Genomic DNA, 222,749 nt, shown 5'->3' on the forward strand with positions numbered 1-222,749 from the left:
CTCAGCTATAAGCCTCGCTGCCGCCGTGGCATTCTGGCTCTGAACGAGTCTGGACCCTAAGCATATCCCGTTCGCCGCCGCCGCAGAAGCGCTCGATGTTTTCGATGATTCGGAAAATCACATACCAATCAATATCGGTGGAAAGCTCGATTAGGGCTGAAGCTAGCCAGTCTCGGTCCCGTGCTAAAGCCAGTGCTCTACAGAAATCTGCCGGAGATTGCGGGTGCGCGGGTTTAACAAACATTCTGAACTTCGTGTCCCGCGTTAATCGAAGCTCGCCACTCTCCGTCACCTCGTACATCGTGCCAATAGTTAAAGGGTTTCCTGCTGAGTGAAGGCGCATGGCGCCTACAAACAGCTTCAAGCTACTCTCCGCTAACTCACTTGCTTCGGTGGGCGTGTCTACATGATCCCACGCGTGAGTAGTGATTGCAGCAGTGCTGGCGTCAATTCTCCAAACAAAGGTGCTGTATGCATCGGTTGCAACCGAGTTCAAGAGGCGCTCCAACTCAGCGATCTCTCCCGCTTCGCCTTCCAGACCCGCACGCCAGCGAGGATTGAGGGAGAGTTCCACAGCGTCAGGCTCCTCGGTAGCTGGCAGTCTGCATGGTCTTGCGCTGCAAGCATACACTTCCGGCGGCAGTAAACCGACAACGGAGGCGGCCGGAGCCTTCACCGGTTGGGGCCAACGCATGGGGCCAACATGCGATCCGACTTCTCAGGTAAATTGTTGAAACGAAACAACTTTATGCGACTGGCTGGGGCGGCAGGATTCGAACCTGCGCATGCCGGTACCAAAAACCGGTGCCTTACCGCTTGGCTACGCCCCAGCATTACCCGAACATCGGGAAGGGCGCCCTATAGCGGAGCGCCCGTCCCGTGCAAGGCTGCTCAGGCGCCAATACGCTGACGTACCGGATCGAACAGGGCGCGGTCCAGCGTGTCGAAATCGCTGGCCGCATGGCGTTCGGCAAGGCCGTCGGCGGCGTTGACCAGCCGGCCGCGGATCGCCCCGGGGCGCGCGTCGATCGCCTTTACCCAGCGCGCGACATGCTCGTATTCGTGCAGCGCCAGGAACACGTCCGCCCCGCCATATCCGCCATGGAACAGCATGCTGAGCCACGGATAGGCGGCGACATCGGCGATGCTGTAATCGGCGCCGGCCAGATATTCGTTCCGGGCCAGCTGTGCGTCCGCGACGGAGAACAGCCGCTTGGTCTCCATGGCATAACGGTCAATCGGGTATTTGTACTTCTCCGGCGCATAGGCGTAGAAATGGCCGAACCCGCCGCCGATCAGCGGCGCGCTGCCCATCTGCCACATCAGCCAGCTCATCACCCGGGTGCGCGCGGGCTGCGTGCGGGGCAGCAGGAAGTCGAACCTCTCGGCCAGGTACAGCAGGATCGCGCCGGATTCGAACACCGGCACCGGCTCCGCCCCGCTGCGGTCGACCAGCGCCGGGATCTTGGAATTGGGGTTCACCTCCACGAAGCCGCTGCCGAACTGGTCGCCATCCATGATGCTGATGCGCCATGCATCATACTCGGCCTCGCTGTAACCGGCGGCCAGCAGTTCCTCCAGCATCACGGTCACCTTGATGCCGTTGGGCGTGCCAAGCGAATAAAGCTGGAACGGGTGCTCGCCCACGGGCAGCGCCTTGTCCTCCCGCGCGCCGGCGGTGGGGCGGTTCAGGCCGGCGAAGCGGCCCCCATTGGCGGGATCGTGGGTCCAGACTTCGGGCGGGGTATAGGCATCGGTCATGCGGCAGGGTGTTCCTTGCTGTTCAGAGCCGCGATCTGGCGAGGGCCTGCCGGAACCGCAAGAGCACGGCATCCGTTCACCGCCAGCAATGACAAACACCCCCGCGAACCTGATCTTTGTCGATGACGAGCTGCCGGGCATCACCCGGCGCAAGGCGGGGAAGGGGTGGGCCTACTTCGACGCCACGGGCGAACGGATCAAGGACCGGGCGGAGATCGACCGGCTGAACAGCATTGCCCTGCCGCCGGCCTATGTCGACACCTGGTTCTGCCCGGCGGACAACGGGCATATCCTGGCGACCGGCTATGATGACAAGGGGCGCAAGCAGTACCGTTACCACCCGGTCTTCCGCACCCAGCAGGAAGGGCTGAAGTTCGATGGCTGCCGCACCTTCGGCGAATTGCTGCCGCTGGTGCGCAAGCGGGTGGAAACGGATCTCAGCGGGCGCACCGTCACCCGCAGCCATGCGATCGCCAGCGTGGTGCGGTTGCTGGATCTCGGCATCGTGCGCATCGGGAACGAGGCCTACGCCAAGGAGAACAACTCCTTCGGCGCGACCACCCTGCGGCAGGAACATGCCACGGTCAGCGGACCTAGGCTGAGGCTGAGCTTCCGCGCCAAGAGCGGCAAGCAGCGCGAGGTGACCATCACCGACAAGCGGCTGGCCCATTTCGTGCGCAAGATGCAGGACCTGCCGGGCCAGCACCTGTTCCAGTATCTGGGCGAGGATGGCGAGGTCCACAATGTCGGCTCGGACGAGGTGAACGACTATCTGTGCGAGACGATGGGCCAGCACTTCACCGCCAAGAACTTCCGCACCTGGCACGGGAGCGTGCTCGCCTTCAACATGCTGGCGGGCGCCAAGGGCAAGCTGACGATCAAGGCGCTGATGGAGGAAGTGTCGGACAAGCTGGGCAACACGCCCGCCGTGGCCCGCCGGTCCTATGTCCACCCGGCCGTGACCGCGCTGATCGAAGATCAGGAAAGCTGGCGCGCGACGCTGAAGCTGCCGCGCAAGACCCAGTGGCTCAGCCGGGAGGAGCGCGGCCTGCTGGCGCTGCTGGAACAGAGCCCACCTGCGGGCGAATTGCTGGCCGAGGCTGCCTGAACCAGCCCGTTTTCGTCATCGCGAGCGAAGCGAAGCGATCCAGGGCCGCGGGCACCATATTTGCCGCCCTGGATTGCCGCGCCCGCCGACCCGGGCCCGCGATGACGATAAAAGACAGGCGTCAGTCCGTTTCGGGGTAGTCGTAGGCGAACGGGTCGGTCGCAGCCGGCTGCACCGGCAGCGGCTCTGCCGGCAAGGTCTTGTCCGAACTGGCCGCCTGCAGCAGCACGCCCGCCAGCACCGTCGCGGCCTGTCGCATGTCGTCCGGTCGCATATGGTCCAGCGTGTCGATATTGGTGTGATGCAGGCGCGATCCGTAATCCAGCGGATCCTGGATGAACTGGAACGCGGGCAGCCCGATCGCTTGCATGAACACATGGTCGGTACCGCCGGTATTGCCACCGACCACCGTGCCCGCCCCCATGCTGGCAAACGGGCTCAGCCATTCGCGCAGCAGCGGCTGGGCGGCGATGTTGCCTTCCGCATGGATGCCGCGCAACTTGCCCGATCCGTTATCGATGTTGAAATAGGCCTTCATGTCGGCATAGCCTGGCCGCTTCGTGATCGGCCACAGGTCACCCCAGTTGTTGTACGTCGACAGCGACGGCGCGTCCGCGCTGGTATCGCCCGCCCGGCTGGCGAGATGCTGGCGAACATAGGCGAGCGAGCCCAGCAGGCCCTGCTCCTCCCCGCTCCACAGCGCAAAGCGGATCGTGCGTCGCGGCCGTGCGCCGGTGGCGGTCAGGATGCGGGCGGCCTCCAGGATGTCGAGCGACCCTGCGCCATTGTCCACCGCCCCGTCGGCGGCGGCCCAGCTGTCGAAATGCGCGCCCGCCATGACATAGCCGGCGTTGCGGTCGGTGCCGGGGATCTCGCCGATGATGTTGTAGGCCTGCGTGTCGTCGTCGTGGAAGCGCACCTGGCTGTTGATGCGCAGCACCGGCGCCGGGCCGACCTTCGCATAACGGGCCAGCCGCCGGTAATCCTCCGCCGCGATCTCGATCCCGGGCAGGGTGGGGGTGCGCCCGCTTTCGAAGGTGTAGCCGCTGCCGTGCAGCAGCTTGCCGTCGCGAGCGGAGATGACGACCATCGCCACCGCGCCTTCCGCCTTCAGGAAGGCGTCGCGCTCCAGCGCGAAATCCTGCCGGTCCTTGCGGCGGTCGGCCGCATCGGGGTCGTAGCTGGGCAGGGCAAAGGTATCGCGTTCCGCGATGTCGCTGGCGCTCAGCCGGCGGAAGGGCGCGGTGGTCGGCTCGTCGCCGGTGCCCGGCAGGCTGACCAGGACGATCTTGCCCGCCAGCTGGCCGCGATAGGCGGCAAAATGTGCCTTCTCGCTCATCGGCGCGACCACCACCTCGGCTTCCAGCACGCCATCGGTGCCCGGTGTCCAGGCGATGGGCGTGGCGGTCAGCTCGATCGGCCGGGGCGCGATCTGGTCGACCTCGATGTCGAGCGCCTCCCACCCGCGGCCGAAGGTGAAGCCTTCGCGGTGCACATTGCGCAGGCCGATTTCCTGCATCCGCGCGATCGCCCACTCTTCCGCCCGGCGCATGCCCGGCGAGTTGGTCAGCCGAGGGCCGATCCCGTCCAGCAACTCGTGTGCCGCGGGCAGGATCTCGGACCGGTTCATCCCCTCGTCGATGATCGCGGCGATCGCCGCCTCGTCCTGCGCGCCGGCGGACAGAGGCAGGATGGAAAGCAGCGATGCGCCGCCCAGCAGGACAGCGCGGCAGAACCGGTCAGCGAACATCATATGTGCATTTCCCCTGTTGGTGAGTGGTCGGCCGGGCGGCCGTCAATCTTCGGTATCGCCGATCAGGCCGAGCACGTCGCCGATGATGCGCTGCATGGCCGCGCGGCTGACCGTCACGTCGCGCGCGGCGATGGCGTCGGCCACGGCGGCATGGTCGGCGATGCTGGCGGTGCGGCCCTTGATGCGGTTGGTGAAGCGGATGGAGGTGCGCAGGGCGGTCGCCACCATCTGCTGGAACTGGGCGTAGAACGGATTGCCCGATGCCCGCAGCACCGCCACGTGGAACGCGATGTCGGCGTCCAGCGCATCGCCATCGCCGGCATCGGCGCGCTCCATGCGGTGCAGCCCTTCGCGGATCGCCTCCAGTTCCATCGGCGTATGATGCAGCGCGGCCAGCGCCGCCGCCTCCGGCTCGATCGCGATGCGCAGCTGGTTGAACTGGCGCAGCAGCTGGACGGAAAACTTGCGGTCCAGCAGCCAGCGCAGCACGTCCGTATCGAACAGGTTCCACTGCGATGATGGCTGCACCACCGTGCCCTGCCGCGGGCGGGCGCTGACCAGCCCCTTGGCCGTCAGCATCTTGACCGCTTCGCGCGTGACGGAGCGGCTGACGCCGAAGGCCTTGGCGATCTCCGCCTCCGTGGGGAAGGGGCGCGTCTCGTACCGGCCGACCACGATCGCCTTGCCCAGGGTGTCGAGCATGCCATGCGTCAGGTTGCGCCCCAGCGTCTGGTTGAGCGGCAGGCCAAGACCGATTGTATCGCTGTCCATCACCCCGGCCTTGTGCAACATCCGCACGCGCCTGTCACGCAAGGGAACTGGACGGGACGCACTTATCCTATAAATGCACAGCCGAGATTGCAGAAGGGCCGGGGCCGAATGTTCATCGCTGTCGACTGGGGCACCACCAACCGCCGTATCTACGCCATCGACGATGGTGGCACCGTGCAGGAGACCCTGCGCGACGATCGCGGCGCGACGGCCGTCAGCGACTACCCGGCGGAGATCGCCGCCATGCGCGCCCGGTTCGGCGACCATCCGGTGCTGCTGGCGGGGATGGTCGGGTCCAATATCGGCTGGCGCGCCGTGCCCTATGCGCCGGCACCCGCCGGTGCGGAGGCACTGGCCGGTGCGCTGGCGGAGGTCGCGCCCGGCGTGTTCATCGTGCCCGGCGTCTCCTGCCAGGATGGCGCGCGCGCCGACGTGATGCGGGGCGAGGAGGTGCAGCTGCTGGGTGCGGTGGCCAGCGGCGCCGTCGCTGCCGATGCGCTGCTGTGCCAGCCGGGCACCCATTGCAAATGGGTCGAGATGGCAGGGGGCCGGATCGCCCGCTTCACCACCGCCATGACGGGGGAGCTGTTCGCGCTGCTGCGCAAGGATGGCCTGCTGGCCGCGCAGCTGGCCGGCACCGTGGAGGATGGCCCGGTGTTCCGCGCCGGCGTGGCCGAAGGCGGCCGGCGCGATCTCGCCGCCAGCCTGTTCGCCATCCGCGCGGCCGGCGTGCTGGGCCAGCGCGACGATGCCGATGCGGCGACCCATTGCAGCGGGTTGCTGATCGGCGCCGATGTCGCCGCGCGGCTGACCGAGGCCGATGGCCGGGCGGTCGACATCCTGTCCGACCCGGTGCTGGGCGGATTGTACCAGTCCGCGGTGGAGGTGCTGGGCGGGACGGCCCGCCTGCATGACAGCCAGACCGCCTTTCTCGCGGGGATCACCCGCATCCGGGAGCTTGCCCTATGACCCATTGTGAAACCTTCGACGCCGCCTTCGCCCGCTGTCCGCTGATCGCCATCCTGCGCGGCGTGCGGCCGGACGAGGTGGAGGCGATCGGCGAGCAGCTGGTGGAGGCGGGCTTTTCCATCATCGAGGTGCCGATGAACTCGCCCGACCCGCTGGACAGCATCGCCCGCCTGGCCACGCGGCTGGCTGGCCGCGCCGTGGTGGGTGCGGGTACGGTGCTGACGGTGGAGCAGGTCGCGGCGGTGCAGGATGCCGGCGGCACGGTGGTGATCGCGCCGAATGCCGACACGGCCGTGATTGCGGAGGCGGCCGGCCGCGGCCTCGTCTCCCTGCCCGGTATCGCCACCCCGACCGAAGCCTTCGCGGCCCTCGCCGCCGGCGCCGCCGCGCTGAAGCTGTTCCCGGCCGAAGCCGCCAGCCCGGCCGTGCTGAAGGCCATGCGCGCCGTGCTGCCCGCCGGCACCCGCGTGCTGCCCGTCGGCGGGATCGGGCCGGACAATATGGGGCCGTGGCAGGCGGCGGGCGCGGCGGGCTTCGGCCTCGGTTCCGCGCTCTATTCCGTCGGGCTGGATGCCGCCGCGGTGCGGGTCCGCGCCGATGCCTTCATCGCGGCGCTGGGTTCCGGGGCCTAGCGCCCCGCACCGGCGCTGCCCATATCCCCGGTCAAAGGAGACCCCCATGACCGAGAAGCTGACCCTGACCGATGCCGAATGGCGCGAGCGGCTGAGCCCGGAGCAGTACCAGGTGCTGCGCCAGGCCGGAACGGAGCGCGCCTTCACCGGCAAATACGACAAGAACAAGCAGGAAGGCGAATATCGTTGCGCCGGCTGCGGGCAGGCCCTGTTCGAATCCGACGCCAAGTACGATTCCGGGTCCGGCTGGCCATCCTTCGCGCAGCCTGCGGCGGATCAGGCGGTCGAAGTGCATCGGGACGTCAGCCACGGCATGGTCCGGACGGAAGTCGTGTGCAGCAATTGCGCCGGGCATCTCGGCCACGTCTTCCCCGATGGCCCGGGCCCGGAAGGTCTGCGCTATTGCATCAACAGCGCTGCGCTGGACTTCCAACCCAAGGACTGACGGGGCGGCGGCTTGCTTTGCCGCCGTTAAGCCGCCATTCCGGCAGCCGGTTCCATGGGCGCGGCTGATCGGGGCCGTTTCGGCGCCCCGCATGCAGGATGAAGGCTTTCATGGCGCAAGCACGGCGCAGGCGCTCCCCTTCGAAGACCGGCGGTGGCAGCAGCCCCCGCCCCCCTCGGGCGGAGCGTTCCGGCGCGGCCAGATGGCTGCGCCGCCTGCTGATCGGTGGCGGGCTGCTGCTGCTGCTGGCGGTGATCGGCCTTGGCACTTCCGTCTACTTCGCGGCCCGCTCCATGCCCGGCTATGCCGCGTTGATGAGCAGCCAGAACGGGCAGACCATCGTGGTCCGCGCGCGCGACGGTAGCGAGATCGTCAATCTCGGCCCGTCCTATGGCGAATGGCTGCGCGCGGACGAGATCCCGCAGGTGATGAAGGACGCGATGGTGGCGGTGGAGGACCGCCGCTATTATTCGCATCCCGGCATCGACCCGATCGGCCTGGCCCGTGCGGTCTATGTGGCCTGGCGCTATGATACGTCGGTGCGTGCGACCAGCACGATCACGCAGCAGCTGGCCCGCAACATCTTCCTCAATTCCAACCGCACCATGGACCGCAAGGCGCGCGAGGCGATCCTGGCGCTGGCGCTGGAGGCCAAGTTCACCAAGCAGCAGATCCTGGAGCTGTATCTCAACAAGGTCTATTTCGGCGGCGGCGCCTATGGCATCGATTCCGCCAGCCGCCGCTTCTTCAGCCATTCGGCGCGCGACCTGTCCGTGGGCGAGGCCGCGATCATCGCCGGGCTGGTGAAGGCGCCCAGCCGCTATGCCCCCACTGCAGACACCGATGCCGCGGTTGCCCGCGCGCAGGTCGTGCTGGACGCCATGCAGCGTTACGGCGCGATCAGCTCGTGGGAGGCCGAGGTGGACGTGTCCGCCATCCGGCTGAAGGAGGAGGAGGGCCAGAACTCCGTCCGCTACTTCACGGACTGGGTGCTCCCGCAGCTCGACCTGCTGCTGCCCTATGACAATACGGAACCGGTGGAGGTCTGGACCACGATCGACCCGGCAATGCAGCGCGCCGCACAGTCGGCGATCAGCAGCCATGCGCCGAAGGGCGCGCAGGGCGCGCTGGTCAGCCTGGACCGGGACGGCGCGGTGCTGGCCATGGTCGGCGGCACCGATTACGTCCGCTCCAACTACAACCGCGCAACGGAGGCACTGCGCCAGCCCGGCTCCGCGTGGAAGCTGTTCGTCTATCTTGCGGCGCTGGAGAATGGCTACACGCCCGATGACGCCGTGGTCGACGGGCCGGTCACCATCAATGGCTGGAGCCCGCGCAACTCCAACGGCCGCTTTGCTGGACAGATCGACCTGCGCTCCGCCTTTGCCTATTCCGTCAACACGGTGGCGGCGCAGCTGGGGAACGAGGTCGGCTTCTCCAACGTCGCCGCCATGGCGCGCCGGCTCGGCATCACCACGCCGGTCGCCACCAACCCGGCCATGGTGCTGGGCAGTTCGGAGGTCCGCCTGCTCGACATGACCCGCGCCTTTGCCGCCGTGTCGGCGCGGGGGGAAGCGGTCGAGCCCTATGGCATCACCCGCGTCACCACCGGCAGCGGCGAGCTGCTCTATGCGCGGGAGCCGGAGCGGCGCGACATGCTGATCCCGGACTATGTCGCCGCCGGCATCACCGACCTGCTGCAGACCGCCGTCAACACCGGCACGGGGCGCGCGGCGCAGATCGGCCGCCCGGTGGCGGGCAAGACCGGCACGACGAGCAGCAACAAGGATGGCTGGTTCGTCGGCTTCTCCAGCGGCATCACCACCGGCGTGTGGATGGGCCGCGACGATGCGCGAGCCGTCGGCGGGCTGCAGGGCGGCGCCGCGCCGGCCCGCGCTTTTGCCGATTACATGCGTGTCGCGGTCAGCGACCGGCCGGTGGAGCAGTTCGATACGGAGCTGAAGCTGCCCGGCTGGCAGCTGGAGCCGGACGACGAATATCTGTTCGGCGATGGCCAGGATGACGGCTATTTCTTCTATGACGAGCAGGGCAATCCGATCGGCCCCTATCCGGAAGGGCCGGACTACGATGACGGGCAGGATTACGCCCCGGGTTCGGACCCGCGGCCGTTTGACGAGGGCACGCGCCGCCCGGTGCAGGTGCGCCCGCCACCCGCGCCCCAGCCGTCCCCGCCGCCGCCAGCGGTGGGCGACGATTTCCTCGACCGCGCGCTGGGGCGGGAGGGCACCGCCGCGCCCGCGCCCCGCCGCATCGGCCCGTCCGCTCCGTCACGGAGTGAAGGGCGCATCTTTTCCGCACAATAGGACAGCACATGGCTGACACGCATCTGCAACCGCCATCGGCGGTGATCTTCGACATGGACGGAACGCTGCTCGATACGGAGGCGGTGGAGCATGCGGCCCATGCCGCCGCGGCGCGGACCATCGGGCGGGAACTGCCGGCGGAACTGCTGCTGCAATTCGTGGGCGTTCACCGCGAAGGCAATCTGGCCCGTCTCCATAATCTGTGGGGCGATGCGGAAACGCCGCTGGCCTTCTACCGCGAGTCCGATCGCCTGTTCGAGGAGATGTGGCGGCGTGGCGTGCCTTTTCGGCCGGGCGCGATGGAACTGCTGGACGCGTTGCGGGCGGACGGCCTGCCGCTGGGCCTGTGCACCTCCACCCGCGCGCCCAATGCGCAGGAACGGCTGCGGGCCGCCGGCATCCTGGACCGGTTCGCCACGGTGGTGACCGTCAGCGACGTCACCAATCCCAAGCCCCATGCGGAGCCTTACCTGCTGGCGGCGCAGCGGCTGGGCGTCGATCCGATGGCCTGCGTCGCGGTGGAGGATTCACCCAATGGTCTGAAGGCGGCGGCGGCGGCCGGGATGATGGCGCTGCTGGTGCCGGACCTGGCGCCCGTCACGCCCGAGACGCAGGCGCTGGCGACGGCGGTGCTGCCGGACCTGCACGCCGTCGGCCGCTGGATCACCGAACTGCACGGCTGACCGGCACAGAAAAGGGCGCGGCAGGCCAACCCCGCCGCGCCCTTCCATGTAACGTCGTCGATCTATTCGCCGCGCAGGCGCACGGGGACGGAGGTCGCCGGCCCGCCACGGGCACGCACCCGCAGCAGGATCGCCGCCCGGCCTTCGCTGCGTGCGGCGCGGATGGCACCTTCCAGATCGCCGGTCGTCGCCACGGCCGAGCCGTTGGCCGTCTCGATGATCACGCCCCGGCGCAGGCCCTTGCGCGCCGCGTCCGAAGACTGGTCGGCCGCCACGACCACCAGGCCGCGCGTGTCCGCGCCGACGCCCAGCTGACGCGCGATCAGCGGCGTGATGGGCGTGACCTGCAGGCCGAGTGCCTGCGGGATCAGCCCGTCGCCGGTGGGCGCCTGCTGCTGCTCCGGCGCTTCCTCGTCCATGCTGAACTGCTGCGAGCGCAGCTCTTCCTGGCTCGGGCGACGGCCCACGGTGACCTGCACGGTGCGGCGACTGCCTTCGCGGATCACCTCCAGCGGGATGCGCGTGCCGGGCGCGGTGTTCGCCACCAGATAGGACAGCGTCTGGTCCGGCGTGACCTCCTCGCCGTTCACGGACAGGACCACGTCGCCCGCCTGCACGCCGGCCTGCTCCGCCGCTCCGCCGGGCTGCACGCCCTGGATGAACTCGCCACGATTGGCGGCAATGCCCAGGGCGGCGGCCAGGTCCTCGTTCATCGGCTGGATCTGCACGCCCAGATAGCCGCGCACGATCTCCTCGCCCGCGATCAGCTTCTGCACGATGGGGGAGGCGATGTCGGCCGGAATTGCGAAGCCGATGCCCACGCTGCCGCCACTGGGGCTGAAGATGGCATTGTTGATGCCGATCACATTGCCCTGCATGTCGAACAGCGGTCCGCCCGAATTGCCGCGGTTGATGCTGGCATCGGTCTGGATGTAGCGGTCATAGGCGCCGCTATTGGTCATGCCGGTGGATCGCAGGACAGAGGAGATGATCCCGCTGGTCACCGTGCCGCCCAGGCCGAACGGATTGCCGATCGCGATCACCCAGTCGCCGACGCGCGAGGCAGCGGAATTGCCGAACTGCACGAAGGGAAACGGCTCGTCACGGTTGATCTTCAGCACCGCAAGGTCGCTGTCGGCATCGTTGCCGACGACTTCCGCCTGGTATTCCGTGCCGTCGGGCAGCGTAACCGTCACCTCTTCCAGTTCGGCATTGGTGTCCGGCGGGCTGATGACGTGGTTGTTGGTGACGACATAGCCATCCGCACTGATCAGGAAGCCGCTGCCCAGCGACTGCGCCTCGCGCGTGGATTCCTGCCCCTGATTGCCGAACATCCCCTCGAAGGGCGTGCCGGCGAAGGGATTGTTGGTCACAGTCACCCGCTGCCGGGTGGAGATGTTGACCACCGCCGGCTGCAGCTGCTGCGTCAGGTCGGCAAAGCTGGCAGGTGCGCCGGCGCGCGGGACCATGTTGGTCATGGCACCCGCGTCGTTCTGCGCGACCTGCGCGCCGGCGGGGAAGCCGGAGATGAGCGAAAGGCTTGCGGCGCCGGCGAGCAGCGCAGCGGTGATGCCATAGGAATAACGCACGGGCTTCACGTCCTTGTGGTTCCTTCACGATGGGCGGCGCGGGACACGCGCCTGCCGGATGCAAGATGCTGCGTCAGCTATGACGCCGGGGCACTGAACTGCGTTTGAACGCCCCTATCGGTTCCCGCCGCGGAACTGGCGGAGATAATCATTTTCCGGCGACAGGATGATGTTGCTCTCGCCTTCACCCATTTCGAAGGTGCGGCGATAGGACTGCATGGCGCGGTAGAAGTCATAGAACTCCGGATCCTTGCCATATGCGCTGGCATAGGTGTTGGCCGCCTGCGCCTCCGCCTCCGCACGAATGATCTGCGCATCGCGCTGGCCGCCGGCGCGGATGGAGGCCGCCTCCTGCTCGCGATCGGTTTCCATGCGGGTGAAGGCGGCTTCCAGCGGCGTGCCGTCGGGCAGGTCGGCCCGCTTGATCCGTACGTCGATCACCTGCGCGCCATATTGCCGCGCCTGTGCGTCCAGCGCCGCGCGGATGTTGCTCATGGCGTCACCTCGCTCGGGCGTCAGCAGGCTGGCGAAGCTGCGCCGGCCCAGTTCCTGCCGCAACACGGAGGTGAGGATGGGCGACAGCTGCGTGCGCAGGTTCTCCTCCGTGCCCGCATTCTCCACCATGGCGATGGGGTCGATAATGCGGAAGCGGGCATAGGCATCCACCTGCAAGCGCTGCTGGTCGCTGGACAGCACCTGCTGGCGCTCCATGTCCAGGTCCAGCACGCGCTTGTCGACATATTGGACGGTTTCCAGCACGGGGATGCGCATGGAGATGCCCGCGCCGGTGTCGCCGAAGGCCACATTGGGGCGGTAACGGTTGATCACGCGCACGGCCTCGCCGGTGCGGATCACCACCACCTGCTGCGTCTCGGGCACGATCACAATGCTCGCCAGGGCCGCCACCAGCAGGGCTGCGGCGGCGATGATGGCGAACTTGTAGCGGTTCCAGACCTGTTCCATCAGCGTGCTCCTGCCCGCGTCCGGGTCGGCGCCGCATCCGGCACCTGGGTCGACGGCGTCTGCGTCGGCTGCGGGGAAGAGCGCCGCTGCAGTTCTGGCAGAGCCAGGTACGGCGTCACGCCGCCTGACTCCACGACGGTCTTGTTGGTCTTGGCCAGCACGCTTTCCATCGTCTCGTAATACAACCGCCGGCGGGTCACCTCGGGCGCCTGGCGATATTCCTCGTAGATATTGTTGAACTCGGCCGCGTCACCCTGCGCACGGGCCAGCAATTGCTGCGAATAGGCCTCCGCACGGTTGATCTCCGCATCGGCATCCTGCTGCGCGGCGGACACGTCCTTGAACGCCTCGACCACCCGCTCCGGCGGTTCGGTGCGCCCGATATCGACGCCCTGGATGGCAATGCCGGAACGGTAGGCATCCAGGATCGCCTGCATGCGGGTGCGCACCCGTTCCTCCACAGTCGCGCGGCCGGCGCCGGACACGATGCTGTCGAAGGTCTGTTCCGAAACGGAGGCGCGCATGGCGGCTTCCGCCACTTCGCGCAGGGTCTCCTGCGGCTCCGCCAGCTGATAGCGGAACTGCTGCAGATCCTTGATATTCCAGCGGATCAGGTAGGACAGGTCGACCAGGTTCTGGTCGCCCGTCAGGATCAGCTGCTCCGCATTGCCGTCCGGCATCTGTTCAGACCGGATGGAGGTCACATCCGTCACATCCACATTCTGCAGCGGCCAGGGCAGCGTCATGTTCAGGCCCGGCGTCAGCGTGCCGCTATACTTGCCGAAGGTGGACACGATGCCCTGTTCCTTCGGCTCCACCTGGTGGACCGATGTGGCCAGCACCAGCACCGCGACCACCGCAGCGCCGATGATCGGCACCCAGCTGCCGCCATTGGCGCGGCGCGGCATGCGAAAGTTCGGGCCGCCCGGGCCGCCCGGGCCACCAGGGCGGCGGCGCGGTCCTTCGGGGCCGCGATTGCGGAAGATGTCCTCGATCCCGGCGGACCGGCGCGGCGGCTTCTCGCCATCGCCGGTGCCATCGGGCAGCCACGGATTGCGCGGGCCGCGCGCGGGCGGTTCCTCTCCGCTGGGGGGCGGCGTGGCCGGCCCGTCTTCGGGTGCGCCACCGCCCCACGGACTGCGCTTGCCTGCCATTGCGAGCGTCCAGCCCAGCCAACCACTTCTGTTCGTCATGAGACTTTTATAGCTAAGGAAGCGCCAAAAAACAGGGGCGCGGCGGTGCATTTTCGCTGCAGGGCCGCGCTGGACACGCTAGCAGGCCCTCCCATGACCCCCATCGACCCCCGATCCGACCACCCGATCGCACGCGCACTTCCCGACGACGCGCGCGACCGTATCCGCACCCTGCGCCTGGACAATGGCGTCGTCACGCTGATCGCCGATGCCGCCGGGCTGGAGCGCGGGGCGGCGGGCAAACTGCAGGCCGCGCTGGAGCAGGCGCTGGGCGCCGTTCCCATTGTCACGGAGGTGCGAGTGGCACTGATGGCCGACCGGGTGGAGCGGCAGATCATCGCGGTCGGTTCGGGCAAGGGCGGGGTGGGCAAATCCACCCTGACCGCCAACCTGGCCGTCGCGCTCGCCCGCCTGGGGCTGAAGGTCGGCGTGGTGGATGCCGATATCTACGGGCCGTCGCAGCCCACGCTGCTGCATGCCGAAGGGACCAAGCCGACCGCCACGGGCCAGCAGCTGAACCCCGTGGAATGCGCCTGGGGGCTGAAGCTGCTGAGCATGGGCCAGCTGATCGAACCGGGCAAGGCGATCGCCTGGCGCGGGCCGATGATCGGCAATGCGCTGGGGCAGATGATGGACGCCGCCTGGGGCGATACCGAAGTGCTGCTGGTCGACCTGCCCCCGGGCACGGGCGATGTGCAGCTGACCATGATGCAGAAGTTCAGGCCCTCCGCCGCGGTGATCGTGTCCACCCCGCAGGATCTGGCGCTGATCGACGCGACCCGCGCGCTGGACCTGTTCCGCACGGTGGGCGTACCGGTCGCCGGCATGGTGGAGAACATGGCCGGCTATGTCTGCCCCCATTGCGGCGAGATGTCCGACCCGTTCGGGCACGGCGGAGCGGAGGCGACCGCGGCGAAGCTGGACCTGCCCTTCCTGGGCCGCGTGCCGCTAGCGATGGAGATCCGCGTGGCCAGCGATGCCGGCCAGCCGCCCGCCGCCAGCGACGGACCGCAGGGGCAGGCGTTCCGCGCCATCGCGCTGCGCCTTGCGGAATGGATGCGGGGCTGAGGCCATGCGGCTGATCCCATGCGTCTGACCCGGCGCCGGCTGATCGGCGGGGCGGCGGCTGGCGGGGGCCTGCTGGTCGCCTGGCAGCTGCTGGAACGCGACCACCTGCCCCCGCTGCCGCCGACGGAGGGTGAGGCGCAGTTCGGCGCCTGGCTGAAGATCGACCGGCAGGGCGTAGTCACCGTCGCCGTGCCGCAGCTGGAAATGGGGCAGGGCATCACCACCCTGCTGGCGCAGATCGCCGCGCAGGAACTGGGGGCGGACTGGCGGCAGGTGGCGACGGAGCCTGCGCCGGTCAGCGCCGCCTTCGCCAACCTGCCGCTGGCGGCGCGGTGGACGCCCTTGCGCGATCCGCCGGTGCCGGCGCTGGCCGATGCGCCGGACGATGCGCTGCTGCGCCGCTGGGCGCGCACGCACACCTTCACCGCCACGGCCGAGGGCACCGCGCTCGCCGCATACGAACTGCCCTGCCGCGAAGCGGCCGCGGCGGCGCGGGCGCTGCTGTGCATGGCGGCTGCGGCCCGGTGGGATATCCGGTGGGAGGAATGCGAAGTCGCCGCCGGCTTCGTCACCCATGGCAACCGCCGCATCGGCTTCGGCGCGCTGGCGGAGGATGCGGCCGGCCTGACCCCGCCCGACCCGCCACCCTTGCGCACGGAACCACCGACCGATCCCACACTGGCGGGCGAGCCGCCGGCTTTCCCTCGGCTGGATGCGCCGGCCAAGGTCGATGGCAGCTGGCTGTTCGCGGGCGACGTGCGGCTGCCCGGCATGGTCCACGCCGCGATCCGCCACGGCCCGCTGGACCGGGCGGAACTGGGCACCTTCGATCGCGCGGCGGCCGCGGATGTGCCCGGCCTCCTCGGGGTCGTCGCCGGCAAGCGCTGGCTCGCCGCCGTGGCGACCGACTGGTGGAGCGCCGAGCGCGCGCTGACCGCGATGGCGCCGCATTTCCGATTCCACGATCCGGTGCAGTCGGCCCGCATGGCCGAAGCGCTCGACGCGGCGCTGGAGCGCGGCGAAGGCCAGCGGGTCGCCACTTCGGGTGCCGAGGACGGCCCGGCGGGTCGGGCGACCCTGGCGCAACGCTACACGGTCGCGCCCGCCGCGCATGGCACGGTGGAAACCGCCAGCTGCACCGCGCGGCTGGCCGATGGCCGGCTGGAACTGTGGCTGGCGACGCAGGCGCCCGAGCAGGCGCGCGCGGCGGCGGCCCGGGCCCTGGGCATCTCGCTGCGTGACACGGTGCTCTACCCCATGCCGGCCGGCGGCAGCTTCGACCGGCGGCTGGAGCATGAGCACGCGATCGAGGCGGCGCTGATCGCGCGGGAGGTCGGCCGACCGGTGCAACTGACCTGGAGCCGCTGGCAGGAACAGCTGCGCCTCCTCCCGCGTCCACCCGCCGCCATCCAGATCAGCGCGCATCTCGGCGCCGATGGCAGCTTGGCGGGCTTCGCCGCCCGCATCGCCACCCCGCCTGCCGCGCTGGAATTCGGCGCAAGGCTGCTGGATAATCGCACCAGCTGGGCCGCACGCGAAGCCGTCGCCAACCAGGCAGACCCGCTCGCCTGCGAAGGGCTGCTGCCGCCGTACCGCGCCGCTCATGCGCGGGTGGAGCATGTGCCCGTCACCCTGCCGCTGCCCGCCGGCCGGCTGCGCGGCAATGCCCATGGCATCACCTGCTTCGCGGTCGAAAGCTTCACCGACGAGCTGGCCCGTGCCGCCGGGCGTGAACCGCTGTCCTTCCGCATTGCATTGCTGGGGGACGATCCGCGCCTCGCGCTCTGCCTGCAACGGGCAGGGCGGCTGGCCAGCTGGGATGGCGGCGCTCCGGGCAGCCGGCAGGGTCTCGCCTGCCACCGGATGCAGCTGGGCCCGGCCAGCGGACGGATCGCGCTGGTCGCCACCGTTGCACCCGGCTCCGGGCCGGTGCGGGTGACCCGGCTTGCCGCATCCGTGGAGATCGGCCGCGTGATCAACCGCGACATCGCGCTGCAGCAGATCGAGGGCGGCCTCCTATACGGCCTCGGCCTCGCGCTCGGCTCCGGGCTGGAATACCGCGACGGCATCGTGCGGCAGGAACGGCTGCGCGACCTGAACCTGCCGCGCCTGGCCGACTGCCCGGAGATCGGCATCGACCTGATCGAGAGCACCGGCGCGCCGTTCGACCCCGGCGAGCTCCCCGTCGCCCCCGTAGCGCCCGCCATCGCCAATGCGCTGTTCGCCGCCACCGGCCGTCGCCTGCGCGCACTTCCCCTGCTATCAGCCGGCGCATGACCCACCAGACGCAAGCCCTCCCGGCCGATCACCCAACCGTCACCAGCGGGAAGGTCGGGGTGCTGCTGGTCAATCTGGGCACGCCCGACGCGCCCGATGCCAAGGCGGTGCGGACCTATCTCGCGGAGTTCCTGTCCGACCGGCGGGTGGTGGAGATCCCCGCGATCGCCTGGCAGCCGATCCTGCGCGGCATCATCCTGAACACCCGCCCGAAGAAGAGCGCCCATGCCTACAGCCAGGTGTGGACCGAAGCCGGGTCGCCGCTGGCCGCGATCACGGCGCAGCAGGCCGCCGGGCTGCAGACCGCGCTGGGCGACCGGGTGACCGTCGGCTGGGCAATGCGCTACGGGCGCCCCGAAATCGGGCTGGAGCTGCAGCGGCTGAAGGATGCCGGATGCGAACGCATCCTGCTCGCCCCGCTTTACCCGCAATATTGTGCGGCAACGACCGCCACGGTTGTGGATAAGGCTGCGGACAAGCTGCGGACAATGCGCTGGCAACCGACCCTCCGCACCCTGCCGCCCTATCACGATGATCCGCTCTATATCGATGCGCTGACCGATGATCTGGGCCGCCAGATCGATGCGCTGGACTTCGTACCGGAGGTCCTGCTGCTCAGCTTCCACGGCATGCCGAAGCGCACGCTGGAGCTGGGCGACCCCTATCACTGCCACTGTCGCAAGACCGCGCGCCTGCTGGAATCGGCGCTGGCGCGGCCCGGCCTGCGCTGCGTCACCGCCTTTCAGTCCCGCTTCGGCCCGGCCAAATGGCTGGGGCCGGCGACGGACGAAGTGCTGGTGGCGGAGGCGCAGGCGGGCACCAGGCGGCTGGCCATCGCGGCACCCGGCTTTGCCGCCGATTGCCTGGAAACGCTGGAGGAACTGGCCATCCGCGGGCGGGAGCAGTTCATCGGCGCCGGCGGGGAGATGTTCCACACACTCGATTGCCTGAACGCCAGTGCCGTCGGGATGGACATGCTGGCGGCACTGATGCGCCGCGAACTGGCCGGCTGGATCTAGGCCAGCCCGACAAGCCCTCAGGAAAAGTCGATCGCGATCCCGTCCTTCACCCAATCGCCATAGCGGGTGGGGCTGAGCTCGTCCTGCTCCACACCGGGCTGCGGCGCGGGCGCCGGGGCATCGCTCCAGTAAGCGGGCTTGGAGAAGCCTTCGGGGCGCTTGGTGGCTCGCTCGGTCATGCCTCACATCTGGGACGGCTGGCGCTGCGGCGCAAGGGCCGATAGGGGACAGCATGCCTCCACCACGCACCAACACCGCCCAGCCCCAGGCCGCTCCCGTCGCCGGCCTTCCTGCGCGCCGCGCCGCATTGAAGCTGCTAGATGCCGTGCTGCGCCGGGGCGAGACGCTGGACCAGGCGGAAGCGGGCGCCTTGCGCGGCGTGCAGGCGCCGGCCGATCGGGCGCTGGCTCGCGCCATCACGGGCGAGACCCTGCGCTGGCTGGTCGATCTCGACGCACTGATCGACAGCGCGACGAAGCAGCGGCTGGCAGACGATACCAAGGTGCGCGGCGTGCTGCGGCTGATGCTGGCGCAATGGCTGCGCCTCAGCACTCCGCCGCACGCGGTGATCGCCACCGGGCTGGACCTGCTGACGGGCGGGCCGCGCCGGCTGGCGCATGGTGTGTTCGGCGCGCTGGTGCGGCAGGGCGTGACGCTGCCGGATGTGCCGACCCTGCCGCCGCTGGTGGCGCAGCGCTGGGGCAGCCGCGCAGAAGCCATCGCTGCCGGCCTTGCAAATCCGCCGCCGCTCGATCTCACCCTGCGCGATCCCGCCGCCACCGCCGAGTGGGCGGAGCGGCTGGGCGGCATCAGCCTGGCGCCGGGCCATGTGCGCCTGCCGCGCGGCGGCGCGATCGAGGTACTGCCCGGCTTTGCCGAAGGCGCCTGGTGGGTGCAGGATCTCGCCGCGACGCTCCCCGCCCGCCTGCTGGGCGCAGGGGAGGGCCGCCGCGCGCTGGACCTGTGCGCCGCGCCCGGCGGCAAGACGCTGCAGCTGCTCGCCGCCGGATGGCAGGTGACCGCGCTCGACGTCAGCCGCCGCCGGCTCGGCCTGCTGGGCGACAATTGCAAGCGGCTGGACATGTGGGCGAAGATCGTGGTCGCCAATGCGCTGGAATGGCAGCCGGACGAACCGTTTGACGCCATCCTGCTCGACGCGCCGTGCACCGCCACCGGCACCGCCCGCCGCCATCCGGACGTGCTGCACCGGATCAGCCCGGCTCAGGTCGACAGCATGGTCGAACTGCAGGCCAGGCTGCTGGACCGCGCCGCCGGCTGGCTGAAGCCCGGCGGCACACTGGTCTATGCCGTCTGCTCGCTGGAGCGGGAGGAGGGCGAGGCGCAGGCCCCGCGCGTGACCCTGCCCCCCCTGCCGGTCACGGCGGAGGAGCTGCCCGAGGGCGTGATGCCGACGGCCGAAGGCTGGGTCCGCACACATCCCGCGCTGCTGGCGGGGCATGGCGGCATGGACGGCTTCTTCATCGCCCGCTGGCGCGCCGCATAGTTCCCTTCGGCGCCGCCGCTGGACGCGCGAGTTGTCACGCGGCCGGCCGGGGGCCATGAGGCGCAGATGCTTCGTTCGGTCCTCCCGGTGCAGAGCCTGCTGCTCGCGATCTTCATCCTGATGGCGGGTGGCGGGTTCATGACTTCCTTCGTCAGCGTGCGGCTGGAAGCGGCCGGCTATCGCGCGCCGGTCATCGGCCTGGTGACCACGGCCTACTTCGTTGGGCTGACGATCGGATCGCTGCGGGTGACCCGGGTGATCGAGCGGGTCGGCCATATCCGCACCTTCTCCGCGGTCGTGTCGCTGCTGTCCGCCAGCACCCTGGCCTATGCGCTGGGCGAAAGCGCCGCCTGGTGGATCCTGCTGCGCCTGGTCGACGGGCTGTGCGTCGCCGGCGTCTTCGTGTGCCTCGAAAGCTGGCTCAACGAACAGGCGGAGCCGGCGACGCGCGGCTCCGTGCTCGCGGCCTACATGATCGCGCTCTATGCCGGGCAGGCGGTGGGGCAGTACCTGCTGAACCTGGACGGGGCGGCCATGCTGCCCTTCGTCGTCGCCTCCATCCTGATGTCGCTGGCGGTGCTGCCGATCTCGCTCACGCGCATGGCGAGTCCGGTGGTGGGCGAGCAGGCCAAGCTGTCGATCGAACGGCTCTACACCGCGTCGCCACTCGGCTTTGTCGGGGTGGCCATCACCGGGCTGATGCTGGGCGCCTTCTACGCGCTGGGCGCGGTCTATGCCCAGCGGCAGGGCATGGCGCTGTCGCAGACGGCCCTGTTCATGAGCGGGGTGATCGCCGGCGGCGTGGCGCTGCAATGGCCGCTCGGCTGGCTTTCGGACCGCTATGACCGCCGCCGCGTGATCGTGGGGGCGTTGCTGGGGGCGATGATCGTGGCCGTGCTGCTGGCTGCGATCAGCCCAAGCGGCGCCGGCCTGATGGCGCTGGGCGCGCTGTTCGGCGGGCTGGGCTTTTCCCTCTATCCGCTCTGCGTGGGGCACACGAACGACCATCTGCACGCATCGGAGCGGGTCGGCGCCAGTGGGGGGCTGGTGCTGGTCTATTCGGTGGGCGCGGCGCTGGGCCCGCTGACCGGATCGGTGGCGATGCTGCTGCTGGGTCCGGCGGGGCTGTTCATCTGGATCGGCGGCTGTGCGGCGGCCGGCCTCGGCTTCGCCTTGTGGCGGCAACAGCGGCGGGCACCCGTGCCGGAAGCGCAGCAGCAGCCATACCAGCTGCTGCCCCGCACCACGCCGATGGCCGCGCAGCTGGCAGAGGCCGACGACGCGGTCGGGCCGCAGCCCCGCTGATCAGTCCAGCCGCATCACCCAGCCATGCAGGTCCGGCGCGGCGCCGCGCTGGATGGCGACCAGCCGCTCGCGCAGCCGCTGCGTCGTCTGGCCGGGGCCGCCGCTGCCGATGGTGAACTCGCCATCCAGCCCTGCCACGCGGCCCACCGGGGTCACCACGGCGGCGGTGCCGCAGGCGAAGGTCTCGATCAGCCGGCCGCTCTCCGCATCATCGCGCCACTGGTCCAGGCTGTAGCGTTCCTCGCGCACGGTCAGCCCTTCCTCCTCGGCCAGCAGCAGCAGGCTGTCGCGGGTGATGCCGGGCAGGATCGTGCCGGTCAGCGGCGGCGTGATCACCGTGCCGTCCGCGAACACGAAGAACAGGTTCATGCCGCCCAGTTCCTCGATCCAGCGGCGCTCGGCCGCGTCAAGGAACACCACCTGGTCGTGCCCGCGCGCGATCGCGTCGGCCTGCGGCACCAGGCTGGCGGCGTAATTGCCGCCGCACTTGGCCGCGCCGGTGCCGCCGGGGGCGGCGCGGGTGTGGTCGGCGGCGACCCAGATCGACACCGCCGGGGCGCCGCTCTTGAAGTAATTGCCCGCCGGGCTGGCGATCACCACGAATTTGTACTGCTTGGCCGGGCGCACGCCTAGGAACGCTTCGGTCGCGAACATGAAGGGCCGCAGATACAGCGATCCGCCATCCACTGGGGGGAACCAGTCCTTGTCCGCCAGCGCCAGCGCGCGGCAAGCCTCCACGAAGGCCGTCTCCGGCAGCTCGGGCATGGCCAGGCGACGGGCGGAATCGTTGAAGCGCGCTGCGTTCCGATCGGGGCGGAACAGCGCCATGCTGCCATCGGCCAGGCGATAGGCCTTCAGCCCTTCGAAAATTTCCTGCGCATAATGCAGCACCGATGCCGCAGGATCGAGCGGGATCGGCTGGCGCGGGCCCAGCTGCGCATCGTGCCAGCCGCGATCCTCGCTCCATTCGATCGTCAGCATGTGATCGGTGAACAGCTTGCCGAAGCCCGGATCCGCGATCGCCTGCTGGCGCGTGGCGCCGGGCACGGGGGCGGGGTGGGGCAGGCGGGCAATATCGATGGTGGGTGCGTCGGCCATTGTCAGGTTCTCCTGACGCAAGCGGGTAGGACGGCACCGGGATGGAGGCAAGAGGCGCGCGCCAGCTGACGATGGCGTCGCAGATATGAGAAGGGCGGCCCCGCATGTCGCGACACCGCCCTTCGCATGGTCAGCGGCCGGAAGTGCCGCCCACGAAGCCTCTATCGGTAGGAGATCAGGTTACCGATAATGCTCCGCACGGGACAAAGCCGACCTCTCTGCTGAACCATGAGACATCGGATCACCTCCTTTCGCGCTGGATAGCCATGCCGCCATTTCACCGGCGGCTGGGCCCTGCGTGCATCGCCGGACCTGCGGCAATATTTGAGTCAGACCGCGCGGCAAAGCAAGCGTGAAGATGCGTTTTTTCCACCGTCATGACGGTGACGCGCCGGGCGGCTAGCGACAGTCCTCCACCACCCGTGTCACCTCCGGCCAGGCCGGCAGGAACAGCGGCGGGGCGCTGCCCACCTCGATCGCGAACCGCCCTTTGGAAAAGGCCACCGCGTCCAGCAGCGAATCACCCGCCCCCAGCACGGCGGTCGCGGCCCCGTTGGCGGGGGTTGCGGGCAGGCTGCGCTCGGCCGCCTCGGCCCGCACGATCATGCTGCTGCCGCCGGCTCCAGCCCGCGCCAGGGTGATCTGCCGCGCGCCCGTGCAGATCATGTCGAACAGCACGGTGCCCGCGGGATCGACGAAGCTGGCCCGCCCGCCGCCGCCCAGCGGCGTGTAGCGCCAGTCGCCCGGCGTCTGGGCTGCGTCCATCCAGTTGCTCGGCACCGGCGGCGCCGGTTGCGGGGCCGGGCGGGGCGCAGGGGCCGGTGCAGGTGCGGGCTGGGGGGCGGGGGTCGGCTGCGGCACGGATGGGACGCAGGCGGACAGCGCCAGCGCCGTCAGCAGCGCGGCGCCGACCGTCAGCCGGAAGGGTGCGCGGGCCATCAGCTGCACGCCTGCACGACGCGGCTGGTGCCGGTATGGCTGGGCAGGTGCAGGGCAGGCACGCCCGGCGCAGTGACGCGGATGGTGGCGGCGGGATCGGCGAAGGCGGCAATGATCGGCTGGGTGGGATCGACCACCGCCTCGACCTCTCCGGCGCCTTCGGTGCCCGCCGCCGCCGGCACCATCGCCAGATCGGCGGCCAGCCCGCCGGCTTCCACCCGGTATGTCGCCGGCGCCGAAGGCACGCCCGACCGCGTCAGGATCACGGCCCGGTCATCCCGGCGGCAGACCATCCGGAACAATGCCTCGCCCGCTTCGGTGCCGAAGGCCGCGCTGGCGCCGTTCGCCGTTTCCTCGATCCGCCAGCTGCCGGCGGTCAGCGCCTCGCCCGCGGCATCGGCGGTGCGCGGGGCGGATGACGTCAGCACGGGGGCGGGGGCGGCATCGTCAGGCGCCTGATTGCAGCCGGCCAGCAGGGCCGCCGCGCCCAGCAGGGTGATGGCAGCGGGGCGTAGGGGATCGATCATGGCATTCCTCTCGAGGCGAAGGCGCGTTGGGGCTGGCGGCTTATGGGTCCGGCCTCTAAAGCGCCTGCCCCATGGCGGGCAAGATGCGTATCGACCAGATGCTGACCGAACGGGGCCTGGCGCCCAGCCGCGCACGGGCGCAGGCGCTGGTCATGGCGGGGCTGGTCTTTGCCGGCGACAAGCGGATCGACAAGCCGGGGCAGCAGGTCGCCGCCGATGCGGCGGTGGAGGTGCGCGGCCGCGATCATCCCTGGGTCGGGCGGGGCGGGGTGAAGCTGGCGCACGCACTGGCGCACTGGCAGCTGGACCCCACCGGCGCCGTGGCGATGGATATCGGCAGCAGCACCGGCGGCTTCACGCAGGTGCTGCTGGAGAATGGCGCGGCGCATGTCTTCGCGGTGGATGTCGGCACCAACCAGCTCGACTGGAAGCTGCGGCAGGATCCGCGCATCACCGTGCTGGAACAGACCAATGCGCGCGACCTGACGGCCGACATCATCACGCAAGGCTGCAACTGGGTCGTCTGCGATGCCAGCTTCATCGGCCTGGCCAAGGTGCTGGCCGCCCCGCTGGCCCTGGCGCTGCCCGGCGCGCAGCTGGTGGCGCTGATCAAGCCGCAATTCGAGGTGCGGCGAGAAGAGGTCGGAAAGGGCGGCATCGTGCGCGACACCGAACTGCATGGGCGCGTGTGCGACGAGGTGTCCGCCTGGCTGGCGGAAACCGGCTGGCAGGTGAAGGGTATCATCCCCAGTCCGATCACCGGCAGCGAGGGCAATGTGGAATTCCTCGTCAGCGCAACCAAGGGAATCGCCGCATGAGTGCCCGGTCCAATCTTACCCGTTGGCTGCTGATCTGCGTGCCGGCCGTGCTGCTGCTGGGCAGCCTGTCCGGCGTGGCTTCGGGCTCCTCCGGCGACCAGCCCTGGTTCGCCGCGTTGGCCAAGCCGGCGATCTACCCGCCGGGCGCGACCTTCGGCATTGTCTGGCCGATCCTGTATGTGATGATGGGCATCGCGCTGGCGCTGGTCGGGGCGGAGCGCACCTCGCCTCATCGCCGCGCGGCCTTGTGGGCCTTTGCCGTGCAGCTCCTGCTCAATCTGGCGTGGTCCCCCACCTTCTTCGCCGCGCACCAGATCGGGGTGGCGCTGGCGATCCTGCTGGCGTTGGACGTGGCGCTGATCGTCACGGTGGCGTTGTTCTGGCGGGTGCGGGGCGCCGCCGGGCTGCTGTTGCTGCCCTATCTGGCATGGGTGCTGTTCGCCACGGTGCTGAACTGGCAGGTGCTGCAGCTCAATCCTGCGGCATAGGACCACTTGCACGCATCGCCTGCGCGCGCCAGATAGCAGCTTATGCAGAGCCAGAACCCCCTCCTCGCCGACTTCGTCAAGCTCGCCAACAGCGCCGCGGGCACCTTTGCCGGCATGACGCGGGAGGCGCGCGAAGGCGCCCGTGAACGCTTCAAGGAAGCATTCGGCGGGATGGACTTCGTCAGCCGTGAGGAATTCGACGCGGTCAAGGACATGGCCGCCCGTGCCCGCGAGGAAGCCGACAAGCTGCAGGCCCGCATCGCCGCGCTGGAAGCGAAGCTGGCAGGGTCCGACACCGGTTCGGGCATGGGCGCCACCACCCCCCCGGCCGCTGGCACCACGGGCGACCCGCTCGCCTGATCCGCTTGCGCGCGGTGGCGCGCATGGGCAGGGCATCGCCCCATGCATCTGCGCCTCCCCGCCCTCCTGCTCGCTGCGCGCCCGCATGGCGAGACTGCGGTGATCGCCCGCGCTCTGACGGCGGAATACGGCCTGGTGGCCGCCTATGTCGCGGGCGGGCGCGGGCGGCGGCTGCGCCCGGTGCTGATCCCCGGCAATTTGCTCGACCTGCAGCTCGCCACTCGTTCCGAAACGCAGCTGCCTTTCGCCACCCCTGAACTGCTGCGCAGCCGGGGCGCGTTGCTGGGTGAACCGCTCGCCGCCGCCGCCATTGGCTGGACCACCGCCTTCACCGCCACTGTGCTGCCCGAACGCCAGCCCTATCCCCCGCTGTTCCAGGGCCTGAGCGGCCTGCTGGATGCGATCGGCAGCGGTGCGCCGGCGCGGGACTGGCTGGCGGGGCTGGTCGCTTACGAAACGCTGGTGCTGCGCGAACTTGGCTTCGGCGGAGAGGCGCCGGTCGCGGGCGATTTCACCCAGACGCTGGCCGCGCTGGACCGGTTGCAGCCCTTGCTGGCCCGCTACCTCCTTGCCGACCGGCGCGGCGATGTTATGGCCGCCCGCTCTCGCCTGCGCGAACAATTGTCCAGGATGGAATAGATGAAAATTGCCTGCCTCCCCGGTGACGGGATCGGTCCCGAGATCATGGCGGAGGCGCTGCGCGTGCTCGCCGCGCTGGAACTGCCGGTGGAGCTGGTCCACGGCGATGTCGGCGGCGCCGCCTATCACCGCCACGGCCATCCCCTGCCGCCCGAGACGCTGGAGCTGGCGCAGGACGCCGATGCGCTGCTGTTCGGCGCGGTGGGCGACCCGACCTGCGACAATCTGGAACGGCATCTGCGCCCCGAACAGGCGATCCTGGGCCTGCGCTCGGCACTCGGCCTGTTCGCCAATCTGCGCCCGGCCAAGATGTTCGCCGGGCTGGAGAACCTCTCCGCCCTGCGGCCCGAAGTCGCCGGCGCGATCGACCTGCTGATCGTGCGCGAACTGAATGGCGACGTCTATTTCGGTGAGAAGGCGATCCGCACGCTGGACGATGGACGCCGACAGGGCTCCGACCTGATGTCCTATGCGGAGGACGAGGTGCGCCGCATCGCCCATGTCGGCTTCCGCGCCGCGCAAGGGCGTAACGGCAAGCTGTGCAGCGTCGACAAGGCCAATGTGCTGGAAACCAGCCAGCTGTGGCGCGACGTGATGATCGAGGTTGCCGCCGAGTACCCGGATGTCGCCCTGACGCACATGTATGTCGATAATGCCGCCATGCAGCTGGTGCGCGATCCCGGCCAGTTCGATGTGATCGTCACCGGCAACCTGTTCGGCGACATCCTGTCCGACCAGGCCAGCATGTGCGTCGGCTCGATCGGCCTGCTCGCCAGCGCGGCGCTGGGTGAACTGCAGACCGCCCATGGCACGCTGGGCCTGTTCGAACCGATCCACGGCAGCGCCCCCGACATCGCCGGGACCGGCCGCGCCAACCCGATGGCCATGATCCTGTCGCTCGCCATGCTGCTGCGCCACGCATTGGGGCAGGAGGATGCGGCCACCCGGATCGAGGCGGCGGTGGCCACGGCCCTCGCCGACGGGATCAAGGGCGGCGACCTCGGCGGCAGCGCCGGCACGGTCGAGATCGGCGACGCGGTGCTGGCGCGGCTATAGGCCGGCGCCAGCCTCCCGCGCGATCATCGCCGCCCGCCGAAGATCACCCTGCCGCCATAGCGATAGGCGTCGCGCCGCGCCTGGCGGCAGCTTGTCACTGGCGGCTGGTGCCCGGGCGGCGTCCCATCGATCCACACGCGGCACGCACCCGGCGGCGGCAGGTGGCCCGGAGGCACCGACCGGCCATTGCCACGCCCGCGCCCGCGATCGCCGGAATGTCCGTTCCCGCGATGATCGTCCCGGTCCCAGCGTTGACCGTGCTCCCGGTCATTCCGGTGCTTCTTCGGGTCGGCACTGGCAGGCGTCGCGACCAGGGTGGCGAGCGCGGCGGCGGCGATAATGAGCGTCTTCATCAGGTTTTCTCCGATGTGACCGGTTGCTCACCGGTCCAGATCGTTCATTAATCTGCCCGTTTACCTGAACGCAGCATGGCTGCAGGGGAGAGAATCCCGAGCGTCAGGCGGCGAGCTTCGCCGCATAGAGCAGGCGGCTCGATCCCAGATGATCGAACAGATCGTCGATCAGCGTATCCCCCACCGCGAAGCAGCCCTGGCTGCGCCCCAGCTTGCCGGTCGCATCCACCACGCCCGGCTCCGCATACCAGGCCCCGTGGATCACGATGGCCCGCTCCAGCGCGTTGCTGTTGCTGGCATCCAGCCCGGCAAGCCGCTGCGACCGGCCATGCTTGCCGGAATAGTAGTTCTGGGTGGCATAGGCCCCCTCGCTCGACGCGTTGGAGCCCGGCATGTTGGAGAAACGCTTCGTCCAGCCGCTGTGATCGGGGTCGGATCCGCTGCCATGCGTCACCAGCAGGGATCGCACCTTGCCGGACAGCAGGTCGACCAGATGCAGCCGCGGCTCCGCTGAGGCGACCGCGAAATCGACCACGGCGATCCGGTCGCGCAGAATGGCCGGCCCCTGCCGGTCGAGCGCGCCCTTCGCAGCGGCCAGCAATGCGGCCGGCATGGCCGGCTGGATCGCAGGTGCCGCCGCAACCTTTGCCGGAACAGGCGCCGATCGGGGCGCGACACTGCCGGTGCCCGCCCGTTCCGTTCGCATTCCCCCTGCGAGCATGGAGGTGGCCGCGAACACGCCGCCTGCCAGTATCATCTGCCGTCGGTTGAGATCCATCCACGGCCTGCTGGCACAGAACCGCGCTTATGTCTGCGCCCGACCGGCCAGCGTGTGCATATGGTACGATAGTTAGAGTCAAGTCACAGAAAACCAAGGCATTTCCATCCTATGTCCCGGCCGGCTAGGGTGTCACAACCAGCCATCCACCCAGGCATACCACCGGTACCCGTTCACCCCGTCCAGCGCCGCTGCCGTCAACACCGGCCAGAACCACGCCAGCAGCGCCACCGCGCCCGCCGGCACTGCCAGCACGACGCGCCACCCGCGCTGCCACAGGGTATCCAGCGCAAGCGCCAGCGCCGCCGTGGCGAACAGGCCGGGCAGGGCATAGTGGTAAAAGAACTGCACGTTCTTCTCCGTGACCACCCACAATGCCATGCTGGCGCCATACAGCACCGCCACCGCCAGCGCGTCGGCCCGGCCGCGCACGCCTGCCCACAGGCACCACCCCAGCGCTGCCAATGCGGGCAGATGCACCAGCGGATTGCCCACCAGCAGCACGCCGCGCTGCGCGCCATCGACCGGCTCGTACAGGTACCAGATCCCGCGCCAGTCCCCCACCCATTCCCACCAGCGGCTCTGATAGGGATGCGGCGGCAAGGTCTGGTGCTGCAGCGCCAGCATGTGCCGGTGCTGTTCCACCAGCCCGCCCCAGCCCCGCAACGCGCCCACCTCCACGAACCAGTAAGGCAGGAAGCAGGCGGCATAGACCAGCAGCGGCACCAGCCCCAGCCACAGCGCCGCCTCCGCCAGCCGGATGCCCGGCACCGGTGGCCCGCGCCGCGTCGTGAAGCCGTGCCAGCCACAGGCGCGCAGCCGCACGGCCGCGAAGGCCAGCCCCGGCAGCACCGCCACCGGAATGGCGTTCCATTTCGCCGCCATCGCGCAGCCCAGCGCCACGCCCGCCAGCGCCATCCGCCGGCGTCCCGTCTCCGGCTGCCGAATTGCGCCCGCGCACATCCACAAGGCACAGATCACGCCGGCCAGCATGAACACGTCCAGCATGGCGATGCGCGTCTGCACCAGCAGCGGGAAGCCCGCCGCCGCCAACACGCCGCCTGTCAGGCTGGCGAAGCGCGAAAGGCTGGCGAACCACAGCGCCCGGGTAAAGGCCCACAGCGTCAGCACGCCCGCCGCCCACGGCATCACCCGCCAGCCCAGCGCATTGTCGCCGAACACGGCCATGCCGCCGGCGATCAGCAGCTTGCCCAGCGGCGGATGTTCCGGATTGGCGATGCGCGACAGGTCCAGCAGCGCGCGCGCGGCCGGCAGGTAATGCACCTCGTCGAAGAAGGGCTGCGACGGGGTGGTCAGCCGCCAGCCGGCCAGCAGGGCGAACAGCGCCACCAGCAACGCCGTCCAGCCGAGCGGGTCGCGGGGGCGGGCAGGCGGCTGGCTCCTCATCACGGGCATGCGCCTACAAAGGCGGGCGGGGGAGGGCAAGCTTGCGCCACGCTTGCCCCTCCGCGCGCAGGGCCGTAATGCGCGGCCCATGAAGAAGACCACCGGACAGGACCGCTCCGTTACCGCCGCCTGGCGCCCCGCAACGCAGGCCGTGCGCGCCGGCACCTGGCGATCCGAGCATGGGGAGACCAGCGAGGCGCTGTTCCTCACCAGCGGCTACACCTATGACAGCGCGCAGTCCGTCGCCGACCGCTTCGCGGGCGAAGCGCCCGGCATGGTCTATTCGCGCATGCAGAACCCCACCACGCAGATGCTGGAAGACCGCATCGCCGCGCTGGAAGGGGCGGAGGCCTGCCGCGTGCAGGCAACCGGCATGGCCGCCATGTCCGCCGCGATGCTGGCGCACCTGTCCGCCGGGGACCACATCGTGGCCGGCAAGGCGGCGTTCGGATCGTGCCGCTGGATCGTGGACAATCTGCTGCCCCGCTTCGGCATCGAAGGCACGATCGTGGATGCGCGCGACAATAATGCGTGGGAGGCGGCGATCCGCCCCAACACGAAGATGTTCTTCTTCGAAACGCCGGCCAACCCGACGATGGACGTGGTCGACCTGGCGCATGTCTGCGGCCTGGCGCGGTCGCGCGGCATCACCACGCTGGTGGACAACGCCTTCGCCACCCCTGCGCTGCAGCGGCCGATGGAGTTTGGCGCGGACATCGTCGCCTATTCCGCGACGAAGCTGATGGACGGGCAGGGCCGCGTGCTGGCCGGTGCCCTGTGCGCCAGCGAGCAATGGATCACGGAGGTGCTGATGCCGTTCCAGCGCAACACCGGGCCCATCCTAGCGCCGTTCAATGCCTGGGTGGTACTGAAGGGGCTGGAGACGCTGGACCTGCGCGCCCGGCGGCAGAGCGAGAACGCGCTGGAAGTCGCCCGCTTCCTGGAAGGGCGCGGGGTGGAGGTGCTCTATCCCGGCCTGCCCAGCCACCCGCAGCACGATCTGGCGATGCGCCAGATGTCCGCCGCCGGCCCGATCTTCGCACTCTACATGGACGGGCAGGAGCAGGCGATGGCCCTGCTGGACGCGCTGGAGCTGATCGACATCAGCAACAATATCGGCGATTCCAAGTCGCTGATGTGCCACCCGGCGACCACCACCCATTACAATATGGGGCCGGAAGGCCGTGCCGATGCCGGCGTGACAGACGGCATGCTGCGGCTGAATGTTGGGCTGGAAGACCCGCTGGACCTGATCGCCGATCTCGATCAGGCCCTGGATCGCATCGGCCGCTGAGGCCGGTTTCCCGGCCGGGGCTTCAGCTGCGAAGCGCGGCGCGGCGTGCCCGCCGGCGATAGACCGGTCGAACATGCTCCGCCCCCGCCGGGACCGTGGCCGGCGCTACGGCAACCGGGGTGCCCATGCCGGCAATGATCGTGCGGTTCCGCCCGCCGCGCTTGGCGGCGTAGAGTGCCTCGTCCGCCGATGCCAGCAGCGCCTTGGCGTCGAGGCCCGGCCGCGCCAGCGCCACGCCTACGCTGATGGTGCAGCGCCGGCTGTGGGTCTTGTCGCGGTGGCTGCGATCGGCGAACGCCTTGCGCAGCTTCTCCGCCTGCTGCAGCGCGGCCGGCATCGTGGCGGCCCGGTACAGCACGACGAATTCCTCGCCGCCGGTGCGGTAGACCTGGGCATTGCCGAACAGCTCCCCTGCCACATGCGCCGCACCGGCGATCACCAGGTCGCCGAACGGGTGGCCGAGCTCGTCATTCACCAGCTTGAAGCGGTCGATGTCGAACATCGCCACGGCCGTCATGCCGCCATTCTGCGCCGGCGGCTCGGCTTCCAGCCGGGTGATCGCCGCATCCAGCGCGCGGCGGTTGCCGACGCCTGTCAGCGGATCGACCATGGCCAGCCGCAAATGGCGCGCGGCGATCAGTTCACGCCGCAACGCCGTCAGGAACACGCCCAGCAGCAGTCCTTCCAGCACCACGGCAAAGTTGAACAACGCGATCGACCAGAGCTGCGTCTCGCTCGATCCAAACGGGGCGGGCAGAACCACGGCAAGGGGGGTGCGCGCCAGATCGATGACTGCAAAGGTGGTGAAGATCCAGCGCAGGGTCGTGGCGCTTTGGGGTTGATGGTCCGCCGGGCGCCAGAACTCGCGCGCGGCCAAAGCGTTGAACAGGCCGAACAGCAGGATGCGCGGAAGCATCCGCAGTTCGGGCCAGGCTGTCTCCATGCCGATGGTGGTATTGAACAGCAGGGCGGCGAGACATGGCAGCAGCACGACCAGCGGACGGGCCGGACGGCCAAGGGTGACGCGGGCGGCGGTCCATGCACCGCCATAGGTCAGCGTCAGCCCCAGCCAGCCCAGTTGCAGGCCCCACCCGCCGGGCAGCAGGTCGGGCCAGGTCAGCAGGATGCTGGACGGGACCGCCAGTCCAAAGGGCAGAAACAGCCACCATCGCTCGCCCGCCCGCCCGTTCTTGTAGAAGGACAGCAGGATTGCGATGCACATGATCACCGCCAGCGCGGTGCTGCACGCGGCGATGGTGGTTATATGTGTCTCATCCAGCATGGGACGTGAATCGATCGTATTGGCCCGACCAAAAGCCGCGCAGCGGCCAGATCATGGCCCAGTTCCAAGCCGGTAACCGCACGCACATACCCCCATTTACCACTTGGGCACCGTCCGGGCGCAGTTTCGCCTGCTTTCCCTGATCACCGCTTGCTATCGCCTGATACTTTAGGACTTGTTGTCGGCAAACCGCCTTTTTCATCTTCGGACGACAGATTCGGCCGCTTTATCGGAACGGCGCAGGCTGTTCCGGCCTGCTACAAAGCTCGATTGCTTTCCCTTCTTGCTATCGTATGAAGGCGTCCCGCCTGCAGCACGGAAACGGAACGCGCTTGATCGAGAAAGAGGATCTGTTCGCCGCCCTGTTCCAGGGATCGGACGATGCCATCGTCGCCAAGACCACGGACGGGATCGTGCAGGCCTGGAACCCCGCTGCGGAACGCCTGTTCGGCTATAGCGCGGCGGAGATGATCGGGCAGTCCATCCGCATCCTGCTGCCTGGCGACCGCCAGCAGGAGGAGGACCATATTCTCGACCGCATCCGCGCGGGCGAGCAGGTGGGGCAGTTCTTCACCCGCCGTATCCACAAGACCGGGCGGCTGGTGGATGTGTCCGTCACCGTGTCGCCAGTGCGCAACCGGGCGGGCCAGATCGTCGGCGCCAGCAAGATCGCGCGCGATGCCGGGCCGCATCTGGCGGATCAGCGGCGGCTGGCGCTCAGCGAGCAGCGGTTCCGCATGCTGGCGGACAATATCGACCAGCTGGCCTGGATCGCCGCTGCCGACGGGCAGATCGAATGGTACAATCGTCAGTGGTACGAATTCGGCGGGATCGATGCAGACGCGAACCGGCCGTTTCGGGGGCGCGACCTGCTCCATCCCGACCACTACGCTGACGTGTCGGAAGGCTTCGACCGGGCGATACAGCGCCAGGAGCCATGGGAAGGGACGTTCCAGCTGCGCGCCGCTGACGGCTCCTATCGCTGGTTCCTGGGGCGCAGCCATCCGATCCGCGACGCCGCGGGCCGGCTGGTCAACTGGGTCGGGACCAATACGGACATCACCGACCAGCGCGAACAGGCGGAACAGATCCGCCTGCTGCTGATGGAGGTGAACCACCGCTCCAAGAACATGCTGAGCACGGTGCAGGCGCTTGCCCGGCGAACGGCGGTGGGCCAGACGGACTTCATTGCCCGGTTTGAGGATCGCGTACGCAGCCTGGCCGTCAATCAGGACATTCTGGTCCGCCGGGCGTGGCGGGACGTGCCGGTGGCGGAACTGGTCGGCAGCCAGCTGGCCTTCCTGCAGGGCGCGCCGGGGGAGGTCACCATCGGGGGCGCCCCCTGCGCGGCGCTGATCCCGCGCGCGGCGGAGGTGGTCGGCATGGCCTTGCACGAACTGGCCACCAACTCGCTGAAATATGGCGCTCTGTCGATCGAGGGCGGGCAGGTGGCGATTGGCTGGCGCTGTCCACCCGATCATGACGGCTTTCACATCTGGTGGCACGAAAGCGGCGGCCCGCCCGTGGCGGAGCCAGGGCGCAAGGGCTTCGGCACCACGCTGATCCGCGATGTGCCGCAGCACAACCTGCATGCGGCCGTCACGCTGGACTATGCCCCCGCCGGCGTCCGCTGGTCGCTGGCGGCGGATAGCTCCGTCCTGGCGGTGCAGGCGGCGGAAACCGCGCCGTCGAAGTGACCTTCGCACACAGGGGCATTGCCGTCCGGGGGCAGGAGCCGTAGGTTGCCTGCCATGGCCGAACTGCTTGCCAACATGTTCCAGCATGCCGCGATCACCTCCGGGGTGACGGTGCGTGTGGCGGTGACATTCATGCCCGACCAGTCCCGCGTCACCAGCGAGCGGTGGTTCTGGGTCTATCACATCCGGCTGGAGAACGCGCGGGACGAACGCATCCAGCTGCGCACCCGCCACTGGCGCATCACGGATGGCCGCGGTGTCGTCAGCCTGGTGGATGGCGAAGGCGTGGTGGGCGAAACCCCCGTGCTGGAACCGGGCGGAACGCATGATTACGTGTCAGGTTGCGAACTGACTACGCGAACCGGGTCGATGGAAGGCCATTACGGCTTCACCCACGCCGATGGCTCCCTGTTCGAAGTGGCAATTCCCTTTTTCCCGCTGGCCGCGCCGGCCACCGCGCGCTGACCGGGCGGGATCCGCGATGAAGCGCACCCATCTGCCGCTGAACGCCCTGCGCGTGTTCGATGCCGCGGCGCGGCACCTCAGCTTCACCCGCGCGGCGGACGAGCTGGCCGTGACGCCGGCCGCCGTGGGGCAGCAGATCCGCGCGCTGGAGGATGTGCTGGGCGTGGTCCTGTTCCGCCGCACCTCGCGCGGGCTGGAACTGACGGACGAGGCGCAGGGCGGGCTCGATCCCCTGCGCGAAGGGTTCCTGCGGTTCGAGGAAAGCGTGCAGGCCATGCAGGCGGGCCAGTCCAGCCATTCCTTCGCCTTGGCCGCGCCGCGCGAATTCTACGCCCAGTGGCTCGCGCCCCGGCTGGCCACCTTCCGGCAGGCCAATCCGCAGGTCCGCTTCCAGCTGGTGGCGGAGGAGGATGCCGACTTCACCCAGGCCAACCTGGACGCCGCAGTGCGCCTGGTGGAAGGGCCGGGCGATCTGGAAGGGGTGGAACTGTCACCCGCCCGCCGGATCACCGTGGCGGCACCCGCTGCGCCCGCGGGCTGGATCAGCTGGCCTGGCTGCCCGGATCCGGCCGAAGGCGCCGAGCTGCTGCTGCAGGTCGGCAATGCGGGGCAGGCGCTGTCCTCCGCGATGGCAGGCCTGGGCCGCACCACCCTGCCGCTCCCGCTGGTCGAGGAGGCGCTCGCCTCCGGCCGGCTGGTCGCGCTCAGCGAGCCGGAGGAGGTCCGCCGCGCCTACTGGCTGGTCGCGCCGCGTCCCCAATGGCGGCAGAAGAAGGTGCGCGCGCTGGTCGCCCATCTGGTGCCCGCCACCGACGCCTGATCGGCGTCTCACGAATCCGGCTGCCGCAGCGGATGCACACTTCCCCTTGAACCCGTGTGCGTATAGGTGTGTCGGAAGGGGACATAATGGGTCGGGAATATATGTCAGAGTCTGACATACGGGAGCAATTGGCCTCCCTGACAGCCAAGCAGCGGAACGTGCTGGATCTGCTGATCGCGCACAAGACCTCTAAGGAGATCGCGCGCGAACTCGGTATTTCCCCGCATACGGTTGATCAGCGTATCCAGTTCGCCAAGGGCAAGCTGGGCGTGGACAGCCGGGGGGAGGTCGCGCAGGCCTATCGCCTGCTGCTGGATGCCGTGGCCCGGACCCATGGTGAACCATCCGAACCATTGGCATATGAAGAAACCCGTATCGCCGCCCCGTTGCCGCCGGTGGATATCGACGGGGCGAACGACGCGGCCCAACCGCCGGTTTCCGCCCCTCCTCCGGAAAGGGCTGTTGCCGAAGATTACCGCGTCGCTCCGGATCTGTTTGAAGGGCGCAACGGTACGGTGATGCGGCTGGGTGCGATCGCGGTTCTCGCGGTCCTGCTCGTCTTCGTCGCACTCGGCTCGGTCATGATGTTCGACCAATTGTCGCGCACTCTGGTCGCCGGCTGATGCCCCCCTTCGCTTCCGATCCGGCGATGAATGCCCGCGCAATCGCACGGCCGGGCTTTCGGGGGGTTTACCATGTCACGGGTCCTTGCAGGCATCACGGCAATGCGGGTGGAATATGCACCCGGTAACGCTGCTTGTTTCCAGCATGGCGCTGATGATCTATTTCCTTGCCGTCTGGCGGGGCGGCGCGCCGGAACGCATCGTTGGCGGGCTGCTGCTGCTGGTGTTCGTGACGGACGAGATCCATTCCAACCTGGCCGGGCGGGTCACGTTCAACAAGTTCGAGACATTCCTGTTCCTTACCGACTTCACGCAGCTGGTGGTGTTCACCTGGCTGTCGATCCGGGCCAACCGGCTCTGGCCGCTGGTCCCGGCCGCCCTGAAGCTGGTCGCGGTGATCGGGCACATGTCCGCGCTGCTGCTGCCCTTCGGCCGCGCAAAGGCGTACTGGACCATGGTGGAGGTGCCCGCATACTTCACGATCGTGGCTCTGGCCGTCGGGCTGGTGGCGCACTGGCGCCGGCAGCGTCGCATCGGCCCCTATCCCGACTGGCGGCCCGACCCGGCGCTTCGCTGATCCCCACCATCCTGGCGGGAGCGGCGGCATGAGCGTGCAGCTGCCCGTCACCCCGGCGCCGGACCAGGCCGCCACCGCCGCCGACATGGCCGCGCTCACCCGCCAGCTCAGGATGCTCGGCAATCAGGCCATGCGCCTCGCGGCCGATGTGGCGCTGCGCGACGCGGCGGAGGCAGACCGGCCCGCCTTTGACGCCTACAGCCAGGACAGCGACATGTGGCTGGTGGTGGCGCAGGACATCTACCGCGAACGCCAGCGCCGGCGTGAATTCTTCAACGGCGACCTGTTCGGCGAACCGGCCTGGGACATGCTGCTGGACCTGTATATCTGCGACCGGCAGGGCAAGCGCGTGTCCGTCACCGCGGCCTGCCTCGGCGCCGGCGTGCCCGAAACCACCGCCTTGCGCTGGCTGAAGCAGCTGGAAAAGAACGGCCTGCTGCTGCGCGAGGCGGATCGCCGCGACGCCCGCCGCAGCTTCGTGCGCCTGTCCGAACTCGGCTATGCCAAGATGACTGCCTACCTGCAGGCCAACCGGCCGGCCGCCACCAGGTCCCCCACGCCTGTGTTCCTCGCCGCCTGACGGCGCACAAAAGCCTCCATGCTGTTTACAAGCTCCGGCGGCGCGCAGATACAGGCGGCGAAGCTGGGCGGATCGCCACCGTTGCGATCGCCGGCAAAGGGGGATCTTGCCTGTATGCATCGCATCGCATTGACTGTCGCGACCATGTGCCTCGCCCATGCAGGGCTGGCTGCGACCGCGCACGGGCAGGAGGCAATTACCGACATCGCGGGGGAGCCTTCCGCCGGTCAGGTGATCCAGGGTGCGTTCGCGCCAGAGGATGGCGCGCGCGAATACTGGCTCACCCTGTCGCCCGGGCAGGGGGTGGAGGTGACGGCCTTGCCGCTGTCCGGCGCGGACCCGGTGCTGACCGTGTATGACGATGCCGGGCAGGAAATCGCGTCCAACGACGATTACGGCAACGGGCTCGCCGCCCGCGTGCCGCTCCATTCGGTGGAAGGGCAGCGGGTGCGCGTGGTCGTCAGCCAGCTGGGCGACAGCGTCGAAGAATTGGGCGATGCCCCGCATTTTACGCTGATCGTCACGCCCAGCGACTGGCAGCCGGCCGAGCCGCAGACCGTCACCGCCCTGCCATACGAGCATGAGGGCGAACTGCGCAGCAGCGGGGAACAGGCCTACATCTTCACGGCGCAGCAGGGCGACACATTCGACATTACCGCCACTGCCGGCGATTCGGGGCTGGACCCCTATCTGCGCATCATGCCCGTAACGTCCGGCCAGACACCCACGACTCATGATGGGGAGACGCTTGCCGAGGATGACGACAGCGCCGGCAATCTGGGCGCGCAGCTGGTGTTCACGGCCCCTGCCGGCGGCAGCTATGCCGCCATCGTCAGCGCGGTGGGTTCGGCCGGTGGTGCCTACACCTTCGCCGCGGACCGGATCGAGCAGCCGGAACCGATCGCGATCGGCCTGGACCAGCCTGTGCAGGGGTTCATCACCAGCATCGCCGCGCCGCCGGTCTACCGCCTGGATGAGCGGGCGATCGCCAGCTTGGTGCGGCAGCCCGGCACGCTGCGCATCACGATGAACGCGTTGGGGGAAGGGGAGGACGCGCTGGACCCCTACCTGAAGCTCGGGCTGGATTCGCCGTTCGGCCAGTCGGAGATCATGTGCGACGATGATGGCGGCGACGATCTGAATGCGCTGCTGACGCTGCCGGTCCAGCGGCACGATGATCTTGCCCGCTGGCTGCGCGACCTGCGGATCACCACCACCACCATCATGGGCCTGGATGCGCCGGGCGGCTTCGAGCTGACGATCAGCCGATAGGGTCGGTCCGGACCGGCTCCTATGCCCGGCTGCGTTTCAGGCCGGGCGCGTGATCCAGGAAGTTGGTTATCTCGGTCCGGCGGCGCCGCTCTTCCGCCACTTCGCGGTCGACCCCCAGCTTCCAGCGCAGCGGCCGGCTGTCGGGATCGTGGTGCAGGCCGTCCAGCGCGTGGGCGATCGTGGAGACGTCAGCCTCGCTGCCCGCCAGCCCTGCTTCGACCAGATCGGCCGCCTGGGACTGCAGCGCCGTGGCGACTTCCGCCAGCGCCAGTTCGGGGTGATATTGCACGCCCCAGAAGACCCCGCGATCGTGCCGGATCTCGGCCGCCTGTATGGTGGTCGCCGCATTCCCCGCCAGCAGGGTGGCGCCGGGGGGCAGTTCCTCCACCTCGTCGCCATGCAGGCCGATCGCATCCCAGCATGCCGGCCGCCCCGCCAGCAGGGGATGGCCGCGTCCCGCCTCCGTTGCGCTGATCCCGCGGACGATGCCCGCTTCCATCCGCCCCGGCATGCGCCGCACCCGTCCGCCCGCCGCCGCGGTGGCGACCTGCAGCCCGGCGCAGGATCCGAAGGATGGCGTGCCCGATGCGAACACCGCGCGCATGAAGTCCAGCTGCCGGCGCACCGCCGGCCCGTCCTCATAGACATGCATGGGGGATCCGGTCAGCAGCACGGCATCGAAGGTGGCCAGCTGGTCCGGTGACAGTTGCGGGGCATCTTCGTCGGCGGCGGCGATCAGGCTGCATTGTGCGTCGGGCCGCATCTGCTTCAGGGTGGCGACATAGGTTTCGCCCGAACTCTTGCCTGCCCGGGCGCGGCGCTGCTCGCGCTGGTCCGGCAGTTCGCTTTCGGCAATCAGGTAACGCGGCACGGTGGACCCTTTTCGGTTTTCCTCCCAACCGTCCGCCTGCGGATATGTGCCGTTCTTAGCATATGTGTCACAATGGCGGCCTAGGCGCTCGGTCCGTAATGGCTGGAACGATGCACGCATGACCTTCACGATCGATCGTCGCCGGCTGGTGCTGGGCGCAGGCGCGGGCCTGGCGGCGCTGACGCTGCCCGGCGGCGTGTCGCTGGCACAAGGGCTGCTGGCCGCGCGCGGCTTCACCCATGGCCTCGCCAGCGGGGAGCCGGCGGCCGACAGCATGCTGCTGTGGACCCGCTTCGTGCCGGGCGGGAACGCCGATGCCGTGCGGCTGACCGCCGAGATGGCCACCGACGCCGCCTTCGCGAAGGTCGTTGCCGGCGGCAGCGTGCAGACGGGCGGCTGGCGTGACTGGACGGCGAAGCTGACCGTCACCGGGCTGCGGCCGGGCACGACCTACTACTACCGCTTCATCGCGCCCGACGGCACGATCTCCGCCACCGGGCGCACCCGGACCCTGCCGGTCGGGCCGGTGTCCCGCTTCGGGCTGGGGGTGTTCTCCTGCTCCAACCTGCCGGTGGGGCACTTCAACGCCTATGGCCATGCCGCATTGCGGGGCGACATGGATCTGTGGCTGCACCTGGGCGACTACATCTACGAATCCGGCCGCCCGCAGCCCGATGCGGCGAACGTGCTGGCGGCGCGGGTGCTGGCGCTGGAACCGGCGCACGAGATCCTGGCGCTGGCCGATTACCGCATGCGCCTCGCCTGCTACCGCGCCGATCCGGACCTGCAGCGCCTGCACCAGCTCGCGCCCATGATCGCGCAATGGGACGATCACGAATCCGCCAATGACAGCTGGGAAGGCGGCGCCGGCCAGCACCAGCCGGATGAAGGCGAGTGGAGCGCGCGCAAGGCGGCCGCGATGCAGGCCTATCGCGAATGGATGCCGGTGTCGGACGAACCGTGGAAGACATACGCGATCGGCGATCTGGCCACGCTCTACCGCACGGAAAGCCGCCTGCTCGGCCGAACGCGGCAGATCGACATGGCGCCCGCGCTGGCCGCCGGCGATCCGGCCGCGCTCGCCGCCTTCCGCGATGGCCCGTGGCAGGACCCCGCCGCCACCATGCTGGGCTTCGCGCAGGAGGCGTGGCTGGCGGACGCGCTGGCCCGCAATGCGCGCAGCACCGCCTGGCAGCTCGTCGGCATGGGCACGATCACCGGCCGCACCAGCCCGCCGCCGCAGATCGTCGACTGGCTACGACCCGACACTGCCGGGCCGCGCGTCGCCTTCTGGCGCGACGCGATCCGCGCCGGGCGGGCCGGCATCCCGATGTGGATGGACCGGTGGGACGGCTACCCCGCCGCCCGGGCTCGCATGCTGGCGGCGGCGCAGGCGGCCGATGCCGACCTCGTCATGCTGGCGGGCGACAGCCACAATGCCTGGGCGTTTCAGCTGGCGCATGACGGGCGGCCGGCAGGCGTGGAGTTCGCCGGGCAGGCGGTCAGTTCCAACGGGGTGGAGACGGGTCTAGCGGTCGATCCGGCCATTGTGGCCCGCGGCTTCGTGGCGGCGAATGCGGAGCTGCGCTGGTGCGACACCAGCCGCCGCGGTTACATGATGATCGACCTGACGCCGCAGCGGGTGACGGGCGAGTGGCAGTTCCTGAACACGGTGGCGGAACGCGACCTCACGCTCGCCGGCACGCACCGGATGAGCGTGGAGCGCGGCCGCCGGATCTTCGCGACCTAGGCAGGCCGTGGCCGCGGGATGCGCTTGCCCTTGGTGCGGCTCGTCAGGTGGATCAGCCGGCATCGGTCGCAGCGATAGGTGCGCAGCGGCAGGCCAAAGCGCGCGATCGCCGCCAGCGCCTCCTCCTCGGCCCGGAAGGCCAGCTTCCGGCGGCAGATGCCCAGCCTAGTGCGCACCTGGCTGCTCCTCCAGGCCTTCGAACCAGTCACGATAGGGGGTGTTGCGCGCCATGCGGCGGTTGAGATCCGGTGCGCCGTCGTCCCACCACACGGGCCCGCGTTCGCCCAGGCCCACCTTGGCAGCATCGACCTCGCGCCGGGCAGCGGCCAGCGCACCCTCGTCGCCGGCCTTCAGCGCCCGGCCGACCGCCCGCCGCGCATCCATCAGCCGGTTGACGAGCGCCTGGCCCGCATCATCCGCCAGCCGCGGATCCGCCCGCCGCCACAACCGCCCGCGCACGACAATGTAGCGGCCGTCGGGTGTCACCGGGGGAGAGGCGGGCTGCGTGTCCATCCTCCGCCGACGATCGTGGGCAGGCGCCGTTCCCGTCCGCGGCAACCATGCCCATATGGGGCCACGATGGCGCTCCCCCGCACCCTGATCGAGCCGCGGCTCATCTACCTGGAACCCGCGATCCGCGACCATGCCCGCGGCCGAGAGGTGCTGGCCCGCTTCCCGCAGGCCGAGCTGGTGGAGGTCGCCAGCCATTGGCAGATCCCGCAGCTCGCCGACCCGGCCCTTGCGGAGGACTGGCTGCGGGTGAAGCGCGAGATCCTGGTGCTCGGCGTCAAGAAGGGGCTCGCCATGCGCCCCAACGGCCGCTCCGCCGATTTCATCGCCCCGTCCTCGTCCAACGGCTGCGCCATGGCCTGCGCCTATTGCTATGTCGGCCGGCGCAAGGGCTACGCCAATCCGATCAGCATCTTCGTCAATATTGACGCGATCACCCGCGCCATCGCCCGCCACGCCGCCAGACTCGGCCCCAAGCCGGAGCCAAACTCGATCGATCCGGTCGACTGGGTCTACGACCTTGGCGAGAATGGCGACCTGTCGATGGATGCCGCGCTGTCCGACAATGTCCGCGACCTGGTCGCCGCGTTCCGCACGATGCCGCACGCCAAAGGCTCCTTCGCCACCAAATACGTCAATCGCGACCTGCTCGGCTACGATCCGCAAGGGCGCACCCGCATCCGCTTCTCGCTGATGCCGGAGACCATCGCCAGGGTGGTCGACGTGCGGACCTCTCCGATGGCGGAGCGGATCGGCGCCATCAACGACTTCGTGGAGGCGGGGTACGAGGTCCACGTCAACTTCTCGCCCGTCATCGTGCACGAACAGTGGGAGGCGGAATGGCGCGCCCTGTTCGCCGAGCTGGACAGCCAGCTGTCCCCCCGCGCCAGGGCGCAGCTCAAATGCGAGGTGATCTTCCTGACCCACAATGCAGGGCTGCACGACCTCAACCTGCAATGGCACCCCCGCGCGGAGGAGTGGCTGTGGCGGCCCGACATCCAGGAACGCAAATGGAGCCAGTCCGGCATGCAGAACCTGCGCTACAAGGCGGCCTGGAAGCGCCAGTGGCTGGACCGGTTCCTCGGCTGGCTGGCGGAAACAATGCCGTACTGCGAGGTCCGCTACGCCTTCTGAGCATTCGGCTGTTCGAGGTCCGCCGGCACCGGCCCGGGCGCATCGGCCTCCTCCGCCATCATCTGCTCCAGCCGCTCCAGCTCGAACCCGGTGAACCGGCGCAGGTCCACGCTTCCGGGCTGCTCCAGCAGCAGGCGGTGCCAGGCACGCAGCTCTGCCTCTGCCGCCTCCGGGCGCGTGGCGGCAGGGGCAAGCGCGGGCACGGCCCCGTCGGGCAGGGCCGGCGCAGCCACCTTGCGTACCTCGCGCAGCGGCGGCAGCTTGGGCGACCGGCCAACGCCGCCATAGCGGTCCGGCCGGCGGTTGCGCAGCAGGAACATCACCAGCGCCTCGTTGTGGCGCTTCTCGTAACCGATCAGCCTGCCGGCGGACACGACCAGCCGGTTCTCGCCCTGGATCGCCCGCTGCACCGCGCTGTCCTCCACCCGCGCGAAACCGCGCTCGGCCGCCTCGTCCCACGCGGCGGCGAAGCCTTCCGCCCCCGGCTTGTGCCGCAGATTGTACAACGCTTCGGGGCTCGCCCCGATATGCGCCGCCGCCTGCAGCACCACGCCCGTGGCCGACAGCGCCGCGATGAACTCCCGCTGCCGTTCGGCCGTGATCGAGTTGCGCCGCGGATGGCTGTGCGGCGCGGGCACGAAATTCAGTAGCGGATCGTCCGCCTCCGGCATCGGGCCGGGATTGGCGACATAGGAGGTGCGCCGCCCCGACCGGTGCGCGCGGACGAGGTGGTCGCAGGGTTCGGCAGGCACCGCGATCATCCCGTCATCGCTGCATTGCATGATGAAGGGCTGCTCGGTCGGCGGCGGGCCCTGAGGCGCCTGTTCCTGCGGTGGCGCCTCGTCCTCCGGCAGCCAGTCCCAATGCTCCTCCTCGTTCGCCGATCCGGCGATCGCCGTACGGATCAGCACCTGCCGCTTGCGTTTCACCTGTTCCGCCACTGCTCTGCCTCCTGCCCTGGGTCGCGGGGCGGTGGCACAGGCGGGGGGCTGTAGGAAAATGGTTTGGACCGCTGGGCCTGTCGCCGCCACCAAGGTCTGGGATGCCGAAATAAATCCGTTATGCCGGATATATGGAAAGCGAATCTGCCATCATTGCGCTCGGTGCGCTGGCCCAGGGCACCCGCCTGGCCGTGTTCCGGCTGCTGGTGCGGCACGAGCCTGCGGGCATGGCCGCGGGCGAGCTCGCCCGCCAGCTGGAGGTGCCGCAGAACACGATGTCAGCGCATCTGGGCATTCTCGCTCGCGCGGGCCTTGTCCGTTCCGCGCGCCAGAGCCGCTCGGTCATCTATCGCGCCGATCTGGACGGGCTGCGCGCGGTGACGCTGTTTCTGGTCAAGGATTGCTGCGCCGCCGCGCCTGACCTGTGCGCGCCGCTCGTCGCCGAACTCACCGCCCGCTGCTGAAAGGACGCGCCATGGCCGTCGATATCGTGATCTACCACAATCCCGCCTGCGGCACGTCGCGCAACACGCTGGCGATGATCCGCAATGCGGGGATCGAGCCGCATGTGGTGGAATATCTCAAGACCCCGCCCACCCGCGCCCTGCTGGTCGATCTGATCGAACGCGCCGGCATCACGCCCCGCGCCCTCCTGCGGGAAAAGGGTACGCCCTATGCCGAGCTGGGTCTGGACGACGAGGCGATGTCGGATGATGCGCTGGTCGATGCCATGATGGCGCACCCGGTCCTCATCAATCGCCCGCTGGTTGTGTCGCCGCTGGGTGTGAAGCTGTGCCGCCCGTCGGAGGCGGTGCTCGATCTGTTGCCTGCGGGGCAGCGCGGCGCTTTCACCAAGGAAGACGGCGAACAGGTGGTGGACGCATCGGGCCAGCGCATCGCCTGATGCTGCCCGCGGTCCTGATCTTCGTCGCCACCATCACGCTCGTCATCTGGCAGCCCAGGGGTCTGGGCATCGGCTGGAGCGCGATGGCCGGCGCGATCGTGGCCCTGCTTGCCGGGGTGGTCTCGCTGTCGGACGTGCCGGTGGTGTGGGGCATCGTGTGGAACGCGACGGGGGCCTTCGTCGCCATCATCATCATCAGCCTGTTGCTGGATGCCGCCGGCTTCTTCGAATGGGCGGCGTTGCATGTCGCCCGGTGGGGCCGGGGCAGCGGGCGGGGCCTGTTCGCGCTGGTCGTCCTGCTCGGCGCCGCGGTATCCGCGCTGTTCGCCAATGATGGCGCGGCTCTGATCCTGACGCCGATCGTCATCGCCATGCTGCGGGCGCTGGGATATGGTGCCAGGGCCACGCTCGCCTTTGTCATGGCCGCCGGCTTCATCGCCGATACCGCCAGCCTGCCCTTGGTCGTCTCCAACCTCGTGAACATAGTGTCGGCCGACTTCTTCGGGCTGGGCTTCGGTGAATATGCGGGCGTGATGGTGCCGGTGAACCTGGTGTCGGTCGCTGCCACGCTGGGGGCGTTGCTGTTGTTCTTCGGCCGTGACATTCCGCGATCCTACGATGTGGGCGCGCTGCGCGCTCCGCATGCGGCGATCCGTGATGCCGCAACCTTTCGCGGCGGCTGGATCGTGCTGGCGCTGTTGCTCGCTGGCTTCTTCCTGCTTGAACCCCGGGGTGTACCGGTCAGCGCGGTGGCTGCCGCCGGGGCGGCCGTGTTGCTGGTGGTCGCGGGGCGGGGCGATGTGATCCAGACCGGCAAGGTGCTGCGCGGTGCGCCATGGCAGGTCGTGATCTTCTCCCTCGGCATGTATCTGGTCGTCTATGGGCTGCGGAACGCCGGTCTGACGGACAATCTGGCCATTCTGCTCGACCGGACGGCACAAGGCGGCGTCTGGGGGGCGGCACTGGGAACGGGCGTGATCGCCGCACTGCTGTCGTCGGTCATGAACAACATGCCGACGGTGCTGATCGGGGCGCTGTCGATCGATGCCACGCAGGCAACCGGCGCGGTTCGGGATGCCATGATCTACGCCAATGTGATCGGCTGCGACCTTGGCCCGAAACTGACGCCGATCGGCTCTCTCGCCACGCTGCTGTGGCTGCATGTTCTTGGCCAGAAAGGCGTCCGGATCGGCTGGGGCTACTACTTTCGCGTGGGCGTCACCCTGACGGTGCCGGTCCTGCTCATCACACTTGCGGCGCTCGCGCTGCGGATCGGACTTGCCTGAGATGCCCCTGCGCGACTTGCCCCAGCCGGATGCCTTTCCGGCGCTGGACCCCGCTTTCGTTCGCCAGCGCCCTGCCGCGGGCCTGGGTCCGGTGGAGCCGCCGCCGCGCATCCTGCTGCTGTATGGCAGCTTGCGGGAACGATCCTTCTCGCGCCTGTGTGTGGAGGAGGCCGCCCGCCTGCTCCGGCTGTTCGGGGCGGAGACGCGCATCTTCGATCCCGCGACCCTGCCGCTGCCTGACCAGGTGGCGGGCGACGATCATCCCGCCGTGCACGAATTGCGCGAACTGGCCTTGTGGTCCGAAGGGCAGGTGTGGTGCAGCCCGGAACGCCACGGCCAGATCACCGGCATCATGAAGCTGCAGATCGACCATCTCCCGCTGGAGATGCGGGGCATGCGGCCGACGCAGGGGCGCACGCTGGCGGTGATGCAGGTGTCGGGCGGATCGCAATCGTTCAATGCGGTCAACACGCTGCGCCTGCTCGGCCGGTGGATGCGGATGTTCACCATCCCCAACCAGTCCTCCGTCGCCATGGCCTACAAGGAATTCGACGAGGCCGGCCGGATGCGGCCGTCGAGCTATTATGACCGGATCGTGGACGTGATGGAGGAGCTGGTGCGCTTCACCGTGCTGCTGCGGCCACATGCCACGCAGCTGGTCGACCGCTATTCCGAACGCAGGCAGGCCGGGGTGCCGGTCGATCCGGCAGCGGACCTTTCGGCCATCGCCATCGCTCCGCAGGGCACGCGGCGATGATGGCGGCGCCGTGCGCCACGCCTCCGCTTGACCCGCCGCCCTGCTTCACCTAAAGGCGCCCGGTTCCCGGCCGCGGCATGCGTGTCGTCCGGTGGCAGAGCTGAACATTGGCGATGCCTGTCTTGCCGGGGTTTTCCACCTCTTCAATGGCAGCCGTCAAAGTAACCCGGTGCCCGGTGGGCGGGGGTGGAGTGTTTTCGGCTCGCGCATGTGACACCCGGTGTATCCCCTTTATCGGGCGATGCGCCGCCGGATCTCTGGTCCGGCAGGCAGCGCGATCCTTTCATGCCCGCACCCGACCGCTTCGTGGCGCCACGCACATGGTGAAGGATACCCATGCCCACTATCAACCAGCTGGTCCGCAAGGGCCGCACGCCGGTCAAGGCCAAGAGCAAGGTCCCGGCGATGGAGCAGAACCCGCAGAAGCGCGGCGTCTGCACTCGCGTTTATACGACTACCCCGAAGAAGCCGAACTCGGCGCTGCGCAAGGTTGCGAAGGTTCGCCTGACCAACGGCCGCGAAGTGATCTCCTACATCCCGGGCGAAGGCCACAACCTGCAGGAGCACTCCGTTGTGCTGATCCGCGGCGGTCGTGTCCGCGATCTTCCGGGCGTGCGCTATCACGTGCTGCGCGGCGTGCTCGACACGCAGGGCGTGAAGGACCGCAAGCAGAGCCGTTCGAAGTACGGCGCGAAGCGTCCTAAGTAAGCTGGTCCGGGAAGGAAGCAGAATATGTCACGTCGTCGTCGTCCCGAGAAGCGGGAAATCCTGCCCGATCCCCAGTATGGTGATCTGGTGCTGTCCAAGTTCATGAACAACCTGATGCTGGACGGGAAGAAGTCGGTTGCGGAGCGGATCGTCTATGGCGCGCTCGAAACCGTACAGGCCCGGTCCAAGAATGATCCGGTGCAGATGTTCCACGATGCGCTGAACAATGTGAAGCCGGCCGTGGAAGTGCGCAGCCGCCGCGTCGGTGGTGCCACCTACCAGGTGCCCGTCGAAGTGCGGACTGAACGCGCGCAGGCGCTGGCCATTCGCTGGCTGATCTCGGCCGCGCGCGGCCGTGCGGAAACCACCATGGCGGCGCGCCTCTCGGGCGAGCTGCTGGATGCCGCCAACAATCGCGGCAACGCGGTGAAGAAGCGGGAAGACACCCACCGCATGGCCGACGCCAACCGCGCGTTCAGCCACTACCGCTGGTAACGGCTTCCGGCCTTCAAGCGGTCACATAATTGACTATATGGGGGGGCGTCGGCCGCACCGGCGCCTCCCCGCACACCCCAAGGAAGTTCTCATGGCCCGCGAATATCCGCTGGAACGTTACCGCAATATCGGCATCATGGCGCACATCGACGCCGGCAAGACCACCACGACCGAGCGGATCCTCTACTACACCGGCAAGTCCTACAAGATCGGCGAAGTGCATGACGGCGCCGCGACGATGGACTGGATGGAGCAGGAGCAGGAGCGCGGGATCACCATCACCTCCGCCGCCACGACCACGTTCTGGCAGGCAGAGGATGGCAAGGGCCCGAAGCACCGCATCAACATCATCGACACCCCCGGCCACGTCGACTTCACCATCGAGGTGGAGCGTAGCCTCCGCGTCCTCGACGGCGCGGTCGCCGTCTTCGACGGCGTCGCCGGCGTGGAGCCGCAGTCCGAAACCGTGTGGCGCCAGGCGGACAAGTACAAAGTTCCGCGGATGTGCTTCATCAACAAGTTGGACCGCACCGGCGCCGACTTCTATTACTGCGTGCAGTCGATCATCGATCGCCTGGGTGCCAAGCCGCTGGTCCTGTATCTGCCGATCGGCGCGGAATCCGACCTGAAGGGCGTGGTCGACCTGGTGAACAACCGCGGCATCGTCTGGGAAGACGAGAGCCTGGGAGCCAGCTTCAACTATGTCGAGATCCCGGCCGACCTGGCCGACAAGGCCGCCGAGTATCGCGAGCGCCTGATCGAGACCGCCGTCGAGAGCGACGACGAGCTCATGGAAGCCTACCTGGAAGGCAACGTGCCCGACGCCGCAACGCTGAAGGCGCTGATCCGCAAGGGTACGCTGGAGCAGCTGTTCGTGCCGGTGCTGTGCGGTTCCGCGTTCAAGAACAAGGGCGTGCAGCCCCTGCTGGACGCCGTGGTCGACTACATGCCGAGCCCGATCGATGTGCCCGCGATCCGGGGCGTGAAGCCCGACAGCGACGAGGAGGACAGCCGTCCTTCCAGCGATGAGGCGCCGTTCGCCGGTCTGGCGTTCAAGATCATGAACGATCCCTTCGTGGGCTCGCTCACCTTCACCCGGATCTATTCGGGTCGGCTCGCCAAGGGCCAGGTCCTGAACTCCGTGAAGGACAAGAAGGAGAAGATCGGCCGCATGCTGCTGATGCATTCCAACAACCGGGAAGACATCGAAGAGGCATTCGCGGGCGACATCGTGGCACTGGCGGGCATGAAGGACACCACCACCGGTGACACGCTGTGCGATTCGGCTCACCCGATCATCCTGGAGCGCATGGAGTTCCCGGAGCCGGTGATCGAGCTGAGCGTGGAGCCCAAGACCAAGGCCGACCAGGAGAAGATGGGCGTTGCGCTCAACCGCCTGGCTGCCGAGGATCCGAGCTTCCGCGTTTCCACCGATCACGAATCGGGCCAGACGATCATCAAGGGCATGGGCGAGCTTCACCTCGACATCCTGGTCGATCGCATGCGTCGCGAGTTCAAGGTCGAGGCGAATGTCGGTGCGCCGCAGGTGGCTTACCGTGAGTCGCTGGCTCGTGCGGTGGAGCTGATCTACACGCACAAGAAGCAGTCGGGCGGCTCCGGCCAGTTCGGCGAGGTGAAGGTGGCGCTGAAGCCGGGCGAGCGTGGCCAGGGCATCAACTTCATCGACAACGTGAAGGGCGGCAACATCCCCAAGGAATATATTCCTGCGGTGGAGAAGGGCATGCGCGAGACGGCCGAGGGCGGATCGCTGATCGGGTTCCCGATCATCGATTTTGACATCGAGCTGCTGGACGGCAAGTACCACGACGTCGACTCGTCTGCCCTGGCGTTCGAGATCGCCGGCCGCGGTGCCATGCGTGAAGCCGCGCAGAAGTCCGGCATCAAGCTGCTGGAGCCGATCATGAAGGTCGAGGTGGTGACACCTGAGGAATTCATGGGCGACGTCATCGGCGACCTGAACAGCCGTCGTGGCCAGATCCAGGGCACCGACAGCCGCGGCAACGCACAGGTGGTGGATGCCCACGTGCCGCTGGCCAACATGTTCGGCTATGTGAACGAACTGCGTTCCTTCACGCAGGGCCGTGCGCAGTACTCCATGCAGTTCTCCCACTACGACGAAGTGCCGGCCAACGTGGCGGCCGAGGTCAAGGAGAAGCTTGCCTAAGGCAGGCGATGAGTCTAGGGGCGGGCGCTCGATTCAGCGGGCGCCCCGCCTGACCTTCCAGTCAGTACAGATCGACTTTCCAGAACAGAGGTTTTTGCAAAAATGGCTAAGGAAAAGTTCCAGCGGAACAAGCCGCACTGCAACATTGGCACCATCGGTCACGTCGACCATGGCAAGACCACGTTGACTGCGGCGATCACGAAGGTGCAGGGCGCGCCGATCGATTTCGCAAACATCGACAAGGCGCCGGAAGAGCGTGAGCGCGGCATCACCATCTCGACGGCCCACGTCGAGTACGAGACCGATGCCCGTCACTACGCGCACGTCGACTGCCCGGGTCACGCCGACTATGTGAAGAACATGATCACCGGCGCGGCGCAGATGGACGGCGCCATCCTGGTGGTGAACGCCGCCGACGGCCCGATGCCGCAGACCCGCGAGCACATCCTGCTCGCCCGTCAGGTCGGCGTGCCGGCCCTGGTCGTATACATGAACAAGGTCGATCAGGTCGACGACGAGGAAATCCTCGAGCTGGTCGAGCTGGAAGTGCGCGAGCTGCTGTCGTCTTACGATTTCGATGGCGACAACATCCCCATCATCAAGGGTTCGGCCCTGGCAGCACTGGAAGGCCGCAACCCCGAGATCGGCGAAAGCTCGATCAAGGCGCTGATGGAAGCCGTTGACCAGCACATCCCGCAGCCGGAGCGTCCGGTCGACCGTCCGTTCCTGATGCCGATCGAGGACGTGTTCTCGATCTCCGGCCGTGGCACCGTGGTGACCGGCCGCGTCGAGACCGGCATCGTCAAGGTGGGCGAGGAAGTCGAGATCGTCGGCATCAAGGACACCCAGAAGACTGTCGTCACCGGCGTCGAGATGTTCCGGAAGCTGCTGGACAGCGGTGAAGCCGGCGACAACATCGGTGCCCTGATCCGCGGCGTCGCCCGCGAGGCGGTGGAGCGTGGCCAGGTCCTGGCGAAGCCCGGCACCGTGAACCCGCACACCGAGTTCAGCGCCGAGGTCTACGTGCTGTCGAAGGAAGAGGGTGGCCGTCACACGCCGTTCTTCGCCAACTACCGCCCGCAGTTCTACTTCCGCACCACCGACGTCACCGGCGAGGTCATCCTCCCCGAGGGCACCGAGATGGTGATGCCGGGTGACAACGTGACGATCAGCGTGAAGCTGATCGCGCCGATCGCGATGGACGAAGGCCTGCGCTTCGCCATCCGTGAAGGCGGCCGCACCGTCGGTTCTGGGGTTGTCAGCTCCATCACGAAGTAATATAGGCGCCTTCGCTGACAGGGAATCGCTCCCTGTCAGCCAGGTTTCGAAGGGGCCGCCCCTTCCCGGGCAACCGGTGAGGCGGGCGGCTCCTCTTTGTTTTGGGAGGTGCCTCGCTGGCACTCCTTTGGCTCTTTCGCATCGGTAAGCAGGACATGGACGCTCAGAACATCCGCATTCGCCTCAAGGCCTTCGATCACCGCGTGCTTGATCAGGCGACTGGCGAAATCGCGGACACCGCACGCCGCACCGGCGCGCTGATCCGGGGTCCTATCCCGCTGCCGACGCGCATCGAGAAGTTCACCGTGAACCGCGGCCCGCACATCGACAAGAAGTCGCGCGAGCAGTTCGAGGTGCGCACCTACAAGCGACTGCTCGATATCGTGCAGCCCAACGCCCAGACCGTGGACGCGCTGATGAAGCTGGACCTGGCTGCCGGCGTGAACGTGGAGATCAAGCTGGCCTGAGTGCCGGTCTGATCCACCAGGTCTTTCCGGTCGGACGCTAAACGGGCCGGGCAAGTTTCTGCTGCCGCATCGCGGTGTGCATATCGGGATACCGCCGGCATTCAGCCGGGCTGCGTCCCCCGTCTCGCCCCGCTGTGGGGCACCTGGCCCGGACGGGGCGACGCATGACAATCAGGGCCGGCACGCCCACGGGATGGTCCCGTGGGCCTCTGTTAAGGAGCTGTGCAACATGCGCACAGGCGTGATCGCAAGGAAAGTCGGGATGACCCGCTTGTTTCAGGCGGACGGTCGGCACGTGCCGGTAACCGTCCTTGCCCTGGACGAGTGTCAGGTCGTGTCCCATCGCACCCTTGATCGTGATGGTTACTATTCCGTGCAGGTCGGCGCGGGTGAAGCGAAGCAGAAGAACGTTGCCAAGCCGCAGCGTGAAGCCTTCGCCCAGGCCGATGTCTCCCTGAAGAAGAAGGTCGCCGAGTTCCGGGTTGACGACGAGAACGGGCTGCTGCCCGTCGGCTCGCACATCTCGGCCGAGCACTTCATTGCCGGCCAGATGGTCGATGTTTCCGGTCATACGCAGGGCAAGGGCTTTGCCGGCGTGATGAAGCGCTGGAACTTCGGCGGTCTGCGTGCCAGCCATGGTGTGTCCCTCAGCCACCGTTCGCACGGTTCGACGGGCCAGCGGCAGGATCCGGGCAAGGTCTTCAAGAACAAGAAGATGGCCGGTCACATGGGTGATCGTCAGCGCACCCAGCAGAACCTGGAGATCGTGCGTACGGATGCCGATCGCGGCCTGCTGTTCGTCAAGGGCTCCGTCCCTGGCGCCAAGAACGCCTGGCTGCTGGTGCGTGACGCCGTGAAGCTGCCCATGCCCGAAGGTGCGCCGTTCCCCGGTGCAGTGCTGGAGCGCAAGAGCACCGTGATCGAGCATGAGGAAGCGCCGGCCGGTCTGGTCGAGAGCGCCGCCGAGCATGCAGTCGACACCGGGCCGACCACCGAAGAGGCCGCCGCCCTGCTCGCAGAGCAGCAGGCTGGCGCCGGTGACGATGTCACCCCGGCTGTTGGCGACAACAACGACGCGGCGGGCACCCCTGCTGCTGACCAGAACAAGGAGGGCTGAGCCGTGAAGGTTGCAGTTCAGAAGCTTGACGGCGGCAGTGCCGGCGACATCGAGCTGAGCGATGCCGTGTTCGGCCTGGAGCCGCGCGCTGACATCCTTCACCGGGTCGTCACCTGGCAGCTGGAGAACCGTCGCGGCACCGCCCGCGCGACCCGCGAGCGTTCCGACGTCGCGCGTACCGGCAAGAAGTTCGGTCGTCAGAAGGGTGGCGGTACTGCCCGTCACGGTGATCGCGCGGCCCCGATCTTCATCGGCGGCGGCAAGGCCCATGGTGCGCGCCGGCGTGACTTCGAGCAGTCGCTCAACAAGAAGCTGCGCGCGCTGGGCCTGAAGATGGCCCTGTCTGCCAAGGCTCGCGACGGCCTGGTGGTCGTGGACAGCCTGGAACTGGCCGATGCCAAGACCAAGGCGCTTGCCGCAACCTTCGGCAGCAATGGCTGGAACGGCAAGGTGCTGGTGATCGACGGCGAGGCGGTGGAAAACGGCTTCCGTCTGGCCGCCGGCAACCTGCCGGGTGTCAACGTCCTGCCGGCCGTGGGCGCCAACGTCTACGACATCCTGAAGCATGACACGCTGGTGCTGACCCGCTCCGCTGTCGAGAAGCTGGAGGCCCGGTTCAATGGCTAACAAGCAGGAAATCGACGCGCGTCACTATGACGTGATCCTGGCGCCGCACATCACGGAAAAGGCCACGCTGCTCTCCGAGCACAACGCCACCGTGTTCAAGGTGTCGGGCGACGCGACCAAGCCGCAGATCAAGGCGGCCGTGGAGGCTCTGTTCGGCCGCAAGGTCAAGAGCGTCAACACGCTGGTCACCAAGGGCAAGTCGAAGCGCTGGAAGGGCAAGGCCTACACCCGCTCCGACGTGAAGAAGGCGGTCGTGACCCTCGTCGAGGGTCAGGACCCGATCGACATCACCGAAGGCGTGAGCTGATCCGATGGCACTGAAGAACTACAATCCGACCAGCCCGGGCCGCCGTGGCCTGATCCTCGTCGACAAGTCGGCGCTGTACAAGGGCAAGCCCGTCAAGGCGCTGACCGAAGGCAAGCGCAAGACCGGCGGCCGCAACAACAAGGGCCATGTGACGAGCCGCGGCATGGCCGGCGGTCACAAGCAGAAGTACCGCTATATCGACTTCAAGCGTCGCAAGTGGGACATGCCGGCAACCGTGGAGCGGCTGGAATACGATCCCAACCGCACTGCGTTCATCGCGCTGATCACCTACCAGGATGGCGAACAGGCCTATATCCTGGCTCCGAGCCGCATGGCTCCGGGTGACACGGTGGTGGCTGGCGAGCGCGTCGACACCAAGCCGGGCAACGCGATGCTGCTGGGCCAGATGCCGGTCGGCACCATCTGCCACAATGTGGAGATGAAGCCGGGCAAGGGCGGGCAGATCGCCCGTTCGGCCGGCACCTATGTGCAGCTGGTCGGTCGTGACCGGAACATGGTGATCGTGCGCCTGAACAGCGGCGAGCAGCGTTACCTGCGGTCCGACTGCATGGGCACGGTCGGTTCGGTGTCGAACCCCGACAACTCGAACCAGAACTTCGCCAAGGCCGGCCGCAAGCGGTGGATGGGCGTGAAGCCGCTGACCCGCGGCGTCGCCAAGAACCCGGTCGATCACCCGCATGGTGGTGGCGAGGGTCGCACTTCGGGTGGTCGTCACCCGGTCACGCCGTGGGGCAAGCCGACCAAGGGCGCCCGCACCCGGCATAACAAGCAGACCGACAAGATGATCATCCGCTCGCGTCACGCCAAGAAGAAGAAGGGGTAAGCGACCATGGCTCGTTCCGTCTGGAAAGGTCCGTTCGTGGAACTGTCCCTGCTGAAGAAGGCAGAGGACGCACAGGACACGGGTGGCCGCGCGCCGATCAGGACCTGGTCGCGTCGCTCAACCATCCTTCCGCAATTCGTCGGCCTGACGTTCAGCGTCTATAATGGCCACAAGTTCATCCCGGTGTCCGTCAACGAGGACATGGTCGGCCACAAGCTTGGCGAGTTCGCGCCTACGCGCAGCTTCCCCGGCCATGCCGCCGACAAGAAGGGCAAGCGATAATGAGCAAGGCAAAGGCTCCCCGCCGGGTTGGCGAGAACGAGGCTCTGGCCGTCGGCACCACCATTCGTGGTTCCGCCCAGAAGCTGAACCTCGTCGCCGGCCTGATCCGCGGCAAGCGTGCGGAAGAGGCGCTGAACATCCTCTCCTTCTCCAAGAAGGCGATGGCCGTGGATGCCCGCAAGGTGTTGGCTTCCGCCATCGCCAATGCGGAGAACAACCACGATCTCGATGTGGACGCGCTGGTCGTGGCCGAGGCGAGCGTCGGCAAGTCGATCACCATGAAGCGTTTCCACACGCGCGGTCGTGGCAAGTCCACCCGGATCCTGAAGCCGTTCAGCCGGCTGCGGATCGTCGTGCGCGAAGTGGAGGAGGCGTAACATGGGTCACAAGAGCAATCCGATCGGTCTGCGCCTGCAGATCAACCGTACTTGGGACAGCCGCTGGTATGCCGAGGGCGCTGACTATGCTCAGCTGCTCAAGGAAGACATCATGCTGCGCAAGTACATCATGAGCAGTCTGCCGCAGGCCGCAATCAGCAAGGTCGTGATCGAGCGTCCTGCCAAGCTGTGCCGCATCTCCATCTTTGCTGCACGTCCTGGCGTGATCATCGGCAAGAAGGGCGCGGACATCGAGAAGCTGCGCGCCAAGCTGGCCACCATGACCAAGAGCGACGTGAAGCTGAACATCGTGGAGATCCGCAAGCCGGAGATCGACGCCAAGCTCGTGGCGCAGGGCATCGCCGACCAGCTGGTCCGCCGCGTGGCGTTCCGCCGGGCAATGAAGCGCGCCATGCAGTCCGCCATGCGTCTGGGTGCCGAAGGCATCAAGATCATGTGCGGCGGCCGTCTTGGCGGTGCGGAAATCGCGCGGGTCGAGCAGTATCGCGAGGGCCGGGTGCCGTTGCACACGCTGCGCGCCAATGTCGACTATGCCGACGCCGAGGCGCTGACCGCCTATGGCATCATCGGCATCAAGGTGTGGGTCTTCAAGGGCGAGATCCTGGGGCATGACCCGATGGCGCAGGACCGGCTGATGATGGAGGCTCAAACCTCCGGCGTCCGTCCGGCCCGCTGATCGGAAAAAGGCTGAGTAGAGACCATGCTGCAACCGAAAAAAACCAAGTTCCGCAAGATGTTCAAGGGCAAGATCCATGGTCTTGCCAAGGGCGGCGCGGAGCTGAACTTCGGGTCCTATGGCCTGAAGGCCATGGAGCCGGAGCGTATCACCGCCCGCCAGATCGAGGCCGCCCGCCGGGCGATCACGCGTCACATCAAGCGCCAGGGGCGTCTGTGGATCCGCGTGTTCCCCGACGTGCCGGTGTCCAAGAAGCCGGCCGAAGTCCGTCAGGGCAAGGGCAAGGGCTCCATTGAATATTGGGCGGCGCGCGTTAAGCCGGGCCGTATCCTGTTCGAGCTGGACGGCGTGCCCGGCCCGCTGGCAGCCGAAGCGTTCGAGCGTGCGGCCATGAAGCTGCCGATCAAGACCAAGGTCGTTGCCCGTCTGGGCGACACCTCGCACCTGGGAGGCGAATGATGGCCAAGGTGGAAGACCTGCGCACCAAGACCGACGACCAGCTGGCTGACCAGCTGGTGGAGCTCAAGCGCGAACAGTTCAACCTGCGCTTCCAGGCGGCGACGAGCCAGCTGGAACGCCCGGCCCGCATCCGCGAGGTCCGCCGTCAGATCGCGCAGATCAAGACCCTGCAGGGCGAGCGCATGCGCGCCGCCGTGCAGGCGTAAGGAGTTACACCATGCCCAAGCGTATCCTGATCGGGACGGTCGTCTCCGACAAGATGGACAAGACGGTGACGGTCAAGGTGGAGCGCAAGGTCAAGCACCCGCTCTACGGAAAGATCATCCGTCAGTCGAAGAAGTACCATGCGCACGACGAGGCGAACGAGTTTCACCCCGGCGATCGCGTGCGGATCGAGGAGACGCGCCCGCTCTCCAAGACCAAGACGTGGAACGTGCTTGACCGCGTCCAGGCCGGCAAGGGCGAGGCACTCGAGGCCGATCTCGAAGGATAAATCCGTGGCTGACAAGCGGGCTGGCTTGCTCTATGGGGCCGCCTCCCGCTGCTTGGCCGCAGGGGTTTTTGGAACTGCCGGACTGGTTCCGGCAAGCCGAGTGAAAAGGAACCGGATCAATGATCCAGATGCAATCAACGCTGGACGTCGCTGACAATAGCGGCGCCAAGCGCGTCCAGTGCATCAAGGTGCTGGGCGGATCTAAGCGCCGCACTGCGAGCGTGGGCGACGTGATCGTCGTCTCCGTGAAGGAAGCGCAGCCGCGTGCCCGCGTGAAGAAGGGTGACGTTCACCGCGCGGTGATCGTCCGCACCCGCAAGGATGTGCGCCGTGCCGATGGCACCGTGATCCGTTTCGACAGCAATGCTGCCGTGCTGGTGAACAAGAGCGAGGAGCCGATCGGCACCCGCATCTTCGGCCCCGTGGTGCGCGAACTGCGCAGCCGTGGCTTCATGAAGATCATCAGCCTCGCGCCGGAGGTGCTGTAATGGGCGCCGCGAAGATCCGGAAGGGCGACAAGGTCGTCGTCCTGAGCGGCAAGGACAAGGGGCGCACCGGCACGGTGAGCCAGGTCCTGCCCAAGGACGGCAAGGTTGTGGTGGACGGCGTTAATGTCGCCGCGCGCCACCGCAAGCCGACCCAGACCAATCCGCAGGGCGGCATCGAGCGTGCCCCCGCCCCGATGGCGGTGGCCAAGGTCGCCGTCGCCGATCCCAAGGATGGCAAGCCCACCCGCGTCCGCTTCGAGGAGCGTGATGGCAAGAAGGTGCGCGTGGCCGTCAAGTCCGGTGAGACGATCGATGGCTGAAACCTACACCCCGCGCCTCAAGACCGACTACAATGACCGCATCGCCCAGGCGATGATGGAAAAGTTCGGCTACGCCAACCGGATGGAGATCCCCCGGCTGGAGAAGATCACGCTCAACATGGGTGTGGGCGAAGCGAGCCAGGACAAGAAGAAGGTCCAGACCGCCGCCGAGGAAATGGAGCTGATCGCAGGCCAGAAGCCGGTGATCACCAAGGCCAAGAAGTCGATCGCCCAGTTCAAGCTGCGCGAAGGCATGCCGATCGGTTGCAAGGTGACCCTGCGCCGTGAACGCATGTACGAGTTCCTGGACCGTCTGGTGACCGTGGCCATGCCGCGCATCCGCGACTTTCGTGGCCTGAACCCGCGGTCCTTCGATGGTCATGGCAACTACGCCATGGGCCTGAAGGAGCAGATCATCTTCCCGGAGATCAGCTACGACCGCATCGAGAAGGTGCGTGGCATGGATATCATCGTGACCACCACCGCCAAGACCGACGATGAAGCGCGCGAGCTGCTGCGCCTGTTCGGTTTCCCCTTCCCGGCCGCCGAGGCCGAAGAAAAGCAGGCGGCCTAAGGCCGCCGCAGGAGAGCTTAAGTCCATGGCGAAACTGAGTTCCATCAACAAGAACGAGAAGCGCAAGCAGCTCGTGAAGAAGTATGCGGCGCGCTACGAGAAGCTGAAGGCGACCGCGAACGACCAGAACCTCGACGAAGGTGAACGGTTGATCGCGCGGCTGAAGCTGGCGGAAATCCCCCGCAACGGCAACCCGACCCGCGTGCGCAACCGCTGCGCCACCACCGGCCGCCCGCGCGGCTATTATCGCAAGTTCGGCCTGAACCGGATCGAGCTGCGGGATCTGGCCAACAAGGGCATGATCCCCGGTGTGACCAAGTCGAGCTGGTGAGGACACGTTAAGATGGCGATGACCGATCCCCTGGGTGACATGCTCACCCGCATCCGCAATGGACAGCAGGCCAAGAAGGACTCCGTCCTGAGCCCCGCGTCCAAGCTCCGCGCCAACGTGCTGGAAGTGCTCCAGCGTGAAGGCTACATCCGTGGCTGGTCGCAGGACGAGTCCGGCAAGCATCCCGCGCTGCGAATCGAACTGAAGTATTTCGAAGGCCAGCCCGCGATCAAGCATGTGGCCCGCGTGTCCAAGCCCGGCCGCCGCGTCTACTCCGGCAGCCGCGAGCTGCCGACCGTGCGCAACGGCCTGGGCATTTCCATCGTCTCGACGCCGCGTGGCGTGCTTTCCGACGCGGAAGCACGGGCGCAGAATGTCGGTGGCGAAGTGCTGGCGGAGGTTTTCTGATGAGCCGCATCGGCAAGAAGCCGGTGGTGATCCCGAACGGCGTCACCGCCAATATCGACGGCAAGGTGCTGAGCGTGAAGGGCCCCAAGGGTACCCTGACGCTGGGCCTGTCCGAATTGGTCAAGTACGAGCTGGAAGACGGCGCCATTGCCGTCACCCCGGCCAATGACAGCAAGGCGGCGCGCAGCCACTGGGGCATGCAGCGCACGCTGGTGTCCAACCTGGTGGAAGGCGTCACTGCCGGCTTCACCAAGGTGCTGAACATCACCGGCGTCGGCTACCGTGCCGCTGCGCAGGGCCGCAACCTGAAGCTGCAGCTCGGCTACAGCCACGATGTCGACATCGCCGTGCCGGAAGGCCTGGAGGTGAAGACTCCGGACCAGACCACGATCGAGATCAGCGGCAATGACAAGCAGGCCGTCGGCCAGCTCGCCGCCGAGATCCGTCGCTGGCGCAAGCCGGAGCCCTACAAGGGCAAGGGCATCCGCTATCGCGGCGAGTTCATCTTCCGCAAGGAAGGGAAGAAGAAGTAATGGCCAAGCTTTCCCTGTTCGAACGCCGCCGTCGCCGCGTGCGTACCGCGCTGCGCAAGCGTGGCGGTGCCCGCCCGCGTCTGTCCGTGCATCGGTCCGGCCGGCACATCTACGCCCAGGTGATCGACGATGCTGCGGGCCGCACTGTGGCCGCAGCCTCCACGCTGGGCGTCTCGGCCTCCGGCGCCAATATCGACGCGGCAGTCGAGGTCGGTCGCAAGATCGCCGAGGCTGCTGTGGCAGCTGGCGTGACGACCGTCGTGTTCGATCGCGGCGGATACCTGTTCCATGGCCGCGTCAAGGCGCTGGCTGATGCCGCTCGTGCCGGCGGGCTGGAGTTCTAAGAATGGCAGACGAAACCGAAAACCCGATCGCGACGACCCCGTCGGAAGCGTTCGAAAATCAGTCGGCTGCCGGCGCTGAGCCCAGCCAGCCTGCCCGTGAAGGTCAGGGTCGCGATGGCGGCCAGCGCGGTGCGCGCGGCGGCCGTGGCGGCGGTGGCCCCGGCGGCAACCGTGATGGCGGCCGTGGCGGCAATCGTGACGGCCGTGGCCGTGGCGGGCGGCGTGACGATCGTCGTGACGACGATGGTGGCGAGGAGCTGATCGAGAAGCTGGTCCACATCAACCGCGTGTCCAAGACGGTGAAGGGCGGCAAGCGCTTCGGCTTCGCGGCACTGGTCGTGGTCGGCGATGGCAAGGGCCGGGTCGGCTTTGGCCATGGCAAGGCGCGCGAAGTGCCGGAGGCGATCACCAAGGCGACTGCCGCTGCCAAGAAGAAGATGATCCGCGTTGCGTTGAAGGACGGCCGCACGCTGCACCATGACGGCATGGGTCACTTCGGCGCGGGCAAGGTCAATGTGCGGTCCGCTCCGGCGGGTACCGGGATCATTGCCGGCGGCCCGATGCGTGCGGTGTTCGAGAGCCTGGGCGTGGCGGATGTCGTGACCAAGTCGATCGGCACCTCCAATCCCTACAACATGATCCGCGCCACTTTCGACGCGCTGGGTGAGCAGACCTCGCCCAAGTCCGTCGCGCAGCGTCGCGGCAAGCGCGTTGCGGACCTGCTGGGCCGTGGCGGCGCTGGCGAGGCGGCGGCCGAGGCCGCTGCCGAAGCCATTGTGGAGTAACAGAACATGGCGACCATCAAGCTGAAGCAGATCGGTTCTCCGATCCGTCGCCCCGAGGCCCAGAAGAAGATCCTGGTCGGTCTGGGCCTGGGCAAGATGCACCGCGTCGTGGAGGTGCAGGACACCCCCGAAGTGCGCGGCGCCATCGCTCGACTGCCGCACATGGTGGCTGTGGTCGACTGACCCGGCTGCCTTTGCAGGCACAGGAATGACCCCGGCGCAGGCAACTGCGCTGGGGTTTTTCGTATCTGACGTCGCGGGTCAGGCTGGCGGCAGGCTGTCCAGCAGGGCGCCGATCCGTTGCCGGTATCTGGCAAAGGTGTAGTTCGTGCTTTCCTTCTGGGCGGCAAGACGCCACGCGTTCATCCGCTCGCGATCCTGGATCGGCACCAGCATCGCCTCGGCGACGGCCTCAACCGTTTGCTCGGGCAGGAGCAGCCCGCATTCAGGCGTGACGCCATTGCCTGCCATGGGCGACTGGATCAGTGCGAGCCCGCTCGCCAGCGCCTCCAGCAGAGAGATGGCCGAACCTTCGAAATAGCTCGGAAACACCAGCACATGATGGCTTGCCATGATGCCTGGCACCTCTCGGCGGGGGACGTGAGGGATGTGCGTGAAACGGTCAGCGTAACGGGCAAAGGTCGCCGGCGGGCTGGTGATCTCGCCCAGGAGGGTCAGGGTGAACCGGTCGCGCGGCAGGTGATCAAGCGCCTGCAGCAGCAGGTGCAGCCCCTTGCGCGGGCCGAGATGGCCGACGAGCAGGAAGCGGACCGGCTCGTCATCGCGGACCGGTGCAGGGGTTGGCTGGTGGCCGAACAAGGCTTCGTCGAAGCAGTAGGGCAGCACCCGCAGCTTGTCGGCCACGCCCGGGACGGCCGATTCGGCGGCCACGGTGTCGGCGCAGGTGCGGCTGCCGGCCACGATGATGTCGGCCAGGGCGTATTCTGCATCCTACTGCTGCAGCAGGTGGTCCGGCACCGGGGTGCTCTTCCTGGCGAACCAGTCCGGCCATTGGGTCTGCAGTTCGGCCATGGTCCGGTTCAGTGCGCGGTTATCACCGATCGTCCGATCGAGAATGCAGGTGCGCCCGTGCCGGCGACCATGCTCGAACGCCTCGCGCGCGCTGTTGTCGTAGCCCCACAGCGCGAACGGCTCGGGCCTGGCGATCTCGCGTGCAAGCGCCTTGCCGAACCGCCGGTTGCCGCGGATGTCGAACCAACGGCCCAGCTTGAAGAAGCCGGCCCGCTGGGCCATCCGCTCCAGCCATTCTTCGACTCCGAAGGTCTTGACCAGCGCAGGATCCAGGCCGGGGGCCTCGAACCGGCGGAACTCGCGCGCCAGCTTGGGGCCGACCGGGGCGGGAAGCCGGTCCAGGATATAGGGCCAGCGATCGGGTTGGTAGAAAATGGACGTGGCGTACCATTGCAACCGGTCCAGTTCCTGCAATGCCCGCGCGGTCTGCCAGCTGTGCTGGGTACCCGGGTGGAATACTGCAACGCTGCTGTTTACCATCTGAGACTTTCTCCGGCAGCCGCGACTTCGGGGCGTGCTCAGTGCCCGAACGCACCCCTTCGGCTCGGCAATGATGTGCAGGTCGGTACCAGGCCCGTGGGCGGGCCTGAGCTTAACCGTGACCGTGCATTCTTGCGATGCGGCGTGACCTTGGCGTTGCGGGCATGACCTGTCCGGCGAGGTGGGGCTCTGGTGCCGGCGGAACTGCGGACGCGCCGGACGCATGCAGCCGGCGGCGGTGTCGCGCCGATGTCGGACCGATCGGCCCGGTGCTGCCGCCGCTTCCTGAAGCAGACCTCGCGTTGTGGGCAAGGTAATAGGAAACGAGCGCCAGCGCGATGATCGGTATGTAGTAGAACTGGACGACCTTGAGGATGCTCATGATCGAGCCGTCACGATACATGATGGGCGAGATCGCAGCCATGGTCATGTATGCGACCGTCGCTGCTATTCCGCCGTTGCCACGAACATAGGCACGATAGGCCCAGCCGAAGATCGCGCCAAACAGGCCCGCCCAGATGATCACGCCGACATAGCCGGCGGCCGCCCATCCCGCTCCGGCAATGGAAGCGGTTGCACCAAGCGGTTGGGAGTAGCGGTAAAGCTCGTACATCTGGATTGGCGGGCCGACCGGCTTGCCCGGCCAGAGTGCACGCGGGATCGGCTCGGTGAATATCTGGAGATTGTGGACGAAGTAATTATAGGTCCCGGTGCGCTCCGGTATCGCCCAGATCAGCATCTCCAGGAATTCCATGTTCGCCAGGTCCATGGTCTCCAGCGGTTTCAACTCCCGCTTGGAACTGACGACAACGGATTGTTCTTCGACACCGATCGTGGTGCGGATTCCTGCGCCCCGATCGTCACCAATCGCGGCAAACACCAACCAGCCGGCTGCAAGGGCGGGCAGGATTGCAAGACTGGGCCAGCGCCGCCGCTGATCCAGCATGTACAGCATCCCGATGATCACAGCGGCGGTAACGACCTGCCCGCGTCCGCCGCTGGCAAGTTTCAGGACCGCGTAACAGGCAAATGGCAGCAGGCTCCACCATTTGAAACGCGCGAGATAGGGAATGATCGCCACGATCGGTGCAAGCAGCAAGGCGAGATTGATGAAGTAGCCATTCGCACCGACAAGGTAGCCTGCGCCGGTCCGCGCATCGATCTTGCGGAATTCGTTGATGTCCGTCGTCGCGGCTGTGCCCATGGCGGACAGGATCGACCAGAGACCCAGCACGGCAAGTATCGCCGCGATCAGCCAGTATGCCCGCAGCAGTGGCATGCGCCGGTCTGTGTGAGATGCGCTCTGGCTGAAGGATACCGGCTGATTGGCCAAGGCCATGCATACCGCACCGAAGGAGAGAAGGGCGAGGTTTGCGCATATCAGCGCGGCGGAGCGATCCCACTCCGTCGGCTGGAAGCCGATCGCATCGTACAATGTACGATACTCGTAGATCTGCGAGAAGATCGGCCGCACCGTGAAGACCACGCCGTGGAATGCCAGGTAATAGGTCATAGGGTGGTAGAAAGAAGACGCCGGGTGCCGCAGGTACCAGGCACATGCGGCCAGGAAGATGACCACCGTCACGGCCAGCATGAACTCGTACATACGCTGCTCTCGCCTTCCGACTGCCTCGTGACCGGGCCGCGACATCGCGCACCGGCGACCGCCTCGCGCTTGCCCGGTATGTGGGCGATCTAGCCCGGTGAGGGGGGCGATGACAGCACTTTGTGTACGAGCTGCAGTCGCCTGGCTCCCGAGGGTTGCTCCTGCACGGAGTTGTGTGTTGCAGGACTGCCGCTTCTTGCCCCGATGCCACGGCAGGCATGCCCGCAGAGTGCAGGGTGGACGAACCGCTCCTGTTCCGCTAACGGCCCCGCTTCCATCCAATCGGCGCGACCAGAGCGAAAGCGAGTGCACTTATGAAACTGACAGAAATCCGCGACAATCCCGGCGCCCGCCATCGCAAGATGCGCGTGGGCCGCGGTATCGGTTCCGGCAAGGGCAAGACGGCCGGCCGTGGCCAGAAGGGCCAGAAGGCGCGCTCCGGCGTGGCCATCAAGGGCTTCGAAGGCGGCCAGATGCCGCTGCACATGCGGCTGCCGAAGCGCGGCTTCAACAACATCTTCCGCAAGGATTATGCGGAAGTGAACCTGGGCCAGATCCAGAAGCTGATCGATTCGGGCAAGCTCGACACGGGCTCCGTGATCGATCACGCCGCGCTGAAGGCTGCGGGCGTTGCGCGCGGCGGCAAGCATGGCGTGCGCCTGCTGGCCAAGGGCGCGCTGACCTCCACGGCGCAGTTCAAGGTCGCTGGCGCTTCCGCCGGTGCCCTGAGCGCGGTGCAGCAGGTTGGCGGTTCGGTCGAAGTGACCGTTGCGCCCAAGGCTGCCGCGCAGGACGCCGCTGAATAAGCATGGGTAACGGGCGGGCGGGGTTCCTGTAACCCCGGCCGCCCCCTATATGGCGGACCTCCACAGGGGGGCGGGGGCACCAGTGCCGCCCGGCCAGCGAAGGCTTACACGCACAATGGCATCACGCGCCGACAATATCGCCAGCAATATGAGCCTTGCCAATTTCGGCAAGGCGACGGAGCTGAAGCAGCGTATCTGGTTCACGGTCGGGGCACTGATCGTCTTCCGGTTCCTCAGCTTCGTGCCGCTGCCCGGCGTCAACCCGCTGATCCTGTCGACGCTGTACGACCAGACGCGCGGCGGCATCCTGGATCTGTTCAATACCTTTTCGGGCGGTTCGCTCGAGCGCATGAGCCTGATCGCGCTTGGCGTGATGCCCTACATCACCGCGTCCATCGTGGTGCAGCTGGCGGCTGCGCTGCATCCTTCGCTGATGGCGCTGAAGAAGGAAGGCGAGGCCGGCCGCAAGAAGCTGAACCAGTACACCCGCTATGGCGCGGTGCTGCTGTGTGCGGTGCAGGGCTGGTTCCTCGCCTCCGGGCTCGAGGCCTATGGCGCGCAGAGCGGCCTGCAGGCGGTCGTGGATCCGGGCGTCATGTTCCGCGTGATCGCGGTCGTGAACCTGATCGGCGGCACCATGTTCCTGCTGTGGCTGGGCGAACAGATCACCAGTCGCGGGATCGGCAACGGCGTCTCGCTGATCATCATGGCCGGCATCGTCGCGCAGTTCCCGACCTTCATCGGCAACCTGTTCGAAGGCGGGCGTTCGGGATCGATCAGCCCGGTGCTGATCATCGGCCTGATCGCGATGATCGTGGCGCTGATCCTGGGCATCTGCTTCATGGAGCGGGCCCAGCGCCGGCTGCTGATCCAGTACCCCAAGCGAGCCAGCGCCCGTGGCATGATGCAGGCCGATCGCAGCCATCTGCCGCTGAAGCTCAACACTGCGGGCGTGATCCCGCCGATCTTCGCCAGTTCGCTGCTGCTGCTGCCGCTGACCATCACGCAGTTCGCCGGCAACGCGACCGATACGGAAAGCGTCGGCTATGGCGTGGTGCAGACGCTGAACCAGTATCTGCAGCACGGCGCGCCGCTGTACATGCTGCTCTATGCGGCCGGCATCATCTTCTTCTGTTTCTTCTACACCGCGGTGGTCTTCAATCCGGAGGAAACGGCGGAGAACCTGAAGAAGAATGGCGGCTTCATCCCCGGCATTCGCCCGGGCAAGCGCACCTCCGACTATCTGGATCATGTGCTGACGCGCATCACGGTGCTCGGCGCGATCTATCTGACGATCGTGTGCGTCGTGCCTGAATATGTGATTGCGCAGACCGGGCTGCCGCTGTTCCTTGGCGGTACCAGCCTGCTGATCGTGGTGAACGTGACGGTCGACACGATCACGCAGATCCAGTCGCATCTGCTGGCACATCAGTATGGCGACCTGATCCGCAAAGCGAAGCTGAAGGGCCGCATGCGCTGACGACTACCGCGCCGGCAAACGGCGTGGAGCTGAGCTGAGGGGGAGACGAGGGCCGATGAACATCATCCTGTTGGGGCCGCCGGGTGCGGGCAAGGGCACGCAATCCTCGCTGCTGGTGCAGCATCATGGCATGCGCCAGCTGTCCACGGGTGACATGCTGCGCGCCGCCGTTGCCGCGCAGACGCCGATCGGCGTCAAGGCCAAGGCGATCATGGATGCCGGGCAATTGGTGTCGGACGAGATCGTATCCGCCCTGATCGATGCCGAGCTGGCGGCAATGGAGCCGACCACCGGCGCCATCTTCGACGGCTATCCCCGGACGGCGGCGCAGGCCGACGCGCTGGACGCGATCCTGGCACGGCATGGTCGCCAGCTCGACATGGTGATCGAACTCGCGGTGGACGAGGACGAGCTCGTCCGTCGCATCACCGGCCGCTTCTCCTGCGCCAATTGCGGGGAAGGCTATCACGATACGTCGAAGCAGCCTGCGGTGGCAGAGACCTGCGACCGGTGCGGCGCGCACGAGTTCAAGCGTCGTCCGGACGATAATGAGGGCACCGTGCGCAAGCGCATGCAGATCTACCGCGAAGAGACCGCGCCCATCCTGCCGGGCTACGAACAGCGGGGCATCGTCAATCGTCTGGATGGCATGGCGCCGATCGAACAGGTGACTGCCGCTATAGAGGCGCTGCTGGCGACCGCCTGAACCCCGTGGCCCGGCCGGGCCTGGGCCTTGCACAAGTGAAAAGCCCCGACACGCCAGGGGGGAAGCGTGTCGGGGCTATAGGTCCTCCGGCCGGTCGGGGGGGGAGATAGGCCGGAGGAGGATCGACGGTCCGGTCAGCTCCCTTGCGGGGTCATGGTGCCTTCCTTGAGGTACACCCGGTTGTCATCGATCCGATCCACGGCATCCAGCGGAAGATAATGGTGCATGTTGTCGGCGCTGTCGGTCCGGGTCAGCTTGATCCGGTCGCCCTCGACATCATCCACCGTCCCGACATGCTGACCAGCGGCATCGGTCACTTCCATGTGCTCCTTGATGCGCAGCTTTTCGAACATCGGGGATCTCCTGTTGTCTCGTGTTCGGCGGCTCAACGGGCGACGCCGTGCCCCTGTTCCGCGGTTTGTCGCACGAGCCGCACGGCTGGTGAAATGCTTCTCCCGGGTGTCAGGCCGGGGCACATAACCTGCCTGCCGCGCATTGATGGGGCAACCGAGGCAACAGCCAACAGGAGCAGGCACGACCATGGACGACAACCGGATCTGGCAGTTCGAGCGCGAACTGTGGCTTGGCGGCGGAGACGTCTATCGCGAGCGGGTGGCAAAGGAATGCTTGATGGCCCTGCCGTCCGAACCCTTTATCTTCGATGGCGAGAGCGCGACCCGCGCGGTCGAGAATACCCCGCGCTGGGCGGAGGTCGATTTTGCCGACCAGAAGGTGGAGCGGCCCCATCGCGGACTGATCGTCATCGCCTATCGCGCCCAGGCGAAGCGCGATGGCGAGAGCTATCATGCGCTCGCCACGTCCACCCTGATGCAGCTGGAACATGAGGAATGGGTTGTCGTGCAGCATTCGCAGACGCCGCTGGGTGTGATGGTCGCCGACCCGGAAGCCTGAGGCACCCTGCGTCACGACCAGACAATGCGGTATGACCCTGGCCAGCGGCCTCCACGCTGGGGAACGCTGGCCCTGGTGATCGGCCTGCACGGCGCGGCATTAGCCGGGCTGGTGCAGGCCTTCGCTCCCGATCTTGCAGGCCAGGCGGCGGGGCAGGCCGCGCGCCTGGTTGCGGTGTTTGACCCGCTTCCGCCCCCACCGCCTCCTCCCGCACCGCCGCCGCCCGTTCCGCAGCCGGCCCCTGTCGCCGCTCCGGCACCGGAGCCCGAGGAGGGCGCCAGCGCTCCGCCCGCGCCACGCGCGACGCCGCGTCCGGTTGCGATCCCGACGCCGGAGATACCTGTCTCCCGCGTCACCCTGCCCGCCCCTCCGGTAAGCGCCGATGGCGCTGATGCCCGATCGGGCGCAGCGGCGGCAGGAGCCGGGACAGGTGGTGGCGGTGAGGGTTCGGGAACGGGCAGCGGCATGAGCGGGCAGGGGCAGGGCGGCGGCGGCGGCGCGATCACGGGCCCGGTGAAGATCGCCGGCACCATCAACGATGCCCGCGATTACCCCACGCCGCGCGGCGGACGTGAGATCCGGCGGGGACATGCCGTGGTCGTGCACATGGTCGTGGGGGTGGATGGGCGCGCGCGCGAATGCCGCGTGGTGGAGGCGAGCCCCGACCCGGAAGCGGACCGCCGCACCTGCCAGCTGGCGGAGGAGCGCTTCCGCTTCCGCCCCGCGCGCAACGCCGCGGGGGACCCGGTGGCGGCGGCTTATGGCTGGCGGCAGGAGTGGTTCTGACCCGATCGTTGCGCTGCAACAATGGCGATGACAGCCTGCGCTACAAAGGTTAGGCCGCAATCAACTTTTCTTCAGACGAGGTGCGGCAATGGCGGCGATTCATCCGGTGGTCCTGAGCGGCGGCAACGGCACCCGGCTGTGGCCGCGCAGCCGCAAGACCATGCCCAAGCCGTTTCTGCCGCTGGTGGGGGAACGCACCCTGTTCGAAGCGACGCTGGGCCGCTGCGCCGGGGATGACCGCTTCGCCAGCGCCACCATCGTGACAGGGGCGGCGCACCTGGCCCATGTGCAGGCGCAGGCGGCGGCCTTCCCCGGCACACAGGTGATCGTGGAGCCGGAAGGCAAGAACACCGCGCCGGCCATCGCGCTCGCCGCCGCGCGACTGCCGGAAGAGGCGATCATGCTGGTCTGCCCCAGCGATCACCACATCGCCGACACCACCGCCTTCACCCGTGCGGCCTGCGTCGCGGCGACGCTGGCCGGAGAAGACTGGCTGGTTGCGCTCGGCATCGCGCCCACTCACCCCGAAACCGGCTATGGCTACATCCTGCGCGGTGATCCGATCCCCGGCGGCTTCGCGGTGCAGCGCTTTGTGGAAAAGCCCGACAGCGCCACGGCGAGGGCGTTCCTGGCGAACGGCAATTACAGCTGGAACGGCGGCATCTTCGCCTTTCGCGCCGGCGCCTTCCTCGCCGCGCTGGAGCGTTACCGCCCCGAGATGGCCGCGCTGGTCCGCCGATCGGTGGACGGCGGCCGCAGCGAAGGCGCGTTGCTCTTCCCCGATGCTGACAGCTTTGCCGAAATCGCGGAGGAATCGGTGGATTATGCGGTCATGGAAGAAACCGACCGCGCGGCGGTGGTGCCGGCGGTGATGGGCTGGTCTGACATCGGCAACTGGCACGCGCTGCGTGATGCGCGCATCAGCGGCGCGGCGGGGCTGGGCCTGGAAGATGGCGCCAACGCCGTGATCGGCAATGTCGAACTGGTCGATTGCCGCGGCGTGCTGGCGGAGACGGACGGACCACGCGTCTCCGTGATCGGGCTGGAGGACATCGCCGTGGTGGTGGATGGCGGGGAGGTGCTGGTGACCAGCATGTCCGGCGCGCAGAAGGTCGGCAAGCTGACGGGCGCCACCAGCCAGTAGGCGGTGGTAGGCGGGGGCTGCTCAGCCCCCGCGCATCTGTTCCAGGATGCCGGCCAGATCGGCCGTGCTGTATGGCTTCTGCAGGATGCCCCGTGCGGCTGTTTCTCCCAGCTGGGCGATCGCGTCGCCATATCCGGTGACGAACCAGTAAGGCACGCCCATCTCGTCCAGCGCGCGGGCAATCGGCTCGCTCGATTCCGCACCCAGATTGAAGTCGAGCAGCGCCAGATCCGGCCGGTCATTGTCCAGCAAGGCCTTGGCGCCGGCGACGGAACTGACGACGCTGACCGTCGGAATCCCCAGCCCGAACAACGCTTCTTCCGCATCCATGGCGATGATCATGCTGTCTTCCACCACCAGCACGTGGTCGATTGGCGACGCTCCATCAGCGCCCTTGCGCTCCTGCAGCCTGGGCTCGTCTTTGGGCGGCATGTCCGGTCGGCTCGGCCCCGGCTGAACGAAGCGGCCGGGGATGGTGAAGTCCGCTTCCACCCCGCTCAGCCGATGGCGCAGTTCGGCCGCGCCGCGCAGTTCATAGGGGATGGACCGTTCGATGATCGTGCTGCCGAAGCCGCGCCGTTGCGGCGGGCGCACCGGCGGGCCTCCGCTCTCCCGCCAGCCGATCTGCAGGTCGCCCACATTGTCCAGCCGCGTATCGATCGCCAGCCGTCCGGCGCTGTCGCACAAGGATCCGTACTTCGCGGAGTTGGTCATCATCTCGTGCAGCACCAGCGCCAGCACGGTGTAGGCCTCCGGCGCCACCAGCACATCCGGGCCGGTCACGGTGATCCGGTCGGTCTTGCCGCCCAGATAGGCTTCGGCTTCGGTCTCGATCAGCTCGTGCAGCGATGCAGGGGACCAATGCTCGCGGGTGATGTTGTCGTGCGCCAGCGCCAGCGCGCGAATGCGCCCGCCCACCAGATCGGCGAACTGTTCGATGCTGGTGCCTTCGCTGCGCGACTGGCTGACCAGGCCGCGGATCAGGGTGAGGATGTTGCGGACGCGGTGGTTCAGCTCCGCGATCAGCAGCTCCTGCTGCTCGGCCGCGCGGGCGCGTTCCTGCATCTGCTCGTCGCTCATGCGCAGGATCACTTCCAGCAGCGTGACCCGGACATGTTCGGCGACGGTCAGCTCTTCCGGCGTCCAGGGCGCGCTGTGCCCCTCTACCGACTGCTTCCACGCCTCGAAGCTCCTGCGCGGGGACAGGCGCGGGCCGTTCGGGCCGTATTCCATCACCTTTTCCGGCCGGCCCGCCCAGGTCACCACCTGCGGCAGCTCCCGTCGCCAGAACACGACATAGTCGCGCGGGCGGCGGCTGACCGGGATCACCAGCGCCCCGCAGGCGCGGTCGGTGAAGGCGGCCGCCGGCGGGAGCATGGTGGCCAGCGCATCCGAATGGATGATCTGGCTGCTGGAGGCCGCGTTCAGCGCCGGCACCATCGCCAGGAACTCCGCCTCGGTCGGCGCTGCGCCGCGACAGCTATAGGCGCCGTCCACGAAGGCGCTCGACCCGTCATGCGGGATCACCTGCCCGATCACGCCGTCCAGCGTGCTGAGGTTTTCCACCAGCGCGGTGCCGCCCACCAGCCGTGTCATCAGCCGGTCATGCAGCTGGCGCCCCCGCTCCGCCATGCGGCTTCCGCCGCTGGCGATAGCCAGTTCCAGCTGCAGCGCGAACAGCTGCGCGAACAGTTCGGCGGTGGTGCGCAGCGAATAGGGCAGGGTGCGCGGGGCATAATGATGACAGGCGAACAGGCCCCACAGCTTGCCCCCCACCACGATGGAGATCGACAGGGAGGCAGTGACCCCCATGTTCTTGAGATATTCAATATGGATCGGCGACACTGCGCGCAGCGTGCTGAGCGACAGGTCGACCGCCCCGCCATCGATCGCATGCTCCGGCTCGATCGGTACGGGCGTGGCATTCACGTCGGCGATGATGCGCAGCAGGCTTCGCAGGTACAGTGCGCGGGCCTGCGCCGGAATGTCGGTGTGGGGGTAGCGCAGGTTCAGGAACGGCTCCAGCCGCTGCTCCCGCGCCTCGGCGATCACCTCGCCGCTGCCATCCTGGTGAAAGCGATAGACCATCACCCGGTCGAACCCCAGCAGCACCTTCATCTGCCGCGCGGCTTCCGCGCACAGGTCCGTGATGTCGCGATGCCGTCCCAGCCGCTGCATGAGCGGGCGCAGGCCGCCGGGATATTGCAGCTCGCCGCCACCTTCGGCCGGCTCCAGCTCGACGATCAGGAGCCGGCCCGACCGGTGCAGCGCGATGTCGAACAACACGCCGTTGCCCAGCAGGTCGACGCCGAACAGCCGGCTGACAAGATCCGTCACCGCTCCGCCGCCGGCCTCGGCAATGCCCTGATCCTCGTCCAGCTGACCCGCGGCCTGGCGCAACAGCTTCATCGCGGCGGGCGCGAAATGCTCACCCAGACGGCCGCCGACCGCAGGCACGGCGGGGCGCTGCAGGATCGCAGCCAGATTGGCGGAGCGATGCGCGACGATCCAGTCGGCATTGAGCGCGATCAGCGCGCCAAAGCCCTGGATGCTCCCCAGCTTGTGGATCGGTTCCCGATCGCAGTTCGACAGGTCGTAGCCGTGACTTGCCATGTTCACGCCGACCCGGTCAGGAAGGCGCCAAGGGTACGATGCAACAGTGTCAATTCATCCCGCCCGCGCCAGCCGCATGGGGTTCACCTATGGGGCTCAAGTTTGTGAAAGATTCGGTCTGGTTTCAAAGCAGCGGAGGCCGCTAGAGTTCCCGGGCAGCCCAATGGAGCGACAGCTTATGGAGATCAACATCGACGGCGTGATCGCGCAGACCATCCAGCTGGCGCTGACGCCGGTCTTTGTGCTGGTGGCGATCGGCAACATCCTGAATATCCTGTCCAATCGGCTTGCTCGCGTGGTTGACCGGTCGCGCATCCTGCAAAAGTCGCATGCCCGGACCAGCGGGCTGGAGCATGACGCGGTGGTGCGCGAGATCCGCATCGTCGACCGGCGCATCCGCCTGATCAACAGCGCCATGCTGCTGCTGGTGATGAGCGGCCTGTCGATCGGCATCACCGTGGCCATGCTGTTTGTGGAGGAGGTCTTCAGCGCATCCTTGCAGAACGCCGCAGCCGCCTTCTTCTTTGCCTCCATCGCCCTGCTGATGGCGGCGCTGCTGTCCTTCCTGCGGGAAACGCGCGTCGCCACCAACGCGCTGAAGATCCCGGAAACCTACCTGGAACTGGAACGCAAGCTGTAGCGGCGGTTCAGCCGACGATCGAGGATTCGGGCCCCAGGGCGGCATCCAGGTCGCGCGGGCGGGCGAAATGGAGCAGTCGGCCGCATCCGGGCGCCAGATCGGCCCAGTCCGCCACGTCCAGCGCCAGCACGGCAAAAGTTGCGGTGGGGAACTTCTCCGCCGCGGCCACGCATAACGGATCGTCGATGTCGCGCACCAGCAGCAGCAGCAGATCCTGCAGCCCCGGATTGTGCGCCGCCAGCAGCAGGCTGGCCGGGTCGCCCTGCGCGCCCTGCACCAGCGACAGCAGCGTGTCCGCATCCGCGAGGTAGGCTTGGTGCTGCCATTCGGGTGTCAGCGGCAGCTGTGCGGCCGCAAGTGTCTGGCGCACGCGCTGTGCCGGGCTGGCCAGCAGCCGATCCCAGCCGACCCCATGATCCACGATATGCCGGCCCATCAGCGCCGCCCCACGCTGCCCGCGCCCGTTCAGCCCGCGATCGAAATCGCGCTGCTCCCCGCCGCGCATTTCGCTGGCGGACCAGTCCGACTTGGCATGGCGTAGCAGGCCCAGCAACTTCACGGGGGTGTCACGGCTCCTCTTGCAGCGCGCGGTCTGGCGCGTCTGCATCCGCGCCGCATGTGACACCCGCGCCGACTGCTTGTAAAGCCTGCTCCAGCGTGACGCGGCGCACGGGTGTGCCGGCGGGGAACGCATCCAGCAACCGGCTGGGAAAGGCGGCGGACAGCACCACGAAGTGCCCGCGATCGCCCGCGCTGCGGATCAGCCGGCCGAACGCCTGTGCCAGCCGCGCGCGGATCAGCATGTCGTCATAGGCGCTGCCTCCGCCGCCATTGCTGGCGCCGTGCGCCGCCCGGCGGGCGCGGTGCAGGATGCCGGGCTTGGGCCAGGGCACCTGTTCCAGCACCACGCAGCGCAGCGAATGGCCGGGCACGTCGACCCCGTCGCGCAACGCGTCCGTGCCCAGCAGGCTGGCGCGCTCGTCATCGCGGAAGATGTCCACCAGCGTGCCTGTGTCGATCGGGTCGACATGCTGCGCGTATAGCGGCAGCCCGCTGCGGGCCAGCCGGTCGGCGATGCGCGCGTGCACGGCGCGCAGGCGGCGGATGGCGGTGAACAGGCCCAGCACCCCGCCGCCCGCCGCCTCGATGATCCGGCCATAGGCACCCGCCAGCGCCGGCAGGTCGCCGCGCGGAACGTCGGTGACGATCAGCACCTCGGCCATGCTGGCATAATCATACGGGCTGGCTGCCGCGCTCAGCAGCGGGGCGCCCTCCAGATGCGCCGCGCCCGATCGCGCCAGCGCCACGGTCCAGTCCTCCTCGCCACCCGTACCGCCCGGGCACAGGGTCGCGCTGGTCAGCATCGCACCGTGGGCCTGGTCCAGCACCACGCGGGCGAAGGGCTGGCTCGGGTCCAGCCAGTGGCGGTGCAGGCCGACATCGAACTCGCGCGTATCGGCGCGGTCCACCGCCATCCAGTCCACGAAGCTGGGATCGGCCGGTCCGCCCAGCCGCGCCAGCATCGCCTCCCACGCCAGCAGCAGGTCGATCCTCCAGGTCAGCGAGTGACGCGCGCCCTCGACACGGGCGCGGCCCTGCGCGTCCAGCCAGTCGGGCGCGTCCTCCAGCACCGCTTCCAGCCGCTGGCCCAGCTGCAGCAATGGCTGGCGGATCGCGGCCAGCGCGGCGCCGGCCTGCTGCGCCAGCTCCACCACCGGGCCGTCCAGCCCGGCGACCTCCGTCTCCAGGGCATAGCCCGCATCCTGCGCGCTCTCGTCGCGGGCGTAGGTCGTGGCGCGTAACGCGGAGAGCAACGCCTCCAGCGCGCCCAGCGGCAGCCCTTCGTGAATGCGCTGCAGCCAGCCGTCGGAGGGCAGGGCGGTGGCCGCCTCCACCGCGGCGGCAATGGCTTCGCTGCCCGCCTCGTCATAGCTGGCAATGTCCGCCAGCCGCGCCGCCAGCCCGCGTCGGCGGCCCTTGCCGCTGCGTTCGGGGCCCAGCAGCCAGCGGCGCAGCTCCACCGCCTCGCGGCCCGTCAGCGCGGCGGCAAAGGTGCTGTCCGCCGCCTCGAACACATGGTGCCCTTCGTCGAAGATGATGCGGGTGGGGCGCTGCGCATGGTCGCGCCCGCGCGCGGCATTGACCATCACCAGCGCGTGATTGGCGATCACCAGGTCGGCCTCGGCACTCGCCCGCGCGGCCCGCTCGATGAAGCATTTGCGGTAATGCGGGCAGCCGGCATAGATGCATTCGCCCCGCTGGTCGGTCAGGCTGCGAATGGCGCGGCTGCGGAACAGCGTACCCAGCCAGCCCGGCAGGTCGCCGCCGACCACGTCGCCATCCTGCGTGTAGGCGGCCCAGCGCGCCACCAGATGCGCCAGCACCGCCGCGCGGCCGCCAAAGCCGCCCTGCAGCGCATCCTCCAGGTTCAGCAGGCACAGATAGTTCTCCCGTCCCTTGCGCACCACCACCGGCTGGCTGCCATCGGGGCGCTGCTGCGGCCAGGCGCGGGTGCTTTCCCGGCGCAGCTGCCGCTGCAGGTTCTTGGTATAGGTGCTGACCCACACCGTCCCGCCGCTCTGTTCTGCCCACAGGCTGGCGGGGGCGAGATAGCCCAGCGTCTTGCCGATGCCGGTGCCCGCCTGCGCCAGCAGCATGTGCGGCCGACCGCGTGCCTGCCGCGGGGCAAAGACGCTGGCCACGTTCCGGGCATAGGCCTGCTGGCCGGCCCGCTGCTCCGCGCCGTCGCCGGTCAGCTGCGTCAGCCGGGTGGTGACGGCATTGTCGTCCAGAGTCACCTGCCGGGGCTGCGCGCGCGGCGGTGTCTCCTGCCATTCGGGCAGGCGGGCGAACAGCCAGCGTTCCGCCCGTTCCGGCCGGGCGACATGCGGGCCCAGCACCTGCGCCCACGGCCAGCGCAGCCGGGCCAGCGATTGCAGGGCGCTCCACGCGCCCTCCCGCTCCGCCCAGGCCGGATCTTCACAATTGCGGACCAGCGCGGCCGCCGCCGCCTGCAGCGTAGCGGGCACGTCGCCATCGGCTGCGGGCACCGGCAGGTCCAGTGCCTCGGCCAGTCCCTTGGGCGTGGGCACCACGAAGCGGGCGGGGTGGATGAAGGCGAACAGCTCCAGCAGATCCAGCCCCGACAAATCGGGATAGCCCAGCCGGCTGGCGACCAGCGGCGCATTCAGCAGCAGCACCGGCGTATCCGCCGCCGCGTTCAGCGCCGCACCCTTGCCGACCGCGCGTACCTCGCCCGCGGGATCGCTCAGCCAGCAGCCGGCATGGCTGGCATGCAATGCAGGTAAGGGGAGCGGAGGCATGGTCCCTAGATGGCGGCGGCGGAACGAAAAGTAAACGCGGGCAGGCCACCACCGCCACAGGACAAAATGCCTGTCCTACATCGGCCGCACCGTGGCATGTCGCCAGCGCCTGACCGGCGGCAGGGCATCTCCAGACCGACCCCTGCGCTGCGTCTCACAACAGCGCAAACGGATCTCCTTTGGAAGTTCACACTGCCGCCCGCCGGTTTCGGATGGATACCGCAGGGGGGCGGCGGACGCACATTCGGCCGCTTCGGTGTAAGCGTTACCTCACCGGCGTTCACACAAAGGCCGACATTTATGAACGTTGCTTGTCGAACAGGTTCAGTCCCGCATCAGCGCTGCACTTCTATCAGGGGGCTATCGGTGGCCGAACAGGGCACCACTTTCATTCGGGAGAGCACCCATGACCAACATTACCAAAGGTGTGATCGGAACCCTTGCCGCCGGTGCCATGGCGGTCGGCGCGGTCGTGCCCGCCCAGGCGCAGTGGCGCGGTGACCGCGACCGGCGCCACGACAGCGGCATCTCCGCCGGGGAGATCATCGCCGGCGCCCTGATCATCGGCGGCATCGCCGCCGTCGCCAGCAGCGCCGGCCGCAACAATCGCGACCGCTATTACGACAGCCCGCGCGATGCCGTGGAACGCTGCGTACGGGCGGCGGAAGGCACCGCCAACCGCTATTCCTATGGCGGCCGGTCCGAGGTGACGGACATCCGTGACGTCGATCGCAATCGCAACGGCTATCGCATCCGCGGCCGGATCGCCGTGAACCAGATGGATCGGGGCTGGCGCCGCGGCGATGCCCCTTATGGGCGCGGCTGGAACAATGATTATCGCGGCTGGAACGACAATTACCGCGGTTGGGACTCGGGTCGCTTCACCTGCCGCATCGAGCGGGGCCGGGTGGTCGACATCGACTACAGCGGCATTCGCGGGCTCTGACCGGCCTGCATGGCAGCCGGTGGTTCAGCGTCACGCAATCACCGGTCTGCCATGGCCTGCACACTCATTGATGGAATCGAACCCATGCGTCGTCCGTTTCGCCTGATCGCCACCACCGCCGCCAGCCTCGCGCTGCTCACCACGCCCGTTCTGGCGCGCGACCACCATCGCGGCGGCTGGAACGACCGGGGCTGGCACGATCGCGGCTGGGACCGGCGCCACCGGGACAACGGCATTGGCGCGGGTGAGGTGATCGCCGGCGTCGCGGTGCTGGGCGCGATCGCGGCCATCGCCGGCGTGTTCGACGGCGGCAATGACCGGCGGAACGAGCCGGTCCCCGTCCGCTATCCCGAGCAGGACCAGCGCGGCTATGCCGCCGGAACCGGCAGCGGACTGGACAGCGCCGTCGACATCTGCGTGGCCGAGATCGAGGCCACCGGCCCGCGTATCTCTGGCGTGGACAGCGCCAATCGCACGGCGGATGGCTGGTTCGTGTCGGGCGCGCTGGACAGCGGCGCTCCGTTCACCTGCCGCATCGGCAATGATGGCCGGGTGGCGGATGTGCAGGTCGGCGACAATGGCGGCCCGGTCGATGGCGGCTACTACAATCCGGCGGCCGATGATCGGCAGTATGACGACTCCACCTATTACCGGGCCCGCAGCGGCCTGGGTGACGGGCAGAGCTATTCCGCGCGGTAGGTCGGCAGTTCGATTTTCCACACCATCGCCGCACCGCGCAGCGCCAGCCCGGCGCCTGCGGCGATGCTCCAGCCCCATTCCGGCGGCACGTCGAGCGCGGTGAACATGGCGCACAGCCCGGCCGACAGCGCCGCGGCGGTGACGTAAAGCTCCGGCCGCATCAGGATGGACGGCACGCCGGCCAGCACGTCGCGGATGATGCCGCCGACGCAGCCGGTGACCACACCCAGCACCGCGGCCGGCAGCGGATCGACGCCATAGGCCAGCGCCTTGGCCGTTCCCAAAACGCAGAACACCGCCAGCCCGGCCGCATCCGCCCATTCCAGCAGCATCCCCTCCCACCAGCGTGACGGCGTCAGCCAGACCAGCAGAGCGGAGGCGAGCACCACGGCGGCCACCCACGGATCGCTGATCCAGAAAGCACGGACGCCGATCAGCACATCGCGCACCGATCCGCCACCCACGCCGGTGACCAGCGCGAAGAAGCAGGTGGTAACGAAGGTCTGCCGCATCCGCACCGCCGCCAGCGCGCCGGTCACCGCGAACACCGCGATGCCCAGCAGATCCAGGAATGGCGGGAGAGCAGGGGTGGCGAAGGGCTGCACGATCATGGCTGCGCCCTAGCGCCACGTCCGGCGGGCGCAAGAAAAAGGGGCCGCCCGCGTTGGGCAGCCCCCTGTTCGATTACCAGCTGGCAACGGGTCAGATGTGGATCGGCTTGCCCCGCACCGCCATCGCCGCTTCCTTGATCGCTTCCGAGTGGGTCGGATGCGCGTGGCAGGTATAGGCGATGTCTTCCGAAGTGGCGCCGAACTCCATCGCTTGCGCCGCCTGCGCGATCATCGTGCCGGCCAGCGAGGAGACCATCCACACGCCCAGCACCTTGTCGCTGTCGGCATCGGCGATCACCTTGACCCAGCCGGTCGTGTCGCGGTTGGTCTTGGCGCGGCTGTTGGCGGCCATCGGAAACTTGCCGACCTTGATCTCGTGGCCCGCTTCCTTGGCGCCTTCTTCCGACAGGCCCACGCCGGCGAATTCCGGCATGGTGTAGACCACGCTGGGGATCACGGCATGGTTCACGATGCCGACCTGCCCGGCGATGTTCTCCGCCACGGCGATGCCTTCATCCTCGGCCTTGTGCGCCAGCATCGGGCCGGGGATCACGTCGCCGATCGCCCACACGCCGTCCGCCTTGGTGCGGAAATCGTGATCGGTCTCGATCTGGCCCTTGCCGTTCAGCTCCAGTCCGATCTTGTCCAGGGCGAGGCCGTCCGTGTTCGGCCGGCGGCCGATGGCGACCAGCACGCAATCCGCGTCCAGCGTCTCGGCCGCGCCGCCTGCGGAGGGTTCCAGCGTCAGTGTCGCGGTGCTGCCGTTGACGGCCACGCCGGTGACCTTGGTCGACAGGCGCAGCTCCATGCCCTGCTTCTTGAACACCTTGGCGGCTTCCTTGCGGATCTCGCCATCCATGCCCGGCAGCAGCTGGTCCAGGAACTCGACCACGATGACCTCGGCACCCAGGCGGCGCCACACGCTGCCCAGTTCCAGCCCGATCACGCCGCCGCCGATCACGACCATGCGCTTCGGCACCTGCTTGAGCGCGATGGCGCCGGTGGAATCGACCACCACGCCGGCCGCATTGTCGATCTCCACGCCCGGCAGCGGGGTGACGGAAGAGCCGGTGGCGATCACGATGTTCTTGGCGGTGACGGTTTGGCCGGCCACTTCCACGCTGTTGCCGCCGGTGAAGCTGGCCCGGCCCTTCAGCCAGGTGACCTTGTTCTTCTTGAACAGGTACTCGATGCCGCCGGTCAGTTCGCTGACGGCGGTCGACTTCTCGCCCATCATGGCCGGCAGGTCGAGCGTGACGCTGCCGACCTGCACGCCGAACTTCGCCAGCGTGCCGTCATGCGCTTCCTCGAACAGCTCCGACCCGTGCAGCAGCGCCTTGGACGGGATGCACCCGACATTCAGGCAGGTGCCGCCCAGCGTCTCGCGGCTTTCGGCGCAGGCGGTCTTCAGCCCCAGCTGCGCCGCGCGGATCGCGGCGACGTAGCCACCGGGACCGGCACCGATGACAAGGACGTCGTAATCGTGTTCAGCCATTGCTCTTCCTTCCGTGCGTGCCGATGATGTGGGCACGAGCGGGTGAAATCAGAAGGCCGGCTGCTTCTGTGCGAAGCGGCCGGCCCGTTTGTTCTTACAGGTCGATCAGCAGACGCATCGGATCCTCGATCGCGTCCTTCATGATCTTCAGCGCGGTCACCGCCTCGCGCCCGTCGATGATGCGATGGTCGTAGCTCAGCGCCATGTACATCATGGGGCGGATTACTACCTGGCCGTTCACAGCCACGGGGCGCTCGTCGATCCGGTGCAGGCCCAGCACAGCGCTCTGCGGCGGGTTGATGATTGGGGTCGACATCAGCGAGCCGAACACGCCGCCATTGGAGATGGTGAAGGTGCCGCCGGCCATGTCGGCCATGGTCAGCGCGCCTTCCTTGGCCTTCTTGCCGAAGCCGGCGATCGCCTGCTCGATTTCGGCGAAGCTCATCGATTCCACATTGCGCACCACCGGCACGACCAGCCCGTTGGGGGCGCTGACCGCGACGGAAAGATCCACGTACTTGTGGTAGATGATCTCGTCGCCTTCCATCCGCGCGTTCACCGCGGGGACGTCCTTCAGCGCCAGGCAGGCCGCCTTGGCGAAGAAGCTCATGAAGCCGAGCTTGATGTTGTGCTTCTTGGCGAACACGTCCTTGTAGGCTTCGCGGGCGGCGATCACCGCGCTCATGTCCACATCGTTGAACGTGGTCAGCAGCGCGGCCGTGTCCTGCGCGCTCTTCAGCCGCTTGGCGATGGTCTGGCGCAGGCGGGTCATCTTGACCCGCTCTTCCGACCGGTCCGGGCCACCCGACGACGCGGGCGCCGCTGCGCTGGCCGGGGCCGAGGTGCTGGCGCCCGGAGTGTCCTTCTTCGCCTGAGCGGCGGCGAGGACGTCTTCCTTGGTCAGGCGGCCATCCTTGCCGGTGCCCTTGACCGAAGCCGGGTCAATGCCGTGTTCCAGCACCGCGCGGCGCACGGAGGGGGACAGGGACTGGTCACCGGACACCTCGCCATTGCCGGCGGCGGGAGCCGCAGCCGGGGCAGGGGTGGGTGCCGGAGCGGCCGAAGCGGCGGCGGGGGCTGCGCCGGAGGAGGCGCCGGCCTGGTCGTTGACGGTCGCGATCACTGCGCCGACCTCGACCGTGTCGCCGACCTGCACCAGATAGTCGCCCATGAACCCGGCCACGGGGGAGGGGACCTCCACCGCCACCTTGTCAGTTTCCAGGCTGCAGATCGGCTCGTCAGCGGCAACCGCCTCGCCGGGCTTCTTCAGCCATTCGCCAATGGTCGCCTCGGCCACCGATTCCCCCAGCACGGGGACCTTAACTTCAATCGCCATGTCGATTTCCTGCCATCAATTCTGCGAAAGGCCGAGGGCGGCCGAAACGAGTGCTTCCTGCTGTGCCTTGTGCCGGCTGGCGAGGCCCGTCGCCGGGGAGGCGGAGGCGTCGCGGCCGGCATAGGTCGGCCGCATGCCGGTCTTGCCCGCTGCGCCCAGCGCCTCCTCGATCCGGCTTTCGACGAAGAACCAGGCGCCGTTGTTCTTCGGCTCCTCCTGGCACCACACCACCTCCTGCAGATTGGTCATGCGCGCAATGCGATCGGCCAGCGGCTCGCCCGGGAAGGGATAAAGCTGCTCCACGCGAACCACGGAAACGTCCTGCAACCCTTCCTTGTCGCGCGCCTCGAACAGGTCGTAGGCGACCTTGCCGCTGCACAGCACCAGGCGGCGGACCTTCTCGTCCGCCACGGGGGTGGGATCGGACAGCAGCCGCTGGAAGTGGCTGGTGCCCTGGAAATCGGCCGCGGCGCTCTTGGCCTGCGGGTGACGCAACAGCGACTTCGGCGTCATGATCACCATCGGCTTGCGGAACGGCCGCAGCATCTGCCGGCGCAGCACGTGGAAGTAGTTCGCCGGGCTGGTGATGTTCAGCACCTGCAGATTGTCGTCCGCGCACAGCTGCAGGAAACGTTCCAGGCGGGCGCTGGAATGTTCCGGTCCCTGGCCTTCATAACCATGCGGCAGCAGCAGCACCAGGCCATTGGCACGCAGCCACTTGGACTCGCCCGATGCGATATACTGATCGATGATGATCTGCGCGCCATTGGCGAAGTCGCCGAACTGCGCCTCCCACAACACCAGCGTCTTGGGGTCGGCCAGCGCGAAGCCGTATTCGAAGCCCAGCACGCCATATTCGGACAGTGGGCTGTCATAGACCTCGAACTTGCCATGCGGCAGAGAGGCAAGCGGCACAAACTTGCGCTCGTCCTGCTGGTCCACCCAGATCGCATGCCGCTGGCTGAAGGTGCCGCGGCCTGAATCCTGCCCGGACAGACGCACGCCGAACCCTTCGGTCACCAGGCTGCCGAAGGCGAGCGATTCCGCCGTGGCCCAGTCGAAGCCTTCGCCGCTGTCGAACATGGCACGGCGGCCGTCGATCACGCGGCTGAGCGTCTTGTGCACGGTCAGGTCGTCGGGAATGGTGGTCAGCGTGCGCCCCAGGCTGTCGAACAGCTTGGGGCTGACGGCCGTTTCCACATTGCGCGGCGCGGTTTCCGGATCGGCCGGCTTGTGCAGCCCGCTCCAGCGGCCGGCGAACCAGTCCGCCTCGTTCGGCTTGTAGGACTTGGCGGCCTCGAACTCGTCAGCCAGCACGGCCTCGAACTCGGAACGCATCGCGTCCGCATCATTGCCCGTCACCACGCCTTCGGCGGAGAGGCGCTGCGCGTAAAGCTCGCTGACCCGTGCATGGCTGCGGATCTGGGAATACATCAGCGGCTGGGTGAAGCTGGGCTCGTCGCCTTCATTGTGACCGAACCGGCGGTAGCACCACATGTCGATCACGATATCGCGCCGGAACTGCTGGCGGTACTCGATCGCCAGCTTGCAGGCGAAGGTCACCGCTTCCGGATCGTCGCCGTTCACATGCAGGATCGGCGCCATCACGCCCTTCGCCACGTCGGACGGGTAGGGGCTGGAGCGCGCGAATTGCGGGCTGGTGGTGAAGCCGATCTGGTTGTTGATGATGAAGTGCAGGCAACCGCCGGTGTCGTAGCCGTTCAGGCCCGACAGACCCAGACACTCCCAAACGATGCCCTGGCCCGCAAAGGCGGCATCGCCGTGGATCAGCACGGGGAGAACCTGCTGGTGCTTGCTCAGATCGTCACGCTGCGCCTGCTGCGCGCGGACCTTGCCCAGCACAACGGGGTTGACCGTCTCAAGGTGCGAAGGGTTCGGCACCAGGCTCATATGGACGGAGGTGCCGTCGAACTCACGATCGGTGCTGGTGCCCAGGTGATACTTCACATCGCCCGAACCACCGACATCGTCGGGATTGGCGCTGCCGCCTGAGAATTCGTGAAAGATCACGCGATATGGCTTGGCCATCACGTTGGCGAGGACATTCAGCCGGCCGCGATGGGCCATGCCGTACACGATCTCGCGCACGCCCAGCGCGCCGCCATACTTGATCACCGCTTCCAGCGCGGGGATCATGCTTTCGCCGCCGTCGAGGCCGAAACGCTTGGTGCCGACATACTTCTTGGCCAGGAACTTCTCGTATTCCTCGCCCCGGATCACCGCCTGCAGGATGGCGCGCTTGCCTTCATGCGTGAAGGTGACGACCTTGTCCGGCCCTTCGATGCGGTCCTGCAGGAAGCGGCGCTCATCCACATCGGCGATGTGCATGTATTCCAAGCCGACCTTGCCGCAATAGTTGGCTTGCAGCACTTCCAGCAGCTTGGCGGGCTTGACCCAGTTCAGGCCCAGATTGCCGCCGACATAGACGTCGCGTTCCAGCGCCGCACCGGTGAAGTCGTGCCATTCCAGCGTCAGATCTTCGGGCAGGTCGCGCTTCGACAGGCCCAGCGGGTCCAGCTGCGCCGCCAGATGCCCGCGGACGCGGTAGGAGCGGATCAGCAGCATGGCGCGGATCGAATCGCCCGCGGCCTGCTCCACCTGGCTGGCGTCCAGCGCCTTGCCGGCCTTTGCCGCCGCTTCCTTCACCACCACGCTCATCCGCGTGGGGTCCATGGCCATGGCCATGTCGTCACCCGCCGCAGTTCCGGCATTGCCTTCCGTCAGCGGCCAGTTGGCATTGCGCCAGCTGGGGCCGGGCTGCGGCCCGTCCTGATCGGTCAGCTCGGGGAGAAAGGATTGCGCTTCGTTACCCATTGTCGGTTCCAGACCTGTATGTGCCCGCGTGCCGCGGCAGGTATTGCGGCGCCCCATGATGTGGTGGGGCGCCGGTATTCAAGCAATCACACCCGTTCCTTGAGCAGCGCGTCCAGCGTGCTGCCCAGCTCGGACGGGGAGTTGGCGACGCGGATGCCGGCCTCTTCCATCGCCGCGATCTTGTCTTCCGCGCCACCCTGGCCGCCGGAGACGATCGCACCTGCATGGCCCATGCGCCGTCCCGGAGGGGCGGTGCGGCCGGCGATGAAGCCGACCATCGGCTTCGAACGGCCGCGCTTCGCCTCGTCCTTCAGGAACTGCGCGGCTTCTTCTTCCGCCGAGCCGCCGATCTCGCCGATCATGATGATCGACTTGGTCTCGTCATCGGCCAGGAACAGTTCCAGCACGTCGATGAAGTTGGTGCCGTTCACCGGGTCGCCGCCGATGCCGACGGCCGTGGTCTGGCCCAGGCCGGCATTCGTGGTCTGGAACACCGCTTCGTAGGTCAGGGTGCCCGAGCGGCTGACGACGCCGACCGAACCCTTGGAGAAGATGGAGCCCGGCATGATGCCGATCTTGCACTCGTTCGGCGTCAGCACGCCGGGGCAGTTCGGGCCGATCAGGCGGCTCTTGCTGCCGCTGAGCGCACGCTTCACGCGCACCATGTCAAGCACGGGCACGCCTTCGGTGATGCACACGATCAGCTCCATCTCGGCGTCGATCGCCTCCAGGATGGAATCGGCGGCGAATGGCGGCGGCACGTAGATGCAGCTGGCGGTCGCGCCGGTCGCGGCCTTGGCCTCCGCCACCGTGTCATAGACCGGCAGGTTGATGTGGGTCGTGCCGCCCTTGCCGGGGGTCACGCCGCCGACCATCTGCGTGCCGTAGGCCAGCGCCTGTTCGGTGTGGAAGGTGCCGGTGGCACCGGTCATGCCTTGCGTGATGACCTTGGTGTTCTTGTCGACGAGAATGCTCATGTCCGTCCCTTTCAGCCCAGCTCGCCGTCGATGCCCTTGCAGGCAACCAGCAGTTCCTTGACCGCATCGACGCTGACCTGGAAATTGTTCTTCGTCTCGCCTTCCAGCGCGATCTCGATCACTTCCTCCACGCCGTTGGCGCCCAGCACGGCGGGCACGCCGACATACAGGCCGTCCAGCCCGTACTGGCCGTCCACATAGACGGCGCAGGGCAGGATGCGCTTCTGGTCGCCCAGATAGGCTTCTGCCATGGCGATGGCGCTGGTGGCGGGCGCGTAATAGGCGCTGCCGGTCTTCAGCAGGCCGACGATCTCGCCGCCGCCCGAACGCGTGCGCTGCACGATGGCGTCGATGGCTTCCTTGCTGGACTTGCCCATGGCGACCAAATCATCGACCGGCACGCCGGAAACGGTGGTGTAGGAGGTGACCGGCACCATGGTGTCGCCATGGCCGCCCAGCACGAAGGCGTTCACGTCCTTCACCGACACGCCGAACTCCCAGGCCAGGAAGGTGGCGAAGCGCGCGCTGTCCAGCACGCCGGCCATGCCGACGACCTTGTTGTGCGGCAGGCCCGAATATTCGCGCAGCGCCCACACCATCGCGTCCAGCGGGTTGGTGATGCAGATCACGAACGCATCCGGCGCATGCGCCTTGATGCCTTCGCCCACGGCCTTCATGACCTTCAGGTTGATGCCCAGCAGGTCGTCGCGGCTCATGCCCGGCTTGCGCGGTACGCCGGCGGTGACGATGATCACGTCCGCCCCGGCGATGTCGGCATAATCGTTGGTGCCGGTGATCTTCGCGTCGAAGCCTTCGACCGGGCCGCACTGCGACAGGTCGAGCGCCTTGCCCTGCGGCATGCCTTCGGCGATGTCGAACAGGACGATGTCGCCCATTTCCTTCTTGGCGGCGAGGTGTGCCAGTGTGCCACCGATCATGCCGGCGCCGATAAGGGCGATCTTCTTGCGGGCCATGGTCTTTGCCGTATCCTCTTCAGCGCGGGCGCATTCTCTCGGCTTCCAGGCGCGGCCCTGCATCCCGCAAACGGGCACGACACCGGTGTGGCGCCTGCCGTAGGCTTGCAGGCTCCGCTTGGCAACCGGCTAAAAGGGTGCTCAGAAAACTGTTTGTGATATCAGTTCGCAGGAGCGATAAAGGCTGATCAGAGCCCCTGAGGCTGAACGTCAGACCGGGCGACTGGAGCGACGAATTGACGCTTGAGACTATGGATCATATATGGATCGTGTATGGAATGGCAGCAGGGCGAACTGATGGGCATCGTGAAAATCGACGACGATCTGCACGAGGAGGTGCGCAAGGCCAGCACCGTGATGTGCCGGTCGATCAACGCCCAGGCAGAGTTCTGGCTGAAGATCGGCATGCTTGCCGAAGCGAATCCGACGGTGTCGTTCAACGAGATCGTGAAGGCCGAACTCGCCGCGGCTCGCGTTTCGCTGGTCCAGGCGGCGGCCTGACATGGTGAAGACGACGGACGAACTGGCGCTGATGCGCGTCTCCGGCAGGTTGCTGGCGTCGGTGTTCGAGATGCTGGACAGGCGAGACCTCGCCGGCATGTCCACCTTGCAGATCAATGATCTGGTGGAGCGTTTCATCACCGTTGACCTTTCCGCCCGTCCAGCGAGCAAGGGGCAGTATGGCTTCAGGTTCGTGCTGAACAGCTCGATCAACCAGGTCGTCTGCCACGGCGTGCCCGATGCGGACGAGATCGTCCGGGATGGCGACATCGTCAATCTGGACATCACGCTGGAGAAGAACGGCTTCATCGCGGATTCGAGCAAGACCTATGTGGTCGGAACCGTCCGGCCCGCCACCAGGCGGCTGGTGCAGGTGGCGCAGGAGGCGATGTGGCAGGGCATCCGGCAGGTGCGTCCGGGCGCGCATGTCGGCGATATCGGCCATGCGATCGACCGCTATGCGAAGAAGAACGGCTATTCCGTGGTGCGGGAGTTCTGCGGCCATGGCATCGGCCGGGAGATGCACGAGGCGCCGGAGGTGCTGAATTTCGGTCGTCCGGGCACGGGTGCGCGGCTGCGGGAAGGGATGGTCTTCACCGTGGAGCCGATGATCAACCAGGGCAGCCGCAAGGTCTTCACCCGGGACGATGGCTGGACGGTGGTGACCAGCGACGGGAAGCTGTCCGCGCAGTTCGAGCACACGGTTGCGGTCACGGCGAACGGGGTGGAGGTGCTGACCTTGCGGACCGGCGAGACACCCGGGCGGGCGCTGGCGGCCTGACGGTTGCCGGGACGGCTCAGACCGCCAGCTGCACCGGCGGCAGGCGCACGCCGAGTCCGCCCAGCCGGGTCACCAGCAGCTGGCGGATCGGCTGCCAGAAGGCCGACAGGCTCAGCAGGGCGGAACCGATCACCAGCGCCGTCACGGCCCAGCTCACCTCCACCGCGCCTGTCGTGCGGATCAGCGACGCCATGGCATAGAGCACATAGACCAGGCTGGACACCAGCAGGGCCCGGCGGTCGACCGCAAGCGCCACCATCGCGAACAGCAGGTACAGCAGCACCACCGCGATCGCCGTGCCGGTCCCGATCTCCGATCCGAACACGCCCAGCATCTGAAACGCGGGATGCGCGATCATGGGCGCTGCCGCCAGGTGCAGCCAGAAGGCGACATCGGCGCGACGGGTGGTGCGCTCCCGATCCGACAGGTCCCAGCGCATGGCAAGGGCGAACACGGCCAGTCCCGCCAGCAGCAGCAAGGGCCAGATCGCCCGCTCGGCATCGGGAATGGCCGCCATTACCAGCCCCAGCGCCAGGCCCGCCATTGCCGCAGCGCCCGCGGCCACGGTGATCGGCACTGCGAAACGGCGCCAGTGCAGCCAGGCCGCTGCCCCCGCGGCCGCCGCGATCCCGGCGGCAAACAGGGCCTCGACCCGCTCCGAAGCGGGCGGCGCCAGCGCGAACAGCGCCTGTGCGACCCCGCCGACAAAGGCGAGCAGCAGCAGGATGCTCGGCAGCGCCATGCGGCGCCGCGCAGTGAAGAACAGCGCGAGCGCCCATGCGGCCGCGGCGACGAACACGCCCGACAGCGGTGCCGCGATGGCCGAGCTAAGCTCCGACAATGCCACCAGCAGCAGCACCAGGGCGATGGAGACGAAGATGTCGTTGAACCCGGTGATCAGCCGGAAATGCTCCTCGTCCACGGCCGGCGTTGCGCGGGCGGCGGCGACATGGTTGCGGAAGTCGGTTGCCACCTGCGGCGGCATCACGCCGGCAGAGACGGCCGCGTCGATATCGCTTTCGCTGTACATGCGCGGGCTCCCTGTTGCCGGCCGAGGATAGCAGGGGGGCGCGCCGCTTCAATACGGCATTTGCGGCGTGGGCTAGAGGCACGCCTCCAGATAGGCCTGGTCGAAGCCGAACTGCCGTGCCTTCTCCAGAGTGTAGGGCCTGAGCCCGCTGGAGCGGAACTCGCCCAGGATCTTGCCGTCCTCGCCCTCGTCCAGATATTCGAAGTTGAACAGTTCCTGCGTAACGATCACGTCGCCTTCCATCCCGATCACTTCGGTGATGTTGGTGGTGCGGCGGCTGCCGTCGCGCAGGCGCTTGACCTGCACGATCAGGTCCACGCTCTCCGCGATCTGCCGGCTGATCGCCTCCTTGGGGATCTTGATGTCGCCCATCAGGATCATGTTCTCCATGCGGCCCAGCGCCTCGCGCGGGCTGTTGGCGTGGAGCGTGCACATCGAACCGTCATGACCGGTGTTCATCGCGGCGAGCAGGTCGAACGCCTCCGCACCGCGGATCTCGCCCAGGATGATGCGGTCTGGCCGCATACGCAGCGCGTTCTTGACCAGATCGCCGATGGTGATCGCGCCCTGGCCTTCCAGGTTGGGCGGGCGGGTTTCCAGCGGCAACCAGTGCGGCTGCTGCAGGCGCAGCTCCGCCGCGTCCTCGATCGTCAGCACGCGTTCGCCCGGGTCGATCATCTTGGACATGGCGTTCAGCATGGTGGTCTTGCCCGATCCCGTGCCGCCGGAGATGACGATGTTCATGCGGCTGGCCCCGGCTATCTTCAGCGCGGTGCACATCGCCTGATCCATCGATCCGAAATTGCGCAGCATATCCAGCGTGATCGGCTTTTCGGAGAACTTGCGGATGGAGATCGCCGTCCCGCGCAAGGACAGCGGCGGCACGATCACGTTGACGCGGCTGCCATCCTTCAGTCGGGCATCGGCCAGCGGCGTGGTCTGGTCCACCCGGCGGCCGACCTGGTTGACGATGCGCTGCGCGATCTGGAAAAGATGCGTCTCGTCCCGGAAGCGGATCGGCGCGATCTGCAGCTTGCCCTTCTTCTCGATATAGGTCTGGTCCGGGCCGTTGACCATGATGTCGGTCACGTCGGGGTCGCCCAGCAGCTCCTCCAGCGGACCGAAGCCGAGCAGCTCGTCGATCAGCACCTTTTCAAGCGCGAACTGCTCGCGCCGGTTCAGCGTGATCTTCAGCTCGGTCAGCACCTCCATGATGATCGGGCGGAACTCCTCCGCCAGTTCATCCTTGCTCAGCGTGGCGGCGGCTTCGGGGTCGACCCGTTCCAGCAGGCGGGGCAGGACCTGTTCCTTGATGCGGTGGATGCTGGCTTCAAACCCGCCGGCCTCGTCCGTGCCGGCGCTGGTCAGCGCCCGTGCGCGGTCCTCCAGCCGGCTCATCGCATCGCCCTTGCCGGCCGGACCGCTGGCGAGCGCCCCGGCTGCGCCGGGCTCCAGCCCGGATGGCGGCTGGGGCTCCGCGGGCGGGGCAGGGCTGAAGGATGCGCCGTTGCCGTGCATCGGCTGGGCGACGCCGAAACGGGGACGGGCAGCGGTGGTTCTTTGTCCGAAGGCGCTCATGACTGGCGAGGGTTAGGCGGGAAAGCTTGCGTTTCCCTAAACGGAGGATCGCCGCTAAGCGCGCGGGCAGGGTGGCCAGTCAGGGATCGCGACACAGCACGATGCAAGGTGGGGAACGCGCAGGCCTGCTCTATACACTGGCGGGCTTCGCGCTGCTGTCGGTCGGCGATGCGATCGTGAAGGGCATGGCAGGCGGCTGGGCCGCGCCGGCCATGGTGCTGACCCGCTATCTCTCGGGCGCGGTGCTGCTGGGCCTGCTGCTGGCGCGCAGCGAGGGCTGGGCGCGCTGGCCGTGCCCCGCCGTCCGCTGCAATGGGTGCGCGGCATCGCCATTGCCCTGTCGGCCATCGGCATGTTCATGGCGCTGTGGGTCATGCCGCTGGCGGAGGCGACGACCATCGCCTTCTCGCAACCGATCATGACCGCGATGCTGGGCATGGCGCTGCTGCGCGAACCGGCTCGCCGCGCCACCTGGATCGCCACCGCCATGGCCCTCGCCGGCGTCGCCATCGTGCTGCGCCCCAATCTGGCGGAGGTCGGCAGCGCCGCGCTGCTGCCCCTGCTGGCGGCGGCCGGCATGGCGGTGACGATCATCGCCAATCGCGCCAGCGTGGGGCAGGCCAGCGTGCTGCGCATGCAATACTGGCTGTGCCTGACCGCGCTGCTGTTCCTGATCCCGGTGGTGCCGCTGCTGCACGCCACCGGGTTGCCGCCGTTCCAGCTGGACTGGCCGCATTGGAGCGTGCTGGCGCGCTGCATCCTGATCGGCGGGACCGCCAGCATGGGGCACGGGCTGATCTATATGGGCACAGTCCGGGCCGGCGCGGGCACGGTGGCGCCGATGACCTATGGCCAGCTGCTGGTCGCCGTGGCGCTGGGCGCGCTGTTCTTCGGCGAGGTGCCGGACGCAGCCGCGCTGGCGGGCGCGGTGCTGATCGTGGGGGCAGGACTGTTTATGTGGCACGCGACGCGGCGGCCGATCATGGTGGAGGCAGATGCCGCACCCTGACATTCCCCCGGCGCCATGCTGGCTGTGCGGCCGCGTGCTGGGCGCGCGGGTGCAACAGCATCATGTGGTGCCAAAGGCAAAGGGCGGACGGCTGACCGTCCCGCTGCATCCGATCTGCCACAAGGCGATCCACGCCAACTTCACCAACGCACAATTGGCGCGACTGGGTGCGGACCGCGCCGCCCTGCTGGAGAATGCCGAGCTGGCCGGCTTCGTGGCGTGGGTTGCGAACAAGCCGCCCGACTTTCACGCACCGACCCGCACGAAGCGCCGGTGAGCCAAGTCGGAGGTCAGTCCTCGACGTGCTCGGCCAGCACTGTCAGGCCCTTGTCGCCGACCTCGGCGAAGCCGCCACGGACCTGGATCAGTTCGGGCGTCGCGCCTTCGGTGCGGAATACCTGCACGGCGCCATCGCGGATGGTGGACATGAAGGGCGCGTGACCCTCCAGCACGCCGAACTCGCCTTCGGTGCCGGGAACGACGACCATGTGGACCTCCTCGCTACGCACGAGCTTGGCAGGGGTCACGAGTTCGAAATGGAGCGGCATGGTCGGGTTCAATCCTTCGGCTGGGGCGCGTCTATAAGGGTGGCGGACCGGCTGTCCAGACGGAAGGCCAGGATGATGGCGATCGCGCCGGCAATGGCATAGCCGGCAAGCCGCAGCAGCTCCGGCCAGATCATCTGGTAGCCGACCGTCTGCAAACCGGCGAGCGGCACCAGCGCAATGCCCGCCGCGCTGCCAAGGAACAAACGCAGGATGCCGCGCCGGGCACCGCGCAGGATCTGCAGGTGGCAGTAGAAGTTCACGGCGATGAAGGGGAAGCCAACTGCATACAGCCACAACGGCTGGGGCGGCACGGCCAGCAGATGCCCCTTCGCCATGGCGAAGGCGGCATCGAACTGCTGCCAGTGCGTCACCCGCCAGCGATGGATATCGAAAGCGGAGATGAGCAGAAAACAGGCAATGCCGGCCAGTGTCAGCCTTTTCAGCAGCCGGTCGAACCGGGCCTGCTGCGTGACTTCAATGCGTCCGGCTTCCTGCGCCATGCTCTTGCTCCATTATCGGGCAGCCGGCGGGCAGGGCGCGGGGCGATGCACCCCGCGCCGCCGCCATGTCAGGCGCCTTCGGCCATCTTGCGGGCCTTCTCGACCGCCTCGTCGATGCCGCCGACCATGTAGAAGGCGCTCTCCGGCAGGTGGTCGTACTCGCCCTCGACCACCGCCTTGAAGCTGCGCACGGTGTCTTCCACCTGCACGAACTTGCCCGGGATGTTGGTGAACACCTCGGCCACGTGGAACGGCTGCGACAGGAAGCGCTGGATCTTGCGCGCGCGCTGCACGGTCAGCTTGTCCTCTTCGGACAGTTCGTCCATCCCCAGGATGGCGATGATGTCCTGCAGGCTCTTGTACTTCTGCAGCGTCTCCTGGACGCGGCGGGCCGTGTCGTAATGCTCCTGGCCGACGACGGCCGGGGTCAGCACGCGGCTGGTGGAGTCGAGCGGATCGACCGCCGGGTAGATGCCCAGCTCCGAAATCGCGCGATTCAGCGTGGTGGTCGCATCGAGGTGGGCGAAGGAGGCGGCAGGGGCCGGGTCGGTCAGATCGTCCGCCGGCACGTAGATCGCCTGCACCGAGGTGATCGAGCCCTTGGTGGTGGAGGTGATGCGTTCCTGCAGATTGCCCATGTCGGTCGACAGGGTCGGCTGGTAGCCCACGGCGGAAGGGATACGACCCAGCAGCGCGGACACTTCCGAACCGGCCTGAGTGAAGCGGAAGATGTTGTCCACGAAGAACAGCACGTCCTGGCCTTCCTCGTCGCGGAAGTACTCGGCCATGGTCAGGCCGGACAGGGCGACGCGGGCGCGGGCGCCCGGCGGCTCGTTCATCTGGCCGAAGACCAGCGCCACCTTGCTGCCCTCGGACGTGGCATTGCCTTCCGCATCCTTGGCGATGACGCCGGCATCCAGGAATTCATGATACAGATCGTTGCCTTCGCGGGTGCGCTCACCCACGCCGGCAAAGACGGACACGCCGCCATGGCCCTTGGCGATGTTGTTGATCAGTTCCTGGATCAGCACGGTCTTGCCCACACCGGCGCCGCCGAACAGGCCGATCTTGCCGCCGCGCGCATAGGGCGCGAGCAGGTCGATGACCTTGATGCCGGTGACCAGGATGGCCGCGTCGGTCGACTGGTCGACGAACAGCGGAGCCTCCGCATGGATCGGGGCGGTGCGCTCGGCACCGATGGGCCCGCGCTCGTCGATCGGCTCACCGATCACGTTCATGATGCGGCCCAGCGTCTTGGGGCCGACGGGCACGCGGATCTGCGCGCCGGTGTTCATCACGTCCTGCCCGCGGACCAGGCCGTCGGTGCCGTCCATGGCGATGCAGCGCACGGTGCTCTCGCCCAGATGCTGCGCGACTTCCAGCACCAGACGGGTACCGTTGTTATACGTTTCCAGCGCGGAGAGGATCGCGGGCAGCTCGCCGGCGAAGGTCACGTCGACGACGGCGCCGATGACCTGGGCGATCGTGCCCTTCTCGGTGATGTTCGGGTTATAGGCGGGGGCGGTGGCCATGGTGTTCGTCCTTGGTCCTAAATCAGAGCGCTTCCGCGCCGGCAATGATTTCGATGAGTTCGGTGGTGATCGCGGCCTGGCGGCTGCGGTTGTACTGGATGGTCAGCGAATTGATCAGGTCGCCGGCATTGCGCGTGGCGTTGTCCATCGCGGTCATGCTCGCACCCTGTTCGCTGGCCGCATTCTCCAGCAGCGCGCCGAAGATGCGCGTCTTGAGATAGCGGGGCAGCAGCTCGGCCAGGATTTCCTCCTCGCCCGGCTCGTACTCCACCACCGCATCGGCGCTGCCCGCGACGGGCGCGACCGTGGGTGCGGGGACGGGGATGATCTGCTGCACGGTCGGTTCCTGCACCAGGGCAGAACGGAACCGGCTGAAGAACAGATGCGCCACGTCGAACCGGCCGGCCTCGTACATGGCCACCAGCTCGTCCGCGATCCGCTCGGCCTCGGCGAAACCGGGGTTGCGGATCTCGCTCGTGTCGAACTGGGCGGTGATCTGTTCGGGGAAGGCGCGGCGGATCACCGGACGGCCCTTGCGGCCGATCAGGTAGAACTCGACGCTGTTGCCGGCCGCTTCCAGTTCATGCGCCTTCAGCAGGGCGGCACGCACGATGTTGGAGTTGAACGCGCCGGCCAGCCCCTTGTCGCTGTTCGCCACCACCAGCAGGTGGCGGTTGTCGGCACCAGTGCCGCGCATCAGCAGCGGCGCATTGGCCTGCCCCGCCACCTTGCCCGACAGGGAGGCCATGACGCCGGCCAGCCGCTCCGCATAGGCACGCGCGGACTCGGCGGCCGCCTGTGCCTTGCGCAGCTTGGCCGCGGCGACCATCTGCTTGGCCTTGGTGATCTTCCGGGTCGACTTGACCGAGTTGATCCGACCCTTGAGTTCCTTGAGCGATGCCACCGGCCGCTGTCCTTACGCGAACTGGCTGCCGAACGCGTCCAGCGCGCTGACGACCTTGTCCTTCACGTCACCTTCGAACTTCTGCGTGGTGCGGATCTCGGTCAGCACGCCGGCATGTTCGCCGCGCATGAAGGACAGCATCGCCGCCTCATACTCGGTCACGCGATCCACCGGCACCTTATCCAGGTAACCATTGGTGCCCGCGAAGATGGAGACGACCTGCTCCTCGAACGGCATGGGGCTGAACTGCTTCTGCTTCAGCAGCTCGGTCAGGCGCGCACCGCGGTTCAGCAGCTTCTGGGTGGAGGCGTCCAGGTCGGAGCCGAACTGCGCAAAGGCTGCCATTTCGCGATACTGCGCCAGCTCCAGCTTGATGGAGCCCGCCACCTTCTTCATCGCCTTGGTCTGCGCGGCGCCGCCGACGCGGCTGACCGACAGGCCCACATTGATGGCCGGACGGATGCCCTGGTAGAACAGGCCCGTTTCCAGGAAGATCTGGCCGTCGGTGATGGAGATCACGTTGGTCGGGATGTAGGCCGACACGTCACCCGCCTGCGTCTCGATGATCGGCAGCGCGGTCAGCGAACCGCCGCCATTCACGTCGCTCATCTTGGCGGCGCGTTCCAGCAGGCGGCTGTGCAGGTAGAACACGTCACCCGGATAGGCTTCGCGGCCCGGCGGGCGGCGCAGCAGCAGCGACATCTGGCGATAGGCAACGGCCTGCTTGGACAGATCGTCATACACGATCACGGCATGCATGCCGTTGTCGCGGAAGAACTCGCCCATGGCAGCGCCGGTATAGGGTGCCAGGTACTGCAGCGGGGCGGGCTCGCTGGCGGTCGCGGCGACCACGATGGAATATTCCATCGCGCCGTTCTCTTCCAGCTGGCGCACGATCTGCGCCACGGTGGAGCGCTTCTGGCCGACCGCGACATAGATGCAGTACAGCTTCTTGCTCTCGTCCGTGCCGGCGTGGGCGTCCTTCTGGTTGATGAAGGTGTCGATCGCCACGGCGCTCTTGCCGGTCTGACGGTCACCGATGATCAGCTCGCGCTGGCCACGGCCGACCGGCACCAGAGCGTCGATCGCCTTCAGGCCGGTCTGCACGGGCTCGTGCACGGACTGGCGCGGGATGATCCCGGGGGCCTTCGCCTCGACGCGGCGACGCTCGGTCGTCGCGATCGGGCCCTTGCCGTCGATCGGGTTGCCCAGCGCATCGACCACGCGGCCCAGCAGGCCCTTGCCCACGGGCACGTCCACGATGGTGGCGGTGCGGCGCACGCTGTCGCCTTCCTTGATGCCCGCGTCGGACCCGAAGATCACGACACCGACATTGTCGGCTTCCAGGTTCAGGGCCATGCCCTGCAGCCCGTTGTCGAACTCGACCATCTCGCCAGCCTGCACTTCGTCAAGGCCGTGGATACGGGCGATGCCGTCACCTACGGACAGAACGGTGCCGACTTCCGACACCTGCGCATCGGTGCCGAAGCTGGCGATCTGCTCCTTGATGACGCGGGAGATTTCTGCGGCGCGGATTTCCATGCTCTGCCTTTCGTGCGGCGTCTGTTCTTCAGGCCTTCAGCGCCTGGGAGAGGGTGTTGAGACGGGTGCGGATCGAGGAATCGATCCGGCGCGAACCGATGGTGACCACCAGTCCGCCAAGAATATCGGGGTCCACGCGCGAACGCAGCTTCACCGTGCGTCCTTCGCGGGCACGCAGCTTCTGTTCGATCGTGTGGAGCTGACCTTCGTCCAGCGCATGGGCGCTGACGACTTCCGCCGTCACTTCGCCCCGCTGCGCCGCGGCGATGCTGCCGAAGGCGCGGATGATCTCGGGCAGCTTGTCGATCCGGCGGTTCTGCGCCAGCGTGCCCAGGAAGCCGGCGGTCAGGCCGGAGATTTCCAGCGTCTCGCCGATCTCGTCGAACACGCGGCCGATCGCCTCCCGGCTGATCTGCGGGTTGCGGATCAGGGCGCGCAGCTCCGCGCTTTCGACAAGGGCGGCGGACAGCCGCTCCAGATCGCCTTCGACCTGGGTGACGGTGCCTGATTCAGACGCCAGGTCGAACAGGGCGGAAGCGTAGCGGCCTGCCAGACTGGCCTTGATACCGGCGGATAGCTCCACGGCGGAATGGTCCTCTCGAGACGGACAAAGGTGTTTGCACGGACCTGCCTGTTGAAGGATCGCTGAATCAGCCCCCCGGCAGAAGTTGCCGGGCGCCTAGCATTCACATGGCCAGCTTGCAACCGGACTGCCACATGGATGCTGGCCTATCGCGCGCTTTCGTTCCTGCTGCAGGAATAGGCCAGCCGCTCGTTCGGCTGCGGTGGCAGCATGGCCAGGATCGCCTGCTGCCCCTGCGCCAGGGCTGTACCGGCAGCCGGCCCGCCACCGCATTGGGGCGGGGAATAGGTGCCGCGTGCCTCGCGCACCTCGGCGCGGGCGTCGCGGCCCAGCAGATAGCGGTCGACGCGGTACTCGCCCTTTGCCGGATCGAAGCGGTTGATCGTGACGGCCGCCTCGTCCTCCGGCACCAGGATGCGCGTCCAATGGCCGCCGGTCAGCGCATATTGCGTGCGGCCGTTGACGCACCCATCCGCCGACCAGTCGATCGTGACGTCGGCGGCCGCGTCACCCACCACGCGGCTGCGGCTCTCGTCCAGCACGCAGACATAGTTGCCCGCCTGAGAGCCGCCATCATTCCCTGTGCCCGTCTCCGCCTGCCGTTCGGCCAGCAACCTGTCGGCCAGCCGGCCCTCGACCTGGCCGAAGCCGGGCCGCGACGCCCACGCCCCGCCGGCGCCCAGCAGCGCAAGGCCCGCCACCGCAAACGCGATGCGCGGCCCCCTGGCGGTGTCGCCCTCCTTGGGGAATTCGTACAGGAACATTCCGTACAGCGCCGCTGCGAAGCCCGCGATCAGCAGCAGGAAGGTGGCGGCCATGCCGTTCTCCCGCTCGGCGATGATCTCGAACTCGATCGCCTGCCGCGCATCGGCCTGCCGCCGCGCGGTGGAGGCTGCATCCGCCGCGGCCTGCCGGGCCGCGTCCTGCGCCGCGCGCTCGGCCCGGCTGGCTTCCGCCGCCTCCAGATCGGCCAGGCTGCGGCACGGGGAGGCGTTGACCCGCGGGACCACGCTATTGGCGGTCAGGAAAGGCAGCAGCTCGCGCGTGGAAACCGCGAAGAAGAACTCCGCATCCGCGCTGCCGCTTTCCGCACCGAAGCTGTTGACGCCCACCACCCGGCCGCATTCGTCCAGCAGTGGGCCGCCGCTGTTGCCGCGCGCGATGGGCGCGGTGTGCAGCAGCGTGTCGAAGTCGCGCGACGGACGCCGGCCGCTCAGGAAGCCGGAGCTCTTCACCGGCGGCACGGCGCGGAACAGGTCGCCGGCCGACAGGCCCTGCGCCCGGTCGACATTCATGGGGTAGCCGACCGCGATGACAGCGCCGGCCTCGACCGACGGATTGCCGCTGATCGTCAGCGGCGGCAGCGCCATGGGCGAGGTGGTCGCCAGCAAGGCAAGATCGTTGCGGTCCGACAGGGTGACCAGCCGGGCATAGATCGCATCGCCGCCATCCGACGGCACGATCCCGATCGCCAAGGACGGATCCGCCACCGCCTGCCGCACCACATGGGCGTTCGTCACCACCCGCTCCGGCGCGACGGCGAAGCCGCTGCCATGCGACAGGGGCGTGACCTGCCCGTCGCGTCGGTCGATGATCACCACGCGCACCACGCCGCGCGCCGCCGCGGCGATGTCCGCCGGCTCCGCGCGCGACGGTGCCGGCAAGGCGATCAGCAGCAGCAGCGCTGACAGGAGAAGGCGGAACAGGGTCGTGGCCATGACGGCCCGTCCCTTGCCGCCCCACCGGTTTGAACGCAAGGCGCGGGATGCGCTGCGGGTGCGCTCTTGCCAGGAAGGCCGGTGATAGGAGACAACGCGCCATGACCCACCCGCCGATCGACGAGGACGCTGCCTGGGCCGCGGTGCTGCGGCGCGACGCCGGCCAGGATGGCCAGTTCGTCACCGGGGTGTTGTCCACCGGCATCTATTGCCGCCCGTCCTGCGCGGCCCGCCATCCGCGACGGGGAAATGTGCGCTTCTTCGCCGATGGCGCGGCAGCGCGGGTCGCTGGCCTGCGTGCCTGCCGCCGCTGCCGGCCGGACGACCAGGCGCGCGACGTGGCGGCGGTGGAACAGGCCGCAGCGCTGATCCGCGCCGCCGATCGGGCACTGACTCTGACCGAACTCGCCGGGCAGACCGGCTACTCGCCGGCCCATCTCCAGCGCATCTTCACCCGCGCTACCGGCCTGTCGCCCGCCGCCTATGCCCGCGCACTGCGCCGCGAACGTGCGCAAAGTGCGCTGAGCGAAGCGGGAGCGGTGACGCCGGCCATCTACGATGCCGGGTTCGAAAGCCCCAGCCGGTTCTATGCCGCAATGGACGGGCGGCTGGGCATGACCCCGTCCGCATGGGCGCGGGGCGGGGCGGGGGTGCGGATCGAATGGGCCCTCGTTCCCACCAGCCTGGGCACCATGCTGGTTGCCGCCACCGACAAGGGCGTGTGCCGCCTGTCCTTCGCCGAAGGGGTGGAAGACCTTGCCCGCCGTTTCCCTCGTGCCGAACTGGCTGAGGGCGGCATGGCCTTTCGCGCCCTGCTGGATCAGGTGGTCGCCGCGGTGGAGCAGCCGGGCAGGGCCGGACCGGCGATCCCGCTCGATGTGCGCGGCACCGCCTTTCAGGAACGGATCTGGGCGGAACTGCAGCGCATTCCGGCGGGGGAAACACGCTCCTACGCGCAGCTTGCCGCCGCGGCCGGCCGCCCCGCTGCCGTGCGGGCGGCGGGCAGCGCCAACGGAGCCAACCCCGTGGCGGTGCTGATCCCCTGCCACCGGGTGGTGCGCAGTGGCGGGGCACTGGGCGGCTATGCCTACGGGCCGCAGATCAAGGGCGAACTGCTGCGGCGGGAACGGGCGGGCGAAGGGCAGGGCTGATGCAGGCGAGCAGATGCAACGATTTGTAACTTGATCCGGTCTCTCCGCCCACCAAGGTTGACCGGAAGCCAAAAGGCCCAACCGCTCACGGCCGCAAAGGCCGGGGCATCGCAGGAGAACGTAGATGACTGGTATGCTGGCTGCCGCTGGGCTGATGCTCGGCGCCATTGTCGTAACCCCGCACCTTCCGCTGGAGCACCGCACCCAGGTGCAGCACGCCAGCGGCACGGTGGATGCCGAATATCGCGGTACGGTCACCCTTGCCGCGCGCCAGGTCGGCACGCCCGCGCCGGGTGGCCGCGCCTCCACCCTGCGCTGTGAATGGACCGCTGGTCTCGCCGTGGAACGGGAGGCGCGCCATGCCAATGGCGGATTGCTGTCGCGCACGATCGACGATGCGGAAGGCCTGACACTGAGCCGGGCGGGCTGGTGCAATTCGCATCGCACCGACGTCGCGCAGCACTTTGCCGAACGCTCTGACGAGCTGCACCGGCAATTGCTGGCGGTGGCGGAAGCCGATCGTGACGTGCTGGTCTCGCAGGTGGAGCGGCAGCTTGCTATGACCGCTGGATGAGACAACCGCCTTTCTGCCGAACGATTGCCATCCTCGCCGCCGTGCTGTGCCCCGGCACGGCGGCGATAGCCCAGTCCATTGCCCCGGTATCCCTGCGCCCCGCGTTCGAGATCGCCACGGAGGAGAACCGCCGCGGCGTCAGCTGGAGCGAGGGCCGCGCCGCCATCTCCGCCGACTTCGCGCTGGAAGCCGGCGCACTGGGCGCAACCGCTCGCCTCGTGACCCTGCGCGATGCCGGCCTGCATGGCGAGGCCGACACGGTGATCGACCTGGGCCTGTCCGCGACGCAGGATGTGGGGCCGTTTGCCGTCACTGGGCAGGGCATCGTGCACCTGTTCACCGGCGCCTTCGGCAAGCAGGACTATGCCGAAGCGGGCGTCACCGCCGCATACACGCTCGGCCCCGTGCGTGTGAGCGGCGGCGGCTTCTATGCGCCCGAACAGAGCGCGATCGGCGGCAGCAATCTGTACCTGTTCGCCGGGGCCGATGCCGGCATCCCCGCCACGCCGCTGACGCTGTATGGCCATGTCGGGCGGTCTTCCGGCGATGTGGACGACACTCTGCGCGCCAACCGGCTGCGCCCCGGTGGCCGCTATAGCGACTGGCGCGTCGGGGTGGATCATGTGACCGGGCCGCTGGCCGTGTCGCTGGAATATGTCGGCACCGACATCCCCGACGAAGCGGCGCGCGGTGACCATGACGACCGGCTGGTCGCCCGCGCACGGTTCAGCTTCTAAGCGACCGGACTGTCCCCGGTCATCCGCCAAAGCGGAACGACCGGTGGACATCCGGCGCGCACGCATTACATACTGATTGTTATGGAAAAAACCGCAACCAGGGGGCGTCCGCGCGAATTCGACACTGACGAGGCGCTCGCCGCCGCGTTGCAGGTGTTCTGGAGCAAGGGCTACGACGCCGCTTCGCTGACCGATCTGACGGAGGCGATGGGGATTACCCGCCCCAGCCTGTATGCCGCCTTCGGCAACAAGGAAGCCCTCTTCAAGCAGGCGCTCGACCTCTACGAATCGGAAAAGCTGGCCTACGTCCAGAGCGCGCTGGATGCGCCTACCGCGCGCACCGTGGCCGAACGCCTGCTGTTCGGAAATATCGCCAACATCACCAGCGACTGTCCCGGTTGCCTGGGGGTGATCGCCAGCATGACCTGCAATGGCGACCAGTCCTCCATCCGAGAACATGTGCAGCAGCGCGCCGAAACGTCGCGTCAGGCGATCATGGCGCGCATGCAGCGGGCGATCGACGATGGCGACTTCAACGTGGCCGTGGAGGCGGAGGCGATCACCCGGTATCTGTCGGCCGTGTTCCAGGGCATCGCGGTGCAGGCCGGGCAGGGCGTCCCGCGCGAGGAGCTGCAGAAGATCGCAGAGGCCACCTTGGCCTTGTGGCCCGGGCGATGATCGGGCTGCCCATCTAATAATATCGGTCGGTACAAAAAGGCTCTTGCGTCTGTACGGCACATTACATACTTAGCGGTATAGAACGGCTCGGCGCCCGAAGCGTCCGGGTATTCGCCGCTGCTGTATGTTTTTCGAAAGTGCTGCCCCCGATCCATCCGTCAGCCTCCCGGCTTTCGGCGGCGCGGGCCTGCGCCCGCTATCCGCGAGAGAGCCATGACCGACATGACCCCCATCCCGATCAGCGACCTTCCGGCTGATATCGCCCCGCGCCCGGTGCCCCGCCGGCCCCGTGCCCGCATGCTGGGCTGGGCCGCCACGATCCTGACCGTTCTGGCGCTGGCCTGGTGGCTGCTGAGCGGGCGCGAGGCGCCGGCCGCCGTCCCGCTGGAGCCGGTGGTGACGGTCGCCACCCCGCTGAAGCGGCAGGTCACCTTGTGGGACGATTATATCGGCCGCTTCGAACCCAGTCGCAGCGTCGAGCTGCGCCCGCGCGTTTCCGGCCAGGTCACCGCCGTGCACTTCACGGATGGCCAGTTCGTCAATGCCGGCCAGCCGCTCTTCACCATCGATCCGCGCCCGTATCGCGCCGCCCTTGCCGAAGCGGAGGCGGGCGTCGCCACCACTCGCAGCGATCTTGCTCTGGCGGAGGCGGACTTCGCCCGCGCGCAGCGCCTGGTCGAGGATGATGCCGTGTCCCGCAGCGAGCTGGACGCCCTGCGCGCCCGCGTCACCGCCACCCGTGCCGCGGTGGAGGGCGCCCGCGCCCGCGTCCGCAGCCGGGCGCTGGATGTCGAGTTCACGGTGGTGCGCGCACCGATCGCCGGCCGCATCTCCGACCGGCGGATCGACCCGGGCAATATGGTCGCCGCGGGCGACGGCGCCGGTGCTACACTGCTGACCACGATCAACGCGACCGATCCGCTCTACTTCACCTTCGACGGCTCGGAAGGCTCCTTCCTGAAAGGCCGCCGTGATGGGCTCGCCAATGGCGCATCGGTCGAGATCCGGCTGCAGGACGAGGCGGAGTTCACTCGCCACGGCACGCTGGACTTCACCGACAATGGCCTGGATCCGCGATCCGGCACCATCCGCGCCCGTGCAGTGGTTCGCAATCCGGACAACTTCCTGGCGCCCGGCATGTTCGGCAACATGCGCATGGCCAGCGGCGGGGCGGTCGACGCCCTGCTGGTGCCCGACACCGCCGTGCAGACGGACCAGACGCGCAAGCTGCTGCTGGTGGTCGGCCAGGACGGTACCGTCGCATCGAAGCCGGTCGAACTCGGTCCGATCGTGGACGGCCTGCGCGTGGTGCGCAGCGGCCTGGCGCCCGGCGACCGGGTGGTGATCGACGGCACGCAGATGGCGATCCCCGGCGGCAAGGTCACGACCCGGCCCGGCCGGATCGCAGCCGGCGCCAGCCTCGCCGCCAACTGACCGCCCGCGCGCCCTTTCTCTATTCAGGAGCGCTCCATGCGCCTGTCACGCTTCTTCATCGACCGGCCGATCTTTGCCGTCGTCGTCGCAGTCATCATCACGCTGGTGGGTGCCATCAGCTACTTCTTCCTGCCGGTCAGCCAGTATCCGGAGGTCGTGCCCCCCACCGTGCAGGTGACCGCGACCTATCCCGGCGCCTCGGCCGAAACGGTGGCGGAAACCGTCGCCAATCCGATCGAGCAGGAGATCAACGGCGTCGACGGCATGCTGTACCTGTCCAGCGAATCGACCGGCGACGGGCGGGTGACGATCACCGTCACCTTCCAGCAGGGCACGGACCTGGACGAGGCGCAGGTGCTGGTGCAGAACCGCGTCGCCATCGCCACCCCGCGCCTGCCGGCCGAGGTGCAGCGGCTGGGCATCGTGACCCGCAAGACAACGCCCGACTTCCTGCTGCTGGTGAACCTGGTTTCGCCCGACGGTTCGCTCGACCGCGAATACATGTCCAATTACGCGCAGACGCGCATCCGTGACCGGCTCGCCCGGATCGAGGGCGTCGGCGACGTGCAGCTGTTCGGCCAGCGCGAACTGGCGATGCGGGTGTGGATCGATCCCGGCCGTGCCGCGGCGCTGGACCTGGCGGCGGGTGACATCGTCGATGCCCTGCGCGCGCAGAACGTGCAGGTCGCCGCCGGCCAGATCGGCCAGTCGCCCAGCCCAGATAGCGCGTTCCAGCTGAATGTGGAGACGCAGGGGCGCTTCACCGACCCCGCGCAGTTCGGCAATGTGGTGATCCGCACGGATGCCGAGGGGCGCCAGGTTCGCGTGCGCGATGTTGCGCGGGTGGAGATCGGCGCACAGGATTACAGCACCAGCGCCTATCTGGGCAGCGACGACTCCGTCATCATCCCCGTGCTGCAGCAGCCGGGCAGCAATGCCCTGGCCAGCGCGGACCAGGTGCTGTCCGAAATGGAGGCGCTCGCCGCCGACTTCCCGCCGGGACTGGAATACCGCGTCGTCTACAACCCCACGGAGTTCATCCAGGGATCGGTCGACGCCGTGGTCCACACGCTGATCGAGGCGGTGGTGCTGGTGGTGCTGGTGATCATCGTGTTCCTGCAGAAATGGCGCGCCAGCCTGATCCCGGTGCTGGCGATCCCGGTCAGCCTCGTGGGCACCTTCGCGGTGCTGGCGATGCTGGGCTATTCGCTGAACAACCTGTCGCTGTTCGGGCTGGTGCTGGCGATCGGCATCGTGGTCGATGACGCGATCGTGGTGGTGGAGAATGTGGAACGCAACCTGGCCGAAGGCATGTCCCCGCTGGAGGCGGCGCGCCGGTCCATGGACGAGGTCGGCGCCGCGCTGATCGCCATCGTGCTGGTGTTGTGCGCGGTGTTCGTGCCGACGCTGTTCATCGGCGGCCTGTCCGGCGCGTTCTACCAGCAGTTCGCCGTGACCATTTCGGCCGCGACCGTCATCTCGCTGGTCGTGTCGCTGACCCTGTCACCGGCATTGTCCGCCCTGCTGCTGCGCCCTCACAAGCATCTGCCGGCCAGTGCGCCGCGCTGGCGGCAGGTGATCGAGCGCGCCGGCGATGGCTTCAACAACAGCTTCGACCGTTTCAGCGCCGCCTATGGCCGCTGGACGGCGCGGCTGGTGGCGATGCCCCGGCGGGTGATGGCGACCTATGTCGTGCTGATCGGGCTGACCGGCTTCGCCCTGTCGGCCACCCCCACCGGCTTCGTGCCGCAGCAGGACCAGGGCTACTTCCTGACCGTCATCCAGTTGCCGCCCGGCTCCGCCACCAGCCGCACCGATGCGATGATGAAGGACATCGCCGGGCGCATGCTGAAGATCCCCGGCATCAGCAACACCGTCATGCTGTCCGGCTTCGACGGCACGTCCGAAACACAAAGCGCCAGCTCCGCCGCCGCCTACTGGGTGCTGGACGATTTCGCCGAACGCGCCGCCAAGGGGCAGACTGTGGATGCGCTGATGGGCGAGGCGATGAAGGCCACCGCCGACATCCGCGGCGCCCGGCTGATGGTGGTCAAGCCGCCGATCATCCGCGGCATCGGTTCCGCCGGCGGCTTCCGCATGATGGTGCAGGACCGCAACGGCACGGGCTATCGCGAGCTGGAGAAGATGGCCAATGCCGTGATCGCCCAGGCCAACCAGCAGGAGGGGATGGCCGGCGTCTACACCTTCTTCAACACCGCCACTCCGCGCGTGCGCGCCGATATCGACCGTGACAAGGCGCAGATCCTGGGCGTGTCGCCGGCGCGGGTGTTCGAGACGCTGTCAGTCTATCTCGGATCGTCCTTCGTGAACGACTTCAACCTGCTGGGCCGCACCTTCCGTGTCACCGCACAGGCCGATGCCCCGTTCCGCGACAATGCCAGCGATGTCGCCAATCTGCAGACCCGCAGCGACAATGGCGCCATGGTGCCGCTGGGCTCCGTCGCCACGCTGAGCGACACGACCGGGCCGTATCGCGTGACGCGCTACAATCTGGCGCCGGCCGTGGCGGTGGATGGCGACACCGCGCCCGGTTTCTCCTCCGGCCAGTCGCTCGGCACCATGGAAGGGGTGGCCAACACGGCGCTGACCAGTGGGTACGACTTCGAATGGACCGGCATCGCCTACCAGCAGCGCTTCGCCGGCAACACGGCGGTGGTGGTCTTCGTCCTCGCCGTGCTGCTCGTCTTCCTGGTGTTGGCCGCGCAGTATGAAAGCCTGGTCATGCCGCTGGCGATCATCCTGATCGTGCCGATGTGCCTGTTGGCGGCGATGATCGGCATCAACCTGCGCGGCATGGACAACAATGTGCTGACACAGATCGGGCTGGTCGTGCTGATCGCGCTGGCGGCGAAGAACGCGATCCTGATCGTGGAGTTCGCCCGCCAGGGGGAGGATCACGGCCTGACCCCCGTGCAGGCCGCGGTGGAGGCGGCGATCACCCGCCTGCGCCCGATCCTGATGACCAGCTTCGCCTTCATCCTGGGCTCCGTGCCGCTGGTGATCGCGACGGGCGCGGGCGCGGAGCTGCGGCAGGCGCTGGGGACGGCGGTGTGCTTCGGCATGCTGGGCGTCACCGGCTTCGGCCTGGTCTTCACCCCGACCTTCTATGTCGTGTGCCGCGCGCTGGGCGACCGCCTCGCCACCATGCGCCGCCCCCGTGGCAGCAGCCATGTGCTGCAGCCCGCAGAATAGGTGCCTGTCATGAACCCCCGCAACACCACTTTTTCCCTGATCACTGCGCTGGCCCTGTCGGGCTGCGCGGTGGGGCCGGACTTCGTCGCACCAACCCCCCGCCCTGCGGAGTCCGGCCCATTCCTTTCCGCCGCCAACCCGGCCTTCACGCCCACGCCGCTGCCGGCGGACTGGTGGCGGATGTATGACGATCCGGTGCTGGACGGGCTGGTGGCCGATGCGCAGGCGGCGAACACCGACCTGCGGCAGGCAGTCGCCCGCATCGCCCGTGCCCGTGCTGCCCTGCGCGGCGCGGGCGCCGACCGCCTGCCATCGACGCAGATCGGCGCCAGCGGCACCTACAACCGGGTGCCCGAGATCCAGACCATTCCCGGCCTGGATCGGGAGCGGTGGTCGGTCGATGCCGGGCTTGACGTCGCTTACGAGGTGGACCTGTTCGGCCGCGTCAGCCGCGGAGTGGAGGCGGCCCGTGCCGACCTTGCGGCCGCGGATGCCGATGCCGATGCTGTGCGGGTGATGGTCGTGGCCGAGACGACCCGCGCCTATGCCGATGCTGCCGGCACCGCCGCGCGGATCGCCGTGGCGCGCGACATCGTCGATCTGCTCGACCAGTCGCTTGGCCTCACGCAGCGCCGCTATGACGAGGGGTTCGAGACCGGCCTGGCCGTCGCCCGCATCGCCACCCTGCGCGAACAGCGCGCGGCGGAGATCCCGGCGCTGGAGGCGATCCGCGCCGGCGCGCTGTTTCGCCTCGCCACCCTGACCGGCCGCGCACCCGCCGAACTGCCGCCCATTGCCGGCGAACGGTCGATGGTGCTGGAGATCACGCAGGCCCTGCCGGTGGGCGACGGCGCGCAACTCCTCGCCCGCCGGCCCGACATCCGCGCGGCGGAACGCCGGCTGGCGGCCGACACCGCCCGCATCGGCGTCGCCACGGCGGACCTGTATCCGCGCATCGCGCTGGGCGCGCAGATTGGCTCGACCGGGCCGGATATCGGCGACATCTTCACCGGCGGTCCCTTGCGCTGGCTGCTCGGCCCGCTGCTCAGCTGGTCCTTCCCCAACAACGAGGCGATCCGCGCCGGGATCGACGCGGCGGAGGCGGGCACGCAGGAACGGCTTGCCGCGTTCGACGGCACGGTGCTGACTGCGCTGCAGGAGACGGAGACCGCGCTGGCCAATTATGCCGGCGCGATCGACCGCCGCCGCGCGCTGCAGCAGGCGACGGCGCAGGCAGAGCGTGCCGCCACCATCGTGCGGGCGCAGCAGCGGGAAGGGCGGATCAACTCGCTCGACCGGCTGGATGCCGAACGCACCCTGGCGGAAACCCGCGCCAGCCTCGCGGCGCAGGATGCGCTGGTCTCCACCGCGCAGATCGACCTGTTTCGCGCGCTCGGCGGCGGCTGGTCAGCCACATAGGGGCGGAGCGAAAGCTTGCATCCGGCTCCGTCCGGGTGCCAAGTGCAGGCCATGCAACCACATATCCGCGCAATGATCGCCGCCGCCACCTTCGCTTCGATCACCGGCAAGAAGGTGGCGGGCGTCCATGATCACACGGCGGCGCAGGACCTGCGCATCGCGGCCGAGTGCCGCGGCGACCAGCTGCAAGGCTTCGACGGCGACCGCGGCGTCAAGTTCGGCGGCACCTTGCCCGAGATCTACGACGAGGGCGAGAAGACCTTCGTGTCGGTCGAGCGCGAGGGCGACAGGGTCAAGGGCTACGACCGGCAGTCATCCACCTTCTGCACCGCGCAGGTGGCGGACGGTCTGGTGCAGGTCTACGATCATGGGCAGGGCGCATGGTTCGCCTATGACATGCAGGACCCGCAATCGGATCGCAGCTACCACCGTGCGGCCGGCTGACGATCGGCCTGGTGCCATCAGGGCACTTTCATTGGCGGCGGCGTTAATGGGCTAGAGACGCGGACGCGCAGCCCGTTTATGCGGTGGCGATCGGCGACTATCGGCTTTTCCGTGATCGAGCTTGCTCCAGCTCGCGAACAGCACTGTCGGCCCGATCACGGACAAGAGACGAAAGTGCTGCAATCATGACCTTCCTGGATCAGCGGGTACCCACCGGCAACAAGGGCCTGGATCAGGTGCTGCGCGGCGGGCTGCCCGCCAACCGGCTGTTCCTGCTCGAAGGAATGCCCGGCTCGGGCAAGACCACTCTGGCGCTGGAATTCCTGCTGGACGGCGTCGCGAAGGGCGAGCCGGTCCTGTACATCACCTTGTCGGAAACGAGCGAGGAGCTGCACCTCGTCGCCGCCTCGCACGGCTGGTCGCTGGACGGGATTTACCTGTTCGAGCTGGCTTCGGTGGAGGAAGTGCTGGGCGCCGGGCGCGATCAGTCGATCCTGCACAGCTGGGAGATGGAGCTCGGCAGCACCATCCAGCTGATCCGGGACCAGGTCGACCGGGTGAAGCCCAAACGGGTGGTGTTCGACAGCCTGTCAGAAATGCGGCTGCTGGCGCAGGATCCGCTGCGATATCGCCGCCAGCTGCTGCTCCTGAAGCAGTTCTTCGCCGGGCTCGACACCACGGTTCTGCTGGTGGACGACATGAGCGGCGGCACCGGCGCGCGTGACAATCACCTTCACAGCCTCTGCCACGGCGTCGTCACGCTGGAGCGGCTGACGCTGGAATTCGGCCCCGCGCGGCGGCGCATGCAGGTGCAGAAGATGCGTGGCGTGGACTTCGTCGCCGGCTATCACGACATGATCGTCCGCAAAGGCGGCGTGGATATCTTTCCGCGCCTGGTCGCCTCGGAACACCACACCCCTTTCATCGGGGAAGCAGTGCCCAGCGGGATCGCCGCCTTCGACCAGATGCTGAGCGGCGGCCCGGCGCGCGGCACGTCGGCGCTGATCACCGGGCCCGCGGGCACGGGCAAGACCACGCTGGCGCTGCAATATATCGCCGCCGCCTGCCGCCGCGGCGAACGCTGCGTGATCTACGAATTCGATGAGCGGATCGGCACGCTGATCAGCCGCGCGGCGGATTTCGGTCTCGACCTGCGGGAACATATGGCCTCCGGAACCCTGTCGATCCGGCAGATCGAGCCGGCCGAGATCGCACCTGGCCAGTTCACCGCGATGGTGCGGGCCGAGGTCGAGGATCACAATTGTCGGATCGTGCTGATCGACAGTCTCAACGGCTATGTCTCGGCCATGCCGCAGGAAAAGGAACTGATCCTGCAGCTGCACGAACTGCAATCCTACCTGAACCAGGCGGGCGTGCTGACGCTGCTGATCAATCCGCAGCAGGGCTTCTTCGGGACCATGCAGACGCACGGCCTGAACGTGTCCTACATCGCCGACATCGTGATCCTGCTGCGCTTCTTCGAAAGCGAGGGGCGGATCCGCAAGGCGATCTCCATCGTCAAGAACCGCAGCGGCCCGCACGAGGACGCCATTCGCGAGCTGCGCCTTGATGCGCAGGGCCTGCGTGTCGGGGAGCCGCTGTCCGATTTCCGGGGCGTGCTGACCGGCACGCCCGAATATGCCGGATCGCGGGCGCCGTTGATGGAAGACCGCGGCTAGGTGCACAGAACCGCACCTGAAGGCCGCCGCATCCTGGTCAGCGCGCCTTATGGCAGCGATGCGCCAAGTCTGCAGCGCGTGCTGGCCGGCCAGGGATATGACGTCGCGATCTGCCCGTCGCTGCACAACATTGCCGTAGCGGTCGGGGATGAGGTCGGCGTCGTGCTGCTGACTGAGGAAGCGCTGTCGGGCGATCTCGGCGAGCTGCAGCTGGCGCTGGAACGGCAGCCATCATGGTCCGACATACCCTTCGTGCTGCTGGCCGGGCGCCAGGCGGGGCGGGCGGCATCGACCGAGGCGATCCGGCGACGGCTGCCGGACAATGCGCTCAACGTGGTCCTGCTCGAACGCCCGCTCAGCAGCGAATCGCTGTTCAGCGCGGTGGCGGCCACAATGCGCGCGCGCCAGAAGCAGTTCGAGATCCGCGACCAGCTCGCCCGGCTGGATACCGAAAGCACGCGGCTGGTGACCTTGCTGGATGCGCTGCCGGTGGGCGTCGCCTTCGTGAACCCGGATGGCACCACCGCCTTGTCCAATCCGGAATTCCGCCGCTTCCTGCCGGGCGGGGAAGTGCCTTCGCAAGCGGCCGAGGTGGCAGCGGAATGGGAAGGCTACGAGCCGGACGGCACCCGCATCGCCCCCGACCACTTCGTGACGGCGCGGGCGCTCCGGGGCGAGTTGGTGCGGGGGGTGGAATTCCGCCACCATCCGCCCGGCGGCACGCCGGTGTGGACCAGGGTCAGCGGCATTCCGCTGACGGATGGCGAACGGGTGACCGGGTCGATCTCCGTCATTGTCGACATAGACGAACAGAAGCGCGGCCAGGTGGCGCTGGTGGCCGCCGCCGAACAGCTGGAACGGCAGGTGGCGGAACGGACCGAGGCCCTGACAGAGGCGCTGGCCCGGCTGCAGGCGGAGGGCGAGGAGCGGGAGCGGGCCGAGGCTGCATTGCGGCAGGCGCAGAAGATGGAGGCGGTGGGCCAGCTGACCGGCGGCATCGCGCACGATTTCAACAATATGCTGACCGGCGTGATCGGTGCGATCGACATCATGAAGCGCCGGATCGCGTCCGGGCGACTGGATGGGCTCGACCGGTTCATGGATGCGGCCAGCATTTCGGCACAGCGCGCCGCCAGTCTGACAGCACGGTTGCTGGCATTTTCGCGCCGGCAATCGCTCGACAGCCGGCCGACCGACGTGAACGCGCTGATCGCCTCGCTGGAAGACCTGCTGCGCCGGACCATGAGCGAGCAGATCGCGGTCGCGATCGTACCGGGGCCGCAGGTGCCGCCGGCCCTGGTGGATCCCAACCAGCTGGAAAACGCGATCCTGAACCTGGCCATCAACGCCCGCGACGCCATGCCGGACGGGGGTGCGCTCACCGTCGAGACCAGTCTGGTCGCATTGGACGAGGAGCAGTGCGCCCGATGGCCCGGCGTGGCGGCCGGCCGCTATGTGGTCATGGCCGTGTCCGACAGCGGCGTTGGCATGGATGCGGCCACGCTGGACAAGGTGTTCGACCCCTTCTTCACCACCAAGCCGATCGGGCAGGGCACCGGACTCGGCCTGTCGATGGTCTATGGCTTTGCCAAGCAGTCCCGCGGCCAGGTGCGGATCCACTCCGCGCCCGGCACCGGCACCACGGTGAAGATCTTCCTGCCGGTGGCGGAAGGGGACATCCTGCACCAGGACAGCAACGCGACGCCCGATCATCGCGGTGACGGCGAGACGGTGCTGCTGGTGGAGGATGATCCATCGGTACGCCTGCTGGTGCGCGAGGTGTTGAGCGAACTCGGCTACACCGCGCTGGAAGCCGCCGAGGCGCAGTCCGCCCTTCAGCTGCTACGCGGCGGCAACACCATCGACCTGATGATCACCGATGTCGGCCTGCCGGGCATGAACGGCCGCCAGCTGGCGGAGATTGCGCGCCAGCACCTGCCGCACCTGCCGGTCCTGTTCGTCACCGGCTATGCCGAAAACGCGACGGAGCGATCCGGCTTCCTGGGCCCGAACATGCAGATGATCACCAAGCCGTTCCAGATCGAGCACCTGTCATCCAAGATCAAGGAGATGCTGGGCTGACACGCTTTTGCTGACCTATTCGCCGAACGGGTAGGTCTCCGGCATGCCGCGATGGTGCTCGGGGCCGAGCGGGGTCACCGCCCGCGTCTCGTCGAACCAGACCCAGGCATCCAGCTGATCCGGCAGCACGGCCTCGCTGTAGTGACTCCATCGCTCCGTCTCCGGGCGGTAGATCACGCCAATGAACCGCTCCAGCCGCTGCTCGCACAAGGCCCGGCGCAGCGCCGGATGGCGGCCCGGCGCCAGGTCGAGGAGGAAGCGGTCCACTCCGCTGTCATGGCATAGCCGTTCGTAGGAATCGCTGCGTGACGGCACCACGCGCTTCACCTCCATGTCGCCGTCCCAGTCGGTGGCGGCGGCGACCGTGCCGGTATGGGTGCCGAAGCCGATCAGCGCCGCATCCCCGCCGAACGCCTCGCGTGCCAGCTGCCCGATGTTCAGCTCGCCCCGCGTCTGGCCCATGTCGGTGGCGCGGGCATCGCCGATATGGCTGTTATGCGCCCAGACGATCGCCCTGGCATCCGGCCCCTTGGCGTCCAGCAGGTGACGCAGCGTTTCGAACATGTGCGTATCGCGCAGGTTCCAGCTTTCCGCCCCGCCATGATACATAATCCGGTAGTACCGCTCTGCCGAGGCGACCAGCCGGGCATTCTGGGCCGCGTCCAGGAAGTCGTCGCCATCCTCCGCGGCATAGTTCAGCCGTCTGTCCAGCAGCTCCCGGCACTGGTCGATCACCGCTGCCTCGCATGCGGCGTAGCCCCGGCTGAGCGATGCGCGCCCGTAGGTGGCCGGATCGTTCTGCCACGGCGTCAGGCAGCCATAGCGTTCGCGGGCGACCACCGCCGCTTCCGGATCGACCCGATCCAGATAGTCCAGCACCGCGCCGATCGAGCCCGACATGTTGTAGATGTCGAGCCCGTAGAACCCGGCCCGCTGCTCCGCCGCCAGACCGGCATTGTGCTCGCGCAGCCAGCCGATGAAGGCCTGCACGTCGGTGTTGCGCCACATCCAGCCGGGAAAGCGCTGGAACGGAGGTTCCTCCTGCCGCCGCCGTGGACGGTGGCGGACGAAGCGGTCCACCGCCTCCGCATCGGGCCAGTCCGCCTCCACCGCCACGATCGTGAAGCCGTGATGCGCGACCAGATGGCGGGTGATCGCCGCGCGCGCCTGGTAGAACTCGCTGGTGCCATGGCTCGCCTCTCCCAGCAGCACGACCCGCTTGTCGGCATACCGGTCGAATAGCCTCCCGAAAGCGCGATCGTCGAAGGTGGGCAGCGGTTCGGCGGCATCGGCGATCATCTCCGGAACCGTGCGGCCGCGCGATGCGCCAGGCTTGTGATTGGTGGCCGCGCGGCTGCCATCCTCCGGCCAGCCTTCCTGCCCGATCAGCGGCACGAAACGGACCGGGGCCAGGGTCTCCTCGTCGAAATCGTCCTCTATCCGCGTGATCTTGCACAAGGTCTGCCCGTCCGTGTCTCCGACCGGCATGACCAGCCGCCCGCCCGGGGCAAGCTGGTCCTTCAGCGCCTGCGGCACGTCGGGCCCAGCCGCCGCCACCAGGATCACGTCGAACGGCGCATCATCCGGCGCGCCGCGCGTGCCGTCGCCCAGCCGCACCTCCACATTGGCATAGCCCAGCGCCGCCAGCCGCTCGCGCGCCAGTTCGGCCAGTTCCGCGTGCCGCTCGACCGCGATCACCTCCGCGGCGATCTCGCCCAGCACGGCGGCCGCGTAGCCGGATCCCGCGCCCACCTCCAGCACACGGTCGTCCGCGCTCAGTTCGGCCGCCTCGATCATGGTGGCGACGATCCACGGCTGCGAGATGGTCTGCCCCGCCTCGATCGGCAGGGCGGAGTCCTCATAGGCGAACTCCGCCAGCGCCTCCGGCACGAACCGCTCGCGGGGCACGCGGCGCATGGCGGCCAGCAGCTGCCGGTCGCGGACCCCGCGCCGTTCGATCTGGTTGCGGACCATCCGGTCCCGGCTGGCTGCATGGTCGATCATGCCTCGCACCTCTTCATCTCGGCTGCGGCGATGCGCAGGCCTGGTCCCACCTGTTCGAACATGCCGCGCCACCGGCTGTTCCACCTGCCTGCGCAGGGACGGTGCGCATCGAACATGGTTTAGTTTCGGACCGATCGGGCGCGCAGCGCGTTGGCGGCAATATCAAGGGAGGCGATCCATGCAGTTGACGATCAATGGAACCGCACACGAAATTACGGGCGATCCGCGCACCAGCCTGCTGGATTTCCTGCGCCACGATTGCGGGCTGACCGGCACCAAGAAGGGCTGTGATCACGGCCAGTGCGGGGCCTGTACCGTGCTGGTGAACGGACAACGGGTGAATTCCTGCCTGACGCTGGCGATCATGCAGGACGGGCACGAGGTGACCACGATCGAGGGGATCGGCACCCCCGACGCGATGGACCCGCTGCAGGCGGCCTTTGTGAAGCATGACGGATATCAGTGCGGTTATTGCACGCCCGGCCAGATCTGTTCGGCCAAGGGGATGCTGGCGGAAGCGGCCAATGGCTGGGCCAGCTTCGTCAGCGAGGATCTGGACGGCAAGGTGGAGCTGTCGGCCGAGGAGATCCGCGAACGGATGAGCGGCAATCTGTGCCGCTGCGGCGCCTACTCCAACATCGTCGATGCGATCACCGAAGCCATGAGCACCCAAACCGCGGGAGCCGAATGATGCGTCCTTTCCAGTACATGCGTCCCGATGGCCTCGGTCACGCCGGGCAATTGCTGGGGGACGGCGCCCGGCCGATCGCCGGCGGTACCAACCTGCTGGACCTGATGAAGCTGGAGGTGGAGGTGCCGGACCGGCTGGTCGACCTCAACCGCCTGCCGCTGGGCGGGATAGAGCCGACCGACAATGGCGGCATGCGGATCGGTGCGCTGGTCACGAACAGCGCCTGTGCGGCGGACCCGCGCATCCGGCGCAACTATCCGGTGCTGGCCCGCGCCATCCTGGCTGGTGCGACCTTCCAGCTGCGCAACATGGCCACCACCGGCGGCAATCTGTGCCAGCGGACCCGGTGCTATTATTTCTACAACATCGATCAGCCGTGCAACAAGCGGGAGCCCGGCACCGGCTGCGGCGCGATCGGCGGGCATAACCGCATCCATGCGATCCTGGGCGCCAGCGACAGCTGCATCGCCACTTACCCCGGCGACATGGCGGTAGCTCTATCGGCGCTGGACGCCACGGTGGAGATCGAGCGGCCCGACGGCACCAGCCGCCAAGTGCCCGTTCGCGAGTTCCACCGCCTGCCCGGTGACACGCCGCAGCTCGACAATGTGCTGGAGCCCGGGGAGGTCATCACCGCCGTCATCCTGCCGCCGCCCGCCGGTGGCAGGCAGCTGTACCGCAAGGTGCGCGACCGGGCATCCTACGCCTTCGCGCTGGTGTCGGTGGCGGCCGTGGTGCGGATGGATGGCGACACCATCGGCTCGGCCGCGCTCGCCTTTGGCGCGCTGGCGCACAAGCCGTGGCACGATCCGCGGGTCGAGCAGCTGCTGGCCGGCCAGGCCCCGTCCGACGCCCTGTTCCACCAGGCCGCCGACCTGCTGCTGCAGGATGCCGAAGGGCAGGGCGAAAACGACTTCAAGATCCCGCTGACCCGCCGCACGCTGCTGGCGGTCTTGCGCGAAGCGACCGGAGGTGCCGCATGACCCGTTCCCTCACCATGGACCGCCCGGACGATCGCAACCGCCTCGATGCGATGGCACAGGGCGTGATCGGTCAGCCGCTCGACCGGCCGGACGGCCCGGCCAAGGTCACCGGCACGGCGCCCTATGCCGCCGAGTATCCCGTCGACGGCATGGCCGAAGGCGTGCTCGTCACCGCCACGATCAGCAAGGGCGAGGTGACGGCGATCGACGAGCAATCCGTCCTGTCCATGCCGGGCGTCCTCGCCGTCATCTCCGACCAGCGGATGACCGCGCGCGCGGCGCAGGGCGGCGCGGGCGAGGCCCCGGTGCAGCAGGTGCGGCAGGTGCAATATTATGGCCAGCCGATTGCCGTCGTGCTGGCCGAGACCTTTGAGCAGGCGCGCGACGCCGCCAAGCACCTGAAGGTGACCTACCGCGAAGATGATGACGCTGTCACGGACCCACACGATCCCGCCGCGCCGACCGAAACCTATGACGAACCGATCGACCAGGGCAATCTGGCGCAGGCCATGGCGCAGGCGGCCTATGCGGTCGACGTGACCTACACCACCGAAGGCCACAACAGCGCGCCGATGGAGCCGCATGCCAGCATCGCGGAGTGGGACGGGCAGACGCTGACGCTGCATTCCAGCCTGCAGATGCTCGCCTACAACCAGAAGGAACTGGCCGACTCGCTCGACCTGGCGCCGGAGCAGGTGCGCCTGATCTCACCCTATGTCGGCGGCGGCTTTGGATCGAAACTGGGGATCAGCCCGGAAGGCGTCGCGGCATCGGTCGCGGCGATGCAGCTGAACCGTCCGGTGCGTGTCGTCATGCTGCGCCAGCAGGTGTTCCAGTGCGTGATGCGCCGGTCGGAAACCACGCAGCGCCTGCGTCTGGCCGCCGATGCCAATGGCCGCCTGACCGGCTTCGGACATGAGGCGCGCGTCTCCAACCTGCCGGAGGAGGAGTTCGCCGAGCCGGTCACGCAGGCGAGCGAGTTCCTCTACCCGGGCGAGCACCGCCGGCTCGCCATCGAACTGGCCCGCGTCAATCTGATGACGGCCGGATCCGTCCGCGCCCCGGGCGAGGCGGTCGGCATGCAGGTGCTGGAATCCGCGATGGACGAACTCGCCAATGCCATCGGCATGGACCCGGTGGAGCTGCGCCTGCGCAACATCCCGGACCAGCACCCGAGCGAGGGCATCCCCTACAGCTCCCGCAAGCTGGTCGAGTGCCTGAAGGCCGGCGCCGAACGCTTCGGCTGGGACGGGTCCGACCGAACTCCGGGCCAGCGGCGGGAGGGCGAATGGTGGATCGGCACCGGCATGGCCAATGCCTGCCGCGTCCACAACATCAACGAGGCGCAGGCCCGCGTCACCCTGTCTCCTGACGGCACGGCCATCGTCGCCAGCGACATGACCGATATCGGCACCGGCACCTATGCCATCCTGGGCCAGATCGCCGGCGAGATGCTCGGCCTCGATCCCGCCGACGTGCTGGTGCAGCTGGGCGACACGACCCTGCCGCCCGGCTCCGGTTCCGGCGGCAGCTGGGGCGCGGCCTCCACGGGTTCCGCCGTGTTCGAGGCATGCGAGGCGATCCGCGAGCATCTGGCGGAACAGCTGGGCACGACGGAGGAGGAGCTGACGCTGAAGGACGGCTTCGCCATCGCCGGCAACCGCCGCGTCGCCCTGCCGGACCTGCTGGCCGGCGCTGAGGTGGAACGCACCGGCCACTTCAAGCCCGGCGAGATCACCGAAGCCTTCGCGGCGGCCATGTATGGCGCCTTCTTCGCGGAAGTGGCAGTGAATGCCTATACCGGCGAGACGCGCGTGCGCCGCTTCGCCGGCGCCTTCAGCATGGGCCGGGTGCTGAACGAAAAGACCGCCACCTCGCAATGCATGGGCGGCATGGTCTGGGGCATCGGCAGCGCCCTGACCGAGGAACTGACCTTCGACGCGCGCGACGGTCACCTCGTCAATCCCGACCTCGCCGAATATCACATCCCCGTGAACCTGGACGTGCCGCATCTGGATGTGGTGCTGGTGGACGAACGCGACCCCGCCGGCAGCCCGCTGCAGGCCAAGGGCGTAGGCGAACTGGGCATCTGCGGCGCGGCCGGCGCGATCAACAACGCCATTTACCACGCCTGTGGCGTGCGCGTGCGCAGCTTCCCCATGACGCCGGACAAGCTGCTGGCCGAACTGCCGGATCCTTAAGCCGACTGGCGCCGCACCAGCTGCGGCGCCAGTTGCAGGGAACCGGGCTCCTCGCCATCGATGCGGCGGAACATCAGGTCCAGCATGATCGCCGCGGCCTGCTCCAGATCCTGCCGCACGGTGGTCAGCGCGGGCAGCACATGGGCCGCCAGGCTGACATCGTCATAGCCGACCACCGCCACATCGCCGGGCACGCTGCGCCCGTTCTCCGCCAGCGCCCGGATCACCCCCATCGCGATCACGTCCGATGCGGCGACCACGCCGTCGATCGCCTGCGGACCTGCCAGATGGCCCGCCAGCCCTTGGGTCAGCGGCGCCCGGTCCGCATCGAAGGACAGCGGCACGCCGATCTGCGGGCCGGGCGCGATCCCCGCATCCGCCAGCGCGGCCAGGTAGCCGGCATGCCGCGCCGCCAGTTCCGGGATGTCCGTCATGCCGGCATAGGCGATCCGCCGCCGCCCTGCCGCCAGCAGATGCTCCGTCGCCAGCCGCCCGCCCGCATGATTGTCCGTGCCGACGCAGCAATAGCCCGCCGACGCCTCCCCCCACACGACCAGCGGGCGATAGGTCCGCGCCACTTCGCGCAGGCGGGCATCCTGGTCGGACTGGCACAGCACGATGATCCCGTCCACGCGCCCGCTCAGCGCCAGGCTTTCCAGCCATCCGGCATCCTCCGGCGCGCCGCTCGACAGCAGCATGGCATGGCCGCGCAGCGCCAGCCCTTCCATCAGCTGGCCGATCAGCGCGGTGTAGAACGGGTCGGACACGCCTTGCGCGCTGGGGTGGCCCAGCGGGATCACCACGCCGATCGCCTGCGTGCGCCCCAGCCGCAGATTGCGCGCGGTCTGGTTGATGCGAAAGCCATGATCCGCCGCAATGGCCAGCACCTTCTGCCGCGTGGCCGGGCTGATCTGCGCATGGCCGGACAGCGCGCGCGAGACGGTGGCCGTGGTCACCCCGGCCAAAGCGGCGATATCCGCCAGTCTGGTCACCTGCCTCTGCGTCATCACGAACTCCCTGCCGCCCCTTGCGCCAGCTAAGTGGCCCGGCGGCAAGCTCTTTCTCCATCGGCCGGCTGATCGGGCGTCCGGCGCGCCTGCGTGAACCCGAAGGCGCGGGCGTTCGTTGCACCCTTCATGCAGCCCGCATCCACCCCTTCGCGTCCGCGCCCGCCGGCCCCCTGGCGTCCGCGCCGCCTGCTCGTTACGCGCGCCGCGCTGACCTTTGCGCATGGCCGCGCCATGATGGAGCGGGCCACCGCCATGGGGGTGGAGGTGGTCGAGCTGCCCGGCGACCGGCTGAAGCTCGACCTGGCCGACGATCCGCGCCAGGCCTATGCCCAGGCCAAGGCCACGCTGGCCCTCACCGTCGCGCCCCCGTCCAAGCGCCGCCTGCAACCCATCGCGCCCAGCGCGGACTGGCGGGTGGACCTGGCCGAGGGGTGCCCGGCGCACTGTTCCTACTGCTATCTCGCCGGATCGCTCAAAGGTCCGCCCATCACCCGCGTCTATGCCAATCTCGACGAGATACTGGACGGTCTGCCGGCCTATCTGGGGCAGGGCACCATCACCTCCCGCAATGCCGCGCGGGTGGCGGAAGGCACCACGTTCGAGGCGTCCTGCTACACCGATCCGCTGGCGCTGGAGCCGCTGACCGGCTCCCTGTCCGCCACCGTTGCATGGTTCGGGCGCTGGCAGGCCGATGCGCAGCTGCGTTTCACCACCAAGTTCGCGGACGTGACGCCACTGCTCGCGCTGGATCATGGCGGCCGCACGCGGATGCGCGCTTCGGTCAATCCGGCCGCCTTTGCCCGGTTCGAAGGCGGCACCTCGCCGGTGGCGCAGCGCCTTGCCGCGCTCGCCGACATGGCCCGGGCCGGTTACCCGGTGGGCCTGACCATCGCCCCGATCATCGCCGCACCCGGCTGGCAGGACGCCTATGCCCAGCTGATCGTGGACGCTGCCGCGGCGCTTTCCGGCATTGCCGGGCTGGACCTCACGATAGAGCTGATCACCCATCGCTTCACGCCGGGCTCCAGGGCGGTGCTGACCAGCTGGTATCCCGGCTCCGCCCTCGACATGACGGACGCCAACCGCGTCACCAAGCGGACCAAGTTCGGCAGCGAGAAGCAGGTCTACGACACGGCGACGATGCGCGAACTGCGCTGCTTCTTTGAAGGGCGGCTGGCGGACGGCCTGCCCACCGGGCGAATATTGTACTGGACCTAAGCGGAAGTGGATTGATCCAAGCCATGCCTACAGCCTGACAGACTCGAGGATGAGTGGAGTGGAAAATGTCCGCTCCAGAAGGCAAATGGACGAGGCAATTTCCCGCCAAACGATGCTCTACAGACAGGTCGCTGTCTTCAGCCTCAGTAGCTGATTGCTGTGTGTAAGATCCGCTCTGAAAGCTGCTAGACTTGGTTTGTCGCAGTCCCTTGCTGAACGTCAGATAAACAATTTCCATCCGTCCGCCCTTGCCATCATCTCGCCGCATTTCGGGGAGCCATCCGGTCCGGCCATGCGTCTGTTCGACACATAGTGCCACTCTGGAGGTAACTGACATGAAGATTGTTCTCAAAGGTCTGATGGCTGCGACATTGCTGGGCGGGCTGGGCGGGCTGGGCGGTATGGCTCAGGCGCAGGATATGACGACGATGCCGCAGGATACGACAACCCCGCAACAGACCGCGCCGATGCCGACCGATCCGATGAGGCCGACCGATCCGATGTCGCCGACCGATCCGCTTGACCCGAACGGCCCGGTCACGGCACCGACCACCACCTCGCCGATGGAGCCGGCTCCGACCACGCCAACCACGCCCGATGCCACCCTGCCAGACGGCGATGACGACGCGATGGATAACGGCATGGTGGACGAGCCCATCACCGATCCGATGGTGCAGGATGGCGTGGAAGATCGCACGACCGTGGATGCGCCTGTGCCCTGACGCACTGCCGTCCCGGTAGAACAGACCAGCCTCCCTTCGCCCGTGCGGAGGGGGGCTGGTCTGCATCAGGGCCAGGTGTCGGGACAATCCGGTGGCGTGAGGTTGCGGGCAGCCGAAAGTATTTTCCTACACCCGTCGCCCGCGCTTACGCGCGTGGGCATGAGCAACCGCCGCAACTCCAGCAAACGCCCGCGCCACAAGCCGTGGGCACCTTATCTCAAGCTGCCCGCCTTCCTGCCCGTCCCGCTGCGCACCCGCAAGGACGGCTGGAGCCCGGCGCGGCAGGCTCGCTTCATCGCCCTGCTCGCCGAAACCGCCTGCGTGCGGAAGGCCGCACAGCTGCTCGGCCTGACCCGCGAGTCCGCCTATCGCCTGCGCAAGCATCCCGGCGCCGGCTCGTTCCGTGCCGCATGGGAGACCGCGATAAGGGGAAAACAGCAGCCCCGCTGGAAGTTCACACAGGCCGAGGCATACCAGCTGGCGCTCGCTGGCCCGTTCCACATCGCGCTGCATCGTGGCTGCGCGCGCACCATCTGGAGAAAACCGGACGATTCCAGGCTGTTGAGCGCCATCAACCGCCTCGATCGGGTGCTCGGCGAAGGCTTGCCCAGCTGGCTGGACGATCCGTTCGCCTGGCTGGACGTGCGGCGACAAATCCGTCGTATGGTGTAACCCCCGGGGACGCGCGTCATGTGTTGCCGCCGCCCGATTGCCCTTTGCCCTTGGCCCCCTTATGTGCGGCCCCGCCATGGGCCAATCCCGACCACTGACATTCGCCGTGCCCAAGGGGCGCATCCTGGAAGAGGCGCTGCCCGTGATGGCGCGCGCCGGCATCGTTCCGGAGGCTGCCTTCCATGACAAGGGCAATCGCGCGCTCAGCTTCGCCAGCGATGACGGGGCGACCCGCATCATCCGCGTGCGCGCCTTCGACGTCGCCACCTTCGTCGCGTTCGGTGCGGCGCAGGCTGGCATCGTCGGGTCGGACGTGATCGAGGAGTTCGACTATTCGGAGCTTTACGCCCCCGTCGATCTCGCCATCGGCCATTGCCGCCTGTCCGTGGCGGAACCGCGCGAAGGGCAGGGGGCGGACGACCTCTCCGCCCGCGCCAGCCATCTGCGCATCGCCACCAAATACCCCAACATCGCCAGCCGCTGGTTCGAACGCCGCGGCATCCAGGCCGAATGCGTCAAGCTGAACGGCGCGATGGAGCTGGCCCCGTCGCTGGGCCTCAGCGGGCGCATCGTCGACCTGGTGTCCAGCGGGCGCACGCTGGCGGAGAACGGCCTGGTGGAAACCGACCGCATCATGGAGGTGTCGGCCCGGCTGATCGTCAACCGCGCCGCCCTGAAGACCGACCCGCGCGTGGCCAAACTGGTGGACCGCTTCCGCGCGCTCGTGCCCGTGGCGGAGCCGGCCTGATGCTGCGCCTCCACACCGGCGATGCCGATTTCGAACGCCGCTTCGCCCGTTTGGTCGATGATCGCCGCGAAAGCGATGGCGATGTCGCCCGCGCCGTGACCGACATCCTGCACGACGTGCGCCACCGCGGCGATGCGGCGCTGGCCGACTATACGCTGCGGTTCGACAAGCACACGCTCGCCAGTGATGCCGACTGGCGCATCACGGCGGAGGATTGCCGCGCTGCCTTCGACGCGCTCGACCCCGACCTGCGGGCTGCGCTGGAACTCGCCGCCGACCGGATCACCGCCTATCACCGCGACCAGCTCCCCGCCGACCGCGACTTCACCGACGATGCCGGCGTGCGGCTGGGCGCGAAGTGGAGCGCGGTGGACGCCGCCGGGCTTTATGTCCCGGGCGGCCGGGCGGCCTACCCCTCCAGCCTGCTGATGAACGCCATCCCGGCCAAGGTTGCCGGGGTGCAGCGGCTCGTCGTCGTCACCCCCACGCCCAAGGGGCAGAGCAATCCGCTGGTCCTCGCTGCCGCGCATCTGGCTGGCGTGGACGAGGTCTGGCGCGTCGGCGGCGCGCAGGCGATCGGCGCGCTGGCCTACGGCACCGCCCGCATCGCGCCAGTTGATGCCGTCGTGGGCCCCGGCAACGCCTATGTGGCGGAGGCGAAGCGCCAGCTCTACGGCGTGGTCGGCATCGACATGGTGGCCGGCCCGTCGGAGATCCTGGTGATCGCCGACGGCCGGAACGATCCCGACTGGATCGCCGCCGACCTGCTCAGCCAAGCCGAGCATGATCCGGCTGCGCAGTCGATCCTGATCACGGACGATCCCGCATTCGCCGATCTGGTGGCCGATGCGGTGGACGTGCAATGCGCCCAGCTGGCGACGGAACGCACCGCCCGCGAAAGCTGGAACGCGCATGGCGTGATCATCCTGGTCGGCGACCTCGCGGCAGAGGCGCCCGCCCTTGCCAACCGCCTTGCCGCGGAGCACGTCGAACTGGCAGTGGACGATCCGGAGGCGATGTTCGCGCAGCTGCGCCATGCCGGCAGCGTGTTCCTGGGCCGCCACACGCCGGAGGCGGTCGGGGACTATGTCGCCGGCCCCAACCACGTCCTGCCCACCGGTCGCCGCGCCCGCTTCGCCAGCGGCCTGTCGGTGCTCGATTTCATGAAGCGCACCAGCTTCATCTCGCTCGATGCCGCGGCTCTCGCCCGCATCGGTCCCGCCGCGATTGCCCTGGCCCGTGCCGAAGGCTTGCCGGCCCATGCCCGTTCCGTGGAGTTGCGTCTCCCATGAGTAACAAGTCCAAGTCCGTCGCCCGCTCCGCCGCCCGCCTCGCCGCGGTGCAGGCACTTTACCAGCGGGAGATGGAGAAGACGCCGCTGCCCATGCTGCTGGACGAGTTCCACCAGCACCGCCTGGGCCGTCCGATCGAGGAAGAACCGATCGAGCAGGCGGAGCTGGCCTTCTTCGACGACGTGGTCAAGGGTGCGCTCGCCCGGGCGGAGGAGATCGACACGCTGGTGGAGAGCAAGCTCGCCAGCGGCTGGAGCCTGACGCGGCTGGACCGCACCATGAAGCAGATCCTGCGCTGCGGCACTTACGAGCTGCTGGCGCGCCACGACGTGCCGGTGGGCACCGTGATCAGCGAATATCTCGACATCGCCCACGCCTTCTTCGACGCGCGGGAAACCAAGTTCGCCAACGGCGTGCTGGACGCGGTTGCCAAGGCGGTGCGCCCCTCCGCCAGCCGGTGAGCCGCGAGGCCGCCTTCATCGACGGGCTGCGGTTCCTGGCCGGGCATCCTGCTGCCCGCGGTCTGGCCGACGATACGGCAGTGCTGGAGATCGGCGGCGAGGCGCTGGTGCTGACGCACGACATGCTGGTGGAAGGCGTCCATGTCCTGCCCGGGCAGGATGCGGCCGACATCGCCTGGAAGCTGGTGGCCACCAACCTGTCCGATCTCGCCGCGAAGGGCGCGGAGCCGGTGGGCGTGCTGCTGGGGCACATGCTGGGCGATGATGACGAACGCTTCCTGCTGGGACTGTCCCAGGTGTTGGGCCGGTATGACGTGCCGCTGCTGGGCGGCGACACGGTGGCGGGCGGACCTCAGCGCAGCTGGGGCCTGACCGCGATCGGCCGCGCCACGCACCGCCCGGTGCCGGGTCGCAGCGGTGCGCAGCCCGGGGATGGACTGTGGCTGACCGGCCCGGTCGGCGCGGCCCTGATGGGCTTCGAGGCGCTGCGCGACGGGACGGGCGCGGACAGCACCGCCTACCGCCGGCCGCACCCGCTGCTGGCAGAGGGCACGGCGCTCGCCCCGCTGGCAACCGCCATGATGGATGTGTCGGACGGCTTGCTGCTCGACAGCTGGCGACTGGCGGAGGCGAGCGCTGTGTCCATCGCGATCGATACGGCCGCTGTACCCATCGCCGCGCCCGAGTCCCGCCGGCTGGAGGCGCTGAGCTGGGGCGATGATTACCAGCTGCTGTTCACCCTGCCGCCCGGCACGCAGCCCCCCGTGCCCGCCACGCAGGTCGGCCAGGTGGAGCCGCTCGGCTTCGTGCCGCTGTTCGTGGACGGGCAGCCGATCGCCAATGCCGCAGGGTTGGGTTGGCAACACAACTGATTAGCATCGCAGCTTTTTGCTTGCGCACTTAGGATCATCGGGCCTAGCCTGACCTCTTGATGGACCCGGCGACTATGATCGGGCCGCAGGGAGAGGATCGCCGATGGACTTGATCGGTATCGCCGTGGGCCTTGGCCTGCTGGCCATCGTCTATGGCCTGGTGACTGGGCGGCAGGTGCTGCGCAGCGCCACCGGCACAGACCGCATGCGGGAGATCGCCGCCGCCATCCAGGAAGGCGCGCAGGCCTATCTGCGGCGGCAATATACCACCATCGCCCTGGTCGGCGCGGTCATGGCGGTGATCGTGCTGCTGCTGCTCGGGCCGATCAGCGCCAGCGGCTTCGTCATCGGGGCGGTGCTGTCGGGCGCGGCGGGCTTTATCGGCATGATCATCTCCGTCCGCGCCAATCTGCGCACCGCGGCTGCGGCGGGCGAGGGATTGCAGCAGGGGCTGACACTGGCCTTCCGCAGCGGAGCCATCACCGGCATGCTGGTGGCGGGACTGGCGCTGCTGTCGATCGCGGTGTTCTTCGGCCTGCTGGTCGGTGTGTTTGGCCTCGACCCGGACGATCGGCAGGTCATCGATGCGCTGGTCGCGCTGGCGTTCGGCGCAAGCCTGATCTCCATCTTCGCCCGGCTGGGCGGCGGCATCTTCACCAAGGCGGCCGATGTCGGCGCCGATCTGGTGGGCAAGGTGGAGGCCGGCATCCCGGAGGACGACCCGCGCAACCCGGCGGTGATCGCAGACAATGTGGGCGACAATGTCGGCGATTGCGCCGGCATGGCGGCCGACCTGTTCGAGACTTACGTGGTGACGGTGGGCGCAACCATGGTGCTGACTGCGCTGCTGGTGCGCAATATGGGCGATCTGCTGCTGCCGCTGATGACGCTGCCGCTGCTGATCGGGGGCGTGTGCATCGTCACTTCCATCATCGGCACCTATGCCGTGCGGTTGGGCCGCGGCACCAATGTGATGGGCGCGATGTACAAGGGTTTCGGCCTGACCGCGCTGCTGTCGGTCCCCGCGATCTGGTTCGCCATCAACCTGGCGCTGGGCGACATGAATGCGGCGATCGGCGGGGACGCGCTGCTGCGCGGCACGCAGGATGTCATGCCCGGCCAGCCGATCGACACGGAAGGGATGGCCGCGCAGGTGCGGCCCTTCACCGGCTGGGCGCTGTTCGCCTGCTGCATGGTGGGCCTGGCCATCACGGCGGCGATCATCTGGATCACCGAATATTACACCGGCACCAATTACCGCCCGGTCCGCTCCATCGCCAGGGCGAGCGAGACGGGGCACGGCACCAATGTCATCCAGGGTCTCGCCATCAGCCTGGAGGCGACCGCGCTGCCGACGCTGGTGATCGTGGCCGGGATCATCGGCGCCTACGAAATCGCCGGCCTGATCGGCATCGCCTATGCCGCGACCGCCATGCTGGCACTGGCGGGCATGGTGGTGGCGCTGGACGCCTATGGCCCGGTGACCGACAATGCCGGCGGCATCGCGGAAATGGCCGGCCTGCCGCAGGAGGTGCGCGCCAGGACCGATGGGCTGGATGCGGTGGGCAACACCACCAAGGCGGTGACCAAGGGGTACGCCATCGGTTCCGCCGGCCTCGCTGCGCTGGTGCTGTTCGCCGCCTACACCACCGATCTGACCGAGTTCTTCCCCGGGCTGGATGTCGATTTCAGCCTGGAGAACCCGTATGTCATCGTCGGCCTGCTGCTGGGCGCGCTGCTGCCATATCTGTTCGGCGCGATGGGCATGACCGCCGTGGGCCGCGCGGCGGGGGACGTGGTGCAGGATGTGCGCGCGCAGTTCCATGCCGATCCCGGCATCATGGCCGGCACCAGCAAGCCGGACTATGCCCGCACGGTGGACCTGGTGACCAAGGCCGCGATCAAGGAGATGATCCTGCCCAGCCTGCTACCGGTGCTGGCACCTCCGGCGGTCTATTTCGGGATCACGCTGGTGGCGGGGCAGCAGAACGGCTTCGCCGCGCTGGGCGCGCTGCTGCTGGGCGTGATCGTCAGCGGGTTGTTCGTGGCCCTGTCCATGACCAGCGGCGGCGGCGCGTGGGACAATGCCAAGAAGTATATCGAGGACGGCAATCACGGCGGCAAGGGATCGGAGGCGCACAAGGCGGCGGTGACCGGTGACACGGTGGGCGATCCGTACAAGGACACGGCCGGCCCGGCAGTCAACCCGATGATCAAGATCACCAATATTGTCGCCCTGCTGTTGCTGGCCGCACTGGCCGGGTGACAGCATAGTGCGACAGTCGGGCAACAGGAGAAGGATGTACGGCTGACGTTTCATTGCCGGGACATGCAATGAAGTTGACTAGGCTTGCCGTGCCGCGCATCTGCGACGGACGATGGCCAGCCATGACTCAAAAGGGCCCACGCCCGAACAGTTGGTAGCGGAGCTGACGCTGCTGCTGGATCTGGAACCGCGCGGCGGAGACCGTTTCATCGGCCGCCGGCAACCGGACGCCGCCGGACGGGTGTTCGGCGGGCAGGCGATCGCGCAGGCCCTGGGTGCCGCGCGCCGCACCGTGCCGGACAGCCGCACCGCCAATTCGCTGCACGCCTATTTCCTGCGCGCCGGCACCGACAAGGAGCCGATCGAGTTCCGCGTGAAGCGCGACCTGGACGGCAACAGCTTCTCCAACCGGCGGGTGGTGGCGAGCCAGCAGGGGCAGCCGATCCTGAACCTGCTCGTGTCCTTTCAGGAGCCGCAGGACGGCCCGGCGCACCAATATGCGCAGATGCCGGACGTGCCTCCGCCGGAAGAGCTGGTGTCCGACGCGCAGATCCGCCGGCATGTGGCCGAACAGATGCCCGACGGACTGGCCAAGCAGTTCATGATCCGCAGCCGTCCGATCGACTTCCGGTCGGTGGAGCCGCGCGACTGGCTGGACCCGCAGCCGCGTGCGCCGGTGGCGCATGTGTGGTTCCGCACCGTGGCCCCGCTGCCGGACTTGCGACCGGTGCACAATGCGGTGCTGGCATATGCCAGCGACTTCCAGCTGCTTTCCACCGCGCTGCAGCCGCACGGCCTCAGCTTCCCGCGCGGTGATGTGAAGGCCGCCAGCCTGGACCATGCGCTGTGGTTCCATGGCGAGTTCCGGGCCGATGACTGGCTGCTCTACGTCATCGAGAGCCCGTGGTCGGGCCAGGCCCGCGGTTTTGGCCGCGGGCAGATCTTCACCCGCGACGGCCGCTTGGTGGCGAGCGTGGCGCAAGAGGGCATGGTGCGTCTGGCCTGACCCATGCGGCGCTCTCGTCCTCCCCATGCTGCACACGGGGAGGATTGGAGGTCGGCAATGCGGGCCGCCCTCAGCGGCACGGCCCCGTCGACACGCCCTGCCGCGTTTGCGCGATCGCCCGCATCAGCCCGTTCTCATCATAGGTGATCCGCTCCGCCGCGACCGAGCGGCGATATTGCGAGCCCGGCTTGCCGTCGATCGTCAGAGTGCCGTTGTGGTAGATGAAGTACCAGTCGCCCTTGAACTCCTCGATCCCTGCATGGATCGTGAAGCTGTTCTCCGCCTCCCCGGTCAGTTCGCCGCGATAGGTCCAGGGACCCGCCATGGAGGGCGCCGTGGCGTAGGAGATGCGCTCGTTCGTCTGCTCCGGCTCCTTGATGGAGGCGTAGGTCAGGTAATACAGGTTGCCGCGCTTGTGCAGCCACGGCCCTTCCAGATAATTGGTCAGCTGCAGTTCCTGCGGCGGGCCGTCCAGCTCGATCATATTGGGCTTCAGCTTCGCCAGGTACAGGTTGGAATTGCCCCACGCCATGTAGGCCGTGCCGTCATCGTCGATCAGCACGGTCGGGTCGATATCGCTCCAGGTGCGCCAGGTATCCTTGTTGTCCAGCACCAGCGCCGATCCGCGCGCATCGACGAAGGGCCCGAGCGGGCTGTCGCCCACCGCGACGCCGATCGCCTTGCCGCCATGCGGCTGCTTGTGCTGCGCCGTGACGTAGAAGTAGAACTTGCCGTCCTTTTCCACCATCTGCGAAGCCCATGCCTCGCCAGTGGACCAGCTGAAATCGGTCGGCTTCATGAAGGCCCCGTGATCGGTCCAGCTCTGCATGTCGGTGGTGGAATAGGCGACCCACTCGTCGATCCTGAAGTGCTCGTCCCCATCGTCGTGTCCGGCATAAATATACATCCGGTCGCCCACGGTCAGCGGCGCAGGGTCCGCGGTCCAGCGGTTGCGGAACAGCGGGTTGCAGCCGTCCGACACTGCCATTGCCGCGCTGTTGCCGGTTACACCCGCCGGCGCTTGCGTGGTGCAGCCGGCGGCCAGCAGCGTCGCCAGGGCGGAGGTGGCGGCAAGGATGGGGCGGGGGTGGGGCACGAGAACTCTCCTGGGCTGGTCTGCTTTTGTCAGACATTGCCAAGCCGCAGGCGTCGTGTCGAGCCCGGCGTCCCAGCGATCAACCCCGGTGGTGGTAGAAGTCGTACACCGCCTGCGCCACTGCCGCGCTGACGCCCGGGGCGCGCTGCAGATCTTCCAGCCCGGCGGCGCGGACCTTGCCCGCGGTGCCGAAATGCAGCAGCAGCGCGCGCTTGCGGGCCGGGCCGATGCCGGGGATCTCGTCCAGCGGGCTGGCGGTAATGGCGCGGCTGCGCTTTTCCCGATGGGCGCCGATGACGTAGCGGTGGACCTCGTCCCGCAGGCGCTGAAGGTAGAACAGCAGCGGCGAGTTGACGGGCAGCATCTTTTCCCGCCCGTCCGGGAAATGGAACACCTCGCGCCCTTCGCGCCCATGATGCGGGCCCTTGGCGATGGCGATCAGCGGCACGTCCTCGATCCCCAGCTCCTCCAGCGCGTCGCGGACGGAGGACATCTGGCCCTTGCCGCCATCGATCAGCACCAGGTCGGGCCACATGCCTCCGTCGCGATCGGGATCTTCCTCCAGCGCGCGTGCGAAGCGGCGGCCCATCACCTCGCGCATCATGGCGAAATCGTCATTTGTCTGCGCTGAGCGGATGTTGAACTTGCGATACTGGTTCTTGATAAAGCCGGCCGGCCCGGCAACGATCATCGCGCCCACAGCCTTGGCGCCCTGGATATGGCTGTTGTCGTAGACTTCGATCCGCTGCGGTACATCGGCCAGTTCCAGGAACTCGGTCAGTTCGGTCAGCAGCTTCGCCTGGGTGCCGGACTCGGCCATGCGGCGATCGAGCGATTCCTCCGCATTGCGGCTCGCCTGCTCCATCAACCGGCGTCGGTCGCCACGCTGCGGAATGCTGATCTCCACCCGGCGGCCGGCGAGGGCGCAGAACGCTTCCTCCAGCAGTTCGCGATCGGGCAGTTCGCGGTCCACCAGGATGGTGGGCGGGGGCGGCACCTCCTCGTAGAACTGGGCCAGCACGCGGGCGAGCACCTCCTCCTCGCTCACCTCTGCGGTGTGCGTCGGAAAAAAGGCGCGGTGGCCCCAGTTCTGCCCGCCACGGATGAAGAAGCCCTGCAGGCCGACATGGCCGCCCTTGCTGGCGAGCGCGAACACGTCCGCATCGCCAACCCCGCCGGCATTGATCGCCTGCGTGCCCTGGATGAAGGTCGCGGCGCGCAGCCGGTCGCGCAGCATGGCCGCGCGCTCGAAGTCCAGCGCCTCCGCAGCCTCCGCCATCTGCACCTCGATCTTCTTCTGCACCGCGCCCGAACGGCCGCCCAGGAAGTCTTTCGCCTCCTGGATCAGCTCGCCATAGCCGTCCTTGTCGATGCGGCCCACGCAGGGGGCGGAGCAGCGCTTGATCTGGTACAGCAGGCACGGCCGGTCGCGCCGGGAAAAGAAGCTGTCGGTGCAGCTGCGCAGCAGGAACAGTTTCTGCAGCGCGTTGATCGTGGTGTTGACCGATCCGGCGCTGGCGAAGGGGCCGTAATACTGGCCCTGCGCCTTGCGTGCCCCGCGATGCTTCTGGATGCGCGGGAAGTCGTGCCCCGCGCGCAGCAGGATGAAGGGGAAGCTTTTGTCGTCCCGCAGCAGCACGTTGTAGGGTGGGCGGAAGCGCTTGATCAGCTGCGCTTCCAGCAGCAGCGCCTCGGCTTCCGAATTGGTGGTGACGATTTCCATGCTGCGCGTCTGGCCGACCATGCGGCGAAGGCGGTTGGAAAGGCCGGCAAGCTGGGTGTAATTGGCGACGCGGTTCTTGAGCGCGCGCGCCTTGCCGACATACAGCACCTCACCCCGTGCATCGAGCATGCGGTACACGCCGGGCTTGGGCTTCAGCGTGCGCACCACATCACGGATGGCGGCGACTCCCGCCTCCAGATCGGGCTGAGCGGAGGATACGGTATAGGCGGCCCGCTCCTCGTTGAAGCGGGACGACCCGCGGGGGTCGTGGGGGGTACCGGCAGGCGTACGCGACATGTGGGGCAGATAGGGCCTGTCGCCCCGCCATGGAAGCGGGGACGGCAGGACTATCGCGCGATCAGAACAGCTTGCGCAGCTCGATCTCGAACCGGCGGCCGATCGGATCGACCAGGAAAGGCTGGTACCGGATCGGCACGTCGCCGGCATCGTTCGTCACGCGCTGGCGGGCATCGAGGATGTTGTCCAGGTCGAACGAGATGCGGACATTCTCCAGCAGCGGCACCCTGTCCGTCAGGCCGGGGCGCTGGTTCAGGTCCACGAAGGTGCGGATGCCGAAGGTCGCCAGATCGTTGAAGCGCAGGTCGGTGCTGCCGGGCAGTCCGCTGCCGTTCAGCGTGCTCGATCCGGTATATTCCGCCTCCACGAAGCCACCGAAGCCGCGATAGAAGATGCCGCCGCGCAGCTGTGCCGTGTGGCGCGGTGTCCGCGCATCCCCGTTCAGCCGATCCAGCACCGGACCGCCCTCGGCGATCAGCACCTTGTTCTCCAGTTCGTAATTGTAGGTCAGGTTGGTGAACCAGCGACCCTGGCCATTGCCGCCACCACCGGGCAGGCCGGGCGCGCCGCCCCCCGGTCCACGACCACTACCGCCCGGCCCGCGTCCGCCACCGGAACCCGCCCGGTCGCCGCTGGCCCCAGCGCGGGGCTGGGCGCCCTCGCCAGGCGGGGGACCACCTTCGGCCTGGTTTGTCGTCGGCGGCGTGCCGCCTTCGCTGCCGGAGGGTCGGCCGAACGGCGCCTCCCGGCTGCAGAAGCGTTCGCGGAACATCTCCAGCCGATCGGGTGCGATCTGCCCGTCCTCCCCGCGCAGCCGTTGCAGCAGTCCTTCGGGAAGGACGCTGATGTCGGCCGCGCCGCTGACGGCCGGGTCGCTGCTGCAGAAGGTCTGGCGGAAGGCCGCCATCTGCTCGCGCTGTTCCGGCGTCATGTTGGCGCCGAAACCGCCCTGCCGGCCGCCCTGGCGCGCCTCCTGGCTGCCCCGCGCAGCCTGCCCTGGTGCGCCGCCGCCGGCGGGACGCAGCGCCGATCGCACGGGATCGCGCGCAGTGCGCGCGGCCTGCTCGGTTTCGGAAAACTCGCTGCCGAACGGTCCGGACAGGTTGATGCCCAGGCGAATGCGCCGGGTGTCCTGCTCCGCAAAGGTTATCGGCCGCTGGTCGACCGACAGCAACCTGCCATCCGGTGCGCGGGTGACCCGGCCGGGGAAGGCGGCCTCGATCGCGGGGGTCAGCTCGGGGAAGCTGTCGGTCACGTCGGTGGAATGATTGTCGATATAGTCGAGCTGGATGCTGGACCGTTCGAGGAACGGCAGCTGCCAGTTCACGCCGAAGGACCAGTCGCTCTGCTGCTGTTCTGGCAGCGTCGCATTGCCGCCGCTGATGACCGTGGCCAGCACCGTCTGGCCGGTGTTGAAATCGAAGATGGAGACGTTGGGCGTCTCGATCACCGGATTGCCCAACTGGGCGAGCGAGGGCGCCGCCTGCCGGCCGACATGGGTGGCGGTGAAGGTCAGGGTGTCGGTCACGCCCCAGGTCAGCCCGGCCGACCAGTCGGTCAGCGTGCCGAAGTCCGACAGGTGATCGAGCCCGGCGCTGAGGTTCAGCGTCAGATTGCCGACATCGCTGAGGAAATCGTCCCGCACGCTGGTCAGCGGAACGGACACGTTCACGCCGGCATTGGCATTGCCGCGCGTCAGCCGCACCCGGCCGATATCCGATCGGGTGTCCTCACTGGTGATGCGGCTCCAGTCATAACCGGCATCCAGCGTCACCGACAGCTCGCCCGCGGGCAGCAGCAACGGGCGGCCATTGGCGGTCAGCTTGCTGGACAGGGTATCGGTGCTGCTGTCCGCCCGGTCGGTCCCCAGATCGGGCAGGCGGCCCAGATCGCCATCGAGCGCCAGCGTACCCGCGGTTGCAGCGGCCTGGAGCGCGGCATAGTCTGGTGAGCCATCGGCCGATTGCCGGCGCGCGATCAGTGTGCGCGTGTCGGCGCGGCTGGCATCCACCGTGCCGCTGATCTGCCAGTCGGAGATGTTGGTGTTGAGCGCGCTGGCAACGGAGTAGGTGGTGGTGCGCCGGTCCACGGTCAGCGGATCGTCCGCGCCGAACACGCGCAATGCGGTTGTGCCGGCCGGATCGGTCAGGCTGATCGTGTCGAGGCCATTCAGGCTGAGCGAGTCCTCGCGTTCCACCGTGCCGTTCAGGCTCAGTGTCGTGCCGCCCGATCCCAGCTGCGTGGTCCAGTTGGCAGTCGCCTCCAGACCGGCACCGTCGCTTGTCAGGCTGCGATATCGGGCCGGATCGGGGTCGCCCGGTATGGCCGAAATGCTGCCGGCGGCCTGCAGCACGCCGCGCTCCGCCTCCGTCAGGATGCTGCTGTTTTCCCACTGCAGGTTCAGGTTGAAGCGGCTGGGGCCGTCGATCCGCAGATAGGTCGCCTCCACCTGCTGCGAGGAGAAGCCGCCATCCCACGGCTGGCCGTATTCCAGCTCGATCTCGCGGCTGGAATAATTGTCCTTCAGGATGATGTTCACCACCCGCTGGTCGGCCGAATAGCCATAGCGCTGGGCCACCTGTTCGGGGAACACCTCGACCTTCTCGATCGCCTCGGGCGGGTAGCTGCGCAATTCGCGGAAACTGGCGATGCGGACACCATTGACCAGGATCACCGGCCGGCCATCGCCGCGCCCGCTGCCGCTGGTGACCTGCGGGGCCAGCAGTTCGAGCAGCTCGTCGATGGAGCCCGCGCCATAGCCGGCAATCTCCTCCGCGCCCAGTTCCAGCAGCGGAGCTTCCGGCGCATCCACCTGGCCGCGCAGTGACCGGGCGAACACGATGATCTCGTTTGCCGCCTCGTCCACCTCGGCCTCGCCCGGAACAACCTGCTCTTCCGGCTGGGTGCTGTCCTGCGCCAGCGCAGGCCCGGCGGGCGCCAGGACCAGCGCGGCACTCGCCAGGGTGGTGGACAGGGTCAGGAAACTAGGCGGCAGGTGGCGCAATGTCGTTGGTCCTCATGATTCTGATCCCGGCCCCCAGCGCGGCTTGTCGCGGCAATGGCTTGCCCCGGCAAGCCGCACCCGGTATCAAAATGTCGCACCTGTTGCCGGGATGTCTCAGCGTGGCCGTCGCTGGGCTTCCCTTTGGGGCGACCAGTCGCTATGTGCGCGGCCATGACCAACAATAGAATCGCAGCCTGAGCCCGCATGGCGAAGGAAGAACTGCTGGAAATGCGCGGGCGGGTGGTGGAGCTACTGCCCAATGCCATGTTCCGCGTCGAGCTGGAAAATGGCCACGAAGTGCTCGGGCACACCGCCGGCCGGATGCGGAAGAACCGCATTCGCGTGCTGGTGGGGGACGAGGTATTGTGCGAGCTGACGCCGTACGACCTCACCAAGGCGCGCATCACCTATCGCTTCATGCCGGGACGCGGCGGACCTGGCCCGTCCTGAGAGCCGTCCTGTGGCCGAGGCGCCAAGTGCCGCACGGCCTGCGACCATGCCCCCGACACCTACGCTGATCCTGGCCTCCGCCAGTCCGCGCCGCCGCGAGTTGCTGGCGCGACTGGGCGTGACGCCGCTGCGGATCGCGGCTGCCGATATCGACGAAACACCGCAACCGGCCGAATTGCCGCGGCCGCATGCCGCGCGACTGGCGCGGAGCAAGGCGCTGGCGCTCTCCGCCATGGCAGCTGCGGAGGCTGCGCATGTGCTGGCGGGCGACACCGTGGTGGCGGTGGGTCGCCGTATCCTGCCCAAGGCGGAAGATCCCGATACCGCCACCGCCTGCCTGCGGCTGCTGTCCGGCCGCCGGCACCGCGTGTTCACCGCCATTGCGCTGCTCGCGCCTGACGGCACCCTGCGCGAACGGATCAGCGAGACGCAACTGCGCTTCAAGCCGCTGACCGAGGGGGAGATCGCCGCCTATGTCGCCAGTGGCGAATGGCAGGGCAAGGCGGGTGGCTACGCCATCCAAGGCAGTGCGGAGGCGCTGGTGGCATGGATGGCGGGCAGCCATTCGGGCGTCATCGGCCTGCCTTTGTTCGAAACGCGGGCATTGCTGAAGGCGGCAGGGTTCCCGCTTGGCTGAATGGCTGGTGGAGCAGGGGATCGCGGAGGAACGCGCGATCCTGTGGGACGGTGCGGACATCCTGGCCGCTGCCTGGCAATGGTCCGATGGTTTGCGCGCCGGGATGGTGGCCGATGCCGTGCTGCTGCGACGGGCGAAGGGCGCCACACGCGGCACGGCACGCTTCGCCAATGGCGAGGAGGCGCTGGTCGATCGCCTGCCTGCCGGTGCCGTCGAAGGCGCACCGATCCGGCTGGAGGTGACCCGCCCGTCCATAGGCGAACGCGGCCGCACGAAGCTGGCCCGCGCGCGGCGCAGCGATCTTTCCACCATTGTGCCGACGCTGGCGCAACAGCTTGGCGGGCGCCCGGACCACCGCTTCCCCGCTGGCCCGTGGGACGAGCTGATGGCTGAGGCTTTCGCTGGCGAGGTCGGCTTCGCCGGCGGTTCGCTGGTGCTGCATGCCACCCCGGCCATGGTGCTGGTGGATGTGGACGGCACGGTTCCGCCGCCCGCGCTCGCACAGGCTGCGGTCGCACCTTTGGCGGCCGCGCTGCGCCGGCTGGATATTGGCGGCTCCGTCGGGGTCGACATGCCGACCCTGGCCCAGAAGACCGACCGGCGCATGGTGGACGATGCGCTGGAAACCGTGCTGGCCGGTTGGCCACATGAACGCACCGCGATGAACGGCTTTGGCTTCGTGCAGATCGTATCACGCTTTACCCGCGTCTCGCTGCTGCATCGCGCGCAATTGCACCCGGCGGAGAGCGCCGCACGCTGGCTGTTGCGCCGGGCGGAAGTGGCAGCCGAGACTGGCATCGCTGGCGGCATGGTGGCGCTGGCTTGTCACCCGATGGTGGCGGAGCAGCTGCGGGCGGACTGGCTGGCGGAGCTGGCGCGGCGAACGGGGCGCGAAGTGCGGGTGACCTCCGATGCGCGGCTTGCCATCGCCGCACCCCATGCCCAGATCATTGCGCGATGAACACGACCCGCCGATCCTGCCCCATCTGCGCCAAGCCGCGCAGCGAGACTCACACGCCGTTCTGCTCGACCCGTTGCCGGGATCGCGACCTCGCGCAGTGGTTCACCGATGGCTACGTCGTGCCCGGCCGCCCCGCCACGCCGGACGAGATCGCCGGCGAAGGCTAGGGGGCAAAAGGCGCTTGCAATGCGCGGATCGCTCCGCCATAGCGCCGCCTCCAACGCCGGTCCGGTGCCCTTCAGGGTGTCGTTTCCGACCGGCATGGCACCTGTCGCGACAGCTGTTCGCGCCAATGCCCGGGTAGCTCAGTTGGTAGAGCATGCGACTGAAAATCGCAGTGTCGGCGGTTCGAATCCGTCCCCGGGCACCACTTTCCTTCTGCCCTGACCCGCGCTGCCGACAGGTTTCAGGCCGTCAGCACCCGCGCCACATTCACGAACTCCGCCACAGTCAGCGTCTCGGCGCGGCGCTGCGGTTCGATGCCGAGCTGTTCCAGCGCCGCAAGCGCGCCGGGCAGTCCCTTGAGGCTCTGGCGCAACATCTTGCGGCGCTGGCCAAAGGCGGCGCCGGTCAGGCGCTCCAGCACCTTGGCGCTGACGCCGGCCGGCTGCTCCGCCGGGGTCACATGGACGATTGCGCTCATTACCTTGGGCGGCGGGGTGAAGGCGCTGCGGTGGACCTTCAGCGCCAGCTTGGGGGTGCTGCGCCACTGCGCCAGCACCGCCAGCCGGCCATAGGCATCGGTGTCCGGCTGCGCGACGATCCGCTGCGCCACCTCCTGCTGGAACATCAGCGTCAGGCTGGTCCAGCGCGGTGGCCAGACCTCTCCTCCAAGCCAGCCGGTGAACAGCGGCGTGCCGACATTGTAAGGCAAGTTGGCCAGGATCGCGTAAGGTTCGCCCAGCAGCGCATCGTGATCGATCGTGGTGGCGTCGCCCTGCACGAACTCCAGCTTGCCGGGGAAGGCCTCGGACAGCTGCTCCAGCGCGGGCAGGCAGCGGCGATCCATCTCGATCGCGGTGACGCGGGCGCCGGCGCGCAGGGCGGCGCGGGTCAGGCCGCCGGGGCCAGGGCCGATCTCCAGCACGGCACGATCCGTCAGGTCGCCGGCAATCGCCGCGATGCGCGATAGCAGCTGTTCGTCCAGCAGGAAGTTCTGCCCCAGCGCCTTGGTTGCGGTGAGGCCATGCGCCGCGATGACTTCGCGCAGGGGCGGCAAGGCGGGCAGGGTGGTCATGCTGCGCTGCCGCGGCGGGCGGAAAGGTCGGCGGCCATGCGGATCGCGGCTATCGTCGCGCCCGGATCGGCCAGATTGCGGCCGGCGATGCCGAAGGCGGTGCCGTGGTCGGGCGAGGTGCGGACCACCGGCAGGCCCAGCGTGACATTCACCCCCTGGTCGAAGTCCAGCGCCTTCAGCGGGATCAGCGCTTGATCGTGATACATGGCGATCGCGACGTCATAGGTGGCGCGGGCGCGCGGGGTGAACAGAGCGTCAGCCGGTTGCGGGCCGGTCACGTCCCAGCCGGCGGCGCGCAGGGCGGCAATGGCAGGGGCGATGATGCGGATCTCCTCGTCACCCATGCGGCCATCCTCCCCCGCATGCGGGTTGAGGCCGCAGATGGCGAGGCGCGGCGCGGCAATGCCGAGATCGCGCTGCATGGCCCGGGCGACAATGGTGCAACGCCGTTCGATCAGCTCGGCCGAGAGCAGCGCCGGCACGCTGGCGAGCGCGCAATGCACCGTCAGCGGCACGGTGCGCAGCGCCGGGCCGGCCAGCATCATAACGGCATCCTGGGGCGCCACGCCGCAGGCATCGGCCACGAATTCGGTCTGACCGGGGAAGGCGAAGCCGATCTGGGCCAGTTCCGCCTTGGCGATGGGACCGGTCACCAGCGCAGCCGCCGCATGGCCGGTGACCAGCGCCGTTGCCTGCTCCAGCGATGCCAGCGCCAGCCGCGCGCCCGGCGGAGCGGGCTGTCCGGGGGTGTAGGCACCGTCGAGGTCACCCAGCACCGGCAGCGCCTGGCCGAAGCATGCGGCGGCCTGCGCGGGATCGGTGATGGCGGCCACGGGCAGGGTGATCCCGCGCGTAGCGGCTGCCTCCACCAGCAGCCGCGCACCGCCGACCGCGAAGAAGGGCGGCAGATCCGCCACCTGCCGGTCGGCCCAGCAGGCGGCGATCAGTTCCGGGCCGATCCCGGCCGGGTCGCCCAGTGACAGCGCCAGCGGCAGCATGGCGGGGCCTAGTTGTATTCGACCACCGCGTCGCGGCGCAGGTCGCGCAGATAGCGCTGGGCACGCCGGTTGACGCGCTCGTCCTCCATCTGCCGCATCAGCTGATCCCGGCTGGGGCCGCTGGCGACTTCCGGATCGTCGCGCCCGCATAGCATCAACACGCGCACGCCTTCTTCCAGCGAGCCGAAGGGCGGCGTGGACTCGCCGACATTCAGGGCAAGCAGCGCTCCCTGCAGCGCTTCGGGCAGGGATCGCACCACCATCTCGTCATTGGTGACGACCTCCGCGCCCAGCCGCACGGCAGCGGCATCCGCTTCGCCGCAGCCCTTGATGGCGGCAACGCCTTCGGCAAAGGCGGCAGCACGGCGTTGCGCTTCCTCCTGCGAGGTGCCGGCCGCGAAATCGATCGCGATCTGCTTCAGGCTGACCACCGCGTCACGCGGATCGGCCATGCCGACCTGCCGCTTGTCGATGAGATACAGGATGGAGAAGCCGCCGGGAATTTCTACCGGCCCGACCAGCTGGCCCGGGGTCAGCTCGCGTGCGGCCTGTTCCAGCTGCGGGTTCTGCAACTGCGCCAGCTGGATCCAGCCGAGGTCGCCACCCACCGCCGCGGTGGAGGCCTGCGAATATTGCCGCGCATAGGCGATGAAGCTGCCGCCGCCGCGCAACTGCTCCATGATCTGCTGCGCCTGCTGCGCCTTCTCCGCCCGGTTGGTGGAATTGGCCTCCAGGAAGATCTCGCCGATGCGGTATTCGTCCGTGCCCTTGCTGGCCTGGATCCGCTCGAAGGTCTCGCCCACCTCTTCCTGAGAAACGTTGACGAAGGGTTCGACATTGCGGCGAAGCAGCCGCTCCCACGCCAGCTCACCCTGGATCTGCCGCTTCAACGATGCGGGGGAGGAGCCGATGGAGGTGAGATAAGTCGTCATCCCCTCGATCGTGCGGCCGAAGCGCTCGGTCGCCAGCTGATTGTAGGTCTGATCGACCTCTTCCGGCGTGACGGGAATCTCCTGCAGCTCCGCCTCCTGGATCTGCAGCGTCTCGTCTATCAGGTTGCGCAGGACCTGCAGGCGAAGGCGCTGCTCCTCTTCCGGGGAGATCTCGGTTGTCTGATTGGCGGCCACGATCAGCGCGACGCGGTGATCGACATCGGTGCCGGTGATGATCGTGCCGTTGACCCGCGCGGTTGCGCGGCGCTTGTTCGGATCGGCCCGAGCCATCAGCTGCACATCCGCCGGAATGTTCAGCGCATCGCCCGTCGCCGTCGGGGTCGCCGGCGTGCTGTCCTGCGCCCAGGCTGGCGCCAGGCCCGGCGTCACCAGCAGGGCCGCGGCCAAGGCGGGGGTGCCCACGCGGTTCCACCACGCATTGTGCCGCTGCAGTCTGCCGAAAGTTCCGATCACGCACATATCCTTGAAAACACGGTAACGGTCAGCGGCCGATGGCAAATGGCGGCTGAACCGCAGATGATCCCCGTCGCATCCCGCACCTTGCCGTAGCGGCTCCGCCCCGCGCTGCCAACAGCAGGGCGTCGCGTCACCGGAAGCCGAGATTGCGCAGGGCGAAGTGGAATCGGAAACTGCTGCCTTGCTGCGCATCCGCGATGGAGATGTAGTCGCGTCGCCAGGTGAAGCCCAGTTCCAGGCATTCGTCGGAATAGGCGAAGCCTAGTCGCGTGCGCACTGGCGTGAACCCGTCGGACGTGTCGAGGGGATCTTCCGCACGATCGGTCAGGTTGACCACGGCCGCGCCGAAGACGGACCAGTACCGCGCAAAGGCCACCCGGCCCGCGGCGCGGACCTCCTCGCGGTCGCGCAGATCCTCGAACCCCGGATCCAGATTGCGGTTGAGCCTGAGATAGCCCAATTCGAGATAGGTCCGGTTCGAGCCGAGGGTGGCGTCGATCTCGTTCCGGCGGATGCCCAGGCTGTCCTTGTCCAGCCGGAAGCGGTGCGTGAAGCGCAGGAAGTTGCGATATTGCACGCTGACCCGGCCGACATAGTCCGAAAATTCGTTCGTGAGACCCGTGCCATCGGGGAACAGCGCCGGCTTGTCCGTCAGCCGATAGGACTGGCCGACCGTGCCGAAGATGCGCCAGCCGGGCAGGTCCAGCTGGTAATCGGCGCCATAGGTCAGCCGCACGCCGTCCTCCACCCGGTCGTAGCCGGGAAAACGGTTGAGCGAGAACAGGTTGCTGTTGTCCAGTTCGAAGGCGCGCGAATCCTCGTTGGGGATGTCGGTGTTCTTCAGGCCGGGGCTGCCGGCGAGCTGAATCCGCGGCGTCACCACCTGCGTCCCGCCCAGGAACTCGCCGGCGAGGGGCCATTTCAGATCCACCGCACCGATGGCGATTCCGCGGGTGTGCCAGCCTTCCGCCCCGCGATAAGGCAGGGTGGCGGTCAGTGCGCTCTCGTCCGTGTGGTACACATCGCCGCGTACCAGCGCGGAAAAGGTCAGTTCCTGGCCCCAATTTGTAACGGAACGCCGGGTCCACAGCGCGCTGGTGAAGGCGCGCTGCGTGTCCTGTCCTTCGTTGCGGGTCAGGGCCAGCGTGTTGGCCTGCAGCTGCACTGTGCCGCCGGCCACCGGATCGGCCAGGTTCAGCCGGTAGTCCATGACCGGCAGCGCCAGCGGCACCTGCCCCTGGTCACCCTGCACCAGCAACAGCTGCGTCGCCCAGCCTGCCAGAGAGAAATAGGACCGGTCGCCGACCCGTTCGGCTGCGATGGTGGAACGGAGGCGATCGTCGCGGCTGATGTCATAGCGGCGCAGGAAGGTGCGATCGCTGGCCAGCCGAAGCGACGCCGATACCGACCAGGCGGGGTCCAGCTGGAATCGCCCATTGGCGAACACATAGCCGCGCAGGTCGTCCTCTTCCCGTCCGGCATCCTGCGATCCCAGCGGGATGCGAGCGCCCTGCGTTGCATAGCCGGTGATCTGGTATGCGCCGGTCTGCGTCAACTGGCGGTATTGAGCGGACACCATCGGCTTGGCACCGGTGAAGATGGTGCCGTTGACCGCGAGATCGCGATTGGGGTCGAGCCGCCAGTAATAGCCGGCAGTCGCCTCCAGCCCGTTGGCCGGGGTGTAGCCCACATTGGGTATCAGCCAGCCATTGCTGCCTGACCCATCCGTGTTGAAGGTGAAGGCCGGCAGGCGCAGCAGGCGACGGCCGAAGATCTCGAACCAGGCGCCTTCGAAGCGGACGCTACGATCTTCCGCGTCATAGAACACGCGGCTGGCCGTGATCCGCCAGCTCGGCTGGTCGGGACACCCATCCTCCGTCTCCACCTGGCAGCCGGAATAGACGACACGCTCCAGCTCAAGGTCGCCATTGTCGCCGCGGCGGCCTTCGGTTGCGGCGAGACGCCCGCCGGCATTGAAGGCCAGCAGCAGATTGTTCATCGCGCCGGCACGCAGTTCGTCCGTCAGTTCCAGCCGGTCCGTGAACAGCTGGTTGCCGTCCCGGTCCACGAAGCGGACGTCTCCGCTGGCGACGATCTGGCCGCTCGTGCGGTTCCAGGTAACGGCATCGGCCCGCACGGACTGGTCGCCCTGCCGCAGGATCACGTCGCCACCGGCGGTGACCGTCTCCCCCTCGCTGTCATATTCCAGGCTGGTCGCTTCGAACGCGATCGGCTCGTCCGTAATCGGCGAAGGAGCGGGCGTGGGCGTTGCGGTCGGCTCGGGCGCCTGGGCTTCGCCCAGCAGCTCCCCACGCCCCAGGCGCGGGGGGGCGGTGCCGTCCTGCGCATGGGCAAGCAGCGGAAAGAACGCGATGGCCGCGCAGGTCGCCAGGGCAGCCAGCCGGACGGGCTGCAAGCGGGAAAGCGCGGCTTGCAACCTGTTGGTCTGGCCGGGGAGCATGCCTTGCCTATCGCACCGCCTGTCCTTAACTGCAACGGCAGCATTTCATCAGCGGCCAACGTCCTGTCGCATGCCCTTGTCGCTTGGGGGCGCACGGGCGGCGGCCGCAATCCCGCCTGATCGGAGACAGCATGCAGATCGAGTTCAGCCCCCTTGCCGCCACCAGCACCGCGCCGGTCGCCACCATCGTGGTGCAGGACCAGCTGCCGCAAACGCTGGAGCCGGTGCTGGCGGAAGGGGCAAGGGCGGCTCGCTTTACCGGCAAGGCCGGCCAGTTGTTCGACGGCTTCGTGGAACGGGACGGGGCGATACGGCGGGTGGTGCTGGCCGGGGCCGGCGCTGGCGGGGCGGAGCGGCCGGCTGCGCTGGAGCGCGCCGGTGCCGGGCTGACCGCGCGTTTCCTGACCGGCGGGACGGAGCAGCTGGTGCTGGATGCCACCGGGCTGGATGCGCAGGAGGTCGCCCATGTGCTGACCGGCCTGACCCTGCGCGCCTGGCGGCACGACACGTACCGCACCCGGCTGAAGGACGAGCAGAAGGTCTCGCTGAAGCAGGTCACCGTCGTCAACGCGCCGGAGGGTGCCGAGGCCGCATGGACCGAGGCGTCCGCACTGGTGGAAGGCGTGAACTTCACCCGCGAGCTGGTGGCGGAGCCGGCCAACGTGATCTACCCCGAGACCTTCGTGGAACGCTGCCGCGCCCGGTTCGAAGGCACCGGGGCCGAGCTGGTGGTGCTGGACGAGGCCGAGATGGCCGCGCTGGGCATGGGCGCGCTGCTGGGCGTCAGCCAGGGATCCCGGCGCGAGGCGCGGCTGCTGGCCATCCGCTGGAACGGCGGGGCCGAGAGCCAGGCGCCGATGGCCTTTGTGGGCAAGGGTGTCACCTTCGACACGGGCGGCATCTCCATCAAGCCGGCTGCCGGCATGGAGGACATGAAGTGGGACATGGGCGGCGCGGGCGCCGTGGCTGGCGCGATGCTGGCGCTGGCCAAGCGCGGGGCCAAGGCCAATGTCGTCGGCGTGGTCGGGCTGGTGGAGAACATGCCGGACGGCAACGCCCAGCGCCCGGGTGACGTGGTCACCAGCATGAATGGCCAGACGATCGAGGTCATCAACACCGATGCGGAGGGGCGGCTGGTGCTGTGCGACGTGCTGACCTGGGTCCAGCGCGAGCACAAGCCGACCGCCATCGTCGACCTGGCAACGCTGACCGGCGCCATGATCATCGCCCTGGGACATGAGCATGGCGGGCTGTTCAGCAACAATGACGGGCTAGCCGGCGCGCTGCTGCAGTGCGGCCTGGACAGCGGGGACAAGCTGTGGCGCTTCCCGCTGTCGCCGGCTTACGACAAGCTGATCGACAGCCCGATTGCCGACATCCGCAATGTCGGGCCGCGCGGGGCCGGTTCGATCACCGCGGCGCAGTTCCTGCAGCGCTTCATCGAGAACGACACCCCCTGGGCGCATCTCGATATCGCCGGCATGGTCTGGGCGGACAAGCCGGGCGCGACCTGGGACAAGGGTGCGACGGGCTTCGGCGTGCGGGTGCTGGACCAGTATGTCCGCAGCCAGCTGGAAGGCTGAGGCCTGAGGGCAGGGCGCGCCCATGCGTGTCGGCTTCTACCTGTCGGCCAGCCAGCCGGTCGAACGCGTGCTGCCGCAGGTGGCACGCGCGGCCGTGCGGGCGGGGCAGCGCATGCTGGTGGTGGGTGACGTTCCGCTGCTCGCCCGGCTGGACCAGGCGCTGTGGGACAGCCAGCCGGAGGAGTTCCTGGCCCACGGCGCGGCGGACCAGATGCATGCGGCGCGCCAGCCCATCCTGCTGAGCCACGAATGCCGTGCGCCCAATGGCGCGCAGCTGCTGGCCCTGGCCGACGGCGTGTGGCGCGACGATGCGCTGGCTTTCGAACGGGCGCTGCTGTTCTTCGATGAAGGCGGGCGCGACGCCTCCCGCAATCTGTGGCGTGACCTGAAGCGGCGCGAGGGCGTGGTGCTGGAGTTTCACGAACATGACGGCACGCGCTGGAACAGCCGTGCCTAGACTTGCCGCCGGCCCGGCCCTAAAGGCGCGCGCAACTTCTTACCCCTGCAAGGATATACAACGATGGCGGTCACCCGCACTTTCTCGATCATCAAGCCCGATGCCACCCGCCGCAACCTGACCGGCGGCGTTACCAAGATGCTGGAAGATGCCGGCCTGCGTGTCATCGCTTCCAAGCGCATCCAGATGACGAAGGAACAGGCGGAGGGCTTCTATGCCGTCCACCGCGAGCGTCCCTTCTTCAACGACCTGGTCAGCTTCATGATCAGCGGCCCGGTCGTCGTGCAGGTGCTGGAAGGCGAGGACGCCGTCCTCACCAACCGCACCGTGATGGGCGCCACCAACCCGGAAAATGCCGACGAAGGCACGATCCGCAAGACCTATGCCGAGAGCATCGAGGCGAACAGCGTGCACGGTTCCGACAGCGACGAGAACGCCGCGATCGAGATCGACTACTTCTTCAAGCCCGAAGAGATCGTCGGCTGAAGCTGCGATAGGCGGTCTTGTGGGCATGGTGGGGCTGGCGCGCGGCGCAACCCTGCTCGGCCCGCATGGCCGCCAGCGCCGCCGGGGTGAGCGGCAGGCCCAGCGCATGGTAGGCGCGGGCGATCTCCCCCTCCCAGTCTGAATCCAGCGCGGCAAAGTCCACCTCCGCCAGCGGCCCGGCGAAGCCGGCCAGCGCCTGCGCCATGCGCGTCTCGCGCAGGGCGATCTTGCGCCGACATTCCGCCTCGATGCAGTCCAGATCCGCCGTCGCCGATTGCATGGCTCGTTGATTGGCGACCAGCGACACGGCGCTGGCGACCACGTCCTCCTGATCCCGGCGCGCAACCACGACCCGTGCCTGCGGGAAGCGGGCCAGCAGCGCGGGCAGATCCTCCGCGAATTGCGGCACCTTCAGCACCCGGGGACGATCCGCATTGCCGCGCGTGGCGGCATCCGTCGCCAGCAGGCGCGCGAATTCGGCATAGACCGGCGCGGGATCGCGTGCCTCCGACCACAGGCTGTAACCGGGGATGCGCCACTGCGCCTCGTACGCACAGTGATCCAGCGCGGCCGCGAGCCAGCCCAGTTCCTCGTCAGGCCGGGTGGCGCCGAAGGGGTGGATGGTGTCGAGCCACGGATCCAGCCGTCGGGCAAAGGCGAGCGACAGACCGGACCACAGCGGGCGCAGGTCCGGCCGGCCGGCACGCGGCGGCACGGCATGCCAGCTGTCGCAGAAGCGGGTGGCGGCATGGGCGGGGTCGGCGGCGAGCAGGCGGTGGATGCGGGTGGTGCCGCCGCGCATCTGCCCGACCACTATGATCGGTGGCGCCATCAGCGTCGCGGGCAGGTCCGGCCGGTCGAGCCACAGCGCACCCAGCTGCAGCCGCTGACGCAGCACGCGCACCAGCTGTCCATGGGCGATGGTGCGGCCCAGATTGGTGAGGTCGGCCTCCTCTTCCAGCGCGGTGCACAGGCGTTCAAGCCGCTCGCGGAAGTCGGCCACCTCCGCCTCGCCGCGACCACCGATCTCCCCTGCGGCGGGTGCCTGGCGCAGCGCCTTGGCCCACAGCTCCGCCGGATCGAGCGACGGACGCTGGCACAGGCCTTTTGCCCAGAGCCGCCCGAGCAGTCGGTCCAGCTTGCCGACCAGCGGCCCGCGGGCGAGAGGGTGAGGGCGAGGCCGGCGGCTCATCGCGAGCGGTCAGGCCGGCGCAAGCGAACGACCGACATAGTCGGAAAACATGCGCGGCAGCAGCTGGTATTCGGCCAGCCGCACGCGATAGGCGAGCGCATCGGGCGTATCGTTGGGCAGGATGGCGACCGGCATCTGCCCCAGCACCGGCCCGTCATCCAGCTCCGCCGTGACCACATGCACCGAACAGCCGCCCCAGGCATCGCCGGCGGCGATGGCGCGGGCGTGGGTGTCCAGCCCCTTGTACTTCGGCAGCAGGGAAGGGTGCGTGTTGACCATGCGACCGGCCCAGCCTTCCACAAAGGCGGGCGTCAGGATCCGCATATAACCGCACAGCGCCAGATAATCGGCGCCGGAGGCGCGCAGGGCGGCATCCATCGCAGCGTCATGGTCGGCGCGGCTCATGCCCCGATGCGGCAGGGCGAAGGTGGCGATCCCCTCTGCCGCGGCGATGGCGAGGCCGGGCGCATCGGGCACATTGCTGGCCACCAGCACCAGTTCGTAAGGGCAATCGGGCAGGCGACTGTGGAACAGCAGCGCGGACATGGTGGTACCGTTGCCCGAAAGCAGGGCGGCAACCTTTACCTTCTCCCGCGCCTGTTCAGGCAAGATGTCAGGCAAGGTGCTGGGCCTGCCAGTCGCCACGCCCGCCCCAAGTCTCGGTGGAACCGCGGACCGTGCAGCCACGCTGCCCTTCCACGATCTCGCCGATGCGGCTGACTTCCTCGCCCGCTGCCTCCAAATCGGCCACGACCTCGTGCGCCAGTTCGGCGGGCACGGCCAGCACCATGCCGATGCCGCAATTGAAGGTGCGCGCCATCTCGCCCGGCTCGATATTGCCCTGTGCCTGCAGGAAGGCCATCAGCCGCGGCTGCTCCCAGGCATCGGCGTCGATCATCGCATGGGTGCCTTCGGGCAGCACGCGCGGCACGTTTTCCAGCAGCCCGCCTCCGGTAATGTGGGCGAGGGCATCGATCTTGCCGCGGCGGATCACCGGCAGCAGACTGCGGACATAGATGCGCGTCGGCGCCATCAGCGCGTCGATCAGGCGCACATCCTGGTCGAACAGGGCAGGCGCATTGAGCCGCCAGCCGAGATCGGCGGCCAGACGGCGCACCAGCGAATAGCCGTTCGAATGAACGCCAGAACTGGCGAGACCCAGCAAAACGTGGCCGGGCGCGACACGATCGCCCGTCAGCTGCTCGCCGCGCTCCACCGCGCCGACGCAGAAACCAGCTAGGTCGTAGTCGCCGGCGGCATACATGCCCGGCATCTCCGCTGTCTCGCCGCCGATCAGCGCGCAGCCGGCGGTACGGCAGCCATCGGCGATTCCGGCGATCACCCGCTCCGCCACGCCATTGTCCAGCGTGCCGGTGGCGAAGTAGTCGAGGAAGAACAGCGGCTCCGCGCCCTGCACGATCAGGTCGTTGGCGCACATGGCGACCAGGTCGATGCCGACCGTATCATGCGCGTCGTGATCGATCGCCAGCTTCAGCTTCGTGCCGACACCGTCATTGGCGGCGACCAGAAGCGGATCGGAATAGCCGGCGGCCTTGGGATCGAAGAAGCCGCCGAACCCGCCGATCTCCGCATCGGCGCCCGGCCGGCGGGTGGCGCGGACCAGCGGGCCGATGGCCCTGACCAGCGCATTGCCGGCCTCGATCGAGACGCCGGCGCCGGCATAGGTGTAGCTTGCGGGAGGGGGGGTATCTTCGGCCATGCTCCAGTCCCTTAATCTTTCGCGCTTGGATTTCCACTCGCCATTGGGCACAAGGCCGGCGATTTCCCTGATGGCGATGCTCACCACACCCTTTATGCCGCTTCGATTGCCGGCCTTGCGGCCCACCGCCATGGCGCTGCTGCTGGCAGCGGCGCTGACGGGCGGCGTGGCGCTGCTGGCGCAGGTCGCCGGCGAACGCGGGATCACCCCGGTCGCAGCCACCACCGATATCGAGGTACGCGGTATTCAGGTGAATACCGCCGGCGACACTGCGGAAGAAGCCCGCCGGGCCGGCTGGGCCGAGGCGCAGCGGCTGGCCTGGGCCAAGATCGGCGGGCCCAAACTGCCCGATTCGCAGCTGGACGGGCTGGTGACTGCGATCATCGTGGGCCAGGAACAGCTCGGCCCGAAGCGCTACATCGCCACCCTGGGTGTGGTGTTCGACCGCACTCGGGCGGGCGGGCTGCTGGGCGGCGGCGGGGCGCGGGCGCGCAGCGCGCCGATGCTGGTCGTGCCGGTGCTGGTGACCGGCGGCACGCAGACCGTGTTCGAGGTGCGCAATCCCTGGCAGCGGGCCTGGGCCGAGTACCAGACCGGCGCCAGCGCGGTGGATTATGTTCGGCCCAACGGCGCAGGCTGGCAGTCGCTGATGCTGACGGCGGGCCAGCCCGGGCGTCGCAGCCGATCCTGGTGGAACGAGTTGCTGGACCAGTTCGGCGCGGCCGACGTGGTGACGCCGGTGGCGGAGCTGACTTATCTGTATCCGGGTGGGCCGGTCGAAGGGCGCTTCACCGCCCGTCATGGCCCCGACAATCGGGTGCTGGGCAGCTTCACCCTGCGCGCGGATGGCGGCGCGCAGCTGCCGGCCATGCTGGCGCAGGCGGTGGAACAGTTCGACCAGATCTTCACGCGCGCGCTCGCCAGCGGGGAACTGCGGCCGGATCCGACGCTGACCCTGGACGAGATCGAATTGAGCCCCGAAGTGCGCGCGCTGATCGCCGCGGCGCGGCAGGCGGAGCTGGCCGACGCTGCCCGCGCGGCGCAGCTGACGCCCGCACCGCCCCCGGTAACGGTCACGCCGCCGTCGCCCACCCCAGGGGCGGAGGCACCCGCCGCGGCGGTTACAAGCAGCTTCACCGTGCAGGTCGGCACACCTGATCCCGCCTCCATCGACGCGGCGCTTGGCTCCGTGCGCGGCGCGCCCGGCGTGCGGCAGGTGACGACGCCGTCGATCGCCATCGGCGGCACTTCGGTGCTGCAGGTCAGCTATGCCGGCGATCTGGCGGCACTCGCCGCGGCGCTGCGGGCGCGTGGCTGGACGGTCACCGAAGGGTCCAACGCCCTCGCCATCACGCGCTAGCGGCGCGCCGGTGGTCGCCACGATCGCCCGCCAGATCGCGCTGCCGCTGGCACAGGGTGCCGGGGCGGCGGCGCGGATCGTGACCGGCGATGCCAATGAACAGGTGGTCGCCGCGCTGTGCAACCCCGCTGCCTGGCCTTATCGCACGGCGATACTCACCGGGCCGCCGCGATCGGGCAAGTCGCTGCTGGCGCGCTGGTTCGCGGAAGGCGGGCGGGGAGAGGCGGTGGACGATGCCCCGCTGCTGGCGGAAGACGCGCTGTTCCATCGCTGGAACAGCGCGCAGCAGAGCGGCACGCCGCTGCTGATCGTGGGCGGCGCTCAAGCGTGGCGGATCACGCTGCCGGATCTGCGGTCGCGCCTGGGCGCGGCGTTGCAGCTGCCGATCGGGCAGCCGGGCGATGCCATGGCGGCGGACCTGCTGATGGCCCATGCGGAGCAGCGCGGATTGCTGCTGGGCCCCGACGCCGCCGAATATCTGGTGCCGCGTGCCGGCCGCTCCTTCGCCTTGCTGGAGCGATTGACGGCGGAGATTGACCGGCTGAGTCTTGAACGCAAGGCGCCGGCAACCCAAACTGTATGGCGTGCCGCGCTGGAGGCGGTGATGGGCCCTGCCGAACCGCGGCTGCTATGACGCAGCTTGGCGCATCCGGCACGGAATGCGACAATGAGGGTCTGATGTTCGAGCGGCTGACCGCCTACCTGGATTCGATCCACGCACGCGACCCGGCGCCGCGCTCGCGTTGGGAAATCCTGTTATATCCCGGCGTCTGGGCGCTGGCGTTCCACCGGGTCGCGCACTGGCTGTTCACCGGGCGGCTGTTCTTCCTGGCGCGGCTGGTCAATCATCTGGGCCGCTGGCTGACGGCGATCGACATCCACCCGGGTGCGCGGATCGGGCGCAACTTCTTCATCGACCACGGCTTTACCGTGATCGGGGAGACGGCGGAGATCGGCGACAACGTCACCATCTACCAATGCGTCACCCTGGGCGGCAGCAATCCGACCAATGGCGTACCGGGCAAGCGCCACCCCACGCTGGAAGATGGCGTGATCATCGGGTCGGGCGCGCAGATCATCGGGCCGATCACGGTCGGCCGCCGCGCGCGCGTGGGCGCCAATGCCGTGGTGCTGGACGACGTGCCGGAAGGTGCGACCATGATCGGCCTGAAGGCGCGCAGCACGCTGGTGCCGGCGGAAACCTGGCTGCGCGAGTTCATGCCCTATGGCACGCCCTGCCGCGAAGGGCAGGAATGCGAGGAAGTGCGGACGGATCGCGCCGACCTGCTGGAAGCGCAGATCGCCGAATTGCGGGCGGAGATCGCCCTTCTCAGGGCGGAACGCCAGCAGCCCGAACTACCGCTGTCGCCGATCACGCGGCAGGTGCAGGCAATAAAGCAGGCCGAAGGCTGATGGCGAGCGAAGGGAACGGCATCATCGCCTTTCCTGGTGTCGGCGTGCCGGGGAAGGCCGGAGCGCAGCAGGTCGGGTTCGACCGGCTGGAGCTGACGCGCATCCTGGATCTGTATGGCCGCATGGTCGCGGCCGGCGAGTGGCGCGATTATGCGATGGGCTTTACCTGCGATTGCGCCAGCTTCTCCGCCTTCCGCCGCGCCGCCGAAAACCCGCAGATGCGGCTGGAGAAGCGCCCGGCCTTGCGCGGCAAGCAAGGCATGTGGGCGCTGTTTGGCGAGCACGGTCAGGTGCTGAAGCGCGGGCACGAATTGCCCGGCGTACTGGCGGTGCTGGAACGGCGGCTGGTGAAGCTGGTCTGATCCGGAACTCGTCCGTGCCCCGGCCCATTGGGGAGGCAGGTACGCAAGGACAGGTTATGACGATCGACAGGAACAGCCCGCTGACCGACCTGCTGGCGGGCGCGGCCGGCGGCATCGCAGCCACGGCAGCGGTCGCCATCTTCATGCAAATGTCAAAGCCGCTGACCGGCAACGACCCTGCGGCGCCCGATGCGGCGGGCGAACCGCGCATCGGATCGCCTGACGCCGCCACGCGTGCTGTCGAGCAAGGGCTGGGCAAGCCATTGTCCGAAGGCAGCAAGCCTGCCGCGACCGGGGCGTTCCAGTTCGCCTTCGGTGCGCTGCTGGGCGCTGCTTACGGCCTTGCCGCACGCCAAGTGCCCCTGGCAAGTGCGGCGCGCGGCACGCTGTTCGGAGCGGGCGTGTTCGCGGTCGCGGACGAGGTGCTGGTGCCTGCCACCGGCCTGTCCGGCAAGCCGGCCGACAGCCCGGCAGAGGTGCATGGCGGGGCGCTTGCCATGCACCTGCTTTTCGGGCTGGTGGCCGACAGCGTGCGGCGCGCCTTGCTGCGCCGCTGACGCTGCCGGTTCCCGCCGGTCAGGCGACCTGCGGCAGCTGGTCGAGATATTTGTCCAGCGTCAGCGGGTATTCGCGCACGCGGATGCCGGTTGCGTTGTAGATCGCATTGGCGATTGCCGCACCCGGGCCGCAGATGCCCAGCTCGCCCACGCCCTTGGCCTTCAGCGGAGTCGAAACCGGGTCCACCGTGTCGAGGAACACCACCTCCTGATGCGGGATGTCGAGATGCACCGGCACCTCGTATCCGGCGAGGTCGTGATTGACGAACAAGCCGAAGCGGGTGTCCACCACCAGCTCCTCCATCAGCGCGCCGCCTGCCGCCATCACCATCGCACCGATCACCTGGCTGCGCGCGGACATGGGATTGAGGATGCGCCCGGCATCGCACACCGCCAGCATCCGCCGGATGCGGGTGACACCGGTGAAGGCGTCCACCGCGACTTCCGCGAAGTGCCCGGCATAGGTGCCGAGATCGTAGCCCTTCTGGAAATCGCCGAACGCTATACCATCCTCCGCCACCTGTGCCCCGGCATCCGTCAGCGCCCAGCTGCGGTCCCCTGCCGTGATCCGGCCGTCGGCGAACGTCGCGTCATCGGCGGCAAAGCCCAATTGCTCGCCGATCTTGCGGCGCAATGCCACGCAGGCGGCATAGACGCCGGCTGTGGAGGAGGCCGCGCCCCATTGCCCGCCGGAACCGGCGGCGGCGGGAAAGGCGGAGTCGCCTAGCCTGACGGAAACACGGTCCAGCGGCAGGCCCATCGTTTCCGCCGCTGTCTGGGCGATGATGGTGTAGCTGCCGGTACCGATATCGGTCATGTCGGTCTCGACCACCAGCAAGCCGTCCGCCTCCAGCCGCACGCGGGCGGCGGATTTCTGCGTCGGTGCGCCGCGATAGCCGGCGGCGACACCCATGCCGACCAGCCAGCGCCCGTCGCGCACCGCACCCGGCCGCGCATTGCGCCGCGCCCAGCCGAAGCGTTCGGCACCTTCGGTCAGGCAGCGGGTCAGGTTGCGTTCCGAATAGCGCGTGCCCGGCTTCCCCGGCACTTCGCCCGTCGGCTCGTTCGCAAGGCGCAGGGCGACCGGGTCCATGCCCGTCGCCTCCGCCAGTTCGTCCATCGCCACCTCCAGCGCCAGGTGGCCGACCGCTTCGCCGGGCGCGCGCATGGCGTTGCCTTCGGGCAGGTCGAGATGGGTGACGCGGCTGGCAACAAGCCGGTTGGCCCCGGCATACAGCACCGGGGTCTGTGCGGTCCCGTCCTCGCCTGACTGGCCGTCCAGGTTGCCCGACCAGCATTCATGCGCGATGGCGGTGATCCGCCCGTCCCGGCCCGCGCCCAGCCGGATGCGCTGGATAGTGGCGTGGCGGTGCGCGGTGTTGTTGGCGATCAGCGGCCGCTGCAGCGCGATCTTGACCGGCCGTCCCGCCTCCTTCGCCGCCAGTGCGGCGCACACCGCATCGGCGCGGACGAACAGCTTCGACCCGAAGCCGCCGCCGATATAGGGTGAATCCAGCCGGACATTCTCCTCCGCGATGCCCAGGATCTTGGCCATGGAGCTCTTGCTCCAGGCGATCATCTGGTTGGAGGTCCACAGCGTCAGCTTGTCGCCGTCCCACCCGGCAATGGTGGCGTGCGGCTCGATCATCGCGTGGCTTTCGTCAGGCGTGGTATAGGTCGCGTCCACCTTCACCGGCGCGGCGGCGAAGGCGTCGGCGAAATCGCCAATCCGCTTGGGCGTCTGCTGGCTTTGCGGATCGCCGCCGTCGCCCGCGCCGTCATCCTGCTCCTCCGCCCCGGCATGCGGCGCCGCGCGGGCGAGGTCGAACGCGCCGGGCGTGCGGTCGTAATCGACGCGGATCAACGCGGCGGCAGCGCGCGCCTGCTCGAACGTCTCGGCCACGACCACGGCGATCGCCTGGTGGTAATGCGCCACGTCCGACCCGCCGAACAGCGGAGCGACATTGCCCATTCCCTTGCCGACCGGCGCCACATCGGGCGCGGCAACAATGGCGACGACGCCGGGCGCGCGGCGGGCCTCGGCCACGTTCATGGCGCTGATCCGCCCCTTGGCGATCGCAGCGCCCAGAATGTAGCCATAGGCTGCATCGGGCGCGACATCGTGCCGTTCATAGGCATAGGGTGCGGTGCCAGTGGTCTTCAGCGGACCGTCGATGCGCGGCGTGGGCTTGCCGATCACCCGGGCATTGTCGAACAGGTTGGTGCCCGCAGGCTGGTTGAAGTCCATGATTATCCCTTCGCTTCGGCCAGCACGCCGGCAAGCGCGCGGGTGGCGAGCGGCAGTTTGAAGGCGTTGTGTTCGGTCGGGCGCGCATCCGCGAAGACCTGCGCGGTGACGGCTGCGGCACCCTGCGGCATGGCGGCTTCCGCTGCCTCCACCCGCCATGGCTTGTGGGCCACCCCGCCGAAGGCGACGCGGCCGGTTCCGTCCGGCTGGATCACGGCCGCGACCGACACCAGCGCGAAGGCATAGGACGCGCGGTCGCGCACCTTGTGGTAGACATGCTCCCCGCCGATCGGGCGGGGCAGGGTGACGGCGGTGATCAGCTCGCCATGCGCCAGCACATTGTCCTTCTCGGGCGCGTCGCCCGGCAGGCGGTGGAACTCGCCAAACGGAATTGTGCGTTCCGTGCCATCGGGTTGCACCGTCTCCACCGTGGCATCCAGCACCCGCAGGGCAATGGCCATGTCACCCGGGTAAGTGGCGATGCATTTGTCACTGGTGCCGATCACGGCCAGCTGCCGGGAATAGCCCTCCAGCGCGGCGCAGCCGCTGCCGGGATTGCGCTTGTTGCAGGGCAGGTTGGGATCGTAGAAATATGGGCAGCGCGTGCGCTGCAGCAGATTGCCCGCGGTGGTCGCCTTGTTGCGCAGCTGCCCCGATGCACCGGCCACGATGGCGCGGGTCAGCACGCCATAGTCGCGCCGCACCCGCTCGTCCGCGGCAAGCGCGGTGTTGCTCACCAGCGCGCCGATCCGCAGGCCGCCATCCCCCGTCTGCTCGATGGCATTCAGCCCTTCGATGTCCTGCACATCCACCAGATGGGCAGGCCGTTCGATCTCCAGCTTCATCAGGTCGAGCAGGTTCGTGCCGCCGGCCAGGAACTTGGCGGCAGGGTTGCCGGCAACCGCAGCGGCGGCTTCTGCCGCAGTGGCGACGCGCTGATAGGTGAAAGGGCGCATGGTCAGGCGGCTCCCAGGTCGGAATTGGCCACTTCGGTGATGGCCTCCACGATGTTGCTGTAGGCGCCGCAGCGGCAGATGTTGCCGCTCATCCGCTCGCGCAGTTCCGCCGCGTTGAACACGGGGGCGGCGGTGATGTCGCCCTGCACATGGCTGGGAATGCCGGCCCGGATCTCCGCCAGGGTGGCCACCGCCGAACAGATCTGCCCGGGCGTGCAGTAACCGCACTGATAGCCGTCATGCTTCACGAAGGCCGCCTGCATCGGATGCAGGTCCTCCGGCGTGCCAAGCCCTTCGATCGTGGTGATCTCGTCACCCTGGTGCTGCACCGCGAGCGACAGGCAGGAATTGATCCTGGTGCCGTTCACCATCACCGTGCAGGCGCCGCACTGGCCATGGTCGCAGCCCTTCTTGGTGCCGGTCAGTTCCAGATGTTCGCGCAAGGCATCCAGCAGCGTGACACGCGTATCCAGTTCCAGCTCCGCCGCGGTGCCGTTCACGGTGAAGGACACGGGCATGCTGGAGGGTGGGGTTCCGCCGCCTGCGCCGGTGCTTTGCGCGTGCGCGCCCGGCGCCTGCGTCAGTGCCACGGCCGCGCCGCTGCCCGCCAGCATGGCGCGGCGTGTTGTGTTGAAAGCCATTCCATATCGCCCTTCGAGTCTGCGCAATTCGTTTGCCGCCATAACGGTTGAAGCGCCACCCTGTTTCGGTCGCAACCGGTATGCGTTCAGGATCGGGCCGCCGCCGACCGTGCCATAGCGCGCTGCACGACGACGCCGGCCACTCCGATTGCCGCGCCCAGCACCGTGTCGACGAGCCGGGCCAGCAGCATGGTCGAAAGTTCCGCGGCCGGCTCGCCCGCCGCCAGATGCGGCGTTTCCGCCAGCAGGATGGCCATGGGTGTGATGAACGCCACGGCCAGCGCGTAATGGCGCACCACCAGCATCTCCACCGCGAACAACAGCGCCATGATCGCCACGGCTGCCTGCCATGGCGCATGGATGAACGCCAGCAGCGGGGCGGCCAGCAGCAACCCGGCACCGGTGCCGGTCACGCGATGAATCTTGCGCTGCCAGGCCTGCGCTACCGATGCGCCGCTCATGATGGTGACGGTGCTGATCGCCACCCAATATGGGTGCGTCAGCCCCAGCAGAGTGGCCAGTGTCAGTGCGACAGCGACCATCAGGCCCAGCACGGCGGCATCGCGCCAGATCGTGGCCGGCCGTTCCGCCAGGGGCTGCACCGGCAGCCGCGCATGGCGACGGCCAATATGGATGGAGTAGATCGCCGCCACGATCAGAGCGAACAGGCAGCCGGTCGTCAGGCCGGCCAGCTGCGTCAGCGCTCGGGCCGGCGGCAGCGGCGCGGCCGCTGCGGCGATGGCGGCAGGCATGACCAGGAACAGGCTGCCGGGCGGGCTGCGCTGCAGCAGGCGGCACAGCGCCGCGGCGCCGGTCGCGGTCAGGCCGATTCCCGCCGCGACGGCCGGCATGCCGTGCCCGGCGAGCCACAGACCGGCGGCGTAGCAGGCGATCATCGCCAGGGCGAAGATCGCGACGATGCGCAGCCGGTGCAGCAATGGGGTGCGTGGCAGATAAAGCAGGACCATGCCGCCCAGTGATCCCGCCAGGCCCTCTCCGACCCACCCGGTGGCGATGCCGGCCAGCAGCGGCCCGCCCGACGCGATCATGCAGGCGAATGCCAGCTCCCACGGGCGGTCGCTCGGCTGCATCCTGCGCAGCGATCGGACCGGCGCCAGCAGCGCCGCGGCAGAGTTTGGAACGGGTGCGGGCATGCCACTTCCCTCACTGGGAAAGCGGCCCGGCTGTCAAGCATTGCACGCACAGGAAAAGGCCCGCACCGATCGCTCGGTGCGGGCCTCCTTTGCCCCCGTAGGAAGGGTGGGCGAAGGTGTTGTTAGCGCAGCAGCGACATCACGTTCTGCTGGCTCTGGTTGGCCTGGCTCAGCATCGCGGTCGAAGCCTGGCTCAGGATCTGCGCCTTGGCGAGCGCAGTCGTCTCGGCGGAGTAGTCGGTGTCCTCGATCCGGCTCTTGGCGTCGGACAGGTTGGTGACGCCAGCGGTGAGGTTGTTCACCACCGATTCCAGGCGGCTCTGTCCGGCACCCAGGCTGGCGCGGGTTTCGGCAACTGCGTCGAGCGCGGTGTCGATCGTGGTCAGCGCGCCCTGAGCACCGGCCGCAGTCAGCACGGACACGCCGCCTGCCACATCGGTGTCGCCGTCGGCGATGTAGAAGGTATCGCCTTCAGCCAACGTCTTTTCCGTGCCGATGTCGGCTGCGAGGACCGCCGCGCCTTCCATCTCGGCACCGAAGGCAACGTCTTCGGCGGTGACCGTGCGGGTGGAGCCGATCAGGGCGTGGCCTGCGACCAGAGCGGTGGACAGGCTGCCCGGTGCACCCGCCGTCGCCGTGCCATGCACGGCAGCCAGGTTCAGCTGCTTAACCTTCAGCACCAGCTGGTCGTCGCTATCGGCACCGACCTGGATCTGGATGTTGTTGTCGGCCGTCGCGTCAAACAGGTCCACGCCGTTGAACTTGGTCTTGGTAATGTCCACCAGCTGCTTCTGCAGCTCGGTGACCTCGGCCTGCATGTTCTCGCGATCCTTGGTCTGGTAGGTGCCCGAAGAACCCTGGACCGACAGTTCGCGCATCCGCTGCAGGATGTTGGTAACTTCCCCCAGCGCGCCTTCGGCCGTCTGCGCCAGGCTGATGCCGTCGTTCGCGTTGCGGATCGCCTGGCTCATGCCGCGAACCGAAGCAGTCATGCTCGTCGCGATGCCCAGACCGGCGGCATCGTCCTTGGCGCTGTTGATGCGCTTGCCGGTGGACAGGCGCTCCATCGCGGTGCCGAGCATCTTGTCGGCGGCGGTGGAAGCGTTCGCGGCCTTCATGGACGCGATGTTGGTGTTGATGACAGCCATTGTAGCAAACTCCTTGGCGGTAAACCTGCGGTAAGTGCTGCCATCACGATCCCATATAGCGTGGCAGTCACAGGCTAGACCGGACGGGGGCGCCGAAACTTAAGCGGAAAAATGTGGCCGCAGCCGGAACTTTCGGATGATTAGGGGAAAACCGCAGGCCTGAAATTAAGGCCGTTTTGGCCGTCCCGGGCGCAAGACTCGGCCCAGGAAGGGTCAAGGTGAAAGTCGGGGTCATGGGCGCTATCGCTACGACGAAATTATTCGATGCCGCGCATGCGGCGCTGGCGGCGCGGCTGGCGGGGGTGGCACCGTCGCTGTTCCCCGGCCGGCCGGTGCTGCTGGCCGATGCCGGCGAACGGAGCGCGGGCGAACAGCCGGGCGTTTCGGTGCAGCGGGCGGAACGGCCGGGCATCGAGCTGGCCGGTGCCTCGGCCCGGCTGAGCTACGCCGATGCCCACTCCCCTGCCAGCCTCGCTGCGCTGATCGCGCTGCTGTGCGGCCGGCACGCGCCCGTGGCGGCGGATCCGGCATCGCTGTCGGTGCTGGCGCTGGCCGACCGGATTGCCCGGGCGGACATCCCCGTGCTGATCGCCGGCCCCACCGGCACCGGCAAGGAGGTGGTCAGCCGTTTCATCCACAACCAGTCGAGCCGTGCCGACAAGCCGTTTGTGGCGGTGAACTGCGCTGCCATTCCCGAGACCATGCTGGAAGCGCTGCTGTTCGGCCATCAGAAGGGCGCCTTCACCGGTGCCGCGACGGCCGGCGAGGGCTTCTTCCGCGCGGCCGATGGCGGCACGCTGCTGCTGGACGAGATCGCGGAAATGCCCTTGGCATTGCAGGCCAAGCTGCTGCGCGCCTTGCAGGAAGGCGAAGTGGTGCCGGTCGGCGCGACCCGCCCGGTGAAGGTGGATGTGCGGATTATCGCCTGCGCCAACCGCGACCTGCCGCTGGAGGTGGAGGAAGGCCGTTTCCGCGCCGACCTTTTCTACCGGCTGAACGTGTTCCCCATGGCGCTGGCCGCCTTGTGCGAGCGGCCCGCCGACATCGCCCCGCTCGCCTTCTCCATGGTTCTGCGCCACGCCACCAAGGGCCGGCCCGTGCCGTGGATCAGCGACGAGGCGCTGGCGCTGCTCGAAGAGCATGGCTGGCCCGGCAACATCCGCGAGCTGGAGAATGTAATCCGCCGCGCACTGGTGCTGGCCGGCACGGAGCGGGAGATCGGCGTGCAGCATGTCGTGTTCGACCGCCCAGCGCGGCTGGTCGCTCAGGCGGAACCGGCACCAGTCACCATCGCCGCACTGCCGGCTGCGCCGAGCATCGACAGCAAGCTGGCCGGCATCGTGCAGCTGTCCGAGGCGCGCGCCATCATGGCGACGCTGGATGCCTGCGGTGGCCGCCGGACGGAGGCCGCGCGGCAATTGGGCATCTCCGAACGCACCTTGCGCTACCGCCTGGCTTCCTACCGTGAAGCCGGCCTGTCGATCGCAGGTGCACGATGAGCGGCATCTCCGCCATCGGCGGCAATATGGGCACCGTGCAGCAGATCATGCAGATGCGTGCCGAACTGATCGACCGTTCCGCGCTGTTGCGTGAACTCCACAGCACTCGCCCGGACAGCGTCCCGGGCATCGTCGGCAGCCCGGGCGCGATGCAGCCCGCGGGCACCAGCTTCGCCGCCACGCTGGAAAGCGCGATGGACGGGGTGAACGCCACGCAGGTGAAATCGAACAGGATCACCGAAGCCTATGAACGCGGCGAGGTGACCGACATCGCCGCCGTGATGCTGGCGCGGCAGGAATCGGGCGTTGCTTTCGAGGCGACGCTGCAGGTGCGCAACAAGCTGCTGAATGCGTACCAGGAAATCATGCGGATGGGGGTCTGATAGATGGCTGAGCTCGTTACCTCTCCGCCTGCTTCGGCCGGCATCGCGCCGCCCGCCCCCAGCGTGCTTGCACCGCTGCGCGATCCGCTGGGCGGCCCGCTGCCGCGACGGCTGTCCGCCTTTGTCGCACAGCCGCCGGTGAAGAAGGCCTTGCCCTGGTTTGCCGGCGTGGCCGGGGCCGGCGTGCTGGCGCTGACCTGGGCTGCGATGGCGCCGGCTCCGCAGCGCGTGCTCTATGCGTCGCTGGACGATGCCGATCGGGCGTCGGTTGTCGCCGCGCTGGATACTGGCGGCATCGGCTACACGATCGACAATTCCACGGGCGCACTGACCGTGGCGGAGGACGATCTGTACCGCGCCCGCATGCTGGTGGCGCAGGATGGCGCGCTGGCCACGCCTGAAAGCGGCACGCAGATGCTGGACTCGCTGCCGATGGGCGCCAGCCGCACGTTGGAGGGCGACCGCCTGCGCGCCGCGCGCGAACGCGAACTGACGCTGACCATCGCCGAGATCGACGGTGTGGAGTCCGTCCGCGTCCACCTGGCGGAGGCGGACCGGTCCGTCTTCGTGCGGGAGAACATCCCGCCCTCCGCTTCCGTCATGGTGCGGATGGCACGGGGACGGCAGCTGTCGGCATCGCAGGTGACGGCTATCGCCAATGTGGTGGCCGCATCGGTGCCCGGCCTGTCGATCGATGCCGTGCGCATCGCCGACCAGCATGGCCGCCTGCTGAGCCAGCCTGACGCCGACAATCCGGATCGGCTGGATCTGCAATCGCGCATGGAGGCCAAGCTGCGCGGGCAGGTGGAACAGCTGCTGGCACCGATCGTGGGGGCGGGTAACTTCTCCTCCGAGATCCAGGTCCGCCTGAACATGGACGAGACCACTTCGGCGCGCGAAAGCTATGACCGGGAAGGCGCGCTGCGGCGCGAGACGCAGCAGCAATCGCAGGGCGGCGGGCCGGCGATGGGCGTGCCGGGCGTCCTGTCCAACACGCCGCCGCCGGATGCGCAGGCCGTGAACGAGGCGCCCGCCGGCAACACGCCGCAAGCTCCGCAGGTCGAGGAAAGCAGCTCCACCCGGCAATATGAGCTGGGGCGCGAGGTCGCGGTGTCGAACAGCACACCCGGCACGCTGGAGCGATTGTCCGTGGCGGTGGCGCTGAACCGGGAGGCCATGGCGGGCATGAAGCCAGCTGACACCCAGGCGCTGGAACGGCTGATCGGTGCCGCTGTCGGCGCCGATGTGCAGCGGGGGGACACGGTGGCCGTTATCGTGCGTCCGTTCACCACGCCGCTCGAAGAGGCGGTTGGGTTCTGGGAGCAGCCCTGGTTCGCCACGGTGGTGCGCAATGTGGTGGCGCTGATTGCGGTGCTGCTGGTGCTGCTGCTGGCCGTGCGACCGCTGGTGCGATCGGTGACGGGCGAGAAGGCCAAGGCGGCGAAAGGCAAGGGCAAGCTGGTCAAGGCAACGAGTGAGGAGGGCGACGAGGACGCGGAGGACGCACCGGCCGACGGGGCGGCCGCGCTGGGCGCGCCGGACGCCCTCCCGCAACTGCCTGACCTGATGCCCGCCGACGATCCGCGCCGCCTGGCTGCGCAGATGGAACTGGCGCGCCAGATCGTACGCGACAAGCCCGACGATGCGCTGCTGGCGCTGCGCCGGATGATCAATCAGCCCCGTGCGGAGGCCGCGTGATGAGCGAAGCCATGGAAGCAACCTCCGTGCAAACCAGCGGGGCCGATCAGGCGGCCGTAATGGTCATGCTGCTGAGCGAAGCGGACGCCACCGGCCTGATCGGCCGCCTGTCGCAGGAGGAATTGCGCACGCTGGGCGCGCGGATGCTGGAGCTAGGCGAGATCGGCCCTGACGCCATCGTCGACGCCATTGCCGCATTCGCCAGCCATGCCGGGCAGCAGGGCATCCCTGCCTGGAGCCGGGTGGAGGATGTGCGACAGCTGATGACCGGCGCGCTGGGCGACCTCCGCGCCGGCAGCCTGATGCGGCAGGTCGCGCCCGATGCGCTGCCGCCGCCGACCCCGGCGCTGGAGATCGCCCGCTGGCTGGAGCCGGACGTGCTGGTGCCGCTGATCGCGGAGGAGCCGCCGCAGGTGATCGCCGTGCTGCTGGTGCAGCTGGATGCCGGCCTCGCCGCCAAGGTACTGGCCGGGCTGCCCGATGCGCTGCAGGTCGCGGTGGTCCACCGGATCGCGCGGCTGGGCAATGTGCCGGCGCCCGCAATCCAGCTGCTGGAGGAGACGCTGTCGGTCCGGCTGGAGCGGATTCACGGCGTGCCGGCCCATCGCATGGGCGGCGTGCGCGATGCCGCGGGCATCATCAACAGCGCGGCCCGCAGCCTGGAGCGCCTGGTCATGCCGGGCATCACCAAGGTCGACAAGCAGCTGGCGAAGGATCTGGAGAACGAGCTGTTCCGGTTCGAACATCTGTTCGGCCTGGACGCCAAGATGATGGGCACCCTGCTGCGCGAGGTGGAAAGTGAGGTGTTGATCGATGCGCTGAAGGGCCTGGAGGAAGGTCAGCGCGACGTGTTCTTCGCCGCCATGTCCAGCCGCGCCGCCGATGGCGTTCGCGATGAGATCGAGGAGCGCGGTCGCTTGAAGAAGGCTGATGTGGAGGAAGCGCAGAAGAAGATCATCGCCACCGCCAAGCGCCTGGCCGCCGATGGCACGATCATCCTGGGCGATGGGGAGGAGGATTATGTCTAGCCTGCCGCTGCTCGCCACCACGGGCACCTTCCGTCCCGCCCGCATCACCAACGGGTTCGCGGCCGATCGCCGCTTCGCGCTGGTCGGCGCGGAGCCAGCAGTGGCGCCTGCGCCCGTGGAGCCGGGCATCGACCCGGAAGAGGCCGCGTTCGAGGCTGGCCGGGCGCAAGGGCGGCTGGAGGCGCTGGAGACCGCGCGGCGGGAGGAAGCCGATCGCGATGCCGCGCGCGGGCAGATCGAGCTCGCCTTCGCCCGCATGAACGAGGATGCGCTGCTGCAATTGCGCGACCGCCTGCGGCAGACCGTGCTGGCCTTGTGCGAGGAGGCGATCGTGCCGCTCGCCATTGATGCCGACGGGCTGGTGCTGCGGGTAGAGCGCGCCGCCGCGATGCTGCGCCGCGCTCAGGACGAGAAGCGCGTGCTGCTGAACCCGGCCGATTTCGACCTGATCGCCGCTCGCCTGCCCGCCGGCCTCGACTGCGCGCCCGACCCGGCGGTGGAGCGCGGCGGATTGCGCATCGAGACGGCGGATGGCGGCGTGGAGGATGGCCCGGGCCAATGGCGCCGCATCCTGGCAGAGGCGTTTCGCGAATGCTGAAGGCGCTGGACCGGGTGCTGGACGACCTGTCCGTAACCCCGCTGGACTGCGCGCCCCGACGCTTCGGCCGGATCACCGCCTGCGACGGCGGCCTGATCGAGGCGAGCGGGCTGGCGGTGCCGATCGGCGGCCTGTGCCGGATCGATGCCGGGCGTGCCGGCGGGCCGGAGCTGATGGCGGAGGTGATCGGCTTCCGGAATGGCCGCACGCTGATGATGCTGCTGGGCGATGCGGTGCTGCTGCGCCCCGGCCTGGTGGTGCGGCCGGAGGGGCGGCCGGGCATGGTGCCCGTGGGGCCGGAGTTCCTGGGCCGCGCGGTCGATGCGATGGGCCGGCCGATCGATGGCGGACCGCCGATCCGCGCGCTGGCAGACTGGCCGGCAAATGGCCTCCGCACCGGCGCGCTGGACCGCGCCAGCGTGCGCGCGCCGTTCGACACCGGCATTCGTGCACTGAATGCGCTGACCACCTTTGGCGTGGGCCAGCGTGTCGGTATCATGGCCGGATCGGGCGTGGGCAAGTCGGTGCTGATCGACATGATCGCGCGCTGGGCCGTAGCGGACGTAGTCGTGGTCGGCCTGATCGGCGAACGCGCGCGCGAGGTGTCGGACTTCGTCAACCGGCACATGCAGGGGGACGCCGCCCGCCGCACCTGCGTGGTGGCGGTGCCGGCGGACCATGCGGCCAATGTGCGGCTGCGCGGCGCATTGCTGGCGACATCGCTGGCGGAGCATTTCCGCGCACAGGGACTGAAGGTCCTGCTGATCCAGGACAGTCTGACCCGCATCGCTCACGCCGCGCGGGAGATCGGAATCCTGCTGGGCGAACCCGGCGCCGCGCGCGGCTATCCGCCATCGGCGCTGAACACGATCAGCAAGCTGGTGGAACGGGCCGGCAATTCAGCGGCCAGTGGCGGTTCGATCACCGGCCTCTATACCGTGCTGGCCGATGGCGACGACCAGAACGACCCGGTGGTGGACACCGCCCGTTCCATCCTGGACGGGCATATCGTGCTGTCGCGCGACCTGGCGCAGCGGGGGCAATATCCGGCGATCGACATCGGCGCCTCGCTCAGCCGGGTCATGACCGACATCGTCTCGCCCCAGCAGGCGATACAGGCCCGCAGGTTCCGCGCGCTGGTTTCCGCCTATGAGAGCAATCGCGACCTGGTGCTGATGGGTGCCTATCGCGCCGGTGCCGACGCGCTGCTGGATCGCGGCATCGCACTGGCCCCGGCGCTGAGCGCCTTCATGTCGCAGGAGATGGGCGAGTGCGTGCCGCTGCCCGCGGCGGCGCAGCAGCTGGCGGCGCTGATCGGCCATGAATAGAGCGCGGCTGCGCCGGGCGATGCTGATCGAGCGGTTGCGATCCGCCGAATACCGCCGCGCCGCGGCCGATGCGCAGGCGGCACAGGCCGTGCGCGACAAGCTGGAGGGCCTGTCCGAACGCACACGCACTCTGGCCGGCCTGTATTCGCTGCGCGATACCGCGCGGGACGGGGCGGACCTCGCCGCAGCCACGATGCTGAGCGCCCATCTGCGCGAGATTGGCCGCGCCGCGCGCGCGCAGGCGGACACTGCGCGGGCGGAAGCGGAGGTGCGCTTCGCCGAACTGGCCCGGGCGGAGCGCCGCCGGCAGCGATCGTCGGAAGACCGCCGCGACATGGCCGCATTGCTGCTGGCGGAGCAGGAGCGGCGCGAGGCGGGCGTGCCCATCCGCAGCATCGCGACGGCAGAGCCGGAGGCTGGCACGCTTCTTGATTGATGCCCCGCGGATGAACAGCGGGACCGTATCACATGAACGCATTTGACGCAGCCACGGGCGACACCGGGCTGGCCAACCTTTTCGCCAGCCTCGGGACACCAGCGAGCGGGCAGGGCGCCCAGACGGCCATGCAGGGTACCACACCCTTTGCACAACTGCTGGATCAGCTGAACGCGCTGCCGATGCCGCAAGCGGAGGGCCCGGCATTGTCGCTTGCGCGCGTGATGCCTGAGGGGGTGCCGCCCGCTGCGATGGTCCCGCTGGGACCGTTGGCGCCGTCTGTTCAGCAGCTTTGCCAATCTGCCGGGGAGCCGATCCCGGCAGAGCATGCGCCGGCTCGCGTGGCGGCGTGGGGAGGCGGGCTGCGCCTGCCGGTCATCGGCAAGATGCTGCCGCCGGTCGCGACGGGCGGCACGATCCTGCCGGCCGGGTCGGTGGTCGAAGCTGCTCCGGGCGAGGAGCCGGACGTCGTCACCGAACTGCCGGTCGCCGACATGCTGGCCGAGGCGGCGCACGAGGACAGCGTGCCTCCGGTGCAGCCGGCGGCTGTGCAGCTGCTGACCACGGCGTTGCCGCCAATGTCCGTCACCGCGTCTGCCGTGCCGCTGCGACCGGCCGGTGCCGCCGCGGCCTGGGTGCACCAGAGGTCTGTCAGTGGCTCCGGCACTTTGGACTTAGCTGCGCCGACCACCCCGGCCGTTCCGGCTGTTACGCTGACCGCAGCGGATGCGTCGGTCGTACATGCCAGCGACATGCCGGCGATGGCGGAGCATGCGCCCAAGGAGGTCGCCGTCCTTGCCGGCTCACCCCGGCCCACCATGCCGGTCACAGCCGACCTTCACTCCGCCGCAAGTCCTGCCGACCCCGTTGCCTCCGCCCCGCAACTTCGGCCCGAGCCGCAGCAACTGGCCATGCAGGACCTCACCCAGATCGTCGAGCGGCTGGCCGCCGCGCGGGAGGCCGCCGCACCTGCCGCCACGCAGCTGGCGGTGGAACATGCGGAATTCGGCCCGCTGTCCCTGTCCATCCAGCAGGGCGACCGGGGCGAGCTGGCGATTGCCGTCACCGCCGCGGACCGGGACAACCAGGCCGCTCTGGTGGCCGCGATCGCGCAAGCGGAGGCACCCGGATTTGAACAGGCGCCCGAACGCCGCGGCAGCGAATCGGCACAGCGTGATCCGGCGGGTGCCGGTCAGCAAGGCGAGCAGCGCGGCCAGGGCGGCGCGCAACGCGATCGCTTCGCCGGACAGCAGCAGCGCCATGCCATGCCGCACCGGGAGCCTGCGCGGGAGCGGGGCGGGGAAACGCGTAGCGGCACCTACGCCTGAAGTTAACTCCTTCCAGCCCATTAACCAGACATAGTAACGGGGAATGACGGACGTGAGCGACAGCGCGGAACCGAAGAAGAAGGGCAAGAAGGGTCTTCTGATGAAGATCCTGCTGGGCGTGACCATGCTGGGCGTGGGCGGCGGCGGGGCGGTGGGCCTGATGGCGGCGGGCATCGTCGGCAATGACCATCACGATTCCGAGCCGGAAGGGCCCGGGCTGGTGCGCAAGGGCGAGGCAGATCCTTACCTGGTCGCCAATGGCAAGAAGGATGCGGTGGAGGTCGTTCATGGCGATGGCGGCAGCAGGTACCGCACCGCCTATTTCAACTTCACGGACAGCTTCACCAGCAATCTGAAGAACAGCCCGGCTCTGGTGCAGGTCAGCCTGACCGCATCCACCCAGCGCGACGGCCGGGTGCTGATGTGGCTGGGGGAGCATGAGCTGGCGCTGCGCAGCCGGGTGCTCGTCGAACTGGCCGACACGGACGAGGCCTCTATCAACAGCGAGGCCGGCCGCGCACGGCTGCAGAAGCGGCTGGCCGATGCCATCAATCACGAGCTGCAGCGGCTGGAAGGTTTCGGCGGCGTCGACAACGTCCTGTTCACGCAGATCATCGTGCAATGATGCAGTTCGAACCCCTGCGCGCCGCCGCGCGGGCAGCCACCCACGCGGCGATCCTGTGCCGCCCCGCGCCGGTAAAGCCCGCCCCCTTGCCACGGCTGCAGGCGCAGCACGGCAAGCTGGCGCGCCGTTTGGCGGAGAAGCTGGCTGGCGTGCTGGCGGTGGACGAGCCGCAGGTGCGCGCGACCGGCATCGAGGAGATTGCCGCCGGTGACCTGGGCAACATCATCTCTCCGCTGGCTGCAAATGCCTTGTGGTCGGTGGTTGGCACGCCGCACCGGCTGCTGATCTCGGTCGAGGGCAAGGCCGTCCTCGCCGAACTGGACCGTGCCTTTGGCGGCACGGGAGAGATCGACGGGCCGCTGCCCGCCGCGCTGCCGCTATCGGCCGATCGCCTGGCGGACCGGCTGGAGAATGCCGTGGCGCAGGCGATCGGCGATACGCTGGGCTGCCTGCTGGCCAGCGCCGCGCGGGATACCAGCCTGGCGGTGCTGCACCCGTTTGCCGAAGATCGGCCCTTGGTGGTGATCGGCTGTGAACTGGGGCGCCCGTGGAAGCAGGCGGCCACCCTGGCCATCGCGGTGCCGGTCGATGCATTGGCGGACCTGCTGGCGGGGGATGACGGGCAGGCCCCGCGCGCAGCCCGCCAGCCCGCCAGCCCGCTGGACCAGCCCTTTGCCGACCTGCCGCTGGGCCTCTCGGCCACACTGGTGGACATGCATGTTCCGATCAGCCGGCTGGCGGCGCTGACGCCGGGCACCGTGCTGCCGGTCGGCATCGCGCGGGCCGTGCCGCTTTCCATCGAAGGCACCGTGATCGCCCGCGGCACCGTGGGCGAACTGGACGACCAGGTCGCGGTGCAGATTTCCCATGCCTTCCGAGCGTGAAAGGACAGATCATGAGCATTGCTGACGGGTTCGGCCTGATACAGGATATCGACGTCCGCCTGACTGTCGAGCTGGGGCGCACGCAGATGCGCCTGCGCGATGTGCTGGCGCTGGCTGAGGACAGCGTCGTGCGGCTAGACCGGCTGGTCGACGAGCCGCTGGACGTGATGGTGAATGGCAAGCTGATCGCCAAGGGCGAAGTGGTGTCAGAAGGCAATCGCTTCGGCCTGCGCATCCTGGAACTGGTCAATGCCGCCGGGGCAGGAACTGCGGCCATTGCTGCGCCTGCGCCGGAGATCGTGGTCCCGGACATCGAAGCCAAGGTGCCTGCGAAGGCTGCGCCATCGCGCGCGGCCAAGGGCTGAGATCCCGCCATGGGCTGGTACATTCTGAAACTGCTGATCCTGCTGCCACTTATCGGCGCCCTGATCTGGGGCAGCCTGAAGCTGGCGCAGCGAATGCAGGGCACCATCGGCGCCCCCAAGGCCGGCGGCCGGGCGGTGCGGATTGTGGAGACGGTGATGCTGTCGCCCACACTGCGCCTCGCCGTGCTGGAATTTCATGGCCGCGAGATCCTGGTCGCCACGGGTCGTAACGGCCTGACCCGGCTGGGCGAGGCCCCGGCCCGCGTGCCTGCGGAAAGCTTCGCCGACGTGCTGGTGGAGACGCGGGCATGATCCGGCCGCTTGCCGCTGTTGGCAGCGCGATCGCATCCCTGGCGATTCCCGTCGTGGCGTGGGCGCAGGCCGCTGCGCCGGCCATGCCGCCGGGCGTGCCCGCACCGCCGGCCGCCGTTCCCGGCGCGCTGGACCGGGCCTTCGGCGAGCTGGGCGGGGCAGGGGGCGAGCCGCTGAGCCTGTCCCTGCAGCTGCTGCTGGTGATGGGCCTGCTGACCATCCTGCCGGCGCTGATCCTGATGATGACCAGCTTCACCCGCATCATCGTGGTGCTGGCGATCCTGCGGCAGGCGATGGGCCTGCAGCAGAGCCCGCCCAACCAGGTGCTGATCGGCCTGTCGCTGTTTCTCAGCCTGTTCGTCATGGCGCCCACGCTGGACCGGGTGAACGATGCCGCCCTTGCGCCCTATGCCGCCGGGCAGATGAATGCGGAGGACGCGATCGCCCGCGCAGGTGACGAATTCCACCTGTTCATGCTGCGCCAGACACGCGAAGGCGACCTGCGCATGTTCGCCGACATTGCCCGCGTGCCCGCGTTCCAGAGCGGCAATGATGTGCCGTTTTCCATTCTGCTGCCGGCCTTCGTCACCAGCGAGCTGAAGACCGCCTTTCAGATCGGCTTCATGCTGTTCCTGCCCTTCCTGGTGATCGATCTGGTCGTGTCGTCGGTGCTGATGAGCCTGGGCATGATGATGATGTCGCCGATGCTGGTGTCGTTGCCGTTCAAGCTGCTGCTGTTCGTGCTGGTCGATGGCTGGGCGCTGCTGATGGGCAGCCTGGCCAGCAGCTTCGCCTGAGGGGAGAAGGCCGGTGGACGACCTTGCCCTGTTCCTTTCGCTGACCGACCGGATGCTGTGGGTCACCGCGCTGGTCGCCGCCCCCGTGCTGCTGGCCAGCATGGCGGTGGGCCTGGTGATCGGCCTGGTGCAGGCCGCCACCAGCGTCAGCGAACAGACGCTGACCTTCGTGCCCAAGCTGGCCGCCATCGCGCTGGTGCTGGTGTTGCTGGGTTCTTCCATGATGGTGCTGGTGTCCGATTTCATGGGCCAGATCTTCGTGGAGATCGCGCGGATCGGCGACTGACATGATCGCGCTCGATTTCGGGTTCGGCGCGCTGGAGCAGGACTTCTGGCGCGTGGTGTTCCTGATGACCCGCATCGGCGCCGCGCTGCTGGCCGCACCCCTGTTCGGCGGAGCCTCCGTCCCGGTCACGGTGCGCACCTGCATCACCGGGGCGCTGGCGATCTTCGCCTCCATCTGGATGCCGGCCATCCCCGTGCCACCGGCGCTGCTGTCGGTCGAGGGCCTGCTGGCGGTCGCGGGCGAGGTGCTGGTCGGGGTGACACTGGGCTTCGTGCTACAGCTCGCCTTTGCCGCGCCGCGGCTGGCGGCGGAAGTGATCGCCGGATCCATGGGCATGAGCATGGCCGTGTCGGCCGATCCGCAGGGCGGCGGCCAGACCACGGCATTCGGGCAGTATTTCAACATCGTGCTGGTGCTGATCTTCCTGTCGCTGGGCGCGCACCTGCACTGGATCGCGCTGCTGATGGAATCCTATCGCGCCTTTCCGCCGGGCCAGACCTGGCTGGGGCCGGAGCGATTGTCACTGGTGATCGGTTTCGCCGGGGAGATGTTCGCCACCGCCCTGCGGATCGGACTCCCGGTCACGCTGATCCTGCTGCTGGTGCAGTTCATGACCGGCGTGCTGAGCCGCGCGGCGCCGTCGCTGAACCTGTTCGCGCTGGGCCTGCCGGCCGCGGTGCTGGCCGGCATCGCCGCGCTGATCATCACCGCGCCGCTGTTGCATGAACAGCTGACCGACCTGTCACAGCAGGCGATCGCGCAGACGGCGCGGGTGCTGCGATGAGCGAGACCGCCGGCGAGAAGAGCTTCGCTCCGACCGAGAAGCGCCTGCGCGATGCCGCCAACAAGGGCGACGTGCTGCGCTCGAAGGAACTGGCGACCGCCGGCGTGATCCTGCTGGCGGCGGCCTGGCTCAGCTTTGCCGGGCCGTGGCTGCTGCAATCGCTGGGTGCATTGATGCGGACTGCGCTGATGTTCGATCGCGGGCAGGTGGACGACTTCTCCCCCGCCCGGCTGATGACCCGCGCCCTGTGGGCCGGGCTGCCGCTGGTCGCCAGCATCGCCTTGCCGGTGATCGGGGTCACCCTGATCACGCAGCTGGGGCTGGGCAGCGGCCGCTGGGTGGGCGGCAACATGGCGTGGAAGGGATCGCGGATCGATCCGCTGGCCGGCCTGAAGCGCATGTTCGGCATGCAGGGGCTGATCGAGCTGGCCAAAGGACTAGGCAAGGTGGCGCTGCTGGGCGCAATCGCCTTTGCCTGGGCGCGATCCTGGCTCGACACCATCGTCGGGTTGGGACGCAGCACGCTGGCCGGCCAGCTGGATGCCGGCTGGGGCGCGCTGTTGTCCCTGCTGCTGACGCTGGGCGGTGGGCTGGTGGTGATCGCGCTCGCCGACGTGCCGATCCAGTGGATCCGCCGCAACGGGCGGCTGAAGATGAGCATGCAGGAGCTGCGGGACGAGAACAAGGAAAGCGAAGGCAGCCCCGAGGCGAAATCGGCCCGGCGCCAGCGCCAGCGGGAAATCGCCCGCGGTGCCGTCGCCCCCGCCATGCGCGATGCGCAGTTCGTGCTGACCAACCCCACGCATTTCGCCGTGGCTATGACCTACGATCCGCAGCGAGCCGCTGCGCCTATCGTGCTGGCGAAAGGTCGCGGCGACAAGGCGGCGGCGATGAAGGAGCTGGCGCGGGAGATGGCGGTGCCGCTGCTGGAATATCCGCAGCTGGCCCGGTCGGTGTTCTACACCACGCGGGAGAACCAGACCATCCGCGAGGAGCTGTATGGCGCGCTCGCCGCCGTGCTGGCCTATGTCTTTTCGTTGCGCCGCGGCGAGCAGCGCAGCCTGCCGCCGGTGGACGTGCCGGTCGCGTTGCGTTTCGATGCCGATGGCAAGCTGGCCTCTTAAGCGCGCGCGCCGCAGGCCGTTCTATCGGTCATGAGCACCACCTCCTCCTCAGCGGCGGCGACCAATGCCTCCGCATCGTCGATCATCGCCATGCTGAACGCGGGAAGCGGGGTCAACTGGTCGCAGCTGGCGGCGGACCTGTCGGCGGTGCAGTTCCAGGCCAAGACCCAGCGCCTGACGCAGCAGACGGAACTGATGGAGACGCGGATCAGCAGCGCCTCCGCCATCAAGGGCGCGCTTTCTTCACTTGCCACTGCCATCGGCGAGGGCGTTCGTACCGGCAACCTGTCGGCGCAGCCCAGCATCGTGAATTCCGCCGTGGCACAGGTGTCCTCTCCGGTGGGGACCAGCGGCAAGGGCAGCTATTCGCTGGAGGTGCAGCAGATCGCCAGCGCCCAGACGCTGGCCTCCGGCGTGTTCGCCAGCGGCACCGCAGTGGTGGGTGCGGGCACGCTGACCATTCGCTTCGGCGCGACGACCGGCACGAGCTTCGCGGCCGATGCGACCAGGCCGGCGCTAAATGTCGAACTGGCCGACGGGGCGAAGCTGAGCGACGTCGCCAGTGCCATCAACGCCAAGGGGGCGGGCGTCACGGCCTACGTTGCCAACACGGCCGCCGGCGCGCAGCTGGTGCTGAAGGGGCAGGAAGGGGAGGCCGGCGGCTTCGTCGTGGAGACCACCGGCGCCGGTCTGGCGGATCTGGCGTGGAACCCGGAGGCCGGCGGCGATCCCGCCCGGCTGAAGGGCGCGGCGCAGGACGCGCTGTTCAAGCTGGACGGGCTGGACATGCGCAGCAGCACCAACAAGATGTCGCAGATCGCACCCGGCCTGCAGCTGAGCCTGACCGGCACCAATGCCGGCGCGCCCACCACCATCACTTTCGCCAGCCCGGTGGACAACATCACCAGCTGGATGACCGATTTCGTCACCTCCATGAACGATATTGCCGGGGCGCTGGGCACGGCGATGGGGATCGGCGGGGAACTGGCCTCAGATGCCGGCGCGCGCACGCTGCGCACCCAGCTGTCGCAGCTGCCCGGGCAGCAGGTGATGCGATCTGCGGCGGCAGGCTCCCCCGGCACGCTGGCCGATCTGGGACTGAAGCTGGAGCGGGACGGCACCTTTTCGCTCGACACCGCGCGGCTGGCCGCCACGCTGGCGGCCGATCCGGCGGGCACGGCGGCCATGTTCACCACGGGTCTGGACGGCGTCTATTCGACGGTCGACAGGCTGGCCCGCAACACCAGCAGCACGCTGACGCCGGGTACGCTGGGCTACTCGGTCCGCAAATATCAGGCCACAACCTCTGACTACAGCGAACAGCTGGCAGACATCGCGGAAAAGCAGGAAGCGCTGCGGGCGCAGATGGTGACGCGGTTCAGCAAGGTAGAGACCAACGTCAATGCCTCCCGCTCCACGCTCAGCTTCCTGCAGCAGCAGATCGACGTGTGGAACGCCAGCAGCGACTGATGCGATGCTGGCGCTGAGAGATCCCGATGAAGCCTACCGCCGCAGCCAGTTCGATGCGCGGATCAGCGGCGCCAGCGCGGCCGATCTGGTGCGCGTCTGCGTGGACGAGGTGATCGACAGCCTGTCTCTGGCGGTGCTGGCCCACCGGCAGCGCAACTATTCGCTGCGCAGCCGCGCACTGACCCGTGCGGTCACCGCCCTGACCGCGCTGGAGATGGGCATCGACCGGCAGGCGCCGCTGGCCGATGCCCTGCTGCAATTCTATGGCGCGGCGCGTGGCCGGGTGCTGGACAGCGCCGTGCGGTTCGAGACGCCTGCTCTTGACGAAGTGCGCAGCGACTTCGCCGATCTGCGCCGGGCTTTCGCCTGACCCTGGTCGAGGCGCCGGCTGCACGGCATGCGGGGCGGCATCATCCGATCAGCGCGGGCACGCAGCTGAAGCTGATCGCCATGGTGGCGATGGCGAGGCCAAGGCCCGCCACCGACTGCACACTGACCGGCCGCACCCGCCGCCACAATACGAACAGGAGAGCATAGGCGACCAGCGTCAGCAGCACGGCGACGATGTTGCCTGTCGCCTGGCCGGGCCAGATGATGCTGGCGGACCACACCAGCATGAAGTGCGCGAACCATACGGTGAGCGCGGCAACGGCCGTGAACCAGTCGTTCCGGTTGATGAAGCTGTTGCTGTCCTCCACGGTCAGCCCCCTGGAAACAGACGCAGCACGGTGCTGCCGACCAGGCCCTGCAACGCGCAGAAACCGATCCAGCGAACCACCACGTCCAGCGTCACATTGGCCGGACCCGTCAGCAGCCCGCGCGCGCTGCGCCAGCCGAGATAGGCGGCCATGATGATGGCGGTGAACACGCACATGCCCTGATGCGCCAGCAGCGCGAACACCGTTGCCCCCTGACCGGTGGCGGTGGGAAGCAGGCCCGTCGACAGCCATCCGGTGACGTCCCAGTAGAGCGCCAGAGCCAGCAGGCCGGCACCTGCGGCGGCGCTGATCCACGGACCCTGGCCGGGGAACTCGCCATGGCTTGCCCCGGCCAGCGAGCGGCGCGACAGCCACGCCGCGCCCAGCGCCAGCAGCAGCAATGCCGCGATGCCACCCGTCTGCGCCAGACCCGGCGGCGCGGTCCAGACCTCCGGATGGATGCCGTAGAGGTACAGATAGGCGAACAGCGTCATCAGCCCGATCATGCCGATGACCACCAGTGTGGCATTCAGCGCCCACCAGCTGTGGCTGCTGGGCCCGGTGATGGTGATCGGCAGCACGATGCCCCCGCCCACATCGCCTTCCTTCAGGCGGATCGGCCGGTCCGTCTCCCACAGCCAGCGCAAGGTGGCATAAAGCATGAATACGCAGCTGACCGCCGAGAAGGTATAGGCCTGCACCGTCAGCGCCAGGAAGATGCCGGCGGTGAACACGGCGGAGGCGAGCGGCCAGACAGACGGGCCGGGCATCAGCTGCACATATTGCGGCTCTGCATTGATCGGGCTGGTGACCAGCGTCTCGCGCAGGCCGGTGATGCTGCCCGGCAGGAAATAGCGGCCGTCCTCCACATCCTTGGCCAGCTCCGGCTGATCCCACAGCGGGTCGCGGCCGCGCACCAGCGGGATGGAGCGGGTGGAATACAGCCCCGTCGGCAGCCATTCCAGCGTGCCGGCATTGTAGACGTTCCCGGCATCATCGTCGGTCGTGAAGCGGAAGTTGCGCGCGCAATCGACCAGGAACACCAGCACGCCCGCCGCCATCACGAACGACCCGACGGTGGAGATCTGGTTCAGCAGGTCCAGCCCGCGATCGGGCAGGTAGGTGTATACGCGCCGGGGCATGCCCATGAAGCCGGTCAGGTGCATGGGCAGGAAGGTGATGTGCAGCCCGCCGAACATCAGCCAGAAGGTCCACCTGCCCAGCCGTTCGCTGAGCGGCCGGCTGCTGGTCATGCCCGCCCAGTAGTAGAACGCCCCGAACACCGGGAACACCATCCCGCCGATCAGCACGTAATGGAAATGGGCGACGATGAAGTAGGTGTCGTGCACCTGCCAGTCGAACGGCACCATGCCGACCATAACGCCCGTCAGTCCGCCCATGGTGAAGATCATCACCGATCCCACCACGAACAGCGCCGGCGTGGACCAGCGGATCTTGCCCGATGCCAGCGTGGCGATCCAGCAGAACACCTGGATCCCGGCGGGCAGGCTGACCGCCATGCTGGCGGCGGAGAAATAGCCGGTGGAAACGCGCGGCATGCCGGTGGCGAACATGTGGTGCGCCCACACGCCGAAGCTGATGAAGGCGGTGGCCACGATCGCCAGTACGTTGAGCCGGTAGCCGACCAGCGGCGTCTGCGCTGCGGTTGATACCATCATGCTCATCAACCCGGCCGCGGGCAGGAAGATGATGTACACCTCAGGATGGCCGAAGAACCAGAACAGGTGCTGCCACAGCATCGGGTCGCCGCCGCGCGTCGCGTCGAAGAACGGCCAGTTGAACGCCCGCTCCAGCTCCAGCAGCAGGGTGCACAGGATCACGCTGGGGAAGGCGATCAGGATCATCACGGCAAAGGCGAGCATGGCCCAGACGAACATCGGCATCCGGTCCAGCGTCATGCCGGGCGCGCGGGTGCGCAGCACGCCGACGATGATCTCCACCGCGCCGGCGATGGCGCTGATCTCGATAAAGCCGATGCCCAGCAGCCACATGTCTGTGTTGATGCCGGGGCTGTATTGCAGGCTGGTCAGCGGCGGATACATGAACCACCCGCCATCGGGCGCCAGGCCGATGAACAGGCTGCAGAAGAAGAACCCGCCGCCCACGGCATAGGCCCAGTAGGCATAGGCGGACAGGCGCGGGAAGGGCAGGTCGCGCGCGGCCAGCATCTGCGGCAACAGCATGACGCCGATCGCCTCCACCATGGGCACGGCGAACAGGAACATCATCACCGTGCCATGCATGGTGAAGAACTGGTTGTACGTGTCCTGCGGCAGGAAATCCATCATCGGCGCCGCCAGCTGCACCCGCATCCCTAGGGACAGGATGCCTGCCGCCAGGAAGAAGCACAGCGCGGTGACGACGTAGATGAAGCCGATATAGTTGTTGTTGACCGCCTTCAGATATTCCCAGCCGCGTGGCGCACACCAGATGCGCTCCAGCTCCTCCAGCTCGCCTTCGGGCCGGGGATTGGTGGTGGGGAAGCGGGCGTAGAGTGCGTGGTCGAACCCGGTCTCGGACTTCATCGCTGCTGTTCCAGCCACTGGGCAATGGCGGTCAGCTCCGCGGCGGACAGGGTGTCGTAGCTGGGCATGCGATTGCCCGGCTTGATGCCCTGGCTGTCACCGATCCAGCCGATCAGCGTGCCGCGGTGGTTGGGCAGGATGCCGGCGCCCAGCGTGGCGCGGGTGCCGACATGGGTCAGGTCGGGGCCGGCCAGACCGTTCGCCTCCGTCCCGGCAACCCGGTGACAGGCGCCGCAGCCGCTCTCCATGAACAGCTGCCGCCCGACACCGCCGGTGGTGTTCGGGCCGGCCAGCCGCTGCAGGCGCGCCTGCTGCCAGCGGGCGTAGTCCGCCGGCTCGTGCGCCAGGGCGACAAAGCCCATCAGCGCGTGCGGCCCGCCGCAATATTCCGCGCAGACGCCGCCGAACTGCCCGGCCTCGCCCGCCTGAATGCGCAGCAGGTTGGTGCGGCCGGGCACCATGTCCTTCTTGCCCGACAGATGCGGCACCCAGAAATTGTGGATCACATCCGCGCTGCGCAGTTCCAGCACGACCGGCTGGCCGACGGGAATGTGGATCTCGTTGGCATCCTCCATCACCACGCGACCGGCTTCGTCCAGATATTGCACCCGGAACCACCACATCTCGCCCGTCACGCGGATGCGCTGTTCGTTGCCGGTGATGTCGTCGGTCAGATCCGCCGTCAGCGTCAGGCCCCAGAACAGCAGGGCGGTCAGCACCACGCCGGGGAAGGCGATGCCGCCGATCCAGACCGCGCTCTCGCCGCCGAGCCGCTGCTTCCACCGGGGCGGACCCTTGATCGCGACCCACAGGGCCGCACAGACGATGGCGGTGACGATCACGCCCAGTGCCAGCAGCACCCAGGCCAGCACCGTCACCTTGTCGGCATAGGGCCCGGCCGGGTCCAGCACAGGTGGCGGCCAGCCCCACAGCGCGTCAAACATCATCGTCGATCCCGTACAGATAGGCTGCCGCCGCCCGTGCCTCGTCCGGCGTGATGGGGATGGGCGGCATGGTCGATCCCGGCTTAACAGCAGGTGCGTTGCGCAGGAAGGCGGCAAGGTTCTCGGCCGTGTTGGGCAAGGCGCCGGCGATCAGGCCGATATCGTCAAATCCCCTCAGCGAAGGCCCCAGCCGGCCGGCGGGCCAGGTCACCCCCGGTATCTCGTGACATGCGGCGCAGCCGGCCTGTTTGATCACCTGCAGTCCTTCCGCCGCGATCGCCTTGTCCGGCGTATACCGCGGCTCCTCCGGCGGCTTGCAGGCGGCGACGGCCAGCAGGCACAGGCCGGCCAGCAGTCTGGCCGCCGGCTGGATGCCTGTGATCGTGATTTGTCGTTGCCCCCGCATGTCATCCGGGAACCGGTACAAAGCGCCAGCGGTTCCCGGACCAATGGGGCGCATCCACAACAATCTGGTTCAGGCCGCAGCGCGGGTCGTGCTGGGCGCGGGTCTGCTGGTCGCGAGCACGGGCTGTTCGCGCCAGCATGAGGCGGGTCAGTTCGAGGCGAGTGGCGAGGTCATCGCCCTGGGCGGCGGCGATGCCGGAGTGCAGGGTGCCTGTGTGCTGTGCCACGGTTTGCAGGGCCAGGGCGATGGCGAGACAGTGCCGCGCCTCGCCGCGATGGATCGCGGTTATTTCCTCCAGCAACTGGAGAATTACGACAACGGCGCCCGCAATCACGCGCAGATGAGTTGGATCGCCGGCAGGCTGGACAATCAGGCGCGGGTCCGGCTGGTCGATTACTATGCCACGCTGCCGCTGACCGCACCGGTGCGGGCGGAGGGTGCACTGCCAGCCCCGTGCCCGCCGCCAGTCGCCGCGATCCTGTATCAGCAGGGTGATCCGGAGCGCGGCATCACCTCCTGCGCCACGTGCCACGGCGCGCGCGGCGAAGGTGTCGGCACCGGCAATCCGCCGCTGGCCGGCCAACCCGCACCCTATCTGCTGGCGCAGCTGCGCCTATGGCGCACCGGGAAGCGGTACGGTGACGCCATGGATGCGATGACCCATGTCAGCCGTCTGCTGGCCGAGGATGAGCTTGCGCCGCTTGCGGGTTATAGCGCGGTCCTTCCGGGTGCCATGTCGTATCCGGAACTTCCGGCAACATGCCCTCCAGCACGTCGTCCCGATCCCAAAAGTGGTGCTTGATCGCGGCGCCGGCGTGGCCGAGCACCAGGATCGTCAGGGCAATCACGCCGTAGACATGCACGCTCAGCGCCGTTTCCATGGCCCACCACTGCCATTCGATCGACAGGTCGTGCAGCGGCATCGGGGGCAGCGGGATCACGCCGCCCAGATATAGCGGCCGCGGCGGCTGGATGGCAGACCACATCACCCACCCCGTCAGCGGCAGCACGGCGAACAGGAAGTACAACGCCCAGTGCATCAGGTGGGCGACCGTCGTGCGCCAGCCCTGACCGTCCGCATCATTTATCGGTCCGGGCACCGCCATGCGCCACAGGAACCTGCAGAAGGCGAGCAGCAGGATCAACAGGCCAAGCTCCGTATGCCGCTGATAGAAGTCGAGCTTGTCGCCGCCCACCAGTGTGCGCTGCATGGTCCAGCCGGACCAGAGCTGGTAGATCACCAGCGCCGCCATCACCCAGTGGAAGGTGACGCCCACCGGCGTGTATTTGCCGCGGCTGCCATAAGTTTCGGCCCACTCGGCCAGGGTCTCCCTCATGCGGGCAGCACCTCTGCCGCGTTGCCGCGCAGCGACCGGTAGAGGATCGCCATGGCCGCCAGCAGGTAGATGGCCGAGGCCGGGGCCCACATCAGGATGCCGGCAAGCTGCTGGTCACCCAGCGGCGACAGGTCCCAGGCCTGCGTCGTCAGCCAATGCGGGGCATAAAGCGGCCGTCCGGCGAAGGTGATCAGCGCCCCCAGCACACCCATCAGCATCATGGTCGCCAGCAGGGACGTGACCGCACCGGCCGCGCTGACCTGCCGCAGCCGCGCCCACCACAGCGCCGCCGTGGCGGTGATCGTCAGCTGCATGGCCCAGAACACGCCATCATGCGCCAGCGCGGCGCCATAGAGCGGCGGCGCATGCCAGGCCCAGAAGGTCAGCACCTGCACCGCCGTCAACATCGCAAGGGATTGCGGCAGCCGTCGCAGATGCAGCCCGGTGGCAGATACCAGCGCTCCCGCCAGCACGGTCGCCAGCACCACATGATGCACCACACGGGCGGTGAATAATGCCGAGCCGAGCGCGCAGAACGGGCTGACGAACAGCACCAGCACGATACCAAGCGAAAGGGCAGCGGCGCGGCTGTCGGTCCTGCCGGGCTGGCGCCAGCGCCACCAGGCAAGGAACGCTGCGGCGAGGGTGAGCAACAGCAGCGGGTCGAGGTTCCACCGCGCGAGCCAGTCGGCCGGCAGCGGCGCCGCGCCGCAATAGGGTATCCACTGAACTGCCGCCCCGTTCACCACCACACCACCCCGTTGTGCCTCAACCATCGATACGAGTCCCGGCGTACCAGGTTCCGCAAACCCACGCAGCTTGCCAGTGGAAGCCGGTCGAAAAGCGGAGTAGAGCGCAAGGCATGACCGCCATAGCCACCACCTCGCTCACCCGCCAGCCGGCTGCGCTTGCTGCCGATCTGGGCCAGTCCTTCGAACAATACGGCTTCGCCATCGTTGCCGATCACGGCATTTCGCCTGACCTGATCGCGCGTGCGCAAGAGCAGGCCAGAGCGCTGTTCGCCCTGCCGGAGGAGCAGAAGCGGCGCTGGCACCAGACAGGGCAGGGCGGCGCCCGGGGCTACACGCCGTTCGGCATCGAACAGGCCAAGGGCGCGTCCGTGCGCGACCTGAAGGAGTTCTGGCACGTCGGGCGCGAGCTGCCAACGGGCGATCCGCTAGCCGCCTTCATGGCCCCGAACGTCTGGCCCGACGATGTCCTGCCCGATTTTCGGCCCACCTTCCTGGAACTGTATGCCCGGTTCGAGCAGGTGGGCGCGCACATCCTGTCGGCGATCGCGCTGTATCTGGGCCTGGAAGAACGCTGGTTCGACCCGACGGTGGAGCAGGGCAATTCCGTGCTGCGCCTGCTTCACTACCCGCCCGTGCCGCCGGAGGCGGAGGGCGCGGTGCGGGCTGCCCCGCACGAGGATATCAACACCATCACCCTGCTGCTGGGTGCGGAGGAGGCCGGGTTGGAACTGCTGACCCGGTCTGGCGAATGGCTGGCGGTCGCTCCGCCGCCGGGGGCGCTGGTGGTGAATATCGGTGACATGCTGCAGCGGCTGACTGCCGGGCGCCTGCCATCGACCACCCACCGGGTGATCAATCCCACCGGCCCGGCGGCCGCCAGGCCGCGCTATTCCATGCCGTTCTTTCTGCATTTCCGGCCGGACTTCCTGATCGATCCGATCGTGCCGGGTGGCGAGGAGCCGATCACGGCGGACGACTACCTGAAGCAGCGCCTGCGGGAGATCAAGCTGGCCTGAGGCGGCCTTATGGCGATCGCTGTTACCTTTGGACTCGTCACCCTAAACTTGTTTCAGGGTTCATCGTGCCGCCGGCGTGGCTCCCTCGGCTTGGAGCGGGGCCACGCCTAACCACACCTCACGGCGCTGGATGCGAGATAGACCCTGAAACAAGTTCAGGGTGACGGGCTTTAGAAGGTTGCGCTCAGCCGGCGATCCAGCCGGCACCCAGCAGCAGCAGCAGCTTGACGTCGAGCGCGTGCCCCTTGGCCCGATGCTCGGCCACGACATCGTGGATGCGGGCCAGCGGCACGCGATGGACCACGATGTCCTCGCTCTCGGTCCCGCCGCCATCGCCGATGCGGGTCAGCCCGGTGGCGCGTACCAGCGTGAAGCCTTCGCTCAGCATGCCCGGGCTGGACAGGAACTCGCCCAGCACCTGCCAGTGCTCGGCACGATAGCCGGTCTCCTCCTCCAGCTCCCGCCGGGCGCTGGCCAGCGCGTCCTCGCCTTCCAGCCCCGCTTCGTCGCCGATCAGGCCGGCGGGCAGTTCCAGACAATACCGGCCCGAGGGCACGCGATATTGCTCCACCAGGATCACGTGGTCGCCATCCAGCGCCAGGATCACCGCGGCGCGGATGTTGCTGGGCCGCCCGGCATACTCCCACCGGCCGCGCCGTTTCGCTTCCACGAACTTGCCGCGCCAGACGGTCTCTTCGGGCGCCTCCGCATCAGGGGGAAGCTGGCGGCTCACAGTTCGATCAGCCGATCCGGCAACTCGTTCCGGTCGTCCTCTGCGCGGGGAAGATGCTGCGCCAGGACGGTGCCGACCTGCTGGATGCCCGCCACCATGCCGTCGGCGATGCGCCCGTTCTTCAGCGGCTGCAGCAGCGCCGCCATGGCGACGCCCCAGGTGTCTGCCGGGACCAGCGCATTGATTGCCTCGTCCGCCACGATCTCCGCCCGGTGTTCGCACATGGACAGGTAGATCAGCACGCCGGTGCGGCCAGTCGTACGCCGCTCCGCACCGACCTTGAACAGGGCAATGGCGCGATCCTCCGCACGGTCCGTGCGGATGAAGCCGGGGACCAGCGCCATGCGCGCCGGTAGCCATGCCTGTATGGCCAGCAGGAGAAGGAACCCAGCAATGCCGATCGCGGCTGCAGCGGCAAGGATCCCGGGTGCCTCCCATGCGACGTTCCAGCCGCCGTGGAATACTGCCAACGAGTCCAGCACCGGGCCTGCCACAAAGGGCAGCAGTGCCATCACGGCAAAGGCGCCCAGTGCCGACCAAGCCAGCGCCACATCCATGTAGCCGTCCGACCGGTCGGCCACGATCGTCACGATCTCGCCACTGGTGTGCGCTTCCGCCGCGGCGACGGCTGCGCTGACACGGGCATGTTCGTCGGGGGTCAGGTAAGCCATCACCAGCTGCCCGAGGCGCCGCCGCCACCGGACATGCCGCCGCCAAAGCCGCCAAAGCCGCCTCCACCACCGCCGCCCCCGCCGAAGCCACCGCCACCATTATTGTTCATCATGCTGCTCACCGCGCTCCACAACAGCACATCGCCCACAGCGCCTGCCGCGCCGTACCGACGGTGGCGCCGGCGACCCTTGCCCTTGCGGCCGAACATGAGCGCGAAGCCGAGGATCAGCGCACCCCAGAAGATCGCCCCGCCGACCATGCCGGCCGTGCTGCCACCGGCGCGGCGGCCATTCCGCTCGGCCGCCGCGGCAGCTTCGGCAATGGCGGCGGCGTCTTCGGGGCTGCGGTCCAGCTGGGTCAGCAGCGCATCCACCCCGGCGGCAATGCCGGCAGGATAGTCACCCGCGCGGAACGCCGGCGTGATCGTGTCCCGGATGATCCGCCCGGAGAGGATGTCGGTGACATAGGGGGTCAGGCCATACCCCACCTCGATCCGCACCTTGCGCTCTGCAGGGGCGACCAGCAACAACAGGCCCTGGTCGCGCTTCGCCCCACCGATGCCCCATTGCTGGAACAGGTTGACGGCGTAGGTCTCGATCGGCTCGCCACCCAGCGTCGTCACGGTGGCGATCACCACGGCGCGCCCGGTGCGAGCATTGTATTCGCGCAGCCGGGCGTCGAGCGCCGCCTCCTGCTGAGGGGGCAGGATGTTCGCCTGGTCCAGCACCGGCCCGGCCGGCCGCGCAGGATAGTCCTGCGCAACCGCGGCCGTGGCGCCGATGATAGCCAGCAGCGTCAGTAGCCAGCGGATGAAGGGCACGGCGGTCAGGCTCAGTTCGTGGCCGCAGCGGGCGCCTGCTGGCCGGCATTGTCATTGGCGGGCGCGCCGGTCTGGGCACCATTCTCGAACGAGTTGCCGAAATCGACCGTGGGCGCGTTCTGCGCACCGGCGCTCGCCTGGAACGGCACCTTCGCTTCCGCGCCATGAATCAGCTTGGCGCCGATCACGCTGGGGAAGGTGCGGATCTCCGTATTATAGTCCTGCACCGCTTCGTTGTAGCGGATGCGTTCCACGTTGATCTGGTTTTCCGAGCCCTCGACCGCGGTCATCAGGTCGGCGAAGCGGCCCTGGCTCTGCAGCTGGGGATAGGCCTCCACCACCGTCCGCAGCTGGCCCATGGCCTGCGTCAGCTGGTTCTGCGCTTCCTGGAAACGCTGGAACTCGGCCGGGTTGGACAGGTCATCGGTCGTGATGTTGATGCTGGTCGCGCGGGCGCGGGCGGAGGTCACGTTGTTCAGGATCTGGTTCTCGGACCCGGCGGCGGCGCGCACGGTGGACACCAGATTGGGGATCAGGTCCGCACGGCGCTGATATGCGCTCTGCACGTTGGCCCATTGCGCGTTCACGGCCTCTTCCTTGGTGGGCACCGAATTGATGCCGCAGGCGGACAGGCTGAGCGCGGTCAGGGCGACCAGGACGAAGCGGAAGGGGGAGCGGATCATGCGTGGCTCTCTCTCGATAGGTCCGGCCACAGGGCCGGGGCAAACTGTGTTATGCAGATAGCACACGCGCGCCAGCGTTCAAGCGTTGCCTGTTGCCTTGGCGCAGGGGGGCGGGGTAGCGTGGGGCGAGACAGGTGCTCAGCGGGGGGATGGTCGATGTTTGGAGAGTTCAAGAAATTCATCGCGCGGGGCAATGTGCTCGACCTGGCGATCGGCGTGATCATCGGCGCGGCTTTCGGGCGGATCGTCACCTCCCTGACCGAAAGCATCATCATGCCGCTGATCGGATGGGTGTTCGGCGATGTGGACTTCTCCAACTTCTTCATCCTGCTGGGCGAGATTCCGGCCGATTACGTGGGTGATCGCACCTCCTATGCCGGGCTGAAGGCGGCCGGCGTGGCCATGCTGGGCTATGGCGATTTCGTGACGCAGCTGATCAACTTCCTGATCGTCGCCTTTGCGCTGTTCCTGCTGGTCAAGACGGTGAACCGCCTGGTGGACGAGATGCAGGCCAAGCAGAAGGCGACGGAGGATACATCGGCGGTGCCGGCCATCCCGACCGATCCGCAGCTGGACGTGCTGAAGGAGATCCTGGCCCAGCTGAAGGATCGTCCTGCCGGGACTGCATCGACCCCTTCACATCCTGTGTAAGCACGCTATATCGATCGTGCCGGTTTCGACCGGATATGGCGATAAATGATGGTGTGTAATAGACACAGCGGACCCGGGGGCAGTACCCGGCGGCTCCACCACCACCAGCGGGCGACTGCTGTTGATGACGGGGCCGAACCAGGATCGACGTGTGTTCAAAGACATCGTTTTTGCTCGGGCTGAGTAACCCGCATAAGGCTCAAAAACCCACAAGTGCCAACGATAACGAAGCACTCGCAATCGCTGCGTAACCTGACGGCCTAACGGCCTGATCTTACAAAGCTAAAGCGCGGTTGGACCCACCGGGCAACAGAAGGGATTCCGGGGGCACGGGGTGCGCCCAGCAACAGAAGCACCCCACCTTTTCCATCAGGCTACAGCCCGCTGGCGGACAGGCAGTCGTCCTTGGGCGTGTAGCCCTCCACCGCCAGCACCGGGTGATAGATCGCGCCGCGCCCGCGGAAGGTTGCCGTGCGGGTGATGACCTCCGGAACCTGAAGCCATTTGACGAACGCGCGGCTGAACATCGGATCGTAAGCGTAACTGACCTGCGCGTGGAACAGCGGCTCGCCCGCATTCAGCTGCCGCGGGATGCCGGATGTGCGATCCGTGATGCTCCAGCAGCCGATCAGCCGTGGCGCCCGGGTCAGACCGCCGTCGAAACGCTGCCACATGATCCGGTTGGTATCGCCGGTGCCGTTGTCGTCCAGATCCTGTCCCATCACCGCAGAGACGATGACCCGGCCGCGTCCCCGCACGTCGAGCGGCTGCGCGGCCACGTCCATGGCGTACAGGATGTCATAGATCTGCGCTTCGGTCAGGCGATGCTCCGATGCGCCGTCGCGGGCGACCAGATCGGCGGTCATCGTGGCCAGCCGCTGCACCTTCATCGAAGTGATCATGACAAAGGACAGCTCGATCGCGGCGCCCATCAGGCCCAGAAACACCGGCAACGTGAGCGCGAATTCCACGGCCGTGACCCCGCGCCGGCAGCGCCACAGGGTGCGGATTGCCTTGCGGGCACGGGCCGGCATTACAGGATGGACCGTTCCGGCTCGTTGCGGGCAACGGTGCTGCTGGTCAGCCGCAGCGGCCCACCAAAGATCTGCCGCAGGAAGGGGAAGAACGGATCGACCGGGTAGGTCACGCGGTATGAGACGACATCCCCCACATCGCCCAGGCGCCCGCCTTTCGACAGCGCTTTGTCCCACACCTTGTTGCCGTTGCGGTCGATGTACGTCTCGCCCTCGTCATGCCGGCCATTCCCGTTCAGGTCCTCGAACGCTTCGCCGCCGAAGCTGGCATAGACCTGCGTCTCGATCTCCAGCTTCTCCCCGTTCGCCACGGGGTAGTACTGCATGATGCCCTCGACACGACCGCTCATGTTGGCGAAGCGTGTGTCCTCGTCCAGCGTCAGCGAAACCGCGTTCTCGCGCGCGGCGTTGGTGACGGCACCCTCCAGCGTTGTCTGCACCATCAGGAAGTGCGCCGCCTCGATCGTGCCGGACAGCAGCAGGATCATGGCCGGCGCCAGCATGGCGAACTCCACGGCCGCCACGCCGTCCTCCCTCTGGCGCAGGGCTGAAAGTCGGGCGGCGATCATTGCGTGAGGTGCAGGTCGACCAGATCGACCGCGATCTGGCGGAAGGCGTTCTGGATCTGGCTCTGTGTGGTGGTCTCCAAGAAGTTTGTCCCGGCGCAAGCGCTGAACACATTTTCGGCATCATCGGACGTTGTTCCCAAAGACACGATGTAGACGGCAATGCCATCGCGTTTAGCGTTTTCGCAGACCTTGGCGAAGCGATACATGACCTGTTTCTTGAACTTGCCGATATCGCTGTCGCTGCTGCTGATCCTGCGCTCGCGCATGTTGCCATAAGCGCCGTACCACGCGGCATGCCTGTTGGCGTTGCTTTCGCCGTCGGTCATGAAAACCAGTGCGCGCAGCGGCGTCTCGGCCGGCACCGGGTTGTGGCGTATGAACACATCGCTGCGGGTCAGCAGGCGATAGCCCCACAGCATGCCGATGTGGTGCAGCGTACCGTCGGCGGGCATCACCGGGTAGTTGTCGTACTTGATGTAATTGTCATAGACCGATTTGGCCTGCCCATAGGCAAGCTTCAGCGCCGGTTCCGGACACTGCCAGTTCGGCGTGGGCATTTTCAGATTCCGACCGGACCGCGTGGGGTAACCATACGCCTTGTTCGGCTCGCTCCAGTCAGTGGTGGCGCCGATGTAGGGAATGCGAGAATACACCACCTTCCACTCGTCGGTGGAGCCCGGTGTGTAAGGTCCGTTGTCAGATGCGCGCACGATGACATCGTCATCCGGGCTGTTGTTCTTGCCGTGATTCAGGCCGATGTAGAAATCGTAGAAGTACTGGCGATAGGCGTCCGTGTTGGCGAGCGTCTGCGCAATATCGAGCCGCCCGTCGGCACTCAGTCGGTACAGGTTGTTTTTCCGGTCGGTCCAGGTGGCGGTGTTCGGGTGGGCGGCTTCGTAGTTCGCCGGCACGCGGGCGCTGGCCGAGAAGGCGGCATCACTGACCTTCGTCGTCGTCACCGGAGGTACGTGATAGGGCCGTACGCCCGGGCGGCCTTTCTCGCCGGGCAGTATGCTGTCGATGTCCCAGGCTTTTTCCTCCATGACCGTGGCGAATTCGCTCAGGTCGCGCTGGGTCGGATCGTTCTCGACACAGCCGCGCCAGGCGAGCGGATTCGACGGGGCCTCGTTGGAGCCGCCGGTGTACTTGCTGACGTTGGTGAAGCCGTCTCTCGCCATGATGGGGACATTGGCGTCTTTCAGGATCTGCCCCACATTGGTGGTGACGGTATAGGTCACGATGCCCATCGCCAGATCTTCCCGACGGGTCTTGCCCTGGTGCAGGATATTGATGAAATCGTACATGGCGGTCTGCAGCGCGGTCATGCGCGTGCCCTTGTCCAGGCCGCCGCCCATCGATCCGGTGTCGTCCAGCACCACCATCACCTCCAGCGGCTTGGGCTGCATCTCCGCTACGGCGTCGACCGTGATGGTGGAGGTCTCGATGCCGAACAGGCGCATGAACACCATCGGCAGCTCGGTGGTGGCCGCCACCTTGACCCGGTTGACGCCCCTGACCTCCTGGAAGTCCGGAACGGGTTCGATCGGATCGGCACCGACATAGCCATCGGGCATGTTGGCGTGGAAATAGGCGGTGACCTGCTCGGCGCGATCGTCCTTCAGGCCGAACACGCGGGCGCCGGCAAGCGCGCCGGCATCAACGCCCGCCTGCATCTGGCTGCGGACGATGACGATGCGGCCGATATCGATCGCCGCGCCGACCCCGGCCAGCACCGGCAGCAGGCCCGCCGCCATGATCGGCAGCGCGGCGCCGCGCCGGTCCCGGATCAGCCGGCGCACAAAGTCGCGCGTGTTCATCGTCCGCCATCCAATCGCATGGAGGGCAGCAATAGGGGGTGGCGGTTAAGCGGTCGTAAAAGCCGCTGGGATCAGCTGGCTCCCTCAGCGATCTGCCGGGCCCTGGCCGCTTCTTCCAGCCGCAGGCAGTCCAGGATCTTGGCGCCGGCCATCATGACCGCGCAGCAGCAGGCCAGGAACAGCAGCCGCCCGCCCCAGCCGGGATATTCCTGCAGATAGGCGGAGCCGCGCTGGGTAGCGCCCAGCGACAGGGCGTAGATGATGGCAAACGCCTCCAGCCGCGTGCGGATGGTGAACAGCGCGAGCAGCCGCTTGGGTCTGAAGGTCATCATCCGCACAATCACTCCTGATCAGGCAAGTTCCAGCAGGTCCAGCGCGTCCAGCAAGGCGTGCCGTGCTGCGACAATCTGCCGGGCGAGCTCGGGATCGCCCAGCTGCGCCGGTGCGATCTCCTCCGGCCAGTGCGCGGCGATCACCTGCTCCAGCAGCGCGGCCTTTGTTTCGTCCAGCAGGAAGCGCGGATCGACCGCCGCCGGGTCGGCCACGACGCGCAGCCGCAGGCAGGCCGGGCCGCCGCCATTGGCCATGCTCTCGCGCACGTCCACCGGCAGCACCTGCCGGATAGGGCCGTTGCCCGCCAGCATCCGCTCAAGGAACGGCCGCACCCGCAGATGCGTCCAGGCCTCTCCCGGCACGACCAGGGCCATGCCGCCGCCGTCGGGTAGGGTCAGCAGCTGGGCGTTGAACAGGTAGGAGGCGATGGCATCGGCCAGGCTCACCTCCGCCTCCGGCACCACGATGATTTGTGCGCCCGGAAGCAGGCGGCGAATCGCAGCATAGGTACCGTCGGGATCGGCAAAGGCACGTTCATGCGTGAACAGCACTGGGCCGTTCGCCACCGCCACCACATCATTGTGGAAGGCGCCCGCCTCGATCGCCTCCGCTGCCTGTTCGACGAACAGCGTGCGAGCAGGGTCCAGCCCGTGGCGGCGGGCGACCGCGCGGCTGGCCTGTTCGTGCTGACGTGCGGGGAAGCGGCCGCCGGGCCGGCCATAGACGAAGATCTCGATACCGGGAGCGCCATGCTCCACCGCCATGCGCATATGATTGGCGGCTCCCTCGTCACCGAAGCAGGGCGGCACCGCATCGTGGACGGCGAAGTGGTGCCCATCGGCAAACGCCAGGCGCAGTTGGCGAACGGTGTCGGGCCATTCCTGCGCCCGGTGCGGCATGGTGACGAGGTTGGCAGCGGTCAGGTGGCAGCGCCCGTCCGCCGTGTCCGGGGCGGGGCTGACGGTGGCGGCATTGGCGGTCCACATCGCACTGGCGGACCAGGCGCCGGCCAGCAAGGCGCGGTCCGCCTCCGGCGTCCAGGCCAGCCGCTCCAGCCAGCCCGCATTGGGGCGCGGCAGCGGCAGCAGCACGCCCTGCGGCAGGCCCAGCGCCATGTTGCCGCGCATCTTGGCCAAGCCCTGCAAGGCGGCGGCGCGCGGATGGCTGGCCTCGCCGGCATGGGCGGTCGCCGCCAGATTGCCCAGGCTGAGACCGGCGTAATTGTGGCTGGGGCCGACAATGCCGTCGAAATTGATCTCGGTCAGGCTCATCGCGCGATGCTCCACATCGTGTCGCCGGTGCCGACCTGAAGGAGGTCTGCCGTATGCAAGTCGATCGCCACGGTGCCGTCGTCCAGCACCTGCCGCGCGCCGAAGCAGCACCGGAATGCGGCCAGCGTCCCCGCGGCGATCAGCGCCTGTTCGCCCTTGGCCAGCATGGTATCGGACAACGCGCCGCGATGCGCCTGCCGCACGCTGGCGACCTGATCGGTCATCGCCGTCATCGTCGGCCCGCCATCGAAGATGTCGACATAGCCGTGATGGTGGAAGCCCTCATGCTCCAGCATGCGCATGGCCGCACGGCCTGTCGGGTGGGGCAGGCCGATCACCCGGCGGGCTTCTTCCGCCAGCATGGCGGTATAGACCGGGTGCTTGGGCATCAGGTCGGCGATGAACTGGTTGCCGTGCAGGGCGTTGAACTCGTCCGCCTCCTGAAAGGTCATCCCGAAGAAGCGCCCGCCGACCGCGTCCCAGAAGGGCGATCCGCCACGTTCGTCAATGATGCCGCGCAGCTCCGCCAGGATACGCGGAGCGAAGCGGTGGCGGTGCGCGGCGATGAACAGGTACCGGCTGCGCGCAAGCAGCAGGCCCAGACCGCCGGCGCGCTCTCCGGGGTGCAGGAACAGCCCGCCGACCTCGCTCGACCCTTCCAGATCGGTCACCAGGCTCAGCATTTCGGCGCGCATGGTGCGTTCCAGCTCGCGCGAATATTGGGTCATGGTGGTGAGGCGGTAGGAATAGAACGGCCAGCGTTGCCCCACCTGCGTGAACAGCTGCCCGGTCCCGCGCACGGTGCCGGTCTCCACATTCTCCAGCACCAGCACGAACTGCTCGTCCTGCACGGCGGCATCGGTGCGGGCGAGGCCGGCGGCGGATCGCTCCAGCTTGGCCGCCAGTGCGGCGCGTTCCGGCGGCAGGTTGGTGAAGCCGCCCCCTGTCAGCTTGGCCATCTCGTAGAGCGGCTGCAGATCGTCCGGTCCGGCGGTGCGGATCACGAAGCTCATGCCGGTTCTCCCAAAGCGAGACGATGCAGGACCAGCACCGACAATCGTGCCCGTTCGGCCAGGCTGGGCACGATCATGTATTCGTCCGTCGAGTGTATCGCGCCGCCCCGCACGCCCATCGTGTCCACTACCGGCACGCCGGCCGCGGCGATATTGTTGCCGTCGCACACGCCGCCGCTGGGTCGCCAGCCGAAATGCTGGCCCAGATCGGCGCCGGCGCGCTGCACCAGGTCGAACAGCCGCTGCGCCCCTGCGCCCACCGGCTTGGGCGGCCGGGTGATGCCGCCATGCGGGTGGAGCTGCACTTCGTACTGGGCGGTGACTTCGGCCAAGGCCTTGGTAAAGTCGTCGTCGAACCGCTGCGCTGCCGCCACTGTCTGTGGACGGATGTTGAAGCGCAGCACGGCATGTTCGGGCACGACATTGTTGGCGCTGCCCCCGTCGATCCGTGCCGGATTGACCGACAGGTCCGCCCGGGTCAGCGCCTTCAGGCGCAGCGCCAGATCGGCCAGGGCCAGCACGGCGTTGCGCCCGTCCTGCGGGTTGCGGCCGGCATGGGCGGAGCGGCCCGTCGCCACCACGGAGTAATTGCCGCTGCCTCCGCGCGCATGGGCCAGCGTGCCGTCAGGCGCGGTTGCGGGCTCGTAAGTCAGCGCCGCCCCCTTGCCGGCCGCCAGTTTCGCGATCAGCGCGGAGGACGCGAGTGAGCCGGTCTCCTCGTCCGCATTGATGAGCACGTCATAGCCCATACCGCTGGCGACCGGCCCCGTCTCCAGCGCCAGCAGCGCCTCCAGCATCACGGCGAGGCCGCCCTTCATGTCCGCCGCACCCGGCGCATTCAGCGTCTCGGCATCCAGCCAGCGGGCGGTCTGGAACGGGTGATCGGCAGGGTAGACCGTGTCCATGTGGCCGGTTAGCAGGAAGCGGCGACCGGCCCCCGGTCTCACGCGCACCAGCAGGTGCTGCCCATGCGCCTGTTCGATCTGCTGCCCGGCCGGGTCGATCGCGATGACGGGGGCCGGGTCCAGCAGCGACACCTCCCCGGGCAAGGCGGCGAAGGCATCGGCCAGCGCCGCGGCTTGCTGCGCCAGACCCGGGATGTTGGTGGTGCCGCTGTTGATCGCGCACCATTGCTCCACCCGTGACAGCATGGCTGCCGGGTCGACCGGCGCCAGCGCCTGTTGCTCTGCTTTCTCCAATCCCATCGGCAGGCTGTAGCCGCTTGTCGGCCGGGTTTCAAAGCACCGCCGGCGGGCGTAGTAAAACCGGCAGACAACACACGGGAGCGGATGGATGGCGCGGATGCAGATCGCCGGGTTGCAGGTCGACGATGCGCTGGCGCACTTCCTGGAAGCGGAGATACTGGCGCCGCTCGGGCTGGATCCCGCCGCGTTCTGGCACGGCTTCGCCGCACTGATTGCGCGTTTCACGCCGCAGAACCAGTCGCTGTTGGCAACGCGCGACCATCTGCAGCGGCAGATCGACGCATGGCATCGGGATCGGCGCGGACAGGCGCATGACCCTGTGGCCACCCGCGAGTTCCTCCGCGCGAACGGCTATCTGCTGCCCGAACCGGAGCCGTTCACCATCGCGGATCTTCCGGTCGACCCGGAGGTCGCGTCGATCGCCGCGCCGCAGCTGGTCGTGCCGGTGCTGAATGCGCGCTATTTGCTCAATGCCGCCAATGCGCGCTGGGGCAGCCTGTATGATGCCTTGTATGGCACCGACGCTTTGGGCGACCTGCCAGTGGGGAGCGCCTACGACCCTGCGCGCGGTGCCCGGGTGATCGCCGCCGGGCGGGACTTTCTGGATCGCACCTTTCCGTTGAGGCAGGGCAGTTGGGCCGACCTGCCCGATGCCGATGCCATCAGGCTGGCCGATCCGGCGCAGGCCGCGGGCACCACCCAGCAGGGGCTGCTGTTTCGCCATCATGGCCTGCATGTCGAACTGGTGTTCGACCGCGCCCATCCGATCGGCCAAAGCGACGCAGCCGGCATTGCCGATATCCGGCTGGAAGCGGCGGTGACCACAATCGTCGATCTGGAAGACTCAGTGGCGGCGGTGGATGCGGCGGACAAGTTGGCCGCCTATCGCAACTGGCTGGGCGTGATCCGCGGCGATCTGATGGCCCGGTTCGACAAGGGTGGCGACCGGCAGATCCGCCAGCTGGACGGCGATCTTTCCTGTACCGATCCGGATGGTCACCCTGGCGCCCTGCGCGGACGCAGCCTGCTGTTCGTGCGCAATGTCGGTCTGCTGATGACCAGCGATGCCGTGCTGCTGCCGGATGGCAGCGAAGTGTTTGAAGGGCTGCTGGATGCAGTGGTCACCGCCGCGATCGGCGCGTTGGACGTGCGCGGGCACACACGCTGGCGCAACAGCGCTGTGGGGGCGATCTATATCGTCAAGCCGAAGCTGCATGGCCCTGCCGAATGCGCCTTCGTCAATGATGTGATGGACGGTGTCGAGGACCTGCTGCACCTGCCGCGCCACACGATCCGGCTGGGTCTGATGGACGAGGAACGGCGCACCAGCGCAAACCTCGCGGCCTGCATCCATGCGCTGCGGCAGCGGATCGTGTTCATCAACACCGGCTTCCTCGATCGCACGGGTGACGAGATTCATACGGCGATGCAGGCCGGGCCGGTCGTGCGCAAGGGCGAGATGAAGCAGGCGCCCTGGCTGGACGCCTATGAACGGCGCAATGTCGCGGTGGGCCTTGCCTGCGGGCTGGGCGGCCGGGCGCAGATCGGCAAGGGGATGTGGGCCGCGCCGGACCAGATGGCGGCCATGCTGGCGGAAAAGGGCGCGCATCCTGCGGCCGGCGCCAGCACGGCATGGGTGCCGTCCCCCACCACGGCCGTGCTGCACGCACTGCACTACCATGCGACGGACGTGTTCGCGGCGCAGCGCACGCTGGCGGAGGCACCCGGTCTGGACGCGCTGCTCACGCCGCCCCTGGCCGGTGGCACCTGGTCGGAGCGGGAGATCATCGAGGAGCTGGAGAACAATTGCCAGAGCCTGCTCGGCTATGTCGTGCGCTGGATCGATGCGGGGATCGGCTGTTCCAAGGTGCCGGACATCGCCGATATCGGGCTGATGGAGGATCGCGCGACGCTGCGCATTTCCAGTCAGCACATCGTGAACTGGCTGCTGCACGGCGTGGTGACGCGCGAACAGGTGCTGGATGCCTTGCGGCGCATGGCCGCGCGGGTGGATGGGCAGAATGCAGACACGGCCGGCTATCGCCCGATGGCGCCGGAGTGGCAGGCGCATCCTGCCTTTCGTGCCGCCTGTGACCTGGTGTTCGATGGGCTGACGCAGCCGTCCGGTTACACGGAGCCGGTGCTGCATCGCTGGCGCCGCCGGGCGAAAGCGGAGCAGTCGGCAAATTAGCGGGAACCATGCTGCCCACTTGGCGTTTGGGGCCGAATAGTTGCAGGCATGTCGCGAGCAGGACGGGGGCGCGACATGGTGCCGTTCAATCCCGCTTGTTGAGTAGATAATGCCGTCAAGACAAGGGTTTGACGGTCGGCTGCTGCCCTATGCCGGCCTGCTGCTGCTGCTAGGCGGCACGTTCCTGGCCGACCTGAGCTTTCCGCTGGGGACCGCGGTCTGGGTCCTCTACCTCCTGCCAACGGTGCTGGCCTATCTGACGATGCACCGCGCCACGCCGGTCATCGTGGCGGTGATCGCCACGGCGCTGATGGTCGTCGGCTTCGTCTTCGCTCCGGAGGGGATCGATACCGGCGTCGCGCTGACCAACAGGGGGTTGGCGACATTCACCAACCTGCTGCTGGCGATCATCGGCTTCCTGTTCATCGGCTACCGGGCACAGAACCGCCGCCAGCAATGGCTGCGCGATGGGGAGGCCCGGCTGGCGAAGGAACTGGCCGGGGAGATCGGGCCGGTCGAGGCGGCGGAGCGCGCCTTGCGCTTCCTGGTGGAGCGCAAGGGCGCCAGCGTCGGTGCGCTGTATTTGCGCGACGGTGCCGTGTTCCGCCGCATGGCCACCTTCGGCGTGCCTTCTTCTGCCCCCGTGCCGGAACAGTTGAGCGTCGATGACGGATTGCTGGCCGAAGCCGTGCGGGATTGCCGCAGCCATGTGCTGAACCCGGTGCCCGCAGGCTATCTCACCTTCGGCACGGCACTGGGGCAGGCGACGCCCGGCAGCGTGGTCGTGACCGTCAGTGCCGTGGACGGACTGGCAAATGGCGTGGTGGAGCTGGGGTTCTTCGATGCCGGCACAAGGCGTATTGCCGAGGTGACGGAGTTCCTGGACCTGATCTCGGGCCAGATGGCCGTCGCCTTCCGCTCGGCGATCTACCGCGAACGGCTGCAGGATCTGCTTGCGGAAACGCAGGCCCAGGCGACCGAACTGCAGGCGCAAAGCGAGGAACTGCGCGCCAGCAACGAGGAGCTGGACGCGCAAAGCCGCCAGCTGCTGGCATCGCAGGCGCAGCTGGAAGACCAGCAGGCGGAGCTGGAGCGGAGCAACGCCCAGCTGGAAGAGCAGACCAGTTCGCTGGAAGCACAACGTGACGAGCTGACCCGGGCGCAGGCATCGCTGCAGAACCAGGCGGCCGAGCTGGAGCAGGCCAGCCGCTACAAATCCGAGTTCCTGGCCAATATGAGCCATGAGCTGCGCACACCCCTCAACTCGCTGCTGATCATGGCCCGGCTACTGGCCGACAATCGCGGCGGCAACCTGACCGCCGAACAGGTCCGCTTCGCCGAGACGATCGAAGGGTCTGGCAACGACCTGCTGGTGCTGATCAACGACATCCTGGACATTTCCAAGATCGAGGCCGGCAAGGTCGACCTGCAGCTGCGCACCATCGATCTGGCCGACACGCTGGACAAGCTGCGCGGCGTGTTCGGGCTGGCGGCGGCCGACAAGGGGCTGCGGTTCGAGGTTGCGGTCGCGGATGGAGCGCCGCGGCAGCTGGAAAGCGACCCGCAGCGGCTGGAACAGATCCTGCGCAACTTTCTGTCCAACGCCATCAAATTCACCGACACGGGCGCGGTCACCTTGACGGTCACCGGCGGACGTTCCGAAGGCCGGGTGGCGCTGGTGGTGCGGGATAGCGGGCCGGGGATCGACCCGGAGCAGCAAGACGCCATCTTCGAGGCTTTCCGCCAGGCCGATGGCAGCATCAGCCGGCGTTATGGCGGGACCGGACTGGGCCTGTCGATCAGCCGCGAACTGGCCAAGCTGCTGGGTGGCGAGATCCTGCTGGATAGCATCCCGGGGGAGGGCAGCGCCTTTACTCTGGAGCTGCCGCAACGCTTCAGTCCTGCGGCGGCTCGCGATCTTGGGCGATCGCCCACCGGCCGCGCATCGAACCCGCAGCGCAGCCTGCCGCAGCCTGCGATGTCGCCGAACGGCCTGTCTCCCGCGCTGGTCGATGATGATCGCGCCGTGCTGGCGGGCGACAAGCGCCTGATCCTGGTGGTAGAGGACGACCCGGTCTTTGCCCGCATCCTGCGCGACCTGGTGCACGAGCTGGGCTTCCAGTGCCTGATCGCCGGCACGGCGGACGAAGGCACGCTTCTGGCGCGGCAATATGTCCCGCATGCCGTGATCCTGGACATGAACCTGCCCGACCATACCGGCCTATCGGTGCTGGACCGGATCAAGCGCGACGTCCGGACCCGGCACATTCCGGTGCATGTGGTGTCGGTCGACGACGACATGCAGGCCGCGCTCGCCAGCGGGGCGGTGGGCTATCTGTTCAAGCCGGTCAGCCGCGATGCACTGGTGGGCATGCTGGAAGGGCTGGAGGCGCGCATGGAGCAGCGCCTGCGCCGCGTGCTGGTGGTGGAAGATGACGCCAAGCAGGCCGAAAGCATCCGCCACCTGCTGGCATCGCGCGATGTCGAGACGGTTGAGGCGCACAATGCCGCCGAGTGCCTGGAACTCGTCGCCAAGCAGACCTTCGACTGCATGGTGATGGACCTCAACCTGCCCGACATGTCCGGCCTGCAGCTGCTGGAGCGGCTGAGCAATGACGAGGCGTTCAGCTTCCCGCCGGTGATCGTCTATACCGGCCGTGACCTGTCGGCCGAGGAGGAGCTGGCGCTGCGTCGCTACTCCAAGTCGATCATCGTCAAGGGCGCCAAATCGCCGGAGCGGCTGCTGGACGAGGTGACCCTGTTCCTGCACCAGGTCGTGGCCGACCTGCCCAGCGAGCATCAGCATATGCTGGAACGCGCCATGCGCCGCGATGCCATGCTGGAAGGGCGGCAGGTGCTGGTGGTGGAGGACGATGTCCGCAACATCTATGCCCTGACCGGCATCCTGGAACCGCACGGCGTGCGCCTGCGCGTCGCGCGCAACGGGCGCGAGGCGATCGAGCTGCTGGACCGCAGCCGGGCCGATGGGGGCGTGCCGGTGGATCTGGTGCTGATGGACATCATGATGCCGGAAATGGACGGACTGACCGCCATGCGCCACCTGCGGGGCGAGCCGCACTGGCAGAACCTGCCGATCATCGCCCTGACCGCCAAGGCCATGGAGCGCGACCAGCAGGAATGCTTGGAGGCCGGCGCCAACGACTACCTTGCCAAGCCGCTGGACGTGGACAAGCTGCTCAGCCTGGTGCGTGTCTGGATGCCGCGCTGATGGGCACCACCGACCGGGCCGTGCAGGCGATCGAGCTCGACCTGCTGGTGGAGGCGATCTGGCGCCAGTACCAGTACGATTTTCGCTCTTACGCCCGGGCTTCGCTGGAACGGCGGCTGGACCGGGCGCTGGCGCATTTCCAGTTGTCCAGCCTGTCGCAGCTGCAGCATGTCGTGCTGCACGATCCGGCAGCACTGAATTTGCTGCTGTCCTTCCTGACCATCCAGGTCAGCGAGATGTTCCGCGATCCCGCCTATTTCGCGGCGCTGCGGCGCGATGTGGTGCCGCATCTGCGCACCTGGCCGTCGCTGAAGGTGTGGGTCGCCGGGGTCGCCAATGGGGAGGAGTTCTACTCACTCGCCATCCTGTTCCGCGAGGAAGGGCTGGAGGACCGCACGCTGTTCTACTGCACGGACATCAACCGTGCGGCGCTGGTGCGGGCGGAGGCGGGCATCTACCCGACGGACCGCATTGCCGGCTTCACCGCCAATTACCAGGCCGCGGGCGGCAAACGCTCGCTGGCCGACTACTACACGGCCGGGTTCGGGGCTGCCCGGTTCGATCCGACGCTGCGCCGGCGTGCGGTGTTCGCCGATCATAACCTGGCCAGTGACGAGGTCTTTTCGGAGGTGCAGCTGGTGTCGAGCCGCAATGTGCTGATCTATTTCGACCGTCCGCTGCAGGACCGTGCGCTCGGCCTGTTTGCCCGCTCCCTGCCGCATGGCGGCTTCCTGGGCCTCGGCACGAAGGAGACGATCCACCTGTCGGTCAATGCTCCGCTGTTCAGCGACTTTGCCAAGACCGACAAGATCTATCGCCGGAGCGCGCTCAGCCCCGCAAGCCTACCGAACGGGACCAATGCCCATGCCACCTGAAACGATCCGCATCCTGGCGGTGGACGACGTTGCCGCCAACCTCGCCGCGTTGCAGGCAGCGCTGGATCTGCCGGGCGTGGAGATGGTGCAGGCGGGTGGCGCGATCGAGGCGCTGGAACTTCTGCTGCACGGCGATTTTGCATTGGCTCTGCTGGATGTGCAGATGCCGGAAATGGACGGCTTCGAACTGGCCGAGCTGATGCGCAGCACCGAACGCACGCGCGGCATCCCGATCATCTTCCTGACCGCCGTCGCCACGGACGAGCAGCGCCGCTTCCAGGGCTTCGAGGCGGGCGGGGTGGATTACCTGCTGAAGCCGCTGGACATCACGGTCTTGCGCAGCAAGGTTTCGGTGTTCGTGGAACTGGCGCGCCAGCGCCGCGAACTGGCACGCCAACGGGATGAGCTGGGCGCCGCCCTGGGCCGGCTGCGCGCGCATGGCGACAATTCGCCGCTGGCCGTGATCGAACTGGACGCCGATGGCCGCATCATCACCTGGGCAGAAGGGGCGGTGCGCCTGTTCGGCCTTGATGCGGGCGCCATGCTGGGAACGCGCATCGCGGACGCGGCCTTCCTGCCGGCCGACATGCGGACCTCCTTCATGACGGCCATCGCCGATCTGCTGGCCGAGGGCGATTGCCGCGAAATGCAGTGCCATCGCTTCATCCGGGCGGACGGCGCGGTCGGGCATGGCGAGTGGTACTATTCGTCCCTCTCCGGCAAGGCGGGGCCCACGCGGACCCTGATGCTGCAGGTGCAGGATGTGACCGAGCGCCACCTGGCGGAAGAGACGCAGCGCCTGCTGGTGGGCGAGCTGAACCACCGCGTGAAGAACACGCTGGCCACAGTGCAGGCGATGGCCTCGCTCAGCCTGAAGCGCGCCCGTTCGCTCCCCCAGTTCGAGGAGAACTTCACCGGCCGGCTGCAATCCATGTCCCGCGCCCACGCCTTGCTGAGCGCCACCACCTGGAGCAGCGCCAGCCTGCGCCGGCTGATCGCGGACCAGCTGGCCATCGGCACCGTGCCGGAGGAACGCCTGCGGCTGGAGGGGGCGGACGTGCATCTGCCGCCCGAACTGGCGCTGCGCTTCGCGCTGGTGCTGCATGAACTGGCCACCAACGCGCACAAATATGGCGCGCTGTCCGGTGCTGCCGGGCAGGTGGCGGTCAGCTGGCACATTGCGGACGGCACGCTGCATTTCTGCTGGAGCGAGAGCGGCGGACCGCTGATCGAGGCGGTGGATCGGCGGGGCTTCGGGTTCGAGCTGATCACCGGCAGCCTGCGCCCTTCCGGCGGTCGGGCCGATGTCGACGTGCACCGCGAAGGTCTGACCTGGCGCATCGCCATGCCGGTGGAAGAGGCGGATCAACCGGCCCCGGCGGTGGAGCAGCAGACCCAGCCTGTGGCGCCCGCCAGTTCGCTCGCCGGCTCGGCGCGACGTCTCTCGCGCGTGCTGATCGTGGAGGATGAGCCGCTGGTCGCCATGGAATTGGCGCTGGAGCTGGAAGATCTGGGGCTGGTCACGCTTGGCCCCGCGACATCATGCCGGCAGGCGCTGGACCTGCTTGCCGCCGAAGCGCCGGATGCGGTGCTGCTGGACGGCAATCTGAACGGGGAGCCGGTCATCCCTGTCGCGGAGGCGCTGGCGCAAAGCGGCACACCCTTCGCTTTCGTCACCGGCTACAGCATGGAGCAGTTCCCGGCGGAGTTCCGCGACCGCCCGATCCTGTCCAAGCCGTTCACGGGCGCGGACCTGCGGCGTATCCTTGCCCTGCTGGAGGGGGAACCCGTCACGGCCACCGTGGCCTGATGGGACAGGGCAGGGCCGGCATGTCGCCGACCCTGCATCCTGCATCAGTGGTTGTCGCGCGGAACGCCCGATACCTGGGCAACGCGCTGATACTTCTCGGCGCCTTCCAGGATCGCACCGCTATCCATCTGGCCGACCACGGCCCGCTGGATCTCCTGCCAAGGCGTCTGCGATGCCGGGTAGACATAACCACCCGCGGCTTCGAACGCCGCACGCCGATCGGCCAGCTCGCCATCGGGCAGCAACACGTCCACGCGGCCCTGCTTCAGGTCGATCCGGATCCGGTCGCCGGAACGCAGCAGGGCGATGTTGCCGCCGGCCGCAGCTTCCGGACTGGCATTGAGGATGGACGGGCTGCCGCTGGTGCCGGACTGGCGACCGTCACCGATGCAGGGCAGCGCATGGACGCCCTGCTTGATCAGCTCGGCCGGGGGGCGCATGTTCACGACCTCGGCCGCGCCGGGATAGCCGACCGGCCCTGCGCCGCGCATCACCAGGATGGTGCCGGCGTCGATGCCGGTAGCAGGATCGTCGATGCGGTGGTGGTAATCCTCCGGACCGTCGAACACCACGATCGGCCCTTCGAACGCCTCCGGGCTGTCAGGATTGGACAGGAAGCGCTGACGGAACTCGTCGGAGATCACGCTGGTCTTCATCAGCGCGGAATCGAACAAATTGCCGTGCATGACCAGGAAGCCGGCATCGGCTACTAGCGGACGCTCGAACGGGCGGATCACCGCTTCGTCCTCGATCACCGCATCGCGGCAATTCTCGCCCATGGTACGGCCATTCACCGTCATCGCCTCTTCCGCGATCAGGCCCTGCTTCATCAACTCGGAAACCACCGCCGGCACGCCGCCCGCGCGATAGTAATCCTCGCCGAGATATTCGCCGGCCGGCTGCAGGTTCACCAGCAGCGGGATCTTGTGGCCATGGCTCTGCCATTCGTCGATCGGCAGTTCCACGCCCACATGACGGGCAATCGCCGCCAGGTGGATCGGCGCATTGGTCGACCCGCCGATCGCGGAATTGACCGCGATCGCGTTCAGGAACGCATCCTTGGTCATGATGTCGGACGGCTTCAGGTCCTCCGCCACCATTTCCACGATCCGCTTGCCGGTCAGGTAAGCGGATTCCTGCCGGTCGCGGTAGGGCGCCGGGATCGCGGCGGAGCCGGGCAGGGACATGCCCAACGCTTCCGCCAGCGAATTCATCGTGCTGGCTGTGCCCATCGTGTTGCAATAGCCGGTGGACGGCGCGGAGGACGCGACCAGCTTGATGAAACCGACCTCGTCGATCTCGCCCGTCGCCAGCAGCTCGCGTGCCTTCCACACGATGGTGCCGGAACCGGTCCGCTGGCCCTTGTAATTGCCGTTCAGCATGGGGCCGACCGACAAGGAGATCGCGGGCATGTTCACCGTGGCCGCAGCCATCAGCAGCGCCGGTGTGGTCTTGTCACAACCGGTCGTCAGCACCACGCCATCCAGCGGATAGCCGAACAGCAGTTCCACCAGGCCCAGATAGGCCAGGTTGCGATCAAGGCCCGCGGTCGGGCGCTTGCCGGTTTCCTGGATCGGATGGACCGGGAACTCCATCGCGATGCCGCCCGCTTCGCGAATGCCTTCGCGGATGCGCTCGGCCAGCACCAGATGGTGGCGGTTGCAAGGGGACAGATCGCTGCCGGTCTGTGCGATGCCGATGATCGGCTTGCCGCCACGCAATTCGTCCAGCGACAGGCCGTAATTCAGGTATCGCTCCAGATAGAGCGCCGTCATGTCGATATTGTCGGAATTGTGGAACCAGGCGCGCGAGCGGAGCTGGCGCGTTGTGTTTTCAACCATGTAGCGAGCGTCCTTAGCGCGCAGTGGAAATGCGGTAGATCATGGCATGGCGGTATGGCTTGCCGGGATCGACACGGGGTGAAACGAAATCGGATTGGTTGGGGGCGTCGGGAAACTTCTGCGGCTCCATCGCGATGCCGTCGCCCATGCGGTACAGGTGGCCTTGCTTGCCGACCAGCGTGCCGTCCAGGAAGTTGCCGGTATAGACCTGTATGCCGGGTTCCGTGGTCAGCACCTCCAGCACGCGGCCGGAGACCGGGTCTTCCAGCCGGGTCGCCAACTGCGGCTGTGCGGTGAGGCCCTTGTCCAGCGCCCAGTTGTGATCATAGCCGTGACCGTAGCGGATCTGCTCGTCCGTGCCGTCCCGCAGACCATGCGCGATGTACCGCGCCTGGCGGAAGTCGAACACGGTGCTGGCCACCGGCGCCAGTTCCCCGGTGGGAATCAGGATCTCGGACACGGGGGTGAAGCGCGCAGCCGGGATGGTCAGCTGGTGCCCTTCGATGCCGCCTGGCGCGCCTTCGCCCGCCAGATTGAAGATGGCATGATTTGTCATATTTATCACGGTCGGCTTGGTCGTATCCGCCTCGAAGGTGATCGCCAGATTGCCGGCATTGTCCAGCGTGTAGGTGACGGTGGCGGTCACCTCCCCGGGATAGCCGCTGTCACCGTCGGGGCTGGTCAGCGTCATGACCACGCCGGGCGTGGCACCGGAGGTCGCGCTGGTGATCTGCCAGTTCTGCTTGTCAAAGCCATTGCCGCCGCCATGCAGCGAATTCTCACCGTCATTCTGCGGCAGCTGGAAGCTCTGTCCGTCGATCGAGAACCGCCCGCCGGCGATGCGGTTGGCATATCGGCCCACGGTAACGCCGAAATAATTGGGCGTGTCGACATACGCAGCCAGATCGTCGTAGCCCAGCACGACATCGGCCAGCTTGCCGTCGCGATCGGGGGCGATCAGGGACTGAAGTGTGGCACCATAGGTGAGGATGCGGGCAGAGACGCCATTGTCATTGGTCAGCGTCACCGCCTCCACCGCAGTGCCATCCGCCAGCTGGCCGGCGCGCTCACGCGTCATCTCGCCGGCAACGGCATGGCTTGTGCCCGCCATGAATAGCGCTATCACCGCCGCACTGCGCGCTGGCGTGCCGAGCTTCCGCATGTTCTCTCCCATCATCGTTGACTAGCTTCTCCGCGCTATATAGTCGGACATAAAAAGCTAGGGCAAGGATTTGATCACACCGGCCGCGAGATTCGTAGCCGGGTGAATGTCAGGGAGAGTATACGCGATGGCATTGCCGATTGCAGGTGCGCCTGCGCAGGGGAGTGGAGGACAGCCGGGGATGAACTACCGCCCGGCACTGACGCTGCTCGCCAGCCTGTTCTTCATGTGGGGCTTCATCACCGTCATCAACGGGACGCTGCTGCCGCATCTGCGTTCCGTGTTCGAGTTGTCGTATTTCCAGACCACGCTCATCGAAAGCGTCTGGTTCATTGCCTATTTCTTCGCCTCGATCCCGTCGGCCAAGCTGATCGAACGGATCGGCTACCAGCGCTCGATGGTGGCGGGGCTGGGCCTGATGGCGGCCGGCGCGCTGCTGATGGTGCCTGCGGCGATGATCCCGTCCTATGGCGTGACGCTGTTCGCGCTGTTCGTGATCGCCAGCGGCATCACCCTGCTGCAGGTGGCGGCGAACCCGTATGTCGCGGTGGTCGGCGCGCCCGAGACCGCGTCCTCCCGGCTGAACCTTGTCCAAGCGTTCAACTCTGCCGGCGCGACGCTCGCTCCGCTGTTCGGTGGCTATCTGATCCTGGGACGCACCGCCGGCGGTACGGCTGCCGCAGGTGATGCTGTGCTCACAGAAGCGGAGCGGCTCGCCGACGCACAGTCGGTGATCCTGCCCTACCTGCTCGTTGCTGCAGTGCTGGCAGTGCTGGCGATCGTGATCGCGCGCTTCCCGTTTCCTGCACTCGGGGCATCCACCCAGCGCTACGCCAAGGAAGAGCGGCGCGGAAAATCCCTGTTCCAGCACCGCAACCTGGTGCTCGCGATCCCGGCGATGATCGCGTACCTGCTGGCCGAGATCGGGGTGGGCAACCTGTTCATCAACTTCGTCTCGCAGCCGGACATCGGCAACCTCACTCAACAGCAAGCATCCAACTACCTGTTCCTGCTGTGGGGCGGGATGATGGTCGGCCGGCTGATCGGCGCATTCGCGATGCAGCGGATGGAACCTGGCTTGGCATTGGCGATCGCCGGCATCGGCGCCACGATCGTCATGCTGATTGCCACCTTCGCATCGGGTCACACCGCGATGTGGGCGCTGATCTCCGTCGGCCTGTTCCACTCCATCATGTTCCCCACGATCTTCACGCTGGGCATCCGCGGCCTCGGGCCGCTGACGGAAGAGGGATCGGGTCTGCTGATCATGGCTATCGCCGGCGGTGCGCTGGTGGCGGTGCAGGGCGTTCTGGCCGATGCCTATGGCCTGCAATGGTCATTCCTGCTGACCGTCGTGTGCGAACTGTTCGTGGTGTACTACGCCCTGTGGGGCTCCCGTCCCACGAATGCCTTGCCGGCGCCGCGCCCCGCGGAATAAGGCAAGGTTGAACGCCTCCGGGAAGGCTGAGGCGGGTGCCTCAGTCTTCCATGGAGCTTCTGGTATCCTCCAGCGCCAGCTCCACCAGCTGGCGCATGGCGTCTTCCGCCGCCTGCGGATCGCTGGCGGCGATCGCATCCGCCACGCGGGCGTGATCAGGCACCGGATTGCGCGGCAGGTCCCGCGCACGCATCTTGAACCGGGTGGTCCAGCTCACCGCCGCGCCGATGCTGGCGCTCAGCGTCACCAGAGCATCGTTCTGCGTCGCCCGCAGGATGGCGGTGTGGAAGTCGCGATCGGCAGCGCGGCCTTCGTCATTGGACAGCGTGAGCCGCCGCATGCGACCCAGCGCGTCCTTGATCAGCCGCACATCCTCGCGCGTGCGCCGTTCCGCCGCCAGCCGCGCCGCGGCAGGCTCCACGATGGCGCGCAGCTCGAACAGGTTACGAATGAAGTTCAGGTCGGGCGATCCGCCGAACGCCCAGGCCAGCACGTCCGGGTCCAGCAGGTTCCAGCGGGTCCGCGGCAGCACGCGGGTGCCCGCCTTGGGCCGGCTTTCTACCAGCCCCTTGGCCGACAGCACCTGGATCGCTTCGCGATAGGCACTGCGCGACACGTCGAGCGCCTCCGAGAAAGCGACCTCGCCCGTCAGCACGTCGCCTGGCTGGTACTGGCCGGACAGGATCGCCGTCCCCAGCTTGTGCGCAATCGCGCCATGCAGCCGCCGCCCAGTGCCGCGAGCCGCACGCGGCGCGGCCTCCGCCGGCTCGACGCTCGTCGGCTGCGCGGCAGCCCCGTCACCCCCATGATCTGTCATGCTGCTTGCCTATCAAAGCGGTGCCCGCTTGCAACGGCAAACATTGCCAAGCCGCAAGCTGGCCGATATGTCCGAGTAAAGGGAGACCATCATGACCGATCAGGCGCAGCTTGCCGAACGCCCCGATACTTTCCGTTCCATCAGCGCCGCCACCGGCGAGGCGGAAGGCCTTGAGTTTGCCGTGCATGGCCCGGCCGACGTGGACGCCGCCTGCGCGGCGGCCGCGGAGGCGTTCGACGCCTATCGCGCGACCGATGCGGAAACCCGCGCGCGCTTTCTGGAGCGGATCGGCGAGGAGATCGCCGCGATTGGCGACCCGCTGATCGAAGCCGCGATGCGCGAATCCGGTCTGCCGCGCGCCCGACTGGAAGGCGAGCGTGGTCGGACTATTGGCCAGCTGAAGCTGTTTGCCGATGTGGTGCGCGCCGGCGCCTGGCGCGGCCTGCGGATCGACACGGCCATGCCCGATCGCCAGCCGCTGCCCCGGCCCGACCTGCGCCTGCGGATGGTGCCGCTGGGCCCGGTGGCCGTGTTCGGCGCCTCCAACTTCCCGCTCGCCTTCTCCACCGCGGGCGGTGACACGGCATCGGCGCTTGCCGCCGGTTGCCCGGTGGTGGTGAAGGGCCATCCGGCACATCCGGCCACGGGCGAACTGGTGGCCGGCGCCATCCGGGCAGCGGTCGCCGCGTCCGGCCTGCCGGAAGGGGTGTTCGGGCATCTGACCGGTCCCGGCAACGATCTGGGCACCGCGCTGGTACAGGATCCGCGCATCGCGGCGGTGGGCTTCACCGGATCGCGTGGCGGCGGCTTGGCCCTGCTGAAGCTGGCGCAGGCGCGGCCGGTGCCGATCCCGGTCTATGCCGAGATGTCGAGCATCAACCCGGTGGTGCTGATGCCGGAGGCGCTGAAGGCCCGCGGTTCCGCGCTGGGCACCGCCTTTGTCGGATCGCTGACGATGGGTGCGGGCCAGTTCTGCACCAATCCGGGCCTGGTGCTGGCGATCGAGGGCGAAGGCCTCGACAGCTTCATCGCCGCGGCGCGCGAGGCGCTGGTCAAGGCGCCCGCCGCGACCATGCTGACCGGCGGAATTCACGCGGCCTACAGCCAGGGCGTGGAATCGCTCGCCAGCCATGACCGCGTGGAAACGATCGCCCGCGGGGAAGTGGGGCAGGGCGTGGCGCAGTGTCAGGCCGGCCTGTTCGCGGTGGATGCCGCGACCTTCCTGGCCGACCACGCGCTGGGCCATGAGGTGTTCGGTGCCTCCAGCCTGCTGGTCCGCTGTCGTGACGAGGCGGAACTGATCCGCGTGTTGCGCGCCGCCGAAGGTCAGCTGACCGCCACGATCCAGATGGATGCAGCCGATACGGACGCTGCCACCCGCCTGGTGCCGGTGCTGGAGCTGAAGGCCGGCCGCGTGCTGGTGAATGGCTGGCCGACCGGTGTCGAGGTGGCGCATGCCATGGTTCATGGCGGCCCGTTCCCGTCCACGTCGGACGGCCGCACCACCAGTGTGGGCAGCCTGGCGATCGACCGCTTCCTGCGGCCCGTCTCCTATCAGAACCTGCCGGCCGAGCTGCTGCCGCCCGAATTGCACGATGGTGGCCAGGGCGGGGCACCGCTGCTGCTGGACGGCAAGCCCGTCTGAGGATTATCGAACAACCGGGCAGCGCCGCACGGGCGGCGCGCCCGACAAGGGGATGAACTGATGTATCTGCGCCTTCTGCAACATAGCGCCGCCGACGGTGCCCGGTCCGTGATCGCCGCGCGTGGGGACGATGCCTGGCTGGTGCCTGGCGCCACCACCATTCGCGCCCTGGCGGAACAGGCGATCGCCGCCGGCAGCACGCTGGCCGACGTGGTCGATGGCAGCGGCCGGGGTGACGTGGTCGATATCGCCGCCGAGCTCGAAGCCGGGCGCATCATCGCGCCGATTGACCATGCCGATCCCGCGCATCTGCAGATGACCGGCACCGGCCTGACGCATCTCGGTTCCGCCGAAGGGCGCGACAAGATGCACCGTGAAGCGGCCGCTGCCGAGAAGCAGACCGATTCCATGCGCATGTTCCTGGAAGGGCTGGAGGGCGGCAAGCCCGCTGCCGGCCAGACCGGGCAGCAGCCCGAATGGTTCTACAAGGGTGACGGTTCGCAGCTGGTCGGCCCTGGTGCCCCCTTGTCCATGCCGGCCTTCGCGCAGGATGGCGGGGAGGAGCCGGAGCTTGCCGGCATCTACCTGATCGGCCCTGACGGCACCCCTTTCCGCCTGGGCCTGTGCCTGGGCAACGAATTCAGCGACCATGTGACGGAACGCCACAACTATTTGTGGCTGGCCCATTCCAAGCTGCGCCAGGCGTCCTTGGGGCCGGAGCTGCTGGTCGGTCCGCCACCCGCCCATGTGGAGGGCATGAGCCGCATTCACCGCAATGGCGAAGTGCTGTGGGAGAAGCCGTTCCTGTCGGGCGAGGCGAACATGTCGCACAGCCTGGCCAATCTGGAAGGCCACCACTTCAAGTACGACCTGTTCCGCCGTCCCGGCGACGTGCATGTCCACTTCTTCGGCACGGCGACCCTGTCCTTCAGCGAAGGTGTGAAGACGGAGGAAGGCGACGTGTTCGAGATCGAGGCCGCGCCGTTCACCCTGCCGCTGCGCAATCCGCTGCAGCGTGCGGTGGCGGTGTCCGCCACCGTGAAGGAGCTCTGAGCAATGGCACCGATCCGGCTTGCTATCGTCGGCGTCGGCAAGATCGCGCGCGACCAGCATCTGCCCGCCATTGCCGCCGATCCCCACTTCGAACTGGCTGCGCTGGTCAGCCGGTCCGACGCGCATGCGGACGGCGTGCCCACCTTCCCCACGCTGGAGGCGCTGCTGGCTGACGGCCCGCCGGTCGACGCGGTGGCGCTGTGCACCCCGCCACAGGTGCGTTACGACCTGGCACATCAGGCGCTGCGGGCCGGGCTGCACGTGTTCCTGGAAAAGCCCCCCGGCGCCACCGTGGCGGAGGTCGCGGCCCTTCAGGCGGAGGCGGATGCCGCCGGCCGCACGCTCTTCGCCAGCTGGCATTCCCGCTTTGCCGCGGGTGTCGATCGGGCCGAGGCGTGGCTGGCCGACAAGGCGATCACCGGCGTGAAGATCACCTGGCGCGAGGATGTGCGCGTCTGGCATCCGGGCCAGCACTGGATCTGGCAGGCTGGCGGGCTGGGCGTGTTCGATCCGGGCATCAATGCCCTGTCGATCGCCACGCAGATCCTGCCCTGGCAGTTCTTCCTGACGGAGGCGGTGCTGGAACGACCGGCCAATTGCGCCAGCCCCATCGCCGCGCAGATCACTTTCCGGTCGGGCGACGGCGTGCTGGTCGAGGCCGATTTCGACTTCCGCCAGACCGGGCCGCAGAGCTGGGATATCGAGGTGCAGACCGAAGCCGGTCCGCTGCTGCTGCGTGAAGGCGGTGCGGTGCTGGTGCTGGACGGGCAGGAGAGCCGCGCCGCGGACCGGGAATATCCCGGCCTCTACGCCCGCTTCGCAGAGCTGGTGCAGGCCGGGCGCAGCGAGGCCGATGTGCGTCCGCTGCAGCTGGTGGCCGACGCCTTCCTGCGCGGCGAGATCCGCACGGTGGAAGAGTTTCACGACTGACAATTCGACCGACACGTGAATACCAGGGAGAGAAAACAATGCTGAAAGCATGCCGCCATTTCGCCACCGCCCTGCTGCTGGCCACCGCGCCGGTCGCAGTGGCGCAGGCGCAGGACGCTCCGCCTCCGATCATGGCGCCTGTGCCCGCCGAAGGCACCGCCGCCATCACCATCCGCGCCGACCAGGCGGGGCCGGTTTATGACAAGCGCATCTTCACCCAGTTTGCGGAGCATCTGGGCACGGGCATCTATGGCGGATTGTGGGTCGGCAATGACCGCAACATTCCCAGTACCCGCGGTTTCCGCAACGACGTGCTGGCCGCCCTGCGCGAACTGCGCGTGCCGGTCGTCCGTTGGCCCGGCGGTTGCTTCGCCGACGAATATCACTGGCGTGAAGGCATTGGCCCGAAGAACAAGCGCCCGGTCAAGATCAACACCCATTGGGGCGGCGTGGAAGAGCCGAACACGGTGGGCACGCACGAATTCATGGATCTGGTCGAGCTGCTGGGTGCCGAAGCCTATGTCGCCGGCAATGTCGGCAACGGCACGCCGCAGGAAATGGCCGAGTGGATCGAATACATGACCTCACCCGCCGGCTCGCTGGCGGAGGAGCGCGCCAAGAACGGTCACCCCGAGCCGTGGGCAGTGCCCTATTTCGGCGTCGGTAACGAGCTGTGGGGCTGTGGCGGCAACATGCGGCCGGAATATGCGGCGGACCTGACGCGCCGTTATGCCACCTTCATCAAGGCGCCGCAGGGCACCCGCATCATCAAGATCGCGGCGGGTGCCAACAATGACGACGCCAACTGGACGGAGGTGCTGATCCGCGAGGCGTCCCGCCAGATCGACGCGCTTTCGCTGCACTACTACACCGTTCCCGGCGGCTGGCCGCCGCGGGCCAGCGCGACCGAGTTTGGCGAGAATGAGTGGGCGCTGACCCTGGCCGCTGCCAACCGGATGGATGAACTGATCACCCAGCATACGGCGGTGATGGACCGGTACGACCCGGAAAAGCGCATCTGGCTGGCGGTGGACGAATGGGGCACCTGGTATGCGGGCGATCCCGGCACCAATCCCGGCTTCCTGCGGCAGCAGAACACGCTGCGCGACGCGCTGGTGGCGGCCATCCACCTCAACATCTTCGCCAAGCATGCCGACCGCGTGAAGATGACCGCGATCGCGCAGATGGTGAACGTGCTGCAGGCCATGATCCTGACGGAGGGGCCGGAGATGGTGCTGACCCCGACCTATCACGTCTTCCACATGTACCGCGATTACATGGATGGGACGGTGTTGCCGGTGGAAGTGCAGTCGCCCTTCTACAATGCCGGGCCCTCCACCCTGCCGACGGTCAGCGCCTCCGCAGTGCGGGGCAAGGATGGCGTTGTCCATGTGGGCCTCACCAATGCCGATCCGGATCAGCCCTCCACCGTGACCATCCGCATGCAGGGCGTGCAGCCCGGTGCGGTCAGTGGCCGGGTGCTGACGGCAGCGGACATGACGGCGCACAACACCTTTGATGCGCCGGAGGTGGTCCAGCCGACGGCGTTCAACGGCGCCAGCGTGCAGGGCGACACGCTCACGGTGACGCTGCCGGCCAAGTCGGTCGTGATGCTGGACCTGCGCTGATGCGCGTGTCTGCCCCTGTGCTGGCCGTGGCGGGATTGCTCGCCTCGGTCCTTGCCGTTCCGGCATGGGGGCAGGCGGGGCAGGGGGCTGCGTCCCCTGCCGCCACCGCCGCCGCCGATGTCGGCCCGCTGACGGGCGACATCGCGCCAGTGCACGATCCGGTGATCATTCGCGAAGGCGATACCTATACCGTCTTCGCCACGGGCCGCAGGAGAGGTCAGGAAGGGATCATCCCCACGCTGACCTCCACCGATCTGCGGCACTGGACCGCCGGTCCGTCCATGCTGGCCGACCTGCCCGCCTGGGCAAAGGAAGCCGTGCCGCTGGCGCGCGACATGTGGGCGCCAGACATCAGCTTCGTGAACGGGCGCTACCGGCTGTATTATTCGGTGTCGTCCTTTGGCTCCAACCGCTCCGCCATCGGCCTCGCCACCAGCGCCACGCTGGACCCGAAAGCTGCGGATTATGGCTGGCGGGACGAAGGGCTTGTGGTGCAGTCCACGCCGGAGTCCGACTTCAACGCCATTGACCCGAACTTCATCCAGGATCGGGAGGGCAATCACTGGCTGTCGCTGGGCAGTTTCTGGACCGGGCTGAAGCTGTTCCGTCTCGATCCCGCCACCGGCAAGCCGGCCGATGCCGCAGCGACGCCGATCAGCATTGCCCGGCGCCCTGCGCCCGCCGGTGGCCCGGCGCCGGTGGAGGCGCCGTTCATCATTGATCATGGCGGTTACTACTGGCTGATCGCGTCGTATGATTATTGCTGCAAGGGCGTGAACAGCACCTACTACACGGTCGTCGGCCGGTCGCAGGACATCACCGGGCCATATCTGGGCAAGGATGGCAGCTCCATGCTGGAAGGTGGCGGGACCATCCTGCTGCGGGCCGCCCTGCCCGAACAGGAACGCTTCCGCGGGCCCGGCCATGCCGGCGCCATGCGGGACCTGGACGGCACGGATTACCTGGTCTGGCACGCCTACGACAAGCAGCAGAACGGTATCCCAACGCTGCGGCTCGGCCGCATCATCTGGGGCGAGGATGGCTGGCCGACGGTCGCCTCGCTCGATGCAGACATCACGACCCCGGCGGAGAGCCGGGGCGATACGGGAGAGAGCGAATGATCCACCTGTCCCGCCGGCTGTTCCTGGCCGGCACCACCGCCACCGGCCTTGCGGCCTGTACCACCATGCCCGGCAGCGGCGGGCAGACGGCCGGCGCCGGCAATCCGCTGGTGCGGAACCGCGCCGATGCGCAGGTCTTTTTGCACACGGACGGCATGTATTACATGACCGGCTCCGTGCCCGAATATGACCGTCTGGTGCTGCGCCGAGCGCCCACCATCGCCGGGCTGGCGACGGCCGAGGAGCGGGTGCTGTGGCGGCATCAGGCGAGCGGGCCGATGTCCGGCTTCCTGTGGGCGCCCGAACTGCACTGGGTCGATGGCAAGTGGGTCATGTACTTTGCCGCCGGGCCCGCTGGCGGCGGGGAGGATCCGTTCCGCATCCGCACCTATGCCGTTTCCACCGACAGCTCCGACGCGATGGCCGGGACGTTCGAAGTGCTGGGCCAGCTGCAGACGCCGTGGGATAGCTTCAACCTGGACAGCACGATCTTCGACCATCGCGGCACACGCTACATGGCGTGGGCGCAGAAGGAGCCGGGGATCGACACCAATTCCAACCTCTATCTGGCGCCGATGGCGAGCGCGCTCACCTTCTCCGCCGCGCCGGCCCGGCTGACCGTGCCGACGCTGCCGTGGGAGATCCGCGGCTACAAGGTGGCGGAGGCGCCGGCGATCCTGGCGCGCAACGGCCGCCTGTTCATGACCTACTCCGCCAGCGCCACGGACGACCGCTACTGCCTGGGCCTGCTGACCGCCCGCGACGATGCCGACATCATGGACCCGGCCAGCTGGACCAAGTCGCCGGAACCGGTCTTCCGGTCCTCGCCCGAAAACAGCGTCTACGGCCCGGGTCATAACAGCTTCACGGTGGATTCCGCCGGACGCGATGTGCTGGTCTATCACGGCCGCGACTACAAGGAGATCGAGGGCGATCCGCTGCTCGATCCCAACCGCCACACGCGCGTGCAATATTTCACCTACAGCGCGGACGGCGTGCCGCAGTTCGGCCAGCCGGTGGCCAACGGGCCGCTGCCCGCCAGCATGGGCATCTGAACGCAGCAGCCTGTCGGTTGCGATTGCCTCCTGGCTGTTCACTGCGGGTGGACAGCCAGGAGGCATGCCCGCGTGCGCAAACGGTGCATGACACGGCTTCCGCTAGCCTGGTGCACGGGCACGGGCCTTTAGGGGACCCTTGCAGCGACCTGTCGCAAGCGAGACACACCGATTTAACCCGAGCTCTCCTGGTGCCGGAACCGGCTTGCGAGCGCCTGAGAACGCTCGTAAGTTGTCCGAGTAAATAAAGGGCCAAAGTGTCCTCTGGGAGAGTTTCATGATCGACAAGGCTTCACTGCTCCTGACAGTTTCCGCCGGGGCATTGCTGCTGGCCAGTCCGGCAATCGCGCAGCAGGCGGATGCACCGTCACCTGCGCCGGACAACACCAGCTCTGCGGCCACGGCGGCGCAGGCGCCGGAACCGGGCGACGAGATCATCGTCACCGGCGTTCGCGCCAGCCTGATCGGCGCACTCGATGTCCGCCGCAATTCCGTCCAGATCGTCGACTCGATCGTGGCCGAGGACGTTGGCAAGTTGCCGGACAATAACGTGGTCGAGGCATTGCAGCGCGTCACCGGCATCCAGGTGACCGATCGCGCCGGTGGCGAGACCGCCGCGATCACGATCCGCGGCCTGTCCGACCCCGTGACCACGCTGAACGGCCGCAACATCTTCACCGCGGCGGGCACATCCTTCGCGTTGCAGGATATCTCGGCCAACCTCGTCAAGCAGGTCGACGTCTACAAGACCCGCTCCGCCGACCAGCTGGAGTTCGGCCTGGCCGGCCAGATCGACGTGAAGACGCGGCGTCCCTTCGATTTCAGCGGTCCCACGATCTCGGGCCTGGCGCGCGGCGTGTACAGCGAACTGGCGGACGAGGTGAACCCGAACGTCGCGCTTCTGGTCACTGACACATGGGAAACCGGGATCGGCGATATCGGCGTCCTGATCAATGGCAGCTATAATCGGTACAAGTACCGCAACATGAACGTGCAGGCGGGCGCCATGGTGCCTTTCGCCACGGAGAACCCCCCGGAAGCGACGTTCCTCGGCCCGCTGGAGCGGATCTTCCCCAGCACCAACCCCGCTGATCCGTTCTGGACCCCCGGCCTCAATGCCGGCCTGCCGACCGCGCCGGGTTCCACCCTGGACATCAGCGGCGTCGAGGTGCCGTATTATTTGTCGCGCGACGCGGTCATCAGTTCGGACCTGTATGGCGAGCGGGAGCGTCCCTCCGTCAATGCCGCGCTGCAATGGGCGCCGAATGACAGTTCGGTCTACACGGCGGAGTTCTTCTACGCCGGTTTCCGCGGCAACACCTTCAACTCTCTGCTGTTCAGCTTCGCCGACTGGTGGGGCGACCTTGGCGACAATCCGGGTTCCACCTTCGAGCTGTATGACGGCACGAACATCATCAAGTCGCGGCGGATGGGCGATGTCGCCGGCTTCAACAGCGGCGATTACGGGACGTCCCGCACCGACAGCTATGTCTATGCCTTGAACGCTGCCTGGGACGTCGGCGATCGTGGGCAGATCACGGCCGACCTGACCTATCAGGACAGCACGAACGAAACTTCCTTCTTCGCCATGCGGACCAATCGTGGTCCGCTGGATCTGGACGTGGACTTCAATGCCGGCGGCGGCATGCCGGGCTACAGCTTCGGCAACACTGCGCTGCTGACCGATGCCACGCAGTGGACCGTCGGCGACCTGTTCGACAGCGGCACCAAGGGCACGGGCAGCGCCCTGACCTTCATGCTGGACGGTTACCACGAGTGGGATGAAGGCTTCCTGCGCCGGATCAAGGCTGGCCTGCGGTTCGACGACCGCGACACCAGCACCTTTATCCGGGACCAGAGCGCAGGTGCGCTGGGTGGCACGCTGGCGGCCTTGGGGGACGAATACTCCTTCACCAACAACGGCTTCTTCGATGGGCGCGCCGACGTTCCGAGCAGCTGGGTGCTGGCCGACGGTCCCGCGCTGTACGGGAATCGCGATGCGATCCGGTCCCTGTACCAGCGGATCAATCCGGCGCTGCGGCTGTCGGACGATCTGGAGCTCGACCGGGTGTTCGACATCAACGAGTCCACCTGGGCGGCCTATCTGCTGGCCGATGGCGAGGTCGATATCTTCGGCCGTCCGCTGCAGGTTCAGGGCGGCGCCCGTGTCGTGGCCATCAGCACGAATTATGACTACTTCGACCGGCTGAACAATTTTGCCCAGTCGAGCACCGCGACGAACCAGACCAAGGTGCTGCCCAGCTTCACCCTGCGGTACGAGGTCACGCCCGATCTGCGGCTGCGCTTCAACTATGGCGAGACGCTGCGCCGTCCGGCTTTCGGCGATCTCAACCCGAACGTGGCGCTGACGGGTGATCTGTCGCGTCTCGGCTTCGGCACGGGCACTGCCGGCAATACCTCGCTGCGCGCCACCACATCGAAGAACTACGACCTCGCAGTAGAATGGTATTTCGAGCGCAGCAGCGCGATCTTTGTCACCGCCTTCCGCCGCGAGATCGAAGGACTCGTCGTTCCGCTGACCCAGCTGGAATTCATTCCGGACAACCCGATCCAGGGCGAGACGGCGACAGACTACTTCCAGGTCACCCGCCCATCCAACGCATCGAACGGCGTGCTGCAGGGCGTGGAGATCGGGCTGACCTACTTCCCGACCTATCTGCCCGGCTTCCTGGACGGCCTCGGCTTCCAGGGCAGTGCGACGATCCTGGATTCGGAACAGACCATCCCCGACACGGATCTGGACGGGAACATCACCGAAACCAAGTCCAGCTTCTTCGGCGTGTCAGACCTGTCCTACAACGCCACGCTCGCCTATGAGCGCGGCCCGGTCGGCGCCCGCCTGTCCTATGTCTGGCGCGAAGAGTTCCTCAACAACAACGAGGCACGCGCCTTTGCCAACCCGATCGGCTTCTGGCGCCAGCCCGAGAAGAGCCTGGACTTCCAGCTGACCCTGGCGGTGACGGACGATATCGGGGTGACCTTCGATGCGGTGAACATCACGAAGTCCAAGCAGCAGAACTACTACCGCTATGCCGACATCGGCAATCCGGAGCAGTTCAACGCCAACACCCTGCTGATCGATCGCACCTTCGCCCTGGGCGTGCGGTTCACCTTCGACTGACCTTCTGCGCGCCGGGCCCCATCCAGGCCCGGCGCAAGGTCGTCTCGACCCGCAGTCAGACAGCCCGCGTAACGCCTCTTGCAGGTGGCCGCGCCGATGCGGCATGGCATGCGCGAAGCAATTTGCGAGAGGATGATTGATGGCACAGGTGCAGCTGGGCGATCCCGAGGTCGTATGGGATCTGGGTGCGGTTCTGGGTGAGGGGCCGGTCTGGCTGGACAGCGATCCCGTGGGCCAGGGCGGGGCGCTGTGGTTCGTCGATATCAAGGCGCCGGCCATCCACCGCTACGATCCCGCCACCGGTGACAAGCAGAGCTGGCCCGCCCCGGCGCCCGTCGGCTTCTGCCTTCCGGCAGCCGACGGCACGTTCATCGCCGGGCTGAAGACGGGCCTTGCCCGCTTCGATCCGGTGGCCGGCACCTTCACCCCGCTGCACGATCCGGAGCCGGACCAGCCCGACAACCGGCTGAATGACGGCCATGTGGATCAGCAGGGCCGCCTGTGGTTCGGCACGATGCATGATCCGGAGGAACAGGCGAGCGGGCGCATCTACCGCTTCGACGGCGCTGGCAGTGTCGCCGTCAGCGATCCGGTGATCGTCAGCAACGGTCCCGCGGTCAGCCCCGATGGCACGACGCTGTACCATGTGGATACGCTGGGCAACACGATCTACGCCGCCGACCTGGCCGATGACGGTACCGTGAGTGCGGAGCGGGTGTTTGTGCGGATCGAGGACGGCGCCGGCCATCCCGACGGCGTGATCGTGGATGCCGAAGGCTGCCTGTGGGTCGGCCTGTTCGGCGGCGGAGCGATCCGTCGCTACTCCACCGCCGGCGAATTGCTCGAGACGATCCCCCTGCCGGTCAGCGCGATCACCAAGGTGGCCTTTGGCGGGCCCGACCGTCGCACCCTGTTCGCCACCACCGCCAGCGTTCACCTGGACGATGAAGGCCGCGCGCGCGAACCGCTGGCCGGGCACCTGTTCGCCTTGCCGGTCGCCGTGGCTGGCCTGCCGCCGGTCAGTATGCGTCTGCCGTCCTGATGCCGGACAGGGCCTGCGAAACCGCTTCCCGGCGCCTCGTCCTTCCCGCATAAAGCAGCCGCACCGTCCGTGACGCGCCCGAGTCCGGGTGCGCGCGGGCGATGGCGGGCTTGGGGGAGTTCGTTGATGCGCAGGGTTTCCAGTCACGCGGTCGGGCTGCTCCTCGCGAGCGCCGCCATCGTCACCTGTGCTTCGCCCGTCCTGGCGCAGCATGATGTGACAGGCACGCTGGCGAACGGCGATGCCACGCTCGACAGCGGCGAGTTCTACGACAGCTACGACATTGACGGGCGCGCGGGCGACATCCTGACTGTCAGGGTGGGATCGAGCGATTTCGACGCCTACGTCTTCGTGCGCGGGCCGCAAGACAGCGCATTCAGCAATGACGATGCCGAAGGCGGCGGCTCCGACGCCGGGCTCACGGTCACCCTGCCGGCAGACGGCACCTATACGATCTTCGCGACATCCTATGCCAGCGGAGAAACCGGCAGCTACCGGCTGGTCAGCTCGCTCGATCGTGCAGGGTCGGGTGCGGTGACGGGTGCAGGGGCGGGCGGCGCCGGTGTGCTGGTCGCAGGGGGCCGCGCGCAGGGCACGCTGGCTGCCGGGGACGACACGCTGCAGGGCGGCGAGTTCGTGGACAGCTTCACCCTGCAGGGCGAGCCGGGCAGCCGCGTGGTGCTGAACATGCGGTCCGACACGTTCGATACCTATCTCCACGTGTCCGGAGACGACGGATACGAAGTGTTCAATGACGATGCGCCCGGTGGCAGCGGCGACAGCCAGCTGGAGGCGCAGTTCCCGGCCAGCGGCCGCCTGAGCCTGCTGGCGACCAGCTTCGCCGCCGGGGAGCAGGGGGCCTACACGATCACGATGGAGGCAGTTGCCTCGGGTGGCGGAGTGCCTGCGGGCGCAGATGCGGCCGGCACCGCGCTGACTCTTGGCACACAGGTCACCGGCAGCCTGCCCGGCGGATCGAGCTATCAGCTGGAAGGGCAGGCAGGGCAGACTGTGCGGCTGTCGCTCAGTTCCGAAGCGTTCGATCCGGTGCTGCGACTGGCCGGGCCGGATGGTTTCACCGCCAGCAATGATGACAGCCCGGCTGGCGATACGCTGGACAGCCTGCTGGAGGTGACCCTGCCGGCCAGCGGCACGTACCATCTCACTGTCGGCACCTATTCGGGGGAGGGCGCCGGCGCCTTCCGTCTGGCCGCCAGCGCCGGCGAGCAGGCGGTGGCGCAGGCGGACCAGCCGCCGGCCGGCAGGCTGACTCCGGGGCGCAGTGTCAGCGGATCGCTGGCGGCCAGCGACCAGACCTTTTCCAGCGGCGAGTATCAGGACCGCTTCACGTTCCAGGGGCGCCGTGGCGACCGGGTCGTGTTCGACATGCAGTCGGCCGACTTCGACACCTTCCTGTCGCTCTATCTGCCCGATGGCGGGATCGAGACCAATGATGACCGCGCCGGCGATGAAGGCACGGACAGCCGGCTGGCGATCACCCTGCCGCAGGATGGCAGCTACGAGATCGCCGCCACCAGCTATGCCGCGGCGCAGACCGGAAGCTACACGCTGCGGATGGGACTGGAGACGGGTGCGGATGCGCCGGTGCTGGCCGATGCCGGTGGCGCCGGCCGCGTGTTCCTGCTGAGCGTCGGGGTGGCCGATTACCAGCGCGCCAGCCCGCTGTCGCTGACCGATGGCGATGCTGCCAAGCTGACCCAGACGTTGTCCGCCATGGGCGTGCTGGCGCCCGGCAGCGTCACCCTGCTGAATGCGGAGGCGACAAGGGGGGCGGTGCAGTCGGCGTTCGGGCGGATCGCCGCGCAGATCGGGCCGGACGATCTGTTCCTGATGTTCTTCTCCGGCCATGGCAGCAAGGAAAGCGTGGACACGATCATGGAAGGCGATGGCAGCGCCGAGACGATCGAGATGTACGATGCCGCGATCCGCGATTACGAGCTGGCCCAGCTGTTCGACCAGATCCCGGCGCGCAGCCTGCTGGTGCTGGACAGCTGCTTCTCCGGCGGGTTCGACACCGTGATCAAGCGGCGCACCGGGCGGATGGGCATCTTCAGTTCGGACAGCGACCTGACCAGCCTGGTGGCGGACAAGTTCGAGGCCGGCGGGTATATTTCCATGATCCTGCAGCAGGCACTGGGCGGGCAGGCGGACGGGGACGGCAATGCGGCGATCACCGCGGGCGAACTGTCGGAATATATGCGCAGCACGTTCTACCAGATCGCGTCGCAGGGCGGTCTGTCAGCCACCGTCTATGACCGCAATGCCCGGCAGGTGGGCAGCGGGTATCAGCACATCCTGGTCGACCGGGGCGGCGACGGGATGCCGTATGAGCAGGTGCTGCTGCGCCTGGGCGCGCCGCGGCTGGCGGCGCGCTGATCAGGCGAGCTGGCGGATCGCGGCTTCGAACAGGGCGCGGCCATCCGTGCCGCCGTGATCGTCCTCCACCGCGCGTTCGGGGTGGGGCATCATGCCCAGCACGTTGCCGGCTTCGTTCAACACGCCGGCAATGTCGCGCTGCGATCCGTTGCAGGTGTCCACGTAGCGGAAGGCAACCCGGCCTTCGCCTTCCAGCCGGTCCAGCGTGGCATCATCCGCGAAGTAGTTGCCGTCGTGATGCGCCACCGGGATGCGGATCCGCTGCCCGGCGGAATAGCCGGCGGTGAACAGCGAGGTGCTGTTTTCCACCACCAGCGGAACGGTACGGCAGATGAAGGTCTGCCCGGCATTGCGCAGCAGGGCGCCCGGCAGCAGGCCGGCCTCCGTCAGCACCTGGAAGCCGTTGCACACGCCCAGCACCGGCACGCCGCGGCCGGCGGCTTCGACCACGGCGCGCATGATCGGGCTGGTCGCGGCCATGGCGCCGCTGCGCAGGTAGTCGCCATAGGAAAAGCCGCCGGGCAGGGCGATCAGGTCCAGCCGGTCGGGCAGGGTGGCATCGGCGTGCCAGACGCGCAGGGGGGCGGTGCCGGAAACCTGTTCCAGCGCCACGGCCATGTCGCGGTCGCAATTGGAGCCGGGAAAGGTGATGACCGCGGCGCGCAAGCCCATCAGACCCGCTCCACCCGGTAGTTTTCCACCACGCCGTTGGCGAGCAGGCGGCGGCACATGTCGTCCAGGGTGGCGTCGGTGGTGTCGTCCGCCACCTCCAGTTCGATCAGGCGGCCGACGCGCACGTCGTTCACGCCGGCAAAGCCCAGCCCTTCCAGGGCATGATGCACGGCGCGGCCCTGCGGATCGAGCACGCCGGGCTTCAGGCTGACATGGACGCGGACCTTCATGGCTGTTTCCCGGTGCTGGAGAGATTGCGGCAGCGCCTATCGTGCAGCGCGCGGCGGGGCAAGTGGGGAGGGGGGTGACACAGGTTACACTGTGCAGGAAGTCGACTTAGCAACCAGAGGGGGTGACAGGGGTGACACTGTTCAGGGGATTTCTACGACCAGACGTAAGTCCTTGATTCGTCTGTATGTGGCGTCTGTAAGCGGAGCGTGGACGTGTAGGAAAGTGATTATGCCCGCGGCTTCTGGCAGGGCAGCCTTGCCGTCACCCGACCGGGATGGCCGTCTGGTACTTCGCGACGCGCAAGGCGAGGTGCGAGGAAGCGCCGGCGACCGAGGGATGCTTGACCAGCCGCTGCATCAGGAACGTCTCGTAATCGGCGACGTCGGTCGCCACCACCCGCAGCAGGTAGTCCCAGTCGCCCGACATCGAGAAGCATTCCATGATGCGGGCTTCGGCCTGCACGAACGCCTCGAACGCGGCGACGCTGTCGGCCTCGAAAGTCCGCATCCGCACATTGCACAGCATGTTCACGCCGTGCCCCAGCTTCACCTGGTCCGCCAGGCGAATGGTCCGGCCGAGCACGCCCGCTTCCTCCAGCAACCTGATCCGCCGCCAGCAGGATGGGCCGGTGCTGCCGACCCGCTCCGCCAGCTCGGCGTTGCTGAGGGACGCATCCTGCTGGAGCTGGGCGACGATGCGCCGGTCAAGCGCATCCAGTCTGGCCATTTCTGTCACGATCACCGCCGTTCCTGAGAAACCCTTTCACCTGAGTACGAAACAGGCGGCATTTTGAACAGCATTTTCCCGCGTCCTGCATGACAATGCTGATATGGCACAGGCAGAACATACACCGCCTGAAGGGGCGGCGGCAGACTGGACGATCCCGCAGGACTGGGACCGCTACACGCCGCAGGAACATGCGCTGTGGGACCATCTGTTCGCCCGGCAGGCGGCGATGCTGCCCGGCCGGGTGGTGCCCGAATTCATGGCCGGGCTGGACATCCTGCGCATGACCCGACCCGGCATCCCCGACTTCGCGGAACTGTCGGAACGGCTGATGAAGGCGACCGGCTGGCAGGTTGTGGCGGTGCCCGGGCTGGTACCGGACCATGTGTTCTTCGACCATCTGGCCAATCGCCGGTTCGTGGCCGGACGGTTCATCCGCACGCCCGAACAGATCGACTATCTGGAGGAGCCCGACGTCTTCCATGACGTGTTCGGCCATGTGCCGTTGCTGGCCCACCCGGCCTTCGCCGACTACATGCAGGCCTATGGCGAAGGCGGCCTGCGCGCGGGCGGGCTTGGCGCGATCGAGCGGCTGGCGCGGCTGTACTGGTACACGGTCGAGTTCGGGCTGATCCGCCAGGAGGATGGAGGCTTGCGGCTGTATGGCGCGGGCATCGTCTCCTCCTATGGCGAGTCGATCTTCGCGCTGGACGATCCGTCGCCCAACCGGCTGGGCTTCGATCTGAGGCGGCTGATGCGCACGCGCTATCGCATCGACGATTACCAGCAGACCTATTTCGTGATCGACAGCTTCGAGGATCTGCTGCGGCAGACCGTGGAGACCGACTTTGCGCCGATCTATGCGGAGCTGGGGCAGGAAGCCGACTTTGATACAGCGACAGTCGTAGCCGAGGACCGCATCTACAATTGCGGGACGCAGGCCTATGCTCGCGCAAAAGAAGGCCTCACCTGAGTTCGCGCCAGACCAGAGATAATAATCGAGAGGATGCCGACATGACTGACACACCGGGCCATTCGCCGGAAAACCCCCTGGGCCTGAACGGCTTCGAATTCGTCGAGTTCACCTCGCCCGATCCCGACGCGATGGCGGCCCAGTTCGAGCAATTGGGTTTCGTGGCGACGCATCGGCACCCGCGCAAGCAGATCACCCGTTACAAGCAGGGGCGCATCAACCTGATGCTCAACCGGGACGAGGACGGGCGCGCCGCCGCGTTCCGCGCCGCGCACGGGCCATCCGCCAGCGCGATGGCCTTCCGCGTGGCCGATCCAACGCAGGCGCTGGCCTGGGCGCTGGAACATGGTGCGCAGCCGACGGACGAGGATGACACTGTCATTGAAGGGATCGGCGGCTCCGCGCTGTATTTCGTGCGCGACGGGGAAGACCTCTACGCCGATTGGTCGGAGATCGAGGGCTGGCAGCAGGCGGAGGCGGAGAACAATGTCGGCCTGGATCTGCTCGATCACCTGACCCACAATGTCCGGCGCGGGCAGATGCAGGTTTGGAGTGCGTTCTACCGGGAGCTGTTCGGCTTCGAGGAACAGAAGTATTTCGACATCAAGGGGCAGGCGACCGGCCTGTTCAGCCAGGCGATGATCGCGCCCGACCGCGCGATCCGCATCCCGCTGAACGAAAGCCAGGACGACCGTAGCCAGATCGAGGAGTTCATCCGGGAGTATAATGGCGAGGGCATCCAGCATCTGGCCCTGACGACCGAGGACATCTTCACCACGGTGGAACAGCTGCGCGCGCGCAGCGTGAAGCTGCAGGACACGATCGAGACCTATTACGAGCTGGTCGACAAGCGCGTGCCCGGACACGGCGAGGATCTGGAGCGGCTGCGGCGCAACCGCATCCTGATCGACGGCAATGTGGGCGAGGAAGGCATCCTGCTGCAGATCTTCACCGAAACGATGTTCGGGCCGATCTTCTTCGAGATCATCCAGCGCAAGGGCAATGAAGGCTTCGGCAATGGCAACTTCCAGGCCTTGTTCGAATCCATCGAGCTGGACCAGATCCGCCGCGGCGTGATCGCGGTCGATGCCTGATCCGGCCACGGGCAAGGTGCTGGCCGGGTTCGGCAATCACCACGCGACGGAGGCGGTCGCCGGCGCGCTGCCGCAGGGTCGCAACTCGCCGCAGAAGGTGGCGTTCGGCCTGTATGCCGAGCAGTTCTCCGGCACGGCCTTCACCGCGCCGCGGGCGGAGAATCGGCGCAGCTGGCTGTACCGGATGCGGCCGACCGCCTCGCACGGGCCGTTCACGCCGTACCGGAAGGACACGCTGATCCGCTCCGGCCCGTTCACGGAAGTGCCGCCTTCGCCCAACCGGTTGCGCTGGAACCCGCTGCCCCTGCCATCCGCACCGGTTGATTTCATCGACGGGCTGATGACCTGTGCCGGCAATGGTGACGTGGCGACCGGCGTGGGGTGCGCCATCCATTTGTATGCGGCGAGCGCCTCCATGGTGAACCGCGCCTTCGTGTCGGCCGATGGCGAGCTGCTGATCGTGCCGCAGGAAGGGCGGCTGCGGGTGGTGACGGAGCAGGGCGTGCTCCAGCTGGAGCCGCTGCAGATCGCGCTGGTGCCGCGCGGGCTGCGGTTCCGGGTCGAGCTGGTGGATGGGCCGGCGCGCGGCTATGTGTGCGAGAATTATGGCGCGCTGTTCCGCCTGCCCGAACTGGGCCCCATCGGCGCCAACGGCCTGGCCAGCGCGCGCGATTTCGAGGCGCCTGCCGCCGCGTTCGAGGATGCGGAGCGCCCTTGCGAGATCGTGCAGAAGTTCCACGGCCGGCTGTGGACCACCACGCTGGATCACAGCCCGTTCGACGTGGTCGC

At 67.9% G+C, this 222,749-nt stretch carries 216 protein-coding genes, 2 tRNA genes, 1 other RNA gene and 4 pseudogenes (1 of these 223 running past the window's edge); 141 read left to right on the forward strand and 82 right to left on the reverse strand.

Annotated elements, in window-relative coordinates:
- Position 1: 1 nt before the first annotated feature.
- From D5S08_RS16355 to yghU, 3 genes are all read right to left on the reverse strand, one after another.
- Positions 2-574 carry a hypothetical protein gene (locus D5S08_RS16355; RefSeq protein ID WP_126665494.1) on the reverse strand — a complete coding sequence of 191 codons (573 nt, stop codon included), beginning with the start codon at positions 572-574 and terminating at the stop codon, positions 2-4.
- A gap of 181 nt (positions 575-755) precedes the next feature.
- Positions 756-830: transfer RNA gene (locus D5S08_RS05210), tRNA-Gln, on the reverse strand.
- 61 nt (positions 831-891) lie between these two features.
- Positions 892-1,761 (reverse strand): glutathione-dependent disulfide-bond oxidoreductase, encoded by an 870-nt coding sequence (yghU, locus tag D5S08_RS05215; RefSeq protein ID WP_121116297.1) that lies wholly within the window; start codon positions 1,759-1,761, stop codon positions 892-894.
- 88 nt (positions 1,762-1,849) lie between these two features.
- Here yghU and D5S08_RS05220 point away from each other — a divergent pair, with 88 nt between their 5' ends.
- A complete protein-coding gene (locus D5S08_RS05220) occupies positions 1,850-2,869 on the forward strand; it encodes a DNA topoisomerase IB (protein ID WP_121116299.1) in 1,020 nt (339 codons plus the stop codon).
- Between the two features lie 121 nt (positions 2,870-2,990).
- Here the strand turns inward: D5S08_RS05220 and D5S08_RS05225 are convergent, their stop codons facing one another.
- Positions 2,991-4,622 (reverse strand): M20/M25/M40 family metallo-hydrolase, encoded by a 1,632-nt coding sequence (locus D5S08_RS05225; protein WP_241557245.1) that lies wholly within the window; start codon positions 4,620-4,622, stop codon positions 2,991-2,993.
- Between the two features lie 42 nt (positions 4,623-4,664).
- Complete coding sequence (locus D5S08_RS05230; RefSeq protein ID WP_121117011.1) at positions 4,665-5,393, reverse strand: FadR/GntR family transcriptional regulator; 729 nt, start codon at positions 5,391-5,393, stop codon at positions 4,665-4,667.
- Between the two features lie 108 nt (positions 5,394-5,501).
- Between D5S08_RS05230 and D5S08_RS05235 the strand changes: the two genes are divergently transcribed.
- From D5S08_RS05235 to D5S08_RS05255, 5 genes are all read left to right on the forward strand, one after another.
- On the forward strand, positions 5,502-6,362 hold the full coding sequence (locus tag D5S08_RS05235) for a 2-dehydro-3-deoxygalactonokinase (RefSeq protein WP_121116301.1): 861 nt from the start codon (positions 5,502-5,504) through the stop codon (positions 6,360-6,362).
- Positions 6,359-6,994 carry a 2-dehydro-3-deoxy-6-phosphogalactonate aldolase gene (locus D5S08_RS05240; RefSeq protein ID WP_121116303.1) on the forward strand — a complete coding sequence of 212 codons (636 nt, stop codon included), beginning with the start codon at positions 6,359-6,361 and terminating at the stop codon, positions 6,992-6,994. The genes D5S08_RS05235 and D5S08_RS05240 overlap by 4 nt, the downstream gene beginning before the upstream one ends.
- A 46-nt stretch (positions 6,995-7,040) precedes the next feature.
- Complete coding sequence (gene msrB, locus D5S08_RS05245; RefSeq protein ID WP_121116305.1) at positions 7,041-7,439, forward strand: peptide-methionine (R)-S-oxide reductase MsrB; 399 nt, start codon at positions 7,041-7,043, stop codon at positions 7,437-7,439.
- 110 nt (positions 7,440-7,549) lie between these two features.
- Positions 7,550-9,763, forward strand: coding sequence for a transglycosylase domain-containing protein (locus D5S08_RS05250; RefSeq protein WP_121117013.1), 2,214 nt, complete (start codon positions 7,550-7,552; stop codon positions 9,761-9,763).
- A gap of 8 nt (positions 9,764-9,771) precedes the next feature.
- Entirely contained in the window at positions 9,772-10,446 is a 675-nt protein-coding gene (locus D5S08_RS05255; protein ID WP_121116307.1) for an HAD family hydrolase, read from the forward strand.
- A gap of 62 nt (positions 10,447-10,508) precedes the next feature.
- Here the strand turns inward: D5S08_RS05255 and D5S08_RS05260 are convergent, their stop codons facing one another.
- From D5S08_RS05260 to hflK, 3 genes are all read right to left on the reverse strand, one after another.
- Complete coding sequence (locus tag D5S08_RS05260) at positions 10,509-12,035, reverse strand: Do family serine endopeptidase (protein WP_121117015.1); 1,527 nt, start codon at positions 12,033-12,035, stop codon at positions 10,509-10,511.
- A gap of 114 nt (positions 12,036-12,149) precedes the next feature.
- The gene (gene hflC, locus D5S08_RS05265; protein WP_121116309.1) at positions 12,150-12,998 is read right to left on the reverse strand and encodes a protease modulator HflC; all 849 of its coding nucleotides are present in this window, start codon (positions 12,996-12,998) and stop codon (positions 12,150-12,152) included.
- Positions 12,998-14,152, reverse strand: coding sequence for a protease modulator HflK (gene hflK, locus D5S08_RS05270; RefSeq protein ID WP_121116311.1), 1,155 nt, complete (start codon positions 14,150-14,152; stop codon positions 12,998-13,000). Before hflK ends, hflC begins: the two co-directional genes overlap by 1 nt.
- Positions 14,153-14,284: 132 nt before the next feature.
- On the opposite strand from hflK, the gene D5S08_RS05275 reads away from it, so the two are divergent.
- From D5S08_RS05275 to hemH, 3 genes are read left to right on the forward strand one after another with little or no spacing between them, the layout of a single operon-like run.
- Entirely contained in the window at positions 14,285-15,259 is a 975-nt protein-coding gene (locus tag D5S08_RS05275; RefSeq protein WP_121116313.1) for an Mrp/NBP35 family ATP-binding protein, read from the forward strand.
- Positions 15,260-15,277: 18 nt separating this feature from the next.
- Positions 15,278-17,536, forward strand: a complete 2,259-nt coding sequence (locus D5S08_RS05280) for a xanthine dehydrogenase family protein molybdopterin-binding subunit (RefSeq protein ID WP_121116315.1) — start codon at positions 15,278-15,280, stop codon at positions 17,534-17,536.
- Complete coding sequence (hemH, locus tag D5S08_RS05285; protein ID WP_121116317.1) at positions 17,533-18,555, forward strand: ferrochelatase; 1,023 nt, start codon at positions 17,533-17,535, stop codon at positions 18,553-18,555. Before D5S08_RS05280 ends, hemH begins: the two co-directional genes overlap by 4 nt.
- 17 nt (positions 18,556-18,572) lie before the next feature.
- Here the strand turns inward: hemH and D5S08_RS05290 are convergent, their stop codons facing one another.
- Positions 18,573-18,734: a DUF1674 domain-containing protein gene (locus tag D5S08_RS05290; protein ID WP_121116319.1), complete on the reverse strand. Its 162-nt coding sequence runs from the start codon at positions 18,732-18,734 to the stop codon at positions 18,573-18,575.
- A gap of 53 nt (positions 18,735-18,787) precedes the next feature.
- Here D5S08_RS05290 and D5S08_RS05295 point away from each other — a divergent pair, with 53 nt between their 5' ends.
- Positions 18,788-20,059: an RsmB/NOP family class I SAM-dependent RNA methyltransferase gene (locus D5S08_RS05295; protein WP_121116321.1), complete on the forward strand. Its 1,272-nt coding sequence runs from the start codon at positions 18,788-18,790 to the stop codon at positions 20,057-20,059.
- Positions 20,060-20,125: 66 nt separating this feature from the next.
- On the forward strand, positions 20,126-21,364 hold the full coding sequence (locus D5S08_RS05300) for an MFS transporter (protein ID WP_121116323.1): 1,239 nt from the start codon (positions 20,126-20,128) through the stop codon (positions 21,362-21,364).
- On the opposite strand, the gene D5S08_RS05305 is transcribed toward D5S08_RS05300, so the two are convergent.
- The 3 genes from D5S08_RS05305 to D5S08_RS05315 all read right to left on the reverse strand — a co-directional run bounded on the left by D5S08_RS05305 (position 21,365) and on the right by D5S08_RS05315 (position 23,928).
- Positions 21,365-22,462, reverse strand: coding sequence for a branched-chain amino acid aminotransferase (locus D5S08_RS05305; RefSeq protein ID WP_121116325.1), 1,098 nt, complete (start codon positions 22,460-22,462; stop codon positions 21,365-21,367). It abuts the gene before it with no gap.
- Positions 22,463-22,861: 399 nt separating this feature from the next.
- A complete protein-coding gene (locus D5S08_RS05310) occupies positions 22,862-23,401 on the reverse strand; it encodes a hypothetical protein (protein ID WP_121117017.1) in 540 nt (179 codons plus the stop codon).
- The gene (locus D5S08_RS05315; RefSeq protein ID WP_121116327.1) at positions 23,401-23,928 is read right to left on the reverse strand and encodes a hypothetical protein; all 528 of its coding nucleotides are present in this window, start codon (positions 23,926-23,928) and stop codon (positions 23,401-23,403) included. The genes D5S08_RS05310 and D5S08_RS05315 overlap by 1 nt, the downstream gene beginning before the upstream one ends.
- A gap of 71 nt (positions 23,929-23,999) precedes the next feature.
- On the opposite strand from D5S08_RS05315, the gene D5S08_RS05320 reads away from it, so the two are divergent.
- From D5S08_RS05320 to leuB, 5 genes and pseudogenes are all read left to right on the forward strand, one after another.
- A complete protein-coding gene (locus D5S08_RS05320; protein WP_121116329.1) occupies positions 24,000-24,746 on the forward strand; it encodes a TlyA family RNA methyltransferase in 747 nt (248 codons plus the stop codon).
- Positions 24,743-25,234 carry a TspO/MBR family protein gene (locus D5S08_RS05325; protein ID WP_121116331.1) on the forward strand — a complete coding sequence of 164 codons (492 nt, stop codon included), beginning with the start codon at positions 24,743-24,745 and terminating at the stop codon, positions 25,232-25,234. Before D5S08_RS05320 ends, D5S08_RS05325 begins: the two co-directional genes overlap by 4 nt.
- A 42-nt stretch (positions 25,235-25,276) precedes the next feature.
- Positions 25,277-25,513 (forward strand): annotated as a pseudogene (locus tag D5S08_RS05330) (accessory factor UbiK family protein); the annotation flags it as partial.
- A gap of 123 nt (positions 25,514-25,636) precedes the next feature.
- Positions 25,637-26,233 (forward strand): DNA repair protein RecO, encoded by a 597-nt coding sequence (recO, locus tag D5S08_RS05335; protein ID WP_121116334.1) that lies wholly within the window; start codon positions 25,637-25,639, stop codon positions 26,231-26,233.
- Positions 26,234-27,289: a 3-isopropylmalate dehydrogenase gene (leuB, locus tag D5S08_RS05340; protein ID WP_121116336.1), complete on the forward strand. Its 1,056-nt coding sequence runs from the start codon at positions 26,234-26,236 to the stop codon at positions 27,287-27,289.
- A gap of 23 nt (positions 27,290-27,312) precedes the next feature.
- On the opposite strand, the gene D5S08_RS05345 is transcribed toward leuB, so the two are convergent.
- The 3 genes from D5S08_RS05345 to D5S08_RS17315 all read right to left on the reverse strand — a co-directional run bounded on the left by D5S08_RS05345 (position 27,313) and on the right by D5S08_RS17315 (position 29,827).
- On the reverse strand, positions 27,313-27,642 hold the full coding sequence (locus tag D5S08_RS05345; protein WP_121116338.1) for a hypothetical protein: 330 nt from the start codon (positions 27,640-27,642) through the stop codon (positions 27,313-27,315).
- Between the two features lie 103 nt (positions 27,643-27,745).
- The gene (locus tag D5S08_RS05350; protein WP_121116340.1) at positions 27,746-28,420 is read right to left on the reverse strand and encodes a murein L,D-transpeptidase catalytic domain family protein; all 675 of its coding nucleotides are present in this window, start codon (positions 28,418-28,420) and stop codon (positions 27,746-27,748) included.
- 132 nt (positions 28,421-28,552) lie between these two features.
- Positions 28,553-29,827, reverse strand: a complete 1,275-nt coding sequence (locus tag D5S08_RS17315) for a phospholipid carrier-dependent glycosyltransferase (RefSeq protein ID WP_121116342.1) — start codon at positions 29,825-29,827, stop codon at positions 28,553-28,555.
- A gap of 88 nt (positions 29,828-29,915) precedes the next feature.
- Here D5S08_RS17315 and metZ point away from each other — a divergent pair, with 88 nt between their 5' ends.
- Complete coding sequence (metZ, locus tag D5S08_RS05360) at positions 29,916-31,121, forward strand: O-succinylhomoserine sulfhydrylase (RefSeq protein WP_121116344.1); 1,206 nt, start codon at positions 29,916-29,918, stop codon at positions 31,119-31,121.
- A gap of 22 nt (positions 31,122-31,143) precedes the next feature.
- Here metZ and D5S08_RS05365 read toward each other — a convergent pair whose 3' ends face one another.
- On the reverse strand, positions 31,144-32,403 hold the full coding sequence (locus D5S08_RS05365; RefSeq protein ID WP_121116346.1) for a GGDEF domain-containing protein: 1,260 nt from the start codon (positions 32,401-32,403) through the stop codon (positions 31,144-31,146).
- Between the two features lie 332 nt (positions 32,404-32,735).
- On the opposite strand from D5S08_RS05365, the gene D5S08_RS05370 reads away from it, so the two are divergent.
- From D5S08_RS05370 to D5S08_RS05400, 7 genes are all read left to right on the forward strand, one after another.
- On the forward strand, positions 32,736-34,100 hold the full coding sequence (locus D5S08_RS05370) for a PAS domain S-box protein (protein ID WP_241557246.1): 1,365 nt from the start codon (positions 32,736-32,738) through the stop codon (positions 34,098-34,100).
- 54 nt (positions 34,101-34,154) lie between these two features.
- Entirely contained in the window at positions 34,155-34,565 is a 411-nt protein-coding gene (gene apaG, locus D5S08_RS05375) for a Co2+/Mg2+ efflux protein ApaG (RefSeq protein ID WP_121116349.1), read from the forward strand.
- Between the two features lie 16 nt (positions 34,566-34,581).
- Positions 34,582-35,385 (forward strand): LysR family transcriptional regulator, encoded by an 804-nt coding sequence (locus tag D5S08_RS05380; RefSeq protein ID WP_121116351.1) that lies wholly within the window; start codon positions 34,582-34,584, stop codon positions 35,383-35,385.
- Positions 35,386-35,543: 158 nt separating this feature from the next.
- Positions 35,544-36,008 (forward strand): LuxR C-terminal-related transcriptional regulator, encoded by a 465-nt coding sequence (locus tag D5S08_RS05385; protein WP_241557247.1) that lies wholly within the window; start codon positions 35,544-35,546, stop codon positions 36,006-36,008.
- Between the two features lie 145 nt (positions 36,009-36,153).
- The gene (locus tag D5S08_RS05390; RefSeq protein WP_121116355.1) at positions 36,154-36,585 is read left to right on the forward strand and encodes a hypothetical protein; all 432 of its coding nucleotides are present in this window, start codon (positions 36,154-36,156) and stop codon (positions 36,583-36,585) included.
- Positions 36,586-36,613: 28 nt separating this feature from the next.
- Complete coding sequence (locus D5S08_RS05395) at positions 36,614-37,165, forward strand: winged helix DNA-binding protein (protein WP_121116357.1); 552 nt, start codon at positions 36,614-36,616, stop codon at positions 37,163-37,165.
- A 114-nt stretch (positions 37,166-37,279) separates the two neighbouring features.
- Entirely contained in the window at positions 37,280-38,437 is a 1,158-nt protein-coding gene (locus tag D5S08_RS05400; RefSeq protein ID WP_121116359.1) for a hypothetical protein, read from the forward strand.
- 19 nt (positions 38,438-38,456) lie between these two features.
- Here D5S08_RS05400 and D5S08_RS05405 read toward each other — a convergent pair whose 3' ends face one another.
- Entirely contained in the window at positions 38,457-39,308 is an 852-nt protein-coding gene (locus tag D5S08_RS05405; protein WP_121116361.1) for a type 1 glutamine amidotransferase, read from the reverse strand.
- 118 nt (positions 39,309-39,426) lie between these two features.
- Here D5S08_RS05405 and D5S08_RS05410 point away from each other — a divergent pair, with 118 nt between their 5' ends.
- A complete protein-coding gene (locus D5S08_RS05410; RefSeq protein ID WP_121116363.1) occupies positions 39,427-41,058 on the forward strand; it encodes an alkaline phosphatase D family protein in 1,632 nt (543 codons plus the stop codon).
- On the opposite strand, the gene D5S08_RS05415 is transcribed toward D5S08_RS05410, so the two are convergent.
- Together D5S08_RS05415 and D5S08_RS05420 are read right to left on the reverse strand one after the other, a co-directional pair.
- Positions 41,055-41,234: a hypothetical protein gene (locus D5S08_RS05415; RefSeq protein WP_121116365.1), complete on the reverse strand. Its 180-nt coding sequence runs from the start codon at positions 41,232-41,234 to the stop codon at positions 41,055-41,057. The genes D5S08_RS05410 and D5S08_RS05415 overlap by 4 nt on opposite strands.
- Entirely contained in the window at positions 41,224-41,571 is a 348-nt protein-coding gene (locus D5S08_RS05420) for a hypothetical protein (RefSeq protein ID WP_175578882.1), read from the reverse strand. Before D5S08_RS05420 ends, D5S08_RS05415 begins: the two co-directional genes overlap by 11 nt.
- Positions 41,572-41,637: 66 nt before the next feature.
- On the opposite strand from D5S08_RS05420, the gene D5S08_RS05425 reads away from it, so the two are divergent.
- The gene (locus D5S08_RS05425; protein WP_121116367.1) at positions 41,638-42,702 is read left to right on the forward strand and encodes a spore photoproduct lyase family protein; all 1,065 of its coding nucleotides are present in this window, start codon (positions 41,638-41,640) and stop codon (positions 42,700-42,702) included.
- Here the strand turns inward: D5S08_RS05425 and D5S08_RS05430 are convergent.
- Positions 42,690-43,643, reverse strand: a complete 954-nt coding sequence (locus tag D5S08_RS05430) for a hypothetical protein (RefSeq protein WP_121116368.1) — start codon at positions 43,641-43,643, stop codon at positions 42,690-42,692. The genes D5S08_RS05425 and D5S08_RS05430 overlap by 13 nt on opposite strands.
- A gap of 131 nt (positions 43,644-43,774) precedes the next feature.
- Here D5S08_RS05430 and D5S08_RS05435 point away from each other — a divergent pair, with 131 nt between their 5' ends.
- The 28 genes from D5S08_RS05435 (at position 43,775) to rpmD (ending at position 60,892) form a co-directional block, all read left to right on the forward strand.
- Positions 43,775-44,107: an ArsR/SmtB family transcription factor gene (locus D5S08_RS05435; RefSeq protein WP_121116370.1), complete on the forward strand. Its 333-nt coding sequence runs from the start codon at positions 43,775-43,777 to the stop codon at positions 44,105-44,107.
- Between the two features lie 11 nt (positions 44,108-44,118).
- On the forward strand, positions 44,119-44,547 hold the full coding sequence (gene arsC, locus D5S08_RS05440) for an arsenate reductase (glutaredoxin) (protein ID WP_121116372.1): 429 nt from the start codon (positions 44,119-44,121) through the stop codon (positions 44,545-44,547).
- Positions 44,547-45,833: an arsenic transporter gene (locus D5S08_RS05445; protein WP_121116374.1), complete on the forward strand. Its 1,287-nt coding sequence runs from the start codon at positions 44,547-44,549 to the stop codon at positions 45,831-45,833. The genes arsC and D5S08_RS05445 overlap by 1 nt, the downstream gene beginning before the upstream one ends.
- Before the next feature lies 1 nt (position 45,834).
- The gene (gene arsH / locus D5S08_RS05450) at positions 45,835-46,590 is read left to right on the forward strand and encodes an arsenical resistance protein ArsH (protein ID WP_121116376.1); all 756 of its coding nucleotides are present in this window, start codon (positions 45,835-45,837) and stop codon (positions 46,588-46,590) included.
- Positions 46,591-46,926: 336 nt separating this feature from the next.
- Positions 46,927-47,298 (forward strand): 30S ribosomal protein S12, encoded by a 372-nt coding sequence (gene rpsL / locus D5S08_RS05455; protein ID WP_121116378.1) that lies wholly within the window; start codon positions 46,927-46,929, stop codon positions 47,296-47,298.
- A 24-nt stretch (positions 47,299-47,322) separates the two neighbouring features.
- Positions 47,323-47,793: a 30S ribosomal protein S7 gene (rpsG, locus tag D5S08_RS05460; RefSeq protein WP_121116380.1), complete on the forward strand. Its 471-nt coding sequence runs from the start codon at positions 47,323-47,325 to the stop codon at positions 47,791-47,793.
- Positions 47,794-47,884: 91 nt separating this feature from the next.
- Positions 47,885-49,978 carry an elongation factor G gene (fusA, locus tag D5S08_RS05465; RefSeq protein WP_121116382.1) on the forward strand — a complete coding sequence of 698 codons (2,094 nt, stop codon included), beginning with the start codon at positions 47,885-47,887 and terminating at the stop codon, positions 49,976-49,978.
- 102 nt (positions 49,979-50,080) lie between these two features.
- A complete protein-coding gene (gene tuf, locus D5S08_RS05470; protein WP_121116384.1) occupies positions 50,081-51,256 on the forward strand; it encodes an elongation factor Tu in 1,176 nt (391 codons plus the stop codon).
- A gap of 155 nt (positions 51,257-51,411) precedes the next feature.
- Positions 51,412-51,723, forward strand: a complete 312-nt coding sequence (gene rpsJ / locus D5S08_RS05475) for a 30S ribosomal protein S10 (RefSeq protein ID WP_010234663.1) — start codon at positions 51,412-51,414, stop codon at positions 51,721-51,723.
- A gap of 229 nt (positions 51,724-51,952) precedes the next feature.
- Positions 51,953-52,840, forward strand: coding sequence for a 50S ribosomal protein L3 (rplC, locus tag D5S08_RS05480; protein WP_121116386.1), 888 nt, complete (start codon positions 51,953-51,955; stop codon positions 52,838-52,840).
- 3 nt (positions 52,841-52,843) lie between these two features.
- A complete protein-coding gene (gene rplD, locus D5S08_RS05485; RefSeq protein WP_121116388.1) occupies positions 52,844-53,467 on the forward strand; it encodes a 50S ribosomal protein L4 in 624 nt (207 codons plus the stop codon).
- Positions 53,460-53,774, forward strand: coding sequence for a 50S ribosomal protein L23 (locus D5S08_RS05490; RefSeq protein ID WP_039095563.1), 315 nt, complete (start codon positions 53,460-53,462; stop codon positions 53,772-53,774). Before rplD ends, D5S08_RS05490 begins: the two co-directional genes overlap by 8 nt.
- Positions 53,775-53,778: 4 nt before the next feature.
- Positions 53,779-54,618: a 50S ribosomal protein L2 gene (gene rplB / locus D5S08_RS05495; RefSeq protein ID WP_121116390.1), complete on the forward strand. Its 840-nt coding sequence runs from the start codon at positions 53,779-53,781 to the stop codon at positions 54,616-54,618.
- Positions 54,619-54,624: 6 nt separating this feature from the next.
- Positions 54,625-54,900: a 30S ribosomal protein S19 gene (gene rpsS, locus D5S08_RS05500; RefSeq protein WP_121116392.1), complete on the forward strand. Its 276-nt coding sequence runs from the start codon at positions 54,625-54,627 to the stop codon at positions 54,898-54,900.
- Positions 54,900-55,277 (forward strand): 50S ribosomal protein L22, encoded by a 378-nt coding sequence (rplV, locus tag D5S08_RS05505; protein ID WP_121116394.1) that lies wholly within the window; start codon positions 54,900-54,902, stop codon positions 55,275-55,277. The genes rpsS and rplV overlap by 1 nt, the downstream gene beginning before the upstream one ends.
- A 1-nt stretch (position 55,278) precedes the next feature.
- Positions 55,279-55,974 (forward strand): 30S ribosomal protein S3, encoded by a 696-nt coding sequence (rpsC, locus tag D5S08_RS05510; RefSeq protein ID WP_121116396.1) that lies wholly within the window; start codon positions 55,279-55,281, stop codon positions 55,972-55,974.
- Between the two features lie 24 nt (positions 55,975-55,998).
- A complete protein-coding gene (gene rplP / locus D5S08_RS05515; RefSeq protein WP_121116398.1) occupies positions 55,999-56,433 on the forward strand; it encodes a 50S ribosomal protein L16 in 435 nt (144 codons plus the stop codon).
- Positions 56,433-56,639: a 50S ribosomal protein L29 gene (gene rpmC, locus D5S08_RS05520; protein ID WP_121117021.1), complete on the forward strand. Its 207-nt coding sequence runs from the start codon at positions 56,433-56,435 to the stop codon at positions 56,637-56,639. Before rplP ends, rpmC begins: the two co-directional genes overlap by 1 nt.
- Before the next feature lie 11 nt (positions 56,640-56,650).
- Positions 56,651-56,926 (forward strand): 30S ribosomal protein S17, encoded by a 276-nt coding sequence (gene rpsQ, locus D5S08_RS05525; RefSeq protein ID WP_121116400.1) that lies wholly within the window; start codon positions 56,651-56,653, stop codon positions 56,924-56,926.
- Between the two features lie 119 nt (positions 56,927-57,045).
- On the forward strand, positions 57,046-57,414 hold the full coding sequence (gene rplN / locus D5S08_RS05530; RefSeq protein WP_121116402.1) for a 50S ribosomal protein L14: 369 nt from the start codon (positions 57,046-57,048) through the stop codon (positions 57,412-57,414).
- Entirely contained in the window at positions 57,414-57,734 is a 321-nt protein-coding gene (gene rplX, locus D5S08_RS05535; protein ID WP_039095547.1) for a 50S ribosomal protein L24, read from the forward strand. Before rplN ends, rplX begins: the two co-directional genes overlap by 1 nt.
- Entirely contained in the window at positions 57,727-58,308 is a 582-nt protein-coding gene (gene rplE, locus D5S08_RS05540) for a 50S ribosomal protein L5 (protein WP_121116404.1), read from the forward strand. Before rplX ends, rplE begins: the two co-directional genes overlap by 8 nt.
- Positions 58,309-58,333: 25 nt before the next feature.
- Complete coding sequence (gene rpsN / locus D5S08_RS05545) at positions 58,334-58,639, forward strand: 30S ribosomal protein S14 (RefSeq protein ID WP_121116406.1); 306 nt, start codon at positions 58,334-58,336, stop codon at positions 58,637-58,639.
- Between the two features lie 12 nt (positions 58,640-58,651).
- A complete protein-coding gene (gene rpsH / locus D5S08_RS05550; RefSeq protein ID WP_121116408.1) occupies positions 58,652-59,047 on the forward strand; it encodes a 30S ribosomal protein S8 in 396 nt (131 codons plus the stop codon).
- Complete coding sequence (gene rplF, locus D5S08_RS05555; protein ID WP_121116410.1) at positions 59,047-59,580, forward strand: 50S ribosomal protein L6; 534 nt, start codon at positions 59,047-59,049, stop codon at positions 59,578-59,580. Before rpsH ends, rplF begins: the two co-directional genes overlap by 1 nt.
- The gene (gene rplR / locus D5S08_RS05560) at positions 59,580-59,924 is read left to right on the forward strand and encodes a 50S ribosomal protein L18 (protein WP_121116412.1); all 345 of its coding nucleotides are present in this window, start codon (positions 59,580-59,582) and stop codon (positions 59,922-59,924) included. The genes rplF and rplR overlap by 1 nt, the downstream gene beginning before the upstream one ends.
- Before the next feature lie 2 nt (positions 59,925-59,926).
- Positions 59,927-60,709: a 30S ribosomal protein S5 gene (rpsE, locus tag D5S08_RS05565; protein ID WP_121116414.1), complete on the forward strand. Its 783-nt coding sequence runs from the start codon at positions 59,927-59,929 to the stop codon at positions 60,707-60,709.
- 6 nt (positions 60,710-60,715) lie between these two features.
- Positions 60,716-60,892, forward strand: a complete 177-nt coding sequence (gene rpmD / locus D5S08_RS05570) for a 50S ribosomal protein L30 (RefSeq protein WP_121116416.1) — start codon at positions 60,716-60,718, stop codon at positions 60,890-60,892.
- 78 nt (positions 60,893-60,970) lie between these two features.
- Here rpmD and D5S08_RS05575 read toward each other — a convergent pair whose 3' ends face one another.
- The 3 genes from D5S08_RS05575 to D5S08_RS05585 form a co-directional block, all read right to left on the reverse strand.
- The gene (locus tag D5S08_RS05575) at positions 60,971-61,630 is read right to left on the reverse strand and encodes a glycosyltransferase family 4 protein (RefSeq protein ID WP_162301930.1); all 660 of its coding nucleotides are present in this window, start codon (positions 61,628-61,630) and stop codon (positions 60,971-60,973) included.
- A gap of 30 nt (positions 61,631-61,660) precedes the next feature.
- Entirely contained in the window at positions 61,661-62,221 is a 561-nt protein-coding gene (locus tag D5S08_RS05580; protein ID WP_126665495.1) for a hypothetical protein, read from the reverse strand.
- Between the two features lie 112 nt (positions 62,222-62,333).
- Positions 62,334-63,827 carry an O-antigen polymerase gene (locus D5S08_RS05585; protein ID WP_121116421.1) on the reverse strand — a complete coding sequence of 498 codons (1,494 nt, stop codon included), beginning with the start codon at positions 63,825-63,827 and terminating at the stop codon, positions 62,334-62,336.
- Positions 63,828-64,141: 314 nt separating this feature from the next.
- Between D5S08_RS05585 and rplO the strand changes: the two genes are divergently transcribed.
- The 3 genes from rplO (at position 64,142) to D5S08_RS05600 (ending at position 66,819) form a co-directional block, all read left to right on the forward strand.
- Positions 64,142-64,633, forward strand: coding sequence for a 50S ribosomal protein L15 (gene rplO, locus D5S08_RS05590; protein ID WP_121116423.1), 492 nt, complete (start codon positions 64,142-64,144; stop codon positions 64,631-64,633).
- 115 nt (positions 64,634-64,748) lie between these two features.
- Positions 64,749-66,113: a preprotein translocase subunit SecY gene (secY, locus tag D5S08_RS05595; RefSeq protein WP_121116425.1), complete on the forward strand. Its 1,365-nt coding sequence runs from the start codon at positions 64,749-64,751 to the stop codon at positions 66,111-66,113.
- A 55-nt stretch (positions 66,114-66,168) separates the two neighbouring features.
- A complete protein-coding gene (locus D5S08_RS05600) occupies positions 66,169-66,819 on the forward strand; it encodes an adenylate kinase (RefSeq protein ID WP_121116427.1) in 651 nt (216 codons plus the stop codon).
- Positions 66,820-66,953: 134 nt separating this feature from the next.
- Here the strand turns inward: D5S08_RS05600 and D5S08_RS05605 are convergent, their stop codons facing one another.
- Complete coding sequence (locus D5S08_RS05605) at positions 66,954-67,172, reverse strand: DUF2171 domain-containing protein (RefSeq protein WP_121116429.1); 219 nt, start codon at positions 67,170-67,172, stop codon at positions 66,954-66,956.
- A 187-nt stretch (positions 67,173-67,359) separates the two neighbouring features.
- On the opposite strand from D5S08_RS05605, the gene D5S08_RS05610 reads away from it, so the two are divergent.
- From D5S08_RS05610 to D5S08_RS05620, 3 genes are all read left to right on the forward strand, one after another.
- Positions 67,360-67,731 (forward strand): DUF4440 domain-containing protein, encoded by a 372-nt coding sequence (locus D5S08_RS05610; RefSeq protein ID WP_121116431.1) that lies wholly within the window; start codon positions 67,360-67,362, stop codon positions 67,729-67,731.
- A 24-nt stretch (positions 67,732-67,755) separates the two neighbouring features.
- A complete protein-coding gene (locus D5S08_RS05615) occupies positions 67,756-68,517 on the forward strand; it encodes an energy transducer TonB (protein WP_121116433.1) in 762 nt (253 codons plus the stop codon).
- Between the two features lie 88 nt (positions 68,518-68,605).
- A complete protein-coding gene (locus tag D5S08_RS05620; protein WP_121116435.1) occupies positions 68,606-69,661 on the forward strand; it encodes a mannose-1-phosphate guanylyltransferase in 1,056 nt (351 codons plus the stop codon).
- 21 nt (positions 69,662-69,682) lie between these two features.
- Here D5S08_RS05620 and D5S08_RS05625 read toward each other — a convergent pair whose 3' ends face one another.
- The gene (locus D5S08_RS05625; protein ID WP_121116437.1) at positions 69,683-72,274 is read right to left on the reverse strand and encodes an HWE histidine kinase domain-containing protein; all 2,592 of its coding nucleotides are present in this window, start codon (positions 72,272-72,274) and stop codon (positions 69,683-69,685) included.
- Between the two features lie 178 nt (positions 72,275-72,452).
- On the opposite strand from D5S08_RS05625, the gene D5S08_RS05630 reads away from it, so the two are divergent.
- Entirely contained in the window at positions 72,453-72,914 is a 462-nt protein-coding gene (locus D5S08_RS05630; protein WP_241557248.1) for a DUF2721 domain-containing protein, read from the forward strand.
- Between the two features lie 7 nt (positions 72,915-72,921).
- Here D5S08_RS05630 and D5S08_RS05635 read toward each other — a convergent pair whose 3' ends face one another.
- Positions 72,922-73,473: a SixA phosphatase family protein gene (locus D5S08_RS05635; RefSeq protein ID WP_121117025.1), complete on the reverse strand. Its 552-nt coding sequence runs from the start codon at positions 73,471-73,473 to the stop codon at positions 72,922-72,924.
- Between the two features lie 7 nt (positions 73,474-73,480).
- Entirely contained in the window at positions 73,481-76,237 is a 2,757-nt protein-coding gene (locus D5S08_RS05640; RefSeq protein ID WP_121116439.1) for an ATP-dependent DNA helicase, read from the reverse strand.
- Positions 76,238-76,643: 406 nt separating this feature from the next.
- On the opposite strand from D5S08_RS05640, the gene D5S08_RS05645 reads away from it, so the two are divergent.
- Together D5S08_RS05645 and D5S08_RS05650 are read left to right on the forward strand one after the other, a co-directional pair.
- On the forward strand, positions 76,644-77,183 hold the full coding sequence (locus tag D5S08_RS05645; protein ID WP_121116441.1) for a hypothetical protein: 540 nt from the start codon (positions 76,644-76,646) through the stop codon (positions 77,181-77,183).
- Between the two features lie 84 nt (positions 77,184-77,267).
- A complete protein-coding gene (locus D5S08_RS05650; protein ID WP_121116443.1) occupies positions 77,268-77,882 on the forward strand; it encodes a hypothetical protein in 615 nt (204 codons plus the stop codon).
- On the opposite strand, the gene D5S08_RS05655 is transcribed toward D5S08_RS05650, so the two are convergent.
- From D5S08_RS05655 to mdh, 6 genes are all read right to left on the reverse strand, one after another.
- On the reverse strand, positions 77,867-78,493 hold the full coding sequence (locus D5S08_RS05655) for a trimeric intracellular cation channel family protein (protein ID WP_121116445.1): 627 nt from the start codon (positions 78,491-78,493) through the stop codon (positions 77,867-77,869). The two genes, D5S08_RS05650 and D5S08_RS05655, sit on opposite strands and share 16 nt — an antisense overlap.
- Positions 78,494-78,584: 91 nt before the next feature.
- Positions 78,585-79,988 (reverse strand): dihydrolipoyl dehydrogenase, encoded by a 1,404-nt coding sequence (lpdA, locus tag D5S08_RS05660; RefSeq protein WP_121116447.1) that lies wholly within the window; start codon positions 79,986-79,988, stop codon positions 78,585-78,587.
- Between the two features lie 94 nt (positions 79,989-80,082).
- Entirely contained in the window at positions 80,083-81,324 is a 1,242-nt protein-coding gene (gene odhB, locus D5S08_RS05665) for a 2-oxoglutarate dehydrogenase complex dihydrolipoyllysine-residue succinyltransferase (RefSeq protein ID WP_121116449.1), read from the reverse strand.
- 15 nt (positions 81,325-81,339) lie between these two features.
- Complete coding sequence (locus D5S08_RS05670; RefSeq protein WP_121117027.1) at positions 81,340-84,159, reverse strand: 2-oxoglutarate dehydrogenase E1 component; 2,820 nt, start codon at positions 84,157-84,159, stop codon at positions 81,340-81,342.
- 86 nt (positions 84,160-84,245) lie between these two features.
- A complete protein-coding gene (gene sucD, locus D5S08_RS05675) occupies positions 84,246-85,136 on the reverse strand; it encodes a succinate--CoA ligase subunit alpha (protein ID WP_121116451.1) in 891 nt (296 codons plus the stop codon).
- A gap of 11 nt (positions 85,137-85,147) precedes the next feature.
- Complete coding sequence (mdh, locus tag D5S08_RS05680; protein ID WP_121117029.1) at positions 85,148-86,110, reverse strand: malate dehydrogenase; 963 nt, start codon at positions 86,108-86,110, stop codon at positions 85,148-85,150.
- 297 nt (positions 86,111-86,407) lie between these two features.
- Here mdh and D5S08_RS05685 point away from each other — a divergent pair, with 297 nt between their 5' ends.
- Together D5S08_RS05685 and map are read left to right on the forward strand one after the other, a co-directional pair.
- Entirely contained in the window at positions 86,408-86,611 is a 204-nt protein-coding gene (locus tag D5S08_RS05685; protein WP_121117031.1) for a ParD-like family protein, read from the forward strand.
- A gap of 1 nt (position 86,612) precedes the next feature.
- Positions 86,613-87,392, forward strand: a complete 780-nt coding sequence (map, locus tag D5S08_RS05690) for a type I methionyl aminopeptidase (RefSeq protein ID WP_121116453.1) — start codon at positions 86,613-86,615, stop codon at positions 87,390-87,392.
- A 16-nt stretch (positions 87,393-87,408) separates the two neighbouring features.
- Here the strand turns inward: map and D5S08_RS05695 are convergent, their stop codons facing one another.
- Together D5S08_RS05695 and D5S08_RS05700 are read right to left on the reverse strand one after the other, a co-directional pair.
- Complete coding sequence (locus D5S08_RS05695; protein WP_121116455.1) at positions 87,409-88,422, reverse strand: hypothetical protein; 1,014 nt, start codon at positions 88,420-88,422, stop codon at positions 87,409-87,411.
- A 72-nt stretch (positions 88,423-88,494) separates the two neighbouring features.
- On the reverse strand, positions 88,495-90,000 hold the full coding sequence (locus tag D5S08_RS05700) for a TadA family conjugal transfer-associated ATPase (protein ID WP_121116457.1): 1,506 nt from the start codon (positions 89,998-90,000) through the stop codon (positions 88,495-88,497).
- 292 nt (positions 90,001-90,292) lie between these two features.
- Between D5S08_RS05700 and D5S08_RS05705 the strand changes: the two genes are divergently transcribed.
- Positions 90,293-91,009, forward strand: a complete 717-nt coding sequence (locus D5S08_RS05705; RefSeq protein ID WP_162301932.1) for a DMT family transporter — start codon at positions 90,293-90,295, stop codon at positions 91,007-91,009.
- Positions 90,996-91,286: an HNH endonuclease gene (locus tag D5S08_RS05710; protein ID WP_121116461.1), complete on the forward strand. Its 291-nt coding sequence runs from the start codon at positions 90,996-90,998 to the stop codon at positions 91,284-91,286. The genes D5S08_RS05705 and D5S08_RS05710 overlap by 14 nt, the downstream gene beginning before the upstream one ends.
- Before the next feature lie 13 nt (positions 91,287-91,299).
- Here the strand turns inward: D5S08_RS05710 and D5S08_RS05715 are convergent, their stop codons facing one another.
- The 7 genes from D5S08_RS05715 to D5S08_RS05745 all read right to left on the reverse strand — a co-directional run bounded on the left by D5S08_RS05715 (position 91,300) and on the right by D5S08_RS05745 (position 98,336).
- Positions 91,300-91,557: an ATP synthase F1 subunit epsilon gene (locus D5S08_RS05715; protein WP_121116463.1), complete on the reverse strand. Its 258-nt coding sequence runs from the start codon at positions 91,555-91,557 to the stop codon at positions 91,300-91,302.
- A gap of 8 nt (positions 91,558-91,565) precedes the next feature.
- Entirely contained in the window at positions 91,566-92,057 is a 492-nt protein-coding gene (locus D5S08_RS05720) for a hypothetical protein (protein WP_121116465.1), read from the reverse strand.
- A 68-nt stretch (positions 92,058-92,125) separates the two neighbouring features.
- Positions 92,126-93,589: a F0F1 ATP synthase subunit beta gene (atpD, locus tag D5S08_RS05725; protein WP_121116467.1), complete on the reverse strand. Its 1,464-nt coding sequence runs from the start codon at positions 93,587-93,589 to the stop codon at positions 92,126-92,128.
- Between the two features lie 22 nt (positions 93,590-93,611).
- Positions 93,612-94,493, reverse strand: a complete 882-nt coding sequence (locus D5S08_RS05730; protein ID WP_121116469.1) for a F0F1 ATP synthase subunit gamma — start codon at positions 94,491-94,493, stop codon at positions 93,612-93,614.
- Between the two features lie 12 nt (positions 94,494-94,505).
- Positions 94,506-96,035, reverse strand: a complete 1,530-nt coding sequence (gene atpA, locus D5S08_RS05735; RefSeq protein ID WP_121116471.1) for a F0F1 ATP synthase subunit alpha — start codon at positions 96,033-96,035, stop codon at positions 94,506-94,508.
- 28 nt (positions 96,036-96,063) lie between these two features.
- Positions 96,064-96,618: a F0F1 ATP synthase subunit delta gene (locus tag D5S08_RS05740; RefSeq protein WP_121116473.1), complete on the reverse strand. Its 555-nt coding sequence runs from the start codon at positions 96,616-96,618 to the stop codon at positions 96,064-96,066.
- Positions 96,619-96,764: 146 nt separating this feature from the next.
- Positions 96,765-98,336 (reverse strand): S1 family peptidase, encoded by a 1,572-nt coding sequence (locus D5S08_RS05745; RefSeq protein ID WP_121116475.1) that lies wholly within the window; start codon positions 98,334-98,336, stop codon positions 96,765-96,767.
- 101 nt (positions 98,337-98,437) lie between these two features.
- Here D5S08_RS05745 and D5S08_RS05750 point away from each other — a divergent pair, with 101 nt between their 5' ends.
- The 10 genes from D5S08_RS05750 (at position 98,438) to D5S08_RS05795 (ending at position 111,747) form a co-directional block, all read left to right on the forward strand.
- Positions 98,438-99,487: a bifunctional transcriptional activator/DNA repair enzyme AdaA gene (locus D5S08_RS05750; protein ID WP_121116477.1), complete on the forward strand. Its 1,050-nt coding sequence runs from the start codon at positions 98,438-98,440 to the stop codon at positions 99,485-99,487.
- Positions 99,488-99,611: 124 nt separating this feature from the next.
- Positions 99,612-100,061, forward strand: a complete 450-nt coding sequence (locus D5S08_RS05755; RefSeq protein ID WP_126665496.1) for a hypothetical protein — start codon at positions 99,612-99,614, stop codon at positions 100,059-100,061.
- Positions 100,058-100,798: a TorF family putative porin gene (locus tag D5S08_RS05760; RefSeq protein WP_121116481.1), complete on the forward strand. Its 741-nt coding sequence runs from the start codon at positions 100,058-100,060 to the stop codon at positions 100,796-100,798. Before D5S08_RS05755 ends, D5S08_RS05760 begins: the two co-directional genes overlap by 4 nt.
- Before the next feature lie 81 nt (positions 100,799-100,879).
- Positions 100,880-101,476 carry a TetR/AcrR family transcriptional regulator gene (locus D5S08_RS05765; protein ID WP_121116483.1) on the forward strand — a complete coding sequence of 199 codons (597 nt, stop codon included), beginning with the start codon at positions 100,880-100,882 and terminating at the stop codon, positions 101,474-101,476.
- A gap of 222 nt (positions 101,477-101,698) precedes the next feature.
- The gene (locus tag D5S08_RS05770; protein ID WP_175578883.1) at positions 101,699-102,910 is read left to right on the forward strand and encodes an efflux RND transporter periplasmic adaptor subunit; all 1,212 of its coding nucleotides are present in this window, start codon (positions 101,699-101,701) and stop codon (positions 102,908-102,910) included.
- Positions 102,911-102,946: 36 nt separating this feature from the next.
- Positions 102,947-106,123: an efflux RND transporter permease subunit gene (locus tag D5S08_RS05775; protein ID WP_121116487.1), complete on the forward strand. Its 3,177-nt coding sequence runs from the start codon at positions 102,947-102,949 to the stop codon at positions 106,121-106,123.
- A gap of 9 nt (positions 106,124-106,132) precedes the next feature.
- Positions 106,133-107,542, forward strand: coding sequence for an efflux transporter outer membrane subunit (locus tag D5S08_RS05780; protein WP_121116489.1), 1,410 nt, complete (start codon positions 106,133-106,135; stop codon positions 107,540-107,542).
- A gap of 51 nt (positions 107,543-107,593) precedes the next feature.
- The gene (locus tag D5S08_RS05785) at positions 107,594-107,986 is read left to right on the forward strand and encodes a hypothetical protein (RefSeq protein ID WP_121116491.1); all 393 of its coding nucleotides are present in this window, start codon (positions 107,594-107,596) and stop codon (positions 107,984-107,986) included.
- Positions 107,987-108,171: 185 nt separating this feature from the next.
- Complete coding sequence (locus D5S08_RS05790; RefSeq protein ID WP_121116493.1) at positions 108,172-109,665, forward strand: ATPase domain-containing protein; 1,494 nt, start codon at positions 108,172-108,174, stop codon at positions 109,663-109,665.
- Complete coding sequence (locus D5S08_RS05795; protein WP_121116495.1) at positions 109,666-111,747, forward strand: hybrid sensor histidine kinase/response regulator; 2,082 nt, start codon at positions 109,666-109,668, stop codon at positions 111,745-111,747.
- Between the two features lie 15 nt (positions 111,748-111,762).
- Here D5S08_RS05795 and D5S08_RS05800 read toward each other — a convergent pair whose 3' ends face one another.
- Positions 111,763-113,751 (reverse strand): protein-L-isoaspartate(D-aspartate) O-methyltransferase, encoded by a 1,989-nt coding sequence (locus D5S08_RS05800; protein WP_121116497.1) that lies wholly within the window; start codon positions 113,749-113,751, stop codon positions 111,763-111,765.
- A gap of 178 nt (positions 113,752-113,929) precedes the next feature.
- On the opposite strand from D5S08_RS05800, the gene D5S08_RS05805 reads away from it, so the two are divergent.
- From D5S08_RS05805 to D5S08_RS05815, 3 genes are read left to right on the forward strand one after another with little or no spacing between them, the layout of a single operon-like run.
- Positions 113,930-114,442 carry a 2Fe-2S iron-sulfur cluster-binding protein gene (locus D5S08_RS05805; protein ID WP_121116499.1) on the forward strand — a complete coding sequence of 171 codons (513 nt, stop codon included), beginning with the start codon at positions 113,930-113,932 and terminating at the stop codon, positions 114,440-114,442.
- Positions 114,442-115,425, forward strand: coding sequence for an FAD binding domain-containing protein (locus D5S08_RS05810; protein ID WP_121117032.1), 984 nt, complete (start codon positions 114,442-114,444; stop codon positions 115,423-115,425). Before D5S08_RS05805 ends, D5S08_RS05810 begins: the two co-directional genes overlap by 1 nt.
- Complete coding sequence (locus tag D5S08_RS05815) at positions 115,422-117,626, forward strand: xanthine dehydrogenase family protein molybdopterin-binding subunit (RefSeq protein ID WP_121116501.1); 2,205 nt, start codon at positions 115,422-115,424, stop codon at positions 117,624-117,626. The genes D5S08_RS05810 and D5S08_RS05815 overlap by 4 nt, the downstream gene beginning before the upstream one ends.
- Here the strand turns inward: D5S08_RS05815 and D5S08_RS05820 are convergent.
- Positions 117,623-118,633: a LacI family DNA-binding transcriptional regulator gene (locus D5S08_RS05820; RefSeq protein WP_121116503.1), complete on the reverse strand. Its 1,011-nt coding sequence runs from the start codon at positions 118,631-118,633 to the stop codon at positions 117,623-117,625. The two genes, D5S08_RS05815 and D5S08_RS05820, sit on opposite strands and share 4 nt — an antisense overlap.
- Before the next feature lie 129 nt (positions 118,634-118,762).
- Between D5S08_RS05820 and D5S08_RS05825 the strand changes: the two genes are divergently transcribed.
- The 9 genes from D5S08_RS05825 (at position 118,763) to D5S08_RS05865 (ending at position 127,893) form a co-directional block, all read left to right on the forward strand.
- On the forward strand, positions 118,763-119,854 hold the full coding sequence (locus tag D5S08_RS05825; RefSeq protein ID WP_121117034.1) for an SPL family radical SAM protein: 1,092 nt from the start codon (positions 118,763-118,765) through the stop codon (positions 119,852-119,854).
- A 335-nt stretch (positions 119,855-120,189) separates the two neighbouring features.
- Positions 120,190-120,576, forward strand: coding sequence for a hypothetical protein (locus tag D5S08_RS05830; protein ID WP_126665497.1), 387 nt, complete (start codon positions 120,190-120,192; stop codon positions 120,574-120,576).
- A gap of 159 nt (positions 120,577-120,735) precedes the next feature.
- Positions 120,736-121,248: a hypothetical protein gene (locus D5S08_RS05835; RefSeq protein WP_121116507.1), complete on the forward strand. Its 513-nt coding sequence runs from the start codon at positions 120,736-120,738 to the stop codon at positions 121,246-121,248.
- Positions 121,249-121,324: 76 nt separating this feature from the next.
- Entirely contained in the window at positions 121,325-121,996 is a 672-nt protein-coding gene (hisG, locus tag D5S08_RS05840; RefSeq protein ID WP_121116509.1) for an ATP phosphoribosyltransferase, read from the forward strand.
- Positions 121,996-123,288, forward strand: coding sequence for a histidinol dehydrogenase (gene hisD / locus D5S08_RS05845; RefSeq protein WP_121116511.1), 1,293 nt, complete (start codon positions 121,996-121,998; stop codon positions 123,286-123,288). Before hisG ends, hisD begins: the two co-directional genes overlap by 1 nt.
- On the forward strand, positions 123,285-123,749 hold the full coding sequence (gene nusB, locus D5S08_RS05850) for a transcription antitermination factor NusB (protein ID WP_121116513.1): 465 nt from the start codon (positions 123,285-123,287) through the stop codon (positions 123,747-123,749). Before hisD ends, nusB begins: the two co-directional genes overlap by 4 nt.
- The gene (gene thiL / locus D5S08_RS05855; protein ID WP_121116515.1) at positions 123,746-124,621 is read left to right on the forward strand and encodes a thiamine-phosphate kinase; all 876 of its coding nucleotides are present in this window, start codon (positions 123,746-123,748) and stop codon (positions 124,619-124,621) included. Before nusB ends, thiL begins: the two co-directional genes overlap by 4 nt.
- 103 nt (positions 124,622-124,724) lie before the next feature.
- The gene (locus D5S08_RS05860) at positions 124,725-126,887 is read left to right on the forward strand and encodes a sodium-translocating pyrophosphatase (protein WP_121116517.1); all 2,163 of its coding nucleotides are present in this window, start codon (positions 124,725-124,727) and stop codon (positions 126,885-126,887) included.
- A gap of 112 nt (positions 126,888-126,999) precedes the next feature.
- Complete coding sequence (locus tag D5S08_RS05865; RefSeq protein ID WP_121116519.1) at positions 127,000-127,893, forward strand: acyl-CoA thioesterase; 894 nt, start codon at positions 127,000-127,002, stop codon at positions 127,891-127,893.
- Positions 127,894-127,963: 70 nt separating this feature from the next.
- On the opposite strand, the gene D5S08_RS05870 is transcribed toward D5S08_RS05865, so the two are convergent.
- The 3 genes from D5S08_RS05870 to D5S08_RS16835 all read right to left on the reverse strand — a co-directional run bounded on the left by D5S08_RS05870 (position 127,964) and on the right by D5S08_RS16835 (position 134,013).
- Positions 127,964-128,989, reverse strand: coding sequence for a glycoside hydrolase family 43 protein (locus tag D5S08_RS05870; protein WP_206610293.1), 1,026 nt, complete (start codon positions 128,987-128,989; stop codon positions 127,964-127,966).
- A 79-nt stretch (positions 128,990-129,068) separates the two neighbouring features.
- On the reverse strand, positions 129,069-131,009 hold the full coding sequence (uvrC, locus tag D5S08_RS05875) for an excinuclease ABC subunit UvrC (protein WP_121116521.1): 1,941 nt from the start codon (positions 131,007-131,009) through the stop codon (positions 129,069-129,071).
- A gap of 61 nt (positions 131,010-131,070) precedes the next feature.
- Entirely contained in the window at positions 131,071-134,013 is a 2,943-nt protein-coding gene (locus D5S08_RS16835; RefSeq protein WP_162301933.1) for a TonB-dependent receptor, read from the reverse strand.
- 204 nt (positions 134,014-134,217) lie between these two features.
- On the opposite strand from D5S08_RS16835, the gene infA reads away from it, so the two are divergent.
- From infA to D5S08_RS05905, 5 genes are all read left to right on the forward strand, one after another.
- A complete protein-coding gene (gene infA, locus D5S08_RS05885; RefSeq protein ID WP_039095449.1) occupies positions 134,218-134,463 on the forward strand; it encodes a translation initiation factor IF-1 in 246 nt (81 codons plus the stop codon).
- Positions 134,464-134,509: 46 nt separating this feature from the next.
- The gene (locus D5S08_RS05890) at positions 134,510-135,100 is read left to right on the forward strand and encodes a Maf family protein (RefSeq protein WP_121116523.1); all 591 of its coding nucleotides are present in this window, start codon (positions 134,510-134,512) and stop codon (positions 135,098-135,100) included.
- On the forward strand, positions 135,093-136,061 hold the full coding sequence (locus D5S08_RS05895) for a ribonuclease (protein WP_121116525.1): 969 nt from the start codon (positions 135,093-135,095) through the stop codon (positions 136,059-136,061). The genes D5S08_RS05890 and D5S08_RS05895 overlap by 8 nt, the downstream gene beginning before the upstream one ends.
- Complete coding sequence (gene yacG, locus D5S08_RS05900) at positions 136,058-136,228, forward strand: DNA gyrase inhibitor YacG (protein WP_121116527.1); 171 nt, start codon at positions 136,058-136,060, stop codon at positions 136,226-136,228. Before D5S08_RS05895 ends, yacG begins: the two co-directional genes overlap by 4 nt.
- A gap of 127 nt (positions 136,229-136,355) precedes the next feature.
- Positions 136,356-136,431 (forward strand) — tRNA-Phe (locus D5S08_RS05905).
- Between the two features lie 36 nt (positions 136,432-136,467).
- On the opposite strand, the gene rsmA is transcribed toward D5S08_RS05905, so the two are convergent.
- From rsmA to D5S08_RS05925, 4 genes are all read right to left on the reverse strand, one after another.
- On the reverse strand, positions 136,468-137,289 hold the full coding sequence (gene rsmA / locus D5S08_RS05910) for a 16S rRNA (adenine(1518)-N(6)/adenine(1519)-N(6))-dimethyltransferase RsmA (RefSeq protein ID WP_421757450.1): 822 nt from the start codon (positions 137,287-137,289) through the stop codon (positions 136,468-136,470).
- Positions 137,290-137,294: 5 nt separating this feature from the next.
- Positions 137,295-138,296 (reverse strand): 4-hydroxythreonine-4-phosphate dehydrogenase PdxA, encoded by a 1,002-nt coding sequence (gene pdxA, locus D5S08_RS05915; RefSeq protein ID WP_121116531.1) that lies wholly within the window; start codon positions 138,294-138,296, stop codon positions 137,295-137,297.
- Positions 138,297-138,304: 8 nt separating this feature from the next.
- Entirely contained in the window at positions 138,305-139,699 is a 1,395-nt protein-coding gene (locus D5S08_RS05920) for a peptidylprolyl isomerase (protein ID WP_421757451.1), read from the reverse strand.
- A gap of 136 nt (positions 139,700-139,835) precedes the next feature.
- Positions 139,836-142,166, reverse strand: coding sequence for an LPS-assembly protein LptD (locus tag D5S08_RS05925; RefSeq protein ID WP_121116535.1), 2,331 nt, complete (start codon positions 142,164-142,166; stop codon positions 139,836-139,838).
- Positions 142,167-142,297: 131 nt separating this feature from the next.
- On the opposite strand from D5S08_RS05925, the gene D5S08_RS05930 reads away from it, so the two are divergent.
- The 3 genes from D5S08_RS05930 (at position 142,298) to ndk (ending at position 144,692) form a co-directional block, all read left to right on the forward strand.
- Positions 142,298-143,749: a leucyl aminopeptidase gene (locus tag D5S08_RS05930; RefSeq protein ID WP_121117038.1), complete on the forward strand. Its 1,452-nt coding sequence runs from the start codon at positions 142,298-142,300 to the stop codon at positions 143,747-143,749.
- Between the two features lie 22 nt (positions 143,750-143,771).
- The gene (locus D5S08_RS05935; RefSeq protein WP_121116537.1) at positions 143,772-144,206 is read left to right on the forward strand and encodes a DNA polymerase III subunit chi; all 435 of its coding nucleotides are present in this window, start codon (positions 143,772-143,774) and stop codon (positions 144,204-144,206) included.
- A 63-nt stretch (positions 144,207-144,269) separates the two neighbouring features.
- Positions 144,270-144,692: a nucleoside-diphosphate kinase gene (gene ndk, locus D5S08_RS05940; protein WP_121116539.1), complete on the forward strand. Its 423-nt coding sequence runs from the start codon at positions 144,270-144,272 to the stop codon at positions 144,690-144,692.
- On the opposite strand, the gene D5S08_RS05945 is transcribed toward ndk, so the two are convergent.
- The 3 genes and pseudogenes from D5S08_RS05945 to purM all read right to left on the reverse strand — a co-directional run bounded on the left by D5S08_RS05945 (position 144,667) and on the right by purM (position 147,604).
- Positions 144,667-145,884, reverse strand: coding sequence for a sulfotransferase family protein (locus tag D5S08_RS05945; RefSeq protein WP_121116541.1), 1,218 nt, complete (start codon positions 145,882-145,884; stop codon positions 144,667-144,669). The genes ndk and D5S08_RS05945 overlap by 26 nt on opposite strands.
- A 15-nt stretch (positions 145,885-145,899) precedes the next feature.
- A pseudogene (gene purN / locus D5S08_RS05950) lies at positions 145,900-146,493 on the reverse strand (phosphoribosylglycinamide formyltransferase); the annotation flags it as partial.
- Between the two features lie 4 nt (positions 146,494-146,497).
- The gene (gene purM / locus D5S08_RS05955) at positions 146,498-147,604 is read right to left on the reverse strand and encodes a phosphoribosylformylglycinamidine cyclo-ligase (protein ID WP_121117042.1); all 1,107 of its coding nucleotides are present in this window, start codon (positions 147,602-147,604) and stop codon (positions 146,498-146,500) included.
- A gap of 70 nt (positions 147,605-147,674) precedes the next feature.
- Here purM and D5S08_RS05960 point away from each other — a divergent pair, with 70 nt between their 5' ends.
- From D5S08_RS05960 to D5S08_RS16360, 5 genes are read left to right on the forward strand one after another with little or no spacing between them, the layout of a single operon-like run.
- On the forward strand, positions 147,675-148,964 hold the full coding sequence (locus D5S08_RS05960; protein ID WP_241557249.1) for a heavy-metal-associated domain-containing protein: 1,290 nt from the start codon (positions 147,675-147,677) through the stop codon (positions 148,962-148,964).
- Positions 148,965-148,974: 10 nt separating this feature from the next.
- Entirely contained in the window at positions 148,975-149,598 is a 624-nt protein-coding gene (locus D5S08_RS05965) for an HdaA/DnaA family protein (protein ID WP_241557250.1), read from the forward strand.
- A gap of 44 nt (positions 149,599-149,642) precedes the next feature.
- Positions 149,643-150,377, forward strand: a complete 735-nt coding sequence (gene epsC / locus D5S08_RS05970; protein WP_121117046.1) for a serine O-acetyltransferase EpsC — start codon at positions 149,643-149,645, stop codon at positions 150,375-150,377.
- On the forward strand, positions 150,377-150,739 hold the full coding sequence (locus D5S08_RS05975) for a DUF2794 domain-containing protein (RefSeq protein ID WP_121116545.1): 363 nt from the start codon (positions 150,377-150,379) through the stop codon (positions 150,737-150,739). Before epsC ends, D5S08_RS05975 begins: the two co-directional genes overlap by 1 nt.
- Before the next feature lie 56 nt (positions 150,740-150,795).
- Positions 150,796-151,296, forward strand: coding sequence for a DUF1440 domain-containing protein (locus D5S08_RS16360; RefSeq protein ID WP_126665498.1), 501 nt, complete (start codon positions 150,796-150,798; stop codon positions 151,294-151,296).
- 19 nt (positions 151,297-151,315) lie between these two features.
- On the opposite strand, the gene paoC is transcribed toward D5S08_RS16360, so the two are convergent.
- The 5 genes from paoC to D5S08_RS06010 all read right to left on the reverse strand — a co-directional run bounded on the left by paoC (position 151,316) and on the right by D5S08_RS06010 (position 157,443).
- Positions 151,316-153,544 carry an aldehyde oxidoreductase molybdenum-binding subunit PaoC gene (paoC, locus tag D5S08_RS05990; RefSeq protein ID WP_121116551.1) on the reverse strand — a complete coding sequence of 743 codons (2,229 nt, stop codon included), beginning with the start codon at positions 153,542-153,544 and terminating at the stop codon, positions 151,316-151,318.
- Positions 153,545-153,546: 2 nt separating this feature from the next.
- Positions 153,547-154,500: an FAD binding domain-containing protein gene (locus D5S08_RS05995; RefSeq protein ID WP_121116553.1), complete on the reverse strand. Its 954-nt coding sequence runs from the start codon at positions 154,498-154,500 to the stop codon at positions 153,547-153,549.
- Positions 154,501-154,502: 2 nt separating this feature from the next.
- A complete protein-coding gene (paoA, locus tag D5S08_RS06000; protein ID WP_121116555.1) occupies positions 154,503-155,141 on the reverse strand; it encodes an aldehyde dehydrogenase iron-sulfur subunit PaoA in 639 nt (212 codons plus the stop codon).
- Between the two features lie 86 nt (positions 155,142-155,227).
- Positions 155,228-156,295 carry an FUSC family protein gene (locus D5S08_RS06005; protein WP_121116557.1) on the reverse strand — a complete coding sequence of 356 codons (1,068 nt, stop codon included), beginning with the start codon at positions 156,293-156,295 and terminating at the stop codon, positions 155,228-155,230.
- A 122-nt stretch (positions 156,296-156,417) separates the two neighbouring features.
- A complete protein-coding gene (locus tag D5S08_RS06010) occupies positions 156,418-157,443 on the reverse strand; it encodes a flagellin N-terminal helical domain-containing protein (protein WP_121116559.1) in 1,026 nt (341 codons plus the stop codon).
- A gap of 233 nt (positions 157,444-157,676) precedes the next feature.
- Between D5S08_RS06010 and D5S08_RS06015 the strand changes: the two genes are divergently transcribed.
- Genes D5S08_RS06015 through D5S08_RS06100 form a run of 18 tightly spaced genes read left to right on the forward strand, consistent with a single transcriptional unit; the run spans position 157,677 to position 172,758 of the window.
- Positions 157,677-158,942, forward strand: a complete 1,266-nt coding sequence (locus D5S08_RS06015) for a sigma-54 interaction domain-containing protein (RefSeq protein WP_121116561.1) — start codon at positions 157,677-157,679, stop codon at positions 158,940-158,942.
- On the forward strand, positions 158,939-159,325 hold the full coding sequence (gene fliE / locus D5S08_RS06020; protein ID WP_121116563.1) for a flagellar hook-basal body complex protein FliE: 387 nt from the start codon (positions 158,939-158,941) through the stop codon (positions 159,323-159,325). The genes D5S08_RS06015 and fliE overlap by 4 nt, the downstream gene beginning before the upstream one ends.
- A 3-nt stretch (positions 159,326-159,328) precedes the next feature.
- A complete protein-coding gene (gene fliF / locus D5S08_RS06025) occupies positions 159,329-161,023 on the forward strand; it encodes a flagellar basal-body MS-ring/collar protein FliF (protein ID WP_121116565.1) in 1,695 nt (564 codons plus the stop codon).
- Positions 161,023-162,051, forward strand: coding sequence for a flagellar motor switch protein FliG (locus D5S08_RS06030; protein WP_241557251.1), 1,029 nt, complete (start codon positions 161,023-161,025; stop codon positions 162,049-162,051). Before fliF ends, D5S08_RS06030 begins: the two co-directional genes overlap by 1 nt.
- Positions 162,044-162,649, forward strand: coding sequence for a FliH/SctL family protein (locus tag D5S08_RS06035; RefSeq protein WP_162301934.1), 606 nt, complete (start codon positions 162,044-162,046; stop codon positions 162,647-162,649). The genes D5S08_RS06030 and D5S08_RS06035 overlap by 8 nt, the downstream gene beginning before the upstream one ends.
- Positions 162,643-163,977, forward strand: a complete 1,335-nt coding sequence (locus D5S08_RS06040; protein ID WP_121116568.1) for a FliI/YscN family ATPase — start codon at positions 162,643-162,645, stop codon at positions 163,975-163,977. The genes D5S08_RS06035 and D5S08_RS06040 overlap by 7 nt, the downstream gene beginning before the upstream one ends.
- A complete protein-coding gene (locus D5S08_RS06045; RefSeq protein WP_126665499.1) occupies positions 163,970-164,413 on the forward strand; it encodes a hypothetical protein in 444 nt (147 codons plus the stop codon). The genes D5S08_RS06040 and D5S08_RS06045 overlap by 8 nt, the downstream gene beginning before the upstream one ends.
- A 32-nt stretch (positions 164,414-164,445) precedes the next feature.
- Positions 164,446-165,741 carry a hypothetical protein gene (locus D5S08_RS06050; RefSeq protein WP_121116572.1) on the forward strand — a complete coding sequence of 432 codons (1,296 nt, stop codon included), beginning with the start codon at positions 164,446-164,448 and terminating at the stop codon, positions 165,739-165,741.
- Positions 165,742-165,784: 43 nt separating this feature from the next.
- Positions 165,785-166,366 (forward strand): flagellar basal body-associated FliL family protein, encoded by a 582-nt coding sequence (locus tag D5S08_RS06055; RefSeq protein WP_121116574.1) that lies wholly within the window; start codon positions 165,785-165,787, stop codon positions 166,364-166,366.
- Positions 166,363-167,250, forward strand: coding sequence for a FliM/FliN family flagellar motor switch protein (locus D5S08_RS06060; protein WP_121116576.1), 888 nt, complete (start codon positions 166,363-166,365; stop codon positions 167,248-167,250). Before D5S08_RS06055 ends, D5S08_RS06060 begins: the two co-directional genes overlap by 4 nt.
- Positions 167,251-167,261: 11 nt before the next feature.
- A complete protein-coding gene (gene fliN, locus D5S08_RS06065) occupies positions 167,262-167,615 on the forward strand; it encodes a flagellar motor switch protein FliN (RefSeq protein WP_121116578.1) in 354 nt (117 codons plus the stop codon).
- A 9-nt stretch (positions 167,616-167,624) separates the two neighbouring features.
- A complete protein-coding gene (locus D5S08_RS06070) occupies positions 167,625-167,927 on the forward strand; it encodes a flagellar biosynthetic protein FliO (protein WP_121116580.1) in 303 nt (100 codons plus the stop codon).
- On the forward strand, positions 167,924-168,724 hold the full coding sequence (fliP, locus tag D5S08_RS06075) for a flagellar type III secretion system pore protein FliP (protein WP_121116581.1): 801 nt from the start codon (positions 167,924-167,926) through the stop codon (positions 168,722-168,724). The genes D5S08_RS06070 and fliP overlap by 4 nt, the downstream gene beginning before the upstream one ends.
- A gap of 13 nt (positions 168,725-168,737) precedes the next feature.
- Positions 168,738-169,010: a flagellar biosynthetic protein FliQ gene (locus D5S08_RS06080; protein WP_121116583.1), complete on the forward strand. Its 273-nt coding sequence runs from the start codon at positions 168,738-168,740 to the stop codon at positions 169,008-169,010.
- A gap of 1 nt (position 169,011) precedes the next feature.
- Entirely contained in the window at positions 169,012-169,794 is a 783-nt protein-coding gene (gene fliR / locus D5S08_RS06085) for a flagellar biosynthetic protein FliR (RefSeq protein ID WP_121116585.1), read from the forward strand.
- The gene (locus D5S08_RS06090; protein ID WP_121116587.1) at positions 169,791-170,918 is read left to right on the forward strand and encodes an EscU/YscU/HrcU family type III secretion system export apparatus switch protein; all 1,128 of its coding nucleotides are present in this window, start codon (positions 169,791-169,793) and stop codon (positions 170,916-170,918) included. Before fliR ends, D5S08_RS06090 begins: the two co-directional genes overlap by 4 nt.
- A 30-nt stretch (positions 170,919-170,948) precedes the next feature.
- A complete protein-coding gene (fliD, locus tag D5S08_RS06095; protein ID WP_121116589.1) occupies positions 170,949-172,388 on the forward strand; it encodes a flagellar filament capping protein FliD in 1,440 nt (479 codons plus the stop codon).
- A gap of 4 nt (positions 172,389-172,392) precedes the next feature.
- A complete protein-coding gene (locus D5S08_RS06100) occupies positions 172,393-172,758 on the forward strand; it encodes a flagellar export chaperone FliS (protein WP_162301935.1) in 366 nt (121 codons plus the stop codon).
- Between the two features lie 40 nt (positions 172,759-172,798).
- On the opposite strand, the gene D5S08_RS06105 is transcribed toward D5S08_RS06100, so the two are convergent.
- Genes D5S08_RS06105 through D5S08_RS06120 form a run of 4 tightly spaced genes read right to left on the reverse strand, consistent with a single transcriptional unit; the run spans position 172,799 to position 176,982 of the window.
- Positions 172,799-173,086 carry a hypothetical protein gene (locus D5S08_RS06105; RefSeq protein WP_121116593.1) on the reverse strand — a complete coding sequence of 96 codons (288 nt, stop codon included), beginning with the start codon at positions 173,084-173,086 and terminating at the stop codon, positions 172,799-172,801.
- A 2-nt stretch (positions 173,087-173,088) separates the two neighbouring features.
- Positions 173,089-175,632, reverse strand: coding sequence for a cbb3-type cytochrome c oxidase subunit I (locus D5S08_RS06110; RefSeq protein WP_121116595.1), 2,544 nt, complete (start codon positions 175,630-175,632; stop codon positions 173,089-173,091).
- Positions 175,629-176,579, reverse strand: a complete 951-nt coding sequence (locus D5S08_RS06115) for a cytochrome c oxidase subunit II (RefSeq protein ID WP_338322942.1) — start codon at positions 176,577-176,579, stop codon at positions 175,629-175,631. Before D5S08_RS06115 ends, D5S08_RS06110 begins: the two co-directional genes overlap by 4 nt.
- Positions 176,569-176,982: a c-type cytochrome gene (locus D5S08_RS06120; protein ID WP_121116597.1), complete on the reverse strand. Its 414-nt coding sequence runs from the start codon at positions 176,980-176,982 to the stop codon at positions 176,569-176,571. The genes D5S08_RS06115 and D5S08_RS06120 overlap by 11 nt, the downstream gene beginning before the upstream one ends.
- A gap of 340 nt (positions 176,983-177,322) precedes the next feature.
- On the opposite strand from D5S08_RS06120, the pseudogene D5S08_RS17445 reads away from it, so the two are divergent.
- A pseudogene (locus D5S08_RS17445) lies at positions 177,323-177,613 on the forward strand (c-type cytochrome); the annotation flags it as partial.
- Between the two features lie 34 nt (positions 177,614-177,647).
- Here D5S08_RS17445 and D5S08_RS06130 read toward each other — a convergent pair.
- On the reverse strand, positions 177,648-178,319 hold the full coding sequence (locus tag D5S08_RS06130; RefSeq protein WP_121116600.1) for a cytochrome b: 672 nt from the start codon (positions 178,317-178,319) through the stop codon (positions 177,648-177,650).
- Positions 178,316-179,095 carry a cytochrome c oxidase assembly protein gene (locus D5S08_RS06135; RefSeq protein ID WP_121116602.1) on the reverse strand — a complete coding sequence of 260 codons (780 nt, stop codon included), beginning with the start codon at positions 179,093-179,095 and terminating at the stop codon, positions 178,316-178,318. The genes D5S08_RS06130 and D5S08_RS06135 overlap by 4 nt, the downstream gene beginning before the upstream one ends.
- 86 nt (positions 179,096-179,181) lie before the next feature.
- Between D5S08_RS06135 and D5S08_RS06140 the strand changes: the two genes are divergently transcribed.
- Complete coding sequence (locus tag D5S08_RS06140) at positions 179,182-180,087, forward strand: isopenicillin N synthase family dioxygenase (protein WP_121116604.1); 906 nt, start codon at positions 179,182-179,184, stop codon at positions 180,085-180,087.
- A 184-nt stretch (positions 180,088-180,271) separates the two neighbouring features.
- Here D5S08_RS06140 and D5S08_RS06145 read toward each other — a convergent pair whose 3' ends face one another.
- Genes D5S08_RS06145 through D5S08_RS06160 form a run of 4 tightly spaced genes read right to left on the reverse strand, consistent with a single transcriptional unit; the run spans position 180,272 to position 182,995 of the window.
- Complete coding sequence (locus D5S08_RS06145; protein WP_121116606.1) at positions 180,272-180,820, reverse strand: NUDIX hydrolase; 549 nt, start codon at positions 180,818-180,820, stop codon at positions 180,272-180,274.
- Positions 180,817-181,491 carry a TPM domain-containing protein gene (locus D5S08_RS06150; protein ID WP_121116608.1) on the reverse strand — a complete coding sequence of 225 codons (675 nt, stop codon included), beginning with the start codon at positions 181,489-181,491 and terminating at the stop codon, positions 180,817-180,819. Before D5S08_RS06150 ends, D5S08_RS06145 begins: the two co-directional genes overlap by 4 nt.
- Positions 181,491-182,312: a TPM domain-containing protein gene (locus tag D5S08_RS06155; RefSeq protein WP_241557252.1), complete on the reverse strand. Its 822-nt coding sequence runs from the start codon at positions 182,310-182,312 to the stop codon at positions 181,491-181,493. Before D5S08_RS06155 ends, D5S08_RS06150 begins: the two co-directional genes overlap by 1 nt.
- Positions 182,313-182,323: 11 nt before the next feature.
- Positions 182,324-182,995 (reverse strand): LemA family protein, encoded by a 672-nt coding sequence (locus tag D5S08_RS06160; protein WP_121116610.1) that lies wholly within the window; start codon positions 182,993-182,995, stop codon positions 182,324-182,326.
- Positions 182,996-183,151: 156 nt separating this feature from the next.
- Between D5S08_RS06160 and mscL the strand changes: the two genes are divergently transcribed.
- Together mscL and ssrA are read left to right on the forward strand one after the other, a co-directional pair.
- Positions 183,152-183,646 carry a large conductance mechanosensitive channel protein MscL gene (mscL, locus tag D5S08_RS06165; RefSeq protein WP_155522963.1) on the forward strand — a complete coding sequence of 165 codons (495 nt, stop codon included), beginning with the start codon at positions 183,152-183,154 and terminating at the stop codon, positions 183,644-183,646.
- Positions 183,627-183,970: a transfer-messenger RNA gene (ssrA, locus tag D5S08_RS06170) on the forward strand. The genes mscL and ssrA overlap by 20 nt, the downstream gene beginning before the upstream one ends.
- Positions 183,971-184,020: 50 nt before the next feature.
- On the opposite strand, the gene D5S08_RS06175 is transcribed toward ssrA, so the two are convergent.
- The 7 genes from D5S08_RS06175 to D5S08_RS06205 all read right to left on the reverse strand — a co-directional run bounded on the left by D5S08_RS06175 (position 184,021) and on the right by D5S08_RS06205 (position 190,888).
- A complete protein-coding gene (locus D5S08_RS06175) occupies positions 184,021-184,680 on the reverse strand; it encodes a TadE/TadG family type IV pilus assembly protein (RefSeq protein WP_121116612.1) in 660 nt (219 codons plus the stop codon).
- On the reverse strand, positions 184,680-185,249 hold the full coding sequence (locus tag D5S08_RS06180; protein ID WP_121116614.1) for a TadE/TadG family type IV pilus assembly protein: 570 nt from the start codon (positions 185,247-185,249) through the stop codon (positions 184,680-184,682). Before D5S08_RS06180 ends, D5S08_RS06175 begins: the two co-directional genes overlap by 1 nt.
- A complete protein-coding gene (locus D5S08_RS06185; protein WP_121116616.1) occupies positions 185,246-187,066 on the reverse strand; it encodes a TadE/TadG family type IV pilus assembly protein in 1,821 nt (606 codons plus the stop codon). The genes D5S08_RS06180 and D5S08_RS06185 overlap by 4 nt, the downstream gene beginning before the upstream one ends.
- Positions 187,067-187,137: 71 nt before the next feature.
- Positions 187,138-187,398: a hypothetical protein gene (locus D5S08_RS06190; RefSeq protein WP_421757449.1), complete on the reverse strand. Its 261-nt coding sequence runs from the start codon at positions 187,396-187,398 to the stop codon at positions 187,138-187,140.
- Positions 187,399-187,416: 18 nt separating this feature from the next.
- Complete coding sequence (locus tag D5S08_RS06195) at positions 187,417-188,670, reverse strand: N-succinylarginine dihydrolase (protein ID WP_121116618.1); 1,254 nt, start codon at positions 188,668-188,670, stop codon at positions 187,417-187,419.
- Positions 188,667-189,683 carry an arginine N-succinyltransferase gene (locus D5S08_RS06200; RefSeq protein ID WP_121116620.1) on the reverse strand — a complete coding sequence of 339 codons (1,017 nt, stop codon included), beginning with the start codon at positions 189,681-189,683 and terminating at the stop codon, positions 188,667-188,669. The genes D5S08_RS06195 and D5S08_RS06200 overlap by 4 nt, the downstream gene beginning before the upstream one ends.
- Positions 189,680-190,888, reverse strand: coding sequence for a hydrolase (locus D5S08_RS06205; protein ID WP_121116622.1), 1,209 nt, complete (start codon positions 190,886-190,888; stop codon positions 189,680-189,682). The genes D5S08_RS06200 and D5S08_RS06205 overlap by 4 nt, the downstream gene beginning before the upstream one ends.
- Before the next feature lie 88 nt (positions 190,889-190,976).
- Between D5S08_RS06205 and D5S08_RS06210 the strand changes: the two genes are divergently transcribed.
- From D5S08_RS06210 to D5S08_RS06225, 4 genes are all read left to right on the forward strand, one after another.
- Positions 190,977-193,079: a malate synthase G gene (locus D5S08_RS06210; protein WP_121116624.1), complete on the forward strand. Its 2,103-nt coding sequence runs from the start codon at positions 190,977-190,979 to the stop codon at positions 193,077-193,079.
- Between the two features lie 109 nt (positions 193,080-193,188).
- Positions 193,189-196,308: a response regulator gene (locus D5S08_RS06215; RefSeq protein ID WP_175578885.1), complete on the forward strand. Its 3,120-nt coding sequence runs from the start codon at positions 193,189-193,191 to the stop codon at positions 196,306-196,308.
- Positions 196,308-197,183 carry a CheR family methyltransferase gene (locus D5S08_RS06220; RefSeq protein WP_121116626.1) on the forward strand — a complete coding sequence of 292 codons (876 nt, stop codon included), beginning with the start codon at positions 196,308-196,310 and terminating at the stop codon, positions 197,181-197,183. The genes D5S08_RS06215 and D5S08_RS06220 overlap by 1 nt, the downstream gene beginning before the upstream one ends.
- A complete protein-coding gene (locus tag D5S08_RS06225) occupies positions 197,173-198,993 on the forward strand; it encodes a response regulator (RefSeq protein WP_121116628.1) in 1,821 nt (606 codons plus the stop codon). Before D5S08_RS06220 ends, D5S08_RS06225 begins: the two co-directional genes overlap by 11 nt.
- A 44-nt stretch (positions 198,994-199,037) precedes the next feature.
- On the opposite strand, the gene D5S08_RS06230 is transcribed toward D5S08_RS06225, so the two are convergent.
- Together D5S08_RS06230 and D5S08_RS06235 are read right to left on the reverse strand one after the other, a co-directional pair.
- Positions 199,038-200,834 (reverse strand): IlvD/Edd family dehydratase, encoded by a 1,797-nt coding sequence (locus tag D5S08_RS06230; protein ID WP_121116630.1) that lies wholly within the window; start codon positions 200,832-200,834, stop codon positions 199,038-199,040.
- Between the two features lie 13 nt (positions 200,835-200,847).
- On the reverse strand, positions 200,848-201,945 hold the full coding sequence (locus tag D5S08_RS06235) for an aldose epimerase family protein (RefSeq protein ID WP_241557253.1): 1,098 nt from the start codon (positions 201,943-201,945) through the stop codon (positions 200,848-200,850).
- A gap of 178 nt (positions 201,946-202,123) precedes the next feature.
- On the opposite strand from D5S08_RS06235, the gene D5S08_RS06240 reads away from it, so the two are divergent.
- On the forward strand, positions 202,124-203,434 hold the full coding sequence (locus D5S08_RS06240) for a sugar MFS transporter (protein WP_121116633.1): 1,311 nt from the start codon (positions 202,124-202,126) through the stop codon (positions 203,432-203,434).
- Between the two features lie 40 nt (positions 203,435-203,474).
- Here D5S08_RS06240 and D5S08_RS06245 read toward each other — a convergent pair whose 3' ends face one another.
- A complete protein-coding gene (locus D5S08_RS06245) occupies positions 203,475-204,251 on the reverse strand; it encodes a FadR/GntR family transcriptional regulator (protein ID WP_121116635.1) in 777 nt (258 codons plus the stop codon).
- A 91-nt stretch (positions 204,252-204,342) separates the two neighbouring features.
- Here D5S08_RS06245 and D5S08_RS06250 point away from each other — a divergent pair, with 91 nt between their 5' ends.
- The 9 genes and pseudogenes from D5S08_RS06250 to D5S08_RS06290 all read left to right on the forward strand — a co-directional run bounded on the left by D5S08_RS06250 (position 204,343) and on the right by D5S08_RS06290 (position 218,264).
- Positions 204,343-205,896 carry an aldehyde dehydrogenase (NADP(+)) gene (locus D5S08_RS06250; RefSeq protein ID WP_121116637.1) on the forward strand — a complete coding sequence of 518 codons (1,554 nt, stop codon included), beginning with the start codon at positions 204,343-204,345 and terminating at the stop codon, positions 205,894-205,896.
- A gap of 60 nt (positions 205,897-205,956) precedes the next feature.
- A complete protein-coding gene (gene araD1 / locus D5S08_RS06255; RefSeq protein ID WP_121116639.1) occupies positions 205,957-206,949 on the forward strand; it encodes an AraD1 family protein in 993 nt (330 codons plus the stop codon).
- Between the two features lie 3 nt (positions 206,950-206,952).
- Positions 206,953-207,879 carry a Gfo/Idh/MocA family protein gene (locus D5S08_RS06260; protein ID WP_121116641.1) on the forward strand — a complete coding sequence of 309 codons (927 nt, stop codon included), beginning with the start codon at positions 206,953-206,955 and terminating at the stop codon, positions 207,877-207,879.
- Between the two features lie 38 nt (positions 207,880-207,917).
- A complete protein-coding gene (locus D5S08_RS06265) occupies positions 207,918-209,507 on the forward strand; it encodes an alpha-N-arabinofuranosidase (protein ID WP_121116643.1) in 1,590 nt (529 codons plus the stop codon).
- Positions 209,507-210,628 carry an arabinan endo-1,5-alpha-L-arabinosidase gene (locus D5S08_RS06270; protein ID WP_121116645.1) on the forward strand — a complete coding sequence of 374 codons (1,122 nt, stop codon included), beginning with the start codon at positions 209,507-209,509 and terminating at the stop codon, positions 210,626-210,628. The genes D5S08_RS06265 and D5S08_RS06270 overlap by 1 nt, the downstream gene beginning before the upstream one ends.
- Positions 210,625-211,665: pseudogene (locus tag D5S08_RS06275) on the forward strand (glycoside hydrolase family 43 protein); the annotation flags it as partial. The gene D5S08_RS06270 and the pseudogene D5S08_RS06275, both read left to right, overlap by 4 nt.
- 295 nt (positions 211,666-211,960) lie before the next feature.
- The gene (locus tag D5S08_RS06280; protein ID WP_121116649.1) at positions 211,961-214,825 is read left to right on the forward strand and encodes a TonB-dependent receptor; all 2,865 of its coding nucleotides are present in this window, start codon (positions 211,961-211,963) and stop codon (positions 214,823-214,825) included.
- A 139-nt stretch (positions 214,826-214,964) separates the two neighbouring features.
- Positions 214,965-215,867, forward strand: coding sequence for an SMP-30/gluconolactonase/LRE family protein (locus D5S08_RS06285; RefSeq protein ID WP_121116651.1), 903 nt, complete (start codon positions 214,965-214,967; stop codon positions 215,865-215,867).
- Between the two features lie 126 nt (positions 215,868-215,993).
- Positions 215,994-218,264 (forward strand): pre-peptidase C-terminal domain-containing protein, encoded by a 2,271-nt coding sequence (locus D5S08_RS06290; protein ID WP_121116653.1) that lies wholly within the window; start codon positions 215,994-215,996, stop codon positions 218,262-218,264.
- On the opposite strand, the gene purQ is transcribed toward D5S08_RS06290, so the two are convergent.
- From purQ to D5S08_RS06305, 3 genes are all read right to left on the reverse strand, one after another.
- Positions 218,265-218,930, reverse strand: a complete 666-nt coding sequence (gene purQ, locus D5S08_RS06295; protein ID WP_175578897.1) for a phosphoribosylformylglycinamidine synthase subunit PurQ — start codon at positions 218,928-218,930, stop codon at positions 218,265-218,267.
- Positions 218,931-218,935: 5 nt separating this feature from the next.
- Entirely contained in the window at positions 218,936-219,166 is a 231-nt protein-coding gene (gene purS / locus D5S08_RS06300; RefSeq protein WP_121116657.1) for a phosphoribosylformylglycinamidine synthase subunit PurS, read from the reverse strand.
- A gap of 262 nt (positions 219,167-219,428) precedes the next feature.
- Entirely contained in the window at positions 219,429-219,902 is a 474-nt protein-coding gene (locus D5S08_RS06305; RefSeq protein ID WP_241557280.1) for an Lrp/AsnC family transcriptional regulator, read from the reverse strand.
- A gap of 94 nt (positions 219,903-219,996) precedes the next feature.
- Here D5S08_RS06305 and phhA point away from each other — a divergent pair, with 94 nt between their 5' ends.
- The 3 genes in view from phhA to hmgA are tightly spaced (at most 41 nt apart) and all read left to right on the forward strand, a layout consistent with a single transcriptional unit that may run on beyond the window.
- The gene (gene phhA, locus D5S08_RS06310; protein ID WP_121116661.1) at positions 219,997-220,866 is read left to right on the forward strand and encodes a phenylalanine 4-monooxygenase; all 870 of its coding nucleotides are present in this window, start codon (positions 219,997-219,999) and stop codon (positions 220,864-220,866) included.
- Positions 220,867-220,907: 41 nt separating this feature from the next.
- Positions 220,908-221,960 carry a 4-hydroxyphenylpyruvate dioxygenase gene (hppD, locus tag D5S08_RS06315; protein WP_121116663.1) on the forward strand — a complete coding sequence of 351 codons (1,053 nt, stop codon included), beginning with the start codon at positions 220,908-220,910 and terminating at the stop codon, positions 221,958-221,960.
- Positions 221,953-222,749, forward strand: partial view of a homogentisate 1,2-dioxygenase gene (gene hmgA / locus D5S08_RS06320; protein ID WP_121116665.1) — the 5' portion only. The gene runs 526 nt beyond the window's last position; 797 of the gene's 1,323 nt are visible here — the first part of the coding sequence; its start codon is at positions 221,953-221,955; its stop codon lies beyond the right edge, outside the window. Before hppD ends, hmgA begins: the two co-directional genes overlap by 8 nt.

It is taken from the genome of Croceibacterium ferulae (assembly GCF_003660445.1).
GTDB classification, from domain to species: Bacteria; Pseudomonadota; Alphaproteobacteria; order Sphingomonadales; family Sphingomonadaceae; genus Croceibacterium; species Croceibacterium ferulae.

What these genes read in the sequence shown, in the direction of transcription:
- yghU (WP_121116297.1), bottom strand. Translation starts at nt 1,761, where the DNA reads ATGACCGATGCCTATACCCCGCCCGAAGTCTGGACCCACGATCCCGCC.
- D5S08_RS05220 (WP_121116299.1), top strand. Translation starts at nt 1,850, where the DNA reads ATGACAAACACCCCCGCGAACCTGATCTTTGTCGATGACGAGCTGCCG.
- D5S08_RS05225 (WP_241557245.1), bottom strand. Translation starts at nt 4,622, where the DNA reads ATGATGTTCGCTGACCGGTTCTGCCGCGCTGTCCTGCTGGGCGGCGCA.
- D5S08_RS05230 (WP_121117011.1), bottom strand. Translation starts at nt 5,393, where the DNA reads ATGGACAGCGATACAATCGGTCTTGGCCTGCCGCTCAACCAGACGCTG.
- D5S08_RS05235 (WP_121116301.1), top strand. Translation starts at nt 5,502, where the DNA reads ATGTTCATCGCTGTCGACTGGGGCACCACCAACCGCCGTATCTACGCC.
- D5S08_RS05240 (WP_121116303.1), top strand. Translation starts at nt 6,359, where the DNA reads ATGACCCATTGTGAAACCTTCGACGCCGCCTTCGCCCGCTGTCCGCTG.
- msrB (WP_121116305.1), top strand. Translation starts at nt 7,041, where the DNA reads ATGACCGAGAAGCTGACCCTGACCGATGCCGAATGGCGCGAGCGGCTG.
- D5S08_RS05250 (WP_121117013.1), top strand. Translation starts at nt 7,550, where the DNA reads ATGGCGCAAGCACGGCGCAGGCGCTCCCCTTCGAAGACCGGCGGTGGC.
- D5S08_RS05255 (WP_121116307.1), top strand. Translation starts at nt 9,772, where the DNA reads ATGGCTGACACGCATCTGCAACCGCCATCGGCGGTGATCTTCGACATG.
- hflC (WP_121116309.1), bottom strand. Translation starts at nt 12,998, where the DNA reads ATGGAACAGGTCTGGAACCGCTACAAGTTCGCCATCATCGCCGCCGCA.
- hflK (WP_121116311.1), bottom strand. Translation starts at nt 14,152, where the DNA reads ATGGCAGGCAAGCGCAGTCCGTGGGGCGGTGGCGCACCCGAAGACGGG.
- D5S08_RS05275 (WP_121116313.1), top strand. Translation starts at nt 14,285, where the DNA reads ATGACCCCCATCGACCCCCGATCCGACCACCCGATCGCACGCGCACTT.
- D5S08_RS05280 (WP_121116315.1), top strand. Translation starts at nt 15,278, where the DNA reads ATGCGTCTGACCCGGCGCCGGCTGATCGGCGGGGCGGCGGCTGGCGGG.
- hemH (WP_121116317.1), top strand. Translation starts at nt 17,533, where the DNA reads ATGACCCACCAGACGCAAGCCCTCCCGGCCGATCACCCAACCGTCACC.
- D5S08_RS05290 (WP_121116319.1), bottom strand. Translation starts at nt 18,734, where the DNA reads ATGACCGAGCGAGCCACCAAGCGCCCCGAAGGCTTCTCCAAGCCCGCT.
- D5S08_RS05295 (WP_121116321.1), top strand. Translation starts at nt 18,788, where the DNA reads ATGCCTCCACCACGCACCAACACCGCCCAGCCCCAGGCCGCTCCCGTC.
- D5S08_RS05300 (WP_121116323.1), top strand. Translation starts at nt 20,126, where the DNA reads ATGCTTCGTTCGGTCCTCCCGGTGCAGAGCCTGCTGCTCGCGATCTTC.
- D5S08_RS05305 (WP_121116325.1), bottom strand. Translation starts at nt 22,462, where the DNA reads ATGGCCGACGCACCCACCATCGATATTGCCCGCCTGCCCCACCCCGCC.
- D5S08_RS05310 (WP_121117017.1), bottom strand. Translation starts at nt 23,401, where the DNA reads ATGGCCCGCGCACCCTTCCGGCTGACGGTCGGCGCCGCGCTGCTGACG.
- D5S08_RS05315 (WP_121116327.1), bottom strand. Translation starts at nt 23,928, where the DNA reads ATGATCGATCCCCTACGCCCCGCTGCCATCACCCTGCTGGGCGCGGCG.
- D5S08_RS05320 (WP_121116329.1), top strand. Translation starts at nt 24,000, where the DNA reads ATGGCGGGCAAGATGCGTATCGACCAGATGCTGACCGAACGGGGCCTG.
- D5S08_RS05325 (WP_121116331.1), top strand. Translation starts at nt 24,743, where the DNA reads ATGAGTGCCCGGTCCAATCTTACCCGTTGGCTGCTGATCTGCGTGCCG.
- recO (WP_121116334.1), top strand. Translation starts at nt 25,637, where the DNA reads ATGCATCTGCGCCTCCCCGCCCTCCTGCTCGCTGCGCGCCCGCATGGC.
- leuB (WP_121116336.1), top strand. Translation starts at nt 26,234, where the DNA reads ATGAAAATTGCCTGCCTCCCCGGTGACGGGATCGGTCCCGAGATCATG.
- D5S08_RS05345 (WP_121116338.1), bottom strand. Translation starts at nt 27,642, where the DNA reads ATGAAGACGCTCATTATCGCCGCCGCCGCGCTCGCCACCCTGGTCGCG.
- D5S08_RS05350 (WP_121116340.1), bottom strand. Translation starts at nt 28,420, where the DNA reads ATGGATCTCAACCGACGGCAGATGATACTGGCAGGCGGCGTGTTCGCG.
- D5S08_RS17315 (WP_121116342.1), bottom strand. Translation starts at nt 29,827, where the DNA reads ATGAGGAGCCAGCCGCCTGCCCGCCCCCGCGACCCGCTCGGCTGGACG.
- metZ (WP_121116344.1), top strand. Translation starts at nt 29,916, where the DNA reads ATGAAGAAGACCACCGGACAGGACCGCTCCGTTACCGCCGCCTGGCGC.
- D5S08_RS05365 (WP_121116346.1), bottom strand. Translation starts at nt 32,403, where the DNA reads ATGCTGGATGAGACACATATAACCACCATCGCCGCGTGCAGCACCGCG.
- apaG (WP_121116349.1), top strand. Translation starts at nt 34,155, where the DNA reads ATGGCCGAACTGCTTGCCAACATGTTCCAGCATGCCGCGATCACCTCC.
- D5S08_RS05380 (WP_121116351.1), top strand. Translation starts at nt 34,582, where the DNA reads ATGAAGCGCACCCATCTGCCGCTGAACGCCCTGCGCGTGTTCGATGCC.
- D5S08_RS05390 (WP_121116355.1), top strand. Translation starts at nt 36,154, where the DNA reads ATGGCGCTGATGATCTATTTCCTTGCCGTCTGGCGGGGCGGCGCGCCG.
- D5S08_RS05395 (WP_121116357.1), top strand. Translation starts at nt 36,614, where the DNA reads ATGAGCGTGCAGCTGCCCGTCACCCCGGCGCCGGACCAGGCCGCCACC.
- D5S08_RS05400 (WP_121116359.1), top strand. Translation starts at nt 37,280, where the DNA reads ATGCATCGCATCGCATTGACTGTCGCGACCATGTGCCTCGCCCATGCA.
- D5S08_RS05410 (WP_121116363.1), top strand. Translation starts at nt 39,427, where the DNA reads ATGACCTTCACGATCGATCGTCGCCGGCTGGTGCTGGGCGCAGGCGCG.
- D5S08_RS05420 (WP_175578882.1), bottom strand. Translation starts at nt 41,571, where the DNA reads ATGGACACGCAGCCCGCCTCTCCCCCGGTGACACCCGACGGCCGCTAC.
- D5S08_RS05425 (WP_121116367.1), top strand. Translation starts at nt 41,638, where the DNA reads ATGGCGCTCCCCCGCACCCTGATCGAGCCGCGGCTCATCTACCTGGAA.
- D5S08_RS05435 (WP_121116370.1), top strand. Translation starts at nt 43,775, where the DNA reads ATGGAAAGCGAATCTGCCATCATTGCGCTCGGTGCGCTGGCCCAGGGC.
- arsC (WP_121116372.1), top strand. Translation starts at nt 44,119, where the DNA reads ATGGCCGTCGATATCGTGATCTACCACAATCCCGCCTGCGGCACGTCG.
- D5S08_RS05445 (WP_121116374.1), top strand. Translation starts at nt 44,547, where the DNA reads ATGCTGCCCGCGGTCCTGATCTTCGTCGCCACCATCACGCTCGTCATC.
- arsH (WP_121116376.1), top strand. Translation starts at nt 45,835, where the DNA reads ATGCCCCTGCGCGACTTGCCCCAGCCGGATGCCTTTCCGGCGCTGGAC.
- rpsL (WP_121116378.1), top strand. Translation starts at nt 46,927, where the DNA reads ATGCCCACTATCAACCAGCTGGTCCGCAAGGGCCGCACGCCGGTCAAG.
- rpsG (WP_121116380.1), top strand. Translation starts at nt 47,323, where the DNA reads ATGTCACGTCGTCGTCGTCCCGAGAAGCGGGAAATCCTGCCCGATCCC.
- fusA (WP_121116382.1), top strand. Translation starts at nt 47,885, where the DNA reads ATGGCCCGCGAATATCCGCTGGAACGTTACCGCAATATCGGCATCATG.
- tuf (WP_121116384.1), top strand. Translation starts at nt 50,081, where the DNA reads ATGGCTAAGGAAAAGTTCCAGCGGAACAAGCCGCACTGCAACATTGGC.
- rpsJ (WP_010234663.1), top strand. Translation starts at nt 51,412, where the DNA reads ATGGACGCTCAGAACATCCGCATTCGCCTCAAGGCCTTCGATCACCGC.
- rplC (WP_121116386.1), top strand. Translation starts at nt 51,953, where the DNA reads ATGCGCACAGGCGTGATCGCAAGGAAAGTCGGGATGACCCGCTTGTTT.
- D5S08_RS05490 (WP_039095563.1), top strand. Translation starts at nt 53,460, where the DNA reads ATGGCTAACAAGCAGGAAATCGACGCGCGTCACTATGACGTGATCCTG.
- rplB (WP_121116390.1), top strand. Translation starts at nt 53,779, where the DNA reads ATGGCACTGAAGAACTACAATCCGACCAGCCCGGGCCGCCGTGGCCTG.
- rpsS (WP_121116392.1), top strand. Translation starts at nt 54,625, where the DNA reads ATGGCTCGTTCCGTCTGGAAAGGTCCGTTCGTGGAACTGTCCCTGCTG.
- rplV (WP_121116394.1), top strand. Translation starts at nt 54,900, where the DNA reads ATGAGCAAGGCAAAGGCTCCCCGCCGGGTTGGCGAGAACGAGGCTCTG.
- rpsC (WP_121116396.1), top strand. Translation starts at nt 55,279, where the DNA reads ATGGGTCACAAGAGCAATCCGATCGGTCTGCGCCTGCAGATCAACCGT.
- rplP (WP_121116398.1), top strand. Translation starts at nt 55,999, where the DNA reads ATGCTGCAACCGAAAAAAACCAAGTTCCGCAAGATGTTCAAGGGCAAG.
- rpmC (WP_121117021.1), top strand. Translation starts at nt 56,433, where the DNA reads ATGGCCAAGGTGGAAGACCTGCGCACCAAGACCGACGACCAGCTGGCT.
- rpsQ (WP_121116400.1), top strand. Translation starts at nt 56,651, where the DNA reads ATGCCCAAGCGTATCCTGATCGGGACGGTCGTCTCCGACAAGATGGAC.
- rplN (WP_121116402.1), top strand. Translation starts at nt 57,046, where the DNA reads ATGATCCAGATGCAATCAACGCTGGACGTCGCTGACAATAGCGGCGCC.
- rplX (WP_039095547.1), top strand. Translation starts at nt 57,414, where the DNA reads ATGGGCGCCGCGAAGATCCGGAAGGGCGACAAGGTCGTCGTCCTGAGC.
- rplE (WP_121116404.1), top strand. Translation starts at nt 57,727, where the DNA reads ATGGCTGAAACCTACACCCCGCGCCTCAAGACCGACTACAATGACCGC.
- rpsN (WP_121116406.1), top strand. Translation starts at nt 58,334, where the DNA reads ATGGCGAAACTGAGTTCCATCAACAAGAACGAGAAGCGCAAGCAGCTC.
- rpsH (WP_121116408.1), top strand. Translation starts at nt 58,652, where the DNA reads ATGGCGATGACCGATCCCCTGGGTGACATGCTCACCCGCATCCGCAAT.
- rplF (WP_121116410.1), top strand. Translation starts at nt 59,047, where the DNA reads ATGAGCCGCATCGGCAAGAAGCCGGTGGTGATCCCGAACGGCGTCACC.
- rplR (WP_121116412.1), top strand. Translation starts at nt 59,580, where the DNA reads ATGGCCAAGCTTTCCCTGTTCGAACGCCGCCGTCGCCGCGTGCGTACC.
- rpsE (WP_121116414.1), top strand. Translation starts at nt 59,927, where the DNA reads ATGGCAGACGAAACCGAAAACCCGATCGCGACGACCCCGTCGGAAGCG.
- rpmD (WP_121116416.1), top strand. Translation starts at nt 60,716, where the DNA reads ATGGCGACCATCAAGCTGAAGCAGATCGGTTCTCCGATCCGTCGCCCC.
- D5S08_RS05580 (WP_126665495.1), bottom strand. Translation starts at nt 62,221, where the DNA reads ATGGTAAACAGCAGCGTTGCAGTATTCCACCCGGGTACCCAGCACAGC.
- D5S08_RS05585 (WP_121116421.1), bottom strand. Translation starts at nt 63,827, where the DNA reads ATGTACGAGTTCATGCTGGCCGTGACGGTGGTCATCTTCCTGGCCGCA.
- rplO (WP_121116423.1), top strand. Translation starts at nt 64,142, where the DNA reads ATGAAACTGACAGAAATCCGCGACAATCCCGGCGCCCGCCATCGCAAG.
- secY (WP_121116425.1), top strand. Translation starts at nt 64,749, where the DNA reads ATGGCATCACGCGCCGACAATATCGCCAGCAATATGAGCCTTGCCAAT.
- D5S08_RS05600 (WP_121116427.1), top strand. Translation starts at nt 66,169, where the DNA reads ATGAACATCATCCTGTTGGGGCCGCCGGGTGCGGGCAAGGGCACGCAA.
- D5S08_RS05605 (WP_121116429.1), bottom strand. Translation starts at nt 67,172, where the DNA reads ATGTTCGAAAAGCTGCGCATCAAGGAGCACATGGAAGTGACCGATGCC.
- D5S08_RS05610 (WP_121116431.1), top strand. Translation starts at nt 67,360, where the DNA reads ATGGACGACAACCGGATCTGGCAGTTCGAGCGCGAACTGTGGCTTGGC.
- D5S08_RS05615 (WP_121116433.1), top strand. Translation starts at nt 67,756, where the DNA reads ATGCGGTATGACCCTGGCCAGCGGCCTCCACGCTGGGGAACGCTGGCC.
- D5S08_RS05620 (WP_121116435.1), top strand. Translation starts at nt 68,606, where the DNA reads ATGGCGGCGATTCATCCGGTGGTCCTGAGCGGCGGCAACGGCACCCGG.
- D5S08_RS05625 (WP_121116437.1), bottom strand. Translation starts at nt 72,274, where the DNA reads ATGGCAAGTCACGGCTACGACCTGTCGAACTGCGATCGGGAACCGATC.
- D5S08_RS05630 (WP_241557248.1), top strand. Translation starts at nt 72,453, where the DNA reads ATGGAGATCAACATCGACGGCGTGATCGCGCAGACCATCCAGCTGGCG.
- D5S08_RS05640 (WP_121116439.1), bottom strand. Translation starts at nt 76,237, where the DNA reads ATGCCTCCGCTCCCCTTACCTGCATTGCATGCCAGCCATGCCGGCTGC.
- D5S08_RS05645 (WP_121116441.1), top strand. Translation starts at nt 76,644, where the DNA reads ATGACCAACATTACCAAAGGTGTGATCGGAACCCTTGCCGCCGGTGCC.
- D5S08_RS05650 (WP_121116443.1), top strand. Translation starts at nt 77,268, where the DNA reads ATGCGTCGTCCGTTTCGCCTGATCGCCACCACCGCCGCCAGCCTCGCG.
- D5S08_RS05655 (WP_121116445.1), bottom strand. Translation starts at nt 78,493, where the DNA reads ATGATCGTGCAGCCCTTCGCCACCCCTGCTCTCCCGCCATTCCTGGAT.
- lpdA (WP_121116447.1), bottom strand. Translation starts at nt 79,988, where the DNA reads ATGGCTGAACACGATTACGACGTCCTTGTCATCGGTGCCGGTCCCGGT.
- odhB (WP_121116449.1), bottom strand. Translation starts at nt 81,324, where the DNA reads ATGGCGATTGAAGTTAAGGTCCCCGTGCTGGGGGAATCGGTGGCCGAG.
- D5S08_RS05670 (WP_121117027.1), bottom strand. Translation starts at nt 84,159, where the DNA reads ATGGGTAACGAAGCGCAATCCTTTCTCCCCGAGCTGACCGATCAGGAC.
- sucD (WP_121116451.1), bottom strand. Translation starts at nt 85,136, where the DNA reads ATGAGCATTCTCGTCGACAAGAACACCAAGGTCATCACGCAAGGCATG.
- mdh (WP_121117029.1), bottom strand. Translation starts at nt 86,110, where the DNA reads ATGGCCCGCAAGAAGATCGCCCTTATCGGCGCCGGCATGATCGGTGGC.
- D5S08_RS05685 (WP_121117031.1), top strand. Translation starts at nt 86,408, where the DNA reads ATGGGCATCGTGAAAATCGACGACGATCTGCACGAGGAGGTGCGCAAG.
- map (WP_121116453.1), top strand. Translation starts at nt 86,613, where the DNA reads ATGGTGAAGACGACGGACGAACTGGCGCTGATGCGCGTCTCCGGCAGG.
- D5S08_RS05695 (WP_121116455.1), bottom strand. Translation starts at nt 88,422, where the DNA reads ATGTACAGCGAAAGCGATATCGACGCGGCCGTCTCTGCCGGCGTGATG.
- D5S08_RS05700 (WP_121116457.1), bottom strand. Translation starts at nt 90,000, where the DNA reads ATGAGCGCCTTCGGACAAAGAACCACCGCTGCCCGTCCCCGTTTCGGC.
- D5S08_RS05710 (WP_121116461.1), top strand. Translation starts at nt 90,996, where the DNA reads ATGCCGCACCCTGACATTCCCCCGGCGCCATGCTGGCTGTGCGGCCGC.
- D5S08_RS05715 (WP_121116463.1), bottom strand. Translation starts at nt 91,557, where the DNA reads ATGCCGCTCCATTTCGAACTCGTGACCCCTGCCAAGCTCGTGCGTAGC.
- D5S08_RS05720 (WP_121116465.1), bottom strand. Translation starts at nt 92,057, where the DNA reads ATGGCGCAGGAAGCCGGACGCATTGAAGTCACGCAGCAGGCCCGGTTC.
- atpD (WP_121116467.1), bottom strand. Translation starts at nt 93,589, where the DNA reads ATGGCCACCGCCCCCGCCTATAACCCGAACATCACCGAGAAGGGCACG.
- atpA (WP_121116471.1), bottom strand. Translation starts at nt 96,035, where the DNA reads ATGGAAATCCGCGCCGCAGAAATCTCCCGCGTCATCAAGGAGCAGATC.
- D5S08_RS05745 (WP_121116475.1), bottom strand. Translation starts at nt 98,336, where the DNA reads ATGGCCACGACCCTGTTCCGCCTTCTCCTGTCAGCGCTGCTGCTGCTG.
- D5S08_RS05750 (WP_121116477.1), top strand. Translation starts at nt 98,438, where the DNA reads ATGACCCACCCGCCGATCGACGAGGACGCTGCCTGGGCCGCGGTGCTG.
- D5S08_RS05755 (WP_126665496.1), top strand. Translation starts at nt 99,612, where the DNA reads ATGACTGGTATGCTGGCTGCCGCTGGGCTGATGCTCGGCGCCATTGTC.
- D5S08_RS05760 (WP_121116481.1), top strand. Translation starts at nt 100,058, where the DNA reads ATGAGACAACCGCCTTTCTGCCGAACGATTGCCATCCTCGCCGCCGTG.
- D5S08_RS05765 (WP_121116483.1), top strand. Translation starts at nt 100,880, where the DNA reads ATGGAAAAAACCGCAACCAGGGGGCGTCCGCGCGAATTCGACACTGAC.
- D5S08_RS05770 (WP_175578883.1), top strand. Translation starts at nt 101,699, where the DNA reads ATGACCCCCATCCCGATCAGCGACCTTCCGGCTGATATCGCCCCGCGC.
- D5S08_RS05775 (WP_121116487.1), top strand. Translation starts at nt 102,947, where the DNA reads ATGCGCCTGTCACGCTTCTTCATCGACCGGCCGATCTTTGCCGTCGTC.
- D5S08_RS05780 (WP_121116489.1), top strand. Translation starts at nt 106,133, where the DNA reads ATGAACCCCCGCAACACCACTTTTTCCCTGATCACTGCGCTGGCCCTG.
- D5S08_RS05785 (WP_121116491.1), top strand. Translation starts at nt 107,594, where the DNA reads ATGCAACCACATATCCGCGCAATGATCGCCGCCGCCACCTTCGCTTCG.
- D5S08_RS05790 (WP_121116493.1), top strand. Translation starts at nt 108,172, where the DNA reads ATGACCTTCCTGGATCAGCGGGTACCCACCGGCAACAAGGGCCTGGAT.
- D5S08_RS05800 (WP_121116497.1), bottom strand. Translation starts at nt 113,751, where the DNA reads ATGATCGACCATGCAGCCAGCCGGGACCGGATGGTCCGCAACCAGATC.
- D5S08_RS05805 (WP_121116499.1), top strand. Translation starts at nt 113,930, where the DNA reads ATGCAGTTGACGATCAATGGAACCGCACACGAAATTACGGGCGATCCG.
- D5S08_RS05810 (WP_121117032.1), top strand. Translation starts at nt 114,442, where the DNA reads ATGCGTCCTTTCCAGTACATGCGTCCCGATGGCCTCGGTCACGCCGGG.
- D5S08_RS05815 (WP_121116501.1), top strand. Translation starts at nt 115,422, where the DNA reads ATGACCCGTTCCCTCACCATGGACCGCCCGGACGATCGCAACCGCCTC.
- D5S08_RS05820 (WP_121116503.1), bottom strand. Translation starts at nt 118,633, where the DNA reads ATGACGCAGAGGCAGGTGACCAGACTGGCGGATATCGCCGCTTTGGCC.
- D5S08_RS05825 (WP_121117034.1), top strand. Translation starts at nt 118,763, where the DNA reads ATGCAGCCCGCATCCACCCCTTCGCGTCCGCGCCCGCCGGCCCCCTGG.
- D5S08_RS05830 (WP_126665497.1), top strand. Translation starts at nt 120,190, where the DNA reads ATGAAGATTGTTCTCAAAGGTCTGATGGCTGCGACATTGCTGGGCGGG.
- D5S08_RS05835 (WP_121116507.1), top strand. Translation starts at nt 120,736, where the DNA reads ATGAGCAACCGCCGCAACTCCAGCAAACGCCCGCGCCACAAGCCGTGG.
- hisG (WP_121116509.1), top strand. Translation starts at nt 121,325, where the DNA reads ATGGGCCAATCCCGACCACTGACATTCGCCGTGCCCAAGGGGCGCATC.
- hisD (WP_121116511.1), top strand. Translation starts at nt 121,996, where the DNA reads ATGCTGCGCCTCCACACCGGCGATGCCGATTTCGAACGCCGCTTCGCC.
- nusB (WP_121116513.1), top strand. Translation starts at nt 123,285, where the DNA reads ATGAGTAACAAGTCCAAGTCCGTCGCCCGCTCCGCCGCCCGCCTCGCC.
- D5S08_RS05860 (WP_121116517.1), top strand. Translation starts at nt 124,725, where the DNA reads ATGGACTTGATCGGTATCGCCGTGGGCCTTGGCCTGCTGGCCATCGTC.
- D5S08_RS05865 (WP_121116519.1), top strand. Translation starts at nt 127,000, where the DNA reads ATGGCCAGCCATGACTCAAAAGGGCCCACGCCCGAACAGTTGGTAGCG.
- uvrC (WP_121116521.1), bottom strand. Translation starts at nt 131,009, where the DNA reads ATGTCGCGTACGCCTGCCGGTACCCCCCACGACCCCCGCGGGTCGTCC.
- infA (WP_039095449.1), top strand. Translation starts at nt 134,218, where the DNA reads ATGGCGAAGGAAGAACTGCTGGAAATGCGCGGGCGGGTGGTGGAGCTA.
- D5S08_RS05890 (WP_121116523.1), top strand. Translation starts at nt 134,510, where the DNA reads ATGCCCCCGACACCTACGCTGATCCTGGCCTCCGCCAGTCCGCGCCGC.
- yacG (WP_121116527.1), top strand. Translation starts at nt 136,058, where the DNA reads ATGAACACGACCCGCCGATCCTGCCCCATCTGCGCCAAGCCGCGCAGC.
- pdxA (WP_121116531.1), bottom strand. Translation starts at nt 138,296, where the DNA reads ATGCTGCCGCTGGCGCTGTCACTGGGCGACCCGGCCGGGATCGGCCCG.
- D5S08_RS05925 (WP_121116535.1), bottom strand. Translation starts at nt 142,166, where the DNA reads ATGCTCCCCGGCCAGACCAACAGGTTGCAAGCCGCGCTTTCCCGCTTG.
- D5S08_RS05930 (WP_121117038.1), top strand. Translation starts at nt 142,298, where the DNA reads ATGCAGATCGAGTTCAGCCCCCTTGCCGCCACCAGCACCGCGCCGGTC.
- D5S08_RS05935 (WP_121116537.1), top strand. Translation starts at nt 143,772, where the DNA reads ATGCGTGTCGGCTTCTACCTGTCGGCCAGCCAGCCGGTCGAACGCGTG.
- ndk (WP_121116539.1), top strand. Translation starts at nt 144,270, where the DNA reads ATGGCGGTCACCCGCACTTTCTCGATCATCAAGCCCGATGCCACCCGC.
- D5S08_RS05945 (WP_121116541.1), bottom strand. Translation starts at nt 145,884, where the DNA reads ATGAGCCGCCGGCCTCGCCCTCACCCTCTCGCCCGCGGGCCGCTGGTC.
- purM (WP_121117042.1), bottom strand. Translation starts at nt 147,604, where the DNA reads ATGGCCGAAGATACCCCCCCTCCCGCAAGCTACACCTATGCCGGCGCC.
- D5S08_RS05960 (WP_241557249.1), top strand. Translation starts at nt 147,675, where the DNA reads ATGGCGATGCTCACCACACCCTTTATGCCGCTTCGATTGCCGGCCTTG.
- epsC (WP_121117046.1), top strand. Translation starts at nt 149,643, where the DNA reads ATGTTCGAGCGGCTGACCGCCTACCTGGATTCGATCCACGCACGCGAC.
- D5S08_RS05975 (WP_121116545.1), top strand. Translation starts at nt 150,377, where the DNA reads ATGGCGAGCGAAGGGAACGGCATCATCGCCTTTCCTGGTGTCGGCGTG.
- D5S08_RS16360 (WP_126665498.1), top strand. Translation starts at nt 150,796, where the DNA reads ATGACGATCGACAGGAACAGCCCGCTGACCGACCTGCTGGCGGGCGCG.
- paoC (WP_121116551.1), bottom strand. Translation starts at nt 153,544, where the DNA reads ATGGACTTCAACCAGCCTGCGGGCACCAACCTGTTCGACAATGCCCGG.
- D5S08_RS05995 (WP_121116553.1), bottom strand. Translation starts at nt 154,500, where the DNA reads ATGCGCCCTTTCACCTATCAGCGCGTCGCCACTGCGGCAGAAGCCGCC.
- paoA (WP_121116555.1), bottom strand. Translation starts at nt 155,141, where the DNA reads ATGGCTTTCAACACAACACGCCGCGCCATGCTGGCGGGCAGCGGCGCG.
- D5S08_RS06005 (WP_121116557.1), bottom strand. Translation starts at nt 156,295, where the DNA reads ATGCCCGCACCCGTTCCAAACTCTGCCGCGGCGCTGCTGGCGCCGGTC.
- D5S08_RS06010 (WP_121116559.1), bottom strand. Translation starts at nt 157,443, where the DNA reads ATGGCTGTCATCAACACCAACATCGCGTCCATGAAGGCCGCGAACGCT.
- D5S08_RS06015 (WP_121116561.1), top strand. Translation starts at nt 157,677, where the DNA reads ATGGGCGCTATCGCTACGACGAAATTATTCGATGCCGCGCATGCGGCG.
- fliE (WP_121116563.1), top strand. Translation starts at nt 158,939, where the DNA reads ATGAGCGGCATCTCCGCCATCGGCGGCAATATGGGCACCGTGCAGCAG.
- fliF (WP_121116565.1), top strand. Translation starts at nt 159,329, where the DNA reads ATGGCTGAGCTCGTTACCTCTCCGCCTGCTTCGGCCGGCATCGCGCCG.
- D5S08_RS06030 (WP_241557251.1), top strand. Translation starts at nt 161,023, where the DNA reads ATGAGCGAAGCCATGGAAGCAACCTCCGTGCAAACCAGCGGGGCCGAT.
- D5S08_RS06035 (WP_162301934.1), top strand. Translation starts at nt 162,044, where the DNA reads ATGTCTAGCCTGCCGCTGCTCGCCACCACGGGCACCTTCCGTCCCGCC.
- D5S08_RS06040 (WP_121116568.1), top strand. Translation starts at nt 162,643, where the DNA reads ATGCTGAAGGCGCTGGACCGGGTGCTGGACGACCTGTCCGTAACCCCG.
- D5S08_RS06045 (WP_126665499.1), top strand. Translation starts at nt 163,970, where the DNA reads ATGAATAGAGCGCGGCTGCGCCGGGCGATGCTGATCGAGCGGTTGCGA.
- D5S08_RS06050 (WP_121116572.1), top strand. Translation starts at nt 164,446, where the DNA reads ATGAACGCATTTGACGCAGCCACGGGCGACACCGGGCTGGCCAACCTT.
- D5S08_RS06055 (WP_121116574.1), top strand. Translation starts at nt 165,785, where the DNA reads ATGACGGACGTGAGCGACAGCGCGGAACCGAAGAAGAAGGGCAAGAAG.
- D5S08_RS06060 (WP_121116576.1), top strand. Translation starts at nt 166,363, where the DNA reads ATGATGCAGTTCGAACCCCTGCGCGCCGCCGCGCGGGCAGCCACCCAC.
- fliN (WP_121116578.1), top strand. Translation starts at nt 167,262, where the DNA reads ATGAGCATTGCTGACGGGTTCGGCCTGATACAGGATATCGACGTCCGC.
- D5S08_RS06070 (WP_121116580.1), top strand. Translation starts at nt 167,625, where the DNA reads ATGGGCTGGTACATTCTGAAACTGCTGATCCTGCTGCCACTTATCGGC.
- fliP (WP_121116581.1), top strand. Translation starts at nt 167,924, where the DNA reads ATGATCCGGCCGCTTGCCGCTGTTGGCAGCGCGATCGCATCCCTGGCG.
- fliR (WP_121116585.1), top strand. Translation starts at nt 169,012, where the DNA reads ATGATCGCGCTCGATTTCGGGTTCGGCGCGCTGGAGCAGGACTTCTGG.
- D5S08_RS06090 (WP_121116587.1), top strand. Translation starts at nt 169,791, where the DNA reads ATGAGCGAGACCGCCGGCGAGAAGAGCTTCGCTCCGACCGAGAAGCGC.
- fliD (WP_121116589.1), top strand. Translation starts at nt 170,949, where the DNA reads ATGAGCACCACCTCCTCCTCAGCGGCGGCGACCAATGCCTCCGCATCG.
- D5S08_RS06100 (WP_162301935.1), top strand. Translation starts at nt 172,393, where the DNA reads ATGCTGGCGCTGAGAGATCCCGATGAAGCCTACCGCCGCAGCCAGTTC.
- D5S08_RS06110 (WP_121116595.1), bottom strand. Translation starts at nt 175,632, where the DNA reads ATGAAGTCCGAGACCGGGTTCGACCACGCACTCTACGCCCGCTTCCCC.
- D5S08_RS06115 (WP_338322942.1), bottom strand. Translation starts at nt 176,579, where the DNA reads ATGATGTTTGACGCGCTGTGGGGCTGGCCGCCACCTGTGCTGGACCCG.
- D5S08_RS06120 (WP_121116597.1), bottom strand. Translation starts at nt 176,982, where the DNA reads ATGCGGGGGCAACGACAAATCACGATCACAGGCATCCAGCCGGCGGCC.
- D5S08_RS06130 (WP_121116600.1), bottom strand. Translation starts at nt 178,319, where the DNA reads ATGAGGGAGACCCTGGCCGAGTGGGCCGAAACTTATGGCAGCCGCGGC.
- D5S08_RS06135 (WP_121116602.1), bottom strand. Translation starts at nt 179,095, where the DNA reads ATGGTTGAGGCACAACGGGGTGGTGTGGTGGTGAACGGGGCGGCAGTT.
- D5S08_RS06140 (WP_121116604.1), top strand. Translation starts at nt 179,182, where the DNA reads ATGACCGCCATAGCCACCACCTCGCTCACCCGCCAGCCGGCTGCGCTT.
- D5S08_RS06150 (WP_121116608.1), bottom strand. Translation starts at nt 181,491, where the DNA reads ATGGCTTACCTGACCCCCGACGAACATGCCCGTGTCAGCGCAGCCGTC.
- D5S08_RS06160 (WP_121116610.1), bottom strand. Translation starts at nt 182,995, where the DNA reads ATGATCCGCTCCCCCTTCCGCTTCGTCCTGGTCGCCCTGACCGCGCTC.
- mscL (WP_155522963.1), top strand. Translation starts at nt 183,152, where the DNA reads ATGTTTGGAGAGTTCAAGAAATTCATCGCGCGGGGCAATGTGCTCGAC.
- D5S08_RS06175 (WP_121116612.1), bottom strand. Translation starts at nt 184,680, where the DNA reads ATGCCGGCCCGTGCCCGCAAGGCAATCCGCACCCTGTGGCGCTGCCGG.
- D5S08_RS06180 (WP_121116614.1), bottom strand. Translation starts at nt 185,249, where the DNA reads ATGATCGCCGCCCGACTTTCAGCCCTGCGCCAGAGGGAGGACGGCGTG.
- D5S08_RS06185 (WP_121116616.1), bottom strand. Translation starts at nt 187,066, where the DNA reads ATGAACACGCGCGACTTTGTGCGCCGGCTGATCCGGGACCGGCGCGGC.
- D5S08_RS06190 (WP_421757449.1), bottom strand. Translation starts at nt 187,398, where the DNA reads ATGATGACCTTCAGACCCAAGCGGCTGCTCGCGCTGTTCACCATCCGC.
- D5S08_RS06195 (WP_121116618.1), bottom strand. Translation starts at nt 188,670, where the DNA reads ATGAGCCTGACCGAGATCAATTTCGACGGCATTGTCGGCCCCAGCCAC.
- D5S08_RS06200 (WP_121116620.1), bottom strand. Translation starts at nt 189,683, where the DNA reads ATGAGCTTCGTGATCCGCACCGCCGGACCGGACGATCTGCAGCCGCTC.
- D5S08_RS06205 (WP_121116622.1), bottom strand. Translation starts at nt 190,888, where the DNA reads ATGGGATTGGAGAAAGCAGAGCAACAGGCGCTGGCGCCGGTCGACCCG.
- D5S08_RS06210 (WP_121116624.1), top strand. Translation starts at nt 190,977, where the DNA reads ATGGCGCGGATGCAGATCGCCGGGTTGCAGGTCGACGATGCGCTGGCG.
- D5S08_RS06215 (WP_175578885.1), top strand. Translation starts at nt 193,189, where the DNA reads ATGCCGTCAAGACAAGGGTTTGACGGTCGGCTGCTGCCCTATGCCGGC.
- D5S08_RS06220 (WP_121116626.1), top strand. Translation starts at nt 196,308, where the DNA reads ATGGGCACCACCGACCGGGCCGTGCAGGCGATCGAGCTCGACCTGCTG.
- D5S08_RS06225 (WP_121116628.1), top strand. Translation starts at nt 197,173, where the DNA reads ATGCCACCTGAAACGATCCGCATCCTGGCGGTGGACGACGTTGCCGCC.
- D5S08_RS06230 (WP_121116630.1), bottom strand. Translation starts at nt 200,834, where the DNA reads ATGGTTGAAAACACAACGCGCCAGCTCCGCTCGCGCGCCTGGTTCCAC.
- D5S08_RS06235 (WP_241557253.1), bottom strand. Translation starts at nt 201,945, where the DNA reads ATGGCGGGCACAAGCCATGCCGTTGCCGGCGAGATGACGCGTGAGCGC.
- D5S08_RS06240 (WP_121116633.1), top strand. Translation starts at nt 202,124, where the DNA reads ATGGCATTGCCGATTGCAGGTGCGCCTGCGCAGGGGAGTGGAGGACAG.
- D5S08_RS06245 (WP_121116635.1), bottom strand. Translation starts at nt 204,251, where the DNA reads ATGACAGATCATGGGGGTGACGGGGCTGCCGCGCAGCCGACGAGCGTC.
- D5S08_RS06250 (WP_121116637.1), top strand. Translation starts at nt 204,343, where the DNA reads ATGACCGATCAGGCGCAGCTTGCCGAACGCCCCGATACTTTCCGTTCC.
- araD1 (WP_121116639.1), top strand. Translation starts at nt 205,957, where the DNA reads ATGTATCTGCGCCTTCTGCAACATAGCGCCGCCGACGGTGCCCGGTCC.
- D5S08_RS06260 (WP_121116641.1), top strand. Translation starts at nt 206,953, where the DNA reads ATGGCACCGATCCGGCTTGCTATCGTCGGCGTCGGCAAGATCGCGCGC.
- D5S08_RS06265 (WP_121116643.1), top strand. Translation starts at nt 207,918, where the DNA reads ATGCTGAAAGCATGCCGCCATTTCGCCACCGCCCTGCTGCTGGCCACC.
- D5S08_RS06270 (WP_121116645.1), top strand. Translation starts at nt 209,507, where the DNA reads ATGCGCGTGTCTGCCCCTGTGCTGGCCGTGGCGGGATTGCTCGCCTCG.
- D5S08_RS06280 (WP_121116649.1), top strand. Translation starts at nt 211,961, where the DNA reads ATGATCGACAAGGCTTCACTGCTCCTGACAGTTTCCGCCGGGGCATTG.
- D5S08_RS06285 (WP_121116651.1), top strand. Translation starts at nt 214,965, where the DNA reads ATGGCACAGGTGCAGCTGGGCGATCCCGAGGTCGTATGGGATCTGGGT.
- D5S08_RS06290 (WP_121116653.1), top strand. Translation starts at nt 215,994, where the DNA reads ATGCGCAGGGTTTCCAGTCACGCGGTCGGGCTGCTCCTCGCGAGCGCC.
- purS (WP_121116657.1), bottom strand. Translation starts at nt 219,166, where the DNA reads ATGAAGGTCCGCGTCCATGTCAGCCTGAAGCCCGGCGTGCTCGATCCG.
- phhA (WP_121116661.1), top strand. Translation starts at nt 219,997, where the DNA reads ATGGCACAGGCAGAACATACACCGCCTGAAGGGGCGGCGGCAGACTGG.
- hppD (WP_121116663.1), top strand. Translation starts at nt 220,908, where the DNA reads ATGACTGACACACCGGGCCATTCGCCGGAAAACCCCCTGGGCCTGAAC.